Annotated in this window: 165 protein-coding genes, 3 tRNA genes and 2 riboswitches (1 of these 170 cut by a window edge); of the genes, 82 read left to right on the top strand and 86 right to left on the bottom strand. The window is 40.1% G+C overall.

The window, feature by feature from the left end:
• Positions 1–3,058, top strand: partial view of an autotransporter outer membrane beta-barrel domain-containing protein gene (locus DC083_RS07285; RefSeq protein WP_109189551.1) — the 3' portion only. The gene continues 1,802 nt to the left of window position 1, outside the view; only the last 3,058 of its 4,860 coding nucleotides appear in the window; the start codon falls outside the window, past its left edge; the stop codon is at positions 3,056–3,058.
• A 256-nt stretch (positions 3,059–3,314) separates the two neighbouring features.
• Here DC083_RS07285 and DC083_RS07280 read toward each other — a convergent pair whose 3' ends face one another.
• The 9 genes from DC083_RS07280 to DC083_RS07240 form a co-directional block, all read right to left on the bottom strand.
• Positions 3,315–4,838, bottom strand: a complete 1,524-nt coding sequence (locus tag DC083_RS07280) for a SulP family inorganic anion transporter (protein WP_109189550.1) — start codon at positions 4,836–4,838, stop codon at positions 3,315–3,317.
• 483 nt (positions 4,839–5,321) lie between these two features.
• Positions 5,322–5,696 (bottom strand): glutathione S-transferase N-terminal domain-containing protein, encoded by a 375-nt coding sequence (locus DC083_RS07275; RefSeq protein WP_109189549.1) that lies wholly within the window; start codon positions 5,694–5,696, stop codon positions 5,322–5,324.
• Between the two features lie 225 nt (positions 5,697–5,921).
• Positions 5,922–6,377, bottom strand: a complete 456-nt coding sequence (locus tag DC083_RS07270) for a YaiI/YqxD family protein (protein WP_109189548.1) — start codon at positions 6,375–6,377, stop codon at positions 5,922–5,924.
• 132 nt (positions 6,378–6,509) lie between these two features.
• Positions 6,510–6,944: a universal stress protein gene (locus DC083_RS07265; RefSeq protein WP_109189547.1), complete on the bottom strand. Its 435-nt coding sequence runs from the start codon at positions 6,942–6,944 to the stop codon at positions 6,510–6,512.
• A 289-nt stretch (positions 6,945–7,233) separates the two neighbouring features.
• A complete protein-coding gene (gene gap / locus DC083_RS07260) occupies positions 7,234–8,229 on the bottom strand; it encodes a type I glyceraldehyde-3-phosphate dehydrogenase (protein WP_109189546.1) in 996 nt (331 codons plus the stop codon).
• A gap of 121 nt (positions 8,230–8,350) precedes the next feature.
• The gene (locus tag DC083_RS07255; RefSeq protein WP_109189545.1) at positions 8,351–9,844 is read right to left on the bottom strand and encodes a leucyl aminopeptidase; all 1,494 of its coding nucleotides are present in this window, start codon (positions 9,842–9,844) and stop codon (positions 8,351–8,353) included.
• A gap of 382 nt (positions 9,845–10,226) precedes the next feature.
• On the bottom strand, positions 10,227–11,570 hold the full coding sequence (gene miaB / locus DC083_RS07250) for a tRNA (N6-isopentenyl adenosine(37)-C2)-methylthiotransferase MiaB (RefSeq protein ID WP_109189544.1): 1,344 nt from the start codon (positions 11,568–11,570) through the stop codon (positions 10,227–10,229).
• A gap of 147 nt (positions 11,571–11,717) precedes the next feature.
• A complete protein-coding gene (gene pgeF, locus DC083_RS07245; RefSeq protein WP_229822326.1) occupies positions 11,718–12,605 on the bottom strand; it encodes a peptidoglycan editing factor PgeF in 888 nt (295 codons plus the stop codon).
• On the bottom strand, positions 12,589–13,581 hold the full coding sequence (locus tag DC083_RS07240) for an RluA family pseudouridine synthase (RefSeq protein ID WP_109189543.1): 993 nt from the start codon (positions 13,579–13,581) through the stop codon (positions 12,589–12,591). The genes pgeF and DC083_RS07240 overlap by 17 nt, the downstream gene beginning before the upstream one ends.
• Before the next feature lie 56 nt (positions 13,582–13,637).
• On the opposite strand from DC083_RS07240, the gene DC083_RS07235 reads away from it, so the two are divergent.
• The 3 genes from DC083_RS07235 (at position 13,638) to DC083_RS07225 (ending at position 18,724) form a co-directional block, all read left to right on the top strand.
• Positions 13,638–14,471: an outer membrane protein assembly factor BamD gene (locus DC083_RS07235; protein WP_229822328.1), complete on the top strand. Its 834-nt coding sequence runs from the start codon at positions 13,638–13,640 to the stop codon at positions 14,469–14,471.
• Between the two features lie 260 nt (positions 14,472–14,731).
• Positions 14,732–16,012 (top strand): 3-deoxy-D-manno-octulosonic acid transferase, encoded by a 1,281-nt coding sequence (locus DC083_RS07230; protein WP_109189542.1) that lies wholly within the window; start codon positions 14,732–14,734, stop codon positions 16,010–16,012.
• A gap of 489 nt (positions 16,013–16,501) precedes the next feature.
• Entirely contained in the window at positions 16,502–18,724 is a 2,223-nt protein-coding gene (locus DC083_RS07225) for an NADP-dependent isocitrate dehydrogenase (protein WP_373296740.1), read from the top strand.
• Positions 18,725–18,880: 156 nt separating this feature from the next.
• Here DC083_RS07225 and DC083_RS07220 read toward each other — a convergent pair whose 3' ends face one another.
• From DC083_RS07220 to DC083_RS07210, 3 genes are all read right to left on the bottom strand, one after another.
• Positions 18,881–19,984: a DUF481 domain-containing protein gene (locus tag DC083_RS07220; protein ID WP_109189540.1), complete on the bottom strand. Its 1,104-nt coding sequence runs from the start codon at positions 19,982–19,984 to the stop codon at positions 18,881–18,883.
• A 215-nt stretch (positions 19,985–20,199) separates the two neighbouring features.
• The gene (locus DC083_RS07215; protein ID WP_229822334.1) at positions 20,200–21,039 is read right to left on the bottom strand and encodes a methyltransferase domain-containing protein; all 840 of its coding nucleotides are present in this window, start codon (positions 21,037–21,039) and stop codon (positions 20,200–20,202) included.
• Positions 21,040–21,070: 31 nt separating this feature from the next.
• On the bottom strand, positions 21,071–21,592 hold the full coding sequence (locus DC083_RS07210) for a LemA family protein (RefSeq protein WP_109189539.1): 522 nt from the start codon (positions 21,590–21,592) through the stop codon (positions 21,071–21,073).
• 421 nt (positions 21,593–22,013) lie between these two features.
• Here DC083_RS07210 and purE point away from each other — a divergent pair, with 421 nt between their 5' ends.
• The 8 genes from purE (at position 22,014) to purH (ending at position 33,066) form a co-directional block, all read left to right on the top strand.
• Positions 22,014–22,508 carry a 5-(carboxyamino)imidazole ribonucleotide mutase gene (purE, locus tag DC083_RS07205; protein WP_109189538.1) on the top strand — a complete coding sequence of 165 codons (495 nt, stop codon included), beginning with the start codon at positions 22,014–22,016 and terminating at the stop codon, positions 22,506–22,508.
• A gap of 5 nt (positions 22,509–22,513) precedes the next feature.
• Positions 22,514–23,626, top strand: coding sequence for a 5-(carboxyamino)imidazole ribonucleotide synthase (gene purK, locus DC083_RS07200; RefSeq protein WP_109189537.1), 1,113 nt, complete (start codon positions 22,514–22,516; stop codon positions 23,624–23,626).
• A gap of 108 nt (positions 23,627–23,734) precedes the next feature.
• Positions 23,735–27,493 carry a phosphoribosylformylglycinamidine synthase gene (locus DC083_RS07195; protein ID WP_109189536.1) on the top strand — a complete coding sequence of 1,253 codons (3,759 nt, stop codon included), beginning with the start codon at positions 23,735–23,737 and terminating at the stop codon, positions 27,491–27,493.
• 27 nt (positions 27,494–27,520) lie between these two features.
• A complete protein-coding gene (purC, locus tag DC083_RS07190; protein ID WP_109189535.1) occupies positions 27,521–28,228 on the top strand; it encodes a phosphoribosylaminoimidazolesuccinocarboxamide synthase in 708 nt (235 codons plus the stop codon).
• Complete coding sequence (gene purF, locus DC083_RS07185; RefSeq protein WP_109189534.1) at positions 28,228–29,628, top strand: amidophosphoribosyltransferase; 1,401 nt, start codon at positions 28,228–28,230, stop codon at positions 29,626–29,628. Before purC ends, purF begins: the two co-directional genes overlap by 1 nt.
• Positions 29,629–30,639 (top strand): phosphoribosylformylglycinamidine cyclo-ligase, encoded by a 1,011-nt coding sequence (purM, locus tag DC083_RS07180; protein ID WP_109189533.1) that lies wholly within the window; start codon positions 29,629–29,631, stop codon positions 30,637–30,639.
• Complete coding sequence (purN, locus tag DC083_RS07175; RefSeq protein WP_109189532.1) at positions 30,639–31,205, top strand: phosphoribosylglycinamide formyltransferase; 567 nt, start codon at positions 30,639–30,641, stop codon at positions 31,203–31,205. The genes purM and purN overlap by 1 nt, the downstream gene beginning before the upstream one ends.
• Before the next feature lie 319 nt (positions 31,206–31,524).
• Positions 31,525–33,066 (top strand): bifunctional phosphoribosylaminoimidazolecarboxamide formyltransferase/IMP cyclohydrolase, encoded by a 1,542-nt coding sequence (gene purH / locus DC083_RS07170; RefSeq protein WP_109189531.1) that lies wholly within the window; start codon positions 31,525–31,527, stop codon positions 33,064–33,066.
• A gap of 351 nt (positions 33,067–33,417) precedes the next feature.
• On the opposite strand, the gene DC083_RS07165 is transcribed toward purH, so the two are convergent.
• A complete protein-coding gene (locus DC083_RS07165; RefSeq protein WP_109189530.1) occupies positions 33,418–34,329 on the bottom strand; it encodes an alpha/beta fold hydrolase in 912 nt (303 codons plus the stop codon).
• A 117-nt stretch (positions 34,330–34,446) separates the two neighbouring features.
• Entirely contained in the window at positions 34,447–35,748 is a 1,302-nt protein-coding gene (gene bioA, locus DC083_RS07160) for an adenosylmethionine--8-amino-7-oxononanoate transaminase (RefSeq protein ID WP_109189529.1), read from the bottom strand.
• Between the two features lie 262 nt (positions 35,749–36,010).
• On the opposite strand from bioA, the gene DC083_RS07155 reads away from it, so the two are divergent.
• The 3 genes from DC083_RS07155 (at position 36,011) to bioD (ending at position 38,959) form a co-directional block, all read left to right on the top strand.
• A complete protein-coding gene (locus DC083_RS07155) occupies positions 36,011–37,228 on the top strand; it encodes an aminotransferase class I/II-fold pyridoxal phosphate-dependent enzyme (RefSeq protein WP_109189528.1) in 1,218 nt (405 codons plus the stop codon).
• Between the two features lie 18 nt (positions 37,229–37,246).
• On the top strand, positions 37,247–38,206 hold the full coding sequence (locus tag DC083_RS07150; protein WP_109189527.1) for a methyltransferase domain-containing protein: 960 nt from the start codon (positions 37,247–37,249) through the stop codon (positions 38,204–38,206).
• A gap of 63 nt (positions 38,207–38,269) precedes the next feature.
• Entirely contained in the window at positions 38,270–38,959 is a 690-nt protein-coding gene (gene bioD, locus DC083_RS07145; protein WP_109189526.1) for a dethiobiotin synthase, read from the top strand.
• A 29-nt stretch (positions 38,960–38,988) separates the two neighbouring features.
• On the opposite strand, the gene DC083_RS07140 is transcribed toward bioD, so the two are convergent.
• Positions 38,989–40,641 (bottom strand): hypothetical protein, encoded by a 1,653-nt coding sequence (locus DC083_RS07140; RefSeq protein WP_133243361.1) that lies wholly within the window; start codon positions 40,639–40,641, stop codon positions 38,989–38,991.
• A gap of 488 nt (positions 40,642–41,129) precedes the next feature.
• Here DC083_RS07140 and DC083_RS07135 point away from each other — a divergent pair, with 488 nt between their 5' ends.
• Positions 41,130–42,386, top strand: a complete 1,257-nt coding sequence (locus DC083_RS07135) for a PLP-dependent transferase (protein WP_109189524.1) — start codon at positions 41,130–41,132, stop codon at positions 42,384–42,386.
• A 324-nt stretch (positions 42,387–42,710) separates the two neighbouring features.
• Here DC083_RS07135 and DC083_RS07130 read toward each other — a convergent pair whose 3' ends face one another.
• Positions 42,711–43,349, bottom strand: coding sequence for a response regulator transcription factor (locus tag DC083_RS07130; RefSeq protein ID WP_109189523.1), 639 nt, complete (start codon positions 43,347–43,349; stop codon positions 42,711–42,713).
• Between the two features lie 371 nt (positions 43,350–43,720).
• Here DC083_RS07130 and DC083_RS07125 point away from each other — a divergent pair, with 371 nt between their 5' ends.
• The 10 genes from DC083_RS07125 (at position 43,721) to DC083_RS07080 (ending at position 54,077) form a co-directional block, all read left to right on the top strand.
• Positions 43,721–44,155, top strand: coding sequence for a TOBE domain-containing protein (locus DC083_RS07125; RefSeq protein ID WP_109189522.1), 435 nt, complete (start codon positions 43,721–43,723; stop codon positions 44,153–44,155).
• A 92-nt stretch (positions 44,156–44,247) separates the two neighbouring features.
• Entirely contained in the window at positions 44,248–44,706 is a 459-nt protein-coding gene (locus DC083_RS07120; protein WP_109189521.1) for an META domain-containing protein, read from the top strand.
• Between the two features lie 226 nt (positions 44,707–44,932).
• Entirely contained in the window at positions 44,933–45,547 is a 615-nt protein-coding gene (locus tag DC083_RS07115; RefSeq protein WP_109189520.1) for a class I SAM-dependent methyltransferase, read from the top strand.
• Positions 45,548–45,847: 300 nt separating this feature from the next.
• A complete protein-coding gene (locus DC083_RS07110; RefSeq protein ID WP_109189519.1) occupies positions 45,848–46,387 on the top strand; it encodes an HdeD family acid-resistance protein in 540 nt (179 codons plus the stop codon).
• A gap of 208 nt (positions 46,388–46,595) precedes the next feature.
• Positions 46,596–46,741: riboswitch (FMN riboswitch) on the top strand.
• Positions 46,742–47,037: 296 nt separating this feature from the next.
• The gene (gene ribD / locus DC083_RS07105) at positions 47,038–48,204 is read left to right on the top strand and encodes a bifunctional diaminohydroxyphosphoribosylaminopyrimidine deaminase/5-amino-6-(5-phosphoribosylamino)uracil reductase RibD (protein ID WP_239990947.1); all 1,167 of its coding nucleotides are present in this window, start codon (positions 47,038–47,040) and stop codon (positions 48,202–48,204) included.
• 2 nt (positions 48,205–48,206) lie between these two features.
• A complete protein-coding gene (locus tag DC083_RS07100) occupies positions 48,207–48,839 on the top strand; it encodes a riboflavin synthase (RefSeq protein ID WP_109189518.1) in 633 nt (210 codons plus the stop codon).
• A gap of 54 nt (positions 48,840–48,893) precedes the next feature.
• A complete protein-coding gene (gene ribB, locus DC083_RS07095; RefSeq protein ID WP_109189517.1) occupies positions 48,894–50,111 on the top strand; it encodes a 3,4-dihydroxy-2-butanone-4-phosphate synthase in 1,218 nt (405 codons plus the stop codon).
• 178 nt (positions 50,112–50,289) lie between these two features.
• Entirely contained in the window at positions 50,290–50,754 is a 465-nt protein-coding gene (gene ribH, locus DC083_RS07090; protein ID WP_109189516.1) for a 6,7-dimethyl-8-ribityllumazine synthase, read from the top strand.
• A 167-nt stretch (positions 50,755–50,921) separates the two neighbouring features.
• Complete coding sequence (gene acnA, locus DC083_RS07085) at positions 50,922–53,597, top strand: aconitate hydratase AcnA (protein ID WP_109189515.1); 2,676 nt, start codon at positions 50,922–50,924, stop codon at positions 53,595–53,597.
• Positions 53,598–53,858: 261 nt separating this feature from the next.
• Entirely contained in the window at positions 53,859–54,077 is a 219-nt protein-coding gene (locus DC083_RS07080) for a glycine zipper domain-containing protein (protein ID WP_109189514.1), read from the top strand.
• A 431-nt stretch (positions 54,078–54,508) separates the two neighbouring features.
• On the opposite strand, the gene nhaA is transcribed toward DC083_RS07080, so the two are convergent.
• Positions 54,509–55,660: a Na+/H+ antiporter NhaA gene (nhaA, locus tag DC083_RS07075; protein WP_109189513.1), complete on the bottom strand. Its 1,152-nt coding sequence runs from the start codon at positions 55,658–55,660 to the stop codon at positions 54,509–54,511.
• Between the two features lie 549 nt (positions 55,661–56,209).
• Here nhaA and DC083_RS07070 point away from each other — a divergent pair.
• Positions 56,210–57,565: a YjiH family protein gene (locus tag DC083_RS07070; protein WP_229822339.1), complete on the top strand. Its 1,356-nt coding sequence runs from the start codon at positions 56,210–56,212 to the stop codon at positions 57,563–57,565.
• Positions 57,566–57,697: 132 nt separating this feature from the next.
• Here the strand turns inward: DC083_RS07070 and DC083_RS07065 are convergent, their stop codons facing one another.
• Entirely contained in the window at positions 57,698–58,276 is a 579-nt protein-coding gene (locus DC083_RS07065; RefSeq protein ID WP_109189512.1) for a lipocalin family protein, read from the bottom strand.
• Between the two features lie 407 nt (positions 58,277–58,683).
• Here DC083_RS07065 and hydA point away from each other — a divergent pair, with 407 nt between their 5' ends.
• Together hydA and DC083_RS07055 are read left to right on the top strand one after the other, a co-directional pair.
• Positions 58,684–60,090 carry a dihydropyrimidinase gene (gene hydA / locus DC083_RS07060; protein ID WP_109189511.1) on the top strand — a complete coding sequence of 469 codons (1,407 nt, stop codon included), beginning with the start codon at positions 58,684–58,686 and terminating at the stop codon, positions 60,088–60,090.
• A 2-nt stretch (positions 60,091–60,092) separates the two neighbouring features.
• A complete protein-coding gene (locus DC083_RS07055) occupies positions 60,093–60,977 on the top strand; it encodes an Abi family protein (RefSeq protein ID WP_109189510.1) in 885 nt (294 codons plus the stop codon).
• A 133-nt stretch (positions 60,978–61,110) separates the two neighbouring features.
• Here the strand turns inward: DC083_RS07055 and narI are convergent, their stop codons facing one another.
• The 8 genes from narI to DC083_RS07015 all read right to left on the bottom strand — a co-directional run bounded on the left by narI (position 61,111) and on the right by DC083_RS07015 (position 73,871).
• Positions 61,111–61,803 carry a respiratory nitrate reductase subunit gamma gene (narI, locus tag DC083_RS07050; protein ID WP_109189509.1) on the bottom strand — a complete coding sequence of 231 codons (693 nt, stop codon included), beginning with the start codon at positions 61,801–61,803 and terminating at the stop codon, positions 61,111–61,113.
• 10 nt (positions 61,804–61,813) lie between these two features.
• Positions 61,814–62,491 carry a nitrate reductase molybdenum cofactor assembly chaperone gene (gene narJ, locus DC083_RS07045; protein ID WP_109189508.1) on the bottom strand — a complete coding sequence of 226 codons (678 nt, stop codon included), beginning with the start codon at positions 62,489–62,491 and terminating at the stop codon, positions 61,814–61,816.
• A gap of 9 nt (positions 62,492–62,500) precedes the next feature.
• Complete coding sequence (gene narH, locus DC083_RS07040; protein WP_026878029.1) at positions 62,501–64,051, bottom strand: nitrate reductase subunit beta; 1,551 nt, start codon at positions 64,049–64,051, stop codon at positions 62,501–62,503.
• 181 nt (positions 64,052–64,232) lie between these two features.
• The gene (locus DC083_RS07035; protein ID WP_109189507.1) at positions 64,233–67,946 is read right to left on the bottom strand and encodes a nitrate reductase subunit alpha; all 3,714 of its coding nucleotides are present in this window, start codon (positions 67,944–67,946) and stop codon (positions 64,233–64,235) included.
• A 306-nt stretch (positions 67,947–68,252) separates the two neighbouring features.
• Entirely contained in the window at positions 68,253–69,623 is a 1,371-nt protein-coding gene (locus tag DC083_RS07030) for an MFS transporter (protein WP_109189506.1), read from the bottom strand.
• Positions 69,624–69,798: 175 nt separating this feature from the next.
• Entirely contained in the window at positions 69,799–71,025 is a 1,227-nt protein-coding gene (locus DC083_RS07025) for an MFS transporter (protein WP_109189505.1), read from the bottom strand.
• A 155-nt stretch (positions 71,026–71,180) separates the two neighbouring features.
• Entirely contained in the window at positions 71,181–71,882 is a 702-nt protein-coding gene (locus DC083_RS07020; protein ID WP_109189504.1) for a response regulator, read from the bottom strand.
• 96 nt (positions 71,883–71,978) lie between these two features.
• A complete protein-coding gene (locus DC083_RS07015; RefSeq protein WP_109189503.1) occupies positions 71,979–73,871 on the bottom strand; it encodes a histidine kinase in 1,893 nt (630 codons plus the stop codon).
• Between the two features lie 349 nt (positions 73,872–74,220).
• Here DC083_RS07015 and DC083_RS07010 point away from each other — a divergent pair, with 349 nt between their 5' ends.
• From DC083_RS07010 to DC083_RS06995, 4 genes are all read left to right on the top strand, one after another.
• Positions 74,221–74,631 carry a hypothetical protein gene (locus DC083_RS07010; protein ID WP_109189502.1) on the top strand — a complete coding sequence of 137 codons (411 nt, stop codon included), beginning with the start codon at positions 74,221–74,223 and terminating at the stop codon, positions 74,629–74,631.
• A gap of 342 nt (positions 74,632–74,973) precedes the next feature.
• Complete coding sequence (gene hrpA / locus DC083_RS07005) at positions 74,974–79,074, top strand: ATP-dependent RNA helicase HrpA (RefSeq protein ID WP_109189501.1); 4,101 nt, start codon at positions 74,974–74,976, stop codon at positions 79,072–79,074.
• 299 nt (positions 79,075–79,373) lie between these two features.
• A complete protein-coding gene (locus DC083_RS07000) occupies positions 79,374–80,918 on the top strand; it encodes a DEAD/DEAH box helicase (protein ID WP_189364552.1) in 1,545 nt (514 codons plus the stop codon).
• Between the two features lie 578 nt (positions 80,919–81,496).
• Entirely contained in the window at positions 81,497–82,393 is an 897-nt protein-coding gene (locus tag DC083_RS06995; protein WP_189364554.1) for a LysR family transcriptional regulator, read from the top strand.
• Between the two features lie 303 nt (positions 82,394–82,696).
• Here the strand turns inward: DC083_RS06995 and sstT are convergent, their stop codons facing one another.
• The 14 genes from sstT to clpP all read right to left on the bottom strand — a co-directional run bounded on the left by sstT (position 82,697) and on the right by clpP (position 100,244).
• Entirely contained in the window at positions 82,697–83,926 is a 1,230-nt protein-coding gene (gene sstT, locus DC083_RS06990; RefSeq protein ID WP_109189498.1) for a serine/threonine transporter SstT, read from the bottom strand.
• A 71-nt stretch (positions 83,927–83,997) separates the two neighbouring features.
• Complete coding sequence (ruvX, locus tag DC083_RS06985; protein WP_109189497.1) at positions 83,998–84,504, bottom strand: Holliday junction resolvase RuvX; 507 nt, start codon at positions 84,502–84,504, stop codon at positions 83,998–84,000.
• A complete protein-coding gene (locus DC083_RS06980) occupies positions 84,501–85,052 on the bottom strand; it encodes a nitroreductase family protein (RefSeq protein ID WP_109189496.1) in 552 nt (183 codons plus the stop codon). The genes ruvX and DC083_RS06980 overlap by 4 nt, the downstream gene beginning before the upstream one ends.
• Complete coding sequence (gene pepN, locus DC083_RS06975; RefSeq protein WP_109189495.1) at positions 85,049–87,610, bottom strand: aminopeptidase N; 2,562 nt, start codon at positions 87,608–87,610, stop codon at positions 85,049–85,051. Before pepN ends, DC083_RS06980 begins: the two co-directional genes overlap by 4 nt.
• 503 nt (positions 87,611–88,113) lie before the next feature.
• The gene (locus DC083_RS06970; RefSeq protein WP_109189494.1) at positions 88,114–88,656 is read right to left on the bottom strand and encodes a hypothetical protein; all 543 of its coding nucleotides are present in this window, start codon (positions 88,654–88,656) and stop codon (positions 88,114–88,116) included.
• 190 nt (positions 88,657–88,846) lie between these two features.
• Complete coding sequence (gene murI / locus DC083_RS06965; protein ID WP_109189493.1) at positions 88,847–89,701, bottom strand: glutamate racemase; 855 nt, start codon at positions 89,699–89,701, stop codon at positions 88,847–88,849.
• 30 nt (positions 89,702–89,731) lie between these two features.
• Positions 89,732–90,235 (bottom strand): division/cell wall cluster transcriptional repressor MraZ, encoded by a 504-nt coding sequence (gene mraZ, locus DC083_RS06960; protein WP_109189492.1) that lies wholly within the window; start codon positions 90,233–90,235, stop codon positions 89,732–89,734.
• 208 nt (positions 90,236–90,443) lie between these two features.
• A complete protein-coding gene (locus DC083_RS06955) occupies positions 90,444–92,507 on the bottom strand; it encodes an FUSC family protein (protein WP_109189491.1) in 2,064 nt (687 codons plus the stop codon).
• 399 nt (positions 92,508–92,906) lie between these two features.
• Complete coding sequence (locus DC083_RS06950) at positions 92,907–94,223, bottom strand: NCS2 family permease (protein WP_109189490.1); 1,317 nt, start codon at positions 94,221–94,223, stop codon at positions 92,907–92,909.
• 71 nt (positions 94,224–94,294) lie between these two features.
• The gene (locus tag DC083_RS06945) at positions 94,295–95,296 is read right to left on the bottom strand and encodes a TerC family protein (RefSeq protein ID WP_109189489.1); all 1,002 of its coding nucleotides are present in this window, start codon (positions 95,294–95,296) and stop codon (positions 94,295–94,297) included.
• A 37-nt stretch (positions 95,297–95,333) separates the two neighbouring features.
• Positions 95,334–96,896, bottom strand: coding sequence for a glutamate--cysteine ligase (gene gshA / locus DC083_RS06940; RefSeq protein WP_109189488.1), 1,563 nt, complete (start codon positions 96,894–96,896; stop codon positions 95,334–95,336).
• 374 nt (positions 96,897–97,270) lie between these two features.
• Entirely contained in the window at positions 97,271–97,942 is a 672-nt protein-coding gene (gene rnt, locus DC083_RS06935; protein WP_109189487.1) for a ribonuclease T, read from the bottom strand.
• A 220-nt stretch (positions 97,943–98,162) separates the two neighbouring features.
• On the bottom strand, positions 98,163–99,404 hold the full coding sequence (gene clpX, locus DC083_RS06930; RefSeq protein ID WP_109189486.1) for an ATP-dependent Clp protease ATP-binding subunit ClpX: 1,242 nt from the start codon (positions 99,402–99,404) through the stop codon (positions 98,163–98,165).
• A gap of 219 nt (positions 99,405–99,623) precedes the next feature.
• Positions 99,624–100,244, bottom strand: coding sequence for an ATP-dependent Clp endopeptidase proteolytic subunit ClpP (gene clpP / locus DC083_RS06925; protein ID WP_109189485.1), 621 nt, complete (start codon positions 100,242–100,244; stop codon positions 99,624–99,626).
• Positions 100,245–100,645: 401 nt separating this feature from the next.
• On the opposite strand from clpP, the gene serC reads away from it, so the two are divergent.
• The 7 genes from serC to DC083_RS06885 all read left to right on the top strand — a co-directional run bounded on the left by serC (position 100,646) and on the right by DC083_RS06885 (position 111,505).
• Positions 100,646–101,746: a 3-phosphoserine/phosphohydroxythreonine transaminase gene (gene serC, locus DC083_RS06920; RefSeq protein ID WP_109189484.1), complete on the top strand. Its 1,101-nt coding sequence runs from the start codon at positions 100,646–100,648 to the stop codon at positions 101,744–101,746.
• 421 nt (positions 101,747–102,167) lie between these two features.
• On the top strand, positions 102,168–104,360 hold the full coding sequence (locus tag DC083_RS06915) for a carboxy terminal-processing peptidase (protein WP_157954902.1): 2,193 nt from the start codon (positions 102,168–102,170) through the stop codon (positions 104,358–104,360).
• 202 nt (positions 104,361–104,562) lie between these two features.
• Positions 104,563–105,675 carry a tRNA 2-thiouridine(34) synthase MnmA gene (gene mnmA, locus DC083_RS06910; protein ID WP_109189482.1) on the top strand — a complete coding sequence of 371 codons (1,113 nt, stop codon included), beginning with the start codon at positions 104,563–104,565 and terminating at the stop codon, positions 105,673–105,675.
• Between the two features lie 249 nt (positions 105,676–105,924).
• Positions 105,925–107,811, top strand: coding sequence for an ABC transporter ATP-binding protein (locus tag DC083_RS06905; protein WP_109189481.1), 1,887 nt, complete (start codon positions 105,925–105,927; stop codon positions 107,809–107,811).
• Between the two features lie 91 nt (positions 107,812–107,902).
• Positions 107,903–108,118: riboswitch (M-box (ykoK) riboswitch) on the top strand.
• A 352-nt stretch (positions 108,119–108,470) separates the two neighbouring features.
• Positions 108,471–109,403 carry a magnesium transporter CorA family protein gene (locus DC083_RS06895; RefSeq protein ID WP_109189479.1) on the top strand — a complete coding sequence of 311 codons (933 nt, stop codon included), beginning with the start codon at positions 108,471–108,473 and terminating at the stop codon, positions 109,401–109,403.
• Between the two features lie 185 nt (positions 109,404–109,588).
• A complete protein-coding gene (locus tag DC083_RS06890) occupies positions 109,589–110,545 on the top strand; it encodes a magnesium transporter CorA family protein (RefSeq protein WP_109189478.1) in 957 nt (318 codons plus the stop codon).
• A 12-nt stretch (positions 110,546–110,557) separates the two neighbouring features.
• Entirely contained in the window at positions 110,558–111,505 is a 948-nt protein-coding gene (locus DC083_RS06885) for a magnesium transporter CorA family protein (RefSeq protein WP_109189477.1), read from the top strand.
• Between the two features lie 341 nt (positions 111,506–111,846).
• Here DC083_RS06885 and DC083_RS06880 read toward each other — a convergent pair whose 3' ends face one another.
• From DC083_RS06880 to DC083_RS06855, 6 genes are all read right to left on the bottom strand, one after another.
• The gene (locus DC083_RS06880; RefSeq protein ID WP_109189476.1) at positions 111,847–112,164 is read right to left on the bottom strand and encodes a YkgJ family cysteine cluster protein; all 318 of its coding nucleotides are present in this window, start codon (positions 112,162–112,164) and stop codon (positions 111,847–111,849) included.
• Positions 112,165–112,335: 171 nt separating this feature from the next.
• Positions 112,336–112,701: a hypothetical protein gene (locus DC083_RS06875; protein ID WP_109189475.1), complete on the bottom strand. Its 366-nt coding sequence runs from the start codon at positions 112,699–112,701 to the stop codon at positions 112,336–112,338.
• Between the two features lie 233 nt (positions 112,702–112,934).
• A complete protein-coding gene (locus DC083_RS06870) occupies positions 112,935–113,285 on the bottom strand; it encodes a hypothetical protein (RefSeq protein ID WP_109189474.1) in 351 nt (116 codons plus the stop codon).
• Positions 113,286–113,355: 70 nt separating this feature from the next.
• Positions 113,356–115,254 (bottom strand): AAA family ATPase, encoded by a 1,899-nt coding sequence (locus DC083_RS06865; protein ID WP_109189473.1) that lies wholly within the window; start codon positions 115,252–115,254, stop codon positions 113,356–113,358.
• Between the two features lie 77 nt (positions 115,255–115,331).
• The gene (locus DC083_RS06860; RefSeq protein ID WP_051395998.1) at positions 115,332–115,574 is read right to left on the bottom strand and encodes a SlyX family protein; all 243 of its coding nucleotides are present in this window, start codon (positions 115,572–115,574) and stop codon (positions 115,332–115,334) included.
• Between the two features lie 86 nt (positions 115,575–115,660).
• Positions 115,661–115,736, bottom strand: a tRNA-Gly gene (locus DC083_RS06855).
• A 336-nt stretch (positions 115,737–116,072) separates the two neighbouring features.
• On the opposite strand from DC083_RS06855, the gene DC083_RS06850 reads away from it, so the two are divergent.
• Together DC083_RS06850 and DC083_RS06845 are read left to right on the top strand one after the other, a co-directional pair.
• Positions 116,073–117,737: a formate--tetrahydrofolate ligase gene (locus DC083_RS06850; RefSeq protein WP_109189472.1), complete on the top strand. Its 1,665-nt coding sequence runs from the start codon at positions 116,073–116,075 to the stop codon at positions 117,735–117,737.
• A 362-nt stretch (positions 117,738–118,099) separates the two neighbouring features.
• Positions 118,100–118,972 (top strand): class II glutamine amidotransferase, encoded by an 873-nt coding sequence (locus tag DC083_RS06845; RefSeq protein WP_109189471.1) that lies wholly within the window; start codon positions 118,100–118,102, stop codon positions 118,970–118,972.
• 94 nt (positions 118,973–119,066) lie between these two features.
• Here DC083_RS06845 and DC083_RS06840 read toward each other — a convergent pair.
• Positions 119,067–119,142, bottom strand: a tRNA-Gly gene (locus DC083_RS06840).
• Positions 119,143–119,454: 312 nt separating this feature from the next.
• Between DC083_RS06840 and gltP the strand changes: the two genes are divergently transcribed.
• The gene (gltP, locus tag DC083_RS06835; protein WP_109189696.1) at positions 119,455–120,765 is read left to right on the top strand and encodes a glutamate/aspartate:proton symporter GltP; all 1,311 of its coding nucleotides are present in this window, start codon (positions 119,455–119,457) and stop codon (positions 120,763–120,765) included.
• Between the two features lie 186 nt (positions 120,766–120,951).
• On the opposite strand, the gene DC083_RS06830 is transcribed toward gltP, so the two are convergent.
• A tRNA-Gly gene (locus DC083_RS06830) sits at positions 120,952–121,027 on the bottom strand.
• A 347-nt stretch (positions 121,028–121,374) separates the two neighbouring features.
• On the opposite strand from DC083_RS06830, the gene dsbD reads away from it, so the two are divergent.
• Positions 121,375–123,207: a protein-disulfide reductase DsbD gene (gene dsbD, locus DC083_RS06825; protein WP_157954901.1), complete on the top strand. Its 1,833-nt coding sequence runs from the start codon at positions 121,375–121,377 to the stop codon at positions 123,205–123,207.
• A gap of 285 nt (positions 123,208–123,492) precedes the next feature.
• Entirely contained in the window at positions 123,493–124,815 is a 1,323-nt protein-coding gene (locus tag DC083_RS06820; RefSeq protein WP_109189469.1) for an anaerobic C4-dicarboxylate transporter, read from the top strand.
• Between the two features lie 330 nt (positions 124,816–125,145).
• On the opposite strand, the gene murA is transcribed toward DC083_RS06820, so the two are convergent.
• Positions 125,146–126,423, bottom strand: coding sequence for a UDP-N-acetylglucosamine 1-carboxyvinyltransferase (gene murA, locus DC083_RS06815; protein WP_109189468.1), 1,278 nt, complete (start codon positions 126,421–126,423; stop codon positions 125,146–125,148).
• Entirely contained in the window at positions 126,423–126,662 is a 240-nt protein-coding gene (locus tag DC083_RS06810; RefSeq protein WP_026878073.1) for a BolA family protein, read from the bottom strand. The genes murA and DC083_RS06810 overlap by 1 nt, the downstream gene beginning before the upstream one ends.
• Before the next feature lie 605 nt (positions 126,663–127,267).
• On the opposite strand from DC083_RS06810, the gene DC083_RS06805 reads away from it, so the two are divergent.
• Positions 127,268–128,977: a hypothetical protein gene (locus DC083_RS06805; RefSeq protein ID WP_109189467.1), complete on the top strand. Its 1,710-nt coding sequence runs from the start codon at positions 127,268–127,270 to the stop codon at positions 128,975–128,977.
• 548 nt (positions 128,978–129,525) lie between these two features.
• Here the strand turns inward: DC083_RS06805 and DC083_RS06800 are convergent.
• The 6 genes from DC083_RS06800 to DC083_RS06775 form a co-directional block, all read right to left on the bottom strand.
• Positions 129,526–130,302, bottom strand: coding sequence for a succinate dehydrogenase iron-sulfur subunit (locus DC083_RS06800; protein WP_026878075.1), 777 nt, complete (start codon positions 130,300–130,302; stop codon positions 129,526–129,528).
• 79 nt (positions 130,303–130,381) lie between these two features.
• A complete protein-coding gene (gene sdhA, locus DC083_RS06795) occupies positions 130,382–132,184 on the bottom strand; it encodes a succinate dehydrogenase flavoprotein subunit (RefSeq protein WP_109189466.1) in 1,803 nt (600 codons plus the stop codon).
• A 162-nt stretch (positions 132,185–132,346) separates the two neighbouring features.
• On the bottom strand, positions 132,347–132,748 hold the full coding sequence (sdhD, locus tag DC083_RS06790) for a succinate dehydrogenase, hydrophobic membrane anchor protein (protein ID WP_026878077.1): 402 nt from the start codon (positions 132,746–132,748) through the stop codon (positions 132,347–132,349).
• A 13-nt stretch (positions 132,749–132,761) separates the two neighbouring features.
• Entirely contained in the window at positions 132,762–133,151 is a 390-nt protein-coding gene (gene sdhC / locus DC083_RS06785; RefSeq protein WP_109189465.1) for a succinate dehydrogenase, cytochrome b556 subunit, read from the bottom strand.
• A 147-nt stretch (positions 133,152–133,298) separates the two neighbouring features.
• The gene (locus DC083_RS06780; RefSeq protein ID WP_229822341.1) at positions 133,299–135,257 is read right to left on the bottom strand and encodes a MacB family efflux pump subunit; all 1,959 of its coding nucleotides are present in this window, start codon (positions 135,255–135,257) and stop codon (positions 133,299–133,301) included.
• 31 nt (positions 135,258–135,288) lie between these two features.
• Complete coding sequence (locus DC083_RS06775; RefSeq protein WP_109189464.1) at positions 135,289–136,494, bottom strand: efflux RND transporter periplasmic adaptor subunit; 1,206 nt, start codon at positions 136,492–136,494, stop codon at positions 135,289–135,291.
• Between the two features lie 774 nt (positions 136,495–137,268).
• On the opposite strand from DC083_RS06775, the gene DC083_RS06770 reads away from it, so the two are divergent.
• Positions 137,269–138,171, top strand: a complete 903-nt coding sequence (locus tag DC083_RS06770; RefSeq protein WP_109189463.1) for a hypothetical protein — start codon at positions 137,269–137,271, stop codon at positions 138,169–138,171.
• 152 nt (positions 138,172–138,323) lie between these two features.
• Here DC083_RS06770 and secA read toward each other — a convergent pair whose 3' ends face one another.
• Together secA and proB are read right to left on the bottom strand one after the other, a co-directional pair.
• Entirely contained in the window at positions 138,324–141,194 is a 2,871-nt protein-coding gene (gene secA / locus DC083_RS06765) for a preprotein translocase subunit SecA (protein WP_109189462.1), read from the bottom strand.
• Positions 141,195–141,471: 277 nt separating this feature from the next.
• Positions 141,472–142,593, bottom strand: a complete 1,122-nt coding sequence (proB, locus tag DC083_RS06760; RefSeq protein ID WP_109189461.1) for a glutamate 5-kinase — start codon at positions 142,591–142,593, stop codon at positions 141,472–141,474.
• A gap of 522 nt (positions 142,594–143,115) precedes the next feature.
• Here proB and leuC point away from each other — a divergent pair.
• Together leuC and leuD are read left to right on the top strand one after the other, a co-directional pair.
• On the top strand, positions 143,116–144,528 hold the full coding sequence (leuC, locus tag DC083_RS06755; RefSeq protein ID WP_109189460.1) for a 3-isopropylmalate dehydratase large subunit: 1,413 nt from the start codon (positions 143,116–143,118) through the stop codon (positions 144,526–144,528).
• 18 nt (positions 144,529–144,546) lie between these two features.
• Complete coding sequence (gene leuD / locus DC083_RS06750; RefSeq protein WP_109189459.1) at positions 144,547–145,203, top strand: 3-isopropylmalate dehydratase small subunit; 657 nt, start codon at positions 144,547–144,549, stop codon at positions 145,201–145,203.
• 87 nt (positions 145,204–145,290) lie between these two features.
• On the opposite strand, the gene DC083_RS06745 is transcribed toward leuD, so the two are convergent.
• Complete coding sequence (locus tag DC083_RS06745; protein ID WP_109189458.1) at positions 145,291–145,932, bottom strand: carbonic anhydrase family protein; 642 nt, start codon at positions 145,930–145,932, stop codon at positions 145,291–145,293.
• A gap of 672 nt (positions 145,933–146,604) precedes the next feature.
• Here DC083_RS06745 and alaS point away from each other — a divergent pair.
• The 4 genes from alaS to DC083_RS06725 all read left to right on the top strand — a co-directional run bounded on the left by alaS (position 146,605) and on the right by DC083_RS06725 (position 155,323).
• Entirely contained in the window at positions 146,605–149,211 is a 2,607-nt protein-coding gene (gene alaS, locus DC083_RS06740; RefSeq protein WP_109189457.1) for an alanine--tRNA ligase, read from the top strand.
• 702 nt (positions 149,212–149,913) lie between these two features.
• Positions 149,914–151,026 carry an HlyD family secretion protein gene (locus DC083_RS06735; RefSeq protein ID WP_109189456.1) on the top strand — a complete coding sequence of 371 codons (1,113 nt, stop codon included), beginning with the start codon at positions 149,914–149,916 and terminating at the stop codon, positions 151,024–151,026.
• Positions 151,027–151,437: 411 nt separating this feature from the next.
• A complete protein-coding gene (gene rbbA, locus DC083_RS06730; RefSeq protein WP_109189694.1) occupies positions 151,438–154,191 on the top strand; it encodes a ribosome-associated ATPase/putative transporter RbbA in 2,754 nt (917 codons plus the stop codon).
• 1 nt (position 154,192) lies between these two features.
• Complete coding sequence (locus DC083_RS06725) at positions 154,193–155,323, top strand: ABC transporter permease (RefSeq protein ID WP_109189455.1); 1,131 nt, start codon at positions 154,193–154,195, stop codon at positions 155,321–155,323.
• Between the two features lie 109 nt (positions 155,324–155,432).
• Here the strand turns inward: DC083_RS06725 and DC083_RS06720 are convergent, their stop codons facing one another.
• Together DC083_RS06720 and DC083_RS06715 are read right to left on the bottom strand one after the other, a co-directional pair.
• Positions 155,433–155,990 carry a class I SAM-dependent methyltransferase gene (locus tag DC083_RS06720; protein WP_109189454.1) on the bottom strand — a complete coding sequence of 186 codons (558 nt, stop codon included), beginning with the start codon at positions 155,988–155,990 and terminating at the stop codon, positions 155,433–155,435.
• Positions 155,991–156,131: 141 nt separating this feature from the next.
• A complete protein-coding gene (locus DC083_RS06715) occupies positions 156,132–156,614 on the bottom strand; it encodes a hypothetical protein (protein WP_109189453.1) in 483 nt (160 codons plus the stop codon).
• A gap of 421 nt (positions 156,615–157,035) precedes the next feature.
• Here DC083_RS06715 and fumC point away from each other — a divergent pair, with 421 nt between their 5' ends.
• A complete protein-coding gene (gene fumC / locus DC083_RS06710; RefSeq protein ID WP_109189452.1) occupies positions 157,036–158,439 on the top strand; it encodes a class II fumarate hydratase in 1,404 nt (467 codons plus the stop codon).
• A 132-nt stretch (positions 158,440–158,571) separates the two neighbouring features.
• Here the strand turns inward: fumC and DC083_RS06705 are convergent, their stop codons facing one another.
• Both DC083_RS06705 and DC083_RS06700 read right to left on the bottom strand, forming a co-directional pair.
• Positions 158,572–159,561 carry an ornithine cyclodeaminase family protein gene (locus DC083_RS06705; RefSeq protein ID WP_109189451.1) on the bottom strand — a complete coding sequence of 330 codons (990 nt, stop codon included), beginning with the start codon at positions 159,559–159,561 and terminating at the stop codon, positions 158,572–158,574.
• 51 nt (positions 159,562–159,612) lie between these two features.
• Positions 159,613–160,896, bottom strand: coding sequence for an MFS transporter (locus tag DC083_RS06700; protein ID WP_109189450.1), 1,284 nt, complete (start codon positions 160,894–160,896; stop codon positions 159,613–159,615).
• Positions 160,897–161,895: 999 nt separating this feature from the next.
• Here DC083_RS06700 and putA point away from each other — a divergent pair.
• The 3 genes from putA (at position 161,896) to DC083_RS06685 (ending at position 169,502) form a co-directional block, all read left to right on the top strand.
• Positions 161,896–165,075 (top strand): bifunctional proline dehydrogenase/L-glutamate gamma-semialdehyde dehydrogenase PutA, encoded by a 3,180-nt coding sequence (putA, locus tag DC083_RS06695; RefSeq protein ID WP_109189449.1) that lies wholly within the window; start codon positions 161,896–161,898, stop codon positions 165,073–165,075.
• A 302-nt stretch (positions 165,076–165,377) separates the two neighbouring features.
• Positions 165,378–166,976, top strand: coding sequence for a sodium/proline symporter PutP (gene putP / locus DC083_RS06690; protein WP_109189448.1), 1,599 nt, complete (start codon positions 165,378–165,380; stop codon positions 166,974–166,976).
• A gap of 429 nt (positions 166,977–167,405) precedes the next feature.
• Positions 167,406–169,502 (top strand): pentapeptide repeat-containing protein, encoded by a 2,097-nt coding sequence (locus DC083_RS06685; RefSeq protein ID WP_109189447.1) that lies wholly within the window; start codon positions 167,406–167,408, stop codon positions 169,500–169,502.
• 474 nt (positions 169,503–169,976) lie between these two features.
• Here DC083_RS06685 and DC083_RS06675 read toward each other — a convergent pair whose 3' ends face one another.
• Both DC083_RS06675 and DC083_RS06670 read right to left on the bottom strand, forming a co-directional pair.
• The gene (locus tag DC083_RS06675; protein ID WP_229822351.1) at positions 169,977–170,852 is read right to left on the bottom strand and encodes a TrmH family RNA methyltransferase; all 876 of its coding nucleotides are present in this window, start codon (positions 170,850–170,852) and stop codon (positions 169,977–169,979) included.
• A 102-nt stretch (positions 170,853–170,954) separates the two neighbouring features.
• The gene (locus tag DC083_RS06670) at positions 170,955–174,401 is read right to left on the bottom strand and encodes an AAA family ATPase (protein ID WP_109189445.1); all 3,447 of its coding nucleotides are present in this window, start codon (positions 174,399–174,401) and stop codon (positions 170,955–170,957) included.
• A gap of 442 nt (positions 174,402–174,843) precedes the next feature.
• Between DC083_RS06670 and DC083_RS06665 the strand changes: the two genes are divergently transcribed.
• On the top strand, positions 174,844–176,310 hold the full coding sequence (locus DC083_RS06665) for a cation:dicarboxylate symporter family transporter (RefSeq protein WP_109189444.1): 1,467 nt from the start codon (positions 174,844–174,846) through the stop codon (positions 176,308–176,310).
• Between the two features lie 887 nt (positions 176,311–177,197).
• Complete coding sequence (locus DC083_RS06660; protein ID WP_109189443.1) at positions 177,198–177,908, top strand: hypothetical protein; 711 nt, start codon at positions 177,198–177,200, stop codon at positions 177,906–177,908.
• A 99-nt stretch (positions 177,909–178,007) separates the two neighbouring features.
• On the opposite strand, the gene DC083_RS06655 is transcribed toward DC083_RS06660, so the two are convergent.
• Positions 178,008–178,562, bottom strand: coding sequence for a hypothetical protein (locus DC083_RS06655; protein ID WP_109189442.1), 555 nt, complete (start codon positions 178,560–178,562; stop codon positions 178,008–178,010).
• Between the two features lie 426 nt (positions 178,563–178,988).
• Between DC083_RS06655 and serS the strand changes: the two genes are divergently transcribed.
• The 6 genes from serS (at position 178,989) to rsgA (ending at position 184,938) form a co-directional block, all read left to right on the top strand.
• Positions 178,989–180,257: a serine--tRNA ligase gene (serS, locus tag DC083_RS06650; protein ID WP_109189441.1), complete on the top strand. Its 1,269-nt coding sequence runs from the start codon at positions 178,989–178,991 to the stop codon at positions 180,255–180,257.
• A gap of 222 nt (positions 180,258–180,479) precedes the next feature.
• On the top strand, positions 180,480–180,731 hold the full coding sequence (locus tag DC083_RS06645) for a YfhL family 4Fe-4S dicluster ferredoxin (protein ID WP_109189440.1): 252 nt from the start codon (positions 180,480–180,482) through the stop codon (positions 180,729–180,731).
• 240 nt (positions 180,732–180,971) lie between these two features.
• Positions 180,972–182,162, top strand: coding sequence for a L,D-transpeptidase family protein (locus tag DC083_RS06640; protein WP_109189439.1), 1,191 nt, complete (start codon positions 180,972–180,974; stop codon positions 182,160–182,162).
• Between the two features lie 124 nt (positions 182,163–182,286).
• A complete protein-coding gene (gene tyrS, locus DC083_RS06635) occupies positions 182,287–183,489 on the top strand; it encodes a tyrosine--tRNA ligase (protein ID WP_109189438.1) in 1,203 nt (400 codons plus the stop codon).
• Between the two features lie 132 nt (positions 183,490–183,621).
• Positions 183,622–183,945 (top strand): ferredoxin FdxA, encoded by a 324-nt coding sequence (gene fdxA, locus DC083_RS06630; protein WP_109189437.1) that lies wholly within the window; start codon positions 183,622–183,624, stop codon positions 183,943–183,945.
• Between the two features lie 3 nt (positions 183,946–183,948).
• Positions 183,949–184,938: a ribosome small subunit-dependent GTPase A gene (gene rsgA, locus DC083_RS06625; RefSeq protein WP_109189436.1), complete on the top strand. Its 990-nt coding sequence runs from the start codon at positions 183,949–183,951 to the stop codon at positions 184,936–184,938.
• Between the two features lie 10 nt (positions 184,939–184,948).
• Here the strand turns inward: rsgA and DC083_RS06620 are convergent, their stop codons facing one another.
• The 5 genes from DC083_RS06620 to DC083_RS06600 all read right to left on the bottom strand — a co-directional run bounded on the left by DC083_RS06620 (position 184,949) and on the right by DC083_RS06600 (position 189,995).
• Positions 184,949–186,340, bottom strand: coding sequence for an MFS transporter (locus tag DC083_RS06620; protein ID WP_109189435.1), 1,392 nt, complete (start codon positions 186,338–186,340; stop codon positions 184,949–184,951).
• Positions 186,341–186,461: 121 nt separating this feature from the next.
• Complete coding sequence (thiD, locus tag DC083_RS06615; RefSeq protein WP_109189434.1) at positions 186,462–187,253, bottom strand: bifunctional hydroxymethylpyrimidine kinase/phosphomethylpyrimidine kinase; 792 nt, start codon at positions 187,251–187,253, stop codon at positions 186,462–186,464.
• A gap of 42 nt (positions 187,254–187,295) precedes the next feature.
• On the bottom strand, positions 187,296–187,967 hold the full coding sequence (gene thiE, locus DC083_RS06610; protein WP_109189433.1) for a thiamine phosphate synthase: 672 nt from the start codon (positions 187,965–187,967) through the stop codon (positions 187,296–187,298).
• 219 nt (positions 187,968–188,186) lie between these two features.
• On the bottom strand, positions 188,187–189,014 hold the full coding sequence (gene thiM, locus DC083_RS06605; protein ID WP_109189432.1) for a hydroxyethylthiazole kinase: 828 nt from the start codon (positions 189,012–189,014) through the stop codon (positions 188,187–188,189).
• Between the two features lie 138 nt (positions 189,015–189,152).
• On the bottom strand, positions 189,153–189,995 hold the full coding sequence (locus DC083_RS06600) for a 23S rRNA (adenine(2030)-N(6))-methyltransferase RlmJ (RefSeq protein ID WP_109189431.1): 843 nt from the start codon (positions 189,993–189,995) through the stop codon (positions 189,153–189,155).
• Positions 189,996–190,324: 329 nt separating this feature from the next.
• On the opposite strand from DC083_RS06600, the gene DC083_RS06595 reads away from it, so the two are divergent.
• The gene (locus DC083_RS06595; RefSeq protein WP_189364557.1) at positions 190,325–191,230 is read left to right on the top strand and encodes a ribonuclease D; all 906 of its coding nucleotides are present in this window, start codon (positions 190,325–190,327) and stop codon (positions 191,228–191,230) included.
• Positions 191,231–191,534: 304 nt separating this feature from the next.
• Here DC083_RS06595 and DC083_RS06590 read toward each other — a convergent pair whose 3' ends face one another.
• The 6 genes from DC083_RS06590 to DC083_RS06565 form a co-directional block, all read right to left on the bottom strand.
• The gene (locus tag DC083_RS06590; protein ID WP_109189429.1) at positions 191,535–192,884 is read right to left on the bottom strand and encodes a dicarboxylate/amino acid:cation symporter; all 1,350 of its coding nucleotides are present in this window, start codon (positions 192,882–192,884) and stop codon (positions 191,535–191,537) included.
• Positions 192,885–193,497: 613 nt separating this feature from the next.
• Positions 193,498–194,016, bottom strand: coding sequence for a YgiW/YdeI family stress tolerance OB fold protein (locus DC083_RS06585; RefSeq protein ID WP_157954900.1), 519 nt, complete (start codon positions 194,014–194,016; stop codon positions 193,498–193,500).
• A gap of 153 nt (positions 194,017–194,169) precedes the next feature.
• Positions 194,170–195,609, bottom strand: a complete 1,440-nt coding sequence (locus DC083_RS06580; protein WP_109189427.1) for an N-6 DNA methylase — start codon at positions 195,607–195,609, stop codon at positions 194,170–194,172.
• Entirely contained in the window at positions 195,599–196,213 is a 615-nt protein-coding gene (locus DC083_RS06575; RefSeq protein WP_109189426.1) for a restriction endonuclease subunit S domain-containing protein, read from the bottom strand. Before DC083_RS06575 ends, DC083_RS06580 begins: the two co-directional genes overlap by 11 nt.
• Before the next feature lie 89 nt (positions 196,214–196,302).
• Complete coding sequence (locus DC083_RS06570; RefSeq protein WP_109189425.1) at positions 196,303–196,563, bottom strand: DUF4258 domain-containing protein; 261 nt, start codon at positions 196,561–196,563, stop codon at positions 196,303–196,305.
• 1,229 nt (positions 196,564–197,792) lie between these two features.
• A complete protein-coding gene (locus tag DC083_RS06565) occupies positions 197,793–200,165 on the bottom strand; it encodes a UvrD-helicase domain-containing protein (RefSeq protein ID WP_109189424.1) in 2,373 nt (790 codons plus the stop codon).
• A 213-nt stretch (positions 200,166–200,378) separates the two neighbouring features.
• On the opposite strand from DC083_RS06565, the gene DC083_RS06560 reads away from it, so the two are divergent.
• The 10 genes from DC083_RS06560 (at position 200,379) to DC083_RS06515 (ending at position 215,054) form a co-directional block, all read left to right on the top strand.
• A complete protein-coding gene (locus tag DC083_RS06560; protein WP_109189423.1) occupies positions 200,379–200,870 on the top strand; it encodes an acyl-CoA thioesterase in 492 nt (163 codons plus the stop codon).
• Positions 200,871–202,107: 1,237 nt separating this feature from the next.
• Positions 202,108–203,328 (top strand): quaternary amine ABC transporter ATP-binding protein, encoded by a 1,221-nt coding sequence (locus DC083_RS06555; RefSeq protein ID WP_109189422.1) that lies wholly within the window; start codon positions 202,108–202,110, stop codon positions 203,326–203,328.
• Between the two features lie 2 nt (positions 203,329–203,330).
• Positions 203,331–204,212: an ABC transporter permease gene (locus DC083_RS06550; RefSeq protein ID WP_109189421.1), complete on the top strand. Its 882-nt coding sequence runs from the start codon at positions 203,331–203,333 to the stop codon at positions 204,210–204,212.
• A 149-nt stretch (positions 204,213–204,361) separates the two neighbouring features.
• The gene (locus DC083_RS06545) at positions 204,362–205,207 is read left to right on the top strand and encodes a glycine betaine ABC transporter substrate-binding protein (RefSeq protein ID WP_109189420.1); all 846 of its coding nucleotides are present in this window, start codon (positions 204,362–204,364) and stop codon (positions 205,205–205,207) included.
• A gap of 607 nt (positions 205,208–205,814) precedes the next feature.
• Complete coding sequence (locus tag DC083_RS06540; protein WP_109189419.1) at positions 205,815–205,988, top strand: periplasmic nitrate reductase, NapE protein; 174 nt, start codon at positions 205,815–205,817, stop codon at positions 205,986–205,988.
• Positions 205,989–206,166: 178 nt separating this feature from the next.
• Positions 206,167–207,357 carry a pentaheme c-type cytochrome TorC gene (gene torC, locus DC083_RS06535; RefSeq protein ID WP_109189418.1) on the top strand — a complete coding sequence of 397 codons (1,191 nt, stop codon included), beginning with the start codon at positions 206,167–206,169 and terminating at the stop codon, positions 207,355–207,357.
• A gap of 46 nt (positions 207,358–207,403) precedes the next feature.
• A complete protein-coding gene (gene torA / locus DC083_RS06530) occupies positions 207,404–209,926 on the top strand; it encodes a trimethylamine-N-oxide reductase TorA (protein ID WP_109189417.1) in 2,523 nt (840 codons plus the stop codon).
• A gap of 342 nt (positions 209,927–210,268) precedes the next feature.
• Positions 210,269–210,952 carry a molecular chaperone TorD gene (gene torD / locus DC083_RS06525; protein ID WP_109189416.1) on the top strand — a complete coding sequence of 228 codons (684 nt, stop codon included), beginning with the start codon at positions 210,269–210,271 and terminating at the stop codon, positions 210,950–210,952.
• Positions 210,953–211,146: 194 nt separating this feature from the next.
• Positions 211,147–212,871: an amidohydrolase gene (locus DC083_RS06520; RefSeq protein ID WP_109189415.1), complete on the top strand. Its 1,725-nt coding sequence runs from the start codon at positions 211,147–211,149 to the stop codon at positions 212,869–212,871.
• A gap of 797 nt (positions 212,872–213,668) precedes the next feature.
• Positions 213,669–215,054: an APC family permease gene (locus DC083_RS06515; protein ID WP_109189414.1), complete on the top strand. Its 1,386-nt coding sequence runs from the start codon at positions 213,669–213,671 to the stop codon at positions 215,052–215,054.
• A gap of 70 nt (positions 215,055–215,124) precedes the next feature.
• Here the strand turns inward: DC083_RS06515 and DC083_RS06510 are convergent, their stop codons facing one another.
• The gene (locus tag DC083_RS06510; RefSeq protein WP_109189413.1) at positions 215,125–215,421 is read right to left on the bottom strand and encodes a hypothetical protein; all 297 of its coding nucleotides are present in this window, start codon (positions 215,419–215,421) and stop codon (positions 215,125–215,127) included.
• A gap of 75 nt (positions 215,422–215,496) precedes the next feature.
• On the bottom strand, positions 215,497–216,384 hold the full coding sequence (locus tag DC083_RS06505) for a LysR family transcriptional regulator (RefSeq protein ID WP_109189412.1): 888 nt from the start codon (positions 216,382–216,384) through the stop codon (positions 215,497–215,499).
• Between the two features lie 465 nt (positions 216,385–216,849).
• Here DC083_RS06505 and DC083_RS06500 point away from each other — a divergent pair, with 465 nt between their 5' ends.
• From DC083_RS06500 to DC083_RS06490, 3 genes are all read left to right on the top strand, one after another.
• Positions 216,850–217,884: a DMT family transporter gene (locus DC083_RS06500; RefSeq protein ID WP_109189411.1), complete on the top strand. Its 1,035-nt coding sequence runs from the start codon at positions 216,850–216,852 to the stop codon at positions 217,882–217,884.
• 162 nt (positions 217,885–218,046) lie between these two features.
• On the top strand, positions 218,047–218,826 hold the full coding sequence (locus DC083_RS06495; RefSeq protein WP_109189410.1) for an ankyrin repeat domain-containing protein: 780 nt from the start codon (positions 218,047–218,049) through the stop codon (positions 218,824–218,826).
• Positions 218,827–219,018: 192 nt separating this feature from the next.
• A complete protein-coding gene (locus tag DC083_RS06490; RefSeq protein ID WP_109189409.1) occupies positions 219,019–219,627 on the top strand; it encodes a class I SAM-dependent methyltransferase in 609 nt (202 codons plus the stop codon).
• 218 nt (positions 219,628–219,845) lie between these two features.
• On the opposite strand, the gene DC083_RS06485 is transcribed toward DC083_RS06490, so the two are convergent.
• Positions 219,846–220,202 carry an arsenate reductase gene (locus DC083_RS06485; protein ID WP_229822354.1) on the bottom strand — a complete coding sequence of 119 codons (357 nt, stop codon included), beginning with the start codon at positions 220,200–220,202 and terminating at the stop codon, positions 219,846–219,848.
• A gap of 585 nt (positions 220,203–220,787) precedes the next feature.
• Here DC083_RS06485 and DC083_RS06480 point away from each other — a divergent pair.
• From DC083_RS06480 to deoB, 3 genes are all read left to right on the top strand, one after another.
• The gene (locus DC083_RS06480) at positions 220,788–221,672 is read left to right on the top strand and encodes a sulfurtransferase (protein WP_109189407.1); all 885 of its coding nucleotides are present in this window, start codon (positions 220,788–220,790) and stop codon (positions 221,670–221,672) included.
• A gap of 503 nt (positions 221,673–222,175) precedes the next feature.
• Entirely contained in the window at positions 222,176–222,958 is a 783-nt protein-coding gene (gene deoC / locus DC083_RS06475) for a deoxyribose-phosphate aldolase (RefSeq protein WP_109189406.1), read from the top strand.
• A 32-nt stretch (positions 222,959–222,990) separates the two neighbouring features.
• A complete protein-coding gene (gene deoB / locus DC083_RS06470; protein WP_109189405.1) occupies positions 222,991–224,217 on the top strand; it encodes a phosphopentomutase in 1,227 nt (408 codons plus the stop codon).
• A 426-nt stretch (positions 224,218–224,643) separates the two neighbouring features.
• Here the strand turns inward: deoB and DC083_RS06465 are convergent, their stop codons facing one another.
• From DC083_RS06465 to hisIE, 6 genes are all read right to left on the bottom strand, one after another.
• Positions 224,644–225,618, bottom strand: a complete 975-nt coding sequence (locus tag DC083_RS06465; protein WP_109189404.1) for an EamA family transporter — start codon at positions 225,616–225,618, stop codon at positions 224,644–224,646.
• A gap of 428 nt (positions 225,619–226,046) precedes the next feature.
• Positions 226,047–227,291, bottom strand: a complete 1,245-nt coding sequence (locus DC083_RS06460) for a nucleoside permease (RefSeq protein WP_109189692.1) — start codon at positions 227,289–227,291, stop codon at positions 226,047–226,049.
• A gap of 30 nt (positions 227,292–227,321) precedes the next feature.
• Positions 227,322–228,140, bottom strand: coding sequence for a purine-nucleoside phosphorylase (locus DC083_RS06455; RefSeq protein WP_109189691.1), 819 nt, complete (start codon positions 228,138–228,140; stop codon positions 227,322–227,324).
• Positions 228,141–228,348: 208 nt separating this feature from the next.
• Positions 228,349–228,825, bottom strand: coding sequence for a hypothetical protein (locus DC083_RS06450; RefSeq protein WP_109189403.1), 477 nt, complete (start codon positions 228,823–228,825; stop codon positions 228,349–228,351).
• A gap of 58 nt (positions 228,826–228,883) precedes the next feature.
• On the bottom strand, positions 228,884–229,321 hold the full coding sequence (locus DC083_RS06445; RefSeq protein WP_109189402.1) for a hypothetical protein: 438 nt from the start codon (positions 229,319–229,321) through the stop codon (positions 228,884–228,886).
• A gap of 308 nt (positions 229,322–229,629) precedes the next feature.
• The gene (gene hisIE, locus DC083_RS06440; protein WP_109189690.1) at positions 229,630–230,241 is read right to left on the bottom strand and encodes a bifunctional phosphoribosyl-AMP cyclohydrolase/phosphoribosyl-ATP diphosphatase HisIE; all 612 of its coding nucleotides are present in this window, start codon (positions 230,239–230,241) and stop codon (positions 229,630–229,632) included.
• Between the last annotated feature and the right edge of the window lie 445 nt (positions 230,242–230,686).

Below are 230,686 nucleotides of genomic sequence, written 5' to 3'. Positions count from 1 at the left end.
AGACTTATCAGAAGAAAGTACACCGCTATTCTACGATATTGTTAAAGCAGGAAGCTTGACTGTTTTCGGCGATCTCACGCTTAAAGAAGAAGCGCTTTATGATGCAGTGGGCACTGTTGAAGTAGAGGGTGGGCTTTTTGTTGCGCCGATGGCAGAATTTGTGATTAATCGTAAAAATTCTGCAGGACTTGTTGAGGGAGAGATGGCGCTTTTAGGGCATTTAGATCTCTCTAAAGGTGGGAAGTTTACGGTTTATGATGGGGATGTCATTATCCAAAAGGGCAGTAATATTGCCGGTGAAATGAGTATTGATGCCGGTCAGAAATTGATCTTTAGAGGCGGTAATACGACTATTACTCAAGATCAATCTCACATTGCCGGTACGATTTTCCTACAAAATGCAGGTACAACTTTAGCGCTCAATGATAGGGATTTAGGTGTAGCTAATCTGAATGTTGGGCAAGGTACAAGCTTGCTAGCCTCTGGCAATAATCATCTGCAAGATCTGCATAACGCCGGTGATATCTTTATTGGTAGTGCAACCGATCTCAGTCAAAACCGCAATGGGATGTTAGTGGTTAATGGCGATTATACCGGTGAAAAAGGGAGTACACTGCATTTTGGTAATATCGCAGTGCGAGAGGAAGATCCTAATAATCCATTAGTAGCCGGTCATAAAGATCTGCTCTGGGTTAAAGGTCAGGCAAGTGGTGAGAGTTATGTCGCTATTAATGGCAAGATTAAAGATCTTGGTCAATTGACGAAAAAGGGTATTTTACTTGCGCATATTGAAGGGGAATCTGACCTCACTTTATCATTGGCACCTGGGCAACGTGTCACAGATGGTGGAACAGAATACCTACTTGTAGGTCGTGCTGAATTAAATGACCCTGATTTAGTGGAGGGGCAAAATAGCTGGTATCTCAGTAATGTGAAAGAAGTACCTGCGGAGTTACCAGAGAAGAAACCTGTCGAAGTAGTTCCGGTTGAACCGCCGGTAGAATCACCTATTGAAGTTCCAAGCGAAGTGCCAACTGAAGTACCTACGGAAACACCGGTAGAATCACCTGTTGAAGTTCCAAACGAAGCACCGACAGATGTGCCAACTGAAGTACCTACGGAAACACCGGTAGAATCACCTGTTGAAGTTCCAAACGAAGTACCGACAGAAGTGCCAACTGAAGTACCTACGGAAACGCCGGTAGAATTACCTGTTGAAGTTCCAAACGAAGTACCGACAGATGTGCCAACTGAAGTACCTACGGAAACACCGGTAGAGTTACCTGTTGAAATTCCAAATGAAGTACCGACAGAAGTGCCAACTGAAGTACCTACGGAAACGCCGGTAGAATCACCTGTTGAAGTTCCAAACGAAGCACCGACAGAAATTCCTGTAGAAACGCCGGTAGAGCAACCTACAGAAGATTTAGATCAAAATGATCAAACAGAGCAACCCATTGTTGAGATCCCTGGGGATCATCAGGATATTGAGCCTAATGAGCCAATTATAAAATCTGATGCGGACAATCCTATTGTAACCAATCCGGATGATCTGAGTGGAGACAGAACATCGGTGGAGGATAAGATCCCCGGGGATCAGTCAACAGATATTCCTGTGATTGAAGACGAAACACCAGTCAATGATGAAGTGGTTGTTGAGGACGAAACGCCTGCCAATGATGAAGTGATCGTTGAAGATGAAACTCCGGCAAATGATGAAGTGATCGTTGAAGATGAAACTCCGGCAAATGATGAAGTGATCGTTGAAGATGAAACACCAGTCAATGATGAAGTGATCGTTGAAGACGAAACGCCAGCCAATGATGAAGTGGTTGTTGAGGACGAAACTCCGGCAAATGATGAAGTGATCGTTGAAGACGAAACGCCAGTCAATGATGAAGTGATCATTGAAGACGAAACGCCAGTCAATGATGAAGTGATCGTTGAAGACGAAACGCCAGTCAATGATGAAGTGATTGTTGAAGACGAAACGCCAGCCAATGATGAAGTGGTTGTTGAGGACGAAACTCCGGTAGAAGACGAAGCTCAAGCGGAAGACGAAGTTCAAGCGGAAGACGGAGTTCAAGCGGAAGACGAAGCTCAAGAAGAAGAGGAACAACAGATCTCTGATAATAAGGATCTTGAATCTGCGAATTCTAAATCGATTATCTTAGCCCCCGAATCTGCGAGCTATTTGACAAATCTGATCTTGAGTAATGAGATGTTCTCGTTTAAATATCACGATCGTCAATATGTGGATGGATATGATGATATCTGGGTGAGCGCTAGAGCCACGTTTGGTTCTTATAAAACAGCGGAAGATCGCAGCCTGAAATCTGATTTCAAAAGCTTTACGCTTCATATCGGTAAAGATATTTGGCAACAAGATCAATTCATTGCCGGTGTAATGGCTGCCTATGGTTATAGTAACGGTAGTAGTAAAAATCATTATACGGGTAAAAAAGCAGATCATCGCTCTACAGGTTTTGCCTTAGGTGCTTATGGTCATTATCAATTTGATGGGCATAATCAACGTTATATCGATTTGTGGGCACAATATGTAACGACTCATAATCGTGTGACGGGGCAAGGCCAATCGACAGATAGTTATCGCGCACGGGGTTGGATTGCCTCTATTGAAGCGGGTTATGAGCTTAATCTGAGTGAGAAAGTGACGTTACAACCTCAAGCACAGGTGACTTGGTTTAATGTCAAAGATCGTAATCACACGATGATGGATGGCACTAAAGTATCGAGTGAAAGTGGCAATCTACAAACTCGTTTAGGTGCTCGTTTAACCTATCAAGGCATCCGTTTCCAACCATTTGCAGAAGTGAACTATATTCACAACAGCAAGCCTTATCGTATTAAGCTACAAGGAGAGTTAAATCAAACTCGCGTTGAAGCTGCTGGAAGCCACAATCTCTATCAAGTGGAATTAGGCGTACAGATGAAGCAAAATCGCCATTGGACAACCTCTGGATCGGTTTCGATGACAAAAGGAAAAGATAGCTATAAAAATGGTCGTGTAAAAATGGATTTCCGTTACGATTTCTAATTTTGATTAAAGTTGAAAATTATTAAGCTATTAGTGAGCAAAAAGGCGTTGTGATTATTCACAGCGCCTTTTGTTTATTGATTAATGGATCAATCGATTAGTTCATTATTGAGCAATAATTGAATATAGTAAATTTGGTTTAAGAAAACTGATTTTAAACAACTCTTGCAATATGCCGGATAGAATGGCTTCCTTACTTATTACAGCCGATTCGCCGGCATTTAAATAAGCTTATTTTGAACCGACATTACTATAATTATTCGATAGGAAGAGAAGAGGATGCTTTATCTTCTATCGAGGATGCAAAAATAGTGGTTTTGTGAATACTGTATTGTTGCATCATTTTCGCTGTTTGTGGATTGAGTCCGCTTACATCTACATCGATTCCCTCACGAATATATTTTAGAATAATTTTATCAATGGTGCTGACGGCTGTAAGATCCCAAATGGTAGCTTTGCTAAGATCTAAGGTAATGCGTTTGACTCGTTCTTTAAAATCGAACGCATTATTGAGTTTATGCGCCGAGCTAAAGAAGAGCTGACCATTAACATAGTAAGTTCGATGATTATTCTCAAGCGTAGAATGGGCTTCAATCTCAAGATATTGTTCTACTTTATAGGCAAAGAAAGCCATTGAAAGCAACACACCGGTAATAACACCAAAAGCGAGGTTATGGGTGTAAACCACAACGGCAACAGTAACGAGCATTACGATATTGGTATAAATAGGCATCTTATGGAAATGACGAATTGATCCCCAATCAAAGGTTCCTATGGAGACCATAATCATCACTGCTACAAGCGCAGCCATAGGAATAATCCGAATCAGATCCGACATAAAGACCACTAAAATGAGTAGGAAAATCCCTGCACAAAATGTAGAAAGTCGAGTACGTCCTCCTGATTTGACGTTAATAACTGATTGACCAATCATCGCACAGCCCGCCATTCCGCCTAAAAAACCGGTCACAATATTCGCTAACCCTTGGCCTTTACATTCCCGGTTTTTATCACTTGTAGTTTCTGTGAAATCATCCACAATGGCTGCGGTCATCATCGATTCCAAAAGACCTACGATCATAAGCGCAATGGAATAGGGGAAAATAATCGAGAGCGTTTCAAGGTTAAAAGGAATATTAGGGATTAAAAAGGTAGGAAGTGTATCAGGGAGTTCTCCCATATCGCCTACAGTCCGAATATCAATTCCGGTGATAAAGACAAATAGGGTTAAAATGGCAATACAGATGAGTGGCGAAGGGAGCATCTTGCCGATCACCGGAATATAAGGGAAAAGATAGATAATCGCAAGTCCGACAAGCACTAGGGGATAGACACTCCAAGGGACATTTGTGAGCTCAGGTAATTGCGCCATAAAGATCAAAATCGCTAACGCATTGACAAATCCTATCACAACAGAGTTAGGCACAAAGCGCATTAACGCACCGAGTTTGATATAGCCTGCAATCACTTGCAAAATCCCGGTGAGAATAGTGGCAGCAAGGAGGTATTCAAGCCCGTGATTTTTGACGAGAGAAACCATTAAGAGTGCCATAGCCCCGGTAGCAGCAGAGATCATTGCAGGTCTCCCGCCAGCAAAAGCAATCACAACTGCCATTGAGAAAGAAGCATAGAGCCCGATTTTAGGATCAACGCCGGCAATAATAGAGAAGGCAATAGCTTCAGGAATGAGCGCAAGGGCAACAATCAGCCCTGAAATAAGATCTTTGGGAACGTTAGAGAACCATTCTTGACGAATAGTGGAGATAAACTGTTTAGACATAACTTCACACTTTTTAAAATAACCAAAAAAGAGATACTTTTATCATATTTAAAGTATCAGCAGAGAAAATTTCACAAAATGGCTAATATTAATCAGGGTGGAGTCATTGTTTAGTTATTCTTGAATAGTTTATTGTATAGTAGTATTTTTAAATCCTAATATCCAAATACTGATATTGAAAGACTTAATAAATTTTTGATTACAATATCTTATTCTATATTGCGAGATCTATCAATAGATTGCTAAAAAGATCGTATAGCAATTCTAAATTGTTAATTTTAGTTAATCCTGGTGAGATTGACAGTTTCGTGTCATCACTCATAAAGTCCTATTGAATAAATCCTATGCAATAAATTCTATTGCAATAAACCCCATTCTATTAAAACAATGGGGTAGGATTACATCATAGCGCATATATATGCGCTTGAGATTGCTGTAATTTACGACAGTAGGCAATTGTGAATGTAGTAGTAAACTAACCTACTATGCTGTCTGTGCTTCGTGAACTAATTTTTCAAGATATTGATTGATAAGATCAGATTCATACATCCAATTGACAGAACCGTCGCTATGGGTGATTTTAAGGCAAGGGACTTGTTTCTTTCCTCCCTCTTTCTCTAATTCACTGCCATAGGGTTCTTCTTTTGCATCTCTTAGCTCAATATTGAGATTTAATCGCTTAATAGTACGGCGAACTTTAACGCAGAAAGGACACATATGATATTGATAGAGCGCTAAGTTTTTAGTTTTCTCATCAATAACGGCTTGCGCTTCCGGCGTACGTTTAGTCGGTGTTGGGGCAAATTTTTCATCAAAAAAGATAATAGCCTTGCCGAGAATATTACGGATAAGTTTCATACAGTAACCTTTAATTGCAAAATAAATAACCTTCAATTGATAAAATCAACTGATTGTCAATTTAATGAAATGAATATTTAATGGATATTAAACGAATTTTAAATAAAATTGTTCATAAAATATATTGAAGTAATGTCTACCATTGTACCCTAAATGGCAATAAAACGATATGTTCTAACTATTTCCCAGTAAGATCAATCCCTCAAAATATCAATCCTTCATAATTTAAGTACGATGATAATCCCGTAACCAAAGATCGAGGTTATTAGTAAAGAGCTGTCGATCTCGTTGTGTCAATGGTGATGGCCCTTTAGTCTGAATGCCACTGCCACGAAGGGCATCATTAAAATCCCGCATTGTTAATTTGGCGTCAATGGTGCCTTGGTCGTAGAAATATCCTCGAGGATTAAGGGCTTTACCAGCTTTATCGAGCACCTCTTTTGCAAGGGGAATATCGGCAGTAATAATTAGATCATCTTTATCTGTTAAATCCACAATACGTTGATCCGCAACATCAAATCCTGAGAGAACTTGAATCGATTGGATGAAAGGTGAGCGGGGTAGTTGAATACGCTGATTGGCAATAAAGGTCACTTTGATCTTTTCGCGAATCGCAACTCGACAGAGAATCTCTTTCAGAACATTGGGAATCGCATCGGCATCGACTAAAATTTTGGACATAAATAAGATATCTTAAAAGGATAAAAGCCTGCAAAATAACAGGCTTTATTAATATTGACAATGATTGTTGGGTTATTGAACAATCACTAATAACTGAATGATTTAATTCACGTGTAGCTTATAAGCTTTGAATTAACGAACAATCATAATATCACAATGAGAATGACGGACTGTGCTTTCTGATACTGAACCGACAAACATTCTTTCTACCATACCATAACCCGTTGCACCCATAACAATTAGATCAGCATTGACTTCAGGTGCGATCTTCTTAGCAATGACTGAGCGAGGTGATCCCTCTTTTTTAACGGTTGCAATATCAGTGAGGCCTGCTTCTTTAGCTCTATTTTCAGCATCGGTTAGGATTTTATTCGCGTTATCTTCCGCATATTGCTCAAGTGGCTCTCTATAAGCGATAGCTAGGGAATAAGAACGAACGTCGATGACGTGAGCGATAATCAACTTGCTACTATAAAATTTAGTTAACTCAATAGCTCGATCGAGTGCTTTTAGAGAAGCATCGGAACCATCAACAGGTACTAAAATTGTTTTATATTGAACACTCATCTATTTCTCCTTTGAAAATAGTATCGGGATTATATATTCATCTGTGCAATGGAATATTTCCACTTTTCACTCTACGCTATTATCTTTCAGATTTAACTTTTACATTTATTGATATTACTCTATATATTGATAACACAATCAACGGAATTAAACTAGGAGGAAAAATGCTAATCCTACTTAACATAAACCCCAATAAGTAGAAATTATTGGGGTTTATTTTTATTATTGGCTCTTTTGGTTATAGAATCAATAACTTATGATATGCTAAGTTGTATTTTAATTTCTCAATTTACTTAGAGATATGTGCAACTAAATCAAGTACTTTGTTAGAGTAACCGATTTCGTTATCATACCAAGCAACAACTTTAACGAATGTATCGGTTAATGCGATACCGGCTTTCGCATCAAAGACTGAAGTACATACTTCACCAAGGAAGTCTGTAGAAACAACTGCATCTTCAGTGTAACCTAATACACCTTTGAGCTCGCCTTCTGCCATCTCTTTCATTTTTGCACAGATTGCATCATAAGTTGCAGGTTTTGAAAGATTTACTGTTAAGTCAACAACAGATACGTTTGGTGTTGGTACACGGAATGACATACCTGTTAATTTGCCATTTAACTCAGGAATTACAACGCCTACTGCTTTTGCTGCACCTGTTGATGATGGAATGATGTTTTGTGACGCGCCGCGTCCACCACGCCAATCTTTCGCAGATGGACCATCTACTGTTTTTTGAGTTGCAGTAGTTGCGTGAACAGTGGTCATTAAACCTGATTCAATGCCCCAGTTATCATTTAACACTTTCGCAATAGGTGCTAAGCAGTTAGTTGTACATGATGCATTTGAAACGATGTCTTCACCTTTATAGGATTGCTCATTAACGCCGATTACAAACATAGGTGTTTTGTCTTTTGAAGGACCGGTCATGACAACTTTTTTAGCGCCTGCTTTGATGTGTTTACGTGCAGTTTCATCCGTTAAGAAGAGGCCTGTACCTTCAACTACAACATCCACATTGATCTCATCCCATTTAAGGTTTTCAGGATCACGTTCAGAAGTGACTCGAACTTTTTTACCGTTGACCACTAAGTGACCATCTTCTACTTTAACATCCCCTTTAAAACGGCCATGTGTTGAATCATACTTAAGCATATAAGCCATATAATCTACATCGATTAGGTCATTGATCCCTACAATTTCAATATCATTGCGTTCACAAGCTGCACGAAATACGAAACGACCGATACGACCAAAACCATTAATACCTACACGAATTGCCATATTAATATATCTCCTTTCTCAGAGTGGGTTCTTACAGAGGCTATAGTTGCTTGTAAGAGGTGAAATGTAAAAATGTCATAAGTTACAAAGTTGAACTACAAAATCACATTACGTAGTAACATTATGAATGAAAACTATTAATAAAATCAAGTAGAAGAGGAACAGGGCGAGCCGTTGATCCTTTCTCTTTACCAGATGTCCAAGCGGTACCTGCAACATCTAAATGAGCCCATGGATACTCTTCTACGAAACGTTCAAGGAAGCAGGCAGCAGTAATAGAACCTGCGCCACGACCGGCGCTAATATTACCCATATCGGCAAAATTAGAATCGAGCATGGGTTGGTAAATTTCCTTCCAAATAGGGAATTGCCAAACGTGATCGCGGGTTTTCTCACTGGATGCCTTGAGCTTAGCGGTCAAATCTTCGTTATTACTAAATAATCCTGAAACTTCATGACCTAGCGCAATAATAATAGCGCCTGTTAATGTCGCAATATCTACAATTGCTTTTGGCTTAAAGTGTGTTGCATAAGTCAGCGCATCACAGAGAATGAGACGACCTTCCGCATCCGTATTGAGTACTTCAATGGTTTGACCGGACATAGATGTAATGACATCACCAGGTTTTACTGCTTCGCCAGAAGGCATATTTTCAGTGGCAGGAATAAGGCCAATGACGTGTGTCTCAAGATTCAATTCAGCCAATGCTCTGAATGTTCCAAGTACAGAGGCCGCGCCGCCCATATCATATTTCATCTCATCCATAGCCGCACCCGGTTTGAGAGAAATCCCCCCTGTATCAAAGGTTACACCTTTGCCGACTAATGCAATCGGGGCTTCATCTTTAGCTTTGTCATGACGATATTCTAAGACGATGAAACGAGGTTTTTCTGCTGAACCTTGTGCAACCGCTAAAAATGCGCCCATTCCTAGCTTTTTAATTTCTGCTTTATTCAGAACGGTTGCTTTGACATTAGGGAATTTCTTCGCAAGCGCAAGTGCTGCATCCCCTAAATCAGTTGGCGTCATCATATTTGCTGGCATATTCGCTAAATCTTTGGTTAAAGCCATCCCATTGATTAATGCTTGCCCATAAGCAACGGCTTTAGTCACTTCACTATTGCCTTTTTCATCGACAATATGAATTTGTGTTAATTGCTGTGCTTTAACCGCTTCTTTGCGAGGGGCATTAAATTGATAAAGTACATCAGCGACTGCTTGAATCAATATTGGAATTGATTTCCCTTTATTTTTGCACTGCTCAAGGAGCGCAAACGAGAGTGATTTTGCAGGTGATGATTTGGCAACTCTAGTGGCACTCATAACCGCTTTTCGAAGATGATCAACCGAGAATTCTTCCTCTTTTCCTAAACCCACGATCAGCAGGCGTTTGCTACCAATCCCTTCAGCGATCACTAATGGTAATACATCACCCACTTTGCCAGTAATATCACCACTTTTTACTAAATCGGAGAGCAATCCCTTCAGTGCCTGATCAACTTTTTCACTGCTAACGGTTAATTTTCCCTCGAAAGCACCGATGACAAGACAATCACTTTGATGTTGGTGTAATTGCTCTTTTGCAAGATCAAAATGGATTTGATTGAGTTTCATTTTGTTTCCTTTAATTGCGTGATTTGTTTAGTGTATTATTACTTAATTGATTTAAATTAATTCATTCTGCAAAGCTTATTCATAAAGTGACCCCATTGCCATAGTGATCATTAAAATGAGTAATATAAGTCATAATCCTCTATAACAACTTAAGTCCATTTCATTGAAATTCAAGGAATGGGCGCTATTTAAAGTAGAGATTAGATCTAGATCCTGATTTATATCAGTTATCATTACCTTAATCACTCTATTAGCTACTATTGTTATTGGTAGACTTACAGAATTAATGACACTACTACTTTACTACAAAAACCTTTACTTTTGGGGAACTGATAGTAAAAAAGATCAACAAATGTCGATCTTTTTTAGCTATCTTTCCGTTTTACTGTTCTGTCACTAAACGACCTCTTAACGAGTTTGGTAGGGCTTCTGTAATAACGACATCACAGAAGTGACCGATGAGTGAGTGGGGCGCTTCAAAATTGACAACCCGATTATTTTCAGTTCGCCCTGCAAGCTCTTTCGGATTATGACGAGAGGGGCGATCTACTAAAATACGTTGCGTTGTTCCCACCATACTTTGTGAAATTGCATTTGCTTGCTCTGTTAATTTAGCTTGTAATCTTGCAAGGCGCTCTTTCTTCTCTTCCATAGGTACATTATCCGGCAAGTTTGCAGCAGGCGTTCCTGGGCGAGCAGAGTAGATAAAACTAAATGAAAAGTCGTAATGAATATCTTCGACGAGTTTCATTGTTGCTTCAAAATCCTCAGCACTTTCTCCAGGGAAGCCTACGATAATATCCGTTGAAATAGAGATATCCGGACGAATTTCCCGAAGTTTCTTGATCTTCGCTTTATACTCTAGGACGGTATGGTTCCGCTTCATCATCATCAGGATGTGATCAGAACCTGATTGTACCGGTAAATGAAGATGAGAGACGAGCTTTGGCACACGCGCATAAGCCTCGATTAAGCGATCTGAAAAAGCGATCGGGTGCGATGTTGTATAACGAATCCGTTCAATACCTTCGATTTCTGCGACATACTCAATGAGAAGAGCGAGATCCCCAATTTGACCATCTGGCATTTCTCCTTGGTAATCATTCACGTTTTGTCCAAGAAGCGTTACTTCCCGAACCCCTTGTTCCGCGAGTTCGGCAATTTCACCAATGACATCAATAAAAGGACGGGAAATCTCTTCACCCCGAGTATAAGGGACGATACAGAATGAACAATACTTATTACAACCTTCCATAATCGAGACAAATGCTGTAACGCCTTCAGCTCTCGGTTTTGGTAGGTGGTCAAATTTTTCAATTTCTGGGAAAGAGACATCCACCTGTGTGCCATTGCCTTGCCAAACATCGTGCAACATTTTAGGAAGACGATGAAGCGTTTGTGGGCCAAAAATAATATCGACGAAAGGCGCACGCTTTTTAATCGCTTCCCCTTCTTGTGAGGCAACACATCCACCGACAGCAATAACGATATGAGGATTTTCTTCTTTAAATTTCCGCCAACGGCCTAATTCTGAGAAGACTTTTTCTTGTGCTTTTTCCCGAATAGAGCAGGTGTTGAGGATAAAAACATCCGCATCTTCAAGGTTTTCAGTTCGCTCTAAGTTGCAAAATGCTTTGAGTGAATCTGCCATTTTCTTCGAGTCATACTCGTTCATTTGACAGCCTTGCGTCTGGATATAGAAGTTCTTATATTGTGCTGTTGCCATATTAATTATAGATATCTCACAGGTTAAAATTGACTAAAAAAATTGTAGCTATTCTACCGTATTTTGGGATCGCTTTCAGGTTACTTTCTGTATCTTTCTAATACACTGAATTATGGTCGTTAATCTCATGTTAACCTAACTATTAACTTAACTATTGATCCAGATATAACTCGCCATTCTGCCAGATTTAGCACCATCTCGGCGATAAGAGTAGAAATACTCCGGCATACTATAAGTACAGAGATCACCGCCATAGATTTGAGTGGTCGGAATCCCGAGGTTATAGAGACGTAATTTGGCGAGTTGATAGATATCTGCGTAATATTTCCCCTCATTGTCAGAGGGAATAAAGAGCGGATTCTTATCGCTTTCAATTGTCTTATCTTTGATCGTGTTGCCGAAAGCATCGATCGCGATATTCTCTAGTAGCGTATTACGATAGAGAAAGGCCTGTCGTACTTCATTACCGACTTCAAAGGCTTTTTGTGAAATAGCAGGGCCTAGCCAGACAAATAGATCTTCAGGCTTTTCGCCAAGCGCAGTGAGGCTGCGAATACTATTTTCAATAATATCCATCAAAAGCGAGCGCCAACCTGCGTGAATCGCAATGACACGATTTTCCGCTCTATTGGTAACTAAGATCGGTAAACAATCTGCCGTTAAAATCATTGCCGGTAGATTCGCTTGATCGGTATAGCAGGCATCAGCCCCAATGCCTGCCCATTTTTCATCAACCGGCACGCAGAGATTCGAATGAATCTGAGTCAGATGAAAGTTTGAGGCCGGAATAGTGAGTAGCTCTTGCAGTAATTGACGGTTTGCCATCACGCTCCGAGGATCATCGGCAGTACTTAGTCCCATATTCAATCCCTTAAAATCACCTTCGCTTACGCCTCCTTTACGGGTCGTTGTAAAAGCGGTAATACGCGATGAAATCGGCCAATTAGGTGTGATGATTTCGATCGAGTCGTTTGATTGATTCTCTAAGGGGTTGTTTAATGAATTTTTTGGCGTAATCTTAATGATTTTGCTCATATTGTTGGCTCTCCTCTCGAATAGCATCGATGAGTTGGGTCATATCATTGGGGTAGTCTTGTTCAAAATAGAGTTCTTCGCCTGTTCTTGGGTGATTAAATTGAATAGAGAATGCGTGAAGTGCTTGGCGTTTAAAGCCCCGAAGAACATTTTCAGCATGTTGACCAAATTTTTTGGGGAGTTTTAGGCGAGCGCCATAATCACTATCTCCAACGATGGGGTAATTAATATGTTGCATATGGACACGAATTTGATGAGTACGACCTGTCTCGATATTGGCTTCCACTAACGTATGGGCGCGAAAACGTTCTTTAACACGAATATGGGTAATTGCATCTTTACCATCTACATTCCCATCTTCATCGGGTTCTGGTACCCACATATGCTTTCGGCGATAAGGGTTGCGACCAATCGGGGCATCAATGGTGCGTCCTGAAATAAGCTCTCCAATGACTAAAGCATGATAAATCTTGGTCGGCGTACGCTCTTTAAATTGATTGATGAGATTCTCTTCAGCTTCCATTGTTTTCGCAATCAAAAGAAGTCCCGAGGTCTCTTTATCAAGTCTATGGACAATACCGGCGCGGGATAACTCTGCAAGTTTCGGCGCATGGTGAAGTAGGGCATTAGCTAATGTGCCTTGATGATTACCTGCGCCAGGATGTACAACCATACCGGCAGGTTTATTAATAACCATTAAGTCATCATCTTCATAAAGGATATCAAGCGCTATTTTTTCAGGAATTAATGTATCTTCTTCTGGTGAATGCTCTATGGTAATAGTAATGGTATCGCCAGCAGAAACAGGATCTTTCGGTTTTGGGACTTCACCATTTAATAATACTTGACCACTTTTTATCAGTTTTTGCACTTGGCTACGGGAAAGATTCTCCTGTAGGATAGGAAGTGTTGCATCAATGCGTTGATTATCTAGATGATCTGGAATGGAAATGGTAAAAGTTTCTGAATATTTCATAATTTGTCTGTATAATCTCGAAGAATAATTCAATTTGTTGGATCTATAGTAATAAAATGAAAGCGAAAAAACTAAAAATTTTTATGGTGCTAGCGGTTGCAGGAGTTCTCACAGCATGTGGTTCTTCATCTGCAAAGAAAGATGATAAGTACTATGGTATGACAGGACAACAACTACTCGAGGAAGGGAATAAAAACCTTGATGGTGCGAGCTATGAAATTGCGGTTCAACATTATGAAGCTATTGAAGCACGTTTTCCACATACGCGGTTAGCACAACAGGCTAAATTAAATAAGATTTATGCCAATTACCATGATCGACAATTTGATCAGGCACTTAAAGGGATTGATGAGTTTATTCGCCTCTATCCGAACCATGAGAATATAGATTATCTCTACTATATTCAAGGTCTAATTAATTTTGACCGCGCGCGTTCGATTTTAGATAAACTTTTGCCACCTGATCGCTCAAAAGTAGACCAAAAACAGATGCGTGATTCTTTAGCATCATTCTTAGTAATTGTGAATCGTTATCCTGATGGTGATTATGCTGAAGATGCAGCAAAACGAATCATTTATCTTCGTAACTTACTAGCAGAAGCTGAGATTCATAAGGCTAATTTCTATCTTGATCGTCACGCTTATGTTGGTGCGATTAATCGTGCGCAATATGTCCTCGATCATTATGATGCAACGACTTCTGTTTCTACTGCGCTCTATATTCAAGCAAAAGCATATCAAGCATTAGGTATGCCTGAGCTTGCGCAGAAGAGTATTGATGTTTTACGTTATAACTTTCCTTATGATGCGCGTTTAAAAGAGTTTGGTTATAAAAATACACCGGATGCAATCCCTACAGAAACTATAGAGGTTGTAGAGTATCCAGAATAAAAAGGGTAATTAAATTAGGTAGTAAGAAGAGAGCGATTTTAAAAGAATCGCTCTTTTTTATTGAAAATCAAGTTGTTGCCAATATGAATTGTCAAATTAGATAATATATGTTCGTTATTAACGCTATTCTTATGATGAATAACCATAATCGTTATGTAAATTGTATCGAGGATTTTCTGTAGCCTTATAACAAATTAAGCCTATTCACGTTATAATGTTATCCTTGCCTAAATCGGTATTAATGAAGAAAGAAGCAGATAATGATAATTTTAAGAATCTATCAAATCTTATGGTGGTTACTTCTCCCTGTTATTGTGGTATTACGCTTGTGGCGTGATTGGCGTTCGCCATTGGGTCTGCAAAACTTTCAGGATCGTTTTGGATTTCAACAGCTTCCAAAAGTCGATCTTATTATTCATGCTGTTTCGTTGGGGGAAGTTCGGGCGGTTACGCCTTTGGTAAAACGATTATTAGCTGAAAAGCCATCATTACGCATTCTATTTACAGCAACAACTTTAACAGGCAGTGATCAGATTCAGCGAACTTTTAAACAGGCATTAGCAGAGGCGCAATTATTCCATACTTATCTTCCTTTTGATTTTGGCCCATCAATTACCTCATTTTTAAAGAGAACATCTCCAAAAGCGATTCTCATTATGGAGACGGAAATTTGGCCTAATCTCTTTTACCAAGCCGAGAAACGTAATATAGAAGTGATTATGATTAGTGCATGCCTCTCTGATCGCTCTTTCTACCGGTATCAGAAAATTCGGCAAACAATTCGGAATCTGCTCAAGCCGGTGATTGTATTGACACAGACAGATGAAGACTCATTACGATTCGAATTACTAGGCGCGGGAAATGCGAAACGGATGGGAAATATCAAATATGATTTGGAAGTCGATCCTTCTGTCTTTGAACAACGAGATCAGTTGAAAGCCTTACAGTTACCTGACTCTCTCTACTGGATGGGAGCAAGTACGCATGAAGAGGAAGAGGAGATTATTGTTGAGGCCTTTATTGAAGCCCGTAAAAAATCACCGCATTTAAAGTTAATCATTGCACCTCGCCATCCTGAACGCTTTCCGGAAGTAAAGACGCTACTTGAAGAGTATGCGGATGCGCATAATTTTACACTTTCGATTAGAAGTCATGGGGCACTTGATGCTTTAAATCCTAGAGCGGATATTTGGCTTATTGACACCATGGGAGAGTTGCTACTTTTCTACGCTTTTGCAGATATGGCTTTAGTGGGGGGGAGTTTTGTTCCTATTGGGGGGCATAATATTTTAGAACCTGCTTATTTTGCAAAACCGATTATTGTTGGGCCTTATATGGATGAAAATCGAGAGACCCTAGAGCAGTTTCTAGAAAATAGAGCCATTATGCAGGTTAATAGCGAAACTTTAGAATCAACGATTATTGCTCTATCTCAAGATAAGGCGATGCGGGAAGCGTATGGAAATGCAGCGCATCAGACAATGATGCAGAATCAAGGGGCTATTGAGATTGTATTAGCGAAGATTGACTCTTTGTTCTAATAGATCCAAATTCAGATAGGTAGAGATTGTAGATCGAGAAATCGTGGATTTTAAAGTTTTTATTTATTTGATTTAACGAATTCATTTCAGAGTTTGCATAAATAGTGATTCAATCATAGGGGAATAGCGATGTTATTCCCCTAATTTGCTTCTAGTTGTAAAACTCTTATATACTGCTAGGCACAATTCGAATATTGAACGATGATGAAAAGTATGCATTAAGTTATGGCAAACTCATTAGAGATGATTTTGAGAAGTCATAAAGAAATAGAGAAAAAATATAAAAAGAACAATCAAAACTTATTGTCAAAATAGTGCGCTTGATAGAAGGGATAGAAGGTACATAAAGGTTGTAGAGGTATTGTTAAATGCCACCGTTCAATGATTCACATAGAAATGATTTATACAGAAAAGATTCACGCAGAATAAATAAACATTAATAAGAATTATTAAAATAATCAATTAACTACACTACTATAAGGAAAAGTTATTATGGCAAATTCGAAAATTTTTTATACCAAGACTGATGAAGCGCCAGCATTGGCGACTTATTCGTTTCTACCCATTGTTGAGGCTTTTACAAAACCGGCAATGATTGATATTGAAGTGAAGGATATTTCACTTACCGGTCGTATTTTAGCGCTTTTCTCAGATATTTTGCCAAAAGAGCAGCAAGTAGAAGATGCGCTCTCTGAACTTGGGCATTTAACTCAAGATTCTGCAACTAATATCATTAAGCTTCCTAATATTTCTGCTTCTATTCCACAGTTAAAAAGAGCTATTGCTGAGTTACAAGCACAAGGTTACGCGATTCCTGATTATCCTGAAGAGCCACAAACAGAAGCCGAAAAGGCGTTACAAAAGCGTTATGCCAAAGTGCTTGGATCAGCGGTAAACCCTGTGTTACGGGAAGGCAATTCTGATCGTCGTGCGCCGATGGCAGTCAAAGAGTTTGCGCGTCATAATCCTCACAAGATGGGTGAATGGAAGCGGGAATCAAAGACAACAGTCGCAACAATGCAAGAGGGGGATTTCTACGGCTCAGAGCAATCGGTCACATTACCGGAAGCAACAGAGTATCAAATTCTCTTTAAACCTGTTGCTGGTGATGCAGTTATTCTCAAAGATTATGCGCCACTACAAAAAGGTGAGATTATTGATACTTCTGTCATGAGCTTACAGAAACTCAAAACTTTCGTTGCCGATGCGATTGAAGAGGCAAAAGCGCGAGATATCCTTCTCTCAGCACATCTAAAAGCAACGATGATGAAAGTCTCTGATCCTATTATGTTCGGGGCTATTGTAGAGGTCTATTTCAAAGATTTATTCGCACAATATGGTGATCTTTTCAAATCTTTAGGGGTTGATACCCGAAATGGCTTAGGGGATATCTATGCCAAAATTAAAGGTCATCCTCAAGAAGCAGAAGTGATTGCGGCAATTGAGTCTGCAATTGCAAAAGGTCCCCGTTTGGCAATGGTAGATTCAGACAAGGGGATTACTAATCTTCATGTTCCCTCGGATGTGATTGTCGATGCATCAATGCCGGCAATGATTCGGGCAGGCGGTAAGATGTGGAACAAGGATAATCAAACAGAAGATACCGTTGCGATGATTCCTGATCGTTGTTATTCCGGTGTTTTTGCGGCGACCATTGAAGATTGTATAGAGAATGGAGCGCTTGATCCTCGTACGATGGGAAGTGTTCCTAATGTTGGTCTGATGGCGCAAAAAGCAGAAGAGTATGGTTCGCACGATAAGACGTTCCAAGCAGCAGATGCGGGTGTGATTGAGGTTGTCACAAAAGATGGTCAGGTATTAATGGCACAGCCCGTTGAAAAAGGGGATATTTTTAGAATGTGCCAAGCGAAAGATGCGCCGATTCAAGATTGGGTAAAATTAGCAGTCACTCGTGCTCGTCTCTCTGAAACCCCCGCTATTTTTTGGTTAGATCCAAATCGTGCTCATGATCGTGAAATGATCAAAAAGGTAGAGCAGTATCTTAAAGATCACGATACTAAAGGGCTAGACATTCAAATTATGTCGCCGATAGAAGCTGCTAAAGTTAGCCTTAAACGTATTCGTGAAGGTAAGGATACGATTTCAGTTACCGGGAATGTGCTGCGAGATTATCTGACAGATCTCTTCCCGATTTTAGAGTTAGGGACTTCCGCTAAGATGCTCTCGATTGTGCCCTTAATGCAGGGCGGTGGATTATTTGAAACAGGTGCCGGCGGTTCAGCACCTAAACATGTGGAGCAATTCTTAACGGAAGGTTATTTGCGTTGGGATTCGTTAGGGGAGTTTTTAGCATTGGCTGAATCTCTTAAACATCTCGGTCGCACACAGGATAATCCCAAAGCATTGTTACTTGGAGAGATGCTCGATTTAGCGAATACTAAATTCTTAGCAGAGGATCGCTCACCAGCTCGTAAATTAGGTTCGATTGATAATCGTGGCTCTCATTTCTATTTGGCGCTCTATTGGGCAGAAGCGTTGGCTAATCAAACGAAAGATCAGGAATTACAAACGATTTTTGCAAATCTATATCAAGATCTAAAAGCCTCTGAGGAGAAGATTAATGAGGAATTACTTACAGCGCAGGGTAAGGCTCAAGATTTAGGCGGATATTATCATCCTAATGCCGACAAAGCGGCTAAAGCAATGCGCCCAAGTACGCTCTTTAATACTATCTTACAATCTTTGAAATAATAATTGCATTAGTAAGATTAGTTGAAAAAATTGAAAAGAAGCTAAAATGGTAATATCCAATAAGGTTATAACAGTATGCAATATTATAACCTTATAATTCTTTCATCCTATAGTGCCTATGTTGAGCTTATTAAGCGGATCGACATAGGCATTTTTTTACCAGTCGACACCAATACCAAGGAAGATATTACTATTTTTGGAATCCCCTCTCTTCGCTTTAGTGCGGTCAAAGTGATAGCCAGTATTGATAGAGAGATGTTCTGTGAGTTTATATTGAATCGCAGTATCAAAATTGAGATCGAGTGTTACATGATTATTAAAGCTACGTCCGACAGAACCTTGGGTTGTAAATTTAATCGGAAGATTGGCGAAGAGGTTCTTCTGATAGTCCCACTTAAAAGTCATGAGTGGATGGCGATCTTTGTGATCATCTCGATACTCTAACTGTTGATAGTTTAGAAGTGTCATTAATGCTAGTTGTGAACGATCATCATTCCAAACCTGCCAGCCAGGACCGGTTCCAAGGAGCCAATTTCCCTTAATATCCTCTACCCAATCATGTTGGTAATGGCTCGTTGTCTGCCAGAAGAAGTAAGGGTTGAAGAAATAATCGAGTGAATAATCGAGATTGTAACGATAAGTGGAAGTTTTGCCATTATCCGTTTTCCGCTCAACGTCCCCTTTAATTTGGTGGCGCCAAATATTATGGGTGAGTTCATAACCCCCTTTCAGATGGAAATTGCGCGTTTTCGAACTACTATTTTTAAAATTAAGATCTAGTTTCACATTACCTGAATGCTCATAGGCAACGGGGTTGTGATTCACTAACGCTAACTCTGCGGCATTTTCATCAATCGTTAATTGTTCATCAAAGGCAAGGGCATATCGCTCTGCATGATTGATGGCAAAGATTGCATTAGAATTCCCATCTGTATCGTAGACAAGCTTCTCTGCACGCATCGGTGTTGTTTCCCCATTAGCACGATTTGGGTTTAAGATCATAGCGCGTTCACTATGGAAACTGCGAATAGCTTGTTGTGGAATGGTAATAGTGCCGGAATAATCGGTCGCAATATGAAGCTTATTTTGGGCAATTTTTTCAATGGTGCCGCTAATACGATCTCCATTTTTCAGATAAACTGTATCGGCCCAGGAGATGCTATGGATTGACGCATATAGTAGTGCAATAGCGATACTAAGAGATTTTCGATTACAGCTAGAAGCGGGAATTGGTTGAGGAGATTGATCTAATGTCGCCATAAAAAATCCATTTAAAATTTTGTTTTATTTTGTTAAAAATAGAAAGAATCATAAATAGGGCTAGCATAGAGGGAATTATTGTTGAAATCAATGATTATGACGGTTGATAAATGAAGAGGATTGTTATTACTTAATATCTACCTCCCATATCTACTTCAAAATATCTCTTTCGGTATTTTTCTAATCATTCTTAATTATTCTAAATTGTCTTTAATCTAGAATTGTAGTAACCAATGATGATAGCGCGCATGCGGCAGATAATCAGGATTTTCAGAGTAGAGCAGTTCCATTTTTAAGTGGTCTTCTTCAGAGATGCGTTTACGCGCTTCAGGCTGCATAAAGTCGTAATATGTACGGATTCCACTCTTTTTGAGAATCTGAATCTTGTGATCATTCAAATACTGTTCTAGTTCATGGTAATCAATCGGGGAGATCGGCGTTAATCCCCCTTGTTCACCAGCAAAATTTCCACGCGCAATATAACGAAAATTACCACGAATTAAATTATGGTAGATCAAACCCTCTCGATTGTAGAAGAGCAGTGAGAGAATACCCTCTGGTTTAATATGGGATTTGATGAGTTGAAAGAGCTGATAAGGATCTTCTAACCATTCAATCATCGCATGACAGGTGATGAGATCGTACTGGGGTAGAGCGAGTGTTGGAAGTTTTTCGACACTTGTATGAAGAAACGTTGCAGATAGTTGCGCCTCTAGAAAGCGAGATTCTGCAAGTTCTAACATCTCTTTGGACGGTTCTAGTAAAGTGAGTTGATGACCTTGGCTTGCAAGTTGCAAGGCAAATTGACCTTGTCCGGCACCGATATCAAGGATATTGAGCGATGATTGATGAAATCCGAGCGTTGTAAAGTCTCGCTCTAAAATAGCTAGACGTAATCGACCTTTGAATGTGTCATAGATATTACGGGTAAAACGGGGGCTCAATTGATTAAATCGTTTACCTTGAGATTCAGAAAGTGAAAGGTTCTCTTGGTGAATATCAGATGTCTTTACTGGTTCGATAGTATCTGCCATATTGGTAATGAGAGTGGTCATATCAGCCTATAAAATTCTATATAAATACCATTTAAATTCTCTGATACTTAGGATATTGCAAAATATCTGCCAACATGGAGACCGGAAATTGACTCGTCAATTCTCTATAATCATGCACTGCATCATTATAAAAAGAGGCTGATTCATCAATGTTGCGATTAGTAATATCGACTTTTACCCAAAGTTCAGCAAGATCTTCTCGGTTTTTAAGCTCTGCATGCGTTTGGCTTTCATGTTTTAGTGTATTGAGATGATTGCGGAGAAGTAAGACATGATGAATACGCTCAGATTGCGCACGCTTACTTTCGGCTTGTTCTTTGATTTCTCGCCATTCTTCGAAGAGTTTAGGATGATTACGAAGTACTTTTTGAGTGATCAAAATAACCGGTTCGCTACGTTCAATGAGCTGCGCTTGGAGGCGCTGAACGTCGACGAGCGCACTATCGCAGACTCGGCGATATTTCCGCAATTTACGGTAATGGTAAATAAAGAGATAGAGAATAAACGCCGAGAGCGCAACGGTAAGGATAATAGTAAATAGCGTCTTAGTCATAATTGATAGATTGCCAAAGGGTTAATATGACGATATTGATGAAGTATTTGTTAATATAGGTCGCTTGCCCTCTAATTGCAACGGAAAACATTAGGAGTAGCTACATAATCATCTTATTATCATTATATTCTATTGTTCAGGTGATTGAGCTTTATTTTAATGATATGGCTGGCATTATTTTAGGAAGACCTCTTTTATATATAGTCATAAAAGAGTGAATAAAAGATAAGAAACTAAGTTGTTAATATTTTTGTATTTCGTACAAAATTAATGAATCATTCTGATAATAATTGTGATAAAAAATAAGCGCTGTTTTGTATTGACTTGTATCAATTCTGTAGTTAGAATCAATAGCTCAAAAGATCGATGAGTATTCACTTATCGGCTCACAATCATCTAATATATGGATTGAATTTTCTCAATGAAAAAACAGAAAGTCGCCATCATCATGGGAAGCAAAAGCGATCTGCCAACAATGCAGAATGCTGCAGACATTCTCAACCAATTTTCCATTACCTACGATATTAAAGTCGTCTCTGCTCATCGCACGCCAGAGTATATGGTCTCTTTTGCATTAAACGCTAAGGATGCCGGATATGATCTGATTATTGCTGGAGCAGGGGGCGCTGCGCATCTTCCTGGTATGGTTGCTTCCTTAACACCTCTCCCTGTCATTGGCGTGCCGATTAAGAGTAGCACGATGAATGGATTAGATTCCCTCTATTCTATTGTGCAAATGCCTGGTGGTATTCCTGTAGCGACAATGGCGATAGGTGATGCAGGCGCTAAAAATGCTGGTCTCTTTGCAGCTCAAATATTAGCGCTGAGCAATGAGACATTATATGAAAAGCTCAAGACATTCCGTAAGTGCCAAACTGAGAATGTCCTAGCAGATAGTACTATAGAGGAGAAGTAGTCATCATGCACATTTTACCTGGCAAAACGATTGGAATTATTGGTGGTGGACAACTAGGTAAAATGTTAGCAGAAGCGGCAAACAGGATGGGCTACTATGTCATCACGCTAGATCCTGCATCAGATGCACCTGCCGTATCCGCCTCGCATGGTCACATTGTCTCTAGCTTTTCCAATGAAGAGGGCTATGAAACGCTGATCTCTCGCTCTGATGTAGTCACTTACGAATTTGAAAATATCGATGCCTCTCTTGTCAAAAGACTGAATAGTGAGTATCACAATATTCCTCAAGGTGAATTACCGCTCTATTTAGCACAAAATAGACGGCGCGAGAAAGCAGCACTTACAGAAGCCGGCTTGCCAGTTGCGCCTTATGTGATTTTAGAAGATCCAGAACAGACACTCAATAAAGCGGTTCAAAAGCTAGGATATCCTTTTGTCGTTAAAACTCAAGAAGGGGGATACGATGGTAAGGGACAAGTTGTCGTGCGTTCAGATGCGGATCTTGCAAAAGTTGCAACACTCTATGGTATTCCTTGTGTCGCCGAGCAGTTCATCCCTTATGATTGGGAGTGTTCGATTATAGGAACACGTTCAACGACAGGTGAGTATCGTCATTTTCCCATTGCCGAGAATTTGCATATTAATAATATTCTCTTTAAAACTACGGCTGGTAGTGAGAAAGTTACCCCAGAATTAGAGGCAAAGCTCAATCAGATGCTACAGACATTTATGGAAACCCATAATATTGTCGGGACGTTAGCAATGGAAGCTTTTGTTGTGAATGATGATGTTTATGTTAATGAATTAGCACCAAGACCCCATAACTCAGGACACTTTACTATAGAGGGTTGCCCAACAAGTCAGTTTGAACAACATATTCGAGCTATTTGTGGTTTGCCACTTGGTAATACAGAATTACTACAAAAGACGGTGATGTTTAATATTTTAGGGCAAGATCGGGAAAAATTATTGAGTTATATTCCCAAAATGTCACAAGATGCACATCTTCATCTATATGGGAAAAAAGAATTTAAAAATAACCGTAAAATGGGACATATCACCTTTACGGGATCAGACGGATTGCACTCTTTTGAAGAGATGATCTTAGCAGAGTAAAAGGAATTTTTGCAGAATAGACCATCATGATTGATTAGGTCTCTCTGTCGTTGCTATCTTGCTGCTTCTAAAGCGACTCTTTTATAATTACGATAAGTAAGGATTCTAATGAAAAGAAGGTTTTATATTGAAAGTACGCCACTCTATTCCTCTGAGGCAAAAGCCTTATTGAATGAGTTGAAAATAGCATTGACGGTTCCTACACTTACCTCTGTACGATTGATTCAAGTCTATGACTTCTTCTCATTGTCTGAAAAAGATCTTCCTCAAATTCAAAAAATTATTCAACAAACAGGCAGAGATCAGGAAATTCGTTCTGATATTATGCAAGCGGAATTGAATAAATATCCCCATTTTGCCATTGAGAGCTTGCCGGGGCAATATGATCAGCGCGCTTATAGCATCTCATTAGTCCTTAAGACAGCAGGAATCTGGGGGAAAACAGCGGCAACTACTGCACAGCTTTATCTCTTTAATGCAGAATTATCAGCTGAAGATCTCACTAAAATTGAGCAATATCTCTTTAATCCCATTAATAGTTACCTCAAAGATCTATCCTTAGCACCCAATGAAGAGGTTTTGAATTTACATCATCATCCTAAGCAAGTGGAGAAGGTGAAAGACTTTATTCATATGACTCCTTCAAAGCTCGTAGAGTTAAAGCTCTTAATGGGGCTTGCGATGGAATTTGAAGATCTTGCTTTCATTCAGAAATATTTTAAATCAGAAGAGAAACGTAATCCTACCGAAACAGAGCTGCTTGTTTTAGATACTTATTGGTCCGATCACTGCCGGCATACCACATTTGAGACAATGCTTAAAAGTATCGATTTCTCAGCAAGTCAATTTGAAGCGCAGCTACAAGCCGCATACGAATCTTATCTACAATTACGAGAAGCCACTGGAATTACAGATCGGCCTGAAACGTTGATGGATATGGCGACGATTATGGGACGCTATCAACGGCAAACAGGTGAATTAGCTGATATGGAGCTATCAGATGAGGTGAATGCTTGTTCTGTACGAATTCAAGTAGATGTAGATGGTGAATCGCAATCTTGGCTCTTGATGTTTAAGAATGAAACCCATAATCACCCAACGGAAATTGAACCTTATGGGGGTGCAAATACCTGCGTAGGCGGCGCTATTCGAGATCCATTGTCAGGACGTGCCTATGTCTATCAAGCGATGAGAGTTACAGGAGCGGGTAATATCTTAGAACCTGTAGAGGATACGCTTGCAACTAAAATTCCACAACGTCGAATTAGCCGCGTTGCAGCGCAAGGTAATAGTGACTATGCTAATCAAATTGGAGGCACTACAACATTTGCCCGAGAATATATTCATCCAGGATTTGTCGCTAAGCGCATGGAACTGGGAGCCGTTGTAGGCGCAGTGAAAGAAGATCATGTGGTGCGAGCGACGCCTATACCCGGGGATTTAGTGCTTTTAGTGGGGGCTAAGACCGGGAGAGATGGTGTGGGCGCTGCTACTGGGTCATCGCAAGTACAGACAGAAGAGACGCTTGAGGAGGCTGGCACAGATGTACAGAAAGGCTGTGCAACAGAAGAGCGCAAAATTCTTCGCTTATTTCGGCGGAAAGAAGCATCTACACTCATTAAAAAGTCCAATGATTTTGGAGCCGGTGGTGTCTCGGTTGCTATTGGTGAATTGGCCGATGGTGTTTGGGTGAATTTAGATCAAGTACCCACAAAATATACAGGTTTAAATGGAACAGATTTAGCGATTTCAGAATCACAAGAGCGAATGGCAGTTGTGGTAAGCGCAAAAGATGCAAAGCGATTTATAGAATTAGCGCAAGAAGAATCTGTAGAAGCAGTGATTGTTGCAGAAATTACTGAAGATCCTCGCTTGGTCATTAGTTGGAGAGGGGAGAAGGTTGTTGATATTGCCCGTTCTTTCTTAGATACCAATGGTATTCGTAAAACGGCCGCTGTTAAGGTTATCGATAGCAACTTGCCCTCACCATTATTACAAGTACCGAATACGGATGATTTAGAGTTAGCGTGGCGTACTTTGTTAGCTGATAAGAATATTGCTAGTCAAAAAGGACTGAATCAAAAATTTGATGCTACACTCGGGCGCTCAACGGTTTTACTCCCTTTTGGTGGAAAATGTCAGGCAACACCCGCCGAGGTTTCGCTTCAAAAGATTCAAATAGAGTCTGGAGAGACGAAAACAGCTACTATCTTAGCCCATGGTTATCATCCTTATTTGGGGGATTGGTCGCCTTTCCATGGAGCAGCTTATGCGGTTATTGAATCGCTTGCACGTATTGTCGCAACCGGAGGTAATCCGCAGAAAGCAAGGCTCTCTTTCCAAGAATATTTTGAGCGATTAGATGGGATTCCAGAAAAATTTGGTAAGCCTGTCGCCGCTTTGTTAGGGGCTTTGGCAGCACAAAAAGCATTTAATGTACCCAGTATTGGCGGAAAAGATAGCATGAGTGGGTCCTTTGATGAGATCAATGTACCTCCGACTTTAGTCTCTTTTGCCGTAACGACTATTCAAACAGATGCTGTTATCTCGTCAGAATTTAAAGAGAGTGGTGATTATATCTACGTATTGCCGGTTAAAGAAGAGGTTACGGGGCAAGTACCTTTTGAAGCTATAGCCCATAATTTTGCACAATTCCAAGCCATTCATGAGCGATATCAGATTAACGCTGCGATGTCAGTACGACAAGGCGGTATTGCTGAAGCTTTAGCTTATATGAGTTTTGGTAATCGGATTGGCGCTAATATTGAGAATATATCCACTCGTGATCTCTTTAGACCACAATATGGAGCCTTTGTATTTACAACTCGTCGAGCATTACCCTCATCAGAAGAGTATATTGCTATTGGTACAACTTTAAGTGAGTACCGCTTTGATTATGGGCAGATCACCATTTTAGGTTCAACCTTACAAGCAGCTGCGGAAGATCGCTATGAGAAGATCTATCCTATTTACGCTAAAAGTGAAGGATTGATTCCTAAAGTAAATAAAATGCCACTTAAAGGTATTATTAATCGCTTAGAAGCTGTAAAACCTACGGTTGTGATTCCTGTATTTGAAGGCACACATAGTGAATTTGATATGGCGCGTGCTTTTGAGAAAGCGGGAGCTGCAGTTTTGATGCAGCCTATCCGACTTTTAACGGAAGCAGATTATCTCGGTTCCGTACGGCAGTTAATAGATCATTTAGAGAATGCTGAAATCTTAGCGCTTGCATCAGGTTTTGCAAGCACTGAAGAGCCAGCAGGAACGGGTTCGACAATGGCACTTTTCTTACAACGGGCGGATATTCGTCAAGCCGTTGAATCCTTTATTGCCAAAGGTGGATTAATCTTAGGAATTAATGCCGGTTTTCATGCATTAGTAAAAACAGGATTATTACCGTACGGAGAGTATCGGGATCAAGAGAGTCAGCAAAGTGAGGAAAAACTCTATCTGACGACCAACCATTGCGGTGAATTTAAATCGCAAATGGTGACTACTGAGATTGTTAATAATGCAGCACCTTGGTTTAGCTCGCTAAATTGTGGTGATCAACATGTTCTGCCATTTGCTGCGCTTGAAGGGCGTGTTATGCTTTCTGAAGAACTTTTCCAGACATTACAAGCCAATGGACAGATCGCTGCACAATATGTAGATCACAAATCACGAGCAACATTAGATCAGACATTTAATCCTGCAGTATCGCAGTATGCCATTGAAGCGATCACAAGCCCTAATGGGCAAATTCTTGGAAAAATGGCGCATAGTGAGCGTTATGAAGAAGGATTGTTCCTCAATATTCCAGGACGGAAACATCAAACGATTTTTGAAAATGCGGTTTCGCATATTACTAGCAAGCACCTTTAATCTATCTTTAAATTGAGGAGTTACACAATGTCTACACTACTTTATGAAGGCAAAGCAAAACAGATCTATAGTACAGATAATCCGAATGAGGTTTTGATTCACTATAAAGATGATGCAACTGCTGGTAATGGCGCGAAAAAAGCCCAATTTGAAGATAAGGGTGTCTTGAATGCCGCGATTTCTACCATGATTTTTGATTATCTCATCGCCAATGGGATCAAAACACATCTCATTAAACAAGTAAATGAACGTGATGTGTTATGTGAAAAAATTGATATCGTATTACTTGAAGTGATTATGCGTAATGTGGCAACCGGCTCATTAACAAGCCGTTTAGGTATTAAAGAGGGAACAGAGCTTAATCCCCCGATTTTAGAATTTTGCTACAAAAAAGATGAATTGAATGACCCACTCATTAATGCCGACCATGCCTTAGCATTAGGGTTAGCGACAGAAGCTGAAATCGCAACAATCTCAAGCGAAGCACGTAAAATTAACACATTACTTAAACAATTATTTGATGAGATTGGCATTACGCTTGTGGATTTTAAAGTGGAGTTTGGACGTAATCCTCAAGGTGAGATCGTGCTTGCGGATGAGATTAGCCCTGATACTTGTCGTCTTTGGGATAAAGAGACACATAGTAAATTGGACAAAGATCGTTTCCGTCAAGATTTAGGCAATGTGATTGAAGCGTATCGGGAAATTCATCGTCGCTTAAAGGATCGTGTGTAATGGGTTTTAAACAGTTAAATGAAGAGTGTGGTGTCTTTGCAGTGTCCGGTAATATGGAAGCTGCAACCCTCACTTATTATGGTCTACATGCGCTACAGCATCGTGGCCAAGAGAGTGCCGGGATTGCCACTTTAACAGAGGATGGTCGTATTATCTGTGTAAAGGGGGAAGGCCTATTAACAGAAGTCTTTGCTGATCCCAAAAAATTACAGAGTTTAGAGGGAAGTGTAGCCATTGGCCATGTACGTTATCCGACAAATAGCTCTCGGGGTGTTGTGAATGCTCATCCTATTGTATTAAGCACCACAGATGAAACGATTGCGATCGCTTTTAATGGGGCTTTAACTAATTCAGATGAATTAAAGGTACGTTTAGAGCGAGAAGGCAGTGTATTTCACTCATCGGGTGAAACAGAGTTATTAGGGCATCTTCTACGCCGTTGTCAAGGAAGCTTCCTTGAGCGATTAAAGACGAGTTTATTGCAGATTGAAGGCGCTTATAGTTACACTGTCTTGCACAATAGCGGCCTCTATATTGCTAGAGATCCGCATGGAATTCGCCCGCTATCAATGGGGAAAATGCCTAATGGCGGTTATGTCTTTGCCTCAGAAACGTGTGCTTTTGATATTGTGGGTGCGGAGTTTGTACGCGATGTGGAACCCGGTGAGGTGATTACGATTCAGAATAATGAGGTGATCTCAAGCTTTTTAGAGACAAAGAGAACTCATGCGCTCTGTATGATGGAATATGTCTACTTCTCACGCCCTGATAGTGATTTAGAAGGGAAGAACGTTCATGCGGTTCGTAAAAGAAGCGGCGTTGAGCTCTTTAAAGAAGCCCATATTGATGCAGATATTGTCATCGGAGTTCCTGATTCAAGTATTTCGGCAGCAGTGGGGTATGCTGAAGCTTCAGGATTGCCAAATGAGATGGGATTGATTAAGAATCGTTATATTGGTCGTACCTTTATTCAACCGACACAAGAACTTCGGGAACGGGGTGTGCGAATGAAGATCTCGGCAATTAGTAGTATTGTGAAGAATAAGCGTGTGATTCTCATTGATGACTCGATTGTGCGAGGTACTACGAGTAAGCGTATTGCAGCATTGCTTCGTACCGCAGGGGCGAAAGAGATCCATATGCGCGTATCATCGCCTATCTTCAAATATCCTTGCTACTATGGTGTGGATGCCACAAATCCTCGAGAACTATTGGCACAACATTATCAAACGGTAGAAGAGATGCGACAATTTATCGATGTGGATTCCCTTGCATTTTTAAGTCCAGAAGGACTGATCCGCGCAACCGGTCATTCAGAGAGTCGTGGCGTGAATTGTGGTCTTTGCTTAGGCTGTTTTACCAACCATTATCCAACTAATATTCAGTTTAATGAGGCATAAATGAGTCAATTATATAAAGAAGCCGGCGTGAATTTAGAGGCTGGCTATGAATCAGTAGCACGTATCAAAAAGCATGTTGCGAGTACAATGCGTTTAGGTGCAATGGATATCTTTGGGGATTTTGGTGGGTCTTTTGATCTCTCTGAACTCAACTACCAAAAACCGGTGCTTGTTTCTGGCACTGATGGTGTTGGGACTAAACTCAAGTTAGCCTTTGATATGGATATCCACGATACGATAGGAATCGATGCCGTTGCAATGTGTGTGAATGATATCTTAACACAAGGGGCAGAGCCGCTCTTCTTCCTCGACTATATTGCTTGTGGTAAAAATGATCCTGCACAAATCGAAGCGATTGTAAAAGGGGTTGCTGAAGGTTCTAAATTATCGGGTGCCGCACTGTTAGGTGGGGAAACAGCAGAAATGCCGGGTTTCTATCAAGATGGTGAATATGATATTGCTGGATTTGCAGTGGGTGTTGTGGAAAAAGATGCGCGCGTGAATAAAGCTAATGTCAAAGTTGGAGATCAAATTATAGGGCTCCCCTCAAGTGGCGTTCATAGTAATGGCTTTTCACTAGTCCGCCATATTATCAAGGAGCAAAATTTAGATCTTCATACACAATATGAAGGGTTTGATAAACCGTTGGGTGAAGTGTTATTAACGCCTACAGAGATCTATGTCGCACCGGTGCTTAACTTACTTCAATCAGTGAAAGTAAATGCGATGGCGCATATTACCGGCGGTGGTTTCTACGAGAATGTGCCACGAATGTTGCCGGAGGGGATGGGTGCAAAATTTAAGGCATCTACTTGGACACCACCGGCAATCTTCCCATTCCTACAAGCGAAAGCAGGTATTTCTGATAAAGAGATGTTCACTGTTTTTAATATGGGTATTGGTTATATGATTGTCGTTAATCCTGATGATGTAGCTGCGACACTCGCACTATTACCAAATGCTTCACTCATTGGTGAAATTACTGAAACCGGCCAAATTGAGATTCAATAATGAAGAAAATTGCGATTTTTGCCTCTGGCACCGGTTCTAATTTTGATGCATTAGCACAAGCCATTGATGATGGTCGATTAAAGGCCGAAATTCAATTGCTAGTGTGCGATCAAAAGCATGCGAAAGTCATTGAGAAGGCAGAGAAGAGAGGAATTTCAACCTTCGTTTTTACGGCTAAAGAGTTTGCTTCTAAGGCAGATTATGAATCGATGATTGTATCAAAGCTCAAACACGCAAATGTTGAGTGGGTGATTCTTGCCGGATATATGCGGTTATTGGGTTCAACGCTTTTAGAGGCGTATCCAATGCATATTATTAATATTCATCCCTCATTATTGCCAGCTTATAAGGGGAAAGATGCGGTTGAGCAGGCGATTGAAGCGGGCGAACGCCAAGTGGGTGTCTCTATTCATTATGTAGATGAGGGAATGGATACAGGAGAGCTCATTGCACAAGAGGCGATTCAATTGACCGGTAGAGAGCAACTAGATGAAGTATTACAGATGGTTCATCATGTAGAACATCGGCTCTACCCGCAGACCTTGGCACTCTTATTTGCAGATTAATCCTGAAGAATTTATCGCAAATTAAGAGATTAAGAGATTAAGAGATTAAGAGATTGATTAAAAAGGTATCTCTCGAAATAGCTTCTAGAGACTAGGAGAATATAGAGAGATATCTATCATTTAAAAGGGTCTCAAATAGATCTGAGTTAGGTAAAACACTCTTTAAAAGAGTATTTCTTTGAGAGAGTGAAAATAGAGAGTAGCACTTTAGGATATAGTGAGATTGTCCTGATGAGGTATTCACTTCATCGGATCAGTATAACTATGTCGTTGTTATTGCGATTATTGAACATTGTTAATGAAAAGGACAGAGTAGATCATGACGAAACGACGCGCGCTTTTAAGTGTGAGTGATAAAGCAGGGATTACCGAATTTGCAGCCGAATTAGTAGCACTTGGCTTTGAACTTATCTCAACGGGGGGTACTAAAAAAGCCATTAGTGATGCAGGGATTGCCGTCAAGGATATTTCCGATATCACAGGCTTTCCTGAAATTATGGATGGCCGAGTAAAAACACTTCATCCAATGGTGCATGGCGGATTACTCTCTGTACGAGGGAATGATGTTCATACCAAAGCGATGACTGATAATGGTATTGAATATATCGATATGGTGGTTGTGAATCTCTATCCGTTCAAAGAGACCATTTCAAAACCTGGGGTGCGCTATGATGAAGCCATTGAAAATATCGATATTGGTGGTCCCTCAATGTTGCGTAGTGCAGCTAAAAATCATGAGTCGGTTACAGTGATTACCGATCCTAATGATTACGCTATTGTGCTTGCTGAGCTTAAAGCGAATGGTGATACTACTTTTGCAACACGTCAGCGTTTAGCCTTGAAAGTGTATCAAACCACTGCGGCTTATGATGCGCTCATTGCGCAATATTTTGCGAATGAAATTGGCGATCAATTTCCTGAGAAATTAACGCTCACTTATGAGAAACAACAAGGTTTGCGTTATGGTGAAAATCCTCATCAGGAAGCGGCCTTTTATAGAACCCCACTTGCGCAAAATAACTCGCTTGCACACGCAACACAAATCCATGGTAAAGAACTCTCATATAATAATATTCAAGATGCTAATGCAGCAATCAATATTATGTTGGAATTCCAAGAACCCGTTGTAGTAGCGGTCAAACATATGAATCCTTGCGGCGTGGGTTTAGGGGCAACTTTATTAGAAGCATGGAATCGCGCGTATGAAGCAGATCCCACTTCTATCTTTGGTGGCATCATTGCAACGAACCAGACGGTTGATGCGGCAACCGCTGAAAAGATGAGTGAGATTTTCCTAGAGATTATTATTGCACCTAGCTTCACAGAAGAAGCGAAAGCGATCCTCATGGCGAAGAAAAATATTCGTCTATTAGAAAATAATCCTCAAGAAGAGCGTATGGCAGAGAAGGTTACAACAACTGCAGTGAATGGTGGTTTATTAGTCCAAACTTTAGATCGCGCTGTGATTGATCCAGAGAGTTTCACTGTAGTAACTGATCGTCAGCCAACAGCTGAAGAGATGGAGGCTCTACTCTTTGCTTGGAAAATTGTGAAGCATGTGAAATCAAACGCGATTGTTGTGGCAAAAGAGGGACAAACGCTGGGTGTAGGTGCAGGGCAGATGAATCGCGTGGGCGCTGCACAGATTGCCCTTGATCAAGCAGGTGAAGCGGCTAAAGGTAATGTTTTAGCATCAGATGCATTTTTCCCAATGCCAGATACCTTAGAAAATGCGGCAAAAGCAGGGATTAAAGCAGTGATTCAACCAGGCGGTTCTATTAAAGACCAAGAATCAATAGATGTTGCTAATCAATATGGCATTGCAATGGTCTTCACCGGCGTACGCCATTTCAAACACTAAATCAATACTCAATTAGAGTAATCAAACATTTAATAGTCAGAAATGATTTTGGAGGAACCCTTAATTCATCATCACGTCATTGAGATGTTGCTTTATAGTGTGGTGCTTTAGTAACTCCTAATGACAACGAATGAATTAAGGTCAACAAAAACCGGAGAGGAATGGCTCTCCGGTTTTTTTATCGGTTCAAAATAAGCATTATCCAAATGCCAGTGGATCGATTGATCGAGACGAGAAAACAGTTCTATCCGGCATCTTGCAAATGTTATTTAGTACAGTTTTAGGTTTTTTTAAAATCCCACACTAGCGACTTATAATGATTTCTCTTAGACCAATTTATTATAAAAGTATTTATTCGAGAAGAGAGTGTTTAACAATCTCACTAAACCTCACCACATCTTCTTCCGGTAATAGATGATCGACATTGGGGATTTCGCCCCCGATTTGTTCGATGGCTTTAGCGGCTGTTTTGGAGCTTAGTTGAAAAATGGTTCGGGAGTTTTCGCCCCAGAGAATGGTGATCGGAACTTGTTGGTGAAGTGTTTTTAAGGATTCTGCACTTATCTCTGGTGGTTCATTCTGATTGAGTAATTTAGCAAGGGTATAATCATTTTCTTGCTTGATGATTTGTAAGGCTTCAGATTGATTCATAAGACCATAACTCGGTTCTTTAGTATCTGTTTCCGGTAGATTCTTGCAAGCGGCAATAAAATAATCAATAGCTAATGCGCTCTTTTTCCGGCGAGTCGCGCGAATGATCGGGCTCATCATTTTGGTGAGATCTTGAGTAAATTCAGTGTGTATCGCTTGATCCATTCCATAGCTTGGAATGATGAGTTCATAAAGAATTAATTGTTGAAAAAGGGTCGGAGCTTCCAATGCTGCTAGGAGTGCGACATGACAAGCATAAGACCAGGCTACGATAATAAACGGGCGATGAGGCGTATTTTCTTGCTCATTAAGAGCACGACAAAAGGCGCATAATGTCTCGGCACTCTCTTGAGTATCGAGGGGTTGATCTCGTTCTCCCCCTTTGCCAAATCCCCATTGTGTTAAGGCGATTATTTCATGTTCTGGGAAATATTGCGGATAATCTTGCCAAGTTCTCCGGTCGCCTAAGATCCCATGCAGAAAAAGAAGACGCGGACGTTCTCTATCTCTTGGTGATGACGTTGGTAGCGTATGATCATAGGTGAGCGTGACTTCTTCATCTCGATGCAAAATCGATAATTGCTGCGTTTTTGTTGTGCTTTGAGTGGACATAAGTTGAAATCTTTTTTAAATATTCTTAATCAAGGCTGAGTGAACGTTACCAAGATTGATTTGAATGTGGCTGCATTGATTAAATTTATGAGATTGACTTTAGGTCAGCTGTTGATTTTATTCGGGCTTAATAAAATCGGTAAAATCATCTCGACTGAGCAATTGTACTAAGGAATCAGTTAATTGTGCGAGGGCTTCATCACAGATTACAAAAGGTGGCATGATATAGACTAGTCGATTAAAGGGCCGAATCCATACACCTTTTTCTACAAAATATTGCTGAATTTTAGCCTGGTTTACAGGGTGATGTAGCTCAATCACACCAATTGCACCTAAGACTCGAACATCTCGAATATGAGGATTGTTTTTAAGCGGATAGAGTGCTGTTTTTAGCTTAGATTCGATATGGGAAACTTGGGTTTGCCAATCGTTATCGGTTAATAATGTTAGGCTGGCATTTGCCGCAGCGCAAGCAAGAGGATTACCCATAAAGGTTGGGCCATGCATAAAACATTTTGCATCCCCATTGCTAATGGTATCGGCGATATGGCGAGTTGTTAGTACTGCTGAGAGCGTTAAATAGCCGCCGGTGAGTGCTTTTCCAAGACAGAGGATATCGGGTACAATGCCGGCATGCTCACAAGCAAAAAATCGTCCTGTTCGGCCAAATCCTGTTGCGATCTCATCGGCAATAAGGGGAATTTCATATTGATCACAAAGCGCTCGTAGTAGCTTGAGATAATTAGGGTGATAAAAACGCATTCCGCCGGCACCTTGAACAATAGGCTCAATAATAACGGCAAAGAGCTCCTGATGATGCGCTTTAAAGAGAGATTTTAAGTGATCACCTGCGGATTCTTGCCATTGATCTTCAAAGCCTACGGTAAAAGGCTCGGCAAAAAGGTGATTGGGCAGATAATCTCCATAGAGTGAATGCATTGAGTTGCTAGGATCACAAACTGCCATCGCACCAAAAGTATCACCATGATAGGCATGAGAGAGGGAGAGCACACGATGGCGCTTTTCACCACGGGCATGCCAATATTGAAAAGCCATTTTTAAGGCCACTTCTACAGCGACTGAACCGGAATCTGCTAAAAAAACACACTCGAGTGCTTCCGGCGTTAAATCAACTAATTTTTTAACAAGATCAATCGCCGGCTGATGAGTAATACCGCCAAACATGACATGGGATACTTGGTGTAATTGCGCTTCTATGGCCGCATTAATGACGGGATGATTATAACCATGTAATACCGCCCACCAGGAAGACATTCCATCAACTAAGCTTCTTCCATCTTCCAGGAATAGAGATGTTCCTTCTGCAGAAACAACAGGATAGCAGGGAAGCGGTTCACTCATCGAAGTATAGGGGTGCCAAATATGGCGTTGGTCAAAGTTCAGGTCAATGGATTGCATGGTGATAAAACTCTTATTTATTATTGTTGAATGAAGGTTTCAGAATAGTTCAATAATAGCGATATAACCCTCTGTCCTAAGGGGAAAAATATCCATATTGCTATGATATTTCCTAGGATTACAGCACGATAATCTACTCGTTCAATGAGGGATTATGGTACTATAATTTTTGATAAGTGGCCTGTGAAAAGCGCCACTTTTTGTTTTTATCACCGGTTATAACAAGACAATTCATTGCAATATTAGAGGATAAAGTAAAATAATGAATGGGTGGAAAGCGCGTATTGATCAAGCATTACAACAAGCGCTATCGCAGAATCAGAAGCGTCAGCGTGTGGTTTGTGAAATAAAACCACAGAGTGAAATGATGGTGGCAGGTCGATCGTATCTTAACTTCTCTTCTAACGATTATCTCGGTTTAAGTCAGCATCCTGATTTGCTACAAATAGCGATGGAGGCGATGAGAGAACATGGTATTGGCAGTGGTGGTTCAGGGCATGTCACTGGCTATAGTGCACCTTTAGCATCATTAGAGCAAGATTTAGCTACCTGGTTGGGCTATGAACGCGCGATTGTCTATCCTTCAGGTTTTACTGCTAATCAAGCAATTATCAAGCTTCTTATTGCAAAAGGAGATCGTATTTTAGCAGATAAACTGTCCCATGCTTCTATCATGGAAGCTGCAATGTTATCACTGGGAGAGTTACGCCGTTTTAAACATAATGATCCTACCAGCTTACAGAAGTTATTGTCCCAATCTTTATTATCGGAAGATGCCGAACAAATAGTGATTACAGAGGGTGTCTTTAGTATGGATGGTGATATGGCACCGCTCGATGCGCTTGTAAATGTGATACAGGACCAAGCACTTTTTATGGTAGATGATGCCCATGGGATCGGTATTTTAGGTAATCAAGGTCGGGGGACTTGTGATCACTTTGGCATTCATCCAGATATATTAGTGGTTACATTTGGTAAAGCAGCGGGTTGTAGCGGTGCGGCGATTCTATTATCGGCGCAATTGGCGGAGTATTTTATTCAATCTTCACGACCTCTAATTTATAGTACAGCCATTCCCCCTATGCAAGCGGCTATTTTACGAGCTTCTTTTACATTGATTCGTGGTCAAATCGGTGATGCTTTACGACAAAAATTGAGAAAAAATATTCACTATTTTCAAAATAGAATGAAAGATTTACTCTCAGAAATCCCTGAATCTCATCGACTTAAATCCTCTTTACAATTACTGCCTTCAGATACGCCCATTCAACCGCTGATTATCGGTGAATCGGATGATGCTTTAAAAGTGGCGGATAGTTTGAAGCAGCAAGGGATTTGGCTTTCGGCGATTCGTCCACCCACAGTCCCGCCGAAGAGTGCTCGACTTCGAATTACGATTACCGCAACGCATACAGCAGCGATGATTGATCAATTAATAGCGGCCTTTCATCAGGTGTTATTCGATGCTGAGTATTTATAAAGGATTATAAATTAGCTTATGAAGATCAATGCGATAGAATCATTGGTGTCTGAAACTTTGATTTCGGAATCCTTCCCTTCAGAATCCCCCATTTCAAAATTATCTAACTTAGAGATGTTGAACAAAGAGAATGTTGCCGCCCAATTTGGGAAAAAAGCTTCTCAATATGGGCAATATGCGGTGATACAGCGTCGGATTGCAGATCAACTGATCACTCAATTTTGTTCCGTTTTAGCACAAATTAAACAGATGAATTCCTTGATGCAAGCGGAGAATAGTTCGTTGAGCAAGAATTTAAACGAGGTCTTCAATGATCCAATTCGATTATCCATTTTAGATGCCGGTGCCGGGACGGGATATATCGGGGAACGATTAGCGGAATATGGAACTACTTTCAGTACAGATTTGGATTTAACGGCGCTTGATATCTCTGCCGAGATGTTACAGGTTGCACAAGATCGAGATCTTTATCACAGTTATGTGCAGGCGGATATTGAATCGTTACCATTGGAAAATCGGCAATATGACTTTGTCATTAGCAGTTTAGCGGTACAGTGGTGTCGAGATTTGAAACGTGCATTGATAGAATTACAGCGTGTAGCAAAAGTCGCACCTTGGGGCGCACCTTCTATTTTTATTACCACGTTAGCAGCCGGAACCTTACAAGAGTTACGGGAAGCTTTCAAACAGATTGATAATGCTGAACACATTTTACCCTTTGTATCAGAAGCGATGATTCAAGGTGAGGTGAGCGCTTTGAAAGGGGAAGTCAGTGTTGTTGATGAGATTATTGAATTTCCAACATTGAAAGATTTGCTTGCCAGCATCCGTTATATCGGCGCAAATAGCCTACCCAATCAAGCGCGACCTTGGTTAGGGAAATCAGCTTATCAGCAATTAGAGGCTTATTTTCAGAGGCTAGGAGCTTATCGATTAACCTATCGCGTTGCCTATATTACCTTACCGGGTAAGGTATAAGATCAAACAGGGAACAAGATTCAGTTAAGAGATATAAGAATGATTAGAAATAAAGGAGAGGGAATGACACAAGTAAAAGGGAAAAGCTGGTTTATCACAGGGACGGATACTGAAATCGGTAAAACTTATGTTTCAAGAGCGTTATTACAAGCCTTGAATCAATCAGGATTGCCGGCAAATGGCTATAAACCCGTTGCTTCTGGTGCCGCAATAACGCCGATCGGTCTTAAAAATCCGGATGCTTATGCACATCTCACTGCTTCTTTTGATGATTTGAGTTACGAAATGGTGAATCCCTATTTTTTTGAAGAGGAGGAAGCACCTCATATTCTTGCTGAAAAATTAGGACAACCCATTGATTCAAATAAAATAACATCGGGGTTACATCAATTAGAATCACTGAATCGCATCACTCTTGTGGAGGGCGCAGGCGGTTGGTACACACCGTTAAGTTTTACCGAAAGCTATAGTGATTGGGTGATTGCAAATCAATTGCCGGTGATCGTCGTTGTGGGGCTTAAATTAGGTGTCATTAATCATGCGCGTTTGACTTTTGAAGCCATTGAACGAGCAGGTTTACAAGTGACTGGTTGGATTGCTAATCACTTGTCAGATTCAGAAAGCTTGAATCACTATATTGCCGGTATTCAAGCATTTACAAAGATCCCTATGATTGGTGAAGTTTTCTACCAAAGCGCTGAATCCGAACAGAAAGAGAGCCGGTTTGATTTGCGTTGTTTTGGATTAAGATAGATGAGTATATTCAATATTTATGGTAAAGCCTAGTTTGCTCTAGGTTTGACCAACTTCCCATACCGATCTGTAATTCCTTCTTTAAACTGATATTGCCCTTTGGGGCTCAGTGGTTGATGGATCTCTACTTCTTGATCAACGCTGTAACGGCCAATATTGGGAATCATCTCGACAGGAACCGCCGGCAATGGTGAGAGATCTAATTGCGAGAGGAGTTTGCCAAATAGTACTTTTTCAGCGGTATGACCTTGATATGGACTTGAGAAAATTTCGAGTGTAATGCCGGGCTGAATCTCTTTGAAATAACTCAATCCTGATGCAACATAGGGATCTGTGTTGTAGATAAAGATCGGATCTTGCCATAGCGTCTGTTTATTATGATCTGTAGCCTGATCGTGAGTATTATTTTGCAAATTGTGTAGAATTTCTTTGAGAGGGCTTGTGTGCAGTTTGATTTTAAGTTCTGGGAAATGGTAGTTAAAGCTATTGCGAATAAAGGTGTGATAGCCATTATCTACCGAGGGCGCATCACCGACCAAAATTGCCGAAGATTTGAGCCAATCGCTTAAGTTTTGTTGGTACTGTTTGAGTACATCATTTACAGGAAACATCTCTTTAAGGGTAATTTGATAACGTTCTTCAAGAGTGGCAAGGGGCAGAGTAATATCTTGTAGTGTAATCGCTTTTGAGGAGAGTTGAGCGGGATTTTGCACAATATTGTGGAGTGCTCGGAAGTGATCCGTTACAGCTTCTAGCGTCACACCTTCCGTTAAACCAATGATCATCTGTTGGCTTTCTGGAAAATAGCGGTAATTTACCGCATAAAATCCACCATGATCTTCGGCGATATAGCCTTGATCAGAAGAGAATGCCCGAGTATTATCGCTATCTAATTGTTTAAATGAGAGATTAGGATTTTCAGTCACAGGGACTACAAAAAGATAAGAGATAGTTTGAATACCATTTTTCTCTTGGCTCGGAGCTTCATCACTATAAAAAGAGAGCACTTCTACTTCAGGATCAGCAGGATCGATAGAGATACCACCCAATGTAAAGGGTGGAATAATCGAATGTGTCGGATAGCCATAACTTAGGCCATTACTCTGAATAGGCGTTAGTTTGAAAAAAAGCGTATCTGTAATACTATGAATAATGCCCCAATAAGACGTATCAATATAGTTCTTAATTTGTTGTGCCGTTTGACTTAATGCAATCGCAGAATCTGTGGCATTATGATCTGATGCGATAGTTTCTGTGGTAGATTGAAGTAACGTGTTGAGCAGAGGGCTATCTTGCGCTACTTTCTCTAATTGCAATGTGATTTGGCAACCTGAAATAGGGCAATAATCGTGATCTAAGCTTTTGAGTGTAAATTTTTTAGCGGATTGAGGTATTAATTCAAAAGTTGCTATAGTCGTGATAATGATATTATCCGGCGTAATAATGCCTTGGGAATAAGTATCAGGCGCAAAATATTCAATAGCATCAGCATTTACTTGGAAATAACTGTCGGTAAAATGTGCTTCAATCTCTGAGCGCAAGGCTTCATTTTTTTGACTGTCAAACATCGGCGAATTTTCCGCTTCTGTGAGCTGGACCGTAATCTTTTGCGGTATATAGATTCCTGATTCGAGCTTATCGCTGTTATCTTGGGAGCAAGCGGCAAGTAATGTCATACTCATTAAGAGAATCAATCGAGAAAAAGATGCGCGTAATATTGCACAGTACCTACCGAGATAGCGCGCTATGATTTGAGGAAAAAGTATTGTATGGCATCGAGTTACGGTTGCAACGTGATGGTAGGTACTTTGATTCATAAATTCCTCGAATACAGGGTTAGTACAATATAAGGTTAATACATATTGTGAATAATAATGCGTTTCTAGAAATTATCATACAATACTCGTGGTCAGTAACCTTAGACTTTTCGTAGAGATCTATATTTTTGCATTGATCTTAATAGGGATTTATTTTACTTTAGATAGATCAATTATTATAAATTTTTCACTATTTTAATAGTATCAATGAAATGGTGTAAACTAGTTGATTGTTTTACTTGATTGAATTGACCACTATTATGATATAACTCAAGGTATTATAAAGTACGATATCGATCCCGATAGTAAGCATCAAAATCATCATTCGCAATTATGACCACAGGATAGAAGCAATGGCACGCAAATTAGAGAATCACTCACTAGGCTTTACGAGTCAAATTTTGAGTACAGAGAAAAATCACCCCGATGTTCATGGGGCAATGAATACCCCTATTTATCGATCGGCGGCCTTTGAATTTCCTAATTCGGTAGCAATTGCGAAAGCATTCCAAAACCAAGAAGAAGTGGCTTCTCATACCTATTCACGTATTACTAATCCAACAGTTGAAGCGCTTGAAAATAAGATTAAAGCGATCTCACAAGGTGAGAATGTGATGCTCTTTAGTAGTGGAATGGCGGCGATTTCAAATACATTTATGGCAATCTGTTATGCCGGTTGTAATATCGTGACATCACCTCATTTATTCGGAAATACCTTTGCGCTGTTCCAATTTACACTTGCCTCTTTCGGTGTCGAAGTTCGGTTTGTGAATACGGATCATCTCGATGAGATCGAAGCAGCAATTGATGAGAATACCGTAGCTTTTTTCTGTGAAGTGATGACGAATCCTCATCTTGAGATTGCCGATTTAACGCAAATTAAGCCGATGCTTGCGCGTCATAATGTACCGCTTATCGTGGATACGACAGTGATTCCTTGGGGTGCATTTGAGGCATTTCGTTGGGGGGTTGATATTGAAGTGGTTTCTACAACGAAATATGTATCGGGTGGGGCAACCTCATTGGGCGGTGCGATTGTAGATTATGGTACATTTGATTGGTCACACAATAAGCGCTTAGCACAAGTGAGCAATACCGCTCAATTCTCGCCTTTTATGTTTAAGATTAAACGAGAAATTGCCCGTAACTTTGGTGCTTGTATGGACCCTGATAGTGCTTATGCACAAATTCTAGGATTAGAGACACTACAATTACGTTATGAACGTATGAGTGCAAGTGCTTATGAGTTAGCACAATTCTTAGAGTCATTACCGGAAGTGGTAAAAGCAACTTATCCAAAACTCGAGAGTTTCCCTTATAAAGCTTTAAGTGATCAATTCTTTAATGGCAATCCTGGTGCGATGTTAACATTCTCGCTCAAATCAAGAGAGGCTTGTTTTGCATTAATGGATCGCTTACAGCTGATTCGTCGGGCAACGAATCTTTTTGATAATCGTACGCTAATTATTCATCCTGAATCGACGATTTACGGTACTTTTACCGAAGAGATGAAACAAGTCATGGGAATTGATCCAACATTGATTCGTCTCTCTGTCGGGCTAGAAGAGGTTGCGGATCTGAAAGCAGATATTGCACAAGCCTTAAAGTAGACTTGCGGTACTAATGCAGGTATTTGAAATATCTAGATAAGTTATAAACCAAAGCCACTCATTGTTGAGTGGCTTTGGTGTTTTGATGACGCTGTAGTTATTTTCAATTATAGTAAATTGGGTTTAAGAGAAATAGTGTTTAAGTAGCTAGTGTGAGATTTTAAAAGAACATAAAACTTGATTCACAAACACTTGCAAGATGCCGGATAGAGCAGCTTCCTTACTTATTACAACCGATGTGCCGGCATTTAAATAAGCTTATTTTGAGTTGGTATTACTATATAATAAGCTATTGATTGAGTAGTGATAATTCTGCTAGGAATATTAAGCCGATAGTTGATGGCGAATTGCATAAACCGCTGCTTCAACCCGACTTGTTACATTGAATTTCTTAAGGATATTTTGTACGTGGACTTTAACCGTACTTTCGGAAATATCTAAAATTCGGGCAATCTCTTTGTTACTACTGCCTTTGACGAGCCAATTTAGAATCTCTTCTTCACGTGGCGTTAATAATTGCATAGGATTATTGTGTTTGCTTTGTAAAGCATTAGATTTGATAATCCGATCTATGCGTTGTAAGAATAGAGTCGTCTCAATTCGTTTTTTAATATTCTCCTTAATCGCTTGATGATTGAAGCTTGGCAATAGAGCATCATTCTCATTTTCGGTAAATAGTACAATTTTTAATTGAGGATGTTGCTTCAACCATTGGCGTATTGCGACTTTATTATGATCATTTTCAAATAGACGCGCTTCAATAAGTAGTAGATTAAGGAGGTGTGCAGAATCTTGTCTCTCTGCCCGCTGTGCTTGCAGTAAACTTTGAATGGAATCATAGCAAGCGACAATATTGCAAGGATTACGGGCTTCTTGCGAGAGTAAAAAAGCGATTTTTTGACGAAATAGACGATTTTGATCCACGATAATAACGTTAGGTCGAGATGTTTGTATGCCTTTCATAATTGATGGAAATCCTCTATCTTTATTTTATTGGTTGTAACATTTGTGCTCAGGGATAATGGTTTGTCTGAGTTAGCTGATTAATGTATAGAAACTTATCGAATAGACAACTGAATGTTGCTTTCATACTGCATTATAATTCAAGATTTGCATAGTGAATATTGGATAATATGATTAGATGGGGTGATTATAACGATTTGGCGAATAAAGGTACATTGTATGTATACATTGTAAAGAGCTATTGCAAATTAAAAATTTGTAAATATTTTATAAAATAATATTTTGTATTATACTAAATAACTATTTATTTTATTTCATCAATGTGATTCTGCTATGAAGGTCGTATTGATGACACTCTAAAGGAGTTTCAAATGCAAAAAGTATCAGCTCGTAATCAATTAGTCGGTAAAGTCAGTGCGATCTTCGAGGGAAGTGTTAACAACGAGGTAATCGTAACATTAGATAATGGTGATGAGTTAGTCACAGTCATCACAAAACAGAGTTGTAGTACCCTTGATATCGCTATTGGTACAAAAGTAATGGCCATTATTAAGGCTCCTTGGGTGGTATTAGCTTCACCTGATTGTCAGTGGCAGTTTTCGGCACGTAATCAATTTGAGGGCACGATCACTTCAGTAATGGAAGGAGCCGTGAATAGCACAATCCATTTTACAACCAGTAAAGGATTGACGCTCTGTGCAGTCGTTACCAATGAAAGTGTAGAAGGAATGGGGCTTGAGAAAGGGAAAGATATTCTCGGGTTGGTAAAAGCTTCTAGTATTATTTTGGCGACAGAAAAGCATTAATGCTTGTTAATTTTATTGCTATTTTAGGTAACATAATTATAGAATAAGGCGTTTTAATATCTAATTTATTGGAAATAAAAGGAACTTATTAGATGAAGAAAGTATTATTCACATTGTTATCGGTAGCGGTACTTGCCGCTTGTGCTAGCAAAGGAAGTCCTATGAGCCAATTAGACACGAAAATTCCTACTGTTCAAGAATTACAACATCATCAATATGAGCTTGTATCGGTCAATGGTAAGCCATTTGAAGCCGAGAAAGGCAGTGGTAAACCAACAATTGCATTTGGACAAGATATGTTTATTAGTGGTCAAATGTGTAACCGTTACTCAGGTAAAGTTGATTTAACTGAGCGCGGTATGTTACGGGCAAAAGCAGGTATTGCGATGACTCGTATGCTCTGTACCGATCCGGTATTAAATAGCTTAGATGCAGATATTAGTGAGTTATTAGGAAATGGTGCGGAAGTTGAAATCTCTAATAATGGGCAATATCTTCGTTTGACGAATCCGTCAACGGTATTAGAATTTAAATTAGCGGATAAAATGTAATTTCGTTAATCAATAATGTATCAGTGACATATCAAGAGCATATCATCAATTCATCGTTGATAATGCGATTGAATAATGTTGGATACTCGATGCTGAAGAAGGCTTACGATAAAGCTCTTTGAGTTTTTTTGTAAGTCTTTCTTTTTTGTCTTTCTGAAAATGTTCTTTTTCGATCTGTGTTATTATTTATCGCGTAATCATCGCAAGAATCAGAAGAGGAGAGAATATGAAGTCAGATTGGAATGCGCGTTTTGCACGGGCGGAATATCTGTATGGGAAAGAAGCGAATACCTTTGTTAAAGAAATTGTGCCTGTGATAAAGCCTGAAGGGCGCTTACTAGCGATCGCTGAAGGGGAAGGGCGTAATGCTTTCTTTGTGGCAGAAGATGCACTACAAGCAGGTCGTAAAATTGAGATTGATCTGTGGGATTATTCCGATGTTGCACTACAAAAAGTGGATGCGCGTAAGGGATTATTACCGATCTATACCAAAGAGGTGGATCTGACCAATGTCAGTTGGCCAACGAGTTTGTATGATTATGCGATGTGTGTTTATGGTCATTTTTCAAAAGAGATGCAACGACAAGTTTTTCAAGGAATTCGACAATCCTTAAAACCGGGGGGATATCTCTTTGGTGAAGTCTATTCAGAAGCGCAGTTGCCTTATCGAAGTGGTGGCCCTCGAAATATCGACTATCTTTATGATCCTGCGCTTTTTCTCGAGATTTTTAAAGAAGATCATGTTCAACATCTCTTTATGGGGGAAGTGGAACGGGCTGAGGGAGATCTGCATCAAGGTCGTTGCCATGTTATTCAATTTGCTATTAAAATTGTAAAGTAACGTAATCAGATAGATAAGTAATTATTTATTGATAACAGAATATTGATCCAAAAAATAGGCTCAGTCATTTAAGTCCCTTCAACTTTATGATAATGACCATAACAGAGTATATATGGCTAACAATATTCCTGCATCACTTACTAATTTATTGATATAATTCAATTAACAAGTTGATAGTTGAAAAGTTATTGTGACAAGTAATTAGTAGGTAAATGATAACTAAACTATTGTTGTTGATTATATTTTACAAATAAGTCGTAACTTAATGATGTTATTAACTATAAAGAGGTAATCAATATTATGGATCGTGCAATTAAAAATTGGTGGATATGGGTCTTAATCGGCGTACTGTATGTCGTATTAAGCGGTTTTCTATTTTTTAGACCATTCGTGAGTTTTGTTGTATTAGCGCAATTCATGGTGGCATTTTTCTTCGTTACCGGTTTCTTTGAAATATTCTATGCATTAACGAACCGCAATGTTCACGGTTGGGGATTTAATCTCGCAATGGGAATCTTACAAGTCTTTATCGGGGGCTATATCATTAAAAATGCCAATGAAGGCTTACCTGAAATGATGCTCATTTTCCTTATTATGTTCTGGTTAATTTTCTACGGAATTTCAGCGATCTCTTTCTCATTTAGCCTTAAAAAATTGGGCGTACCTTCATGGTGGTTAACGCTCATTATTGGTGTTTTAGGTTTAATCGTGGGTTTAGCTATTCCTTATTCACCTGTTGGTGGAATTATCTTCATCACAACGTTATTAGGGATTTCAGCACTGATTGCAGGTCTCTATAGTCTCTACTTTGGTTTTGCAATTCGCCGTTTTAGAGCTTAATCTGAGAAAAGGCTTAATAAAGATCGTAACAAGATCATAAGAATATAGGGGGATAGTGATATCCCCCTTTTTTTTTGTAGCCAGAAGGGGTATAGTAATAATCATTGTTTGAAATAGTTTTGTTCATAGTCGTGAATTGAGACCAAGATTATTTCTAAACTAAACGTTTTTAAGAAAGCTTTTCAGTTTCATTATTTTACAAATTAATATTTATCTTTGGGGCAGGGTGCATTATTGCTACATATCATATGTGTAGTGATCATTATTCCCGACCGGCGGTGATAGTCCGCGAGCGTAAGCTGACTTGGTGTAATTCCAAGACCGACAGTATAGTCTGGATGGTAAAAGATAAATCGGCAGTAGCTTTTTGATGGGTTATTGGCTGAGTCATCTGTTTATTCAGAATGAGACTCACCACTCAATTCATTGAAAACAAAAAGATTCAGTTGGGTTATTAATAGTAACCTTTATGTTTTGCTTGAAATTTAGCACTGAGCGAACTTAGGTGGTATATCGTATGTACATTGTTACTAACGGAGTGTAAGAATACGATATTCAAATTAGGCAAACATAATCCGGGGTCTTTGTAGCAGACGATTTATAACGAACATCAACCCTCATTGATAAAATGCGATGGGGGTTTTTCATTGTTGAAAGAAAAATTGTCTAAAGAACAAGATCAAGATTATCTGCAAATGGCTTTTGAGCTTGCTCAGCAAGGATATGGCGCCGTATCACCTAATCCGTATGTGGGTGCCATACTTGTAAAAGAGGGCGAGATCATTGGTCGAGGTTATCATCAGCGCGCGGGAGAAGCGCACGCAGAAGTGAATGCTGTTAAGGATGCGCAAGCACAAGGATATGATGTTTCTGGTGCAACGCTTTATGTGACCCTTGAGCCTTGTTGTTTTACCGGAAAAACGCCCGCCTGTACTGATCTTATTCTACGAAATGGTATTACACGTGTCGTGACGGCAATGGAAGATCCGAATCCCAAAGTCGCCGGTCAAGGTCATCAGATTTTACGAAATGCCGGGATTGAGGTCGAAACTAATCTTGCAGTGGAACAGGGGCAAGCACTTCTGGAAATTTTTATCTGTAATCAATTACAGAAACGGACGTTTGTCACATTGAAAGCGGCGCTCAGTTTAGATGGTAAATTGGCAACACAGACCGGGGATTCACAATGGATTACCGGCAGTGAGGCCCGTAAAAAAGCGCACTATTATCGAGGATTACACGATGCCATTTTAATAGGTAAAGGGACTTTGCTCGCGGATAATCCCTCATTGACTGTACGTTATGGCTTTGAGACAAAAGCGCCGATACGCATTCTGTTATTGAATAATTTTGCAGGGATCACTTCCGAGATGATCCGAACCTATGCATTTTTTGATACAGGACTTGCGCCTAGCTGGATCTTCTTTGATCAACATTATCCGCCAGAAAGCGAATTACAAACCTTATTGCGTGCTCAGGGCATTAAGCTTATTTCATTAACAGATACCCAACCACAAACATTGCTTGCCGCGCTCTATGCTCAAGGTGTGATGAGCCTCTTTATTGAAGGTGGCGCGCAAATTTACGATGCTTTTATTTCAGCTAATCTAGTGGATGAGTATCTACTATTTTATGGGCCTCGCTTAATTGGGAATCCGAATGCGCTTGAGTTATGGCGAAATAGTCCCGTTACAGTATTAGAGAAAGCACCAAGATTAGAGATTACGGAAACCTGCCATTGTGGTGAGTCCGTTTTAATGATTGCAAAAAATCAAGGCCCAAATAATTGTACCAATATAGTTACAAAGGAGTCATAAAGATGTTTACCGGAATTATTGAAGAACGGGGCGAAATTACCCAAATCAATCATCAGCAACATCGTTCTTATTTGACTTTCAGAGCAAGTAAAGTACTAGAAGATGTCAAGCTCGGTGATAGTATTGCGGTAAATGGTGTTTGCCTCACTGTGACACAATTTGATAATCACTCATTTCAAGCGGATTTAATGCCGGAGACCATTAAACGTACAGGATTTCATCGTTATCAACGGGGAACAAAAGTTAATCTTGAGCGCGCACTTCGGGTAGGTGATCGTTTAGGTGGACATATGGTGAGCGGTCATATTGATGGTGAGGCAAAATTGAGTCGGATTGATGATTTAGGGGATATTCATGAACTCACTTTTGTACTACAAAATGCTCATGAAGGATTACTGATTCCAAAGGGCTCTATTGCTATTGATGGAATTAGCTTAACGTTGATTAGTGTTGCTGAGCGAGAATTTAAAGTGGGCATTATCCCTCATACCTTTGCTGAAACCAATCTGGCAGAGTTAAAGATTGGGGGCTATGTCAATATCGAGTTTGATCTTGTCGGAAAATATATTAAAGCGCAGCATCAAGCGGAGCGTAGTCAGCTCAATTATCAGACTCTATCCCATTGGGGCTATTAGCCTATAAAAAACAGATTCAAAATCACTTAACATATTTATTACAAGGAACAGATGATGGATAAGCAAATCCCAGAATATGGTTCAATTGAGAAAGTCCGCCGAGCGCTCGCTTTTATGCAACAAGGTGGCATGATTATTGTCACTGATGATGCTTCTCGGGAGAATGAAGGGGATCTCATTATGCCGGCAGAATTAGCGACACCTCAAGATATCAATTTTATGATTCATAAAGCGGGTGGTTTAGTCTGTGCACCAATCTCGAAAGCGTATGCCGATCGGTTAGGATTAGCCCCTATGATTGTGGATAATAAAGATCCGTTTAAAACAGCCTTTACGGTGTCTGTAGATTTAGCGACAACACATACCGGCATTTCTGCTTTTGAACGTGCAGAAACCTTAAATGCTTTAGCCGATGAGTCGAAAAAACCAGAAGATTTTAATCGTCCGGGACACATTTTCCCGCTAATCGCTAAAGATGGCGGTGTATTAGTACGTCGAGGTCATACAGAAGCGGCGATCGATTTAGTGACATTAGCAGGGTTTAAGCCTGCCGCTGTGATTTGTGAAATTCTGAAAGAGAATGGAGAGATGGCGCGTGAGAGTGATCTAATTCCTTATGCTAAAACGCATCAATTACCCCTTATTACCATTCAAGATTTGGTCAACTATCGGCAGATGCAAGAGCAGATGGAGGCTTTGTTGCCACTTAGCCAATCCACATTACCTACAGAATTTGGAGATTTCCTGATTTACGCCTTTCCTAATAAAAATGGGGGAGAGCCGCATATTGCTCTCTTGAATAAAGGAAGAGATAGTAAAGCGTCTGCAACAGTTCGTATTCACTCAGAATGTTTAACCGGCGATGTCTTCTCTTCTGTGAAATGTGATTGTCACGCGCAATTGCAGTATGGGCTACAAGAAACCGCTAAAGCTAAGAATGGTATTTTGCTCTATCTACGTCAAGAAGGGCGTGGCATTGGTATTGTTGAGAAGTTAAAAGCTTATCAGTTGCAGGATGAAGGCTATAATACGATTGAAGCAAATAAGATGCTCGGTCATGGTGCTGATGAACGCACCTATGATGAAGCGGCGCAAATTTTGAAATTTTTTGATGTCAATAAAGTGGAGCTGTTAACCAACAATCCTGATAAGATTGCGGCGATGCGCGTTGCCGGGATTGAAGTGATTGAACAAGGAACGCCACGCTTTGAGACTGAGGCTAATCGTGATTATCTCAATATTAAGCGAGATCAAATGGGGCACCAGCTATAGAGACTATAAGGATTGATAGGTTAGTACAATTTATGGAACGAACATCTTAGCAAGATCATTTTATAAATTTAAAGCTAGATATAAGAATCCAAGAATCCAAGATTAAAATTAAAAGCATATTTCATTAGCATATTTTATAAGTATATTATTTAATTTATTGATAAGTAAGGAGTAGAAAATGAGAGTATTAGAAGGTCAATTATCAGTTAAAGGTAAAAAAATCGCATTAGTAGCAGGTCGTTTTAATAGTTTGATTACAAAGCAATTAATCGAAGGCGCTAAAGATGGATTGCTACGTAGTGGAATCAAAGAAGAAGATATTACACTTGCTTGGGTACCGGGTGCTTATGAAATTCCTTTAGTTGCTAAAAAGTTTGCAGAAAAAGCGGATATTGATGCGGTGATCTGCTTAGGTGCAGTGATTCGTGGTGCAACTGCACACTTTGATTTTGTGGCAGGAGAAGCTGCAAAAGGCATTAGCAAAATTGGGCTTGAAACAGGTAAGCCTGTGATGTTTGGTGTTTTAACGGTAGATAGTATTGAGCAAGCACTAGAGCGTGCGGGAACGAAAGCTGGTAATAATGGCTTTTCTGCTGCACTAGGCGTGGTTGAAATGTTAAGTTTACTTGATGAGATAAAGTAACCTCTTAAAATAGCTGAAAATTTTTTTACAATTTCATTTTGTGATTGTTTCTTGCTATTATGGGCGAGATATATTGGTTGTGGCGAATAATAATAAGAAAAAGCCATGAATAATACCTATAAAAAAATTTACAAGCAGACTATTTTTTTAAACTTTGGAGGTTAATTATGAGTAAAGTAAACTCATTAAATACGCTCTCTACCTTGAATGTAGGTGGTAAAGAGTATCATTACCACTCAATCAAAAAGGCAGAAGAGAAACTCGGCGATCTTTCTAGATTACCTAAATCAATGAAAGTACTTCTCGAGAACTTATTGCGTTTTGAAGATAATGTGACCGTTAATGCTGATGATATTGCTGCGATTGGTGAGTGGGCTAAAAACCGTTCGTCTAAACGTGAAATTCAATATCGTCCGGCGCGTGTGTTGATGCAAGACTTTACCGGCGTTCCTGCGGTTGTAGACTTAGCAGCAATGCGTGATGCAATGGTGAAAGCGGGTGGCGATGCGAAACATATCAACCCATTAGCACCTGTTGATCTTGTTATTGACCATTCAGTGATGATTGATAAATTTGGGACAGACTCAGCATTTGATGAGAATGTGAAATTAGAGATGTCTCGTAATGGTGAGCGTTATGAATTCCTTAAATGGGGTCAAAATGCCTTTGATAACTTCCGCGTAGTGCCACCAGGAACAGGGATCTGTCATCAGGTAAATCTTGAGTATCTTTCACAAGTTGCATGGGTGAATGAGAAAGATGGTAAAACTTGGATTATGCCGGATACTTGTGTGGGTACAGACTCACATACACCCATGGTGAATGGTCTTTCTGTATTAGCTTGGGGTGTAGGCGGTATCGAAGCGGAAGCAGCGATTTTAGGTCAACCCATTTCAATGGTTATTCCCGAAGTTGTTGGTTTCAAACTGACAGGTAAGCTCAAAGAAGGTGTGACTGCAACAGACTTAGTATTGACGATTGTAGAGATGCTTCGTAAGAAAGGCGTTGTAGGTAAATTCGTAGAATATTACGGTGATGGTCTACAAGAGTTACCATTAGCAGATAGAGCGACTATTTCTAATATGGCACCAGAATATGGGGCAACTGTTGGTTTCTTCCCTGTAGATGAGATCACATTGAACTATATGCGTTTAACGGGTCGTGATGCAGAAGTAATTGCACGCACAGAAGCGTATGCAAAAGAGCAAGGTTTCTGGGGAAATGCTGGTGATGAACCTGTATTTACAGATACATTAGAGCTCGATTTAAGTACGGTTGAACCAAGTATGGCAGGTCCAAAACGTCCTCAAGATCGTGTGACACTTCCTAACTTAAAAGGTGCATTTGAGAAATTTGTTGCAGATAATAACGAAGATCTCTCTAAAGCCGCAGATATCTATGTTAATGGTGAAGAAGTAACCTTAAATCAAGGGGATGTCGTATTTGCGGCAATCACTTCTTGTACGAATACTTCAAATCCAAGCGTGATGATGGCCGCAGGTTTAGTCGCAGAGAAAGCGGCGAAATTAGGGCTTACTCGTAAACCATGGGTAAAAACTTCATTAGCACCTGGATCAAAAGTTGTGAGTGAATACCTAGATAAAGCAGGGTTAACGAAATATCTTGACGAAGTAGGCTTTAACTTAACAGGTTATGGTTGTACTGCATGTATCGGTAACTCAGGTCCGTTAATCACAGAAGTGGGTGAAGCAATCGATAATAACGACTTTACAATGGCTGCTGTTATCTCGGGTAACCGTAACTTCGAAGGTCGAATTCATCCTCAAATCAAAACAAACTGGATTGCATCTCCACCATTAGTAGTAGCATTTGCAATCGCCGGTACAACTCGTATCGATATTGCGAAAGATCCTATCGCAAAAGATAGAGATGGTAACGATGTTTTCTTGAAAGATATCTGGCCAAGCAACCACGAAATTGCAGAAGCGGTTGCTAAAGTCGATGGTACGATGTTCCGTAAAGGTTATGATGGCGTATTTGAGGGCGATGCGCATTGGCAAGCACTAGATGTTACGAAGAGCGAAACATTTAAATGGAATAGTGATTCTACCTATGTGCAACATCCGCCATATTTCGAGAAGATCGATCAGCCAATTGAATCTGTAAAATCTATCGAGAATGCGAATGTTTTAGCATACTTTGGTGATTCAATCACAACTGACCATATTTCGCCAGCGGGTGTGATTATGGCAGGCGCACCTGCAGGTCTTTACTTGCAAGCAAAAGGTGTTGAACCAAAAGACTTCAACTCATACGGTTCTCGTCGTGGTAATCATGAAGTGATGATTCGAGGTACCTTTGCGAATATCCGTATCCGTAACAAAATGTTACAAGATGTGGAAGGTGGTTATACGAAACATATTCCTTCAGGTGAAACATTACCTATTTATGATGCAGCAATGCGTTATAAAGAAGAGAATACCCCGTTAATCGTATTAGCGGGTAAAGAGTATGGTAGTGGTTCAAGTCGTGACTGGGCAGCTAAAGGACCTAATCTTTTAGGCGTAAAAGCTGTAATTGCAGAGAGCTATGAGCGTATTCATCGTTCGAACTTAATTGGTATGGGCATTTTAGCGCTTCAATACAAAAATGGTGAAAATGCGGAAAGTTTAGGTTTAACAGGTGAAGAATCATTCTCGATTAAACTTGATGATAATATTAAGCCTGGACAAGATATTGAAGTTGTTGCGAAGAAAGCAGATGGAAGTGAAGTGAAATTCACTGTGCTTTGCCGGATCGATACATTGAACGAAGTAGATTACTACAAATCAGGTGGTATTTTACATTATGTATTACGTCAAATGATTGCAGAGCATAAGTAATCATTAAGCAATTGATATTGCTTATGTTTATTGCAAGTAATAAATGTAATATTTTATTAAATAGTAATTAACTAGTAATCAAATGGTAATTAAATAGTAGGCAATATTAATTATTGATAATAATAAAAAAGAGGTGCATCAAAAGCATCTCTTTTTTTGTGCAAAATTTTTGGATAGTGATATATTGTTAAGTAGATATTTATGTTATGTAAACTTATAGATTTATGTAACAGATATTAATAAAGTCAGAAGGAGTCAAAAATGAAATCAATGTTAAAAGGTTTAATGGTTGTTTCTGTAATTACAATGTTAGCGGGTTGTTCTACTTGGGATGGTATGAGTAAGAGCGAAAAGGGGATGGTTGTCGGTACAGGTGTAGGTGCTGTTGCAGGTGAAGCGGTTACGGATACCATTTTAGGCACTGCGGGCGGTGCTGCTGTTGGAGCATTTGTGGGTAGTGAAATTGGTAAAAATCTGTAATCTTAGGAATCTATCGCTTGCTCTTATTGGTAGATAATTCTAACCAATATAGGTATGTATATTATTGGAATATTTATAGAGAAACTTATAGAGACGTTTATAAAAATATATATAGTAATGTTGGTTCAAAATAAGCTTATTGAAATGCCGGCGCATCGGCTGTAATAAGTAAGGAAGCTATTCTATCCGGCATCTTGCAAGTGTTGTTTAAAATTCTTTTTCTTAAACCAAATTTACTATATGTAGAGAAGAGATATTAATCAGATAATTATAAATCGTTTGATATTCAACGATTTCAAAATTAATCTGTATTTACTACATAAAAAAGCCTGTGATCTATTCACAGGCTTTCGTTTTGTTTGAGATGATTTAAGTTTAATTCAATATCGAGCGCATTATTGTGATTTCTATATTGAAGTATTGATCATCCATTATTGAGCATTTTTATGACCATTCATATAAAGAACGATATAGCCTAAAACACCTGAAAGAATGGAACCAATAAAGACACCGATTTTACTTAAATCTTGTAGCTCTGGGCTCACAAAAGCAAGCATGCTGATGAAAAGACTCATGGTGAAACCGATACCACAAAGTAGGGCCACGCCATAGACTTGAATCCAAGTAGCGCCAGTAGGGCGTTTAAAAACACCTAGCTTCTCACCTAAGTAAACCATACCGAATACGCCAATCTGTTTGCCAAAGAAAAGGCCTAAAGCAACACCTAATACAATGGGGTGTGTGAGCATAGAGAGTTCGAGTCCAGCAAAAGAGACACCGGCATTAGCAAGTCCAAAGAGCGGAATAATTAAGAAGCTGACCCAATCACTTAAACCATGTTCCCAAGCGAGTAGAGGTGTTTCCCCTTTCTTATTTGCTTTTACACCATTAAGGGGAATAGTCATTGCTAATACCACACCTGCGAGCGTTGCATGGATTCCTGATTTTAGGACAAAGAACCAGAGAATAATGCCGGGAATGATATAGAAGATTGCACGAGTCTCTTTACGACGATTAAGAACAATCAATAGAATTAGCACCACTAATGCGCCGAGTAGATAGATCAGATTCAGATTATTACTATAAAAGAGCGCGATAATTAGAATAGCAGCTAAATCATCGATAATCGCAAGCGCCGTTAAGAAGATTTTAAGGGAAACAGGTACCCGGCTACCAAGTAGAGCAACGATTCCAAGCGCAAAGGCGATATCTGTTGCCGTAGGAATTGCCCAACCGCCAATCGCTTCGCTATCTCCTTTATTTAACAGGAAATAGATAACTGCGGGTACTGCAAGACCTGCAAAGGCCGCTAGTCCTGGCAAAATACGTTGAGCATTAGTTGCTAGTTCTCCGCTAATAAATTCCCGTTTTAACTCTAGTCCTACATAGAGAAAGAAGATGGCCATTAAAGCATCATTGATCCAATGTAAGACTGATAGCCCACCGATATAACTTCCCAATGTCGAGAAATAGAGATCGGAAAGGGGGCTATTGGCAATAATTAAACCGAGAACGGCTGAGAGCATCAAAATAATGCCCCCGGCAGTAGGAAGGGTAAAAAAGTATTTAATCTTCTGGTACATCTAGGCTCCTAATAATATGAGTCAGGTGTGAAAAATAAGGTATATCAATGTTAAATATGGTTTTTGTTTAACTTAATAGATAAGTCATCAATCACCACTGTTTATAAAAAAAGCAACGGTGCATTCAATATCTGAATTTCACATCCAAAAAAGTGCACTGTTGCTTGCTCTGCTTTTAGTATAAACATAACTGGCGTAAGGTTATAGCTTTAAAGTATCTTAATGGCTAAAAAATAGTCATTAACTGGATAAAAATTGAATTATTTCAATAGATTATAGCTATTTATTAAAAGGATTCACTCTCGATTTTTAGGAGAAATTTGTTCTACTGTCACATTATAAAGGCACATTGTATTGACAAATGAGGGAGCTTGTATATACATTGAGATGAAGTCATGTTGTCAATAATAATCTATAAATCTAAAAATATTCGTTGTAATAAAAATAATAAACCTATAACAGAAGACCTATATATCGCAAAAGATTTATAGCAAAAGATAAAAATACCGGCGATATGACTGAGTACAACATAACCACAGGAGGAATGTAATGAAAGAGATGACATTACAAGGGGATGTGCAGGTCAAATCTTTGAGCCCTAAAGTTGCACAATCAGATACTTGGATTTTAATTAAATTATTTTTATATAGTTTGATTGGTATTGTCTTTTTCTTTGTCTCCATTGATATTGGGGGAAAAGAGACGATTCTACTCGATCATATTGCCGGATTTGTGACGCAACAACTAAGGCCGATAGCCATTACCTCGATTCTATTAATTATGGCATTTGGGGCATTTTATCCCTATATTACTGGTACTTTTCGTAACTCACTGAGTGCACAGATCTTCTCTGTCTTTAAAGTTATTGGCCTGATTCTTGCAATACTCTATCTTACAGAAATGGCACCTGCTTGGGCGATGAAACCCGATATGTTACCTTTTCTATTTGAAAAACTCGCACTATCGGTAGGGTTACTCATTCCGGTTGGGGCAATTGCGCTGACATTTCTAATCGGCTTTGGGTTATTAGAATTTATCTCGGTATTTATGGAGAAATTAATGCGACCACTCTTTAGAACACCGGGATCTTCTGCCATTGATGCGGTTGCGTCATTTGTGGGAAGCTATTCTATTGGGTTATTGATTACCGATCGGGTATTTCGCCAAGGTCAATATTCTCATCGCGAAGCGGTTGTGATTGCAACAGGTTTCTCTACGGTATCTGCGACCTTTATGATTATTGTGGCGAAGACACTTGGATTAATGGGCTCTTGGAACTTCTTTTTCTGGAGTACTTTTATTATTACTTTTGTTGTAACGACGATTACAGTCTACTTACCGCCGATTTCACTATTAGATAATACTGCGAAGAGCCCATTACCAGAAACACCTAAAAATGAGAAATGGCGACATGCAACAAGATTAGGGGTGAGTCAATATCGTAGTAGCCCTAATGTCTTTAAGATGATGTGGCTCAACTTTCGTGATGGTTTAAGAATGTCATCGATTGTTGCCCCCTCTATTTTGGCTATTGGATTTACAGGTTTGATCCTTTCGAAATATACCCCACTTTTTGATTGGATTGGTGTGGTATTAAAACCTTTTCTTTGGATGACGGGCTTTGATGAGGCGACTACTCATAGCGGGGCCATTGCCTCAGGCTTAGCCGAGATGTTCTTGCCGGCAATTCTATTAACGGATGCAGAACTACCGATTCGTTATATTGCGGCAGTGACTTCGATTAGTAGTATTCTCTTCTTTTCAGGATCTATCCCATGTATTTTAGCGACGAAAATTCCACTGAAGATTTGGCAAATTGTCTTAATTTGGTTTATTCGTACAGTGTTAACGATTCTTTTGGCGAGTATTGCTTTCCGTTTAGGAATTGCAATGGGGTGGATATAGTGTCACTGTAAGCACCTTTTTAAGATCCTGAAAACTTGATCTCATATTGAAAAGAGTCCTTTAAGATCCTGATCGACCTTAAAGGGCTTCATATATTGATTTATTCAATTAGGTAATGTAGTAGACCGTAGATTATTGTGAGGATTGAGCCTCTGTCGATGCTTGTGCTTCATTTTTCACAAAGATCACTTGATCAATATTGTCGTAACCGGCATTTTGCGCAGTTTGTAGATAATCTTGAATGACCGCTTCTGGTAAGTTTGGCGTACGAGCTAGAAGCCAGAGATATTCACCACTTGGTTCGCCCACTAAAGAGATCTGATAATCATCATCTACACGAATCACCCAATAGTCACCATCGGTAAAGGGAAGCCAACGAAGCCAAGCTGGGAGAAAATTGACCGAAAGTTGACTGCCACTTCTATTTTGAAAGGTCGCTAGACCCTCCGCTTCATGTTCGACACCATCGGCTAACTCACAACGATTGAGCACCTGAATTTGATTATCTATCAAAGTATATTCTGCAGAGATATTGCGTTGGCATTTGTCTTCAAAAGGATTAGGAAGCCGAGCAATCTCATACCAAGTGCCGAGATACCGCTGTTTATCAAACGGCTCTACCGGTGTGATAGAGAGAGAAGCAGCTGTAGCTGAGGTTAAAATAGCGCTTAGGGTTAAAAAGGCCAAATATTTAAGACGGTTTTTGTTCATTGTAATGTCCTTAAATCCTTAAATGGATATTTATTCATTCATAAATAAAATAGGTATTAGATACAGCTATTAAGTCGGTTAATGATAGATAGAGAGGATACATTGATACTCTTAATTGATATAAAAATAAATGTATTTAATAATATAAAATTGAATATTAACAATTTGTTTATTTTTATAATTTAAAATAATGCGATATATAATGTTTTTGGTGCTATATACAATATGGATAGTTTTTTAAAATCCGTGGTAAGTATCCATTATGAATATGAATTATTAAGCCAAGCTTAAGATCCAAATCCACTAAGATTTGAAACGCACAAGACCTAAAGTGTAGTCATCATAAATCATTGTAGAAGTAAGATTAAGTAAAAAGTTCATAAAGAAGAATAAGGAGTAATACAGATATGGCAACGCTTTTAATTAAAAATGGCACGATTGTAGATATTGATCATGAATATCAGGGGAATATTTTGATTGAGGGGGAGAAAATTGTTGCGATTACACAGGCAGAATTACCCGCAGATCAAGTGATCGATGCAAAGGGAAAGTATATTCTTCCAGGGGGCATTGATGAGCATACGCACTTAGGTTCTTTTGGGGGATTAGGATTTGAAACAACGCATGCGGCACTTGTTGGCGGGACAACGACAGTGATTGATTTTGCACCGATGCACGAAGGAGAAACATTTAGTGAAGCGATTGAAGCCCATGATCAAACAGCTGCCGGGATTGCGAGCTGTGATTATGCCTTTCATTCAATGGTCATGGGCGGCGGACATCAAGGATTATTTGATGATGTGAAAAATTTGCCAAGGCACGGGGTTTCAACGATTAAGCTCTTAATGGGATACAAGGGCAGTGAATATTACTCCAATGATGAAACGATTATGCACTGTATGCGAGAAGCTCGGAAGTATGGCATTACCACAATGCTTCATTGTGAAAATTCCGATATGATCTCCTATCTTACTGAGATTTTAGAGAAAGAGCACCCTGAGCAGACAATTGATCATTACTATTCTCGCCTTCCGATTACTGAAGTGGAAGCCACGCACCGAGGTATCGATATGGCAATTTTAACGCGCGCTCCGCTCTTTATTGTGCACGTGACACTTAAAGATTCGATGTTAGCGATACGAGATGCTTATAACCGCGGATATCCTATCTATGGAGAGACCTGTACCCATTATCTTTTACTTGATAAATCCTATTTAGGTTTACCTAATTTCGAGGGGGCAAAATATGTCTGTGCACCGCCTATTCGAGATAAAGTCAATCAAGAACCTCTTTGGGATGCGCTTCGTAAAGGGTGGTTAACTGCAGCGAGCTCTGATCACTGTGCATTAGTAGGGGGATTTGAGAAGAAAAAGGCAGGCTATGGCGATTTTGCCAAAATTCCCAATGGTGTGCCGGGGATGCAAGAACGGATGATGATGCTTTGGACTTATGGGGTTGAAGCAGGGCGCATTAGTCGACAAAAGTTTGTTGAGATTACCGCAACGAATCCTGCAAAATTGATCAATCTACCGCATAAAGGGCGTATTGCCGTTGGCTGTGATGCAGATATTGTGATTTGGGATAGTCAATATGAGGGGGTGATCTCTAATAAAGAGAGTTACCAAGGGATTGATTACTCTGCTTTTGAGGGCTTTAAAGTCAAAGGTCGACCTGATCAAGTATTTTTACGAGGTACTTTAATGGCAGAAAAAGGACAATTTGTCGGAGACAAAGGGCAAGGCAGACGACAATATGCTAAGCCTTATGGACGCTGTTTCGATTACTTGAAGCATTCGCCTGAGGTATTGGGGTAAAAATGAAATTACTAAAGCAATGGAAAAGTTTTGATGAGCAACTCTCTTTATTAGAAGAGAGAGGGCTTATCATTAGTAATAAAAAAAGAGCTAGGACATATTTAGAGCGTGTGGGCTACTACCGACTAAGTGGATATTGGTATCTATTTAAACAGCTTCATAATAAACAGCCTATTAATCGATTTTTACCAGATAGTCATTTTGATGATGTGATTTCATTATATATTTTTGATAAAAGATTGAGGCTATTAGCATTAGATGCTTTAGAACGAATTGAGATAGCCATTAGGGTTGATATTTCTTATCTGTTAGGTAAAAAAGAACCTTTAGCTCATTTGTCGGTCAAAAATTTCTCAAAAGAGCGTTATAATCAATCTGTTAGGGATTCTAAAGATTCATTTATACAGCATCACATTGAATATTATGGAGGGAATATCCCTATTTGGGTTGCTTGTGAAATTTTTAGCTTTGGTACCTTATCTAAATTATTTAAACATATGGACATCAGAGATAAAGATAAAATTGCTCGAAAATATCGGTTATCTTCAGGAAGTCAATTAGAAACCCATTTACACGCTTTTAATGTGATACGAAATATTTCTGCACATCACGGAAGATTATGGAACAGACATATAATTGGGAGAGCTAAGATAAGAGGTATGAAAGACCCAATGTTTCATAAGCTTTCTAATAACCAAGTATTTTTTTATTTTTGTTTAATGCAAAGAATGCTAAAGGTTATCTGTCCAAATTCTTCTTGGGGATATCGGTTTTGGGAATTATTAAAGACATTTCCAACATCAAAGAATGGGGTAATTGATATACAGCTACTCGGATTAAAACCCGATTTGGAATTAGAAAATTGGTTCTTATGGAAAAATAAATAGATAAAAATAGCCCCCAATTCTGTAGTTCCTAGATTAACTATTTATAAAAATAGTAACTAGGCAGAAGTTGGGGGGATTGTTGTAATCAATTATATAAAATTATATCTATAGGATCAAGCTTCATAGTGAGTTATTACTCATAACGACGACTTCTCACTAATTGAGGTCTTCTACCTAAATATGCAACGGTACCGATACCGCTCCAGATATGGACTAAACGTGTAAAGGGGAAGATCACAAAGAGTGTAATGCCCATAAAGATATGTGCTTTGAAGATCGGGCTTACGCCGGCAAGTAGATCAACAGCACCACCGCGGAAGGTGACAATATATTGCGCCCAATGCATCAGTTTGAGCATCTCTTCGCCATCGGTATGATGTGAGGAGACAATAATAGTGCTAAGGCCTAATAGTAGCGTTATTAAAATCCAGATTAAGACTAGTTTATCCCGCCACGTTGATGTTGCCATAAGACGCGCCGAGCTAAAACGACGATAAATGAGAATCAGAAGACCAATGAGTGCTATTGTTCCCATAATACCACCGGCAGTCATTGCTAGAATTTGCTTACTGCTATGGCTTACGCCCAGAAAATCCCACACTTGAACCGGTGTTAAAAGTCCTACAAAATGCCCTAAAAAGAGACCAATAATCCCTAAGTGAAAGAGAATATTTCCAAGACGGAGATATTGAGGCTGCAATAGCTGGCTAGAATCAGATTTCCAACTATATTGCTCTCTATCAAATCGTACAAGGCTACCAAAGAGGAAGATCGAGAGTGCGATGTAGGGGTAGATCCCAAAGAGAAATGTATCAAGATAATTCATAATGCCTCCCTTATTGGCATTTGTGACAAGCGGAAAGTGACGCGGATCCACATCCTTGCGCGTGGTTCCCTAGATTAAAAGAGTGCGATAGAAGAGGTTCTATTCCCTCGGCATTGGGACCAAATTGTTCCATTGCCTCCTCCATATTGCGGATAGGTGCGACTTTTAAAGGTTCTGCTTTAACCGGTGAATATCGGTCAATCACCTCAAAAATCGCTGCATAGGGCGAGTTGTTTTTGGCCAAGTTTTCTCCAATATAATGAATCACGTGAATCGCATCCCCTAAGAGCGGTAGTGCTTCCTCTTTTGGAATAGACGCTAAGAACTCTAAGAAAAGGGGTAAATAATCTGGCAATTCATTAGCTGTAGGCTCAAAACCTTTTGTACGATAGGTTTCTAATAGATCCACCATCGCTTGGCCACGCAACCGATCTTCACCGTGTAGATGTTCAAAAAGATGTAGTGAATGGGTCGGTGTGCGATCAAAGGTTGCTACATATTCCGTTTGTAATGTGATCTCATCATCTTGCAGACGCTCAAAGAGGGGTTGTAAGGTTTGATATGATTGTAGATCCGTTTCTGTACTATAGCTCTCTATTTCAGGTAGCTCTGTTAGCCAAGTTTGCGTTGGATATTGCAGTAAGATAGATAGCACTTTAAAAATAGATAGATTCGTAGATGTTGACATAATCTTCTCCTATAGCTGTTTAATTTTCGCACGATTGCGAAGATCATTAAGGTTAATAGGAACGGCTTTACTATTACCAAAGAGACTCTCTTTACTGACACCACCTGAGCAACCATTTCCGAATGAGAAGCCACAGCTGCCTTTTTCTGCAAAGGTATCTTCCACGAGCTCTTTATGTGTCGTTGGAATGACGAAGCGATCTTCATAGTTAGCAATGGCCATAATTTGATACATCTCTTCGATCTGTTTGGCACTTAAATGCGCATTTAATAGTGTTTCATCTGCGCGTTCTTGCGAATAGAGTGTCTTATTACGCATATATTTACGCATTGTAATCATTGTCGAGAGTGCTTTAAGAATAGGGTTGGTATCGCCGGCAGTTAAGAGATTCGCTAAATATTGCAAGGGAATACGGAGTTCATTTACATCAGGAATTAAGCCATTTTCACCAATCACACCCGATTCTATAGCTGATTGAATAGGGGAAAGCGGTGGAATATACCAAACCATCGGTAATGTACGATATTCAGGATGTAATGGGAATGCCACTTTCCACTCAACAGCCATTTTATAAACCGGAGATGTTTTTGCGGCATCAATCCACTCTTGTGGAATCCCTTGTTTAAGCGCTTCCGCTGCAACAGCAGGATCATTGGGATCTAAGAAGAGATCTAATTGTGATTCATAGAGATCTTCGGGATTCTCGGTACTTGCTGCATCACTAATCTTATCAGCATCATAGAGTAATACGCCAAGATAGCGAATACGACCGACACAGGTTTCTGAACAGATTGTAGGTTGACCTGACTCGATACGAGGGAAACAGAAGATACACTTCTCCGATTTACCTGTTTTCCAGTTGTAGTAGATTTTTTTGTATGGACAACCGGAAACACACATTCTCCAACCACGACATTTGTCCTGGTCAATAAGAACGATCCCATCTTCTTCACGCTTATAGATTGATCCTGCAGGACAGCTTGCCACACAAGCAGGATTCAAACAGTGTTCGCAAAGACGGGGAAGATACATCATAAAGGTATTTTCAAAGGCACCATAAATATCTTTCTGAATTCCTTCAAATAACTGATCTTTGGCGCGTTTTTTAAATTCGCCACCTAAGTCATCTTCCCAGTTTGGCCCCCACTCAATCTTCTCCATTTTCTCGCCGGTAATCGCAGAGATCGGACGCGCAGTAGGAGGTGTACTCATTCTTGGCGCTTTTTGTAGATGCTCATAATCGTAAGTGAAAGGTTCATAGTAATCATCAATGCTAAGCATATTAGGGTTAGCAAAGATATTGCCGAGAACTTTAAATTTCGTACCTTGCTTAAGTTGTAATTTCCCTTTCTTATTACGAACCCAGCCCCCTTTATGAATCTCCTGATCTTCCCAATTTTTAGGGTAACCAATGCCAGGTTTGGTTTCGACGTTATTGAACCAAGCATATTCAACACCATCTCGGCTGGTCCAGACATTTTTACAAGTAACTGAACAGGTATGGCAACCGATACATTTATCAAGGTTTAGAACCATTCCAATTTGTGCTCTAATTTTCATAATTTATTCCTTATTGCGAAATCTGTGGGATGTCGATAGTTGTTTGATGAAGTAGGGGTGAGCTATTGACCAACAGGCCTGTTTAATGGATTGTTGATTGTCACTGACCGGCTACTTCATCGCACTAGATTGATGACCATTGATACTTCTTGACTATTGCGCTCATTAGCGAGCGGGGTCATCAAGCCTTATCATCAAGTAATAGACTTTCAGTGGATTGCACTTCTTCATCTAACCATTCGACTTTCGACATTTTTCTTACGACCACTAATTCATCTCGATTGGTACCTACTGTTCCGTAGTAGTTAAAGCCCCAAGAGAGTTGCGCATATCCACCAATCATATGAGTTGGCTTCATTACAATTTTGGTTACAGAGTTATGAATACCACCCCGTTTTCCAGAGATCTCCGCGCCGGGAACATTGATGATTTTTTCTTGCGCGTGGTACATCAAGATCATTCCCTCAGGAATCCGTTGGCTAACGATTGTGCGTGCAGCGAGCGTTCCATTGACATTGAAGACTTCGACCCAGTCGTTATCGGCAATACCGATCTTCGCTGCATCGACTTCTGATAACCAGACGTGAGGACCACCTCGAGAGAGGGTCAGCATTCGGATATTGTCAGAATAAGTTGAGTGAATCCCCCATTTTTGATGTGGTGTGAGGAAGTTCAATACTAATTCAGGTTGGCCATTGCCATATTGACCTAGCATCTTATCTGTCGTTTTCATATCAATGGCAGGGCGATAGTTGGCAAATCCCTCGCCAAAGACACGCATCCATTGATGATCTTGATAGAATTGCTGACGGCCTGTAATGGTGCGCCAAGGAATGAGTTCGTGCACATTGGTATAGCCCGCGTTATAGCTCACTTCCTCGCTCTCAACGCCTGACCAGGTAGGAGAAGAGATAATTTTTCGAGGTTGCGCTTGAACATCTCTAAACCGAATAGCATCGTGTTCCCGCGGTTTCGCTAAATGAGTATGATCAATGCCGGTATTTTGAGAGAGTGCTTCCCAAGCTTTGACGGCTACGTGACCATTGGTTTCAGGGGCGAGCGTTAAAATCATCTCCGCCGCATCAATCGCTGTTTCTAATCGAGGTTGTTGATCACTTACACCCTCATCGCGGGTTTTATTGAGTTTACGAAGTAGCTCAACTTCAGCGTTGGTTTGCCAATTAATACCTTTACCGCCATTGCCCAATTTTTCAAGTAGGGGGCCAATAGAAGTATATTTGTCATAAATCGCGCCATAATCACGTTCTACAACGGTTATTTGTGGCATTGTTTTTCCGGGAATAGGATCACATTCTCCAAGTTTCCAATCTTTTGCATCAAAAGGTTGACCCAATTCTTGGGGGGTATCGTGCATTAGTGGCGTTAAAACTAAATCTTTTTGAACGCCTAAATGCTCTTTTCCCAATTCAGAGAATTTTTTCGCTAACCCTTTATAAATTTCCCAATCACTCTTACTCTCCCATAGCGGTTGTACAGCTTCACTCAATGGATGAATAAAGGGATGCATATCAGAGGTATTTAAGTCATCTTTCTCATACCAAGTTGCCGTAGGCAGAACAATATCCGCATAGAGACAAGTTGTAGACATTCTAAAGTCTAAGACCGTTAAAAGATCTAATTTCCCCTCTACTGCTGGGCGGACTTTAATATTCTCTGGTTTAATGCAATCAGATTCATCGCTCATCACTGCATTTTGAGTACCAAGTAGATATTTTAAGAAGTATTCGTGACCTTTACTCGAAGAGCCAAGAATATTAGAGCGCCATACAAACAGATTGCGTGGGAAGTTTTTCGGATTATCGGGATCGTTACACGCCATATCGATATTGCCAGATTTTAAACCGGATACGGTAAAATCAATGGGATCAACGCCGGCATCTATCGCTTTTTGAGTAATTTTAAGCGGATTTTCAGATAATTGTGGTGCTGACGGCAACCAACCAAGGCGTTCAGCTTTTGCATTGTAATCGATCGTTGAGATTTTCCCCATATCGCCAGTGTGTGAAGGTGCAACGATCTCATCCATAGAGAGTTTTTCGTGACGCCATTGACTAGTATGGGCATAGAAGAACGAGGTTCCATTCATTTGTCGAGAAGGGCGATTCCAGTCAAGGGCAAAGGCTAAAGGTGCCCAACCTGTTTGTGGACGTAACTTTTCTTGACCAACATAATGTGCCCAGCCACCGCCACTTTGACCGATACAACCACACATCATTAACATATTGATAATGCCACGATAAGCCATATCCATATGATACCAATGGTTTAGACCTGCACCGACAATCACCATACTTTTACCGTGCGTTTCATCGGCATTTTGCGCAAATTCGCGGGCAACTTGAATGACGAGTTCAGGTTTTACACCGGTATGTTTTTCTTGCCAAGCCGGCGTATTAGGGCAATCTTCCTCATAACTTTTGGCAACACCCTCGCCACCAAATCCACGATCAATACCGTAGTTGGCACAGAGCAGATCAAAAACAGTAGCAACATAGAGTGTTTCCCCCTCATCAGTGGTCAATTTTTTCACTGGTACATTTTTGACCAGCGTGGATTTAGCATCCTTGCCACCGAAGTAATCGAAGGTTACTCCCACAATCTCATCGGCATTCTCTTTTAAAGTGAGTTGCGCTTTAATTTCCGTATTATCGCGCGTCTCTTGCAGTAGATTCCAACGGCCTTTTTCGCCCCATCTAAAACCGATAGAACCTTTAGGTGCGCGGATCTCTCCGGATAATTCATCTAATACTAATGTTTTCCATTCAGGATTATTCTCTTCTTCGAGTTGGCGATTAATGTGACTTGCTCTCAAGTAATAGCTTGGAAGTAGCGCGCCATTTTCCTCTTTGAGTGTCACTAATACCGGCATATCAGTTAAGCGACGGCAATAATCAGTGAAATATTCTGAAGGATTCTCTAAATGGAATTCTTTTAAGATCACGTGCCCCATTGCCATTGCGAGTGCCGCATCGGTTCCTTGTTTAGGCGCTAGCCAGATATCCCCGAATTTAACCATTTCACCATAGTCAGAAGAGACGGCCACGGTTTTGGTGCCTTTATAACGTACTTCTGTATAGAAGTGGGCATCCGGCGTACGGGTCATCGGAACATTTGAGCCCCATACCATTAGATAAGTGGAATTATACCAATCGGCAGATTCCGCCACATCGGTCTGTTCTCCCCAGATTTGAGGGCTTGAAGGGGGAAGGTCACAATACCAATCGTAGAATGAGAGCGGTACACCTCCTAAGAGACTTAGGTAACGAGTACCGGCGGCATAGCTAATCATTGACATTGCAGGAATGGGGGAGAAGCCAAAGATACGATCAGGTCCATACTCCTTAATCGTGTGAGCATTGGCAGCTGCAATGATCTCATAAACTTCATCCCACGAGGCACGAACGAATCCCCCTAAGCCACGAACTGCTTTATACTGCTTGCTTAAATTAGGATCACTTGTAATATTACGCCACGCTTCTACCGCATTATTATGGGCGCGTTCTTTTCTCCACAGACGCATTAACTCTGCACGCACCATTGGGTATTTGACCCGTTGTGCTGAATAGACATACCAACTATAAGATGCCCCCCGAGGACAGCCACGAGGTTCGTGATTCGGAAGATCTGGGCGTGTGCGAGGGTAATCGGTCTGTTGCATCTCCCAAGTGATTAGACCACTTTTGACGAAGATTCTCCAACTACAAGAACCGGTACAGTTAACGCCGTGTGTGGAACGAACGATTTTATCGTGTTGCCAGCGTTGACGATATCCATCTTCCCAACGACGATCTTCGGCCACAACAGCACCGTGATCGTGAGAAAAGGTCTCTTTGGTTTGTCTGAAAAAATTTAAACGATCAAGAAAGTGACTCATAACAACTCCAAGGGCTAGGTTAAAGAAAGCCTGTTTAGCTGACTTTATAGTACCGTTTTGCCCTTAAAATCCTATTGTTATGAAGTAGCAACTTATTGCAGAAGAAGGATTACCCTTATCTAATACTTTTGGCTAGTATGGCTAATTCTTTTTACAGTTTGGGCTAAGCAATAAAAAAGAGGATCATTCTCTTTCTTATCTTATTGCTATTGAGGGATAGCATTAAAACTCGATAGAGTAATGATCCTTAAGAGGGACTTGAAGAGTAATTCTAAAAATTATAAAGATTCTAAAAACTGAGGTCGATTAACAACTGACAGGTGAGCCTTTGCGCATATAGAAGTAGTAATTGACTACAATGCAGCTAAGATAAAAGATGATAAAACCTATAAGTGCCGCTTCAACGCTACCGGTGATCTCAATAGAGCTCCCGAAGCTTTTGGGAATTAAAAATCCACCGTAAGCCCCAATTGCGCCCATAAAACCGACCACAGTTGCGGATTCTTTGGTCGCTTGAATGTTGGCTTGATCGCCGTTCTCTTTCAGTACTTTTTGATGAAAGAGCGCAAATACACGAGGTGCTTGGGCAAATGTAGATCCGTTACCAATACCGCTAAAGAAGAAGATCAACATAAAGCTCCAGAAGAAAAGGGTAAAACTACCTGTACTACTCCCATTCGGTAAGGCTAAGATAATGCCGATACTACCAACAATCATTAAAAGGAAGCTTACTCCGGTAATCAGTGCCGGTGAGATTTTATCTGACAACCAACCCCCTATGACACGGGTAATAGCGCCTACGAGAGGACCTAAGAATGCATATTTCATAGGGTCAATTGTAGGGAATGATTGTGTTGTAAGAAGCGGAAAAGCAGCAGAGAACCCAATAAAAGAGCCAAATACACCAATATAGAGCCAGCAGAGGAGCCAGTTATGGGTGCGTTTGAAGATAATGGATTGCTCTTTAAATGAGGAATTAATATTCCCAATATCATTCATTCCAAAGTAAGCTAATAGCGTTGAGAGTAGAATGAACGGTACCCAAATAAATCCGGCATTTTGTAACCATAAATAGCTAGTTCCATTCTCTGATTGAATGACTTGCGGTTCCCCAGTAATGACAGCAAACATTCCAGTTGTAATCACTAGTGGGACAACAAATTGTACTACTGAGACCCCTAAGTTACCAAGACCGGCATTTAATCCCATTGCACCCCCTTTCTCTGATTTAGGAAAGAAGAAGCTGATATTAGACATCGAAGAGCTAAAGTTTGCCCCTCCAAAGCCACAAAGTAGAGCGAGGATAAACATCCAGCTATAAGGGGTTGTTGGATCTTGTACCGCAAACCCTAGCCCAATGGCAGGGATAAGTAAGCTTGCAGTTGAGATGACGGTCCAACGTCTTCCCCCAAAAATAGGGACGACAAAGGAGTAGAAGATACGAAGCGTTGCCCCTGAAAGTGCCGGCAGTGAGGCGAGCCAGAAGAGCTCATTAGCACTATAGGTAAAACCTACGCTAGGTAATTTGATCACTGTAACACTCCAGACTTGCCAGATTGCAAAGGCGAGTAAGAGGGCAGGAATAGAGATCCAGAGATTTCGCTTGGCAATTTTCCGTCCCTCTTTTTCCCAAAATTGGGGATTCTCGGGTTGCCAATTGGTTAATAATTTACTCATTGTATAGCTCCTATGAGAAGTGAAAGGATACAAAGGTTTTATGATCTTTTTACGATCTTATGATTTTATAAAATGGCTTTATCATATTGAGTGCATAAAGCTGAGATATTTTGAGGTGTGTGAGATTATTGTTTATTGTTTAATGGGCCTAATTGACTTAGCTGACCTAATTTGATCAGTGGGTTGAACGATGTTGCTTGAAACTAAAATGCATCCAGATTAGGCTGATCGATACAGCACCATACATCAACATAAAAGAACTTGAACGAATGCCGGTAATATCAACTAAGGCACCAAAGAGGATAGGGAGTAAAAATCCACCTAAACCGCCTGCTAAACCGACAATGCCGGAAACCGTGCCGATCTCATCAGGGAAATCATCGGCGATAAATTTAAAGACAGAGGCTTTACCAATCGCTAGCGCAATACCGACAATGAAGATTAAAAGCGTAAAGAAAAAGGCATTAAGACCAATGTTAAGAGAAAATGGACCATTAACCGTCTCAATGATCATTGCAGTTTGTGGGTAAGACATTATGAAAAAAGCGACCCAACAGACCCACATTACCGCCCAAGTCACTTTATAAGCTCCATATTTATCAGATAACCAACCGCCAAAAGCCCGTAGTACGCCGCCGGGTAATGAGAAGCAAGCCGCTAATAACGCCGCACTAGCAAGCGAAAATCCATACTCATCGACATAGTAGCTTACCATCCAGAGAGATAGCCCTACATAACCGCCAAAGACGACGGAGTAATATTGGCTATATTTCAAGACATCTTTATTCTTCATTAAACGTAATTGATCTTGAAGAGAGACGGTGCCTTTTTGTGTTGCTTTCGGTGTGGGATAACTAAAGATCCAAAAGAGAATGACTGTAATCAGTAGAATAACGGCATAGCTATTAGGCACAAAAGTCCAGCCGAAGAGACCAATTAAAGTGGGCGCAATAAGTTTATTCAGTGCGGCACCGGCATTGCCGGCACCAAAAATTCCCATCGCTAAACCTTGTCGCTCTTTCGGAAACCAGCGTGCCACATAAGGCGTTCCTACTGAGAATGAGCCACCAATTAACCCCAACCATAAGCTGATCAGTAGAAAGTGGTAATATTGGGTAGCATAGGGCATTAACAGAAGTGGCGGAATACAGATTAGCATTAAAACAGCAAATACCGCACGAGCACTATAACGATCAGTCATCATTCCCAATGGAATACGACAGAGCGAACCCGATAAGACCGGCATTGCAGTCAATAGCCCAAATTGAGTGGCGTTAAGACCTAAACTCTCTTTAATCGGTAATCCTAATACCGAAAAGATCATCCAAATCATAAAGCAGACAGTAAAAGCACCGGTGCTACTGGCTAAAACAATATAAGATTGTGTTTTATGTGTGACCATAATAGAAACCCTTTGAAGAGGTGAACAAACAAATTATTCATAGGCTCTAGCATAAGATTTCTGTATAAAAAAACTATTCACATAAATGGGAATAGTTCTTGCGCAAAAGAGTAAGTGGAAAATAGTTCTAAAGTAGTAGTCTTACTCATCAAATGTTACTCATCAAATTCCAATTGATTTTCAACAGCAAAGAGCGCAGCTTGTACGCGGCTTTGAAGATTGAGCTTTCTTAAAACATTTTGTACGTGGACTTTGACAGTGCTTTCGGTAACATCCATTTTACGCGCAATCTCTTTATTGCTGATTCCTTTTGTGAGCCATTTAAGCACTTCAAGTTCTCTTGACGTGAGTGATTGAATAGCTGATTCTTCGGCTTTTTGCTGTTCGCTACCGCGTAGTTGAGCAATCAATTTATTGGTCATTTCAGGAGAGAGCACATTATCCCCCTCAACTGCTTTCTCAATGGCATTTAGAAGAAAATCACTATCGATACTTTTAAGCAGATAGCCTTTAGCGCCATATTTCATTGCCATCGCAAGATCATTACTATCATCGGAAACGGTCAACATAATAATCGCTAGTTGCGGGTGATCATTGAGCATTAGAGAGAGTGCTTCAACACCATTCATCGAGGGCATATCCACATCTAACAAAACCACATCTGGCATTAGCGTATCTACTAACTTAACCCCCTCTAATCCATCAGTTGCTTCGCCAATCACTTGATAGCGTGGATCAGATTCAATGATAAAACGTAACCCTTTACGAAAAAGGGGATGATCATCCACAAGGATGATTTTAATTTTATCGTGAGCCTCTCTATCTTGACTCTCTCTATTTTGCGTAATGGAATGCATATCCAGCCTTTTAATTGCTTATCGTGTGAAAAGTATTTGATTCAGTGATTAATGGAGTCATTATCTATTCAATATACGTCTATTCAACATAGGGTATCAAATAGATCGTTGAATTGTCACATCAACCACCGTTCCTTGTGGAATGTTCTGCTTAAATTGTAATTCGCCCCCCACTTTTTGAATGCGTTCACGCATAATTTTTGTGCCAAGATGACCTTGTTTCTCAAACTCATTCAATTGCGCAAGATCAAATCCTACGCCATTATCTGCTATGATCATCTGAAAAATCTTCTCATCTTGGGTGATAGTGACAGATACTTCTGATGCTTGCGCGTGTTTACGAATATTGGAGAGCGCTTCTTGTAAAATGAAGATCGCTTGTAATTGTGCCTCAGGAGAGAGATCAATCATCGATGTAATATGGCTTTTAACCGTCAGATGATATTGGTGCTCAAAGCGTTCAATAACTGAGTGAATAGTATTAGCAAAGGAGCCTTGCGCAATGCGAACCCTAAAATTAGAGAGTAATTCCCGAATATCTAAATAGCACTCTTCAATACCCTCTTTAATAAAGGAGAGGGTCTGTTGCTGTAAGGGATGATTCTCCTCAGTTAAAGCCCGCTCTAAGAGGGGAAGTTGCATTTTGATAAAGGCTAATGATTGGGCAATACTATCGTGCAAGCCTTGTGCTAAATGATTACGTTCTTCTAAAATAGCGAGTTGTTTATCTAAGGCGGTCAGTCGTATTTTTACCAATGCCATTGCAAATTGAGCTGTCACTGTTTCGATCAGTTGCGCAAGTTCTTCTGTTAATGCATCTTCTGTCTCAAAGTAGAGCGTAATAACCCCGAGTTTTTCATCCATATGATGAATAGGAATGGTGACTAGGTAATCTGAGATATAATCTTGACAAAGTAAACGGGCACTATTGTCACGATCGCCTCGTTTATGAATGACGAAATTTCCCTCATAGAGACCTTTACCACAATAGCAGTGATTGAGAATGTTGCAATGATTCGCGTCTTTGATAATATCCGGGAGATTCTCTTCCGCTAAGATCTCTAATTGGTGCCTATTTTTATTGAGTAGACGAATAGATCCCGATTGCGCGTTGCCATATTCTACAATTTTCTGTAAGAATTGCGTCATTAGGGCTTCCTGATCTGTTGCATTTTGAATTAATGTTGTTGTTTCATAGAGAAATAGTAACTCTTCGTTACGTTGACTCAGCGCTTGCGTTTTATCGGCAACTTTATCTTCAAGATGATCGTAAAGTTCTTTGAGTCTTGCGCTCATAATATTAAATCCATCTGCCACAGTTGCAAACTCATTATTGAGCTCTACAGAGACTTGAGTCCCTAAGCGCCCTTGCGTCAAATGATCGATCCCACGATAGAGTTGATTCAGTGGCAGAATCACTAATCTGCGCAGTAATCGGGAAGAAGCAACGGCAGAGAGAAGTGCCATTATAATCAAGAGCATCTGCAAAATCCGTAATCGTTCAATACTCTCGGTATTATCCTGTTCAATAATAGCTACAACACCACTAATTTGATTCGCCAGCTGTTCCGCGGTTTGTCGATATTCAATGGTCGAGATCGGGAAACCTGCGCGTTGTTTTTGGATAAATTGATCGAGTGCGATTTCAATACGGCTGATCTCTAGGTTTAATTTATTGTGTCTTTGGTGATCAAAAAAGTTTTGTTCAGGAATATCCCTCAGTTGTTCCGCGACTTTCTTAAAGTTACTCACTTCGTGCAGAATATCTGCTTCGGGCTCTTGATTGCTGGCAAGCATCATAATATGAAAGACCCGTTTACGCAGACTACCAGAATCATTGATCGCAACCCCCATCTCTTCTAAACGCCAAGAGATATTCAGCGATAATCCAACAATCAAAATTGCCCCAATGAGCCAAATACTAATTAGCGTCATTAAGACGGTCGAGAGTTTGTGTGGCTTTTGGCGAATCTTATCAAAATAGGTCATATTCGATCTTATTTATAGAGGGATATAGAGAGGGTTGTAGAGTGAGAGTTAAATTCAACAAGTTAGGGATTATACTCTAGCGTAACAATTTTATGGATAAATAGCACTTATTCTAAAGCCTAAGTGAAGGCTAATTCTTTAGAGGATAGGCAAGTGCGCGTCTTTATGATTAAATGCCAATGATTCAATGTCTAAGGTTAAGTCTAAGATCAATAGACAATGGTTTAATGATCTAGTTGACACGATTGAGATCTATTTAAAATGACTACAAACGTGGGTTTAGTGTGGGGTGCTCACTAGATCAGCTGTATATACCCTCAACAATAATATTAATTTAACAGGAGATTCTATGAAACGAGATCCCCGCTTGATCCCTTTTTCCAAAGAACACCATCAAACTTTAAAGCTCGGAAATTACCTACGACGATTAACAGAGATTGAGGCTGATCCTGCGATAACGTTAAAACAGATTCAGGCACTATTAGAATCGGCAAATAGAGCAGTGAATGAAGATAGAGCTTCCTTATTGAATCACTTTGCTGAAGAAGAGCGATTACTTCAACCCATTTTAGATCAATGGTCAGATCAACATTTCAATCATCAATTCCAAGCAGAGCATCAGCAATTACGACAAATCTTGTTACGGAATGAGTGGACGCTCAATGAGTTAATTGATTTAGGAACATTACTGATTGCGCATACTCGTTTTGAGGAGCGATCCCTTTTCCCGGCGATAGAGAATTATTGGGCTCTATCATAATATATGCCGGCACACCAGTTATAAGCAATCAAGGAGGTTATTCTATCAGGCGTCTAGCAAGGATTGTTTAATATAGTGTTATGTTCTTCTAGTCATCATACTTTATTTTTACAAAAACGACTACAAACGTGGGTTAAAGCCTCTTACTTTAATAATCCCAATATCTTCCTTAATCTGAAAGAACCACATTATCAATATCAAAAGATATACGCTCTCATAAAAGACGTTTATTTTTAGACCCTGTGAAATTTTATCTCTTATGCGAATACTGATAGAATGAGAGGTTTGTAACAGATTACCTAACCTTGAGAATAGCGTTTTTGCGTATTAATAAGAGATAGAATGGATATTAGAAAAGAGATTGCCCAATTAGAAGCTTTACTACCTTTTGCCCAAACGCAAGATAGTTATTCATTGCGCCGAGCATTGCGGGATTTAAAGCGTCAAGATCAAATTGAAGGGCAGGATATTACGGCATTAAAAACGCGTATTGTTGCATCTGTGAGTAAAACTGATCAGATCAAAGCTTCTTTTCCGGCGCTTAATTATCAAAAAGAGTTGCCGATCTATCAAGCACGAACGCAGATTATCGAGGCGCTTCAATCACATCAAGTAGTGATTGTTTGCGGGGAAACAGGTTCAGGTAAAACAACTCAATTGGCGAAATTCTGCTTAGAAATGGGACTCGGCGCACGAGGGCTTATTGGCCATACTCAGCCTCGCCGTCTAGCCGCGCACTCGGTAGCAGAGAGAATTGCCGATGAGTTGCAACGTCCTTTGGGGGATTTTGTTGGTTATAAAATGCGGTTTAATGATAAGACCGATGATAAAACCGTTTTAAAGTTAATGACCGACGGGATTTTACTCACAGAGTTGACGCACGATCGTTTTCTAAATCAGTATGAAGTGATCATTATCGATGAAGCGCACGAGCGAAGCCTTAATATCGATTTTCTCTTAGGTATTTTGAAAAATATTTTACCGCGCCGTCCTGACCTTAAGCTCATTATCACTTCGGCAACCATCGATCCTGAACGATTCTCTCACTATTTTGGTGGGGCTGAAAAAGCGCCCATTATCGAAGTCTCAGGGCGAACATTCCCGGTGGAGATTCGCTATCGTGATCTTCATCTGGGCGAAGAAGATGAGAATGATCCCATTGAGATAGAAGAGGGGATTGTCCAAGCGGTTCAAGAATTACAAGCTGAAAAACCCGGCGATATTTTAGTCTTTCTACCAGGAGAGCGGGAGATTTTAGAAACCGCAGATCTGCTACGTAAAGCCTTTCACGATTATGATGTTTTACCACTCTTTTCCCGTTTAAGTCAGGCAGAGCAACAGAAGATTTTCTCGCCTAGTGGACGAAAACGCATTGTTTTAGCCACTAATGTGGCTGAAACTTCGATTACTGTGCCTCGTATTCGTTATGTCATTGATAGTGGCGTTGCGAGGGTCAGCCGGTATAATCCGCGTACTCGATTGCAGAGTTTATTAGTGGAACCCATTTCACAAGCCTCTGCTAATCAGCGTTCAGGTCGTTGCGGTCGTGTTGCCGAGGGAATTGCGATTCGACTCTATAGCGAAGAAGATTTTGCGAATAGACCAGAGTTTTTAGATCCTGAAATTTTACGGACACATCTAGCCTCGGTAATTTTGCAAATGGGACATCTGCGTCTAGGGAATCCAGAAGTGTTCCCCTTTATTGAGATGCCTGATTCCCGGCAAATTAAAGAAGGGTTTCAGACGCTTAAAGAGTTGAAAGCGGTTCGAGACAATGGCTCGCTTACACCGCTTGGAAAGACACTCGCTAAAATTCCGATTGATCCTAAATTTGGTGCGATGCTGATCCAAGGGGGAAATGAGGGTGTAGGGCACGAATTATTAGTATTAGTTGCCGGTCTTTCGATTCAAGATCCTAGGGAACGTCCACTTGAGTTTCAGCAACAATCCGATGAGAAACATCGTCTCTTTAAAGCGCCCCATTCTGACTATATTTCTCTACTGAATTTATGGGCTTGGTATCAGACAAAGGCACAAAAAGAGAGTCAAAATCAGATGCGCAAAGTGTCTCGAACCCATTTTCTCAATTTTATGCGGATGCGGGAATGGTTTGATCTCTATCAACAGCTCAAGAGCGTGATGAAGAAGATTTCATTTCATCTCAATCCATTTCCAGACAATGACCCCAATAATCAACCAAGTGGTGTAAAAGAGGGCGAGTATTGTTTTCCGAAATTTAATGAAGAGAAGATTCATCAAGCCATATTGGTTGGGATCTTAGATCAAATTGGAGAGCTTGGGGAAGATAAACTATATAGTGGTGCAAATGGTCGGAAATATCGTATTTTCCCGGGATCTGCACTCTTTAAAAAACCGCCAAAGTGGTTGATGTCCCTTGAAATTGTCGAGACAAGTCAAATTTATGCTCGTGTTAATGCATTGATTCAGCCAGAATGGATTGAGCGATTAGGCGCACATCTACTTAAAAAAGAGTATACCGAGCCCCATTGGAGCAAACAACAAGGGCAAGCAGCGGCACACGAAACGGTTCGCCTCTTTAATCTTGCGATTATCAAAAATCGAGTGGTCTCATTCGGTAAAATTAAACCGGAGATTTCTCGAGAGCTTCTTATTCGCGAAGGATTAGTGGAGGGCGAAATCAATACCCGAGCGCACTTTTATCGAATGAATCAAAAAACGATTGAAAAAGTCGCTGAAATGGAGGAGAAGACACGTCGCCGGGATATTCTCATTGAAGAGTGGAAGCTCTTTGAGTGGTATAATAATCGGATTCCTCAAGATATCTACTCTGTGGCTTCTCTCGAAAAATGGTGTAAAAATCGGAAGAATAATGATTCCTTAATCTTTACGGAAGCCGATATTTTAGAAAATGATGAGAGCCTCAATCTAGAAGATTTCCCGGCAGTGATTCATTTTGGTCAATTGAAATTAAATGCGATCTATCTCTTTGATCCTGCTTCTGAACACGATGGAATGACGCTACTTGTGCCTTTAGCGGCGCTTAATCTACTCAATAAAACAAGATTAGATTGGCTTGTGCCGGGATTATTAAAAGAGAAAGTGACAGAAATTATCCGCACGTTGCCCCGATCACTTCGTAAACACTTTGTACCATTGCCGGATGTTGTAGAGGCGATGTTACAGACATTTGAATTTGGAGAAGGGAATCTCTATTTCCAAATTGCCGAATATCTGACTCGCCGTTCGGGCATTCAGATTGAACCCCATTTCTTTGATGAAACGGCGCTTGATCGTCATCTTCGAATGAATATTCGAGTAATTGATACTGGTGGGAAAACCATTGCCGAAGGGCGTGATCTTTCGCTCTTAACTGAAAAATTACGAGGAAAAGCGGAAAATGCTTTTAAAAAATTGGCAGATGCTTGGGAGAAAGGGGAAGAAAAAGGCAAACGGAAGAGAGGGAAAAACAGTCGTCAAGATGAGATTGATCACACTCAACATTCTGACCGAGTAATTGATCTGCAAGATCGAGCAGGAAAAGGCTCTAAACATCACTCAACTCAATCAGTAGAGTCAGCATTCACGTTAGAGCATTGGCAATTACCTAGCGAAGAACGTTTCGTGAGAAATGGTATTGAATTGACGGGATATCCCGCACTTCGAGTGATTGATGGGCAACCGATTCGATTAGAGAAACAGCTTTTTGATCGCCCATTTGTCGCAGAGACAATGCATTTGGAAGCCTTAACACAATTGGTACTCAAAGCGCTTCACGAACAGGTGAAATATCTACGAAAGCAGTGGCCACAATTTGGAAAGTTGGTCTTGATGTTCCGACAAGTAGGGAATGAAACATTGCTACAAGAGGATTTAATGCGAGCGATTATCCGAGATTCTCTCTCATCGCAAGCATTGCCGAGAGATGCAGCACACTTTGAAACGATTGTAGCTACAATGCGTAAAGAGATTGTGGCGGATGCCACTCAATTGAGTGCACTCATTGTCACTATTTTTGAAAAAGTGAAAGCGGTACGAGATCAACTCAATCAACTACACCCAATGAATCGAGCGCTCATTGAAAAAGAGGTACAAAAGGCGCTTGATCGCCTTATCTATGCCAATTTTATTAGTGAAACCCCGAAAGTATGGCGTAATGAAATTCCTCGTTTCTTAGAGGCTTTAGTGTTACGTATTGAGCGCTTTCCACAAAATATGGCAAGGGATCAAATGCAATCGAAGATCATTCAGCGGCATTTAGCGCAATATGAAGCGGCAAAAGCCTTTTTTGCGAAGCGAGAAGAGCTCCCTGCAATATTAGAAGAGTACCGTTGGATGATTGAAGAACAAGCAGTTTCTTTCTTTGCGCAGCCTATGAAGACGATTATCACCGTCTCTGAAAAACGACTGGATAAGACGTGGGAAGAGATTGATCTGATGATGAAAAATAGTAGTTATCAGTGATATGAGTTATTAAGCGTATAATATAAATATATAGAATGTGAATATGTAGGGATGTGATATTGTGGATTATGTTTGGTAAATAAGTAGTCGAATAGTAAAAAATGGTTGCCTTTTATCAAAAAGAGCGTATGATATCGCATTCCCATCGCCCTGTTGGTTCATAATTTGAGATTATGACATAAGTGTACTTGACACTTATTTGAGATTCGGTCGATGTATTTTTTGGCTGAATGTTCAAGCGCATTCCCTTACATTAATTAAAAGGAAATTCCACGCTATATCGTGGGATCTATATGTTTATGTCTCAATTTTCTGATTTAAATTTAAACCCAATTTTATTAGCTGCTGTTGAAAAAATGGGTTATGACACCCCAACAGAAGTGCAAAACCAAGTTATTCCAGTAGCTATGGGCTGCCAGGATGTAATGGTTTCAAGTCAAACAGGCAGTGGTAAAACGGCTGCATTCTTATTACCGATTCTTCATCAAATTATGGCTGAAAAAGCACTTGAGAGTGCAAATGGCAATAATAAGGGTAATGAAGAGGGTAGAAAAGGTCGCCGTGGTGGCCGTAATCAACGTTATCAAATGCCTGAACCACAAGCGATTATTATGTGCCCAACCCGTGAGTTAGCACAACAAGTTGCGCAAGAAGCGATTCATCTTAAAGGTTCTCATCGTGATTTTCGTGTAGCAACGGTTGTCGGCGGTATGCCATATGGCCGTCAAATTCGTGAATTACAAAATGTCACACTATTAGTTGCAACACCAGGACGCTTAATTGATCTCTACAAACAAAAAGAGATCAGCTTTGATAAAGTGCATTACTTTATTGCCGATGAAGCGGATCGTATGCTCGATATGGGATTCTCTGAAGATCTTGAAATTCTTCATAGAAGTTGTGTGAATAACTTGCAAACATTAATGTTCTCAGCAACTTTCCCCCCAAAAGTGATGAAGTTAGCAGAAGGCATGATGCGTCATCCACTTCGTATCGAAATTTCGCCTAAAGATACCATTAATAAGAATATCACTCAGATTTTACATTGGGCTGATGGTCGTGAACATCAGAAGAAAATGTTGTTCCATTGGCTTGAGAATGCCGATATCGATCAAACTGTGGTATTTGTGCCAACACAAATCGATACAGAAGAGATTGCTGAAGAGCTTCGTGATTTAGGTCTATCGGTTGATTATCTTCACGGTGGGATGCAACAACGTGTTCGTAATCGTTGTTTAGATAATCTTCGTAAAGGTAAAACTAAAATCTTAGTAGCAACAGATGTCGCTGCTCGTGGAATTGATGTTGAAACAATTACCCACGTATTTAACTTTGGTGTTCCTCGTCAAGCAGAAGATTATGTGCATCGTATTGGTCGTACAGGTCGCGCGGGTCGTGAAGGTATTGCAGTGACATTTGTTCACTTCAAAGATAAGCGTTTATTAGATGCCGTTGAAGATTTCATTCAATTAGAGATCAAACCAAGCATTATCGATGGTCTTGAGCCTAAGAAAGAACCTGTTCGTAGTGCCCCTAAAGGTCGTGGACGTGGTGGTAATGGTCGAGGTCGTGGCAATGGCGGCGGCGCAAGACAAGGCGCTCGTCGTTCTGAAGGTCGTCGCGAAGGCGGTTCTTCTGATCGTCGTAGCCGTAATGCTGAAGGCTATGCGGCTCGTACAGGTGGTCGCTCACAATCTTCAGAGGGTCGTCGTGAAAACCGTAATGAACGCAGAGAAGGGGGAGCCTCACAAGGTAATGCTCGCCCATCAAGAAATCGTAGTGAGCGGAGTGCTGCGCCTAGTAATGTAGGTGAGAAACGCCCATCACGTAGATCATACCGTTAATATTCGATTTACGAAATAGTGAATATTGTTAATAAACAGTTAAATAAACTGTTATAAAAATCAGAGTTTTAGGTTAAAATAGAGATCTCAACTGACCATAGTGTAGTTGAGATTTTTTGTTTTAAGGTATTTTTTAATGAGGGAAATGGTCATAATTCGACGATAGGCCAGCGGTTTTACAATCAATTTTGTACCGGCATATTCGATCGTGATTTGAAGTTTCGCTGAGATTATAATTTTTTATAATGTTATTATATTTTATATAAACGAATTTAGTAGCATTTTGTTTTATTATATAAAATCTATATATAAGTTATATGCAAACTATATAAAATTATGTAACACTAATATAGTGTTTAGTATTTAGAGTTAGTAACAATCATATTAATGAATAATATAATTGTTAATTTTAAATTTTTATTGGAAGTTTATTTATAAGCTTAATAACTGTTTTTTATCTATTTACCAAAGCGATTATTTCTTTAAACTAAAAATATTTTATATATCCTCTTAATTCTATTAAATGTTGTTATAATAGGGTAAGACAAAAATTTATGATATTTAAGGAGAATAATAATATGACTCTACGATTAATGAAAATTTTTCGCTCAGTAGCTGAACATAAAAGTTTTAGTCGTGCCTCTGAAGAATTAGAGATTACAAGACCCGCTGTGAGTCAAGCTATTACACAGCTAGAAGAGCAACTACAAGTAAAGCTCTTTAATCGGACAACCCGAAAAGTGACTTTGACGACAGAAGGGGAGCTCTATTATCATCACGTTGTAGATATTTTAGAACGAATGGAGCTAATGGAAGAGCAGTTAAAAATGCCATTTAAAGGTCCTGCAGGTCGAATTCGAATTGAAGCCTCTTCCGCTATTGCCAAATATTTCCTATTGCCTCATATTCTCTCATTCCAACAACATTATCCAAGTATTGAAGTTTTATTAGGAACCAATGAATCTAATATCAATTTTGAAGAGTCAGCCATTGATTTTGCCATTCAATTAGGATCTATCAATGACCAAAGTATTATTGTTCAGCCTTTAGCGGAGATTAATTTTGTCTGTTGTGCTGCACCAAGCTACCTAGAATCTTATGGACGACCACAAAGTTTAGCTGATTTAGATTTTCATAAAGCAGTTAATTATTTCTCAAGTTCTACCGGAAGAACATTCCCTTGGCCTTTCCTTGATCAAGGAGAATTGAAGCAAGTCCATATGAAACATGATATTGCAGTAAATGATGTTGATACTTGTTTGGCCTATACTGTTGCAGGTAAAGGGATTGCGGTATTAGCTCGTTACTTAGCAGAACCTTATATGCAAGATGGACGTTTGACACAGATCCTTGATCAATATCCTATTGCACAGCAGCCTCTCAATTTGCTCTATCTTCCCAATAAGTTAGAAAATCAAAAGTTAAAACTTTTTTATGATTGGTTGATTAAATCAGCGACAGAGCAAGATTTATAAAATCCCCGATGATAGTAATGTCAGTTCAAAATAAGTTTATTCAAATGCCGGCACATCAGTTGTAAAAAGTCAGGAAGCCGTTCTATCCGGCATCTTGCAAGTATTGTTTAATACGGTATTATCTTCTTTTGAACCCCCACAATAACTGTTTAAAAACCATTTTTCCTACACTAAATTACTATATTTACAACAAAATGCCCGGTACTATAAACCGGGCATTTTAAATTAGGCAGATAACATAGGTAATCTAATGAATAATGAGTCATATACCTATATGTATGTTTCTGTCTGTATATCTCTAGATTAATCCTTTAAATTGGGTTCTTCACCAGTAGCAGCAAAATCAGCCGCGGCGGTAAAGAGCACATCTGTTGAAGAGTTCAGTGCAGTTTCGGTAGAATCTTGGATCACACCAACGACATAACCGATGACCACAAGTTGCATTGCGATACTGTTATCAATTTGGAACAATGCACAAGCAAGCGGAATTAATAGCAGTGACCCACCAGCAACGCCTGAAGCACCGCAAGCACCCACTGTAGCAAAGATACTTAAGAGTAGGGCCGATAAAAAGTCCACTTCGATGCCTAAAGTATGCACCGCTGCAAGGGTAAAGATTGTAATAGTCACTGCCGCACCGGCCATATTGATCGTTGCGCCGAGGGGGATAGAGACAGAGTAAGTCTCTTCTCGAACACCAAGTTTACGACTAAGTTCAATATTGACAGGAATATTGGCTGCCGAGCTGCGAGTAAAGAATGCAGTCATGCCACTCTCTTTGATGCATCTAAACACTAATGGGTAAGGATTTTTGCGCATTAAGAGGTAGACTAATAATGGATTCACTACAAACGCCACTAATCCCATTGCCAATAGAAGCACTAATACTAATTGAATATAAGATTTAATCCCCTCAAATCCAGTTTCGGCGATTGTTACAGCCACAAGACCAAATACGCCTAAAGGTGCAATGAGGATCACTTTTTTAATGACACTCGTTACTAATTGCGCTAAATCTTGGAAAAGGTTGCGAGTTGATTGATTCGTTGAACGAAGAGCAAAGCCAAAGAGCATTCCCCAAGAGATAAGACCAATATAGTTTGCACTGACCAGCGCATTCACAGGATTATCGACCATATTCATAAAGAGGGTCCGAAGCACTTCGGTAATATCGGCAGGTCCTCGAGCTTCCATAGAAGTCACTTCAAGAGGCACCACAATAGGGAAGAGGAAACTCACTGTTACTGCTACCAGCGCTGCTAAGAAAGTGCCCAATACATAGAGAAGCACAACTTTTTGCATAGCACCGCCACTCTCTTGTTTTTGATAGTTAGAGATTGCCGCAATAATAAGCACAAAGATTAAAAGGGGTGCAATGGCTTTTAATGCACCAATAAAAAATTCTCCGACAATGCCAATTGATTGCACAACATGAAGCGGAAAGAAAAAGCCAACAATTACGCCGAGAATAAGACCGACGATAATTTGTTGGACGAGGCTAAAACGATTAATAAAATGAAATACTGGCTTCATAGATAAAGCAATCCTATATTGATATGTAAAGATATTTTTAAACGTCAGAGCTTAAGAATAGCAATTTTATATCAACTGTAAATAGTTTTATTTAGCCAACGCTCAATAATGATTGCTGCTGCAATGGCATCTAATTGGCCTTTCTCTCTTTTCTTTGAGGGTTTCACATATTGTAAGCTTTCAAGAGAACTATTCGATTCATCAACGACAAACACTGGTAAACCAAAGCGGCCATGCAATCTCTGAATAAATTTGCGAATGATTTTAAGGTGTTCGGTTTCTGTCCCATCTTGCGTATAAGGTATTCCGACGACAAAGATGTCAGGCTGCCAATCTGTGATTAATTGTTCAATCATTACCCATTGAGGTTGATTATTTTTCACGGGTAAAATTTCGACAGGCTGAGCCGTATTTGTTGTTGTATTACCTACAGCAATTCCAAGATTTTTAGTACCATAATCAAAACCGAGTATCCTCTCAATTGTTTGATTGGGTTTTAAATTACCAATATAGGGCTCCTGGGATTTGGAATCAGATTCTATCTTTAGATGATGTTCTAATTTATGTAAATCACTCATGGAAGATCAGTCACAAATTGGGAATATTCTGGTTTGGGGAATGGATGAGGAGCTTTTTCAGGATATCCGTACCAGAACATGCCCTCAATGACTTCTTTCTTAGGATCAATATTACCAATACGGTAGACTTCCTCTTCAAAGAGAAGAGAACCCGTAGACCATTTTGTGCCAATGCCATGGGATGTTAGGTATTGCATCATAATATAGAGCGAAATACTCAATGTGGCATAATCTTCATGCGCTGTTTTTGCGTCATCACTCAATTTACGAGTCACTAAAATCCAACCTGGAATGGTCTGCCATTTAGCGAGTTTCTTTTGAGCACTTTCAGGGTCACGATTAGAAAAGGCCTTCTTTGCATAGTGCAAAAATGCTTGTTTTGTCTCTTCGCCAAACCAATAGAAATGGCAGGGATGAGTATGGTGATGATTAGGTGCATAGATCGCAAGTGAAAGGGCTTCTTGCACAATCGCTTGAGGTACCGGCGTTGATTCAAAATGATGAATCGTACGGCGATCTTTAATAATATCAGTCAATGAAATGGTCATTGTACTATCCTTTTTAACTGATCAAATAGGTTATTGGAGATATTCGGTGCTTTGAGCATTGTATGAATAATCTCGATGACTTCACTCTGTAATGGTTCCTGTAATCTAGCAACTTTTGTAAAGGGTGTCACGAGTTTTGCAGCCGTAATAGAGTTAATCCGATCGATTTCTAAAATTTCATTCGCAATCCATTGATAGAGAGGTGCGCCTACTTTCGCTAAAGCATAGCGATTTTTACCAACTGCTCCTACAATTGCTCTTACACGATTAGGATTATTGCGGGTAAAAGCAGGGTGCTCTACGATTTTATCAAGCATCTCAAGGGTTAAATTAGGATCACTCTCTTGTACGCTAAACCAACGATCGATCAGCGTTGAATAATGTTGATAACGCTCATAAAAATCATCTAACATTGCTTGTTTTTCAGGAATATTCTGCCATACAGCACACTTCAGGGCTGAGCCAATATCAGTCATATTGCTAGATTGATAATATTGTTCTGGTAGAAGATATTGATACTCTTCTAAAGAGGTAATAAATTTCAGGGCAATATTTTTGATTGCTCGTGATTCTGCATCATCTTTTTGGAAATCTTGGTAAAGTTTTAACCAACGATCTTGGAATCGAGTTGCCACATAACGCACGATTGTTTGGCGAATATTGCGCAAATAGAAGATATCTTCGACTTCCATCAATCCTAAATAGTATCCTTCATCTGGGATTGTGAGCATTTGAGCACAAAATGCGGGATCTTCATAAGCATAATCAAAAAGAGGCTCAACGGCATTGCCGATAATTTCCGACATCTGATCTAGCGTCATATCCCGGGCAAAGATGACTTTCAAGATGAGATTTTGTAAGGCTTCCCATTTGGAAAAATAATCTGTTTCGTATGCAATGAGCGTTTGTAATTCTCTAAATGAGTAATCATAATCGAGCATTACTGGCGCGGAGAAACCTCGTAAAAGCGAGATAATAGGTTCTGCATCAATATTGTGAAAGACTAAGCATTGTTGATGCGTTGTGAGTGTAAATGTCTCTTCAAGTAGCAATTCACCTGTTTGTGAAAAGAGGGCATAACTCACCGGAATGGGCATCGGTTGTTTTGATTCTTTTGTTACAGGGTCAAATAGGTATTGTTTCAGTGAGAGACGTAATTCTCGTTTATCAGGATGATATTCTGTTGATGCCTTGACGATCGGCGTCCCCCGTTGACTATACCACAGCATAAAGTGATCAAAAAGACGGGGATTTTCCGCTTTCATCGCTTGATAAAAATCATCAACAGTGACGGCTTGTCCATCAAATTCTTTAATATAGCGTGCAAAGCCTCGATCAAATCCCGCTTTTCCTAGAATTGTCTGATAAAGACGGATAATTTCCGCCCCCTTTTCATAGGTTGTCGTCGTATAGATATTTTCAATAGACCCTAAAGTATCTGGGCGAACGGCGTGGGAGAGCGGTCCTTGGTCATCCGGGAATTGATGTGTGCGAAGATAGTTAACATCTTGTACTCTACGAACGCCTGGATGCTCTTCAGCGCCAATAAATTCTTGTTCCCGGAATACTGTAAGGCTCTCTTTTAAGGAGAGATTAAACCAATCCCGTAAAGTGATGCGATTGCCGGTCCAATTATGAAAATATTCATGACCTACCACTGCTTCAACAAAGGTAAAATCGCCATCATTCGCGGTTTCAGGAGAAGCTAAAATGCAGCTAGTATTAAAGAGATTTAATCCCTTATTTTCCATTGCACCGCCATTAAAGTCATCTACTGCTACAATATTGTAGAAATCAAGATCACAGATAAGACCAAATCGTTCTTCATCCCATTGCATCGCTTTTTTAAGAGATTTCATCGCGAAATCACAACGATCAATATCCTTCTGGTCAGCGTAGACGCGAAGTCGTACCGGCGATCCATTTGGGCGGATATGTTGATCTTCGATATAGGCTAAATTACCGGCTACAATGGCAAATAGATACGTTGGTTTCGGGAAAGGATCTTCCCAAATAGCATAATGACGGTTGTTCTCTAAAAGTCCCTCTTCAATTAAGTTGCCATTAGAGAGCAGAACAGGATAGGCTTGATCGGCTCGAAGCGTCACGCGATACCGAGTCATCACATCGGGGCGATCTGGGAAGTAGGTGATATTGCGAAAGCCTTGCGGTTCACAATCACTACAGAACATTCCATTCGAGATATAAATCCCACTTAATTCTGTGTTAGTGCTCGGATTAATGGTATTCACAATCTCAACCGTATGTTGACCTTGAGTAAAAATAATTAATAGATCATTCTCATCAAAGATAAACTCAGATGAATCGAGCTGTTTTCCATCAATAGTAATGGTGGCTAATAATAGTTCTGTAGAGCCGTGTAAGCGAACCTCATACTCATCTACACTTTGATCTATCGCATCGATTACAAATTGTGTAGTCACTTTGGTAGAAATGGGATCTAAATCAATCTCAAGCGCGAGCTGTTCAATAGTGAAATTGGGGGCAGTATAATCTAAACGATAAATTTGACGATCATTAGTATAAGTAAAAGGCATAGGTTTCCTTGAGCTTCCCTAAATTATAAGTTCTGACAATTATAGCGATATCCAAAAAATAATCTCATTAATTATTTAAAATACTTTTATTATTTTATTATCTTAACTATTTAAGAATGATTAGCAAGTCGATCACAATGATAAGATAGTTATGATGCAAAAGTTTTATAAGAACTTTATAAGCGCTTTATTAGAAGATGTTTATATAGTAAATTTGGTTTAAGAAAACATAAAACCGTACTAAACAACACTTGCAAGATGCCGGATAGAATAGTTTCCTCGCTTCGATCAGTTGATGCGCCGGCATTTAAATATTGCTTATATTGAACCGATCTTACTATAGATATATGAAATAGCATATATGAAATAGCGAAAAAGAGCATTCAAAACGCTCTTTTCATCTTCGACCTTTCGATCTTCTATCTCTTTCTATAATATTCAAATATTGAATGACTGTGTGAAGCTATTATTTTCCGATCTACGTTTGAATCAATAATAAAACATTATTGATGAGCAAATTGCACACTATTAATGGCTTTTTCTGCTGCTTTAGGATCGCGACTAGTGCCCAAACAGACAGAGGTAATCGCATCTTCAAGAGAGATTAGACAATACTCATAGTAAGGTCTGCCATCAAGCGTCGTTGTTTCGGCAGCATAAGCGACTTCACTCGCGTCATTTTTGACCGGCAATGCCTTAAAGCTTTTAATTTCGGGAATATTTTCCATCTGTTCATTCATCACATCTTCATACTCATCTTTAGTGACGACAATTCCTTCAGGAAGTTGTAGTCTGACAGAGTAGAGTAGATCATCGGCAATATTGCCTTTTCTGGCTTGTAGTAAAATAAGATTATTAGGATCCGTACCTGGCAATCTCTCGGCAATTACGAAATCTTTCATACCGGTCACATCTTGGTAATCTGTATTTAACTCAATCGTAAAATAACCCTCTGTAGGAGAAACAGTTTTCACTGATTCACCACAAGAAGCCAAAATGAACATTGCACTCAATGCTGTAATGGTAATGGGCAATATTTTTTTCATACTATAATATTCCTGATTTCTACAATGTGTAGTGTAATAATACAATTAACAGACCGATCCTGATTTATAGCAAAATCATTCTATAACAAGCCATTTTCTGCTAGGTATTGAATTAGATATTGAATTAGATATCAAACTTAATATTGAGTAAATAACGAATGATTGATATTACCACAAATCACTATTTTCGTTAACAATCTATTCTTTGCAAGCGCAACTGATGATAATGGGGAGATACTAAAGTGCTCACTTGCTGTTTGAAATTGTCCATATTCCCGGTCGTCATTAAAGTCAGATGCACTTGTGGCTCAATTCCCTCTGTTTGATTATTTGAATCTAATGATGCTAATTTACCAATTTCAGAGAGACGTTGATCACATTGTGCCACGATAGAACGAGCGGGATTAATGAGAGATACCCGTTCCGGAATATGACGAATAATGGCTTCTGTCAAAAATGGGAAATGAGTACAACCTAAAATGAGTTGATCTACTGGATAATCCCATACCACTTCTAAACTTTTTGCGAGAATTTTATCAACAACCGATGAATCTAAATATTCCCCAGACTCTACTAGATCAACCCATTTTGTTCCGGTAATAGGATGTAATGTGCAATGGCTAGCATAGCGGTTTACTAAGTTAGATAAACGTTGACTTTTCAATGTTGATTCCGTAGCAGCTACGGCGATATGCATCGTCTTCGTCATCTCTGCTGCAGGTTTTATCGCTGGCTCAACGCCGATGATAGGTAATTCTGGATAGCGAGTTCTTAGAAGATCCACACTGACCGCTGTCGCTGTATTGCAGGCAATGACAAGAACATCGATTTTGAGGGTAAGAAGATATTGCGTTAAAGCTAACATTCGTTGGTAGATATAGCGGTCAGATTTCAGCCCATAAGGGAGATGCCCCGAATCTGCAATGTAATAATAATGACTATTCCCCGGTAATGAGCGATGTAGAAAACTATTTAAGATCGAAAAACCGCCAACACCAGAATCAATAAGACCAATTTTAAGATTACAGGGAAGATTTTGTTGCATTATTCTGTTCGCTCTCTTTCATCATCAACGCTAACGACGCACCATTGGCACAACGATTGCGGGATCCACTGGCGCACTCTCTTTTTCAGGTTCACTATACATAACCTCTTCAGCAAGTGCAGAGAAATCTTCAGGATCAATAGAGAGCGACTCTTCATAGATCGCTAAATCCCACATCTCAAAGAGGGTACCATTTCCAAGAATAATCATTTCCCCACTAATCTCGGCATAATTCATAAGACGTTTAGGTAAGAGAATACGGCCTTGACCATCGAGTGATACTTCCGTCGCTCCTCCACGAACAAAGCGGGCAAAATCACGCTCTTTTTTGATAAAAGGATTGAGTTTATTGAGTTCAGCTTCCACATCTCGCCAAGCATCAATAGGATAGAAATTAAGACAGTGATCTAAAGCGCGACTAATAACAAATTGATCGATACCATCGAGCTGTTTTCTCAGGGCAGCAGGCAACGCAATACGATTTTTCGTATCGACCTTGACCTCATACTCCCCAAGAAATTGATAATTTGCCATTGTTTTATCTGCTTAGTCCATTTAATTAATATCCATACGTAAGTGCTGTCATCCATTGCTACATCAATATGTTATCCGCTCCATTTTTATACTAATCTATTCTAAAAATAGAGCAGGATAGATAAAATACGCATCAATAGTCATAATTACTGACTATAATACGATAAGTTATGATTCAATAGCGAATATTTTCTGCCATCTTATTGATTTATTTCGGTTCAACCAACCAAATGAGCGGCTTAAATTCTCGCATAGTAAATTTCGGGATATCCGGTAAACGCTTGTATAACTCTGGGTCCATCCGTCTTTTAAGAAGTTGAAAAATCTCTTTAAATTCTTTCAATTGTGTCGTATCCGTTCGCTCTAATAATCCAGTCAGATAGGAGAGTTGGGAGAGAATAGATTGCATCTCAATTAGTTCATCATTAATCGCTGTAATATCGTGTTCCCGCTTTTTCGCAGGCTCATCTTTCATTCGCTCAAGTGAGTTCGAAAGCGCAACAATAGAGGCTTGCGCTGTTCGCAAGGCTAGCTTGAGATCTGCATCATCTTCATTGATTTTAAGAATCTTCCATTTCTCAATTTCAATCATCACATTGTATAGACTCTCTCTAGCGGTAGAGAGTAATTTAGGGAGATTGATCTTTTCCCAACTCGGTAAAATGTGGCTAAAACCTAAGGCAATCGCCGCCCCAATAAGCGTATCAATAATCCGCTCAATAGATAAACTCACGCCTTGCATCATTGTCAGATCTTTACTGATATTGAGAAGGATCAAGACATAAACGGTGGTAAAAGTGACACTTAATGGATTATGAATCCGAATTAAACCATTGTTGAGAATGACTGAGATAAAGAGAATGCTTAAGAGCGTCATCGTGGAGAGCTCAATAGAGATTAAAATCCCGCCAATAAGACAGCCAATAATCGTCCCAATAATTCGATTTCGACTACGTTCTTTTGTGAGACTAAATCCGGGGCGCATTAAGCTTAACAGGGTAAAGGCAATCCAGAAGCCGTGTGATAAGAAGTTTGTCAGACTCACTAAGAGTAGGGCAAAGAACATTGCGAGCGATGAACGAATGGCAAATCGAAGCACCGGCGAGCGAAGCGTTAGATTTTGAATAATATAGTCATTAGACCAATATGAGTGAGACAGAAACTTCTTCAATTTATGCCGAGGAATAACGGTATCAAATTCCTCATCATCCACAAGGAATGTGCGAATACGCTCAAGATTTCGAGAGAGCGACCAGACTTTACGGAAATGGTTCGCTACGATTTGATAAGCATCGAGATCATCACCGGTTAACTCTTTCCGGCGAAGTAACTCTAATTCATACTCTAAGGCTCTCAGTTCTGCTTTAAAACCAAGACGCTTGAGCATATCGCCGGCACGAAGAGAGTACATTCCCATCTCTTCAAGGTTACGGCCTGCTTTTGCAAAGCTATCCCGGAAGAAGATCTGAAGATCACTATTGGGATATTTTTCTCGAATCACCACAAAATCTTGCAATGGAATGGTGGCAATTTCCCGTGTTTCGATCAGTAGCAGTAATTCATTGACCATCTGATTGAGCCGATGATCTTTCTCGTAATCTAAGCGAAATAGAACATCTCGCATTACTTGTAATTCTTCTAACAACTCAGTTTGTGAATTAATAAAGTTTTTAAATTCTTTCTCAATATCCACATTTTGCCGATAGCACTTTGAGAGTGCTTGCAGATAGCGAGAGAGCTGAAAATAGATGCCGGACAAGTGCTGGCGAATAATATAGACTTCAAACACTTTACTAATAATCATACTAAAAGCAAAGTAGAAGAGCGCCCCGAAACAGAAATAGGCGATATAGACAACCGGTGGTGCTGCGTGATTAGAAGCCGCTAAGAGCGCCGTAAAACTCACAATAAATCCTAGCGCAATAAATTTTACCCGAAATGCATAGATAAAAGCGACAATAAAAGAGACGCCGGCAAGGGAGGTAATTTTAAGGAGATGTAATCCCTCGGGTTGGAAGATAAAGGCAAGGGTAATGACAACAATTGCAATAAAGGTGACAAGCATCTCATTACGTTTATGCTTCAAAGTTCCCATCTGATCGGCAATCGACATCGTCAAGCTACCATAGCCGGCGATCATCAAGATCGGTAAGGGAATATCGAAGAAATAGAGAAAAATCACAGGAATAAAAATGCCTAGCGCCATTTTGACACCCATAGCAAAATCGCTGCTAAAGAAGAAACGATGAGTCGCTGTGATGAAGTGCTGCATAACGAAATTAATCCCTAGTTGAATAATAGTTTTATAAATCTGTACTTTTATAGGTTCTGCAATAGCTGTGCTATTAGATCGCTTTGACTATTTTGCCATTTTTGTAACTTTATAAATATGTTACGTCCATATTATCAATATGAACTCTGTAGTTTAGCGCATATTGTTAATAATATAAAAAGTATTCCTGACAATCTGTGATCTATCGGTTAAGAAAAGTCTGTAGACATAAAGAAGGTGTTATAAAAATGATGTGCAATGAAGCTCCAAAATTTTATAACACCAAGATTTTTCGATGATAGAGACGTTTTATATTACCTATTAGAATTACAAACTAAAGATTAAAAACGTCAATCTATCATCCATTGTATCTGCTCTTTTAATGATTCAAGTATTCAATTAAAAGAAAGCAAATTTTAACAAAAAGAGGAGAGCAATAATATAGGTCGCAGGGTGAATATCACGATATTTTCCGGTTCCTAATTTTAATGCCACAAAGCTAATGAAACCAAAAGCAAAGCCCTCGGCGATTGAATAGGTAAAAGGAATCCCTAATACTAAAAGTGCCGCAGGAATAGAGTCTGTTGGCGAATCCCAATCAACTTCTGTTAATTCACGAAGCATTAAGCCTGCAATATAGACAAGCGCCGGTGCTGTCGCATAAGCAGGAATAGAAGCGGCTAGTGGTGAGAAGAAGATTGCAAGTACGAAACAGAGCGCAATAGTGATCGCTGTTAAACCTGTGCGGCCCCCTGCTTGAACGCCGGAAGTACTCTCAACGTACGCTGTTACTGAACTTGTTCCTAAAAGACTTCCGGATAAAATTGCCGTACTATCGGCAAAAAGTGCACGATTAAAGCGTTTTTCAGAATCAGGAACATTTTCATTGAGTAGACCACTACGCTTAGCAACACTCATTAATACACCGGTTGCATCGAAGAGCTCAACAAGTACAAGAGCAATTAAGATCTGAACGAAGCTGCCACTCAATACTTTTGCAAAGCTCAGTTCAAAGAATGTGGGCGCCAATGACGGTGGCGTTGAGATAACGCCGACAAATTGGTTGTGACCGGTGAGAGCACTTAAAACAGAGACAATTAAAATACTGATTAAGATCGCGCCTTTCACTTTAAAGTTATCGAGAACAACGATGAGGAAGAATCCTAAGATTGCATAAAGTGCGCCAGGTGTTGAGAGATCACCGAGGCTGACAATAGTTGCAGAATTCGCTTTGATAATACCAACTTCAGGATTTGATAGGCCAATAAAAGCAAGGAAAAGTCCAATACCTGCACCGATAGAAGCTCGTAATGAGCGAGGAATTCCTTTAATGATCCAAGAACGAAGACCTGTTGCGGTTAGAATAAAGAAGATCACCCCGGAGACAAATACCGCGCCAAGTGCTTCTTGCCAAGTATAACCAAATCCGCCTGTTGCGATCGGTGCGGTAATCGTGAAAGCAAAGAATGCGTTTAAGCCCATTCCAGGTGCAAGACCGACAGGATAGTTTGCAACTAATGCCATGACAACGGTACCAATCGCTGCAGCTAAACAGGTTGCCATAAAGATCGCATCCATATCCATACCACTTGCGCTGAGGATTTTAGGATTGACGAAAATGATATATGACATCGTTAAAAAGGTGGTAAGCCCAGCAAATATTTCTGTACGGAAAGTGGTTCCGTGAGCCTTGAGTTTAAAGAGTTTCTCTAACATGGTCTGTCCTTTGACAAGAATAATAAAAAAAGCCTCGTGGTATTCGAGACTTATTAATAAATTAAGGTGTATTACTGGCTTTTACCTTTAGGGGGAATGAGCAGTGATAGTACAATTGAGCCGATCAGTGTCACTAAAATAACACTTAAAGAGAGTGCAATAGGCAGGTGATAATCGAAATAGAGCACCAACATCTTAATACCGATAAAGATGAGAATAATCGCTAAACCATATTGTAATAGGTGGAAGCGCTCAGCCATATCTGCTAATAAGAAGTACATTGCACGCAATCCTAAAATTGCAAAAACATTCGATGTCATCACAATAAAGGGATCAGTGGTGACAGAAAAGACCGCCGGCACTGAATCTACCGCAAAAATAACATCTGAAATCGTAATCATCACGAGTACGAGGAAGAGTGGCGTTGCATAACGAACACCTTGTTCCACTACGAAAAAGTGCTCATGATGATATTGATCGGTTGTTCTAAAGAGACGTTTTGTAACCTTAATAATTTTATTCTGACTTAAATCGGCTTCTTCATCGTGTCCAAAACACATTTTAATCCCGGTAAAGAGTAGAAATGCACCAAATAGATAGAGAATCCATTCAAATTTAGAGATTAGGTAGCTACCGATTAATACCATCACTATGCGGAGGAAAACGGCGCCTAATACACCATAGACAAGAACCCGCCGCTGATAGATATTTGGAACTTTAAAGTAACCAAAGATTAATAGGAAGATAAAGATATTATCGATCGAGAGCGATTTCTCAACCACATAACCTGTTAAGAACTCAAGGGCTTTACTGAGTGCAAAATCACTCTGTGATCCGACTGCTTCAGGTATCGCATCTGCCGGTAAAATATTGGCTAAATACCACCAAAGCCCCAAATCAAAGAGAAGCGCTACCGTAATCCAGATAATCGTCCAGATCAGGGCTTCCTTGATACTAACTTTATGATCGCCACTTGTTTTAAGGGCAAACATATCTATCAAAATCATGATCGTAACAACTACTCCAAATATTGTGTAGAGTAGAGGAGAACCAATAGAGACATGATGTGTCACAGCGCGCTATTCCTTGAGCTATTAAAAAGGTAAAGTATCAAAATTTAAAGTAATTCGCTAGATGTTCAGCAAAAGATATTTGAGGCTCCGCTTCTAATTGGGCAAGTTTCTCTAAAGATTCTTGAGCGATCTGCTGATATTTTTCCGTTGTCTTTGGATCTAATGAAGATTCATTCGATTGATATAATGCTTGTGCTTGATTTAAAAAGAAATCCTGATAACGTTCACCGCTCTCTTGCAATCTATTTAAAACGATTTGTGAGGGGAGTAATGTCGGATTGTGCAATTTAGCGCGCATACTTTCAAGTGCTTTTTGATACTCCGAGCCAAGTAGTATTGCAATGGGAGAGAGCCAATCTAAAGTGGCCTCTAAAGCAGTTTGAAGGGACATACTTTCATATTCGATGACGATTACATCGGTTAACGACAATCCTTGTTTCGCCACTTGTTTAAGATTTTTCTGATTATGTTCATACTCTTTTTGTGAGAGTTCCGGTGCATCTGTCAACAGTGCAGCGGTTAAAAAGAGCTGAATAAAGCGCATTGATTCAAGATCAATCCCCTCGGCGATTAATGGATTAATATCAATAGAGCGAAGTTCAATATACTCAATACCCCGATTTTTGAGCGCTGTCAGGAAGTTTTCCCCTTTTTTAACAATCTGTTTAGGGCGGATACTCGCATAATATTCATTCTCAATTTGAAGAATATGATTATTGATCTGATTATATTCGCCATTCTCAATGACCGGGATTTGCGAGAAAATATTACAAGGGGTTGTGATAGCGTAGTGAATATTTTCGACAAAAGTATCAATACTATTAAAAGAGACATCGAAATGGCACTTATTATTACCATAACCGATATCAGAAAGACGTAATGATTCCCCTTTAGATAGATAACTATCGGTTTCATTAAGCGATTCAAAAGTATTCTCTTTATCGGCTAAAAAGCTCTTATCCATTACCGGAGAAGCGCCTAGGAAGAATGGAATAATGTAACCATAACGGGAGACATTACGACAAGCGTGCAGATAACGCGCTGTTTTAAAGTCTTGAAGCGAGCCATTAAATTGTGCCGCCTCTTTCCACGCTTCAAATACTGTATCTTTAAACGAGAAATTATAGTGAATGCCGGAGATCACCTGCATCATCTTGCCGTAGCGTAGACTCAATCCTTTGCGATAGAGCGATTTCATCTTTGCATCGTTAGAACTTCCGTAATGCGCAATGGTAATCTCATCTTCTGAGTCAATAATGGGTGGCATTGAATTGGGCCAAAAGAGCTCGTTATCAAGTTGCGATAGGGTAAAACGTTGAATCTCACAAAGTTCAGCTAAGGCAGCTTCAGGTTTTGAACTAGGATTGGTCACAAACTCTAAGAGAGGTTCAGCAAAGTCAGTGGTAATATGACTATTGGTCAGCGCTGAGCCTAGTGCTTTAGGGTGAGATTTTTCACTAATGCGTCCATTTTTTGCATCTACACGTAAAGTTTCCCGTTCAAGTCCAATATTGACCTCTTGTAATAAGGTCTTATCTTCCTGAAGAAGATCTAATTGTTCGCTTAAACGAGTTTGTAAACGTTGATGTAGAGAGCTCATAATATATCCTTTAATGGTGATCTATCATATTCAATAATAACGGTGATTAATAATCGTTATCAATAGCACTTATAATTATAGCAATATCGGTTCAAAGTAACCTTATTCAAATGCCGGCGCATCAGCTGATCGGGGCAAGGAAGCTATTCTATCCGGCATCTTGCAAGTGTTGGTGAGTTCAGGTTTTATCTTCTTTTAAAACCTCACAATAGCTGTTGAAAAACCATTTTTCTTAAACCAAATTGACTACAGTAACAACTTAGTAATGAATTCATAATCGTGACTTATTGAGAATTCCCAATAAGCTTATAATGTTCAATATCCAATATCTTATCCTAGAGTGAAATATAGGATATCAATCATATTGATGCAGATTAACGCTCATCTAGATTATCATTCTGAGGTTGAAAAAGAGCTAAATTAAAGCCGACTTTTTCTTGCCATATATTCACAATATTACAGAAGAGTTCTGCTGTTTTCTCGGTATCATAAAGTGCTGAATGAGCTTGACTATGATCCCAATCAATACCGGCTGCGGCGATCGCTCTTGCTAATACCGTTTGCCCATAAGCCAATCCTGCCAGACTCACCGTATCGATTACTGAAAATGGGTGAAAAGGGGAGTTTTTAATGCCGGTACGTTCAATCGCCGCATTGAGAAATGCTAGATCAAAATGTGCATTATGCCCAACTAAAATCGCTCTTGTGCAACCTTTCTCTTTCAGTGTTTCCCGCACTAATTGAAAGATCTTTTTTAACCCCTCTTTTTCAGAAACTGCAAAACGAAAAGGATTATCGAGTTTAATGCCATTGATCTTCATCGATTCAGGATTCAGCAGTAATCCTTTCTCAGGCTCAATATGGGCAACAGCTGATTTTACCGGTGTTAGAATACCTTGATCATTCATATCAACGATCACTGCGGCAATTTCAAGAAGCGCATCTGTTCTCGGATTGACACCGCCAGTTTCTACATCGACAACAACAGGAAGGAAACCACGAAAACGCATAGAGATAGGGGGAGGGGATTGTAAATGATCAGCCATAATTATGAGAGATTTATCTCGCCTTTTTGAGTGATAGTATTGAATAAGTAATCTGCGAAACAGCTATATAGAGTATTCAATGAAGGGGTATCTATCTGCTGTCTTGAAAAGGGGATTGGATATTCATCGAATCTGATGTTCATCGAGTTGAATATTCATCTAACCCCCTTTTTTATAAGAAGAAAGAACGACCGCTTGGGTCGATCGATATCGTTACAATTTAGTGATAAACCAATTCAGGTGCAACTTTTTCTGTTACACAGTTTTCGTGAACAATCACTTCTTTGACGTTATCTAAAGAGGGAAGATCGAACATCGTATCTAATAGGAGATGTTCAATAATACTCCGCAATCCTCTCGCACCGGTTTTACGTTTAAGTGCTTGTTGGGCAATGGCTTTGAGCGCCTCATCTGTAAATTTCAGTTCAACACCCTCCATTTCAAAAAGATAGGAGAATTGTTTCACGATCGCATTTTTCGGCTCGGTAAGGATATTGACTAGTGCTGCTTCATCGAGTTCTGCTAAGGTTGTAATAACCGGCAAGCGCCCAATAAATTCAGGAATTAAGCCATATTTTGTTAAGTCTTCCGCTTCTACTTCTGCAAATAGGGTTGAGAGGTCTTTCTTCTCATCGTCCCCTTTGACTTCAGCACCAAAACCGATACCGCCTTTCGATTGACGTTGTTGCACAATTTTCTCTAAGCCAGAGAATGCACCGCCACAAATAAAGAGAATATTGCGGGTATTGACATCTATCAATTCGGCATTAGGATGTTTTCGTCCTCCTGTTGGGGAGATTGAAGCGGTTGTTCCTTCGATGATTTTAAGAAGTGCTTGCTGTACACCCTCACCAGAAACATCACGAGTAATCGATGGATTTTCACTACGACGAGAAATCTTATCAATTTCATCCACATAGATAATCCCTGATTCTGCCGCTTCAACATCAAAATCGCAGTTTTGAAGTAGACGAAGCACGATATTTTCTACATCTTCACCTACGTAACCTGCTTCTGTTAAAGTGGTGGCATCGGCAATAGCAAAAGGCACATTTAGGCTACGCGCTAATGTTTCGGCAAGTAGTGTTTTACCAGAACCCGTAGGACCGATCAGTAGAATATTACTCTTACTCAATTCGATCTCTTTATTATCATTTAAACGCTCATTTTCTAGGCGTTTATAGTGATTGTAAACAGCAACACTCAGGGTACGCTTTGCTTGTGATTGACCAATAACATATTGATCGAGATCTTCATAGATCTCTTTAGGTGTAGGCAGTGTTGCGGCTTCTGCTGCAATCTCTTCTTTCAGATCTTTAGTAACGAGATCATTACACAGCTCGATACAATCTTTACAGATATATACGCCGTCACCCGAAATAAGGCGTTCAACCTCTTCTTGATCCTTACCGCAGAAAGAGCATTTTACGCCACTATTTGTCTTATCAGTTGTATTACTCATATTGCTCCCGAAACTTGCGTTGATTGATACTATTATCATTGATTGCGAATAGGTAATGCGGAAAAAACATTACATAACTGAGGCAATATCAATCAGCACATTTCTTGTAATTTTTTAACTTGTGGATTTGAATATTTCAAATATTCTTTTGTTCGTGTTTATTGCACATTATTTTAGATTAGATGCAATTATTAGCATTTAGCATTTAGCATTTAGCATTTAGCGCTTAGTGACAACCTTGTCGATTAAGCCATACTTCGCCGCTTCCTCAGCACCCATAAAGTTATCACGATCGGTATCTTTTTCGATCTGCTTCAATGTTTTACCTGTGTGGTGTGCGAGCAGTGTATTTAATTGTTTCTTAATTTTGAGCATCTCTTTGGTATGGATCTCAATATCTGAGGCTTGGCCTTGATAGCCACCTAAAGGTTGATGGATCATTACACGCGCATTGGGTAGGGCAAAACGTTTACCTTCCGCACCTGCTGCTAATAAAAATGCCCCCATACTACACGCTTGACCTAAGCACATTGTTGAAACATCGGGTTTGATAAATTGCATTGTGTCGTAGATTGACATCCCGGCAGTCACTGACCCACCTGGAGAATTAATATAGAGGTGTATATCTTTATTAGGATCTTCCGCTTCTAAAAAGAGTAGCTGGGCAACAATCAAATTCGCCATATGATCTTCTACTTGTCCTACCATAAAGATAATACGTTCTTTGAGTAAGCGAGAGTAAATATCGTATGAACGCTCACCACGACCGGTCTGCTCAACAACCATTGGTACTAGACGTGATTCGGCATTAAACATCTCAGTATTAAAAATAGAAGACATAATTGATGATTCCTTTGATATACCAGTAATGATTCATTTCAAACGCATCATTTTAGCAGAAATAACCATTTTCAGAATGAATTAATTCAACAAATAGAGAAGTCGAGTTATTTTGAGCAGTTTAAATACAATTAAAAAGCAATTCAAATGCCATTCGAATTGCATTTCGGAATAACCATTCGGAATACTATTCTAAATACGCATTCTGAATATGACTGTAACAATGATTCAATTTTGCTTGGAATTGAAGTCAGGTAGATGAAGACGGGTTTACCCTAGCTCTCAACAATATTTTGAGAGATAAAATGAGGAAATAATGAAATCTATCAGTCATCGTAGTAAGATAGTCAGACTTGTCATTTTTAGTTATTTCAATCTATTTTTGAGTAAAGGATAAAGTTGTGAGAGAGACTTTCAATTTTTGTGCAGGACCGGCGACAATGCCTTATAACGTGTTAAAAAGAGCACAAGAGGAGTTGCTAGATTGGCATAAAGAGGGGGCTTCGGTAATGGAGGTTTCCCACCGGGGTAAAGCATTTGTAGCACTTGCAAAAGAGTGTGAATCTGATCTTCGAGAGCTACTCGATATTCCTGCGAATTATAAAGTTCTCTTCTTACAAGGTGGCGGCCTTGCGCAATTTGGTTTAGTACCATTGAATCTCTTAGGTACACAAATTGGCGATGGTAAAACGACGGTAGATTACTTAGAAACAGGAATTTGGTCTAAAAAAGCGATGCTTGAGGGTGCTCGCTATGCCGGCGTAAATACATTATATAGCGGCAAAGCAGATGGTTATGTGGATGTACCACACCAAAATGAGATCAATGTGAATCCTGATAGCGCCTACTTACACCTCTGTTCTAATGAGACAATTAACGGCGTTGAATTTCATTACGATATTAAAAATTGCCCGATTCCTGTCGTTGCAGATATGAGCTCTAATATTTTGTCAAAACGCATTGATGTTAATCAATACGGAGTGATCTACGCTGGCGCTCAGAAAAACATTGGTCCTGCAGGACTGACTTTAGTCATTGTTCGAGAAGATCTATTAGGTAAAGCCTCGCCTTATGTACCTGATGCGCTCAATTATACGTTGCAAGCTGAAAATGATTCTATGCTCAATACTCCCCCAACTTTTGCAATCTATCTGATGAGTTTAGTGCTCAAAGAGTTAAAAGAGAAAGGTGGACTTGAAGAGATGGAAAAACTCAACCATAAAAAATCATTTATGCTCTATGACACTATTGATAATAGCCGTCTCTATCGCAATCCAGTACACGTTGATGCTCGCTCAAATATGACAATTCCTTTTACCTTAGCTGATCCAACACTTGATGCGCTCTTCTTAAAAGAGGCAGAGCAACATCACTTGATCAATCTCAAAGGTCATCGAAGTGTCGGCGGTATGCGTGCGAGTATCTACAATGCAATGCCAATTGAAGGTGTGATTGCATTGACCAATTTTATGAAAGACTTTGAAGCTCGGCATTATGGTTAATGATTTCCATAAGATAGGTAAAAGATTACAACAGCCTGTCTCGGTAACCTATCCCAATAACCTATTCCGATAAAATATAATGACTTGATATTTCTGTTTGAATCACCATTATGGTCTGATGACTAAAAGGTGATTCAACTGACTCTGTCGATTTAATATAGAATCAAAAATGAACAGATTTAATCAAATCTTAAGAATTCGTAATTAAGATGTAATAAAAGTAGGTTACATTAGTAGTAATACAATAAGAGTACTGCAATAACAGCACTGCGACAGTAGTACTACTGTTATAATCTGTCTAGTCTGTCTAATCAGATAGTTAGTCGCTTAAAATGATTATGAATTGTGTAAAAGATCAATCAATAATGGGTTCAGTTTTTTTATTTTAACTAATCAAACGCCCCCAATGAATGGACAAAAAATGATGTTTAATCAGAAAAAATTAATAAAAAAAGAGTTTTGGAAAGCGGCTTCGGCACTCTTCCTAGCGTCTTCTCTGCTTATTGGCAATCATCTTGTTGCGAGTGAGATCAAAAAAGAACCTCTTAAAACAGTCATCTCAGCACCGACTTATAATGAACAACTGATTAATGCCGCGCATTCTGCAATTCTAGCGCAATATCATTATGATCGTTTACCTATTGATGATCAACTCTCTGAGCGCATTTATACGCTCTATCTTAAAGCGTTAGATCCTCAAAAAACTTTCTTCCTACAATCAGATATTGATAATTTTGAACGCTACAAATATCAATTTGATGACTTTGTACGTCAATCGCGCTTAGAAGTGCCATATCAGATGTATGATCTTCTAATTCAGAGAATGGATGAGCAGTATGATCTAGTCGAAGAGCTCTTAAAAGAAGATTACGACTTTAATGTTGATCGTTCTATCGTGATTCAGCGTAAAGATGCAGATTTTCCTAAAACGAAAAAAGAGATGCGTGCACTTTGGAAAGATCGTCTGCAGAATGAGTTGATTAATCTGATGGTCACAGATGAGAAATTGACGCTTGATGAAGCGAAAGCGAAGTTACAAAAACGGTACAATACACGCCAAAAACGCATTCACGATATGGAAGAGGGTGAATTATTTAGCCTCGTAATGAATGTTGTATCGCTCAGTTTTGACCCGCATTCAGGTTACTATTCAGCGAAACAGATGGAGCAATTTAATATCAGTATGAGCCTTTCACTGCAAGGGATCGGTACGGTATTACGTCAAAATGATGATTCTGTTTCCATTGTTGAAATTGTCCCGGGCGGGCCTGCAGATTTAACCGGTCAGGTACAGATCGGTGATGAGATTATCGGTGTTGCACAGGGCGAAGATGGTGAATTTGTCGATATCGTTGGGATGCGTCTTGATAAAGTAGTGGAGATGGTTCGAGGTGAAAAAGGAACCGTCGTTCGCTTACAAATGATCGGTAATAAAGGTAAGGGCGGAGAGAAGATCGTTAAGATCGTTCGTGATACAGTTAAACTTGAAGAGCAGGAAGCGAAATCAAAAGTTTATACAATGCCCTCAGATGTAGAAGAAGCGGAATATAAATTAGGCGTAATTACCTTGCCGGCATTCTATAGCGATTTTGAAGGAAATAAACAAGGCGTTCAAGACTTCAAGAGTACGACCCGCGATGTGAAGAAACTACTTTTAGAGTTAGTTAATAAAGAACACATTGATGGCTTAGTAATTGATCTTCGAGGTAATGGCGGTGGCTCATTAACGGAAGTCATTGATCTATCGGCGCTCTTTGTCGGCAGCGATAAATCTATCGTACAAACACGCGGATTTGATGGTAATACAGATGCCCAATCAAGCCCGAATGAAGATCTGATCTATACCGGTCCTATGGTCGTTTTAATTGATCGTCTTAGCGCTTCTGCTAGTGAGATCTTTGCAGGTAGTATGCAAGATCAAGGACGCGCAATCATTGCCGGATCTACGAGCTTTGGGAAAGGGACTGTACAAACGATGATTGACTTAAGTCGAATCTTGGCAAAATCTACGAAGCCGGGTCAATCGAAAGTGACTATTGCAAAATTCTACCGAGCTAATGGAGAATCAACGCAAGAGAAAGGGGTTGAGCCTGATGTACATCTACCTACCACTTACGATCCTACCGAGATTGGTGAGTCTAAAGAGATGTATGTTATGTCTTGGGATACGATCGATGCAGCCCCCGATTATGATCCGTCCGTTGTTATTACAGATGATATAGCAACAAAGTTACAGCAAAAAAGCGAGCAACGTTTTAAAGAAGATGAGAAACATCAAATTTACAAACGCCAATCAGACAAAACACTTGAGCTTTGGAAAGTCAATGAGTTAAGCCTTAATCTTGATACTCGTAAAGAGAAACTTAAAACTGAAGAGGCGGAAAATCTTGAATTGCAAAATAGAATGCGTGTACTTTACGGATATGAGCCATTAACATTAGAACAATTCCGTAATGAAGATGGTACCTACACAAAACTCTTAAAAGATACGCAAACTGATCTTCTACTTGAAGAGGGGTTACTGATTCTTCGGGATTACATTGATCTCATTGATGTTGAAAAAACATTAGATATGACCGATGAAAGTGACGCTGAAGAGATTGTAATGCCGTAACATTGAACGGACTACTGATGGTCTATATCGAAGCCACTTGCTCTCAAGTGGCTTTTTTATTGCCCCGAAGATTAGCGATATTCAGATAGTGACTACTCAGCGCATAAAGTTCAGTAAGATTCACTTTTAGAAAGTGGTATAATAGCGTATTCAAAATTATCTTAAAAAAGTAAGAATTTCATAATTAAGGGTCAGAGATTGAATGGAAGATATCAGAGGGAAACGCGTAGTTGTCGGAATGAGTGGTGGCGTTGATTCATCTGTTGCTGCTTATTTATTAAAAGAGCGTGGAGCCGATGTTCACGGCGTTTTTATGAAGAATTGGGAAGAGGAGTTTGACCAAGGATATTGTACCGCCGAAGATGATCTGCGAGATGCAGAGTCTGTCTGTGAAACGTTAGGAATTCCGCTTCATAAGGTTAATTTTGCCAAAAACTACAAGGAGCGTGTCTTTGATTATTTCCTCGAAACCTTAAAAGATGGCTTAACACCAAATCCTGATGTGCTCTGTAATAAAGAGATTAAATTCAAAGCCTTTTTACAATATGCCGAAGAGCTTGGTGCTGATTATTTAGCAACGGGTCATTATGCTCGGGTAGAGCGTAAAGAGGGGAAAGCTTACTTACTCAAAGGGATTGACAATAATAAAGATCAGAGCTATTTCCTCTATCTACTCAATCAGCAACAGCTGATTAATACCTTATTTCCCATTGGTGATTATGAAAAGACGGAAGTACGTCAAATCGCTCTAGACAATAAACTTATTACCTTTGATAAGAAAGATTCCACAGGGATCTGTTTTATTGGTGAGCGGGATTTCACTGATTTTATTATGCAATATCTACCTACTGCGCCCGGCGATATGGTATTACCCAATGGTGAAGTGGTTGCAGAGCATAAAGGCTTAGCATTTTATACCATTGGCCAACGTCAAGGATTAGGAATTGGAGGACGTAAAGATTCTAATGGTGAGCCTTGGTTTGTAGCAGATAAAGATCTTGCGAATAATCGTTTAATCGTGGTGCAGGGCGATCAGAAAGAGCTGTATGGAAAAGGGTTGATTGCTAGAGATCTACATCAAATTAATCCTATTGATTGGCAGGCTGTGAACCCTCGTTTGACCGCTAAAATCCGTTATCGACAGCAAGATGTTAAGTGTCAAGTCACTCTATTAGAGAGCATTCCTGGTCAAGTTGATCGAATTCAAGTGGATTTTGATGAGCCCCAACGGGCCATTACACCGGGGCAATCAATCGTATTCTACGATGGCGAGATCTGTCTAGGTGGCGCATTTATTGAACGTAAACTTGATTAAGGCAAGATTGATAGGTCAGAACAGATGATCGGTCTAAACGATTTAGATCAGATTAAAGTTAGATTAAAGAGAGCGTACTTTAGGGAGTAATTGATAATAACTCTCAATTAAGGTACGCTATCACTTTAATAAGGCTTTGAAAATAATTTTGAAAATGACTTTAAAAATGAGATGTTAGTCTTCGTTAGTCTCCAATCTCTAATTTTCAATATAAGCCCCTCAGATTTACTTGTAAGCTAATGGATCGCTATGAAATTACTCGCGCTTTTTGAATCGTTTATTAATCCTTTTAAAAAACATCCTGATGAAGCGCCCCCTAAAACCTTATTCGCTTTCTATTGGCACTATGTCAAGCAAGTAAAGTGGGTCTTTGCCGGATTATTATTCGTTGGTTTTTTTGTATCAATCTTAGAGATTGCACTCTTTAGCTATATTGGGCAAGTTGTAGATATGGTGGAATCGGTGGATTCTGCCTCGGCGCTTTGGGAGACATATAGCGGCAAATTCATTTGGATGCTAATTGTAATTATGCTTCTCAGGCCGATTGCTTCTCTGATTCATAACCTCTTTTTGAATCAAGCGCTCACAACCAACTTTACCTCAATGATTCGCTGGCAACAGCATCGTTATGTATTAAAACAGAGTGTTGGCTTTTTCCATAATAGCTTATCCGGCGGTATTGCTAATCGTATTATGAATACGGGGCAGGCAATTCGAAATTCTGTCATTATGACTACAGATTCGATGTGGCGAGTGATTATCTATGCGGTCACGACGGTGGTGCTCTTTTTTGAGGTCAATATTTGGCTTACGGTACCGATTTTACTCTGGATTGTGGCATATATTCTATTGATGATCTACTTCTTGCCTAGAACCCGGTATCGCTCTCACCGTTCAGCGAAAACTCGCTCAAAACTAATGGGACATATTGTGGATAGTTATAGCAATATCGTCACACTCAAACTCTTTTCCCATAGTGATAAAAATGAGGAAGATGCTCGGAAAATGATGCGTGAGCAGACGGATGCGGCACTCTATTCTACGAAATTATCAACGGGAATGGATTTCTCGCTCACGATGATTAATACCCTCTTAATTGTAGCAACCGTAGTTCTATCACTCTATCTTTGGGGGGCTTCCTTAATTTCAGCCGGTGCCATTGCATTTACCATAAGTTTGGTGGTGAGAATCAATACAATGTCCACTTGGGTGATGCGGGTCGTGAGCCACATCTTTGAAGATATTGGGAGTGTTCAAGATGGAATCAAAGTGATTGCACAATCAAGAGAAGTGATGGATCAACCGAATGCCGGCACTATTGATACGGTAGAGGGGGAGATTGAATTTAAGTCGGTGAATTTCAGTTATCATCCTGCGAAACCCATTTATACAGATTTCAATCTTCATATTCGCGCCGGCGAAAAAATCGGTCTAGTTGGCCCCTCGGGTGCGGGAAAGACCACTTTAACGCAGATTTTGCTTCGTTTATATGATATTCAGCAAGGGGAAATTTTGATTGATGGTATGAATATTCATACCCTGACGCAAGATAGTTTACGGGCGCAAATCGGTGTGGTCACTCAAGAGCCAACACTTTTTCATCGCTCAATCCGCGATAATCTACTTTATGGAAATGTTGATGCGACAGATGAGATGCTCTTCGAAGCCTTAAAGCAGACAAAAGCCGATCAATTTGTGAGAGAATTGGTAGACCAATATGGTAACCGAGGATTAGATGCTTTAGTAGGGGAAAGCGGGGTGAAACTCTCCGGCGGACAACGTCAACGCATTGCCATTGCCCGAGTTTTACTCAAAAATGCACCAATCTTAATTTTAGATGAGGCAACCTCAGCCCTCGATTCAGAATCAGAAGCGGTGATCCAAGAGAATCTTGAGCTTTTAATGGCCGGAAAAACGGTGATAGCGATCGCACATCGTCTCTCTACTATCGCCAAAATGGATCGATTAATTGTGATGGATCAGGGGAAAATTGTCGAAATGGGAACACACGAAGCATTGATTAGTGCTGATGGTCTGTATGCACAATTCTGGCGACAACAAGCTTCTAATCCGATGAATAATAAAGATAAAAAATCTGATAAAAAGATTTTAAATCAGACTGTTAAATTAGATTAATTAACCTTGATTTTCTGATGCGTTATTTATAAAAATAAAATAATTATTTGACTTTTAAAATCCTTTAGGTGTATTATCCATCCACAAATTGCAGGTACCTCGTTAGGTGAGGCTCCTGTACGGAGATAGGCTACTGCCCAGAAACGTCCAAAGACGCCAACGGGTTTAACAGAGATCATCGGCTTAAGGTGATCTATAACGTAGCTAGCGACTAGAGAAATCATTGAATATATTATCCATTATGGAATGTTCATGTAACTATTTCCTTATGCCGTACAGTGCTAAAGCTCAATGAAAGAGGAAATCAGTAATTTCACTGATAATCATGAATATTTTGGTAAATAGCCAAGATATGCTTGTGGTAGATTCAAAATGATTATCCATTCAAATGGTATTAATAGAAACTGTAGAAGCAGATTTTGAGCGTAATAGATTAGAATGGGGAATGATTTTAGAAAGTGAGTAGGGCGCATAGCGAGTAAGCTATGAGTCTGCTTCTAGTGTCAAGTCTATATGCTACCGTACAATTATCCAGTGTAATATTGATTTGTTATGCTCTCTAGTGAATTGATTGAATTTCAAGAGCGCACCTTTTTCATAAGAAAGGTGCGCTTTTTGTTTATTTCAATTTTTCAATTCACTTTGCCAAGGAGAGCAATATGAGCATCGTACAAGATAAAATCATTCTCTCAAAAGAAGCTGCTATCAAGGCAGAACCTCAAACATCGGCTACAGAATGGATTAATCTTATTTCTCCCTCTATGGCTGAATTGAGTCGTGTTTTTAAAAAATACCATTTGCCAGAAGATACGTTACAACGAGCACGCGGCCATTTAAATCAATTAGACGATGATACTATTTTATTAAAAATTGATATCCCTCGGAAAAATTTGCCTCGTTCTAAAGTGCCATATCAGATCGCTCATCTAACACTCTTAATTAAAGAAGATACGGTCATTACGATTGCAGACCAAGATTCATTTCTCTTTACCTACTTAGAGCACGAGCATTTAGTCACTTGGGCAGAGAAAGATCCAACAGATTTTGTCTATCGAATCTTAGATATGACAACAACGATGTTTATCAATTTAACAGAGGCTTTGATACAGGAAATTAGCGTATTAGAGACTAATCTCAAACGAGAATTTAATAATAAATCGGTCTACAAACTAATTGATAACAATAAAAGTCTACTCTATTTTGCAAAAGCATTGAATAGAAATATTAAGCTTCTCAAGTGTTTAGCTCAGAAGAGTCTATTAAAAGCGGACTATGAACAGGATTTAGCGCTTCAAGATTTGATTACTAAAACAGAACAAGCTGAGAGTGTTGCAACGATTCATCAAGCAAACTTACGGAATTTAATGGATGCTTATTCGGCATTGATTGAGAATAATCTTAGTCTCTCAGTGCAATATCTAACCATTTTAGTGACAGTTGCAACGGTGCCGATGGCCATTGGTGGCATTTATGGAATGAATATTCCATTGCCTTGGCAAGAATCACCTTATGCATTAACAGGATTAGCGATAGTCGCCGGTATTATTATCGTGGGTGCTTTAGCATTCTTCAGATCGAAGAAGATGATTTAAAAGGATTCAGCGTAATCAGCGTCATACTGATAGAACGCTATCTATAAAAGATTTCATACAATTTCATAATGAATTTTGTCTATGTTGCAGTGATACAGCACTGCAAAGAAGTTTTTTGCGCATCATAAAAAGCAATAAACAACCTATGAGAGACAAAGTTCAGTACAGTTAGAAAGGATTGCCTTATGTTAAAAGTTTATAAAAGCCTTGCTTTAGGGGAGCTTCAAGAGGAAGCACGTTTCAAAAGCAATACATTAATTGTGTTAACTGATCCAGATTCAGAGAAAATCAAACAAGTGGCTTCACAGTTTAAGTTACCAGAGAAATTCTTCACTGATTCCCTTGATCCTCAGGAACATCCCCGTTTAGAGCGGGATAGTAATGGTTTATTAATTGTTCTCAATATTCCTGTGACAGATCCTAATGCAGGTAAAGAGAATGAAGCGCCTTATATTACGCTTCCATTTGGCATTATTCATTCGGAAAATAACCTTTTTTTAGTCACTAAAAAATCGCATCAACCGCTCATTGATCAATTTTTGAATGGCCAATTTGGGCTCTTTGAAACCCATATGAAAACCCGAATGACAATTTTGCTCTTTAAAGCAGTGGCTAAATCTTACGATGATCACTTAGGTTTTGTGAAAGATGAGACGCGAGTATTACAACAAAAATTGCGTCAATCTTACCAAAATCGCGAGCTCTTTAGCTTAATCAATCAGAATAAAAGTTTACTACAATTTTCCGTATCCCTATCGGCACTCACGATCTTATATCGCCAAGTGATTAATGGTTATGCAGTTAAAATTTATCCTGAAGAGAAGGGCTTGTTATCAGATATTTTAGTCGATATCGAACAATCTGCAGAAGTTGCAGAGATGAGCCGAGAAAGCTTGAGTAACTTGATGGATGCTTATGCGGCGATTGTTCATAATAATCTTAATACGGTTCTCAAAACATTAACAGCCTTAGCGATCATTCTGATTATTCCCTCGATGATTGGTTCTATTTTCTCCATGAATGTGGCACTGCCAAGCGAAGAAGATCCAATATCTACCGTTGTTGTGGCTAGTATTATGGTGTTAGTAAGCGTTGTTTTACTCTTTTTCTTCTACTGTAAAAAATATATTCGTTTTGATTAATGGGAGCTTATCATGATCACAATTTACAAAAACTTAGTTAAAAATACCTATGAGCATGAAACGCAAATCACCGATAACAACTGGATTCGTGTGATAAACCCAGACCAGATGGATCTCAACACGCTTCATCGTACGCTCAATATCCCTATGGACTTTATGAAAGAAGCCATTGATATTAATACTCGCCCAACCATTATGAGTGAAGGTGATATGATGCTTTTTATTATTCATCTACCTTATGTAAACCCAGAATTTAAGGCTAATTCTGAAGGGATTCGTTACCAAACAATTCCTCTAGGTATCGCATTAGTCGGCACTCATATTGTGACAATCTGCAGTGTTGATATGACTCATTTTTTCGAATCTTTTATGAAATGCTGTGATGGTTTAGGTCGAGAAAAACAGGTACAAAATCTCCTGGATCTTTTTCATATCACCTCAGAGCGCTATCTTAAATTGATGCATACCATTGAATATGAGATTGCCGAAGCTGAAGATGAATTATCCCGTTCATATCGGAACTCTGAGCTTTATACATTACTTTATATCAATGATGGTTTGCTAGATATGACAATCTCTTTGAAGCAGATGTTACATCTTATGCGTAAAATCAATAAAGAGCGTCTTTTAGATCTTTTTCCAAATGCAGAAGAGCGCTTTGAAGATACCATTATTGAATTAGAACAAGCTTATTCTGTAGCGGAAATCAATCAATTGAATGCCAATAACGTGATGGATGCTTACGGTAATATTATCCAAAATAATGTGAGCCATGTCGTTAAGCTATTAACAGCACTCACCATCGTATTGTCAATTCCAACAGTGATCGCCACAATCTATGGTATGAATGTACCATTACCATTTCAGGAGAATGAACACGCATTTGCGATTCTAATCGTTATCATGGTTATTCTTACAGGTGTCGTTGCCGGAATTTTCTATAAGAAAAAATATTTCTAAAACTCTGTTCACAGCCTTTCATAATTAAAATTTTAAGTTTCTCTCATAACAACTATATCTATAATAAAATCTTTGACCCTTGGTAATACAAGGGTCTTTTTTATAGTTACATTTTGTAGATCTAAATGTGTACAGGGCATCAACAAGCTATCTCTCTCTTAGTAAATCTAAGATATATAAAATGTCTAATTCTATATATTATGTTAAATAATATATCCGTTTTATATATGCTCGAATCTGCCAGCGTATAGATATATGGAATTATTCAAGCATGCTCATTGTTAACATTAAGAACTGAACTCTAAGAAGATTCTAAGAAGATATTACCTTTGATGAAAGCTTCACTTGAAATCATTATCACTATTTGTAGTCGTAATTAAAACTCGATATTCTTCATCTACTTTTGCTTCTTCCTGCATCGCATTACAAATCTGTGCATTCATTTTATAAAACTCAATACGACTATATTGTGCGGAATAAACTTTTTTATACATTTCATCCACTCGGCATTCAAGTGGTCGAGTTGCATAGATCTTGCAATTATTCTCTGTTGGTGAGAAATATTTACAAACTCCATTGCCAAGATCATAATCTCGGAGCGCCTCAACACCGCCAATACGTTGACAACAAAGACCACAACCTGTACATGGGAACATCATTAAAAGCCCTCTTGAGTGAAATATTAGAGATAATTCGCATATAAAAAAAGCCAGTAATACAGTAACAAATAGTTGTTATTATAATTACTGACTTTAAAAAGTATAACATTTTGACTATCGCATTTTTGTACCCATAAGTTGCAATTGCTATACAAATAAGCAATAAATATTTTAATTCATACTGTTAGCCATTTCGATCTTCTTCTTTTTACTAGTAGCCCCGATTGTGGCAAGAATACCGCCAATAAGTGCTAAAATCATACAGATAGCAACAAAAGTTCCCCCTAAAATAGCGCCAAGTATTGAACAAATAATCAGAAAAATACCAGGGATCTTAGAATCAACACCTATACTTACAGCGCCTAATATAATCGTTAAAAATGAAAATACTAATCCACCAAACCCCAAACCGATAACTGTATTAGCACCTTCCGCTTCAAAGGCACCACCAACACCACCAACCATCAATGTGAAAATTGCAGCTATAACAGCAAAAATACCAGCAATAAGGGCAATAATGCCACCTGATTTACGCATATAATAAACTCCTAAAAATATTGATATATGAATCGATCTCTACCAAAATACCCAGATAGTTAGAGATCATTAGGAGACATTAACATAACGATTTGACAGGTTATGTCATAATTACCTAAATATATATATTTTTATAAAAAATATATAATATTAAGAAAGGTCAAATATAAAAAAAGGGAAGCATCTATTGCCTCCCTTTAAATCGCATCTTTAACCTGATAATAGCCGCAAACCTACTCCCGAATCACCGGCAATTCCGCGATATTTCTCGCCGATTGGATGAGCATCCATTTGCCCTGTGCTCTTCTCTCTCGTAGGCTTCGTTCTGAAATTAAGAAGTTATAGAGCACTTCTAATTCTCGTGTGCGTACATCATTATGTACCTTGCCGGCGGAATCGACTATGGGTGTTCGGTAGATCTCTTGATCTTTGGCAAGCGCTAGGCGCATCTGTAATTGCGCAATGGAATCTTCATCTAAAGCCCATGTAAACTCTAGAAAGTGGATCTTCTCCCGCAAATATTCCTGCTTCCATGCTCGCCATTCCCGCTCTCTGAGAAGCTTCATCTCGACAAAACTTTTCATCTGTTTCCTCGCTAAGATAATTAATCTCTATATTTTAAGGAGAGCAACTTCTATTGTACAGAAAGGAATTTTAAGTTTGAGAATCTATTAATTGTGAAAAATAGCGCTCTTTAATCTGATTTTGTAATTCACAATTATCTTTTATCTGTTTCAGTGCTCTTCTTGCATATTCACTATCTAGACATTGATCACCTAAGCCTTTTAGCACTTCCTTTTTTAAATTACATAATGTTAACAACACGTCATAATCTCGATTATCAATGGCTTCTTGTAGTTTTCCTTCAATTGGTTCAGCTATCTCCGAAATATTTCCTAACTTTGTAGTTAATTGCGTGATTTCTGTCTCGATTTTTTCAAGAGAACTATAATTTTGTATCTTGTAATGCTCTAATCGGTTATCAATCTCTTTTTTTACTGCAGAGGTGATAATTTTATCTTTCTTAAATTCTATTTTTGTAAAAAACTTGTTTTTAAAATTTTCTATTTTTTCTCTAGTTTCGTTTTCTTCAAAGTTATTCGATATCACTAGATTCATCACAATATCTGTCAAAAAGAGCATCTCTATTTCATTAAAAGGTAAAACATATATTTTATCTTCATTAAATTTCGTTTCCCAACAATCATCCATCAGATCTCTATCAACAATTCCTATTGCTCTATTATGATGTATTAAAGATAAGTCATTAAAGGATTTGGTGTAATTGATCACTGAAATATGTCCACCAACGGGAGTTAGTGTATATTCAACCCCAAATAGAGCTGAATAAATTTGATAATCATAGCTTTCATATTGCCCTTCACAAAAAAGAATAGGTTTTTTGCTTCCCATTAATTCTGCCACTAATGTTTGAGGCATATTTTCTATATTGGGAAGTTTTTCTATCTCCCAATTATTAGGAGGTGTATATTCCTTAATCCAATAAAAATGCGTATTATCACGTTCCCGAGAAGCAATAAAATCTATTGAGTGAGTTATGAATACAAATCGACAGTCTTGACGCTTAGCGATAAGCTCATTCCACAAACTTTTATAAATAGTGGGATTAAGGTAGGTTTCGGGTTCATCGATAACAATAATACTTCCCTCTTTTGCGATCAATATATTTGCAATATAAAAAACAATCGCCCGCTCTCCGTCACTCATTAAATTAAAATTATATTCTTCCCCATCCGCAATATTTTGGGCTATGAAAACTTGTTCGACACCTTCAGGTCTTAATTTAATATTAGGAATGAGTTGGTTAAATAGACCGCATAAATAACCCGCATCACTCTCTTCATAGTTTATTTCTTGATTCGTTATTAAATTCTCACTTGCTTGCCTAATATGCTCATTAATAATAGATGTAATAATATTTTTAAAATAATGAGGATATTGATAGAAATCAGGCTGTTGTTTAAAATCTTGCTCTGCTTGTAAACTGATAATATCTTCATAAGAAGCTGTTCTTTTATGATTGGGAGAGTCTTCAGTTAAAAACAGATACTTTTGTGCAGGAATTACAAACAGATTATCTAAATTGGAATTCTTTAAAAAACTAGCTAGAGATGATTTCCCACTACCATTAGCTCCAAGTAATACAGCATTTTTATCAGAATCTTGAATAAACTGAAGTAGATCTAATCTTTTAAACTCTCGATTAAAATCGCCAAATACAAATCGAAACAATGGAATATTATATTTTGAATGATGTGCTACAACTAGAGTTTGTTCCTTGCTTTCCCCATTTTCATCAACGATAGTTTCTTTCTTTAACTCATAATTATTGACTGTCGTAATAATCTCTTCTTTTAACGTACTTCGTAATGATGCATATTGCGGAGAATAATCACTTTTTTCACTTTTTTTATTTAAAAAATGATCCTTAATATTCTGAATAAGCTCGCTGGTCGCAACATATTCAGGATTTGAAATATCTTGACTACAACCTTGTAAAAATCGTTGTAATTTTTCTATTGTATCTTGCATAAATATATACCATTATTTATTAAATACTAATTTAATATATTTTTTATTTTAAACATTTTCAGCCATTAAGGTAATTATCAATAATGCGGCGGGACTTCCTCTTCGATGCTCCAAGGTTTTTCGTCATTGCTAGGAAGCTCCTTCATTTTATTAATGAGTTGTTGTGAGATGCGCACTAATCGGTCGATAGTCTCTTGTTGGGCGATAACGGTTTCGTTTAACACTTCGACAGTATATTCATGAAAGGCTTCTCGGCTCTCAAGCTCGGTGACTCGATCGGTGAGTTGTTTGAGGCTTGCGATTAATTCATCATGATTCATAGCGTTCTCCTATTCTCTATTAATCTATTAAGAGGGAAAATCAAGATAATAAAAAAGCCGAACTTTGAAAGTCCGGCTTTAAAATTTGGAGCGGGAAACGAGACTCGAACTCGCGACCCCGACCTTGGCAAGGTCGTGCTCTACCAACTGAGCTATTCCCGCTTAAGTAAGGAGTGTTATTATATAAAACTTTCTCAAAGTGTCAATTATTTCTATCGATTTCTATTGCCTATTTTATTAGCAGTAGTACATGACTCCCTAAAGGGAGATCTTCTCGATCGATTTATTCTCAGAATAAATATTTGAATTACCACTAAAATTCATTACTTTTTGATATTTTAGATTTATTTTTACAGTCAACTCGCTATGATGGTAGAGATGAATAGTGGAATAAGAATATTATTGAGAATATGATCTGTTCACTTCTCTATTCAGCTGTTTCTTTATCTTAGCGGTTCTATCCGCCTCATAATCAAACTAGTAGAGTAACCCCACGTTATGACATTGCAAGCTATCGACACCATCGCACAGAAAATCAATATCTCCCCCAAATTCCTCACTCACTATGGCCAATATGCAGCCAAAGTGAGCCTGAAATGTTTAGAATCCTCGGATAAATCACAACAAGGCGACCTCATTCTTGTCACCAGTACAACCCCTACACCGCAAGGCGAAGGTAAAACAGTGACGACCATTGGACTGAGCGAAGCGCTGAACTACAATGGACATCTTGCGATTGCCTGTATTCGTCAACCGAGCCTCGGCCCGATCTTTGGACAGAAAGGGGGCGCTGCCGGTGGTGGTCAGGCGGAAGTGGTGCCGATGGAACAGCTTAATCTCCATCTTACCGGCGATATTCATGCTTTAAGTGCTGCGCATAACCTTGCTGCTGCCGCGCTTGATGCAAGGCTCTATCATGAAACACGTTTAGGAGATCTCTATACCGAAAAGAGTGGGTTACCACGCTTAAATATTGACCCTGAGCGCATTGTCTGGACTCGAGTAGTCGATCATAACGATCGCGCGCTTCGTGAAATTACAGTTGGTAAAATGGGGAAACAGACTGCTTATATTCATGAAAACAACTTTGAAATTACAGCAGCTTCCGAATTGATGGCGATTTTAGCATTAAGCCACGATCTTCACGATCTACGTCAGAGAATCGGCAAAGTAGTATTGGCGTATGATACCAATGGGAAAGAGATTACCGCTGAAGATTTAGAAGTTGCCGGCGCAATGACAGCGATTTTACAAAAAGCGATTGAACCGACCTTAATGCAAACGGTGGAAAATACGCCGGTATTGATCCATGCCGGACCTTTTGCCAATATTGCCCATGGTAATTCTTCTATTATCGCCGACCGAATTGCCCTCACCCATGCCAATTATGTCGTGACTGAAGCGGGCTTTGCCTCTGATATGGGAATGGAGAAATTCTTCAATATCAAAGCGAGAACAAGTGGCATTTTACCAAAATGCATTGTGGTTGTAAGTACGGTAAAAAGCATTAAAGCCAATGCGCTTACCGACAAAGATGCGCCGGAAGCAGATCAATTAACCTCAGGTTTAGCCAATTTAGGTTGGCATATTCAAAATGCAAAACGCTATCAATTACCGGTAGTCGTCGCGATTAATCAATTCCCCGATGATAGCGAAGCAGAAATGGCTGTGATTCGTGAATATGCACTCGCTCAAGGGGCTGATGATTGCGAAGTAAGCCGCGCGTTTGCTGAAGGCGGAAAAGGTGCGAGTTTACTTGCTGAAAAGGTAGTTAAAGCTTGTGAAAAACAAGCGAAAGCGCAACTGCTCTATGATGATGCATTATCGCTCAAAGAGAAGATTGAAAAAGTTGCAACTACTTATGGAGCAATTGAGATTACCTATTCTCCCGAAGCGGAAGCAACGCTGATAAAATTGACCAAAGATGGTTATCACCGCTTCCCGATCTGCATCGCTAAAACACCGCAATCTATTAGCCATGATCCTAAAGTTAAGAATGTACCAGCTCCTTTTACGCTACCTGTTGAAGGAGTACAACTAGTCAAAGGTGCGGGATTTATTAAAGTATTACTCGGCGATATTATGACAATGCCGGGATTAGGTCTGCGCCCTGCTTATCGTGAGATTGATATTGATGCAGAGGGAAATATCGTGGGGTTATAAGTCTGCCTATTACCCATAATGGTCACCCAAATTATAAGCATTGCATCTAAATAAGAGCGAAATGAAAGCTAAATGCCGATTGTGTTAACTGACAATTGAATTTAGCTTTTATTTCATCTTCTATTTTTTATAGATAAAGGCAAGATACTGATTCATATTGATTAATATCAATTGTTATCAAATATCCCCTCTCAATCACTCGATAAAAATAAACAAAACATATACAAATAATATGCTATAAGTTACATTGTTAAAAGTAACACTTAAGTTGCCTGTTTTATACGATTGGTAAGAACAGATCGGAATATATCGAAATAGATCGTGAGATTGATAATAACCATTGATGCACTATAGGGGGAAGTATGTGCCAATTGCTCGGAATGAATTGTAATACGCCAACGGATATTACTTTCTCATTTGAAGGATTTCGCCGGCGTGGCGGTGTAACCGATCATCATATTGATGGCTTTGGTATTGCTTTTTTTGAAGGGAAAGGCGTGCGGATCTATCAAGATGATACGCCTTGCGCCTCCTCTCCCGTTGCCGAGATGATTCAAGCTTACGGGATTAAATCGAAAAATGTGATTGCCCATATTCGTAAAGCCTCAAGTGGCCAAATTAGCTTAGCCAATACTCATCCTTTTATGCGAGAATTATGGGGAGAATATTGGCTCTTTGCGCACAATGGTCATCTTACTCAATTAGATCAGTTGTTAACTAAACCGGCTTCAACGTATCACTATTATCATCCGGTGGGTAATACCGATTCAGAGCAGGTATTTTGCTATATTCTCGAGCAGCTTCGACAACAATTCCCTGAAAAACCAAGTAAAGAGTGTTTATTTGCAACAATTCAGAAATTAACTGCGCACATTAGTAACTATGGCATCTTTAATTACATCTTAAGTAATGGTGAATGGATGATTGCTCATGCAACAACCCTACTTCATTATATTATCCGACAAGCCCCTTTTGGTGAGGCGCGTTTAATTGATGATGATGTGACCATTGACTTTGCCGCAGTGACAACGCCGAAAGATCGTGTTGCAGTGATTGCGACACTGCCGTTAACTGCGAATGAGTGTTGGCAACAATTAGCTAGAAATGAGATGTTGATGTTTGAAGATGGCGCAATTGTTGCCCGTGATTGTCCTGATGAGACCGACGTAATGAGCATTAAAGATGCTTTAGCAATGGCCGCTGCCGTTGGCGCTGCTCCGGAGAGTGTTGTGTAAAATGACATAATAGTCAATATGTTATAACACGCTTCATTTGCATAAATCGAATATAAAAAGGGCCGACCACTTCCTGTGATCAGCCCTTAAAACTTGGAGCGGGAAACGAGACTCGAACTCGCGACCCCGACCTTGGCAAGGTCGTGCTCTACCAACTGAGCTATTCCCGCTTAATTCAGATGAGCTATTATAAAGATATTTGAGTATCTGTCAACATCTATTCCCTCTCAGTAGAATAATTATCAAGCAATAAATTATAATATCTTGATAAGATTGCAGTTTAAACTTATCATCTCGAGCTTAGGCATAAAAAATAGACAGTTTTTATGCAGATTTACAACTCAATCGCTATAATTTTCTCTTTTTCAATTATTGATGTGAATCGTGGATTCTAACAGAATTGATCTGTTGGAAGCATTGTCCATTGTTTGAAAAATGATCCTACATTTAAAAGGAGGTTTATTGTGTCACATAGCGAAGAAATGCCAACAAAGCGTCGCAAGTGGAGATTCCCTAATTTAGGGATACAAATCCTGATTGCTTTAGCATTAGGTATTATTGCCGGAGCGATTCTTCATGATCATGAATCTAAGGAATGGGTAATTGCCAATATCTTTAATCCGGCAGGGCAGATTTTAATTATCATGATCAAAATGATCGTGGTGCCGATTGTGGTATCCACCTTAACAGTAGGTATCGCAGGCGGGGAAAGTAGCAAAGAACTCGGTAAAATGGGTTTAAAAACCATTATCTACTTTGAAATTATTACCACTATCGCTATTTTAGTCGGAATTTTAGCAGCCAATATCTTCCAACCCGGTGTTGGTGTTGATTTAAGTGGCTTAGCACATACTGACATCAGTAGCTACAATGCCACTATAGATGAAATTACCCACAGTAGCAGTAGCCCATTTGTAACTACCCTACTCTCTATTTTCCCAAGCAATATCTTTGCTGCAATGGCAGATAACCATAGTATGCTGGCGATCATCTTCTTCTCTGTTCTTTTCGGATTAGGATTAGGATCACTACCAACAGAGCAAAAAACACCCGTTATTCAAGTTTTAAAAGGGATTTCAGGTGCGATGTTTAAAGTGACCAATATGATTATGCGCTATGCACCTATCGGTGTTTTTGCTTTAATCGCCACCACTGTTGCCAACTTCGGTTTTGAGTCGCTCTACCCACTTCTTAAATTAGTATTACTTGTCTACGGCACGATTATCTTCTTTGCAATTGTCGTACTCGGATTTGTGGCTTATATTTGTGGTATCAATATCTTCACGTTACTACGTATCTTGAAAGATGAGTTGATTCTTGCCTATACGACTGCAAGCTCTGAAACGGTGCTTCCTAGAATCATGGAGAAGATGGAGCTTTATGGTGCACCGGCTAAAGTCACCGGTTTTGTAATTCCTATTGGTTACTCATTTAACTTAGATGGTTCAACACTCTATCAAAGTATCGCAGCGATTTTCCTTGCCCAAATTACCGGCGTTGATCTCTCGATTATGGATCAGATTATCTTAGTGGTCACCTTAATGCTGACTTCAAAAGGGATTGCCGGCGTGCCAGGTGTTTCCATTGTGGTTCTGCTTGCAACCATTGGTACGGTAGGCATTCCCCTTGAAAGTGTGGCTTATATTATCGGAATTGACCGTATTTTAGATATGGCCAGAACAGCCTTGAATGTGGTCGGTAATGCACTTGCAGCACTTGTCATTGCAAAATGGGAAGGTTCTTTCGATCAGATGAAAGCGCAAAGCTACTTCGATAACTATAAAAATATCTAATGATCTCTCACAAGCTTTGAAAAATTCTCAAAAGCTTTAAATTCATCATTAAGAAAGTTGATAAAGCGTCAATACATTAAATGGTATTGGCGCTTTTAGTTTTATAGTCAATGGGGTTTAAGCCAATATTACCCAACGAAATACTTAATAAAAAAGCCGACCACTTTTGTGATCGGCTTTCAAATTTGGAGCGGGAAACGAGACTCGAACTCGCGACCCCGACCTTGGCAAGGTCGTGCTCTACCAACTGAGCTATTCCCGCTTAGGAATGGATGTATTATAGATTTTTTCTGAAATCTGTCAATTGATTGTAAGCACAAAAAATAGACACTGAATATTTCTCAGACAATTCTAATATAGAATCTCTTTAAAACCCGCTTATTATCAGCTTATCTCGTCATAAAACCGTTTCCAAAATAAATCTAACACTCTTATTTTATAGGTTATTGACAAATTTCTGAGATCTTTTTCGCTATACTATCGGTTTAATGATATTCTGCAAAATTATATAATAATCAATCACTGGATCAATAATAAGATAAATTCAATGCTCACATCTCTTTGAATCTTCGGATTAAATTATGTGAACAGATGGGAATGGAATTTACTATGCAAACAAATAGCATCATCTCTCGTTGGCTTACTTTCCTACTTTTAGGAATCGTATTACTACTACCTACTGCACAGGTTGAAGCGCAATCGCTTTTTAATCGTTCACAAGGTATCAATGTTGGAACAAGTAGTGTATCACCCCCTAAAATTGGTTTAGATACCAATAGCTTACTTCGCCCAACAGAAGCCTTTTCACCAGCTATTCATCGTAAAGGGGATCAAGAATTTGTATTACTCTGGGATATTCATCCTGATTATTATCTCTATAAAGATAAAATCTCTATTGAACTTAAAAACAGTAATGGAGAACTCATTCCGGTAACGCTTCCCGCCGGTAAGCCGCATGAAGATGAGTTTTTTGGCAAACAAGAGATCTATGATAACTCTATTATTATTCCCTTAACACTCGCCAATAATGCAGGTATGAATACCGCTTATTTTGAGCTTGAGGCGCAAGGTTGTGCGAAAAGTGGCTACTGCTTTGCACCACAACAATATTCATTGGAAGTCACAATGGATCCTACACAAGATCCAACACTCGATCTCGTGGCTACAACCTCTGAAAATATCGATTCATTGCCACCGGAATTAGAGGCTGAACATGATCGCCTATCGCAATATCTAAAAGATAATCAATATCTTGCACTACCGCTCTTCTTCCTATTGGGGTTGCTTCTTACCTTTACGCCTTGCGTACTGCCAATGTTACCGATCCTCTCTGGAATCTTAACGAGAAGCGGGAACCTATCGCCGAAGAAAGGTTTTACCATTTCGCTTGTCTATGTATTAGCGATGGCCTTTGTCTATACACTCTTAGGATTATTAGCTGCTTATTTCGGCAAAGGATTAGCGGCTTATCTACAAAATAGTTATGTACTCATTGGATTTGGACTCATCTTCGTCTTTCTCTCCTTTTCAATGTTTGGGCTCTACCAAATTCAGATGCCCGCTTCTATTCAATCGGCATTAAGTCGTGTGAGTAATCAGCAATCTTCCAAAAACAGCTATATCGGTACGGCCATTATGGGAATGCTCTCGGCACTGATTGTCGGCCCTTGCGTGACTGCTCCGCTCATTGGCATTATTGGACTTGTGGTTGAATCACAAAATTATCTACTCGGCGGCTCGGCACTCTTTGCAATGAGTATGGGAATGGGGGTTCCACTTCTAATTCTTGGAGCTTCTTCTGGTCATCTCTTACCCAAAGCGGGAGCTTGGATGGATAGAGTCAAAGTGCTCTTTGGCTTTATGCTCTTAGGATTAGCGGCTTACTTTATTGGTAGAACATTGCCGCACTATTGGGAGCAGATGCTCTACGCCATTCTTTCACTCACCACTTTTATCTGGTTGATGGTAACGGTCATTGAGAGCCAACTCAAAGGTCGCCTCTTCTTTGGTCTATTAGCAGTCGCCACCCTCACATTCGGTATTATGTCGATTCAAGAATCTAATCGCACCATTGAAACGGCACAATTTACTCAAATTAAAGGAATTAGTGGCCTGAACCAAGCACTAGCAGAAAATGATCATCGGATTACGATGTTAGAATTTAACGCCGATTGGTGTGTTGCTTGTAAAGAGATGGAGAAATATGTCTTTAGTGATCCCGAAGTGAAAGCAAAAATGGCAGAGTTACAGCTATTGGCAGCAGATGTCACTAAAAATGATGCTCAAGATCAAAAATTAGAGATGCATTTTGATATCTTCGGGCCGCCAGCTATGCTCTTTTTTGATAGGAATGGGAAAGAGATTCCACAGTTACGCGTTATGGGAAGTGTTCCTAAAGAAGATTTTTTACGGCATCTTGATTATATTTTAGAACACTATTGATCTCGATTAGGGTAATGATCCTTATTTAGCGCTATCCTAAGGGCTAAAGGTCATAGCTATTGAGTGTAAAAATTGTTCTATTATGTGAGAGATCTATATATAATTGTAGCGTTGTGCATCTCTTATAAAGACATTAGGTATGCGTCTTAACAGGTTTGCATACCTTTTTTATTGGATATTTTAATTGCTTATTCATTGTGTATTGCTGAGCCTATCATCTGTTATTAATTTGGGGTTCTATTCTGTTATTTATAATCTATTCACCATAATCAAGGAGTTGATAATATGATTGCCGTAGAATTTATTATTGTTCTGCTGGCCATTTTTCTAGGCGCACGCTTAGGGGGGCTTGGAATTGGGTTTGCCGGCGGACTCGGTGTCTTAGTACTCGCCGCTATTGGTGTTAAACCTGGTACGATTCCTTTTGATGTGATCTCGATTATTATGGCAGTTATTGCCGCAATCTCAGCAATGCAAATTGCCGGCGGACTTGATTATCTTGTCGATCAAACCGAAAAACTACTTCGTAAAAACCCCAAATATATTACAATCTTAGCCCCGATTGTGACCTATTTCCTTACGCTTTTTGCCGGTACGGGTAATATCTCATTAGCAACATTGCCGGTAATTGCTGAAGTGGCTAAAGAGCAAGGTATTAAGCCTTGTCGCCCACTCTCAACGGCGGTCGTTGCTGCACAAATCGGAATCACGGCATCGCCTATCTCAGCAGCGGTCGTCTATATGGCTTCAGTAATGGAAGATGCTTCAATGGTCGGTGCGGGTCATACGGTAAGCTATTTGACTCTCTTAGCGATTCTATTGCCGGCCACTTTCCTTGCGATTGTTATTATGTCTTTGATTATTGCATGGCTTTTTAATTCAAAGCTCTCAGATGATCCTGTCTATCAAGCGAGATTAGCGGAAGGATTAATTGAATTACGAGGCAGTCAAGTTAAAACAATTAAGCCTGGCGCTAAATTATCTGTGCTTCTATTTTTATTGGGAGTTGTCAGTGTGGTTATTTACGCCATTATCAATAGTCAAAGTTTAGGCATTGTTGAAACGCCGCTGATGAATACCACCAGTGCCATTTTAATCATCATGCTCAGTGTGGCGACCTTTATCACCTTATTCTGCCGAGTACAGACAGATGCTATTTTAAACTCAAGCACTTTTAAAGCAGGGATGAGTGCTTGTATCTGTATCTTAGGGGTTGCTTGGCTTGGAGATACTTTTGTACAACATAATCTTGAATGGATTAAAGCTACTGCTGGCGATCTAATTCATGAACATTCTTGGATGCTTGCCGTAATTTTCTTCTTCTGCTCCGCACTACTCTATTCGCAAGCAGCCACCGCAAAAGCATTAATGCCAATGGCACTTGCTCTTCATGTAACACCTTTAACAGCCATTGCCTCTTTCTCGGCTGTCAGCGGACTCTTTATCCTTCCGACCTATCCGACATTAGTAGCGGCAGTACAGATGGATGATACCGGCACAACTCGCATTGGACGCTTTGTTTTTAATCATCCTTTCTTTATTCCGGGAACGATTGCCGTTATCTTGGCGGTGCTCTTTGGTTTTCTCTTTGGAGGAATGATTCTCTAATATTGCATATCTATTATTATAGTAATATCGACTCAAAATAAGCTTATCCAAATGCCGGCGCATCGGCTGATCGAGGCAAGGAAGCCATTCTATCCGGCATCTTGCAAGTATTATTGAGTACGGTTTGATGTGCTTTTAAAACCTCACAATAGCTGTTAAAAACCATTTTTCTTAAACCAAATTGACTATAAATACGATATCAATAAAAATCCCACTGTTTTTAAACAGCGGGATTTTTGAATAATCATTACTAGTTATATGCTTGTTAAATAATCACTTTCGTTGAGCATTTCATTGAACAATCAATAACCCATTTTTATCTGCTAACAATTAAGAGGCTAATGTAATGCGCTCAATCTTCGCACCAAGATTCGTCAATTTTGCTTCGATAGAATCATAACCACGATCAAGATGATGTAATGCCCCAATTGTCGTAGTGTCTTCAGCTACTAAACCTGCCAAAATCAGAGCTGCTGATGCACGAAGATCCGTTGCCGTAACAGTCGCACCAGATAGCTTCTCTACCCCTTCAATCAATGCTAAACGATTATCAATCTTGATATTAGCCCCCATACGCACTAATTCATTGGCATGCATGAAGCGATTTTCAAAGATTGTTTCAATAATCGATGAAGTGCCTTCAGATACGGCTGCCATTGCCATAAATTGTGCTTGCATATCGGTTGCAAAGAGTGGATATGGTGCTGTTTTAATGCGAAGTGCTTTCAAGCGAGAGATGAGAGGATAAATTCGAATACTAGAATCTGTTGTCTCAACACCGCAACCCGCTTGACGCAGTGCAAAAGTCACAGCTTCCACATGCTCAGGAATACAAGATTCAATGGTAATATCCCCAAACGTCATTGCGCCGGCAACCATATAAGTGCCAATTTCAATTCGATCGGGCATGACCGTATATTCACCACCGGATAACTTCTCAACACCGGTAATGGTCAAACGATCTGTACCAATACCTTCAATTTTCGCTCCGAGTCGTACTAACATATTTGCAAGATCGCTCACTTCAGGCTCTTTCGCACAGTTTTCTAAGACTGTAACACCATTGGCTAATACAGCTGCCATTAAGACATTCTCAACACCGGTGACAGTCACAACATCAAAAGCATGATGATTCGCTTTTAATCGCCCGCCATTGACCGAAGCATGAACATAACCATTCTCTATCTTAATCTTCGCACCTAGCGCTTCCATGCCCAATAGATGCTGATCTACCGGTCGACTGCCGATTGCACAACCGCCCGGCAATGAAACTTCTGCTTCCCCAAATTTCGCTAAGATCGGGCCTAAAACAAGAATAGAGGCTCGCATTTGGCTAACAAGATCATGATTAGCGCGGGTTTTATTGATACCACGAGGATCAACGATTAATTGATTATTGCTAAAGCTAACTTTTGCGCCAAGATCTTCTAAAATCTTGCTCAGTACAAATACATCTTGCAGAGCCGGCACATTATTTAATGTAACAGGTTCGCTCGCTAAAATTGTTGCTGCTAAAATCGGGAGAACTGCATTTTTAGCGCCACTTGCCTCTACTGATCCTCGAAGAGGACCATTATTATTCACTAATAATCGTTCTAGATCTTTCATTATTGATTCCATTGTGATGGTTTGTAAGTTTTAAGTGCTAACGCATGAATCTCTTCCGTTTGCAGACGATCTCCTAAAGCTGCATAGATTAATTTATGTTGCTTTAACATCGAAAGATTCTCAAATTCAGGACTGACAATGATCGCTTCAAAATGAACACCGTCATCCCCTTTTACTTCAATATAATCACATTGGACGCTTGCTTCGATGAGCGCTTTCAATTTATCTTTAGTCATCATTCTTCAGTTCCTTCCTGTTAAAACAATATCAATCATAGTGATATCATGACCTGCTCTTATTCTTATATCTACTGATAGTGATATCAATAGAAAATAGAGGCGGCAACATAATCAAATTCCATATCGTAATTACGATAAATTGTACTATCCTAGCATATTTTTACTGAACTTGATCATTTGTCACCCTATTATTCATCTCTATTATCTATCTATATTTCAGAATCAGATCATAGAAGATTTACTCCGTTATTTTACGATATATCATCTCTGATTAAAGGATCTATATCTAGAAACATCACTAAAATATGAAAAATTTCGTAATTTTTTGTAACGGGCTCATTGTAATGATGTTCTAATTCTTTCGTATTGCAATACCATTTTTCTTAAATTATATAAGGCCAATAGCCGATAACAACTTATATTTAAGAGAAACCAGGGCATGCAAATTTATTCAGAAAAGTCATCTAATCGCTATTAAAATATGCCCTTTTTTATAATGAATTGATTGATTATCTAACGGTTAGAATGAATTTATAATTTCGATTTGTTACCATAATGGTTCGTAAATGCGAACAATTCAATGCAAACAAAACGAATGTGAGATTATGATCAAAACAAAATATTTTTCAAAACCGTTACTCGCGCTCCTGATACTACTCTCCTTTGGAATGAGTTCATTTGGGTTTGCTAATAATAAACCCGAAACTGTGACGAAAGTGGAGTGCTGTGAGATTTTAGAATCCACTGAACAGAGTATTCTTGATTTACAAAATAATATCAACGATCTTCGGGCACAATTACCGGAAGCTGAAAGCGAGGAAGCTAAAGCAGCTTTAGAGGGAAGAATTGCCCAATTGCAATCTCGTTTAGATCAATCCCGTAATGACTTTGTAAAGTATGCCCTCGGCGGCGTGGATGTCAACTTCTTAACTAAAAATGATGATGAAGCAGATCTTAACTATGATTGGCAAGCTGAATTATTGCAAATCGTGCAGCCGGTCTTCTCTGAAATTCAAAAGTTAACACAAGCCACTCGTGAGCGGGAAGATCTCAATCGTGAATTGACCTTAACAAATGAGAAGATCACTAAACTAAAACAAGGCCTTGCTTATCTAAAGGCAATTCCTAAAGAAAATTTAGATGAAAAGCTCGTCACTAGATTAGCCGCAATTGATGATAATTGGACCAACTTCCTTGATAATCTCAAACGAGATCAAGCACATTATCAAACAGTCCTTGAGAGCTTAACAACCGACAAAACATTTCTCCAATCGCTGAAAGATGGCGTTATTGACTTTGTAAAAGGTCGAGGTTTAGTACTTTTTGTCTCTATCTTGACATTTGCAGTTACACTGTATGTCTTAACGAAAATTATGGATTTCTTTGTTCATCGCCGCAACAAAAATCTTCATGGGCAGCAGAAAGTAAATATGCGGGGTAGATTATTACTGTTACTCTATCGTGCTCTATCAGGAATCCTTGCCCTATTCGCTTCATTAGTTGTTTTACATGCTATGGGCGATATGGTGCTCTTTGGCTTAGCGATCTTAATCCTCATTGCGCTGATTTTTGCCTTTCGGAATTATGTTCCTAAATACTTCTCTGAAATTCGTCAATTCTTGAATCTAGGATCTGCTCGTCAAGGGGAACGTGTTATTTATCGAGGTATTCCTTGGATTATTGAACGCATTACACTCTACTCGGCAACACTTTATAATCCGGCGCTCGATAATGGTCGCATTCGTCTTATGCTACCAGAGTTAAAAACCCTAACTTCTCGTCCATTTGAGACAGATGAAATCTGGTTCCCATCGAAAGTGGGTGAATCTTTCCTTCTCCCCAATGGCACCTATGTAGAAGTTAAACGTCAAACACCGGAATCGCTCTATTTAGATTCATTCAATAGTATGATTATTTATCCAACAGCGGACTTTATCGCTAATGCACCGGTAAATCTCTCTCGTGGATACTATACAGTGGTAGACTTTGGTCTCTCTTATGACCACTTTGCAACTCCAGTTGATGAAGTATTTACCAAACTTCGCGAATATGTTACAGAGTTCCTCTCTAAAACAGATATTCATGATCAATATAGTTCACTAAGCGTTGAATTCCGTAAAATTAATGAGGGCTTATCGCTTGTTTATACGATTATTGTGGCAATGAAAGGTTCCTCTGCCCCCTATTACTATCAGTCAGGTCGTAAAATTCAAGAAGCTTGTTTACGCTGTGCGCAGAAAGAGGGTTGGAATATGCCATTTACCGCAATTGAGATGCGCGATCATCAAAATCGTGCGATTAATAGCGGACAATAAAATAATCATAAGTCATAGTGAATCTAATTTAGCTATTTGATTTACTCAAAAATTAGAAAGAGTTAGCGCAACGGCTAGCTCTTTTTTTATGTAAGTATCTTTCCTACTCGTTACTTCATTCAATAATGATCACTAGAAACGGGGACTTGGTTCTAATCAGGATGACTTACCTCTAATAATATAGTTCTTTCAGATTAGGATATTCTTGGTTGTTAAATTTTTTATAGCAAACCCACGTTTGTAGTCATTTCAATGGCAATTTCTCAACTTATCGTAAATTTAGTTTAAGAAAAATGGCTTTTAAACAGCTATTATTGGTTTTAACAGAACATAAACTGTAGTAAACAACACTTGCAAGATACCGGATAGAACAGCTCTCTTATTTCTTACAACCAATGCACCGGCATTTGAATAAGTTTATTTTGAACCGATATTGCATACAACATTCACTCAAATCCCATCAATCTGTAAACCATAAAAAAGAGCGTTGTGAACTACACAACGCTCTTCTCTAATGCTAAATTATTATCTATTTTAGATACTTAATATTAGTGTCTTGCAACCATTAACTTCTTGATTTCTGCAATTGCTTTTGCAGGATTCAAGCCTTTTGGACAGGTATTAGTACAGTTCATGATTGTGTGACAACGATAGAGTTTAAATGGATCTTCTAATTCATCTAAACGCTCACCCGTATGTTCATCACGACTATCAGAGATAAAACGATAAGCCTGTAGTAATACCGCAGGACCTAAATATTTATCTGAGTTCCACCAATAGCTTGGGCAAGAGGTTGAGCATGAAGCACATAAAATACACTCATAGTAACCATCTAGCTTCCGGCGCTCTTCGATAGATTGCAAACGCTCACGTGGCGGCGTTGCTGTATCAGTTTGTAACCAAGGCTTAATTGATGCATATTGTGCATAGAAGTGCGTTAAATCTGGCACTAGATCTTTTACAACATGCATATGTGGCAATGGATTGATCTTGATCTCACCTTCAGGCACAGAGCTAATCGCTTTAGTACATGCCAATGTATTTGTTCCATCAATATTCATCGCACATGAACCACAAACCCCTTCACGACATGAGCGGCGAAGTGTTAACGTTGGATCAATGGTATTTTTGATGAGAAGTAACGCATCAAGAATCATAGGACCACAAGCATCAAGATCTACTTCATAACGATCATAACGTGGATTTTCTCCAGTATCTGGATTCCAACGATAGATTTTAAAGACTCTTTTATTTTTCGCTTCTTCGTTTTTAAAGAATTTACCTTCTTTAACAACCGAATTTGCGGGTAATTTAAATTCAGCCATAATACTTTTCCTTTTATTTAACCTGTCTTATTCATTGTGTCGCAACATTAATTGCTGATTGAGATTCAGCATTACGACATTAATAAGTACGCTCTTTTGGCTCAATATATTGAACTTCATCTGTTAAGGTGTAAGCATGAACAGGACGATAATCAATAGTGACATCTCCTTTATCATCCACCCATGCCAATGTATGTTTCATCCAATTCACATCATCACGATTTGGATAATCTTCACGAGCATGTGCACCACGAGATTCTGTACGATTAACCGCAGATTTTACAGTCATCAAAGCACAGGTTAAAAGGTTTGATAATTCTAAAGTCTCAACGAGATCTGAGTTCCAGATTAAACTACGATCATGCACTTTTATGTCATTAAATTGTTGATAGGCTTCTTCTACACGTTTTGCCCCATCTTCGAGAGTCTCTTGCATACGGAATACAGATACATCTTCCTGCATTGCTCGTTGCATCTTATCACGAAGTGCTGCTGTTGAAATTGAACCATCAGCATAACGGATCTTGTCAAAACGATCTAAAATATCGATGATTTTTTGGTTATCAAGCGGCTTATGTGGACCATTTGGTGTTAAGATCTCAGCTGCACGATTTGCGGCAGCACGACCAAAGACAACAAGGTCAAGTAGTGAGTTAGAACCTAAACGGTTCGCACCATGTACAGAGACACAAGCAGCTTCACCGATCGCCATCAACCCTGGGACAATTGTATCTGGATTACCATCTTTCAATGTGACAACTTCCGCATGGTAATTCGTTGGAATACCACCCATATTATAGTGAACTGTAGGAATTACAGGGATTGGCTCTTTACGAACATCAACGTCAGCAAAGATACGAGCACTTTCTGCAATACTTGGAAGACGCTCTTCGATCACTTCAGGCCCTAAGTGCTCAAGGTGAAGATAGATATGATCTTTCTTAGGTCCCACACCACGGCCTTCACGGATTTCAATGAGCATTGAACGTGAAACAACATCGCGAGAAGCAAGGTCTTTAGCATTCGGTGCATAACGCTCCATGAAGCGCTCACCATTTGAGTTGGTTAAATAGCCACCCTCACCACGAACACCTTCAGTGATTAAGCAGCCAGCGCCATAGATACCTGTAGGATGGAACTGAACGAATTCCATATCTTGAAGCGGTAAACCTGCACGAGCCACCATACCGTTACCATCACCAGTACAAGTATGCGCAGAGGTTGCTGAGAAGTAAGCACGACCGTAACCACCTGTTGCGAGCACAACCATTTGTGAACGGAATACATGCATTGTACCTTCCGCTAAATCCCAAGCTACAACACCACGACATTCACCTTCATCCATTAAAAGATCGATTGCGAAATATTCGATATAGAATTCTGCATTGTGTTTAAGAGATTGTTGATAGAGCGTATGAAGCATTGCATGCCCTGTTCTATCCGCCGCTGCACAAGTTCTTTGCGCTTGGCCTTCACCGAAGTTTGTAGTCATACCACCGAAAGGACGTTGGTAAATTTTACCCTCTTCTGTACGAGAGAATGGTAAACCATAATGCTCTAGCTCTAAAATCGCAGGAATTGCTTCACGACACATGTACTCAATTGCATCTTGGTCACCTAACCAGTCAGAACCTTTTACTGTGTCATACATATGCCAGCGCCAATCATCTTCACCCATATTACCAAGGGCTGCAGATACACCGCCTTGCGCCGCTACAGTATGAGAACGAGTCGGGAATACTTTAGTCACACAGGCTGTTTTAAGGCCTTTTTCTGCCATACCAAGTGTTGCACGAAGACCCGCACCACCGGCACCTACAACAACAACGTCATAGACGTGTTCTTGAATTTTATAATCTTTATACTCTTTTAAGTTACTCATCGATTAAAACCTCGAGATTTTTATTCTATTAAAATGAAACTATTGTATCTCTGAATATTGCTAGGTGTAATTTATCGAATTACAAACCTTACTAAGAAGCATCATCCTGTTACTTCTTAGACTATATCAATTAGGATATTAGGGAATATTAAGAGATAGTATTTAGTGGATCATCATTGTGCTGACAACTAATCCTACACGAATAATTGCCCATACAATTGCAAGGCCAATAATCGATAAAATCACACGCATTGCGTTGATCAAGATAGTACGTTGGCATGCTTTATGTACATAATCTTCAATGACAACTTGCAGACCTAAAATCGCATGATAGATCGCTGTTACAATCAAGGTGACGAGTAATACTGTATTAAATGGGGTACCCACCCAAACCATTACTTCAAGATACTCTTTCCCATAGAGGCTTGCGAATGAAAAAGCAAACCATAAAAAAAGAACCGCCAAAACAGCAGCTGTAACACGTTGTGCTAACCAGTGACTAGAACCTGCATGAGCAGAGCCGAGACCTTTTACGCGGCCTAGAGGAGTTTGATAACGTTTCATATTTCAATAGCTCCTATGCAACTAAACCAACAAGAATAAGAAGAACTGCTAATACAGGTGCGGCAATTTTTACAATCTTTGCACTTTTTTTCGCAGATTCAATGTCAACCCCTTTTCCCGCATCCCAGAATAGATGACGGATACCATTACAGAAATGGTAACAGGCTGCAAATGTACCTGCCATCACGAGTAATGCCATTAAAGGATTAGTAATCACCGCTGTCATTGTTGCAAAAGCTTTAGGCCCAGCTGCAAGAGCGATAAACCAAGCACCGAGTACTAGTAAAACTAATACGAGCGCTGCACCGGATGCACGATGTAAAAAACTCATCACCGAAGTGACTTGTAATTTATAGTCGCTACCGAGCATAAAAGGCGACAAAGGCCGCTTATTTTGACTCATAGATAAACTCCAATAATAAAAAATAGATATTACAAATTAAACCTAAGTTAGATCAGTTTGCCAATTTATGATAGCTTTTTCAATCAGAACGTAATAAATAGTCTAGATATTTTGCATATTATTATATAAATTATTGAATTATTAAATCTACGAACGTTCAAGTGCCTCAATCGGTGCAAGTTCAGCTGCTTTTTTTGCGGGAAAATAACCAAAAATAATGCCTATTAAAAATGCAGCTAAAAAAGAGAAAATAATCGAGGGGATAGAAAAACTTAATGGAATAACACTTCCGGCCTGTTGTATCAAGAAACCTACTGCAAGTGCTAACGATAAGCCTATAATCCCCCCTAAAAGACAAACTAGTACCGATTCAATTAAAAATTGCTGAGAAATATCACTTTTACGAGCTCCTACCGCCATTCTCATCCCGATCTCTTTGGTACGCTCAGCAACAGATACCAACATAATATTCATTACTCCAATACCGCCCACTAATAGTGAAATTAAAGCAATTGAAGTAATCAGTACTCGCATAATAAGTGTGGTAGATTCTACCATCTCTTTAATAGCATCGGCGTTGTAGATAAAGAAGTCCTTTTTACCATGCAGATCCATCAATACATCTGTAATACTCTTATCCGCTAGGCTCATATCAACACCATCATCTACTCGTACAGTGATATTACGAAGCGACGTTCCACCGGTCATTCTATGCATTGCACTTGAATAAGGAATCCAGATCGTCATATTTTCACTACTAAACATGCCTTGGGATTTCGAGGTGGCTACACCAATGATTTGAACCGGTAAAGCCCCTAAAATAATCACTTTCCCTAGGGGATCTTCACCATTGGGAAAGAAAGTCTTAACCGTATTGTTATCGATGACAGCTTCAAGCGCTAAATTTTTTTCACTCTCCTCATCAAAGGCAATTCCCTCGGTGATGTCATAGCCTTGAACATCAAAAAATTGTGTACCAACGCCTTGAACTTGTGTATTAATAGCTGAAATATTGCCATATCTTGCCTCCACAGAGCTCGATACTAGCGGCGTTACACTATGAACAAAGGGAAGTTGCTTTAAAGCTTCCACATCTCTTGGTTGTAGAGAATCAATACTTTGAGAGCGCCGATCACCAAATCCTGTACCAGGGTAAACGGTCAGCGTATTGGTCCCCATCTGCCGAATATCTGCAATAATTTGGTCAGTAGATCCTCTCCCTAAAGCGATCACTAGCACTACCGCGGCAATACCGATAATAATACCGAGCATCGTTAAAAAGGTTCGTAACCGCTGCATCATCATCGATACAATAGCCATCTTAAAGGCATTCGATAACCGAAGCCAAATGTGTGTTAAACCTGATGCTCGCTTCCAAGAAAGAGGCTCTATATCTGCAATTTTATCCTTCTGTTCAGATTGAAGCTGGTCAGAGATAATCTCCCCATCTTTAATTTCAATAATTCGTTTTGCATGCGCCGCTACTTCAGGATCATGCGTAACCATTATAATGGTATGACCGGCTTCATTAAGCTCTTTCAAAATCTCAAGCACTGCTTTTCCACTCTCACTATCAAGTGCACCGGTAGGTTCATCTGCAAGAATAATCTCACCACCGTTCATTAGGGCTCGTGCAATACTGACCCGCTGCTGCTGCCCACCGGATAATTGCGTAGGATAGTAACGAACACGTTCCTCTAATCCTAATCGACTTAAAAGCGAAACTGCCCGTTCATGACGAAGCTGTCCCGGCATTCCTGAATAGATTGCCGGCATCTCCACATTACCCTCAGCGGTTAAGCTATTGAGAAGATGATAACGTTGAAATATAAACCCAAAATGCTCACGACGTAGCTCTGCTAATTCATCTTCATCGTAGTGAGTAATCTCTTTGCCATTAAATCGATAGCTACCATCGGAAAGATAATCAAGCCCACCGATAATATTCATCAGCGTTGATTTACCTGAGCCCGAAGAGCCCATAATAGCGATAAACTCCCCTTTCTCTACCGAAAGGTTAATCCCTTTTAAAACTTCAACTTCAGTATCTCCAGAACGAAAACGCCGGCGCAGATCTGTGAGCTCAATCATAGGAATGTTGTTCATTATATAGCCTCTATTCTTTATCACAGATGATCTATCGTCTTCGACCCATTGGTCCACCACTGACCGCAGGAACCGTTCCCGTTGATTCTGCGGTAATGACCGCTTCCCCTTCTTTTAATCCTTCAATCACTTCTACGGCAATATTATTAGAGATTCCGGTTTTAATCGCTCGAGGTGCAATTTTCCCATGTGCTTGATCTTCTAATACCCAAATCCAACGCATTCCTTCCGGCGCTTTTCCCGTTATGACACCTTGAGTAGGTTTAAAACGAAGTGCAGACACAGGGATTTTCAAGACATTCTCTGCATCATCTAATACAATATAGACCTGCGTCGACATTCCAATATAAAATTTATGATCAGGGTTTTCTACATCAAAAAGACCGTTGTAATAGACCGCTTCTGTAAAGTTTGTTACCGCATTACCTGTTGTCGTTTGAAACGTCTCCGTTGCTGGCTCAATTTGCCGTAATACCGCTTCATAGCGCTGATCAGGCTCCCCTAAAATCGTAAAGTAAGCCTTCATACCAGGATAGAGCTTTGTCACATCCGCTTCAGATATTTGCGCTTTGATCGTCATCACTGAAAGATCCGCTACTTTGACAATTGTCGGTGCCGTTTGTGTTGAGTTTACTGTCTGCCCCTCTTTTACCACCGTTGCAACGACAACGCCATCCATCGGTGATGTAATTTTGGTATACCCCAGATCAATTTCAGCGGTATCCAGTGCAATTTGTGCTTGGGCTATTTGTGCCACAAGAGCTTCTACTTCCGCCTCATAGACCTTTAAATTTGCTTCTGCTAAATCATATTCAGATTGCGTAGTAGCGCCATTCTTAATGAGGTTCTTCTGACGCTCAAGATTAATACGGGCATTAATCAGTTGTGCTTCTTTAGCAACTTTTGAGGCGATCATATTTTTCAACCGGGCTTCACTATCTCGAAGCGCATTTTGCTGTGGTAAGTCGTCGATTTCAACAAGCAGCTCCCCTTTTTTTACAGATTCTCCTAGCGTGACATGCATTTTTTGAATTTGCCCTGAAACCTGTGCTCCCACATCTACTTGCTGTGATGCTTCCATCTTACCGTAAGCTAAAATGCTCACCTCAAGATCTCCACGCTCAACAGGCGCAGTGAGATAATTAATCCGCTCTTCTGGCTTCAAATAGATATACCCTACAGTAGCTACAAGAGCAATGACGACCAAGCTTACAATCCATTTACGATATTTTTTCATAGTAAAAATCTATTTTAGTCTCTATTTATTGAGTTTTATATTTTGTTCTTATTTTTAATCAACTATCAGCCATTCAGGCTAGTAGGTATTTCAATGAGAGCTTTTGCAGAGTTACAAAGTGATCATCAGCGCTCGTGAATCATTATCTATTTGAATCAATACCTCGTGAGTCAGTATTACATTCTCTTAATTTATATGATGTGAAACTTAAGATGAGCTTAACATCTTGAATAATTTGACAATAACAACACAACATTATATGTATAAATATAGTGTATAAATCTTCATTAAAGCAAGAGAAATTCCATCTCAGTTTGTCATCTCTAATTCCCACATCACTCACACCACCTTATGACAACCAATAGTATAACGAAACTACCTCTATACATAAATAGCATACTGATACATTTAATATTTATTCTCATTTAGTTGGCGTTATTGGCAGGTTATTGCCAATATATGTAAACTACCTACTTACAGAATCCCATAGATTAAAGAATGAAAGGGATTTGCCGTTTGGCCATATAAAGACGTACAATGCTAAATTCAACATTTTTTAGTACCATTCAACGAGTATTTCTCGAGTCACAACAGTATTTAATCTAGATCTAATGATTTGAGCGACATATTAATCACGCGATGACAACGGTCTGATTTTGCTACGGTTGCCTATAAAGCGATAAACAGTGATCAGTTGAATGGCTGACTCCTAATCATTATAGTAACGCTCCCATTTAATGTCGCAAAGACTCTGCGATTGAAGTAAGGATATATATGGAAAACAGACTTCGAACAATCGACCTCGCTGTCGTTATCGAACATCAGCCCAAACCTGATGAAAAGGCACATTATCTTAATAAAGAACAAGCTACCGAATTACTGCATACTATCGGGCAAAATATTGCACAATATTTCCCGCAAATTAGAGAGTATGGGCTGATTGGTATAGGCTCTATCTACCATCTTCATCAAATTATTCGCCCTAATTTCCCAATCTATACCCAGCTCTTTGAAATATCTAAAATTCGATTTCGGGCTAATAACTTTAAACCATTAGTGATTGGTATTGGCACAAGCTCTGATCAATTTGAGATTCCGATTTTCAATAAAGAACTCAACCAATTTGCCGATCCGCTAGAAGTCCTCCCTTTCACTGTTGTAATGCCTGATAATGCCGAGGCAGAGGACTTTATTACACAGTTAGAGAATGAGCTCATTACTAAAGCTCATCTTAATCAAGAGGCTGTGGATCAATTTGAAGCAGCATTCAATCAGAATATTAATAATATCTCCATAGTGACCCTGGCTGATCTCAATGGCCTATTTGCATCACAACTGATTCAAATTGGTTTAGAAGAGTTATGGCAAGTCATTCAAGCGGTCATTTTCGATCAAACTGAAACGCTTCGCACATTAGGCAGTGGGCACACACTCTATTGGAAACTCGATGAAGTTGCGCTTTATGTAGCACACCCTTCCATCTATGATGTTGCGATGAAAGATTATCTACAAGATTACCAAACCTATGCACTAACGACACAACGCTTAGAGCATCTCTTTAAAATGCATCAAATCCCGTATGCCAAAATTGAAGTCATGGATCCAAAATTCTTTGAAGGAAACATTGATATAGAGCGAGCTCGAGGACAATTAAATCAGCATATTAAAGCGTTATAAGTTTCAACCAAATCAAATAAAACCGCTAATAATCTGATGACTATTAGCGGTTTCTTTTATCTCTTCTTTGTCTATCTGCTACTCTTCGATTCAATCATTTTCATCGAACAGGCTACAGATTATAAGATCTAATGACTCTAAACTTGAGCCTATTAACGAATCTTACCATGACAGTTTTTATACTTAGCACCTGAACCACAAGGACAAGGATCATTGCGACCAATATGGAAAAGATCATGCTCTTTTTCATTTAATTCAATCGCACCATGACATTGTGAATAAGGCTTGCCTGAACCACAAGGACATGGTTCATTATCCCCTTTTTTCGCATCTAGTGCGCCAGATTGGATATCATCTAAAATCGCTTTTTCAGTATCGGCAATCCCTTCTTCTTGAATAGTACCAATTTCATCGACTAAACGATCAATATCTGCTGCATTGGTAATTGAGCCTTGAATTACTTTACTTTCAGCTTCTGCAGGTGCTTGCAATGTCTCTTGCACTTCTTCAGGTTTCTCTACCCGAATCACGATATTACTTAAGAAGCGAATTGTTTTGTAGTGAATTTGATGGAGCATCTCTTCAAAGAGAATAAAGGATTCACGCTTATATTCTTGCTCAGGACGACGTTGTCCATAGGCGCGAAGTTGAATTCCTTGACGGAGATAATCCATCGCCGCAAGATGCTCTTTCCATTGTGAATCTTGTACTTCCAATAGAACAGATTTTTCAAAACGACGGAATTGCGTTGGATCAACATCCGCATTCGCCTGTTTTTTCTTCTCTTCATAAATACGTTCACTTTCCGCAATAATCGTATTATAGATCTCTTCTTCCGTTAAATTAGGGTTATCGGCAAGCATCTTAGTGAAATCAATTTCAATACGGAATTCTTTATTAAGGATATCAGTAAGACCTTCCAGATCCCACTGCTCTGCATAACTTTGTGCAGGTACATATTTCTCTACAATCTCCGCAAATACTTGCTCGCGCATCATCTTAACGGCATTACTAATATCTTCTGCTTTCAAGATATCATCCCGTTGTTGATAGATAATCTTACGTTGATCGTTAGCAATATCATCATATTGAAGAAGATTTTTACGGATATCAAAGTTATGACCTTCTACTTTACGCTGGGCATTTTCAATAGAACGGGTAATCATACGATGTTCAAGTGCTTCGCCATTACCCATCCCTAAACTTGCCATTAAGCTACGCATTTTAGGATTCATAAAGATACGCATTAGATGATCATCAAGTGATAGATAGAAACGTGAGGAGCCAACATCTCCTTGACGACCTGCACGACCACGAAGCTGGTTATCGATACGACGAGATTCATGGCGCTCTGTCCCGATAATATGTAAACCGCCAAGCTCGAGCACCTCTTTCTGACGCTCTTTCGCTTTTTCACGAAGTGCTTTCAACTCTTCTTCTGTCGCATTCGGATTTTCAGCAAGATAGAGTTCCTCTTCTAACTTCACATTACCACCAAGCACGATATCCGTACCACGACCTGCCATATTAGTGGCAATTGTCACCGCACCTGGAATACCTGCACGCCCGACAATATATGCTTCTCGTTCATGTTGTTTAGCATTTAAAACTTCGTGTGGAATATTTTCAGCTTTCAAAAGATCAGAGATTAATTCTGAAACTTCAACAGAAGCGGTTCCCACCAACACAGGTTGCTTACGGGTATAACAATCTTGAATATCTTTGATGATCGCTTCATATTTCTCTTTTTGAGTGAGATAGATGAGATCCCCATAATCTTTACGCTGAATGGGGCGATTTGTCGGAATAACCACTACTTCTAAACCGTAGATTTCTAAGAATTCTGGTGCTTCTGTATCCGCTGTACCGGTCATACCCGCTAATTTTTCATAGATACGGAAGTAGTTTTGGAATGTAATAGATGCAAGTGTTTGGTTCTCAGGTTTAACTTCAACCCCTTCTTTCACTTCAATCGCTTGATGTAGCCCATCTGACCAACGACGACCGGCAAGCGTACGGCCGGTATGCTCATCCACGATAACAATCTCGCCTTTTTCGACGATATAATCGACATCCTTGTGGAAAATATAGTGTGCACGTAAGCAGTTATCAACGTGATGATAGAGTTTTAAGTTTTGACTATCATAGAGGCTCTCGCCCTCTTTCAATAACTCCGCTTCCACTAGAAGTGATTCGAGGTGTTGATGTCCCTCTTCTGTAAGGTTAACCTGTTTATCTTTCTCATTGATCTCAAAATCGACAGGTCCATCTTCTGTAGGCTTTTTAAGATGCGGAATAAGTTTATTAACAGCGTGATAGAGCTCAGCACCGCCCTCAACAGGTCCTGAAATGATGAGTGGTGTTCTTGCTTCATCGATTAAGATTGAATCCACCTCATCGATCACTGCAAAATAGAGCGGGCGTTGTACCTTTTGGCTCATATCAAAGACCATATTATCTCGTAGATAATCAAAGCCTAATTCATTATTCGTGGCATATGAGATATCTGCTTGATAAGCCGCTTTTTTCTCTTCTAATGATTGATTCGAAACAATCACACCGACGGTTAAATCTAAGAAGTTGTATACTTGCCCCATCCACTCAGCATCACGGCGAGCAAGATAGTCATTCACCGTCACAACATGAACGCCTTTGCCGGCGATCGCATTCAGATAAACCGCAAGCGTTGCGACCAATGTTTTACCTTCACCGGTACGCATCTCGGCGATACGCCCTTTATGTAGCATATAACCACCGATCAACTGTACATCATAGTGACGCATTCCTAATACACGGAATGATGCTTCACGCATGACTGCAAAAGCTTCAGGAAGTAGATCATCTAAGGTCTCACCTTTGGCTAGGCGCTCTTTAAAGAGATTAGTCTGTCCCTTAAGCTCCTCGTCCGACATGGCACGCATTTTTTCTTCTAGTGCATTCACTTGCATCACATAACGCTTCGCTTCTTTAATCATGCGGTCGTTGCGTGTACCAAAGATTTTTCGGATTAATTTATTAATCATTTGAGACCTTTACCAATTCAATGTTGTTGTTATTCTATTTGTGACTATTATTTCAATTATAAATCTAGATTCTTCCTACCTTTTCCTACTTGTTAACCCATCTCTACTCTATCTGTGACTTATTAATGAACCTACATCCGTTTATTATTGATGAGAGATATATAAGAGATATTATTGGCATAGAAAAAATAGTAACTTGCTAGACTATAAATTTAGCCCCTTATAATACCTGATTTTACAGTTAAATTTAATTGCTAATTATCAATATGGGGTGAAATTATTGTGTTTCAACCCAATTGTTTCGATGAATTAACTCATCTGTGATGATATAGCCGAGCTTATCAACAATTTCAGAGGAAGGCGTTCGTAAGATATTCTCAATTTCTAATGAATGATAATTACTCAGTCCCCGACCAATTTCCCGCCCCTCTTGGTCAATACAGACAACAATATCGCCCCGGTCAAAATTACCATCTACAGCAATCACTCCGATAGGTAACAGGCTCTTACCATCTTCTAGCATCGCTTTCACCGCACCATCATCAATAACCAAATGTCCTTTAATCTGTTTCTGAGCCAGCATCCAACGCTTTTTCGCAGCAATCACAGAGCCGTCGGCTTTCAACTTTGTACCTACTTTGGCTGCATTTGCAATATCTAATAAGGCATTCGGACGATCACCTTTCACAATATAGGTATTCGTACCCGATGTTGCCGCAATATGAGAGGCGGTAATCTTAGTGTACATACCCCCTGTTCCAAATTTTCCACCTTCACTCGTTACCATGCCTAATAACCGCTCATCATGGGCATCGGCTTCATGAATCATCTTGGCATCAGGATTTTTGCGTGGATCTGCTTCATAAACGCCCTCTTGATCCGTCAAAATAATATAGTTATCCGCTTCAATGAGATTCGCAACAAGCGCCCCTAAGGTATCATTATCGCCAAACTTAATCTCTGAAAAAGAGATCGTATCGTTCTCGTTAATAACGGGTACAGCATCATATTGTAATAGCGTATTAATTGTATTTTTAATATTGAGATAACGCTGACGATCTGCTGCATCTTCATGGGTCAATAGAATTTGCCCTACATTAAGATTAAATGGCATAAATCCTCGACTCCAAGCTCGAATAAGGGAAGATTGCCCAACAGAAGCCGCCGCTTGTAATTCGCTTAAAAACTGCGGACGCTCATGCCACTTCAAAAGCTTCATTCCTTCCGCTACCGCCCCTGATGAAACAAGCACCACTTGAATCCCTTTTTCATGTAGTTTAGCCACTTGTTCACACCAATGATGAATTCTTGCTTCATCAACGCCACGACCATCATTAGTGATCATAGCGCTTCCAATTTTCACAACCCACACTTGTTTCTCTACGCCCTTCATGCGCATTCTCCCCAATTATTCTATTAACCAAATTAGCCGTAATTTATGAATTGATTGTACCGTAAGTTCTTTATTTCTTTTTTGAGTTTTCTAGCTTTGCAGCCATCCGGTTGTTTTTATTAAAAAATAAGTGCTATTCTAACTATTACGTCTGATAACTTATTAACCGATTCTTTCTGTTCCATTTTACAAAAAATCAAAAACAAGGTATTAGAATATAAGAGCCCTAGAATAAATTATAGCGAGATCGATGAATTTTTCTTCGTTATAACCCCATAATAAAAACAACTAGGCTGATGAGCAGCGATCAACTTTATAACATAGATCAGGACAAAATCTTATGATCATGTGAACATCGGTAATCTTTATCACATTAAAGATCTACCCAAGCCTTCCCTATCCGATATAGGCTTACCAACAAGTTGCTTATTATTTTCTTATTACTGATATTCTTATTCCTAATGAGAAAATAGATCAAGAGTAGTCAACGCATAAATACATTCATAAAAGAAGATAGTGGATATAAAAATGACAGCAAAAACACTTTACGAAAAGATTTGGGATGATCATGTCGTTCGCACTGAAGCAGATGGTACAGCCCTTCTCTATATCGATCGACATATTATTCATGAAGTTACAAGCGCTCAGGCTTTCGAAGGCCTCGAGAAAGCAGGACGTTCGCTCTGGCGTAAAAATGCAATTGTCGCAATGGCAGATCACAATACGCCGACAACAAGTGATATCGCGAATATCACAGATCCTATTGCTAAACTGCAAGTCGATACGCTGCATCAAAATGCCACAAAACATGCCCTCAATTACTTCCCTATCGGTGATCAACGCCGAGGCATTGTGCACGTTGCAGGTCCTGAGCAAGGAGCGACACTTCCGGGGATGACAATTGTTTGCGGCGATTCACATACGGCAACACATGGTGCTTTCGGTGCGATTGCTTTTGGAATTGGTACTAGTGAAGTTGAACATGTTATGGCAACAAGCTGCCTAGTGCAAAAACCGTCTAAAACGATGAAGATCGAAGTCATGGGTCAATTACAACCCAATGTAACTGCTAAAGATCTGATTCTTGCCATTATCGGCCATATTGGTACTGCTGGCGGTACCGGCTATGCCATTGAGTTTGCCGGCGATGCTGTCGCTAATCTTTCAATGGAAGGTCGAATGACCATGTGTAATATGGCGATAGAAGCTGGTGCTCGCGTCGGATTAGTGGCCGTTGATAATACCACGATAGAGTATGTTAAAAATCGTCCATTTGCTCCTAAAGGCGAAGATTGGGATAAAGCGGTGAGCTATTGGCAAACATTGCATTCTGATCCAGATGCCCATTTTGATAAAGTGATCACGCTTGATGCAGCAATGATTGCGCCACAGGTAAGTTATGGTACCAGTCCTGAGATGGTGATTGGTATCGATCAAGTTGTCCCCGATCCTGAAAAAGCGGCTAATGCTGTACAGCGAGAAAGCATCGCTAAAGCACTTAAATATATGGGATTGAAAGCGGGTGAATCCCCAGAAGAGATGATGATTGATAAGGTCTTTATCGGCTCTTGCACCAACTCTCGATTAGAAGATATTCGCGATGCGGCGCGATTCGTGAAAGGGAAAAAAATTGCTTCTAATATCAAATTAGCAATGGTTGTTCCCGGCTCAGGAATTGTCAAAGCAGCAGCAGAAGCAGAAGGATTAGATCAAATCTTTATTGATGCCGGCTTTGAATGGCGTGAACCAGGTTGTTCAATGTGTCTTGCGATGAATCCTGATCGACTTGAGCCTTATGAACGTTGCGCTTCCACTTCTAATCGGAACTTTGAAGGTCGTCAAGGCGCTGCAGGCCGTACCCACTTAGTGAGCCCTGCGATGGCGGCGGCGGCTGCAATTGCCGGTCATTTTGTGGATATTCGTACTATTAATGAAGCTTAATCAAGAAGGAGATTTATCATGCAACCATTTGTAACTCATACAGGTATCGTTGTACCTCTTGATCGAGCCAATATTGATACCGATGCCATTATTCCTAAACAATTTTTAACAAGTATCTATAAAACAGGCTTTGGCCCTAATCTCTTTGATGAGTGGCGCTATTTAGATCGCGGTGCTCCAGGAATGGATAATAGCAAGCGCCCTCTCAATATGGAATTTTCACTCAATCAACCCCAATATAAAGAAGCGACTATTCTGCTTGCTCGAGAAAACTTTGGCTGTGGCTCTTCCCGGGAACATGCTGTTTGGGCATTAACCGATTATGGTTTTCGGGCAGTGATTAGCTCAAGTTATTCCGATATTTTTTATAATAACTGCTTCAAAAATGGCTTTCTCCCTATTCGTTTAACACCGGAACAGATCGAAACTTTATTCCAATTGACTGCACAATATGATGATCTTGAGATTGCAATTGATCTACCTAATCAAAGTGTGACCGCAGTACGCAAGGGTGAAACATTAACAGATGCCTTTATCTTTGAAATTGATGAGTTCCGTAAACATTGCCTTATTCAAGGATTCGATGATATTAGCTTAACCTTAGAACACGCGGATGAAATCCGTGCTTATGAAGCCAAGCGAGCAGAAAGAGCACCTTGGATCTTTAAGGATTAAAGTAGAATCAATTCAACACTCTATTGAATTTGAATAATCGATACAATCAATACAGTAATGCCGGCAAGAATCATCTGCTGGCATTTTCTATTTCTCCACAAATAGCTCTTGAATAAAATCGACTTCTCCGGTTTCAACTTTGTAGAAAGCCCCGACAATTCCGATATCTCCCGCTTCATACATCTCTTTGAGCACAGCACTCTTCTCTAATATATGAGAAATGGTATGTTCAACATTATGAAAAGCCACTTGATCGACAGCTTCTTTCGAACGAATATCAAGATGTTGATGATGTTTCTGTACATACTCAATAGACGGTTTCACTTTGGCTAAAAGATTCGTTAAATGTCCAAGCTCCGTACCATGACAAGCGCCGGTAATCGCACCACAATGGCTATGCCCTAATACCACGATTAATTTTGAACCTGCGAGCTTACAAGCAAATTCCATTGAACCGATAATATCTTCATTCAACACATTACCGGCAATTCGAGCACTAAAGATATCCCCTAAACCTTGATCGAAGATCAATTCTGCAGATGTACGACTATCGATACAACTTAAAATAATCGCAAATGGAAATTGCCCTGCTTTTGTCTCATTCACTTGTTCAAGTAGATTACTATGCGCTTTGAGGTTAGCGACAAAACGTTGGTTTCCCTCTTTAAGAAAAGAGAGCGCTAATTTCGGGGTTAAGGATTTCTGATCTTCTATATTATGGAGTCTCATAATCGTTCTTATCTTCTTCTATCTCATTAATTTTATTAGATATGTTCATTAATCGCTTTTAGTAAAGATAAAAGCTAATACTATATCTTGCTGAAAACATTTCCATATTGCCTATAAATATTGATCTATATCAAACAATTCTTTAAGCAGTGTACCTTGATAGTGTGAGAAAAGGAAAGAAGATCACATAAAAGAACAAGGATAGAGATGTTAAGTTCTAGATTTTTCAACAACTATTTCAAGAATCATTTCAAGAACTATTTTTAATCGCGTTTTTATTCATATTTTAGTATTCATACTTTTAATTAAGTCATTGATGAACGAATGTAGATATCGCTATTTTAGTGAAATTATCGAAAGAATTGCTGTTTTAAATTTCAAATTTATGCGGTAAACAATTAAAATTGGTAGAATTGAATCGATTACTAAAAGATCATCAATCCAATTCTGTTTTGATGGCTCTCTAATTGATCTAATAATGTGAGATATCATAAAACACCTTAGATACTTCGACATTATCGACAGTAGAGATACAGTAAAGACATTTTAATAATAAGAGAGTGTTTCAAAACCTTGCCAATGTGAAAATGAGTAACGTTCTATCTATGAGAGTTCCTCTTTGCAATGACAATGATTTGCACTATTCTCCTAATCATAAAGTATAAAAATTCCATGAAGACTAACGAAATACGCCGTAAATTTATCGACTTCTTTGTCAGTAAAGGACATCGAGAAGTTGCTTCTAGTTCTCTACTCCCAGCGAATGACCCTACGCTACTTTTTACTAATGCCGGTATGAATCAATTTAAAGATTGTTTCCTCGGTTTAGAGAAACGGGATTATAAGACCGCAACCACCGCACAAAAATGTGTTCGTGCTGGCGGTAAGCATAATGATCTTGAAAATGTGGGTTTTACCGCACGTCATCATACTTTTTTTGAGATGCTCGGAAACTTCAGCTTTGGAGATTACTTCAAAGAGAAAGCGATCACTTATGCGTGGGAATTGTTAACAACGGTTTACAATCTTCCTGCAGAAAAGCTCCTCGTAACGGTTTATCATACCGATGATGAAGCTTTTGATATTTGGAATAAAGTGATTGGCGTTCCGGCAGAGAAGATTATCCGCATTGGTGATAAAGCCGATGGGGGTTCTGATAACTTCTGGCAAATGGGCGATACAGGGCCTTGTGGACCTTGCTCTGAAATTTTCTACGATCATGGCGATCATATCTGGGGTGGCCCTCCAGGATCAGCAGAAGAAGATGGCGATCGCTTTATTGAGATCTGGAACCTTGTCTTTATGCAGTTTAACCGCGATGAAGAAGGTACTTTGCATCCATTGCCAAATCCCTCAATCGATACCGGAATGGGATTAGAGCGTATTTCGGCGATTCTCCAAAAAGTACATAGTAACTATGAGATCGATCTCTTTGTGAACTTAATTCAAGCCTCTGCCGATGCAGTGGGTATCAAAGATTTAAATAATAATTCACTAAAGGTTTTGAGCGATCATATTCGTTCCGTCTCTTTCTTAATTGCCGATGGCATTTTGCCTTCTAATGAAGGTCGTGGCTATGTGCTTCGCCGGATTATTCGCCGCGCGATTCGTCATGGTTATAAGTTAGGCCAAAAAGATCTCTTCTTCTACAAAATTGTACCGGCACTTGTGAAAGAGATGGGAGAAGCCTATCCACAATTAGTCGAGAAACAAGATTTCATTATCGAAACTATTAAAGAAGAAGAGAAACGCTTCTCTACTACCCTTGAAAATGGTCTTAAATTATTAGAAGCAGATATTGCGAACCTCAAATCTAAAGAAATTCAAGGCGAAACCATTTTCAAACTCTATGATACTTACGGTTTCCCTGTCGATTTGACCAATGATATTGCACGAGAACAAGATTTAACGCTCGATATGGCAGGTTTTGAGCGCTGTATGGAAGAGCAGAGAGAGCGTGCTCGTGCGGCAAGTAACTTTGGGGCAGAAAAACTCCTTAAAATTGATCATCTCGCTCAAACAGCATTTAAAGGCTATGAACAAGCAGATAGCGAGGCTGAAATTCATGCTATCTTAGTGAATGGTGAAGAAGTAGATCAGATCCACAACGGTGATGAAGCGATGATTGTCTTAACTGAAACCCCATTTTATGGGGAATCAGGGGGGCAAGTGGGCGATACCGGAACCATTAAAGGGGATGGCTTCACATTCTTAGTGAAAGACACGAAAAAACAGCAAGATATCTTCCTCCATATCGGCGTTGTTACCGAAGGCTCGATCTCTAAATCTGCCAAAGTAACGGCAGAAATTGATAATAGTCGTCGTAATTTGATTCGTAAGAATCACTCGGCAACGCATTTATTGCATAAAGCATTACAAACATTGCTCGGTAGCCATATTGAACAGAAAGGTTCTCTGGTGACGGATGAGCGTCTACGTTTTGACTTCTCTCACAATAAGCCTGTGAGCTTTGCTGAACTGCAAAATATTGAGCGAATGGTGAATGAAGCAATTCGTCAAAATGATCCTATTCTGATTGAAGAGATGGCCATTGATGATGCGAAAGCGAAAGGTGCAATGGCACTTTTTGGTGAAAAATATGGGGATCAAGTTCGTGTGGTTGAAATGGGTGGATCGATTGAGCTTTGTGGCGGGACTCATGTTGCTGCAACCGGTGATATCGGGCTCTTCAAAATTACCCAAGAAACTGGAATCGCAGCAGGTGTTCGTCGTATTGAAGCAGTGACTGGCGGACAAGCAGTGGAAATTATGCTTGAAGAGAGCGCAACACTTCATCATTTAGGCGCGACACTTAAAACAGATAGTGCCCATATTACAAGCCGCGTTGAACAAGCGCTTGATGAGAGTAAATCACTTCGCAAAGAGCTTGCACAATTACAATCAAAACTCGTATTTGCAAATCGTGGGGCAATTTTAGGTAAAGCAGAAGTGATTCATGATGTCAAAGTGATCCTTGCGAAAGTCGATGGCGCTGATAGTCGTTCACTGCGTGAGCTTTGCGATAATCTCCAAGCAGAAACACAAGGAATTACCCTGCTTATGAGTGAAGTGGATGGACGCGTTGCCATTGTTGCCGGCGTTGATAAAGCTTTAACCAGCACGATCAAAGCGGGAGAATTGCTCAATATTGCAGCGACTATTGTTGGCGGTAAAGGTGGTGGTCGCCCAGATTCAGCAACAGGCGCTGGTAGCAATCCACAAGAGATTCCGCAAGCCTTTAAAGCTGCTGATGAATGGATCAAAGCAAAATTAGGATAACGACTTTATAAGCATTTAATTTTCTATTGATCATCTAAAAAAGTAGAAAAAAGTAGAAAGCAGTAGTAATAAAGCCAGAAATATTCTGATCTATTTATTAGATAGCCTAAGGAAGACTCATATTGTTATATGGGTCTTTTTTATATGTCCAATTTTCACATTTTTAAATATTTGTGAATAAATTCCCGCTTTATTTGTAATCTATTATTTACAAATTGCTATTTGGATAGTGACACAAAATGATAATTATTCTTACAAGAACGACTTATTTCCTGATTTATCAAATATCGTTATATTCTGTTATCACAATATAGCTAAACTGCCCTACTTTTCTAAAACTATTCATCTACTTTCAGATCAAATATGGTGGATCCAATTCTGTTTATTTTTTTATAAAATTCAAATTTCTACACAAAAAATCATAATATTGATTTCAAGAATGACTATTCATCAATTAATAATCAATCAGTTTTATTATTCCTATCTAGTAAATAAGCTATTTTTTTCGTGAGTTTTTGTCATAAGTTACTGTCATTCTTAATTATTTACGTTAGAATGTGGGGATAAGAAGAAAGTACTACTTCACTATGACAGTAACAAACCCACGTTTGTAGTCATTAAAATTGTCTCATTCATGTTTCAAATATTGATTTTACCTATATCGCAAACAGCGATCTATCAACACAATTGGAAGGGGCTAATATGCAAAAAAGCAACCGCACTAAATATATCATTATCGGCATTGTCATTATTGTTCTGATTATTATTGCCAATTTTATTCTGAATCGAGATCCGGTCGAAGGATTTATTAAAGCCAATGGACGTATTGAAGTCACACCACTTGATATCGCGACTAAGCTTCCAGGTCGTGTTGACCAAATTCTTGTAGATGAAGGTGATTATGTTGAAGAGGGTCAATTATTAGCAATCATGCAACTCGATTCCTTAGAAGCCCAACTTGCAGAAGCAAAAGCCTATTATGAACAAGCACAACATCAGGCTAATTCTGCTAAAGCGGTCGTTGCGGCTCGTGAAAGTGATAAAGTTGCGGCAGAAGCAGCTGTTTCTGCAGCGGAAAGTAAGCTCTATGCCGCTGAGCGTAAACTCAAAAGAATTCAGACACTTGTGAAAAAAGGTGCAACCACAGAACAGGAGTTTGATGATCAAGAAGCACTGACTCGTGTCTCTCGCTCTGATGTTGCCACAGCTGAATCTCAAGTTGCTGCCGCACAAGCTGCGATCGATGCTGCTAAAGCACAATATGTTGCTGCACAATCCCAAGTCTCTGCAGCAGAAGCAACGATTAATCGTGTAAAAGCGGATATCAAAGATAGTGCGTTAACAGCACCTGTTACTGGTCGTATTCAATATCGTATTTCTGAACCTTCAGAAGTATTAGGCGCGGGCGGTAAAGTGCTCAATCTTCTTGATCTCTCGAAAGTCTACATGACCTTCTTCGTACCCACAGAATATACAGGAATGTTAGTTGAGGGTGAAAAAGATGGGACTGAAGTTCGCATCGTGTTAGATGTTGCACCTGATATGCCGATTCCTGCACGTGTCACCTTTGTATCTCCTGAAGCGCAATTTACGCCTAAAACAGTGGAGACTCAAAATGAGCGTCAAAAATTGATGTATCGCGTGAAAGCCAAAATTCCACATGAATTACTCGATCGCTATCAAAAATATATTAAAACTGGGGTAACCGGTGAAGCTTACATTAAAGCTGATCCTGATAAAAAGTGGCCAGCATTCTTAGATGGCCCACTGATTGAAGAAGCAGCCGAGCTGACTGCTCCTACTTCAAATCAGTAGTAGATCATCAATGTGCCTATAATGCTATGTTTGTAGTCATACTCTATAACAATCAGCAATAATTAGTAATGATAGTCGGGGATTTTTATCAGCGGTTTTATACGGATGTTAATCACAATCCTATTACCAATAGAAGTCCCCTACTGTTACCCCAATAAATTTCAGTACTCTGCCCTTATCTGATCTCACCATTATTCAATATATTTGATATGGCATAATTTTTAGAATATAGAACTAAATATAGAACTAGAATTAACTACTCATCAATATTTGAGAAATGAATCATTTTAGAAATAGGTTCTGTCTGTTTATGAGGGATTTTTGAGCTGATGAGAAATTGTGGGGATTCAAAATAGGCGCAATTTACCCTACGTTTGTAGTCATTTTAAAAAAGGATATTCAACGATGCAGATGAATAAATCCGTTGTTTCGGTGAAAGATGTCTCTTTTAATTATGGGGAAAATCTAGCATTAGATAACCTCTCTATTGAAATTCCTAGCGGAATTATAACCGGCATGATCGGTCCTGATGGTGTCGGTAAATCAACGCTTCTCTCTCTGATCTCTGGCGCACGAGCCATTCAAACAGGTGAAGTGATTGTTCTAGATGGTGATATGCGAGAGAAATCAGTACGAGATCGAATCTGTCCACGTATCGCCTATATGCCCCAAGGTCTCGGGAAAAATCTCTACCCTACGCTATCGGTAGAAGAAAACCTACAATTTTTCGGTCGTCTCTTTGGTCATGATGATCAAGAACGCCGGCGCAGAATTGATGATCTCACTAAAAGTACCGGTCTCTATAAATTCTTAGATCGCCCTGCTGGAAAACTCTCCGGCGGGATGAAACAAAAACTAGGCCTCTGCTGTGCACTGATTCATGATCCTGATCTACTGATCCTCGATGAACCGACAACTGGCGTTGACCCATTAGCTCGCTCTCAATTCTGGGATCTCATTAATCGTATTCGCAAAGAGCGCCCTTCAATGAGCGTGATGGTCGCTACAGCCTATATGGATGAAGCCGAGCGTTTCGATTGGTTAGTGGCGATGGATGATGGCAAGATCTTAGCCACCGGTACTCCTAAAGAATTACTAGAACGAACGAATACAGATAATTTGGAAGCCGCCTTTATCGATCTTCTTCCTGATGAGAAAAAAGAGGGTTATGAGCCCATTGTAGTGCCTCCGCTTGAGTTAACAGAAGATACACCTACTGCAATCAAAGCTGACGGATTAACCAAAAAATTTGGGGATTTCACCGCCGTTAATCATGTGAGTTTTGAGATTAAAAAAGGAGAAATTTTCGGTTTCTTGGGGTCAAATGGTTGTGGTAAATCCACTACAATGAAGATGCTGACAGGCCTTCTTCCTGTGAGCGAGGGACAAGCTTGGCTCTTTGGGCAAGAGATTGATTCTGAAGATATCAATACGCGCAAACGTGTTGGCTATATGTCGCAAGCCTTCTCACTCTATAGTGAATTAACCGTAATACAGAACTTGGTGCTCCATGCTAAGCTCTTCCATGTGCCTGCAGATCAAATCGATGATCGTGTTGCAGAGATGGTCGAACGCTTTGACCTTCAAGCGGTATTAGAGAAACTCCCAGATGATATTCCGCTTGGAATGCGCCAAAGACTTTCGCTTGCCGTTGCGATGGTGCATAAACCTGAATTGCTGATTCTTGATGAGCCGACATCGGGGGTTGACCCAGTTGCGCGGGATAATTTCTGGCGCTTACTCATCGAACTTTCGCGTAAAGATGGGGTAACAATCTTTATCTCAACCCACTTTATGAATGAAGCACTGCGCTGCGATCGTATGTCAATGATGCATGCCGGCGAAGTGCTCGATAGTGATACACCTGAAAATCTCATCGTTAAACAAGGTACAGACACATTAGAAGAAGCCTTTATTAAGTATCTATTAGATGCCGGTGCTGGTGATGATATTCCTTCCGATGAAGAAGCGAAAGAGACGCGCATTACAGGAGAAATTGATCCTGAAAAAGCCGATCAGGAAGCCGAAGCAAAACCAAAACGTTTTAGTATTCAACGATTACTAAGCTACACTTGGCGAGAAGCGTTAGAATTACGCCGAGATCCGGTTCGTGCCACATTAGCCCTATTAGGTTCTTTGATCCTGATGGCCACGATCGGCTACGGTATTACCATGGACGTAGAAGATCTGCCCTATGCAATCTTAGACCGAGATCAGACTGCACTAAGCACAAGCTATGTCAATAATATTGCAGGCTCCCGTTACTTCGTTGAACAAGACCCTATTTACGATTATGACCAACTTGATGAACGAATGCGAAGCGCAGAGATCGCATTAGCTATTGAAATTCCGCCTAACTTTGCACGAGATGTTGCCCGTGGGGCGCCGGTTGAAATTGGTGTTTGGATTGATGGTGCGATGCCACAACGCGCCGAGACTATCCGAGGTTATGTCCAAGGAATGCATTTAGATTGGCTCAAGAAAGAAGCGAAATATAATTATGGATTAGACCTTCCCGAAAGCTTTAATGTAGAGGTTCGTTATCGGTATAATCCTGATGTTAAAAGTTTAATAGCGATTGTCCCTGCGGTGATTCCGATTATGTTACTGTTAATCCCGGCAATGTTAGCAGCGCTCTCAGTCGTTCGAGAGAAAGAGCTTGGTTCTATTCTTAATCTCTATGTGACACCGGTGAGTAAATTTGAATTCTTATTAGGAAAGCAAATCCCGTATATTATCGTTTCAATGTTCAATTTTATTCTGATGATCTTCTTAGCATTGATGCTCTTTGGCGTACCGGTTAAAGGTAGCCTATTAACGCTGACACTTGCTGCATTCTTCTTCTCTGTATTCTCTACAGGATTTGGACTTTTTGCCTCAAGTTTTACGAAGAGTCAAATTGGTGCAATGTTCTTCACCATTATCGGAACCTTAATTCCCGCAATTCAATTCGCCGGTATGCTTAATCCTGTGAGTTCATTAGAGGGAATGGGACGTATTATTGGGGAAATCTATCCCGCATCACATATGTTGACTATATCTCGTGGTATCTTCAATAAAGCACTCTACTTCCAAGATCTTCATAGTGAACTTTTTATTCTGATGATTGGTGGGCCGCTGATTATTCTCTTCAGTGTTCTTTTACTCAAAAAACAGGATTCCTAAGATGAATAAAACGTATATTCAAAATATCTATAATCTTGGCATTAAAGAACTATGGAGCTTAATCCGGGATCCTTTTCTCTTAGTGCTAATCGCCTTTACTTTTACGGTATCTGTTTATACAGCGGCAACAGCGGTGCCTGATGGTTTACAAAATGCGAGTATTGCTGTCGTGGATGAAGATCGTTCAACACTTTCAGAACGAATTCAAGGAGCTTTCTACCCGCCTCAATTTACGTTACCTGATAATATTACACTTGATGAGATGGATATCGGTATGGACAAGGGACAATATACTTTCGTACTCAATATCCCCCCTTCATTCCAACAAGATCTCTTAGGAGATCGCACACCGACGATGCAACTCAATATTGATGCAACCCGTATGACCCAAGGCTTTACCGGTAATATGATTATCAATCAGATCATTAATGGTGAAGTAAATGAATACTTAGCAAGAGAGCGCCAAAAAACAATTTTTCCAGTAAATTTGACTGAAAGAATGCGGTTTAATCCAAACCTCACTGCTGCTTGGTTTGGAGCGCTTAATGAAGTCATAAATCTGATCACAATGCTCTCGATTATTCTCACAGGCGCGGCAGTGATTCGTGAGCGAGAACGAGGGACAATTGAACATCTATTAGTTATGCCGCTCACACCTTTTGAAATTATGCTCTCAAAAGTTTGGTCTATGGGGCTTGTGGTTCTGATTGCCGCTTCACTCTCCCTTATTTTTGTCGTGCAAGGCTGGCTCAATGTTCCTATTGAGGGATCTGTCGGGCTCTTTATCCTAGGTGCAGCATTAAACCTTTTTGCAACGACATCAATGGGGATCTATTTAGCAACGATTGCCCGTAATATGCCACAGTTTGGAATGTTGCTACTCTTAGTACTCGTCCCGCTTCAGATGTTATCAGGAGGAATGACCGCAAGAGAAAGTATGCCGGAGCTTATTCAAAATATTATGCTGATAGCGCCGACAACGCACTTTATTGAACTTGGTAAAGCGATTCTCTTTAGAGGTGCGGGCATTTCGATTGTTTGGCCACAGATGCTCTATCTACTCATTATTGGTAGCGCCTTCTTCTATTTTGCACATCGTCGATTTAGAGCAACCATTGGACAAATGGCATAATAAATGGCATCAGTGATTCCTATACTGATTCCTATCTAAAATAAGAAAGGGCAAGTGTTATATACTTGCCCTTTTCTGTTTATTATTCACTTATTTCTCTCATTTTTGCCTATTTCTCTGTTTTAACTCTACAACGATAGACATAAGCAGGAGGGAAATTTTTAAGTACATACTCGCGCTCCCAATTGAAGTAACGAGAGAGGACTTTCTCCATTTTCTGGGTATATTGGAAAAGAATAAAACTTCCACCCGTCTCTTCTAACACGCGCATCACAGATCGTAAAATACGAAGCGAAAGACGAAGCGGTAACGAGAGAAAAGGCAGACAGGAGAAGATCACATTAAAAGGTTGATTGAGATTTTCCGCTGAAACCTTACAAATTTGTAAACGAGTATCTTTCAAATCATCTAGATGTGAAAAAAAATGGGGGTTAATCTCATAAGCAAAAAGCTTTGAATCAATCGGCATTGCTTTGAGAATATGTTTGGTCAATACTCCATCACCGGCACCGAGCTCAGCAATTTTTAGATCTTTTTGATGCCAATTCACTTGATTGACCATTGTTTTGCAGAGAGCAGGAGATGAAGGAATAAGGGTTCCTACACTACGAGGAGAACTAATAAAACTATTAAGATATGTTAAATGTTTTTTGTAATCTAGTGCCATTGCACATTTCCTTTCACAATTCGTGTGCAAATTATAGCAAATTTCTACAATATTCTCTTAGTAATTCAGAAATTTAGATTTCATACTATTCTTACACTCTAAGTCTATGCTGATAAGGCTATGCTTTATCTCCTTACTTACTTATTTCTTACTTACCAATATCCTCATATTCTCTAGATGATCATGACTATCTAGTTCACCATTAAAATACTTAGATATCATTTCAATTATTTGTGCTAATAGATGATTCAAAGTCATAATTCCTTCATCTTCCTGATTTTTAGTTATACCATTTTCCTTTTTCTCTTCTTCCAACATTAAAATATCTTGATAGTGTAGTTGGTAACACTCTTCTAAAACCACTAACCGACCTATTAATAACCCTTCGCAATACGCTCTCAATTCATTATTATCAGGATCTTCATTATCCTCAACTAAATCATTTTGTACAATCATCTCAAATAGGCGCAAAGCCCCCTGCAACCATGGGTAACAAGTCGCTATAAAACAATATTTCCCTGATTTCATATCGTTTTGATATGCATTGCCCCATTGATCTTGCCATTGATTGAGCCTTAATTCTAAAAATAGTAGGCGGTTTTGAACCACTTCAAATAACATCATTAATAACCCTCTCTTTTATTATTTTCATGACTGTTCATGACTGAACATCATGACCGAATACACAATGGCTTTAAAAGGCTTCGAAACCTGACTATTAATGATTATTTTCTATACAAAAATGTAGGAGATCACAAAAATGAGAACCTAGAAAAATAATATAAAGGTGTATTTTCAGTAAATTAGCTCAAAATACTCACAGCATGCTGAAATAGACGCACTTATATCCCTTGATTATGGTAGAAAAAACCTTATGTAGTTAAAACGTAGTTTCTATTCTAAATTTGTGGCATGATAGTTTCATCGTACAAATTCAAGACTCAAATCAATTTCAGACTAAAACTAAAACTAAAATTAATAACCTCATTAAGTAATTAATACATCATTTGATATTCAATAATTATTCATAAAAGGAGTTCATTCCATGACAGAAGCATTTCGTATTGAAAAAGACACTATGGGCGAGATGAAAGTCCCGAGCAATCAACTATGGGGCGCACAAACCCAACGGTCATTGCAAAACTTCCGTATCTCTAATGAGAAAATGCCAAAAGCTTTAATCGAAGCTCTTGCGATCGTTAAGCGTTCAGCAGCTAAAGTTAATATGGATCTAGGTAATCTTGATCCTAAGAAAGCTGAAGCGATTATTGCAGCTGCAGATGAAGTATTAGCCGGCAAACATGATACTGAGTTCCCACTCTCTCTTTGGCAGACAGGTTCTGGTACTCAGACCAATATGAATATGAATGAAGTATTGGCTAATCGCGCGAGTGAGATCTTAGGGGGGGTTCGTGGTGAAGAACGTTTAGTGCATCCTAACGATGATGTTAATAAAGCGCAAAGCTCTAATGATACTTTCCCAACAGCGATGCATATCGCCGCAGTATTAGAAATTAAACGCCTTCTGATCCCTATGTTAACGCGCCTACAAACAACGTTAGGCGAGAAAGCGATTGCCTTTAGAGAGATCGTTAAAATCGGTCGTACTCATCTACAAGATGCAACACCGCTTACACTTGGACAAGAGATCTCAGGTTGGGAATCAATGCTTGCTCATAGCTTAAAGCATATCGATCGTTCACTCTTCCATCTCTATGAATTAGCGCTCGGCGGTACTGCGGTAGGTACAGGTCTCAATACTCATCCTGAATATGCCGTACGCGTTGCTAAAGAGATTGCCGATTATACCAAAGAGCCTTTCGTGACCGCACCAAACAAATTTGAAGCGTTAGCCACTACTGACGCGATCGTTCAAGCACATGGCGCACTGAAAGGTTTAGCCGCTTCTTTGAACAAAATCGCCAATGATGTTCGTTGGTTATCTTCTGGCCCTCGCTCAGGAATTGGTGAAATAACAATCCCTGAGAATGAGCCAGGAAGCTCTATCATGCCAGGAAAAGTTAATCCTACTCAATCAGAAGCATTAACAATGGCTTGCGCACAAGTATTTGGTAATGATGTCGCTATTAATATTGGGGGTGCTTCAGGTAACTTCGAGCTCAATGTCTTCCGCCCAATGATTATCAATAACTTCCTACAATCTGTCCGTATTTTAGGCGGCGGTATGGAGAGCTTTAACGATCATTGTGCTGTGGGCATTGAACCTAATCAAGCGCGTATCACTGAGCTGGTGAATAATTCACTCATGCTTGTCACTGCTTTAAATACTCATATCGGCTACGATAAAGCCGCAAAAATCGCCAAAAATGCCCATGCAAAAGGTATTACGCTCAAAGAATCAGCACTTGAGTTAGGTTTCTTGACCGCAGAAGAATTTGACCAATGGGTTGTTCCATCTGAAATGGTTGGATCTTTAAATCTCAAATAGATTCTTGATAAGCGAGTAATTCCATTAGAATCGCTATCAAAATCATAAAAATTAATCATAAAAATCGCTAGTGAATGTAACTTTACTAGCGATTTTTTTAGGATTCCTCTTTTTACGATTAGATTGTATTACTTAAATATCCACTTCAATCCCACATCCTTGAGAGAGTGCTTTGCGATAGACCCCTTCCGCAACGGCTAAATCAAAATAAGCAGCGCCTACCGATTTAAAGAATGTAATAGCATCATCATCCTGTCTACCTGCAATCTTCCCTACTACTAAATCTTGTAACTCACCTGCAATCTCGGAAAATTGCCAATGATGTTCAGTAGCTGCATGGATAAATTCGCCCGCTTCTTCTGTAGCCCCATGAAAATCGTCCACAACAATTGAGCTGCTTCTAGTAATAAAATGATAATCCACCTCTCGCATATCGGGCAGATAAGAACCTACACCATTTACATGCGTTCCAGGCTGAATATCCTCCCCTGAAAATACCGGCATTTTAGAACGAGTTGCACAATTGATAATATCAGCCTCTTTAACCGCTTCTGCTCTGTTCTCGGCAATCACAATCTCTATCTTAGAAGAGATAGGGTATTCTCGAAGTGCAGTTGCAAATCGGAGCGCATTCTCCGTTGTAGGATTAACAAGATTAATTTTACAAATATCTCTAACAGCTAGAACCCCTAATACCTGCTCAAATGCCATTTTTCCTGTTCCAATCACTGTTAAAACTGCGCTCTCTTTACGAGCTAAATAATCAGTCGCTAGACCACTCAGCGCCCCCGTTCGTAAGCGCGTTAAATAAGAAGCATTCAAGAGGGCAACATGATCCCCATTAGTAGCATCCGATAAGAGAATAACCCCTTGTGTAGTATTTTTATTCTGTAAAGGATTCTTAGGAAAAATGGTCACCGCTTTCATACTCATCAATTGATTCTCTAAATCAGCACAAGGCATATAGAGTACAGAGGCTTCCTCTTTTGGGAATTCAATGACAGTCCGAAAAGGGTTATCCACTTTCTCCGCCGCCTTAGCCCGTAATATATCTGCTACATCCACTAAAGCTTCCGGCATTTTGTAAATTGAAGCGATCTCTTGTTCATTTAATATAATCATTTCTCTCTCCTTTACCTCTAATCTAATATTGTATGAATTTTACTAGTTAATCTATTCGCTAAAAGTATTGCGTTTATTCTTTGCAAATGAGATAGCGACCAAAGAAATTACACCGGTTGCCATAATATAGAGTGCAATTGGGATATAGGACTCATAATAGCTTAAGAAAGTAACCGCAATTAAAGGCGCAGTCCCACCGGCTAATGCCGCGCCAATTTGATACCCTAATGTAACGCCGGTATAGCGAATCTCTGGTGCAAAGATCTCCGAGAAAAATGTTCCTAATACTGCTGTGATCGGAGCCCAGATAATCCCTAGGCCAAGAATTGTCGCAATCACTAAGAGCCATACAGATCCCTGATTTACCATCCAGAAATACGGGAACATATAAAGAATCATAATCACAGTACCAATAATATAGAGCTTTTTACGACCTACTTTATCGGATAACGCGCCCATCATTGGGATTAAGAGCGAAGTAATCACGCTCGCAATCATAACTGCATTAAGTGTCACTGTTTTACTAAAACCTAAATTCAACGTGGCATAAGAGACAATAAAAGTACTAAAGATATAGAATGGTGCAGTCTCAACAAACTTAGCCCCTACTGCTATAAGTACTTCTCGCCAATGATAACGTAGTGTATCAATAATCGGCAATTTAGGGACTTTCCCCTCTTTTTGTACCTCTTTAAAGGCCGGTGTTTCATCAATGCCATTACGAATCCATAAGCCCAACACGACTAATAATGCGCTCAGAATAAAAGGAATTCGCCAACCCCAATTTAAGAATTGATCGTCTGGTAAAAGTGTCATTAAGGAGAGCACTAAAGTTCCAAGTACCATACCGATAGGAATACCTACTTGTGGCACACTTCCGAAAAAACCGCGTTTCTCTTTAGGCGCATATTCAACCGCTAATAACAGCGCACCACCCCATTCTCCCCCGATACCAATCCCTTGTAACAAACGGAAAAAGATCAATAAAATCGGGGCCCAAATACCAATGGTATGATAAGAAGGAAGTAGCCCTATCGCCATTGTGGAGATCCCCATTAGGCTTAATGTTAAAACTAACGTCTTCTTTCGACCAATTCTATCGCCAATATGACTAAATAACACACCACCAAAAGGGCGAATAAAAAAGGTCAAAGCAAATGATGCATAAGAGAGTAAAAGCCCAATAGCAGGATCTTCACTCACAAAAAATATTTGATTAAATACTAATGCTGCAACCGTTCCATATAAGAAAAAGTCAAACCATTCAATGACACTCCCTGTTAAACTTGCAATCAAAATTTTACGCATAGTCTTTCTATCTTGCGTATTCTCCATAAACCCTCTCCTCTGGTTATCCTATCTGTAATTAGTTTTATAATTTATATTTATGATTATTTTTACAAACTCTTGGTGCTAATCATTGCTATCCATCAGATGCGTTCCTACATCGACAGAGGTTAGCAAGTTTTTTCATACCCATACTCACTCATACTCAAACCTCTGATTCCTTTAATAACAAAGGCTAAAAGTGGTATATTCCAGACAATAAAGTGCCTTATCGCGATATATCATCGCAATAATCTATTGGATATCAAAAAGATACGCCTCCTCTTTGGTGTAAGATCGTGCTACTTCCTATTTAGTATTTAATATGCGGAAGCCTCCTTAAGCACTTAGAGATAGACAATACTTATTTCGCACTTTTTAAAAACGTTTCTATTTCAAACAATCTATTTCAGACAATGTTTTAAGAAAATGTGCTAATCAAGTATTACAATCATCTCTCTTCTCTTATAAGCTATATCCGGCAGAAGAATCAACCTTAAAAAATAATATTTCTCATCTTGTAGGCTTACTAAGTGAGAAAATTCTATCTCATATTGTTGTTTTATCGATCTCTTTCGCTGCTATCTCTCTATTTCTAATATGGTTTATTGAATATTAGATATTTTATGATGCTTGTCATTGTTCTACCGAAGTGATATATCTCTCTAAGGTCATTTTGATTTTCTCGATAACGATTAAAATTACAAAAATTGCAACAATACAAATTACGACAATATCGTCATCGTTGGATAAAAATTGAATAGAGACTAAATCAAAATCCTAACAATAATTAATAACAATAATTAAAAGTTGTAACCATAACCACCGATTTATCCAAGCGATTGATCTTTACCTAAATATTGTAAATATTGAAAACCATCAAAACTCAATCCCCATAGACAAGGCTCTGTGCGGTTTCTTTCTGTTTCCAATTTTTTAGATATCGATAATCGCTCAATAGGCTTCTAGCTTGTTAAATAATAAGTAATAGTTATAGAGGAGTAACGCATGCTTGACCCCATTTTAAAAACACAACAACTACCGAATGTTTCATCTTCTACATTTTTTCCAGTCATCGGACAAACCTATTTAGAAGATGAAGCTGTTGTGTTACAGCGTTTACAATCATCACTTTCTTTAAGTGCTGATGAGACACAGAAGATTTATGATCGCACCTTTAAAACCATTGAAACCATTCGTAATCAGCCGGATATTGAGAGCTCTCTCGATGCCTTATTGCGTGAATATAATCTCTCTACGCAAGAGGGACTAGTGCTGATGTGTTTAGCTGAAGCCTATCTCCGTATTCCTGATAAAGCCTCAGCGGATGCTTTTATCAAAGATAAAATCGCCGGAATTAATTGGGAGAAGCATCGCGGTAAAAGTGATAAATCCTTAGTAAACTTTGCCACTTGGGGCTTAATTCTGACGGGTAATATTATCGATACCGATGAGAGTAGCGGTATTTTAAAAAAGATGACGAATAAGTTTAGCGAACCCTTTATTCGTAAAGCTGTTTATCAGGCAATGAAAGTCATGGGCAAACAGTTCGTACTTGGTGAAACCATTGAATCAGCCCTTAAAAATGGCCGTAAACTGCGGGAATCAGGCTATACCTATACTTTTGATATGCTGGGTGAAGCGGCGTTAACGGAAGCCGATGCAGCACGTTACTTTGAAGATTATCGTGCAGCACTTCTTGCAGTGGCTGGAGAAAAAGCACTCCCGAATAGCCCTAAGCCTTCTCTCTCCATTAAACTCTCTGCCCTGCATTCTCGCTACAATGTGGCCAATCAAGATCTCGTGATGACAGAGCTCTATGAGCGCGTAAAATCATTAGCCCTCTTAGGCGTTGAGAAAGAGGTACAGATCAGTATTGATGCAGAAGAAGCAGATCGTTTAGAGCTCTCGCTACAACTCTTTGCTAAGTTATTAGAAGTGGACGAAATTCGCAATTGGGGCGGATTAGGATTAGTGATTCAAGGTTATGCAAAACACGCGCTCCCTACGCTAATTTGGATTACTCTATTAGCTAAAGAGATGAATGCAACAATTCCTGTTCGACTAGTAAAGGGCGCTTATTGGGATACGGAGATCAAAGATTCTCAAGTGCGTGGACTCAATAACTTCCCTGTCTTTACGCGCAAAGAGAATACCGATATCTCCTATTTAGCCTGTGCGCAATATCTTCTATCGCCACTTGCTCAAGGTGCGATCAAGCCACAATTTGCTACGCACAATGCCCAAACGGTCAATGCAATTTTAACGCTCTCTGAACATTTTCAAAATAAAGATTTCGAATTCCAACGGCTTCATGGAATGGGGGAAGCCCTCTATAATGAGATCATTGCACAATCAGGGCAAGTAGTTAGAATCTATGCCCCTGTCGGTAAACATCATGATCTCCTTCCTTATCTTGTCAGACGACTCTTAGAGAACGGTGCTAACTCCTCATTTGTAAATCAACTTGTCGACCCAGAAGTCCCTATTGAACTCCTTGCTACCAATCCGATTACACAAGTAGCACAATATGAGAGCATTAAAAACCCAGCAGTGATCTATTCCGATAATCTCTATGGTCAAAGAAAAAACTCTCGAGGACTCAATAGTAATATCTCCTCTACGTGGGAACCTTTTGCCAAAGATTATGACCATTGGCTGGAAAAGAGTTGGAGCGCTGCCCCCATTATTAATGGTGTTACTCTCAAAAATGAGACCGGCAAAAGTGATACAACCACTCATTCCTCAACCATCTCTCAACTCTCTCCTACAGATCTTAAACGTGTTGTCGGTGAAGTACGATTTGCCAATGAAACGGAAGTGAAAAATGCCATTGAGCAGCTCGATCAAGCCTGGTTCGAGTGGAACCAACTAGGCTTTGATAAGCGCGCCACCATTTTAGAGAAAATGGCAGATCTCTTAGAGGAGAATCGTGCAGAATTGATTGCCCTTTGTAGTTTAGAAGCTGGAAAAACGATCCAAGACGGGATTGATGAAGTTCGGGAAGCCGCCGATTTTTGCCGATACTATGCAATGGAAGCTCGCAAATATGCCGATGAAATCATCTTTAAAAGTGCAACCGGTGAACGCAATAGCTTCCTCTACAGTGGTAAGGGTGTGATCGCCTGTATCAGTCCTTGGAACTTCCCACTCGCGATCTTTTTAGGACAAATTAGCGCAGCGCTTGTGACCGGTAATACCGTATTAGCAAAGCCGGCGGAGACAACTTCATTGATTGCTTATCGTGCTATTGAACTGCTCTTTGAAGCAGGATTACCGAAAAATGTAATCGCACTAATCCCCGGTGAAGGTAAAGTATTAGGTGACCTCATTACCCACGATCCACGAGTTGTGGGAGTCTGCTTTACAGGTTCTACAGCAACGGCAAAACGAATTAATCTCAATCTTGCAGAAAGAGAAGGCGCGATTCCTATGCTCATTGCCGAAACGGGTGGGCAAAATGTGATGTTTGTGGACTCAACGGCGCTCCCTGAACAAGTGGTCAAAGATACGCTACAATCGGCTTTTGTCAGTGCTGGTCAACGTTGCTCGGCGCTTCGTGTACTCTATCTACAAGAAGAGATTGCAGATCGTATTATTGAGCTACTCAAAGGTGCTCTGGCCGATTACGTCGTAGGTCTACCATTTGATCGTAAAACAGATGTAAGCTGTGTTATTGATCGTGCGGCGCAAAAACGACTCATGAATCATATTGAAACATTAAAATCAGCAGGGAAATTGATTACTCAAGCCCCCCTTAATTCTGAATTAACCGGCTATTTTGTACCTCCTACCGTATTTGAAATAGAAGCAATTAGTGATCTTACTCAAGAACATTTTGGCCCTATTCTTCACATTATCCGCTATAATCGTGCGGATTTGCCACAGATCATCACAGAAGTGAATCGAAGTGGCTATGGTTTAACGATGGGAATCCATACCCGTAACGATACTTTAGTGGAAGAGATTATTACTTATGCAAGGGTAGGCAACTTTTATGTCAATCGTAATCAGGTAGGTGCAGTTGTCGGCGTACAACCTTTTGGAGGCTTAGGCTTATCAGGTACAGGTCCGAAAGCCGGTGGTCCGAACTATCTACACCGTTTTATGAATGAACACTCAATCTCTGTCAATACAGCTGCGATTGGGGGAGATGCCACATTAATGAGTCAATCGAGTCAACGATAATTATTGATCGCAAATTGCTTGATTCATCAATTGATAATAAAGCATCACGCAATCAGTAAAATCCCTCTAAGGGCACAAGAGAGCTCTATTAATCTTTGCACTTAGAGGGTTCAATCATCTTTTACTCAAGCATCACTACTACAAAACTGTTACTCAATGATCAATGAGATTCTGAATACGAACTCTAAATATAGACCATGAACACAGGCGTTGGAATGTTCTGTAATCTACGAATTTCGATGATCTATCGTCAAAAAACAGTCATAAGAATGGAATAACCATCTCACAAAAAAGGAGCCTTTATGGGGTTTTTACAACCGATACACATTACATTTTTTATCTATATTCTCGCGATGCTCGGCATCGGTTTCTACGCTTACCATTCCACTAAAAACCTCTCAGACTATATTCTCGGAGGCCGAAGTCTAGGCAGTGTTGTCACTGCCCTTTCAGCCGGCGCATCAGATATGAGCGGTTGGTTACTCATGGGATTACCGGGTGCCATCTTTATCGCCGGTATTTCAGAATCGTGGATTGCGATCGGCTTACTCTTAGGGGCTTATCTTAACTGGTTATTTGTAGCCGGTAGATTACGTCTCTTTACAGAAAAGGCGAATGATGCTCTAACACTCCCCGATTATTTCCATGGCCGATTTGAAGATAAGCAGAAGCTTCTGAAAATCTTCTCTGCGCTCATTATCCTCTTCTTCTTCATCATCTACTGTGCTTCAGGTGTGGTAGCAAGTGCCCGTCTCTTTGAATCGACTTTTAATATGGATTACGATATCGCAATCTGGGTCGGCGCCTTTGCAACGATTGCCTATGTCTTTATTGGTGGATTCTTAGCGGTAAGTTGGACTGATACTGTACAAGCGACTTTGATGATTTTTGCACTGCTTTTAGTCCCTACAATCGTGATTCTTAAAATGGGCGATTATGGTTCACTAGATGTGATGAGCACTATTGAAGTAATTCGTAATGCCAGCCCTGATCACTTAAACTTCACTCATGGTTTAACCTGGATTGCCATTGTCTCTCTACTTGCTTGGGGATTAGGTTATTGTGGTCAGCCACACATTCTTGTACGTTTTATGGCCGCTGATTCCATCAAAACGATCCCAAGTGCGCGCCGTATCTCTATTACTTGGATGGCACTTTGCCTTTTAGGTGCGGTATTAGTGGGCTTCTTCGGATATGGCTATTTCCTTGAACATCCTGAGCAAGGCATCAATGTAATTGGTGGTATCACTAGCACCGGAGAAGTCATCAAAGGCAATCCTGAATCTGTCTTTATGGAGCTTGCAAAAGTGCTTCTCAATCCGTGGATTGCAGGCATTGTACTATCTGGTGTTTTAGCGGCTGTTATGAGTACATTGAGCTGCCAATTACTCGTATCATCGAGCGCATTAACTGAAGATCTCTACAAAGGTTTCTTCCGTCCTAAAGCTTCTGATAAAGAGCTTGTATGGATTGGTCGTTTAATGGTTTTCATCGTAGCAATTATCTCTATTTGGATTGCGTATGATCCAGATAGCAAAGTCTTAAGCCTTGTTTCATACGCTTGGGCGGGCTTTGGTGCAGCATTTGGGCCTGTGGTTGTCTTCTCAATCTTCTGGAAGCGCACCTCTCGCAATGGCGCACTATTAGGGATGATTACCGGTGCGCTCACCGTCATTATCTTCCCGAAAATTAAAGTCTGGTTAGCGGCCTCCCAAGGTGTAGATGTTTCAGTGATTGCAGAGCAATATCCGCTCTTAACTCTCTATGAAATCTTACCAGGCTTCTTATTAGCCTCTATTGTGCTTGTGATTGTGAGCCTTTTCAGTAAAGCATCCTCTTCAATGGAGAAAAACTTTGCTGAAACTCATTCTGAGTATAAAACATTGATGAAAGCTAAATAGTAGCGAAATATTGTCATACAGTATCCATAGTGCGCTTTTGTTATTATTCGCAAAAGCGCACTTTTTATTTCTATAGTAATATCGATGCAAAATGAGCTTATTTAAATGCCGGCACATCAGCCGTAATAAGCGAGGATGCTGTTCTATCCGGCATCTTGCAAGTGTTGTTTAATGCGGCTTGATGTTCTTTTTCAATCTCATAATAGCTACCATAATAGTTGTTTAAAAACATTTTTCTTAAATCAAATTTACTATATGTTCCGCTATTGCTATTTTCTAAGTCATGACCATTGATTTTATGAAAATAATACCTATTCTTTAAGATCACCTTTCTGAGAGGTCATCTCTCATTTCATCAATATCATTCCAACAATACTTTTCCTTTAATATCCTTTAATATTTATTATTATCATCTTTCACAGGAGCGCTATGTCCCGCATTCCCTTAATGAGCCAAATGAAAACCAAATTACAAAATCTAGGTATGAAAATGCTTAGAAACCGTTCATCACGCCGAAAAAGCGGGCAATTACTTGCGCTGATTCCGGTCATACTTTGGTTGACTATTCACTCGCCCATTATTGGACAAGTCTCTCTTCTCAGTCTCTTCCTCACGATTCCTGTAGCCTTTATTTTGCTCAGTATGCTCTTTAATGCCTTTTTAATGTCGCTGAAACGTACATTAATACAGGTACAAAAAGATGAAGCGTCTCCCATTATTAAAAAGCTCGTAACACGTCCAAGCCTCTTCATATTAGTGATTATTACGAGCCCAATGGTATTGATCTTATCGTTACTCTTTATTGACTTGATCTCCTTTATCGCCCAAGTGCCGCCGGCAAAACTCTATGCGGGGGAGTACACTTTTCTAACCTCGCTCTACTTTGGTACTTTCGCAGTATTAGGATTTAGTGTCTCTGCCTATGTCGCTTCTGTCCGTCATCGCTCTCTACGTCAATCAGAAAAGCACCTTGAATATACGCAGCAAAAAGATCGTGAAAGCGAAGTTGACCGCCGGATGTTAGAGGGAATTAAATTATTAGGTGATAAAAATGAATCGGTACGTTTAGGCGGAATCTATATCCTCTGGGAGATTGTCAAAGATGCGGCAAAAGCGCTGCCTTATCTCAATCCCCGTAACCATTATGTCTATTACTATCGTTACAAAGATTACCCGATTATCCCTTATCGCACCGATAAACCGCTGCCTGCTTCAGAGCTCAAAGGGCAACGTCGCTTAAAAGAACATTATCTACGCCGAAATCCCGCTGATCAATCGCAGATTAAAGCCTATCTCAAAGCTTTTTCCCTCTATGAACAGGTACTCAGCATTCTCTGTGGTCATATTCGTACGCTCACCAATAGCGAAGAGTATCTCTTAACCTATTACCCATCTATTGCGAAATTGCGCTTCCCTCGAGCCTATGCCGAGCGCTACGATGATGATTCTCGGATTATTCGTAAAAAAGAGGAAGAGCCCGGTAATGAGATTGCGATTCTCTTTCGTCTCTTGAGTAAAAAAGAGTATTCTCACGATAAACCCCTTGTACGCGCCTTGAACTTTAAGATGAATTTAGCAAGTTCTATTCTCAAAGGGATTTATAGTGATCACGCAGATCTCTCTTATGCCAACCTGCGCAATGTCAATTTTACCCACGCGCGCTTAAACTATGTCACTTTTGATTATAGTAGCTGTATTCACGCGAATTTTAATTCTGCCATTCTCAATATCTCTAGCTTCACAATGGCGGATTGTAACTCAGCATCCTTTATCAATGCCCAAATTACCAATACCACCTTTAAGTATGCTAACTGTATTCGGGCAAACTTTACCCATATTTTCCATAAGGCTTACTTTTACGGTACAACAATGCTTCATACTCGCTTTAGCTATGATGATTTTATTAAAGGTCGTATTGAATTTCTCGGCATTAATGGGCTTCCCGGCTTTGCTAATTGCACGAGCCTTGAGCGAGAAGCAGTGATTGAGCTCATTAAAGAGGATCGAAAAACTCAAGAGATTCAGAAACGCATCTATCTCAATCCTAATAATACCGAGAGCTTGCAATCCATTCCGGAGCTTTATGAGCAATATCAGACTCAACTTCTACAACCTGCGTGGCGGATTCCAATAGCAGAAGCCAAGCAAGCCCACGAAACCTTAATGCGAAGTGGATCAAACCAACAACCCGGTGAAACCTATAGCGGTCATCGTAGCTTAGAGCAGATCAAAACGCGGGATAATCTCGCGGTCTTCTATCGGATGTTTAAAGAAAAAAATCGGAACTATCAAGCCTTTTACGAATCCTTAAATCCCAAAGAGAAATGTTTAGCCGTACGAATGTTCTCTGACTTTGATCAATCGAAAAAGCGAGATGATCAAATGCAAAAGAGTCAACAAGTTGTAAAAACCGCCTGCGGCGAAGAAACACTAGAAATGGTGCAAAGCTCCTATCGCAACTGTATCAGCAATAATGTTACCAACAGCACTAAACCCGCAAATAATGAAAACAACAAAGAATCATAAAGCACAACGAAGAAGAGCTGTCCCATCGCCGGAACGAATGATCTCGTTCTTACCACTATCGTGTGCCGGCAAATGAGGCCACTTCACGATTTGAATCAATAAGATAAAAATGGTCGATTTCTTAATATCAAGGATCAGTTACTACCAAGATTAGAGAATCACTCAACTGCGGGCGCGGGATCGTTATGGATATGCAAACATTCCCTCCCGCCGGGAATCAGCTTCCATTTGGAATAACTAAGAAGAGCTATCCCATCGCCGGGCGAATGATCCCGTTATGACCACTATCGTGCACCGGCAAATGAGGCCACTTTACGATTTGAATCAAGAAGATAAAAATGGTCGATTTCTCAATATCAAGGATCAGTTAACTATCGGGATTAGAGAATCACTCAACTGCGGGCGCGGGATCGTTATGGATTTGCAAACATTCCCTCCCGCCGGGAATCAGCTTTGCTTTAGAACCTCAATCGACTATCTTACAAATTGATAAGTCAAAATTGCGGCGGCAATGGCGACATTGAGAGATTCCGCTTCACCAAGCATTGGGATTTTAACGCGCTCTGTGGCCATCGATTGTAACTTGGGATCAACGCCATTCCCCTCATTCCCCATCACTATCGCGACTTTTTGGGGTTGAGTGAGCTCCGAGTAAAAACTCGCTTCTTCTAATGTGGTCACCCAAGAACAATATCCAATTTGATGCAGTTTCGGTAATAATTCAGAGAGAGATGCCGTTAAAATCGGTAATTGAAAAAGCGCACCTTGCGTTGCTCGAATCGTCTTATCATTGTAGAGATCCGCAGTTCCTTCCCCAAGAATTACGCCGGCAAAACCTGCTGCTTCAGCCGTACGAATCATCGTCCCTACATTGCCGGGATCTTGTACTTGATCAAGCAGTAAGAGATGCGGCAATGCCCGCGTTTTAGCAGATGATGCTGAAGATGAGAGCTGATGTAGAAAATCCGCCATCAATAACGGTGCCTTTGCAATTACCGCCATAATCCCTTGAGGTGTGATCGTTTGCGAAAGCGATTGCAAAATACTTGGCGTTACTTCTAAAAGCTCCAGAGTGGATTCCGGCTCACCTACTTCTGCACTGACCTCGATTGTGGCGATCATCATCTCTAAGACTGCTCGGTTCTCCGCTGAGAGATCTGTAGCATAGATAATGGTTGTAATCATCGCACGATGCTTAATCGCCTCTTCCACAAGATGAAAACCTTCAATCAGGAATAACCCACTTTGATCCCGATAACGTTTCTGTCCTAATTTTTTCAGGTGCTTCATTCGGTCATTCGTTGCCGAGGAAATCTCTCGCTTAATGATCTTTTGTCCCATCTTTTTCATCTCTTCTCTTTTAATCTGATCTATCAGATATGATCTATCACGATTCAATACCGTCTCAGTAAAGTTTCCCAATCAAAATGCAAAACCCAAAATTCCTCAGCGTTACTCATCCACCATCTCCATCGCATCTTTAAGGCTTACCGATACTAGACGAGAAACCCCCGGTTCAGCCATCGTCACACCGATCAGAGAATCTGAGATCGTCATTGTCGCTTTATTATGGGTAATAAAGATAAATTGCACCTTCTCACTCATCTCATCAATCAGCTCCCCTAGCCTGCGAACATTCGCCTCATCAAGGGGCGCATCCACTTCATCGAGCATACAGAAAGGCGCAGGATTTAAGTTAAAAATCGCAAAGACTAATGCCATTGCCGTCAGTGCTTTTTCACCGCCTGAAAGTAGGTGAATCGTCCCCGGCTTTTTCCCCGGCGGATGCGCGATAATATTTACGCCACTTGTCAGTGCATCCTCTTCCGTTAAGGCAAGATACGCTTTACCGCCACCAAACAGACGAGGGAATAGCCTTGAGAAATCATCATTGACCGCATTAAAGGTCTCCATAAAGCGATTACGGGTTTCATCGTCAATCTCTTTAATTGCTTTCTCTAACATTGCTAATGCCGCTTCAAGATCCTCATTTTGCGTATCAAGATAGGATTTACGCTCTCGCAACTCTTCACATTCGGTAATCGCCACTAGATTGACAGCCCCAATTTTTTGAATCGCATTTTGTGTTCGTTCTAGCGCCGCTTTCAATTCAGCCGTTGCAAGCTCTCCATATTGTGCTGAGGCTTCTTCCATCTCTTCTGCACTCATCTCAAGCTGTAACTGCTGCCACTGCTCCATAATGATACTAAGCTTAGTATTGAGTTCTGCTTCTCGAATGGAGAATTGATTCAGCGCCCCTTTTTGCGCGCTTAACCGCTCCTCCTCAATGACTTTCTTCGCTTCTAACGCACGAATTGCTTCTTTTGCTGCTTCAAAATTGTGATGTAGATCCGTTAAAGTGGCCTCAAATTGCAATAGATGATCTTCGGCAATCATCAAAGATTCCTCAATCTCGGCCACTTGCGCACTATAATCATTCTGTGATTGTTGCGATTCTAATCGTGCTCTTAGATGATTTAACTCACTCTCTGCGCGATTTTTCCGCTCCTGGTGCAACGTGATCTGTAGTTGCAATTGCTCACCTTGTCGCTTCTGCTCTAAATGATGCGATTTGCGTTGATCAAAGGCCTTACGACGCGCCTCATAGTGCCGTTTCTGCTCGTCATATTTTGTTGAAAGCGCTTGCCAACGCTGCTCTAATTCTACATAAGCCTTTTCACCAGCTTCAATTTCTGTCTCTAAAGCACTTAACGATTCTTGATTTAGTGCCTGTTCTTTGGTCAATACCGCTAAACGGCTCTCAATACGATGCCGCTCTTTTGCTTGATGATCTTTCGCCTGCAATACAAGGCTGAGCTTTTTCTCAAGATCAAAAATATCTCGAGAGAGTTTCTGTAACTGTTTCTGTTTTTCGGTGAGATCCTGCTGCAAAGCCTCTCGGCGTTCCTCTTTCTCATAGAGCGCTTCATCAGATATCTCCAGTCGAGCATCCACTTCTTGAATCTCAACTTTCGCTTTCTCTAAGGAGCGTTGACGAGCCAAAATCCCAAAATTCGCCTCTTCCGTACTATAAATTGCCCAATCCGGCCCAAAGAGTAAGCCGGATTTAGTGGCAATCATTTCGTGCAATGCTAACCGCTCACGCAAGGCGATAAAATGCGGATCTTTCTCCAATGAGAGCAGATCAAGCGTCGTATCATCAAATGCATAGATATGGGAAAGTAGCGAACCAAGCGCTAAATCGCTCTCTACATAATAGCCTAAGTGCTGCTCGCTATATTGATAAGGTGTTTCCCCAGCAATATAACTTTCGCCTCGTTGCCGGCGTGTACTGAGTAATAATTGATGACGAAGCGCTGTATCTACCGCACCATTCCAACCATCTGAGACTTTCAGATGTTCAAAAAGAGGCGATTGCGCTTCTTTATCATCAGAGAGATTCATCTTCTCTAACATACTCACTTCACCGGCAAGCTGATTACGACTCGCTAAAAGCGTACGTTGCTCCTTTTCTAGATGAGTAATCCCTTGGCTTAGAGTATTGATCTCCGTCTGTATCGCTTCAATACCTGCCTCTAATTGCGCTTGATTCTCCTGTTGAATAATCAGCGTCTCTTCCATAATGAATGCTTCATCAGAAGCGGGATCTTCTGCCGGCAACTCACTCTTGGCTAAAGTATTACGCTCCTCATCCATCGCTTTAGCGCGCTCTAATTGATACTGCTTTGTATGGCGATTGAGTTCTAATTTCTGCTTAATCTCACTAATTTGATCCCGAATCGCAATATATTCTGCCTGTAGCGCTTCGACCGATTGTTCTAACTCTGACAGCGCTTCCTCTTCTCCCCAAAGTTGCTCGCTTTCACTCTCGGCAATAAATTGCGCTTCTTCTAACTTCTGCTGTAGATCTGCTAAAATTTCACGACTATTGGCCACTTCCGTTTCAAGTCGAACACCATTTTCTTGCCATTCTGCTTGCGATTCTAGTTCCTGCGCCTCTAACGCGCGAATCCGCACAATTTCGTGCTTCAGATGATCGACTTTCTGCTTATAAGGATAGAGTTCGCTATTTTTCTGTGCAACCTCCTTTTCAAGGGCTTCAAACTGTTGCTTTTGACTTGATAACTCTGTTGTCACCTGATTAAATTGCGCAACCGTGAGTTGAAAAGTCTCATATTCAGAAGCTGAACTCTCTAAGAGATGTGCTATTGCGGTTTCAATATCATTTTTTTGTGAAGAGACCTCTACATATCCTAATGCACGTTCTTCCTGTTTTAGGGCTTGATACTTCATCGCTGTAGCCGCTTGTCGCTCTAATTTGGCTAACTGCTTACCGAGCTCACCTCGAATATCGGTCAAGCGCTCAAGGTTATCTCGAGTATGCTCAATGCGTAATTCTGTCTCGTGCCGGCGCTCTTTATATTTAGAGATATTCGCCGCTTCTTCAAAAAAGCTACGCAGATCATCCGCTTTCGATTCTACGATACGCGAGATCATTCCTTGCTCAATAATGGCATAAGAGCGAGGACCAAGGCCGGTTCCTAAGAAGATATCGGTAATATCTCTGCGGCGACAACGAGTCCCATTTAAGAAATATTGACTCTTCCCCTCCCGATCTAAAGTCCGGCGAACACTGATCTCCCGATATTCCGCCCATTTCCCGCCAAGACGACCGTCTTCATTTTCAAAAATCAATTCAATAGAGGCAAGCCCTGCCGGTTTACGGCGCTCTGAACCATTAAAAATCACATCGCTCATCGACTCACCACGAAGTTGTTTCGCCGATGATTCCCCCATTACCCAACGCACTGCATCGATAATATTCGATTTACCACAACCATTTGGCCCCACAATACCATTGAGTTTCCCAGTCAATACAAAAGTCGTGGGATCTACAAAAGATTTAAAGCCAGATAGTTTTACTTTACTTAATCGCATATTCTCTGCCGCTTGCTGTCAATGGGAAAATGGAAGAAATCTCACTCAAAATGAGTCGAAAACAAACGCTATAAAATACCATAATTTACGTTTTGCTTCCTGCTAATCATTTGCCTTAGCGCAATGAATTATCATTTTGTCACATCTATTTACCCTATATTGATTACGGCACAACTATCCATTCTCCCCTATGATTGTTAATTATTCATCGTTGCTTATTACTTATGAAGTATGGATTATGGAATTATGGAATTATGGATTACTGATTGATAGCCACAAAAACGTAATACACATAATGTGCTGCAAATACTCGTCTAATCCTTGAAAAAATAGTTGCAATTTTGTCACTTTAGCGGATAATTCAAAAATACATACTTAACCTGCAAACCAGGTATGAATTAAAATTGAGAATTAGATTGATAACCCCATAAGGATGAACATTATGCCAACGACTATTCCGGAGCCCGTCAATGACTCGCTATTTAGCGGGCCATTTTTCCAACAGTTTCTTGCAATTACCCAATATCAAACGATTATTGCGATTATGGTATTATTGATCTCTTTTTATCTGATTTATCAGATGCAAAAGCGTAAGATCAGCTTCTTTATGCGAATGTTAGTTGGCTTGATTTTTGGGGCCGTTATCGGACTTGGCGCACAATTCTTAGCGGGATTCCCCGATCAAACGACCACTGCACTCAAAGAGAGTAGTATTTGGTACGGGCTTTTTGGGAAGACCTTTATTGCTTTCATTCGGATGATTGTAATTCCACTTGTCTTCGTCTCTATTGTTAAAGTGGTCTTAGACTTTGGGGCTGATAAATCACTCCCGAAAATTACCCGTCGTGGAATCTTTTGGCTACTCTTTACCACAGGGATTGCGGCAATATTAGGAATGGTCATTGCCGCTGTAATGGGGCTAGGTAAAGGCGATGAAATTATTGTCACCGCCGCAAAACAGCGTGAAGTCTCGAATTTAGTGGATACCTTTGTCAATCTTGTTCCGAGCAATATTATCTCGGCAATGAACAGCAACAACATTATCGGTCTTGTGATCTTCTCCGCGCTCTTAGGAATTGCCGCAAACCGTATGGCACCGAAAGCCCCCCAAGTGATCGGTGTCTTTAAACAGCTCATCGATGCGCTTCATAAAATTGTAATGAGTATGACGATGACCATTATTAAATATATGCCTTATGCCGTCATTGCGCTCCTTGCCGGCACCATTATGAATCATGGTTTACCGGCGGTTCAAAAAGTATTGGGCTTTGTCGTTGCGATCTATGTTGCCTCATTTATTATGGTGGTCATTCATCTGATGATTATCGGGGCTCACGGGCTCTCGCCAATGATGTTCCTCAAGAAATCTCGGGATACTTTGGTAATGGCATTTTCAAGTCGCTCATCGGTGGGAACATTGCCGATGACTATCTCTACATTGACAGAGCGCTTAGGGGTTTCCGGCGGCACCGCCAATCTGGTTCCCTCATTAGGCACCACAATGGGGATGAATGGTTGCGCAGGTTTCTTCCCGGCGCTCCTTGTGATGATGGTGGCCAATATGGTGGGTATTGAGATGAATCTACAATTCTACATTATGCTTCTCATTGTTATTGTCATCGGTTCTATCGGTATCGCCGGCGTTCCTGGAACTGCAACGATTGCGGCCACTGTTGCGCTCTCAGGAATGGGAATGGGCGAATACTTCCCCCTCATCGGTATGGTATTAGCCATTGATCCACTTATTGATATGGCACGCACAATGACTAATATTTCAGGGGCAATGACTTCCGCCGTTGCGACCGATAAAGAGCTTGGACTTCTCAATGAAGATCGTTATAAAGATCCTGAAGCAGTATTAAGCGCCGATGGAAACGATAATGCGGATGGCAATGCAAATAGTATTTAATAACCATTAACAGCCCCCATTAATAGTAACCTATTAATAGTCAACAATCGTTAAACAACACATTCCCTTTCGTCGTGAATCCCTTATTCTATTATTGCAAATAGAAACTGATTCACGGCGGGAGGGAATGTTTGCATATCCAGAACAATCCCGCGCCCGCAAGTGAGTAATCTTCTTAATTACTCCAAACCAAAACTGATTCCCAGCGGGAGGGAATGTTTGCATATCCAGAACAATCCCGCGCCCGCAAATGAGTAATCGTTAATTTCTTGGTACTAAAAATGCCACAACTGCCGGCGCACGATTAGGATAAAAACGGGATACTTCTCCCCGGCGATGTGACTGATCTTCTTAGTTACTCCAAACAAAAACTGATTCCCGGCGGGAGGGAATGTTTGCATATCCAGAACAATCCCGCGCCCGCAAATGAGTAATCGTTAATTTCTYGGTACTAAAAATGCCACAACTGCCGGCGCACGATTAGGATAAAAACGGGATACTTCTCCCCGGCGATGTGACTGATCTTCTTAGTTACTCCAAACAAAAACTGATTCCCGGCGGGAGGGAATGTTTGCATATCCAGAACAATCCCGCGCCCGCAAATGAGTAATCGTTAATTTCTCGGTACTAAAAATGCCACAACTGCCGGCGCACGATTAGGATAAAAACGGGGTCGTTCTCTCCGGCTTAGATATTGAACATATGCCACATTTCCAGCATATCAGCTCAAGCAGTGAAATTGCTTAATTTGCCGGCGCACGATTGTGAGAAGAACGAGCTATTTCTCCCCGGCTATGCGATAAATCCTGCTATAATCATTTGTCATTATTAATGATAAAAATAATTAGATATTGACCACATAATCATCAGTAGAGGATTCTCATACAATGCGCAATTCGCCTAAGAAGCAACGTCGTGAATTTAGTTGGATGTTTGCCGTTACTATTGCTTTTATTATGATGACGTGGCTCATTGCGATCTATCTTACACTGCAGAGCCCTGATAATGAGAGTATCTTCTTCGATGCTATCGTGGCACTCTTTACCGGTGTGGCATTTACCGGTGTAATCTACTCCCTACATCTACAGCGGGAAGATCTACAACTCAATCGCGAAGAGCTTAAAATTAATCGAGAGGAGATGGTTCGCACACGTACAGAGCTTGAGCGGCAACTCTTTATGCAACATTTCCAATTTATGTTAGAGATTTTCGCCGAAAAGATTACTGCACTGTCCCAAAATTATGGTACAGAAGAATATTTGCAAGATTTGAAGCTCAGCGCTCACGCAAAACCGATCTATCTGACGGAACAAGAGTTTATTGCCAAATTCACCCCCGAAAGATTAAATGTCATTAAGACTTTTCACGATCTTATTCTCTACTACGATACCCATTATCCCTTTACAGATAAGCAAGAATCCTCGGCACTCTATTTACTTCAGCTCGAGATCTCAGCACAGCTGGCATCTCTACTTAGAGTCATTCATCATCTTGATCTTGAGCACGAGCACTTTGATTATCTTCAACCACTTCTGAAAACTGCAATGCAAAATGCAATTACACTCGCCCAAAAATACCGATTGATTGAAACAGCCTAATAACTTGTAATACAACTATGAGTAACGATAATGATTGATATTTCGATCATTTTAAAGATTTTCAATGCTTTTTAAGCATCCTCAAATCATCTTCTGCAATCAATCACGGTAATTCCGCACTAAATCCCGAGAAAAATAACAGACCGGCAATACATCGTAATAATCACTTTCGCAAATCAAAGCACGACGCTCATTAATCGGTTGATAACCTTTACTGACCATACAGAGCTCAACGGTGGCGCGCGCGTGGATAATTTGAATCGGGTCTTTACCGCCGACATTACTACTGATGCCCTCTTCTACTGATTTAGCGCCCGTCAAGCAGCCTAAAAAGGCTTTCTCAAGTTCTCCCTCTACAGCCGTTTTTCCGTCCGCTCTCTGCCATAATGCCGGGTTATACCAGATTTGATCTAAAAAGATCTCTTCTCGGGTCGCTTCATCCCAACCTTGCTCTTGTGCTATCACTGCACGATATTGATCCATCGCTTGATACTGTGATTGTTCGATATGACTACAAGCACTCAAAAAGAGTATTGCACCGACTATTAATGCAAATGATTTTCCCACTTTTAAAAAGGATTTTTTTCTTGGAATAGGTGACATATCCTCTTGAATATTACGATCGTGAGAAACAGCGCTATCTTGATACTTCATAGTGATTACCAGTTCATTGGGGAGAAAAAGGGGACGAGCAGAAATTATCTTCTGCGGGATTGATTAAACTAGAATAACGTTATAGTGCATTATCATCAAGATAGCCGCCCGTACAAATACCAAAAAGAGAGTAAAAGGGAGTGACCAAAGTGACTTTCAGGACGCTCTTTCAAATTCTCGGATATAGATGAACCGATATGGACGAACAGATATTGATGAATCGATATTTATGAAGCTGTATCAAAAATGTCGACTATTTATTAGACGATGGTAGGATAATACAATATCTTAGTTTCAACCCCTTGCTAGACACCGATTCAAGCAACTTTTTCAACTTCTCTACTCATTAGGATTTACTTTGGAAGAAAGATGCTTTTTCGTATATAATGCAAGGTCAATTTTCAGACTTCACGAAGGACATTAACTGTGATTGATCCACGCTTATTAAGACAGAATTTAGATGATGTTGTTGCCGCGCTCGCAAAACGTGGCTATCAATTTGATGTTGCGCGTTTTAACGAACTAGAAGAACAACGTCGCCACCTCCAAACTTCGCTACAAGAACTACAAAACGAGCGAAATACTACTTCTAAACAGATTGGTATTGCGAAATCGAAAGGTGAAGATGTCTCTGAAATTATGGCGTCAGTGGCTCAACTCGGCGACAAGCTTGCGGACGTAGAACAGACTCTTAGTAAAGTCGCAACAGAACTTGATTCAATGTTACTTGATATGCCGAACATCCCTCACAATGATGTTCCTTTAGGCAAAAATGAAGATGATAACGTTGAAGTCAAACGTTGGGGAACGCCTAAAGAATTTGATTTTGAACCGAAAGACCACGTCTCTCTCGGCGAAAAACTCGGCATGGATTTTGAAGCAGCAGCTAAAATTAGCGGCTCTCGTTTTGTAATTCTTAAATCGAGTATGGCGCGCTTACACCGGGCGCTTGCGCAATTTATGTTAGATACTCATACGCAAGAACATGGCTATATGGAAGTCAATGTCCCTGTGATTGTGAATCAAAAGAGCCTCTATGGGACAGCGCAGCTTCCGAAGTTTTCTGAAGATCTCTTTAAATTAGAAGATGAGCGTAATTTCTATCTCATTCCAACAGCAGAAGTTTCACTTACGAATCTTGCCCAAGATGAGATTTTAGAAGAAGCAACTCTGCCACTACAAGTGACCGCACAAAGTAATTGCTTCCGCTCTGAAGCTGGAAGTTACGGCCGCGATACTCGTGGTATGATTCGCCAACATCAATTTGAAAAAGTAGAGCTTGTTCATTTCACTAAACCTGAAGATTCTTATAATGCTCTTGAGCGCTTAGTAGGACACGCTGAAACGATCCTTGAGAAACTCGAACTCCCTTACCGCCGCGTTGTACTATGCACCGGCGATATGGGCTTCTCGGCAGCGAAGACTTACGATCTAGAAGTTTGGTTACCGGGACAACAAAAGTATCGTGAAATTTCTTCTTGCTCTAACTGTGAAGATTTCCAAGCGCGTCGCCTTAAAGCCCGTTTCAGAAATAGTGAAACAGGTAAACCTGAATTGATTCACACATTGAATGGATCAGGATTAGCAGTAGGTCGAACACTGGTTGCAGTCTTAGAGAACTATCAAGAAGCCGATGGCCGCGTTAGAATCCCTGAAGTATTAAAACCTTATATGGGTGGCGCTGAATATCTCTAAATCATAAACCTGAGATATTGAAGAGGTGATACATTAGAAGAATCACACTTCAAAGAAGATAATTTGATAGTATCAAAGAGATTAAAAAGTATTTTAAACACTAAATTCAAAAATAGAGATAAGAGGATCAAGTCGCATTGATTCTCTTCTATTTTCAAAGCATGTAAATTGATAGCAATGAATAACTTATAATTTCTTGCTATTTATGATAGGAGAATAAAAATGGCATTAATGATTACTGATGAGTGCATCAACTGCGATGTATGTGAACCTGAGTGCCCTAATGAGGCGATCTCAATGGGTCCTGAAATCTATATGATCGACCCTAATAAATGCACAGAATGTGTCGGTCACTTTGATACACCACAATGCGTTGAAGTTTGCCCTGTGGAGTGTATTCCTAAAAATCCTGATCGTGTAGAGACTCAAGAAGAGTTAATGGAAAAATTCCATCATCTACAAGAGCAAAGTTAAATATGACGATGAAAGTGATAGTCTGTTAGTGATTGCAATTAGTCGATAATTGATAATTACCTGAAAAATATCGCATATTCATTTTAATAGCGATAATATAAACAGCCTTTATTGAATGAATCTATAGTGAAATCGATCTTCTGATATTTTAATATTTCGATGACATAAGATTCACCCCTGATAAGATGCTATCAACCATTAACATTCTATTGACCTTTGTCGATTATTAGAGATCGTGCTATGAAGATAAAACAAATTTTGCTTTCAGCAAGCTTACTCATTTCAGCAGTTTATGCGCAAAAAAATATTGAGTATAAAATGCCCGCACCCGGCGATGATGTCATTGGTGAGATTCGGTATGTTACCCCTAACAAACATGAATCCCTTGCGGATTTGACCATTCGTTTTGAGATGGGCTATGAGGAACTTAAGTGGGCTAACCCTGGAATCAATCCTTGGCTTCTTAATGAACAGCGCCCTATCCTGTTGCCGCTGCAATTTATTCTCCCTGAAGGAAAACGTTCCGGCATTGTCTCTAATATTCCTGAAATGCGGACTTACTACTTTCTAAAAGATTCAGATACCGTTTATGTCTATCCTGTCGGTGTCGGTCGTATGGATTGGAAAACTCCATTAGGCTCTTGGTCGATTACACGTAAACAAGAAAATCCTGCATGGTATCCACCTGCAAGTATTCGTCGTGAACATGAAGAGATGGGACGTGGTACCCTGCCTGGTGTAGTGCCTGCAGGTCCTGATAATCCACTTGGAACACGTGTATTACGTCTTTCACTTCCCAGCTATCTTCTTCATGGTACGAATGAACAGACTGGTATTGGCATGCGTGTAACCCATGGTTGTATGCGCTTTTACCCCCAACATATCGAGCAACTTTACGATATCGTCCCCACGAATACCGTTGTCACCTTCCTTAATGAACCTATAAAGTTTGGTTTCTTAGGTAATGACCTTCTAATCGAAGTTCATCCTCCACTTGATGAAGATAATCTTTCTGTTGCAGATTTGAAAGCTAAAGCGCTATCACAACTTGAGCAATATCTTGAAGAACATCCCAATACATCAGTTAATTATGATCTAGTGAACCTTGCTGTAGAACAACAAAGTGGTGTGCCAATTATTGTTGGTCAAAAAAGTAGTCCATTCAATAGTCAACGGATGCAATCTACCAATAGCTATCAAAACAGCAACAATCACGCACCGATTGAGCTCTATTCTACCCCACAGCCTTATGACATTCCGGCAACTACAACGAATAGCGTACCCTCATCAAGTCAGTCGACTCAAAATTCAGATATTCAGGTCATCACAAAAGAGGTTCGATTAACACCTGATCCTTTTGAAGTCACTGTTCCGATCAGTGTCCCTGATGATCAGGTCACATTTCCCGAGCCATCTTATCCTAGACGATAAGTTATTCTAGAAGATAAGCGGATATCAATACAAATTCTACCTTCCCTTCAATCGACACTCTTGTACGGAAGGTAATCTATTTTCAGAGTGTAATCTATTTAAAAAAGTTAGGACAATAAAAGATATGGCAACCATTGAAGAGAGTCTAGAGATTATCAAACGTGGTACCGATGAGATTATCTCAATCGAAGATTTAACAGCAAAGTTAAAAGAAAATCGTCAACTACAAATTAAAGTAGGCTTTGACCCTACTGCGCCGGATCTCCATCTTGGACATACTGTTGTAATCAATAAAATGCGTCACTTCCAAGACCTTGGTCATCAAGTAAACTTCTTAATCGGTGATTTTACCGGTATGATCGGTGACCCTTCAGGTAAAGATGCAACCCGTAAGCCCCTCACTCGTGAGCAAGTACTTGCAAACGCGAAAACTTATGAAGAGCAGATCTTTAAAGTACTTGATCCTGCACTTACAAAAGTTGTATTTAACTCCCATTGGCTCAATGAGTTAGGGACAAGTGGCATGATTCAATTGGCATCAAAACATACCGTTGCAAGAATGCTTGAGCGGGATGATTTTGAGAAACGTTATAAATCACAGCAACCGATTGCGATCCATGAATTTATCTATCCTCTACTTCAAGGTTATGACTCAGTTCATCTTAAAACAGATGTAGAACTAGGCGGTACAGATCAGAAGTTTAATCTCTTAATGGGACGGGATCTACAGCGAGCTTACGGTATTACTAAACCACAATGCGCAATTACTATGCCACTACTTGTGGGCTTAGATGGTGTCAATAAGATGTCAAAATCACTCGGTAACTATATCGGTGTTGATGATACGCCGGATGATATGTTTGGTAAGTTGATGTCGATCTCTGATGATTTAATGTGGCGTTATTTTGAATTACTGAGCTTCCGTTCTAATGCGGATATCGCACAATTACAAAAAGAAGCGAAAGAGGGTCGCAATCCTCGTGACATTAAATTTGAGCTCTGTGCAGAGCTGATTACTCGTTATCACAATGAAGCGGCTGCAGAAGAAGCACAACGTAACTTTATCGAGCGCTTCCAAAAAGGCAATCTTCCTGAGAATATCGAAGAGAAAATTGTTCAATCAGAAAATGGAGAAATCGGGATTGCTCAAGCGATGAAAGAAGCTGGTTTAGTAGGTTCTAACTCTGAAGGCTTCCGCATGATCAATGAAGGCGCTGTTCGCATTAACCAAGAGCGTGTTGAAGATCGATCAGTAACATTAAAAACAGGTGATGAGGTGATTATTCAAGTGGGTAAACGCCGTATTGCCAAGGTTATTGTAAAATAAAGCGTTTATTATAAAGCATCGCCACAATAACTGCTCAAATGTGTAAATAGAGAGAGTATATGCAACGGCTCTGCTATTTACACATTTCTGATCTTTCTATCTCTCACAAATAGCTATTTCAAGGATTCGATTATGACTTTTGTAGTAACTGATAACTGCATTTTATGTAAATATACAGACTGTGTTGAAGTTTGTCCGGTAGATTGCTTCCACGAAGGTCCTAATTTCTTAGTGATTGATCCCGATGAGTGTATCGACTGCACACTCTGTGAGCCTGAATGCCCTGCCGGTGCAATTCTTTCAGATGCGGACTTAAGTGACGAGCAGATGATTTTTCTTGATATCAATGCCGAACTTTCTCGCAAATGGCCAGTGATTACCGAGCAGAAAGCACCATTGCCTGAAGCGGAAAAGTGGGATGGTGTGTCTAATAAACTTCCTCATTTAGAGCGATAATATATGGCCCGTAGACTCACGAACCAACAAAAAAGATTACTCGAAACTAGACGAGAACAACTTCTCTCTGCCGATGAGCTTGATCAGGCATTTTCCGGACGCGTCATCGCTCAGCATGGTCAACATGTGACGCTTGAAGATGAAGCGCTGAATCTTTATAAAGCCTCTGTCCGTCAAAGTTTAGGAACTATTGTTTGTGGTGACTTTGTCTACTATATGCTTGAACAGAATGAACCTGTCGTGATTGCAAGGCTACCTCGAGAAAACCACTTTTCTCGCCTTGCATTTGGCGGCGCTGAGAAAATTTTAGCCGCCAACATTGATCAACTCTTCATTGTCATTGCTCCACAGCCTGAGCCAAGTCCCTCATTGATTGATCGATATATTATTGCGGCTCACTATTTTGATATTGATGTCGCTTTTATTCTCAATAAATGCGATACCATCGATAATGCAGAGAGCTTGAAGTTCTTAGAAGATTATCAAAAAATTGGGATTCCTATTTATCAAACCTCAATCTATCAACCTGAAACGATCGTCGAACTACAAACTGTTCTGAATGAGCGGACTTCGATCTTTGTCGGTCAATCAGGTGTCGGGAAATCATCTCTAACAAATCAATTGATTCCATCACTTGCGCTACAAACACAAAAGATCAATGCTTCAACAGGTCTTGGAAATCATACCACCTCAAGCACTACACTCTATCATCTTCCTATGGACGAGAGTTATCTAATTGACTCTCCTGGTGTACGCAGCTTTAATATTGAGCATCTACCACTCAGTGCTATTGATCAAGGTTTCCCTGAACTGACAGCTCTTCCTCCTTGCAAATTCAGTAATTGTCATCATCAAAATGATCCTGGCTGTGCGTATCGGGAAGCAGTTGGCACAGGCAAAATATCTGAAAGGCGACTAGAGAGCTACCTACAAATTCGTCAAAGCGTCGAAGCGAGCCAAGCCCGGCAAGTGAAAGGGGGACGGAAGCGGTAAATCACCGTTACTATCGATACCACCACGCTTTTATAAGAAGTGCAGTAACAGCAACAAGCGCCGGGATTGCCAAAAAATAGAAAATTCCGATAATTGTCAATCCTTTTGCGACTAATAGCGCCACTAAGAAAGACCCAACTATTCCGCCAAAACGCCCTAACCCCAACATCATAGAAACACCTGTGGTTCGCCCTGCCGTAGGATAGAATTGTGCTGCTAATGCCGGAAGTGAAGATTGCGCACTATTCATCACAATACCGGCAAAGAGTGTCACGATAATCAGTAATACAATCGGTAGATCAATCATCAACCCCATCAGCGCTACTGAAATGGCGGTTAAGAAATAGAGGCCGGCGATGAGCTTAGTCCCATTGAATCGATCCATCAAGTAACCATTCATAATTGCACCTAACCCGCCTAGTGCAAAGAGACCAGTCACTGTTGATGCCGTTCCACCTGCAACACCGCTCTCTTGAAAGAGTGTCGGCATCCAATTCATCACACCATAAAAAATCACAAGCCCCATAAAATAGGCGATCCATAACATCAATGATCCTAAGAGATAAGGCGGTGTTAATACCAGCAATAAGCCTTTACGCGCAGAATGCTGAGATTCTAATTCTAATCCCGACTTTACTTCTGATTCTGATTCTGATTTTTGATCATTCTGATGATCATTTACAGATGTATCAGTCTTCATTTCCGATAAGATCAAGTGATTAACCTTTAAAACTTCAGGATTGATACGCGCCAAGATCGCTCTTACCTTAGGACTATCTCCCTCTTTTTGATAAAGAAAACGAATCGATTCCGGTAGACTAAAGAACATCACAAATGTTAATAGTAGCGGAATTAATCCCCCTAGAATCAGCATCGAATGCCAACCTAATTGGGGAATTAAGAAACTAGCAATAAAGCCCCCACTAGCAGCACCTAAAGGAAAGCCACAAAACATCGTATTGACAATAAAAGCGCGGCGTTCTTTTGGACAATATTCTGACAACAGAGTCACCGCATTCGGCATTGCTGCCCCTAAACCAATCCCAGTAATAAAACGTAAAATCTCTAATGTTCGAAGATCATTTGCCCAGCCAGAGCTCAATGTCCCGACAGAGAAAAGTAGAACGGAGAGTAACAATACCCATTTTCGACCAATCTTATCCGCTACCGGCCCAAAGGCAATCGCCCCAAAAGCCAACCCAAAGAGTGCAGCACTAAGTACCGGTGCAAGATCAGCTTTTGCAATCCCCCATTCCCCCATTAAACTCGGCGCAATATAACCAATCACTGCCGTATCGTAACCGTCAAAGAATGCAATCGCAAAAGTAAAAAGAAAAATCCGCCACTGAAATCGTGAAAAACCAGCACGATCTAAAAGATCTTGGATATTCATTGTCTGCATTAATATCAATTCCTAACTCTATTTCTATTGAAATGGCTCAAATGGCGACTATATAGCTAAAATAGCGATGATAGATTTTTTTATAGATAACACTTTTAGAGAACGCTTTTAAATAACTCTTTTACCACCAACGATAAAAATGGTGTGTAGGCCCAATACCTTGACCTACTTGTAAGCTATCAGCTTTAGCAATAGCCCCATCAATATACTCTTTTGCCAACCGAACCCCATTCACTAAGCCATGACTAGGATAGAGTGCCGCTATCGCCGCAGACAATGTGCAGCCTGTTCCATGGGTATTTTTAGTGGCAATACGAGGACTAACTAAGCGCTCTGTTCCTGATTGGGTCACCAGAAGATCAGGGCTAATCTCGGCCTCTAAATGTCCACCCTTAATCAACACAGCTTTAGGCCCTAAAGCTAATAAGGCTTCCCCTTGTGCCTGCATCTGTGCTTCTGTAGTAGCTTCATCAGTGTCGAGTAATGCTGCGGCTTCGGGAATATTAGGGGTAATAATATCCGCTAATGGTAACAGATGCGTGCGAATAGCGCTCACTGCATCATTGGCTAATAAGGGGTGTCCGCCTTTTGCGATCATCACCGTATCTAATACCACAAATGGAATGGGATAACGGGTTAAGAGGCCTGCCACGCACTCAATAATATCACTATTCACCAAAGCGCCCATCTTGACTGCATCTGCAATAATATCGTCATAGAGCACACAATATTGTTTCTCGATAAATTCGGTAGGAACCGGTAAAACGCCATCTACCCCTTGCGTTGACTGTGCAGTTAAGGCTGATAAAATTGCCATTCCATAAGTGCCTAAAGCGGAAAATGCTTTTAAATCTGCTTGAATCCCCGCCCCTCCGCTTGGATCTGAACCGGCAATGGTTAAAATCTTATTCATTCTACCTTCTCCTACCTATCAAGTTTCTTCCGTTGTCTTCTACTATTCTTGTTCTGCTGTCACGATTGTCGAGAGTAAAGTTGTTGCATCAGCGACATCCTCTTGCCCACAAATAGCCGAAACCACTGCAATACCATCAACACCGGTACTCATCACCGATTCTGCATTAGAAGCATTAATACCACCAATAGCCACCTTCTTACAAGCGTGCGCTTTGACAATCGCTTTCAAACCATCAAGCCCTAATGCTGGACGGGCATCTTTCTTCGTTGTCGTGGCAAAAACGGGGCCAACGCCCACATAATCCACCACAGTAAAATTCACTGCTTTTAATTCTTCAACCGATCCGACAGAGAGGCCAATAATTTTCTCCTCCCCTAATAATTTACGGACAACGGTCGCCGGTAGATCTTTCTGCCCAATGTGAACACCATCGGCATCCACCGCTAAAGCGACGTCGACATGATCATTAATGACAAAAGGAATATTATGGGCTTTTAAGATCGGCTTGAGTACCACCGCCGCTTTATACCATAAGCCTTTATCAATCTCAGCTTCTGAACGTAATTGAACAAATGTCACACCATTTGCGACAGCCTCTTTGACGGTCTCTACCATCTTATCGAGGCCTCCACACATTTGAGGATCTAATACTAAATAGAGCGATAGATCAAATATCGCCCGGCGATCTAACCATTGATGAAATCCTGCCATAATGAAACTCCTTTGAGATATTGATTTATTATTTATTATGAATTTTTGAGGACTGCTTATAAATGCCCTTATTTTTAACGGCATACTTGTGTTAAAACAGAGTTACCGTAAAAGGTCAACTTATTTGAGGTTATTTCAGATTTAAAAATAGTTTATTCTGATTATCTTCAATAGAATCAAATCTCTCCACAATCACCAACAGATCCTATCTCTTCAGATTTATAGTACTTCTGTTTTCTCCTCTTCCGCTTGTGCTAATGCAAAAAGCGAATCAGCATTAATGAAAGAGAGTTCATCCAAATAACTAACAGCAAAAGACCCCATTCCCTCGCTTTTTTCTGCAGCACGCATTCCCGCTAACGAGACCACATAACAAGCCGTTGCCGCAGCTTCCACCACATCTTGTGAGGCACCAATTAATCCTGCCACTAAGGCCGATAGTGAACAGCCGGTTCCTGTGACTTTCGTTAATTGTTTTGTACCAATACTCACTTCATAACTCTTCTGACCATCGGTAATAATATCGTGACGGCCTGTCATCGCTACGACAGTATTGAATTCTCTAGCCACCTGCTCGGCATAGATTACGGCCTCCCTAAAATCTTCTTGAGAATCTACCCCTTTCGATTGTGCTACTTCTCCGGCAAGGGTTTTGATCTCAGCAACGTTACCGCGAATAACGGTCGGCTTATATTGCAATAATTGCGCAACAATCTCCGTGCGATAATAGAGCGCCGGTCCAATAGCCACAGGATCGAGCACCCAAGGAGTACCGGTTTCATACGCCACTTTTGCAGACGCTAACATCGCTTCGGCTGTGGGCGCTGTAATTGTTCCAACATTAATCAATAATGCACTTGCAATCGTAGTAAAATCCCCACACTCCTCAATACTAGGCACCATCGCCGGACTACCGCCGGTAGCTAGTAATACGTTCGCTGTAAAATTTTGTACCACGTGATTGGTCATACAATGCACAAGTGGCGATTTTTCCTGATACATTAACCAATAAGGAACGGCATTCATCGCTGAAAATGGGATTAACATTCAAACTCCTTTGATTCTTTCATTCGGCTTTCATTCGGCTTTTATTTCAACCTTCCGTTCAATCTGTCGTTCGGTCTTTCATCCAAGCCTTAAAATTTTACTTCCAATCTGTGCTAACGCTTCACCAAAGAGATCACTCTACTCCGGGGTAATCCATTCGATCAATGTATGTCCTTGATGATCGGGGACGAGCGTTTGATAGAGCCAAGGCATAATAGCTTGCATCTGCGCTTCTAACTTCCAAGGCGGATTGATCACAATCATTCCGGAAGCAGTCATTCCCCGCTCTTCACTATCGGGTTGTACTCCTAATTCAATCTGTAGAATTTTACGAATCCCCGTTTCTCGCAGCGCTTCTACCATCTTATTGATCTGCGTACGAGAGACAACAGGATACCAAATCGCATAAACCCCTGTTGCAAAGCGTTTATAACCGTCAACAATACCCGATACCACCGCTTCATAATCCGTTTTTAATTCATATGGGGGGTCGATTAATACAAATCCTCGGCGACTTACCGGCGGTAATTTGGATTTTAGTTGTTGAAATCCATCTTCTTTCAAGACTTCTGCTCGGCGATCTCGGGCAAATTCCTCGACTAATCGCGGATAATCACTCGGATGAAGTTCTGTCATAATCAATTGATCTTGGGATCTCAATAATTCTTTTGCTAATAGTGGAGAACCGGGATAATAGCGCAATTCACCATCGGGATTAAGTTTCTCAACGATCTCTAAATAAGGCGCTAAAATTTCCGGGCGTTCTGAAGCGGCCCATATTCTCGCAATACCTTCAAGATATTCCCCGGTCTTCTCCGATTCAGCACTCGTTAATTGATACCGTCCCGCACCGGAATGAGTATCTAAATAGAGAAACGCTTTCTCTTTCTCTGTTAATGATTCAATAATCAAACTCTGAACGGTATGTTTGAGAACATCCGCATGATTGCCGGCGTGAAAGCTGTGACGATAACTTAACATGTAATATCAATTTCCTGATCAGTGGCGAAAACCACATAACAATGATTATTTATAATAACTTTGCAAATAGATCTTAAAATAGATCCTAACTAAGCACACTTTAAGCAGTGCCGCTCAAAATATTGGGTCATTATAACGAAATTACAGCGGGATTGTTTGCCAGATTCTCAATGATTCATTCTGAAAATACTCAACCTATTTAGATCTTATCAACCATTTTTAGATCAAGCTCTCGCTTTTGCCTAATTTCTCTTCGATTTCCCCGTTATGATTAGAGAAAAAACGTATAATGAAACATTGTTAAAATGACGCGGGATAGTAGAAGATTTATGAAAGATCATTATATAGATACACAAGAAGCGCTCGATCAGTGGTGTAATATCCAACTAGAAGAGATTACGCTCTTAGCGCTCGACACAGAATTTCTACGTGTGAAAACCTACTTCCCTAAGCTCTGCTTGATTCAACTTGCCACCGATCAGGAAGCGGTTTGTATTGATCCTTTAGCTATCAAGGATTTTACGGCGCTCAATGCGCTCTTAACTGCGCCTCACATTACTAAAATTATCCACTCTGCAAGCCAAGATCTCGAAGCGATTGTCCACGCGCTCGGCATCTTAGTAACGCCCGTCTTTGATACTCAAACAGCGGCACAAATTACCCTTAATAAAAAGGTCGGCATCAGCTATCACGATCTTGTTCTACACTATTGCGATGTAAATCTTACTCGAGATCAAACACGAACACAGTGGGATCTGCGTCCGCTTTCGAGCGAACAGCTTAAATATGCCTATGATGATGTACATTATCTTATTCCTACTTACCATAAATTAGTGGCAGAAATTGCGGCTAATGGCCAGCAGGATACGCTGAAAAACCACTTTATTCCGCTGACCGAACGCGCTCGCTATGAACCGAATCCAGAAATGGCTTGGAAAAAGGTCAAAGGCTCACAGCGATTACGGGGTTCTAAAAAGCAGCTTCTCAAATCGCTTGCTAAAATGCGGGAATTAGTGGCGATTCAGCAAGATATTCCAAAACGTTGGGTTATCAAAGATGACATTCTTATTCACTTAGCCGAGAGCTATTCTCAGAAAAATCACAAACTCTACACAGACTATGCCGTCACCTCGTATCCTGAAGTAACACAGAATCAAGTAATTCGGACCATTGAAAACTTTTGGAAACAACAGCCCGCTTTACTCGATGATGATGAGGGTGATGAGGAAGAATAGAAGAGAAAGAATAGAATCTTGATTCACCGAGAGATCTCTACGAAAGTCATCTCCTCTACAACCAAAAACCGTATTAGTGCCGATTGAATCGATCCTAATACGGTTTTCTTTTATAGTAAATTTGGTTTAAGAAAGTATAAAACCTGACTTACCAACACTTGCAAGATGCCGGATAGAACGGCTTCCGTACTTATTACAGCTGATGCGCCGGCATTTCAATCAGCTTCTTTTGAACCGATCTTACTATATCTTCTTTAGTCTGAATTTTAATCGTTGTCGATATATCTATCCTGACACGATCCGACTAAAGTACAGTTTTTAATGCTTCATCTTCACTAATTTTACCATCTAAAGCTCTTTGTAACTGCTCTTCATCTAATGCGTTATCCCAACGGGCAACCACGATTGTGGCACAAGCGTTACCGGCAAGGTTCGTCAAGGCACGACACTCAGACATAAAGCGGTCGATTCCTAAAATAAGCGCCATCCCTTCGATCGGCACTGACGGTACGACTGAGAGCGTTGCTGCTAAGGTAATAAAGCCGGCACCTGTTACACCCGCGGCCCCTTTTGAACTCAACATTGCCACAAGAAGCAGCAGTAACTGCTCTCCAAAGCTCAAGTGAATACCACACGCTTGCGCAATAAAGAGCGCCGCCATCGTCATATAGATATTGGTCCCATCAAGGTTAAACGAGTAACCTGTTGGAATCACAAGTCCCACCACAGATTTATCACAACCTGCTTTCTCCATCTTCTGCATCAAAGTAGGAAGCGCCGCTTCTGAAGAACTTGTACCTAATACTAATAGTAATTCTTCTTTGATATAACGCATTAATTTCAAAATTGAGAATTTGTTATAACGCGCCACTAAGCCGAGGACTATCACAACAAACAGAATTGATGTGACATAGAAAGTAATGACTAAAAGTGCCAAATTCGATACTGACTCAATCCCGTAACGACCAATGGTAAATGCCATCGCCCCGAATGCCCCAATCGGTGCAAATTTCATCAACATCGATACGATTTTGAAAATAGGCTCTGCTAATTGATTCAGGAATGTGACAATTGGTTCACCTTTTTCACCAATACTTGCCAGCGCAATCCCGAATAGCACAGCAACAAAGAGCACTTGCAGGATATTACCGCCTACTAATGGGCTCACCAATGTTGTCGGCAGGATGTTCATAAAGAAAGCCACCATCGAACTATCTTGCGCTTTCTCTACATAACCGGCGACAGCATCGGCATTATTTGAGAGCGAGGCAGGATCGATATTCATCCCCGCACCAGGTTGCACCACATTCGCGATGAGCATCCCGACAAAGAGCGCAATTGTTGAGAACGTGAGGAAGTAGATCATCGCTTTCCCGGTCACGCGCCCCACGGTTTTCATATTATTCATACCGCCGATACCGGTCGATACAGTAATAAAGATCACAGGCGCAATAATCATCTTCACGAGCTTAATAAAAGCATCGCCGAGTGGTTGCATCTTTTGACCAATATCCGGCGCAAAATGCCCTAACAAAATCCCCACAACAATGGCAAAAATCACCTGTACATAGAGAATTTGATAGATTTTCGTTTTCTTCACTTTCGGCATATCCGGCGGTAGATTATTAGGTGTTTCTATCGATGTAGAACTCATAAACTTAAACTCCTCAAAGGCAATCGAGTTCTCCCTCCCAAGACTCCATTGAGGGGAGATTCTTTAATAATAATTATTGGATTACTTCGACTTCGAAAAAGCGGTCATTATCTAACAAAAAATTGAAATATCCACCAAAATATTCCGAATTGTAGAGATAAAATGCACTCACTCTGAAGCGATTATTTTTTATCTTGCCGTTTTTTATGTAAAGAAATTTAAAGGTTACGGAGAATTACAACAATACTACAAAAATTGAATAATTGAATTGAATCACGATCACAATGCGCTATAACCAAAAAACTATTGAAATAATAGAATATTATCTCTTTCTCTGCTCTCATCTAACAACTTTTTCGATCATCAATCATTATCGTAGGATTCAATATTTTGCCCAAAAAAAATGCGCCCAATGCGCACTTTTTCCACAACTATTTTTCGAGTAAAAAGGGGTAGTTTATCTCTGTTAACTTACGATTATTTCTCAACAATGATCGCTCAAAATTAATAACTTTTAGTTATACCTTTAGTGAAAAAAGAATAGAGTTAAATTTGAATACTACAAAAAAACGACACCTATTCTTCTCTTCTTAAGCTATCAAATCCGATCTTATCATTCTAATTTAAGTAAAAAATCCACATCGAGTGTGGCAGGTTGAAAGCCTGAACGCTCAATCTCTCCTTGTACTAAAATCGTATCTTCTGGCGTGACTTCAATCCCATACCACTCATCCCCTTCGATCTCTAAAACCATCTCTCCCGAACTATCTTTGAAGCGATAACGATCTTTACCTATCTGCTCAACAATTTGACCCTGTAAAGTCACCCGCATCTCATCATCAAGATAGAGCGCATCTTCCACCAATGTCGCGCCATTATTTTGTCGAATATCGAAGTTAATCGCGATCTCCTCTTCCGGATTACTATCTGTAGGAAGATCGTGCCCTTCCATTGCCCATACAGGCTCTGAAATCGCATTTAGCGCTAAACTGAAGATTACGCCAGCAATCACTGTAAAAAAGGTTTTAACTCCCATTTTTACCCGCTGGTTCGTCTGTTGATTCATCATAGCGGTTTTATCTATACAACTAGATTCACCCTCAGTGATTTGCCAATCCATCTGCCGTTCCATTTGCATTCCCTCCTGACAACTTCGATACTTATTTGATATTGCCATTAAAGCAATTGAATCTTAAGATGTGCTTAACAAAGAGAAATTATCAAATAGTTGATTTACTAGATCATCAAGATAATTTCCCATATCCTCATCTAAAATCTTAGAAATCTACTCAATCTCCTCTACGAGCGCCTGAAACTCCGCCTGCAATTTTTGACACTGATCGCTCAATTGCAAGAGTTTCCGCTTCTCCTCGGCAATGCTCGTAAGCTCCAGTCGCTCTATTTTTGAGAAGTAGTGTGTGGCACTGAGATCATAATTCTTTTTCCGAATCTCACTTAATGGGATATCGAGCGCGAAATTGCTATTCGTATCGGATGCTTGCACCTCGGATAAATCCGAGGCTTGAAGTCGCGTTGTGATCTGCTTAATATCCGCTTCTGAGAAGATTCGATAGCGTTTTTTCGAGCTTATAAACCCAAGAGATCGGCCATCAATTAAACGGATCGTATTGACCTTTTTAGCGCGATTAAGAATGAGAATATTACTCTCAATGCCGGTATAACTCATCATACTCCCCGGCAGATAGATCAGCGCTTCAACCCAATTGCGTTCCAATAGCTCTTTACGAAGTGCCAAATCATAACCCGCTCGATAGCTCCAGCCCGGTGCAATATGCAAAATCACCCGCCCGCTTTCGTGAGTTTGATAGAGCGCTTCTTGAATCCAAAGGCTATCACTCGCCCGCGAAGAGATCGGATCATCTATTAAGAGATAAGGGACTTTTGCTAATGCCGTTAATAGTTTTGAATCAATCTGAATCCCTAAAGGCGGTTGAGAAATCACCATATCTATGCCAAGCGGTTCTACGATCGTTTCCCTTACCGGCGCTGACTCCTCCGGTACTTCTTGTTCTGCTTCTTGTTGTGAGGCGTTCTCTACCGATTGATCGGTGGCTTGATTTACACTATCTGCACCCATCAAAGTATCACCCACCAGGAAGCATCCTTTACGGGCCAACATCTCAAAGAGTAACTGCGTTAACGCCACATTGATCGGCACAATATCCCGCGCGATAAAACTTGGGGGATTGAGCAGATAGAGCAAGCGCCCAAAGCCACAAACGCCATCATAGACCTTTTGATGAGGATAGAGGCGCGCGATACTACGCATCAAATAGGGAATAGAGCTACTATCTAAATCACCAGAATGCCGGCGATTCTCAATCGTTACGCCAGTATAGATCCCCTCCGCCACAAAGTGCGCGAAGTTCAAACGATTAGCATCACATTGCTGATAGATCTGCCGATAGCTTTCGATCAAACCGCTACAAGGAATTTGCCGGTAATACTCTGCTTTTAATGGTAATCGCCGTTCTTTACAGAGCGTTTGACACGCTTCAAAGAGGTAGCTTTGTAACCGCTTCTCCCCCGATTCAAGCGCATCAATAGCTTGATCGGGATCTTGCCAGAAGAGATAAGCTGAACTCATAATAATCTCTGTCGCATCTTCGATCGGCACAGTACCCCGAAATTCTGAGATTAGCCCGAAGAGGATCGCCTCTGATTTAAGCGCATCCGATTGCACAGTTTCCATCTTACGACTCATCGATCTCCTCCCCCATCATATTATTCACAACCGATTGAAAAGTGGCATTTTGCTGACGATAGAGTGCCGACATTGCCTCAAGCACTTCAATATTTTTATAGAACAGGCGCTGTAACTGTTTCTGCTCCTCAAGGCTTGGAAGCGTCAACTCTAAAGAACGCAATTTCCCCACCGGCACATTACGAATCGCCGTCCCCACCGCAAGCCCTTCTAACTTCGCTTGTCCCACAGGGCTATTGAGGAACGACACCACCACTTCCGGTAAGATCTTCATATTATTCGCCTTAATCACAGTAAAATTAGGGGACGGAATCAGATTCAATTCCGCATCGTGCGCCTGTACAATCGTCGCCCGAAAGCTCGCACCGCGCGACATAAAGATCACATCACCTGCCTCTAAACGCTTCGCCTCAAAAATCGCCGGCTCCACATAGACCTTACGCAAATTGGCATTCTCTCCATCTTTAATCAATGAAAGATACCCAAGCTCGAGCAAATTCGACCCACTTAACAAAATCGCCTCCTGCGTCAAAGGCGCTACCTGAATCTCCTCATACTTAATCACCCCTGCGGATGACACCTCTGCAACCTCTTTTAGTTTCATTGCTACCTCAAAATCGTTATTTGATAATGATTGAATTGAATCATCATAACACCATTGATATGAGATTATGAATAATCGATGAGTAGGAATTAATACCGATCTTTACTATCATAATCGTATGTTGTGACAAGCGTATTATCTTCCGCAACTACCACAATCCCCCCTTTATCCCGCAACTTACGAGCGGTGCGAAGCTGTTTCTCAAGCAATTCAATCATCGTCTCAACCCGTTTGCGATTGAGCACCCAGCGATCGTTCTCGATTTCACCATATTCTAATGTGAGCTCAACCATCTCTTTAGTAATGCCCCGTTGATTCATTCTCTGATCAATATGTCGTGATAATTGCATCCTCTCTTCCTCCCTTACCATTTAAAATTTTTTCTTCTATTCAAAAATAGTTATCAGATAACTATTAAATACTTTCGATAAAAAGGATATTAAACCATTCACAAGTAAATTGCAAATAGTTATTCAATAACTATTTTACTTTTTCTTTGAAATGATATTTGAGAAAAAGAGAGGATAGAAGATCGCCACTCACATCGACAAAAGATGAATGAACAATCTATTTTTATTCAACACCCGATTCTATGTAGTAGCCAAAAGGCACATTTTTATAGCTCAAAAGGATTGAAGAGAAGCTTATGATGATTATTTATGTAGTAAATATGTAGAATCTTGTTCTATATCAAGATGAAGAGAGAGAAGCCTGTTAGACTAAGTTCATTCCCTAGCAACAAGCTTTTAAACATTATAGTAATTCCATTCCCTCTGTAATTTTATAAAAGCTTGTAGTTTTCACTGATTTCAGCACTCGTTGAAATCAGTTTTTTTATGGAAGAAAGAAAAGTTTGGAATTTCTAATATAAGTTATCCCATCGCCGGGGTGAATGATCCTGTTCTTATTGCAATCGTGCGCCGGCAATTGTGGCGTTTCTCAATGCCAAAAGCCCTTATTCTTTCCCTTTTAGCGACTTAATTTTTTAATTAAATCAGCGATTACAACTCATAAAAATAAAGCCCAGCGAAGATATCACCGGGCTTTTAATATAAATGTTAGCTGATGCCTAACAGGATAATACTTAGCACTTACTGCTTGACCTTATCCAGGTGCCGCTCAGTTCCCTCATATTTATAGACCAAGAGAAATATAATGGTCTTTATGCGTCATAAGCTTAACATACAAATACAATCACTCATAAGATAATTTATCTCATCGCCGGGGTGAATGATCCCGTTCTTATCGCAATCGTGCGCCGGCAGTTGTGGTAATTTCATTGCTGAGAAAGTAAGGATTAGCGATCTTGAGAATCAATTGGTACTTGATCGAAAGGCTTTAAGCCTCTCAACTGCGGGCGCGGGATCTGTCTGGTCTTAGAGACATTCCCTCCCGCTGGGAATCAGCTTTGATTAGAATGACAAATTTTAGACAACTTTCCCATATAAGAAAAATAAACACTATCTTTGATGATATAAGAAAAGCAATCTCATCGCCGGGGAGAATGATTCCGCTCTTATTGCAATCGTGCGCCGGCAGTTGTGGCATCTAAAATGCCGGCGAAGTATACTAAGAACAATTAAATCACTGTCAGACGCGCATAGCCTAAAACGAGTACCTTTCGGCCGGCCTCGGCGAATTGGACGATCACTCTTGTACTTGCGCCCACGCCTTCGAAGCCCATAATGACGCCTTCTCCAAATTTCGGATGCGTAACCGATTGCCCTACTTGATAATCCCCCATCTCTGAATCTACGGTAGTGCCGGAACCTGAATTCAATGAATTGGATTGCATTCCAAATGGCTTCATTGAAACCGCAGGGCCAATCACATTCAGCAGATTTTCCGGGATATCCCGTAAGAAACGAGAAGTGGACATCTTCATCGTTTTACCATAAAGCATCCGCTGTTCAACACCTAAGAGATAGAGATGCTTCTCTGCACGAGTAATGCCTACATAGGCTAGTCGGCGCTCTTCCTCTAAACGAGTACTATCCATAATCGCCGGATCGCTTGGGAATAATCCATCTTCCATTCCCACTAAAAAGACAATCGGGAACTCTAATCCTTTCGAGGCGTGAAGCGTCATTAATTGCACACTATCCTCATCGGCGCTCGCTTGAGTATCACTCGAATCAAGTGCTGTTTGCCCCATAAAAGCTTCTAACATCTCTTTTGTAGAACGGCTATTTACTTCAGCCTCATCATCGACTACGGTCATCGTAATCGTTTTTTCCTCTGCATTTTCCGTTAATAGATCTAAAGTACCTAGTTCTAACGCTTCGGCAACCGCTTCATTCTCTTCAATATCTAAAGGTGCAAGACCTGCACTCTCCATCAATTCGGCATCAAATTGTCGCTCTAAACGCTCTTCAAAGGCTAATGCTTGCTGATCTTCCGTCATATAGTAGCTTGCGGCAGATACCAACTCATTTAAGTTATCAATGCGATCCTCACCTCGATTGAGTGGCTCTTTTTTGTAATGCGCTTTCAGATTACTGCGCTCAATCACATAATTGAAGAATTGATCTAAAGCCATCACCTCCACTTGCCGCATCAAATCTGTAATCTGCTCATAATAAGCCAGCAGAACATTATGAACGCGCGTGGTCAGCGTTTGACTCTCTAATAGATATTGCAACGAATCCCAAAGCGATAAGCGATGCGTTGTGGCATATTCCCGCAATTGCTCCATTGTCGCCGGCCCAATACCTTTCGGCGGTGTTGTCATACTTCGCTCGAGTGATACATCATCGTGAGGATTATTCACCATACGAAGATAAGCCATCACATCTTTAATCTCAGCCCGATCAAAGAAGCGTAAACCACCGTAGACGCGATAAGGAATCTGTGCTCTTAGCAAGAACTCTTCAAATAAACGAGATTGCGCATTTGACCGATAGAGAATCGCCATATCCGATTTGCGATACCCCTCTTTAATGCGCTCTTTGATCGTTTCAATGACATAGCGTGCTTCATCGTGCCCATCTAAACCGCGATAAACTGTAATCAGTTCGGCAGACTCATTCTCTGTCCAGAGCGCTTTATCAAGGCGTTGGGTATTTTTGGCAATCACTGCATTAGCCGCCGAAAGAATCGCTTTAGTGGAACGATAATTCTGCTCTAAACGTACCGTTGTGACATCAGGGAAATCGCGATCAAAATGAAGAATATTCTCGATTTTTGCCCCACGCCAACCATAAATAGATTGATCATCATCCCCCACCACAAAGAGATTACGATATTGCCCTGATAAGAGCTGAAGCCAGGCATATTGCACGCTATTAGTATCCTGAAACTCATCCACAAGGATAAATTTAAAGCGAGATTGATAATGCTTCAAGAGCGGCGCATTACTCCGCAATAACTCCACAGTCCGAAGTAGAATCTCCGCAAAATCCACCAATCCCGATTGATTACAGATATTTTGATACTCTTGATAAAGCATAATAAGGTTTTGCGTCATATAATCGCCATAAGCTTCTAAATGCTCAGCTCGGCGACCTTCCTCTTTATTGCCATTAATAAAGGAAGCGAGTAATTTCGGGGGATAGAGCTTCTCATCCATCTCTTTCGCCCGCACAATCCGCCGGCAGAGACGAAGCTGATCATCACTATCCATAATTTGAAAATTCTCAATGAGCCCCGCTTCCCGGTAATGAGCCCGTAACATTCGATGACAGAGCGAATGGAAAGTCCCAATCCACATTCCTCGAATCGAGAGTTTTAACGTACTCTCAAGACGAGAGCGCATCTCAAAAGCGGCCTTATTGGTAAAGGTCACCGCTAGAATGCCGTGTGGTTCCGCTTGCCCTGTTTCAATAAGCCAAGTAATCCGCGAGATCAATACTCGTGTTTTACCAGAACCTGCGCCGGCTAATACTCGAACAGGACCTAACGGTGCTGTCACCGCTTCATATTGATTTTCATTTAATTGCTCTAAATAACTCATTACGCGCCAAAAATTTTCACCATTAGGGATTGATTGTTTACTACAAAATTACTACTAATTTTCACTATCTTATAAACTATTTTTACTGCTAATTCATAAAGTAAATGGCTTTGATAAAAAAAGTAACCTGTTATGCGGTACCATTCTCTATGAAGCCACTATATAATAAGTGTCCGATTATACCTTTTATTGTTGTCAGATGAGATAGAAAAAATGATTGATACCAAAAAACCCACTCGTGAATTAAGTATGACTGTGCTGATGACCCCTGATATGGTCAACTTTTCAGGAAATATCCACGGGGGGAATATCCTCAAATTACTCGATCAAGTGGCTTATGCTTGTGCTAGTCAATATGCAGGAACTTATGTTGTAACGCTCTCAGTGGATAAAGTGGTTTTTAAACAACCGATTTATGTACAAGAACTCGTGACCTTCCACGCAAATGTAAACTATGTCGGCCGCACCTCTATGGAAATCGGCGTACGCGTAGAAGCGAAAAACATCAAAACCCGTGAAGTCCGTCATACTAATAGCTGTTACTTCACAATGGTTGCAATCAATGACAACGGTAAACCCACGCCGGTGCCAAAACTCGAAATTCGTAACCGCACCGATCAACGTCGTTTCGATAATGCAGTGCTTCGCCTCAACTCTCGTCTAGCTTTCGATAAAGCGCAGATCAAAGATGAAGATGAGGATTAATTCCTCCATTCACTGCACCAACTATTTTAAATAGAATCGAATCAGAGAGTAACCTCAGGTTACTCTCTTTTTTATTTCTGTATTCATCATTGCTAATAAAAATATGGCATAAGAAGACCTACCTCACCGCCGGAGCGAATGATCCCGCTCTTCTCACGATCCTGCGCCGGCAAGTTCAACATTTCTCATTGTCGAGAGATTTCAAATCACTCAACTGCGGGCGCGTGATTTTTCTAGCTTCTCGATCTCTCTATCCCGCACTGAATCAGCTCTTATTTATTCATAAGAAGACCTACCTCACCGCCGGGGAAATGATCCCGCTCTTCTCACGATCCTGCGCCGGCAGATTGAGCATTTCTCATTACCGAGAGATTTCAAATCACTCAACTGCGGGCGCGTGATTTTTCTGGTTTCTCGATCTTTCTATCCCGCACTGAATTAGCTCTTATTTATTCATAAGAAGACCTACCGCACCGCCGGAGGAATGATCCTGCTCTTCTCGCAATCCCGTGCCAGCAGATTGGGCATTTCTCATTGCCGAGAGATTTCAAATTACTCAACTGCGGGCGCGTGATTTTTCTAGCTTCTCGATCTTTCTATCCCGCACTGAATCAGCTCTTATTTATTCATAAGAAGATCTACCGCATCGCCGGAGAAATGATCCTGCTCTTCTCACGATCCTGCGCCGGCTGTTTTGGCGGCTTTTAATGTCGACACCCTTAAATTTTTCTCTAAAAATTCCCCTTAAAATTTCAACTTTCTTCAAGGATCAAGTACCCAATATCAGAAATTTTGCATAAATTTTATTCAAGTTTTAGCGTTAAAAAGCAACAATATTTCACTTTAAATAACCAATTTTGATCTTTGCGTTATCATAGAAATAATAATCGATCTCAAAGAAAATCCATTTTCCAAAAATGCTTGTCAAGTGACAATATTGTGACAATTCAAGCAATTGCAATCGATTTCGCTTTCCGTATAATCAAAAAGGTCTAGGCCAAATCCTGTTTCAAGATTCTTCGAAGTACGATTTTTCACACTTGCCTAGACCGCCAAATGGTAGTGATCAATTTGAAAAGATTTAGGTTTTTAAGTTAATGATTCGTTCATTTTTCCCTAACTTTTCCCCTCACTTAAAACCCTTGAGGTTATCTGCCTGAAAAAAATTTATTACGTAACAACTCTCTTATAGAGGTCGAGATTCACTCGTCCTAAAGAAAAGGAAAACTAATAATTTATGGCTGTAGTTAGTGTTAAAAATCTGTCCTTGATTTACGGGGCCAATAAAAAACAAGCGGCTGCAATGCTCAATCAAGGCGCTTCGAAAGAAGAGATCCTTGCCAAAACAAAAGCAGTGATTGCTGTGAATAAAGCAAACTTTGAGATCAAGCAAGGGGAAATCTTTGTTGTCATTGGTCTCTCTGGTAGCGGAAAGTCCTCCCTACTTCGCTGTTTAAATATGTTAAATGTCCCAACCGAGGGCTCAGTCAATATCCTCGGCACAGACATTACTAAAATCTCTAAAAAAGAGCTGATTGAAGTACGCCGAGATAAGATCGGAATGGTCTTTCAACATTTTGCGCTCTTACCCCATAAAACCATTATCGATAATGTGGCTTTTGGTCTTGAGATCAAAAAGATACCCGTTGAGGCTCGCCGACAAAAAGCGGCTGAAGTTTTAGAGATGGTCGGTTTAAAAGGTTATGAAGATTCCTATCCCCATCAATTGAGTGGCGGTATGCAACAGCGTGTTGGGATTGCAAGAGCATTAGCCAATGATTCTGAAATTCTATTAATGGATGAATCATTCAGTGCGCTCGATCCGATTATCCGCTCACAGATGCAAGATGAACTCATTGAGATTCAAGAGAAGCTCAAAAAGACGATCGTTTTTATTACCCACGATCTTGATGAAGCACTTAAACTTGGCGATACCATTGCTATTATGAAAGATGGTGTGATTGTACAGCAAGATAGTGCCGAGAATATTCTCTTAAATCCTGCAAATGATTATGTTCGCTCATTTATCAATGATGTGGATTCTACCAAAGTGATTACCGCATCGAGCTTGATGAAACCATTTACCGAACGACTTCATATCGAAAAAGATGGTCCCGCACGCGCTGTTCGCCGGATGGAACGTCATAATCACGATTTCTTACCTGTCGTTGCGCGTAACAATGTCTTCTTAGGTTATCTGCGCCTAAATATGGCGCGTCGCTTAGTTCGAGAAAAAATTGAACTGATCGATCCGAGTCATCTGATTGAGATCCCAACGATTAATCAAGATACACCTGTGCTTGAATCATTACCTTTCTTTGCCGGTCATACTTATCCATTAGCGGTTGTAGATGGGCAAAATCGCCCCTTAGGATATCTACGTTATACCAGAGTCGTTGAGATGATGGCAGTGGATGAAAATAATGATCTTCAAGCAACAACAGAAGCGGAGGCTTAATAATGGGGACAAATTTAGAAATTGGAAAATATGTCGAACAATTTGTCGATTGGCTCTCAACAGTCGGTCGCCCATTCTTCGAACAAGTTACACTGATCATTGGAAACTCTGTTAAATCCTTACAAATAGCGCTCGGTGCAATCCCACCTTTTGTAATGATTGCAATTATTACGCTACTTGCATTTTTCGCTATGACCGGCATTCGCGGTTTTAAAGAGAATGTGAAGCATTATAAGAAGAGCTTCGGGCTTCCCATCTTTGTCATTATTGGACTACTCTTAATTTATGCAATGGGATTCTGGGGACAATTAATCGATACATTAGTATTAGTCTTGGTCTCTACCATTATCATTCTTATTATCGGTATTCCGCTTGGAATTATCTGTGCGAAAAGTCCAAAAACAGATGCGGTTGTGCGCCCTATTCTTGACTTTATGCAGACAATGCCGGCATTCGTCTACTTAATTCCGGCGATTCTCTTCTTCTCGGTTGGGGATGTTCCCGGCGTATTAGCTACCGTGATCTTCTCACTGCCACCAGCGGTTCGTATGACAACCCTCGGGATTCAGAAAGTGCCAGAAGATATTATCGAAGCCTCTTTAGCCTTTGGTTGTACTAATTCACAGATGCTCTACAAAGTGCAGATTCCATTAGCAATGCCCACGATTCTTGCCGGTGTGAATCAAACCATTATGTTAGCGCTCTCAATGGTAGTGATCTGTTCAATGGTCGGTGCCGGCGGTTTAGGGGAAAGTGTCTATGCCAGTATCCAACAAGCAGATATGGCTCTTGGCTTTGAAGCGGGTCTTTCAATCGTGATCTTAGCGATTATCCTGGACCGTATTACCCAAGCGATTGGTAACACCGATAAAGCTTCACAGTAATATCCCTATTTATCACTATTCTTCACTTCATCTTTGAGATGAATCCCTATTCACTATCCCGCCGGTCTTTTAGATCCATACACTTTACTGAATAAGAAAGATCGGCGATTTCAAATAAGCAATGCTTAGAGGAACCTATAGGATTTAATATGAATAAATTATTTAAAACAATTGCAATTACTGCATTTTCAATCTTCACGCTCGCAGCGTGCTCACCGGATACCAGCGAAAAACCTGTCAAAATCCTCTATCCCAGCTGGGCTGAGGGCGTAGCAATGACCAATCTTGCAGAGTATGTCTTAACCGATAAGGGCATTGCGGTAGAAACAACCCTGATCGAACCAGGTCCGCTCTATGCGACATTAGCGAAAGGCGATGCGGATCTCTATCTTGATGCTTGGCTTCCTAATACTCACGCGGATTACTGGAAACGCTTTGGCGATAAATTAGAGACAATTGGCGTGGTCTTCGATGATGCAAGCTCAGGTTTAGCCGTTCCCACTTATGTCGATATCAATTCTATTGAGGAACTTAATGAAAATCGTGCAATGTTTGATGGCAAAATCTATGGTATCGGCGCCGGCGCAGGTCTTCACGGCAATACCATTAAAGCGATTGAGCAATATCCGCTTGATTATACTCAGATCACCTCATCAGAAAGCTCAATGATGGCAGAACTTCGCCGAGCAGTTGCAGCAAATGAGCCGATTATCATCACAGCTTGGAAACCTCATTATATGTGGGATATCTATGATCTTAAACTATTAGAAGACCCTAAAAACCTCTTCCCTAAAGAAGAGATCCGTATTCTTTCACGTCAAAACTTTAAAGCCGATCGTCCTGAGGTTGCAGCCTTTTTCGAGAAGTTCCAACTCAATTCAGATCAGCTCCACGAATTAATGCGCTTAGTGGGCGAAGATGACCGCAACCCGCAAGCAGGCGCGAAAAAATTCTATGAGCTCCACAAAGCTGAAATCGACGCTTGGTTTCAATAGAACATATTTTATATAACGGTTAATATCCATAGGCAGTAAGTGTATAAAATACCGTTAAACAAAACGCAAAGGTTGTAATGACCTTTGCGTTTTTTTGTTGAATCTAAAGAATATCAAAACTACTTCTTGAATTTATAACTCTTTTATTTCTATCAAGTTATGTTCTCCCAAGAGGAATTAAATATCTGACCTTGTAGCTAGGAATACTACACTTTTATCAAAATAGGATCGTCTTGCCGATGAACCTATAGTCATCATAATTCTTATTATTCCCCTAAGATTCCCTGAATTTTTTACAATTAGTAATTAATGGATTTACTATTAATAATAAAAAATGACTCATATTTAATAAAAACCCCTGAAAAACAGCTATTTTCCACTTTATTTTCAACCAGCACAAACCCTAACCTACTGTTTACAATAGACAATATAAGATTTAAATATATTTATATATCAATATTCAATAAAAATTGGCTTATATCAATTTTTATAATTAAATAGTATTATCTATAAGTACTGTTTTTGGTTATGATTATTCTAGTCATTTAGGCTTATAAATAATGGCTTTCAAATAAAAATTATAATCATCTTTTTGTAGGGACATACAATGAAAAAAAGTTATACAGAAGATAGTAAAAAGATCCCCCCCAAGCTTGAAGAGTGGCGTAGCTTTCTACTATTAGCAGTCATCATACTGCCCATTCTTGCTGTGTGCGCAATTGGAGCTTATGGCTTCTTTATCTGGTTTATGCAACTTCTCTTCTGGGGCCCTCCTGTTTAATAACCACTGTGATTAGATCTTGATAGCGGTATCACTACACTATTAATCCAATAATATTAACTTAATAGTTAATTATTTTTATAGATTGTGATTATTCATTTCATCGCCTATCAAATTTGCATAGTCACTTTTTATTAGATCTTTTTAGTTACATCACTGTTTTTAAAGGAGTCGTTAAATGGAAACATTTAAACGCATCAAACAAGCGCTCTATAATCTATTCCTCCGCCCGAGTATGCGAATTGGATTAGGCGTGTTGGTTACTGGGGGCTTTATTGCCGGTATCCTCTTTTGGAATGCTTTTGATACGGGGCTTAAATATACTAACTCCGAAGCATTCTGTATCAGCTGTCACACGATGGGCGATAATGTCTACCCAGAATTACAAGAGACTGTTCACTTCAAAAATAGAACAGGTGTGAGAGCTTACTGTGCAGATTGTCACGTTCCGCACAACTTTACCGATAAAATTGCGCGTAAAATGCAAGCAAGCCGTGAAGTTTGGTCACATATTACCGGCGATATCGGTACACGAGAAAAATTCCTCGATAAACGCTTAGTATTAGCGCAAAGAGAGTGGGATCGTATGAATGCAAACGGTTCTAAAGAGTGTCGCTCTTGTCATGATTACCAACATATGGATTTTGACAAAATGAATATCATGGCACAAATGGAGATGAAGAGCGCAGCTGAACGGAATATTAGCTGTATCGAATGTCATAAAGGTATTGCCCATCAATTACCGAAAGTTGAACGTCTTCGTGATCCTGGTTTAGATGACATTATGGCCACTGCCCATAAGACCAAAACAAGTGCAAATCATGAGTACTATAACGTTTTACCGCAACCGCTCTATCTCGATGAGAAACTTCAAAACCCTATTGGTTCAATCGAAACAGCAACGGCTGTTAAAGTCCTTGATAAAAAAGGGGATGCTGAGTTAGTTGAATTTGAATTATGGCGTAAAAATAAAGGTTATGGTCGCGTTTGGTATGAAGATTTCGGTCTAAATATCATGAGTGTCATCCTTGATAAAGAGATGGCGCAAAACAATGAATATGTTGAAGTATTAGAAACAAGAGAAGATCCGCTGACTGGTCTTGAATGGCAAAAAGTCAAAGGTTCTGCTTGGGTCAAAAATGGTGGCTTAATCGAAGATGCAACACCGCTTTGGACATTTGCAGATACTAGCTACAACGCAAGCTGTAGTGTTTGTCACCAACAACCATTAGTAGATCAATTCGATACTAATACATGGCCTGGTATTTTCAATGGAATGGTCGGCTTTACCAACTTAGATAAAGATAGTGCTTCACTAATCTTGAAATATCTACAACTTCATTCAACAAGAAGTAATCAAGCTGAGTAACCGATTTGCAAGATCCTATAGATCTATCCATTTTAAGGAGTCAAAAATGAAACATCATTCACGTCGTGGCTTTCTAAAAGCACTCTCTGCGATCTCTGCAGGAACTTTAGTAGCCCCTATCGCTTTAGCGAATGGCAATAACGTTGTTACAGCTCAAAATGCTGAGAATGTTGAACGTGCTATTCTCGATAATTGGAAATTCTCCGGCTCGCACTGGGGCGCATTTCGAGCTAAAGTAGTCGGTAATAAAGTGACGGAAGTCGTACCTTTTGAGTTCGACAAATTTCCATCTGATCTAATCTACAATATCCCCGGCATTATCTATAACTCATCTCGGGTACGTTATCCGATGGTCCGTTTAGATTGGTTCAAAAATGGTCATTATAGTGACCGCCGTCAACGGGGCGATAACCGTTTCGTCCGCGTAAGCTGGGACCAAGCCTTAGATTTAATGTATAACGAAATGGAACGTATCCAACAAACTTATGGACCAAGCGGTTTGATGCGTGGTCACGTGGGTTGGCGCTCTGTCGGTCAAGTACATAGCTGTGGTAACCATATGCATCGTGGCATCAAAATGCATGGGAATAGTGTAGGTACAATGCAGGATTACTCTACAGGTGCCGGTCAAACCATTATGCCTTATGTAATGGGAACCACTGAAGTGTATATCCAAGGAACTTCTTGGGAATATATCGTTGATAATACCGAGCTTCTCGTAATGTGGGCAATGGATCCGATCAAAAACTTGCAGATTGGTTGGAATACTGAGACTCATGAATCCTTTATCTACCTTGAGCAGATCAAAGATAAGATTGCGAAAGGTGAGATGAAAGTAATCTCAATTGATCCCGTTGTCACTAAAACACAAAAATACCTCAAATCAGAGCATCAGTATCTCAATCCATTAACGGATGTGGCATTCCAATTAGCGATTGCGCATACTTTATGGAAAGAAGATCTTTACGATAAAGACTTTATTGATACTTATACAGTCGGTTTTGAACTCTTCCTCCCTTACCTCAAAGGGGAGACAGAAGATATGGTTGAGAAAACCCCTGAGTGGGCAGAACCGATTTGTGGTGTACCGGCTGATCGTATTCGTGAGCTTGCCCGCTTAATGGCCTCAAAACGCACACAAATTATGGTGGGCTGGGGTATTCAGCGTAATCAACATGGGGAACAGCCTTTCTGGATGGCCGCGATTATCGCTTCTATGCTAGGTCAAATTGGTCTTCCTGGTGGCGGCATTAGCTACTCACACAACTATAGTGGTGCAGGTGTAACGGCAACAGGCGCTTCTATGCCGGCATCATTCCCACTTAATCTCGATTTTGGTCGTAAACCGAAATATGAGAGTGAAGATTATAAGGGAGCTGTTTCAGTAATCCCATTAACGCGAGCGATTGATGCAATTGATGGCCGAGAAATTGATTTTAATGGTCAACGTATTAAATTGCCGGCGTATAAAATGGCAGTATTCTCAGGCTCAAACCATTGGGCCCGTCATCAAGATAAGAATCGTATGAAACGTAAATATCTTGAGCTAGAAACCATTGTATCCATCGATTATAACTGGACAGCCACCTGCCGATTTGCAGATATCGTTTTACCTGCATGTACTACTTATGAGCGTAATGACCTTGATATGTATGGTACTTACTGTAATCGCGGTATTATTGCAATGCATAAACTTGTAGATCCCCTCTATCAATCTCGTTCTGATTTTGATATTTGGTATGACTTTGCGAAGCGCTTAGGTCGTGAAGAGGAGTACTGCCAAGGGATGAATGAGATGCAATGGATTGAGAAACTCTACAATGATTGCTATGCCGAGAATCTTCAAAAAGGCTTCTATATGCCATCCTTTGAAGAGTTCTGGGAAAAAGGCTATGTACTCTTCCCTGATGGTAAACCATTTGTTCAACACGCCGCCTTTAGAGAAGATCCTGAGGTTAATGCTCTGGGTACTCCATCTGGTTTTATCGAGATTTATAGCCGTAAGATCGCCTCATTTGGTTATGATGATTGTAAAGGTCATCCGATCTGGATGGAAAAATCTGAGCGTTCACATGGCGGCCCTAAATCTGATAAGTTCCCATTCTGGTTACAATCAATTCACCCCGATAAACGTCTACACTCACAAATGTGTGAAGTCGATAGTGCTCGTGATCGCTATACCGTTCAAGATCGCGAACCGATCTACATCAACCCCATTGATGCAATGCGTAAAGGGATTGAAGAAGGAGATCTTGTTCGGGTCTTTAACGATCGTGGTCAATTATTGGCCGGCGCGCGTTTATCCAATGATTACCCGCAAGGAATCGTACGTATCCACGAAGGGGGTTGGTATGGTCCTGTCGATGAGCGTATTGGTTCACTCGATACCTACGGTGATGCGAATGTTTTAACGCAAGATATTGGTAGCTCGAAACTTGCGCAAGCAGTAAGCGCGAATACCTGTGTGGTAGACTTTGAGAAATTTGAAGGTATTCCGCCAAGAGTTACCGCTTTTGGTGGTCCTACAATGGTAGATCCTGATGGCAATATCGTCAAAGAATTATCATAATTTCTAGATGTCATAATAACTTTAAAAGACAATGCTACCTGGCATTGTCTTTCTAGTTATTAGGGATCCCACTATCCTTGATGATCAATGCCCCTATAGGAACACCTCAAAAATACTCACTATAGTAATATCGGTTCAAAAGAAGCGCATTTAAATGCCGGCGCATCGGCTGTAAGAGACAAGAATGCTGTTCTATCCGGCATCTTGCAAATGTTGGTAAGTCAGGTTTTATCTTCTTTTAAAACCCCACAATAGCTGTTTAAAAGCTATTTTTCTTAAACCAAATTTACTATATAAAATGCACAATCAGCCCTCAACTCATTCATCTCAAAAAGGATTGACATGACAGATATAAACACGCTTTGGCCAACCTTAACCGCAAGACGCGCAGAGATTTATCAATGGTTTGCTTCCCTCTTTGCATTAGAACTCACTGAAGCACAAATCGAAGCTTATCAAAATGAAGCCATTACCCCGCTCTTAACCTTTTTCAATGACAGTGGTTTTGAGACCGAAACCATCGCACTACAAGCGGCGATTCAAAATTGGGAAAACCTTGGTACTGAACAGAAAGAGATTCAATTAGAATTAGCAGCGGATTTTGCAGCTCTCTTTCTTTTAGATGCCAAACGTGCGGCGCTTCCCTATGCTTCTCACTATTTAGAAAAAGATGGAAACCTCTTTGGTCATATTGAAACGGCAATGCAAAAATTGCTAGCTGATAATCAATTGACAGTCAATCAACAATTCAATGAGCCTGCCGATCATCTTGCGGTCATTCTCACCGTACTTGCCAAGTGGAATAGTAAATCGCAATCACAAGATCCGGCAATGATACCAACAGTCGCCACAACTCAAATTCAATTTATCGATGATGCGCTCTTAAGCTGGTTGCCGCAATTTGTGGCAAAAGGGGAAAATGTCCCCGTAAAAAGCAGATTCTATCCTGCCATAATGGCTCTATTACTTGCCTATGTTAAAGAAGATCGACAATTACTCACAATCTATCTGAATGAAGAAGCATAGCTTATCTAACACTAAAAGGGTATGATAGCTCATACCTAAGTGCATATCTTGCAGATCTGTTATATGCAATTGAATGTATCTAGGACGCTCCCATTGGAGCGTTTTTACTTTGTCTATGATTATCAGCATTTTAGCAATCAACTTATAATCAGCAAATAATTACTCTGTTTCATTACTTTAAAGGAGTCTTGACGATGCAATCTACTGCAGCACGAATTTATTACAATGGTCCAATCTTTACGGCAGATCTAAAACAGCCACTTGCAGAGGCAATAGCCATTATAGAGGGTAAAATCGCCGCAGTAGGAGCACTTGAAGCAGTCAAATCAGTGGTATCACAAACATTAGAATCCCAAAATGTAGAGATGATCGACCTTGCTGGTAAAATGCTGATGCCCGGTATTATTGATGCCCATCTTCATCCGTTTTGGGGGGGATTACAATTATCAGGATGTAACCTTGATTATGCGAGTCTTACCGTTGCTGATACGCTGAAATTTGTCCAAGATTATCTCGATCAAGATCCTAAAAAAGGGGAAAATGATTGGTTACAAGTACGCGCATTTTTACGCCAAGCGGTTCTCCCCCTTGGCACTGATATTACACGCCGAGATTTAGATACGCTTGACACCAAACGCCCGGTGATTCTCTTTGCCAATGATTGCCATACCTTAGTGGCCAATAGCCGCGCGCTTGAGCTCTTTAATATTGATGAGAATACGCCAACACCAGTAGATGGTACAATCCGCCGTTATCCTGATGGCTCACTGAATGGCATTATGGAAGATGCACCGGCAATGCGCGCTTTTGATAGTATTCCTGTATTAGATCCAGAGAGTGCTGTCATTGTCGCCGAAGAAGTACAGCAGTTACTCAATAGTCAAGGTGTGACTACAGTAATGGATGCCCGCGCGCTTCCCTTACAATTTGATGCTTTTACCACATTAAAAGATGAGAAAAAGCTCACTATTCGCCTCTTTGGTGCAAGAGAAATCACCCCCGATAAAGCACCAACTATCAATGATATTCCGCAAGCAGTGGCAGAGATGAAACGCTTTGCTGCACGTTATACCGATCCACAATGGCAAGTAGAACCTGGCATCTTTATACATCACGCCAAGTTCTTCGTTGACGGCGTAATGCAATCACCGATCAATACCGCCTCCGTTCTTGCCCCTTATCGCAAAAATGTAGGCACGAAAGACGCGCCGAATTGGCAACCATCTGATAACAAAGGTTATCTCTACTACCCTAATGAGATTCTGACCGGTCTTATTACCGAAGTGAGCCGAGAAGGCTTCCATCCTCATATGCATACGGTTGCCGATGGTGCGATTGAAGTCACACTCGATGCGATTGAATCAATGCGTAATAGATTACCCGGCAAAGATATTCGCCCTGCATTAGCCCATAATGAGCTCACAGCACCCCATCAATATGATCGCTTTAAAACCTTAGAAGCCATCCCTTGCCTCTCATATCAATGGGCAGGTTATACGCAGGAATTTGCCGATGAGATGCGGGATATTCTCGGGGAGGAACGATTTGAACATTTAGAAACGGCCGGTAAATTTATCGATGCCGGCGTGAGAGTTGCCTTTGGTAGTGACTGGCCTATCGATCCGTTAGATGAGTGGCACGACTTCAAAGTGGCCGTCACTCGTAAAGGTGCAGCACCGAATAATCCTCGCTTAGATACCGATCGTGATCTTACCATTACCGAAGTATTACGCACTGCAACGATTGAAGCGGCCTATATGTTAGGGGCAGAACAATATGTGGGTTCTCTAGAAGCAGGAAAACTCGCAGATTACATCATTCTTGATCGTAATCCACTCGACAATCCGCCAGAAGATATTGAGAATGTCAAAATTCTCAAAACCGTCATTGGCGGAAAAACGGTCTATCAAGCATCATAGAACTGACAATTAGATCAATTGCAATAGAATAGAACAAAAACCACTAACGATATTCAAAATAGGTAGACGAATAGATCATCTCATTTTGTGATTGTTAGTGGTTCTTTTTGATAACCCTTTCACCTATTTTTGAATCCCTCTTTTATCGTAAGATCCATTCAAAATCAGCTTAGGGAAATGCTGGACATTGGTTATAAGAAGCAAATGAACTGTTCTACTCGGCATCTTGCAAGCGTTGTTTAGTACGGTTTTATAGTAAGATCGGTTCAAAATAAGCTTATAAAAATGCCGGCGCATCTGCTAATAGAGGCAAGGAAGTCGTTCTATCCGGCATCTTGCAAGTGTTGTTTAGTACGGTTTTATAGTAAGATCGGTTCAAAATAAGCTTATAAAAATGCCGGCGCATCTGCTAATAGAGGCAAGGAAGTCGTTCTATCCGGCATCTTACAAGTGTTGTTTAGTACGGTTTTATGTTTTTTAAAATTTAATACTCACTGCTTAAAACAATTTTTCTTAAACCAAATTGCCCATACAAAATTGACCATAATTATTCTTTTAACGATCTTCTTAGCAAAAGCAGATCGATAAGCAGCTAAAATGGGATTTTCCGGTTATCTGTTCATAAAAAATTATCTATTCACTCAATTGCATAAAAAAATTAAATCTTATTTTGGCATAAATAGGTCGCCCTAGAATGAGAGTTGCTCTACTATTGAGGCGACTTTTTCACCCCTCAAAATATTGAGGTTTTAATTAATAGAGGTCTCTTGAGAGACTTCTGGAAGGAGATGATAGCGATGTCCCAGCCGGCAATGAACCGAGTCTTAACAACCCCCATTTTAATCCTCTTTGGCCTAGCCTATATGGTTCCATTAGGAATATTTACCACTTACGGGCAAGTCACTTACCTCAGTAGTGGCCACCTACCGATCGCCTATATCGTGACGTTAGTGATGATCTTCTTTACCGCACTCAGTTATTGTCGTATGTCGACGCTTCTCCCCCTCTCTGGCTCAGCCTACTCTTACAGTCAACGCACCTTTGGTTCTTTCATCGGTTTTTCTGTGGGTTGGGTACAAGTGCTTGATTATCTCTTTCTTCCCATTGTGAATTATGTCGTGCTCGGTCTCTACCTCCACGAAGCATTCCCGGCAATTCCCGCTTGGGGCTTTATTCTTGGATGCTTAATTTCGGTCACGATTTTAAACTATATCGGCGTTAAACTCGTCACGCCAGTGAATCTCTTTCTGATTACATTACAGGTGCTCTTTATCGGTCTCTTTATTGTTCTGAGCTTACGGAGTGCTGACCTTTCACCGACTAATCTATTGGCCCCATTAACGCCTCAAGGCGATGAATTAGGAGGATTACTCTCGGGGGCCGCAGTGCTCTGCTTAGCATTCTTAGGGTTTGATGCCATTGCAACTATGGCAGAGGAGACTAAAAATGCCTCAAAAACCTTGCCCCGGGCGATTATGTTGACCGTGGTGATTGCCGGTGCGATCTTCTTAGTGATCTCTTATACCGCAAACCTTTCCTATCCAGAATGGCAAGACTTTGCTCTTGAGAGTAAACAAGAGACTGCGAGCCTTGATATTATGAATCGTGTTGGCGAGATGAGCCATTTCGGCGGTAAACTGCTATCAGATCTCTTCTTAGCCACTTATCTCACCGGTGTGTATGCCTCTGCGATGACCTCTCAAACGAGTGTTTCTCGTATTCTCTTTGCAATGGGTCGGGAAGGTGTTTTACCGAGAAAGGTGTTTTATCATCTTCATCCTAAATTCCATACACCGCATTTAGCGCTGATCTGCGTTGCCACCTTTTCACTTATTTCCCTCATTATTCCGCTCAATTTAGTGGTTTCAATGATTAGTTTCGGCGCTTTAGTAGCCTTTACCTCTGTGAATGCGTGCGTCATTAAAAGCCATCTCTTTACTCAAAATAGAGAGAATCTCCATCTCAAAGGCATCTTCTCCTACGGAATTTTGCCCGCTTGTGGAATGGCGCTTACCATTTGGCTCTGGATCAATCTCGATAGTCACGCAATGACCATTGGTCTTCTTTGGCTTGGCTTAGGCATTGTCTATCTCACCATTTTAACGAGATTCTTCAAAAAACCGATTCCTGAAATTGGCCACGATGAGATTGATGCGATTATTGAAAAACGATTAGAACAGTAATATCAGCAAGCAGAGACAAATAGCTAAGAAACGGTGTCAATGGCGCTCGTTTCTTAGCTATTTTTTAATATTATTTCTTAATAATTTCAATTACCTGATCTATTACCGTCGGTGATTGCGGATCTCTATTCCCTCCCGAGTTAGAGGAATTCATTGATTGCCCGCTCTCGGCATCAATACGCACTCTATTTTGATAGACTTTATAGTAATCATAAGCCCAAATAGCGCCAACAATAAAAATGAGGATAAAGACTAATCGAATAAATGTTCGGACAAAGAAGGAGACAATGCGACTTGCAAAACCAAAGACAAAACGCACTGAGCTCAATGCCACTAACAAGATACAACCAATAACGACGAGTTCCATAAAATAATATTGATTCCCCTACTCACTGAATAACTTAAATATTTCAATCATTCCCCAATGACAACAATTTAATCATTAAAAGCGGTAAAAAGGGGAAATTGCATCGTCTTTGGTCTCTTTAATCACTTCAACAAATGCCCTTAATACCGGGCTAATCTCTTCATCTTTTCGGTAGATAAAAGTCGTAGTGATTTCGCTATAAGCTGAAGGAAGCTCGTGGCAGTAGATTAATCCTCGTTTCTCATAATGGGCAACTGCCGAGTAAGGAACAAAAGCGATGCCTAAACCTGAAATCACACTTCCAAGCGTTGTCTCTAAGGTGCCTAATTCCATATTCTTAGTCGCTTCTAATCCACTTGCTTTAAGCCATTCGTGGAATTTGGCTCGATAGCCACAACCATCGCTAAAACTCAATAGCGGTCTTTCAAGTAGCTCGGAGAGATCCTCTACTTTCTCATCGGCAATAAGGACTAATTTCTCTTCAAATACATCTAATTCTTGTAGTTCAGGATGACTTGTTAAACGGCTTTTGGTAACAAATGCGCCATCAAGTTGATAATTGAGCACCTTATCCCGTAGCTCTGTTGTCACACCTGTGGCTAATCGTAGATCAACTCCGGCATAACTCTTATTAAATTTAGAGAGTATCAGCGGTAATTTGATCACCGTTTCTACCGAGGCAATCTCTAACTTCCCAACCGGCATTCCCCCTGATTTAGCCACTTGCATCATCTTATCGGAGAGTTCAATAATCTTATACGCAATATCTACTAATACTTTGCCCTCGGGCGTGAGTTGCATTCCTTGTTTACTACGAAAAAAGAGCGTGACATTAAGATCTTCCTCAAGCTTTTGAATCCTTGAGCTGATATTAGATTGCACATAGTTGAGCTCTTTCGCCACGTGACTAATCGATCCTAATTCGGCAACCTTGGTGAATATTCTTAAATCCCGATCGTTCATAATGACGCTCTACCTCTTCTGGCTGATGATTATTGGCAAAAAATATCTCTCTGATCAGGCAATTATATCCATCACTAAAAATGATATCAACTAATATAATTAATCGTTTTACAAGATATGAAAGAAGCATTAAAGTAGCAAATCTAGTGCGTTTATTTTGCACTCTGAAAAGGATGAAATCAACGATTTATTGCGGGCTGAAAAGCGATCAATACCACCCCAATAATGAATGAAATTATTCTATAACAACAAGTAGTTAGTAATATATTACTCATTAACAATAATAATTTAGAACATAAATAATTTAAAACATAGAATCTTGAAGTCTCAATCATTTAACAACTATTAAAATAGAACTATTTTTCTGATCTCTGTCGAACAACTATTGAGAGGTTATCAAAATAGTAGCTAAATAGTGCAGTGTGATTGTATGGAAGATTTTAATGATAAGGGGGAATTTTTCAAATGGCAGGTCGTCCGAACGTTTTATATGGCGCATTATTACTCATCATCGCAAGTGCATCTTGGGGCGCAATGTTCCCCGTTGCCGGTGAGATTTTTAAGGTTGTTAATCCTTACTATTTTACTCTATTGCGTTATGTGCCGGTCGCCATTATTCTTGCCATTATCCTCTACCTGAAAGAAGGCCCTAGTGCGTTTCGCGCTGAAGGGCATCTACCAATGATCTGGTTCTTCGGAACAATGGGTTTTACTGTCTATAATCTATTAATGTTTATCGGTCAGGAACAACTCGGCGATCCTGGGGTATTAATTGCCTCTATTATGGAAGCCTCTGTGCCGATTCTCTCAGCTATTGTTATGTGGGTCTATTATCGTTCACGCCCGAATAACTTTACACTTTGCACAATTCTAATCGCCTTTGTCGGCGTAGCGCTTGTCGTCACTAACGGCGACTTTAGTACAATTTTCTCAGGCGGTCGTCTGATTCCATTTCTCTTTCTCTTAATCGCGGCACTCGGCTGGGCGCTTTATACTATCGGGGGCTCTCGTCTACCACAATGGTCCGTACTTCGTTATTCCACATTGAGTTTGATCTACGGGATGCTTACCACATTCATCATCGTTATGGTCGGCACCGCAATGGGCAAAATTTCTGTCCCAACACTTCCTGAGATCTTTTCGGTCAAATATCATTTTCTCTTTATGATCCTCTTCCCTGGCCTTTTCGCGCTTTTAGGTTGGAACAAAGGTGTGCAGAGCTTAGGTCCCCTCAATGCGGTGCTCTTTATCAATATTGCCCCGATTACAACGGTGATTATTCGTCTTATTCAAGGGCACGGCGTTGAGCCTTTAGAGCTTACCGGCGTCATCATTGTGTGCAGTATGATTATTGCCAACAATATCAATAGTCGCTATCAATATCGCCGGCAACTTCGTGATAGTATTCACGAATCAATGCCGAATTATAAAGATGAATCTGAAGAGGATGAAACGCCTGCTGAAACCATCGATGAGATTACACCGATTGATCGTGTGTAAACTTGCAGACAATGCGGACTTCTAGCAACTAAATATCCCTTTACAAGCTTTTTCACTCACTGTAAATTTCTAGGAATTTCCTATGTTATGTTTAAAGAAATGAGGTTTTCCTCAACACGATATTTCATTCCATCTTTATATAACAAGGAGTGTATTTCCTTTATGGCAAAAAAACTATTTAAACTTCCAACACAAAAAGTAACTTATCGAAAAACATTAATAGCCTCACTCATCCTATTAGGCGCTTCATTCGCTCAAGGAGCGCAGCTCAATCCTAGTAACCCTGAAGATTATCAGCAATTTCGCTTAGATTATTCTGAAATGGTAGAGATTGCTAATCCTGATCGTTTAGCTTGGCGGGTATTCTATGATAAACCCTCTGAAGGCCCTGATGCTGCTTGGTTTGATGCGGTGAAACAAGGCGATCTTGCTACGGTGAAAGCAATGGTGGAAAATGGCCAAGATATTGAAGTGAAAGATGAAGCAAGCCTCGGACAAACAGCGCTAGGTTGGGCGGCATTTATCGGTTATGAGGATATGGTCGATTATCTACTCTCTCAAAATGCTGACCTTTGGGCAACGGATCGAGGCGATGTCAGTCACGTACTGAAATCAGCAGCACTTGGGAAAAATGTTAACGTTTTTGCAAAGCTTTATGAGCTATTGAAAGATAAAGTCGATATTAATGACCAAGTACACGATATGCAGGGTGAAACGATGCTCATTGTCGCCGCGAGTAATGATCGTTATGAAATAGTCGATTATCTCTTAAAACTCGGTGCTGAACCTAATCGAGTGACAACAGAAACGGATGTGAATAGTCCTGCATTTGATCAAGATGCGCTTACTTTTGCTTGTGAACGAGGCAATAACCAAGTGGTACAGTTACTGATTGAAAATGGAGCAGTTAATCATCGTACCGGAAAGCCGGCGTGTGAGTAAGCCTGTAATGGGTTTTAATTCTATTAGATCAAACCATCACTGAGCTGAATAGAAAGAACTAATCATTAGAGGGATGACAATCTGTCGTCCCTTTTATCTTTAGATTTTCCCAATCTGTACTAGGCTATACGAATAAAGGGAATTAACGTAGAATATGGCAACCTACTGCATTAATCATTAAATAAGGTACTTATGCCCCATCCATCAGCTGATCTTATCCCTATTCTCTATAAACGCTATGCGAAAGCGTGGCAAAAGCTTCGCCTTGAGAGTGAATTTGTAGAGCAGACTTGGCTAGATCGTTTTCTTAAACTGATTCCTGCAAATGGCACGATTCTCGATTTAGGCTGTGGCACCGGGCAACCGATTGCTGAATATTGTATTGCGCAAGGATTCTCGATCTATGGTATTGATCAGGTCAAACCTTTTATCAAACGCGCACAGAAGCAATTCCCCGATCAGACTTGGCAACTCGCTGATATCTGTGAGGTTGAACTATCCACACAATTTGACGCGATTATTGCGTGGGATAGTCTCTTTCATCTACCTCAAGCAAAGCAGTTAGCGCTATTTAGCAAACTCTCACAATGGGCAAAACCCAATGCCCCCCTACTCTTCACGAGTGGCCACGAAAATGGCGAGGCCATCGGCGATTTCAATGGTCATCCGCTCTATCACGCGAGCTTATCAGAGAATGAATATCGGCAAACCTTGATTCAGCAACAATTTGGTCTATTGCAATATCAACTACAAGATCCTAACTGCGGTTACCGTTCAGTATGGTTAGCTAAGCGCCGGTAAGTATTTCTCGCTATTCTCTTATAGTCATATCGGTTCGACATAAGCTTATTAAAATGCCGGCGCATCGGTTGATCTAGGCAAGGAAGCTGTTCTATCCGGCATCTTGCAAGTGTTGGTGAGTCAGGTTTATGTTCTTTTAAATTCTTTTAAAACCACGCGCAATAACTGTTTAAAAACCAGTTTTCTTAAACCAAATTTACTATATCGCTATGCTCAATTTATGATAATGATGATACAAACTGCTGTGTGAACGCTTCTTCAGAAAACCCGACATAAGCTTTAGAACCCTCTACAATTAAGGGGCGCTTAATTAAGGTAGGATGTGCCTGTAACACTGCTATTGCCGTTGCCGGATTAAGCACCGCTTCTTTATCACTATCGCTTAATGCGCGCCAACTAGTACTCCGTTTATTCACAAGATCATCAAGATCAATCAGCTTCAAAATCCCCTGAAGCGTTTCCGTACTTAAGCCCGGATTACGATAATCGACAAACTCATAGGCAATATGATGCTCATCTAACCAAGTAAAGGCCTTTTTCATCGTATTACAATTTTTAATTCCGTAAACAATCATTATGTAATCTCTTCTATTTGTGGTTTATATTGGTTTGTCTTTATATGGGTTTCTAATGGCTTATTCTAGCATAATGCCGACTCACTCAAGATAAGCCTTTCGAATTTCATTCATTTAAAATAGGCAACATTGTTATCTTTATCTAACTTATTGTTAATACTTGAATTACTTTTAGTAATCAATAGCGATATTCTCCATTATTTTGATTAAAAAATAACATAAAGAGCTGATATAGCTATTGTGAGAAATCGCTAAATCCTCTATTCTATTACAAGAATTAATAAGAAAAAGTTATAAAAGATGATTTCTTAATAAGAATAGATCACACAATATCTCACACAAGTTATTGCGCAACATAGTAAGATAACAGGCCTATTGATCGTTATAACGCACAGTTATTTTACAGGCGATGAACACTCTCGCTATGATCTATTTTTATACCCTGCTTTTTTAGCAGATCACGCGCCCGACGAATACCTATATTCAGGACTTAACGGTCATCGCTGTTAAGGTTTTGAGGGTGCGTATAGCTCAAGAAAGGCAGTATTTTAACGACTTGCTTACATACATCATAAGGAGTTTACAATGCAAGTGTCACCCCTCATTCAAGTTGAGGAACTATCGAGTCATCTTTCAGATGCAAATTGGAAAGTGATCGATGTAAGATATGATTTAGCTGATCCTCAATATGGACAAAATAGTTACCAAACAGCCCGGATTCCCGGCGCGCTTTGGCTTGATTTAGAAGAGGATCTCTGCGCAGAGCGCACTGGCTACAATGGCCGTCATCCATTAGCCTCTCAAGATGTTCTCATCGAAAAATTACAAAATCTCGGGATTAATAACGATGATCATATCGTTTTCTACGATGATCAAAATAGTATGCTCGCCTGCCACGCGTGGTGGATTTTACGCTATTTAGGCCACGAGTCTGTGCAAGTGCTTGACGGTGGTTATAAAGCGTGGGTAGATGCAGGCTTAGCGCTTGAAACAGATAATCCTCAAGCGATCAATGAACAAGGCGATATCGAGCTCAAAGAGAGCGATTTCGAAGTGGTTTTCTTAGCAGAAATCCTTGATCACATTCTAGGCAATCGTCAGGAAGGTTTACAACTCGTCGACGCAAGAAGCGAAGCACGATTTGAAGGGAAAGAGGAACCCCTTGACCCTATTGCCGGCCATATCCCCACAGCAATCAATTATCCCTTTGCCCAAAACCTTACAGAAAAAGGGACTTTCAAAGATCCTGCAACACTCAAGTCAGAGTGGCTTGCTTTCTTAGACGGTATTGAGCCTACAACGGTGGTACATCAATGTGGTTCAGGCGTATCCGCTTGCCACAATCTCTTTGCACTCTATTATGCAGGGTTAGGCATTTCACGCCTCTATCACGGTTCTTGGAGCGAATGGTGTTCAGATCATAATCGTCCGATTGTAACAGGTCCTGAGGGCAATGAAGTCCCTTACTAAGCAATCTTAAAGAGTAGTAAATGTCTAAAATGGTTGATCGATCATTCAATAGTAGACATATAGTAAGGTCGGTTCAAAATAAGCTTATTAAAATGCCGGCGCATCGGTTGTAAAAAGAGAGGTAGCCATTCTATCCGGCATCTTGCAAGTGTTATTGAGTAAGGTGTTATATTCTTTTAAAATCTCATACGCGCTGCTTAAAAAGCATTTTGTAAACCAAATTTACTCTACAAGAGTAGATATAAAATAATAGATATAAAATAATCCCGCGGATTGAGTATAGATGATTAATCTTTCATCTTATTTGAGTGCGGGATTTTTATTACTTCGCAAAAACACTGTTTTTTGACCATAACCGATGACTTTAGGCCATTATTTCGGTAGCATTACCATTAAGTAAAAATATTATTAAATAGTTCAAGAAGCATAGACATTCTTTAGGTTATTTTACGATCTTCTAGAAATTATGCCCTATTCTTGAGCTTTAGCATTTGGAGATGAATATGACTAATGTAACGGATGATGCTCGTTTAGCGCTCTCATTAATGGATTTAACCACACTTAATCAAGATGATACCGATGAGAAAATCATCGCACTCTGCCAACAAGCACAAAGCCCTGCCGGCAATACCGCAGCGATCTGTATCTATCCTCGCTTTATTCCGCTTGCACGTAAAACCTTACGAGCGCAAGGAACCCCGGAAATTCGCATTGCTACGGTCACCAACTTCCCTCACGGTAATGATGATCTTGAAATTGCGCTTGCTGAAACCAATGCTGCGCTCGCTTATGGCGCAGATGAAGTGGATGTCGTCTTCCCTTATAGAGCGCTTATGGCCGGCAATGAAACCATTGGATTTGAAATGGTGAAAGCCTGTAAGGAGGCTTGCGCACAAAAAGGGGCACTATTAAAAGTGATTATCGAAACAGGCGAATTGAAAGAACCTGCGTTAATTCGTAAAGCCTCTGAAATTGCGATCAAAGCCGGTGCTGATTTTATCAAAACCTCAACCGGAAAAGTCCCGGTTAATGCAACACTCGAGAGTGCAAAATTAATGCTTGAAGTGATTCGTGATCTGAATGTGGGGGATCGTGTTGGTTTTAAACCAGCAGGCGGTGTTCGTACTGCGGAAGAGGCTTCTGAATACCTCACTCTAGCGCGCTCAATTATGGGGGATCAATGGCTTGATGCCCGTCATTTCCGCTTTGGTGCTTCTAGTCTGCTTGGCAATTTATTAGCCACATTAAATGGCGAAAGCGTAACTGCAGATAGCTCTGTTTATTAATTGCTTCAGCCGATTTTATAGGAGTTTTAATAATGAAACGAATTTATATTATGGTGCTGGATTCCCTTGGGATTGGTGCCGCTCACGATGCGCATAAATTTGGTGATGAGGGCGCGAATACTTTAGGTCATATTGCCAAAGCATTTGCCGAAGGGAAAGCGGATAATGAGACGCGCAAAGGCCCTCTAAATATCCCTAACTTATGTAGCCTAGGATTAGGCAAAGCAACCGAAGAATCGTGTGGTGAATTTCCGGCGGGATTAGATAAGAATACACCGATTATTGGTGCTTATGCTTATGCCAGCGAGCTCTCATCCGGTAAAGATACCCCGTCAGGTCATTGGGAAATTGCCGGCGTGCCGGTTCTCTTTGATTGGGGCTATTTTAGCGATCTTGAGAATACCTTTCCGCAAGCACTATTAGATAAATTAGTAGAACGTGCGAATCTTCCCGGTTATCTTGGCAATTGCCACGCTTCAGGAACTGCGATTCTAGAAGAACTCGGCGAAGAGCATATGAAAACAGGCAAACCGATTTTCTATACTTCTGCCGATTCTGTTTTCCAAATCGCTTGCCACGAAGAGACTTTTGGTTTAGATCGCCTCTATGAATTGTGTGAAATCGCTCGAGATGAGCTTAATAAAGGGGATTACAACATTGGTCGAGTCATTGCCCGCCCATTTATCGGAACAGATGCGAGTAACTTTACCCGCACCGGCAATCGCCACGACCTTGCAGTGGAACCGCCAGCGCCCACCGTATTACAAAAGCTCGTAGAAGAGAAACAAGGTGAAGTGGTGTCGATCGGTAAAATTGCCGATATTTATGCCCACGTAGGCATCACTCAAAAAGTGAAAGCGACCGGCATTAATGAATTATTTGATGCCACCATTGCCGAGATGAAAAAGGCCGGTGATCAGACGATTGTCTTTACTAATTTTGTCGATTTTGATTCTGCGTACGGTCATCGCCGAGATGTGATCGGTTACGGTGAGGCTCTCGAGCTCTTTGATCGCCGTCTACCTGAATTAATGGAACTCGTCACAGGTGATGATATCCTTATTATTACAGCGGATCACGGTTGTGATCCAACGTGGGAGGGCACTGATCATACTCGGGAACATATCCCGGTATTGCTCTATGGACCAACAGTGAAACCAGGCTCTTTAGGCCATCGCAAAACCTTTGCCGATATCGGTCAAACTATTGCCCAATACTTCTCACTGACCCCCGGTGAGTATGGCGAGCCAATGCTATAATCAGTCATTAATTGATCATTCGATTGTGTTACAAGACTTCTATGGAAGCTTTCTATAAAGGCTTTCTATAGGGGTTTCTATAAAGAGTTCATAATAAACCCGATAGACATTCATCTATCGGGTTTCTGCTATTTTATTTTTCAAATTTTGTCTTCAATATTTTGTTTCAATTTTTGTTTTGATTTGTTTTGACTTTTGTTTTGATACGTTGCTGATCGTAATCTGATCGCTCTTTATATCGTAATATCGGTTTAAAAGAAGCTTATCAATATGCCGGCGCATCGGGTGTAAGAAATAAGAAAGCTGTTCTATCCGGCATCTTGCAAGTGTTGGTGAGTCAGGTTTTATGTTCTTTTAAAACCTCACAATAGCTGTTTACAAAGCATTTTTCTTAAACCAAATTTACTATACATCAATCAAAACTGACTAGATCGCCTTTTTCCGCCATCTTAAATTTGCTAACACAATGGCAAAGAGAATCACCAGAACGCCCATCCATTGCAGGAAGCTAATCTCTTCTTTGAGATAGAAATACGAGGAGAGCATTGCTACCGGTAATTCCACAGCGGATAAAATCGCACTAATAGAGATCCCCACTTTCGGAATGCCCACTGCAAAGAGAAAAGGCGGAATCACTGTCCCCAATAGCGCAAGAATCAAGCCATAGCGATAGAGTGGCTCTTGTAGAACATTAAAGTACTTCGTAAAACTAGGGTTCTGTAGATCAAAATATTGAATGAAACTCGGCAAGAAAATCAATGCCGTAACAATAAAGGCACCGGTAATCATCAATGCACTTTTTTCTAAAGTAGGAAGTGATAACCCTACCCGATTACTCGTAATAATAAAGAAGCAGTATGAGAGCGCTGCCGCTAGCCCATAGAGATAGCCTTTAAGATTAAAAGAGATCGATTCATTCAATACACCCGCTGCCACAATACTACCGGCAATAATGAGAATCACCGCCACAACTTGAATCAAGCTCGGGCGATGTTTAAAGAAAATAAAGTCAATCAATACACTGATCCAGAGATATTGCATTAATAAAATAATCGCAATGGAGGCCGGAATTAATTGCACGCTCTGATAGTAGAGAATCCCCACCAATCCCGGGAAGATCCCTGAAGCAATGACTGTTAGATAATGATCACGTTTTGAACGCTCTGCCTTATTATGTGCCCCTTTATCATTGTGATACACGTTATGATGAACAGTGCTCATAATAACTTTGGTAATGAGATAGAGAATCCATAAAATCGCCATCCCCAAAAAACTCTGTACCGATGTAATCTGCCCTAAGGTATAACCGGCATCATAAGCTGTCTTTACAATGGAAGAGAGAATCCCAAAGCTCGCTGCGCCAATAAAGACGAGTAAGCCCCCTATAAACTTGTCTTTCATTTTTGATAAAATCCTTTTTAATTATTCATTAATGGTCATTTTAGAACTTTCATTGAAAATGATAAGCCGTTAATGATATCGAATAATTAAAAATAATGATAAATATATTCCCTAAAAGAGAGCGATATAATAACCAACTTTGATCTATATCGATCTATGCAGTGACTTCGCTCTTCAGTCATATATAGTAAATTTGGTTTAAGAAAAATGGTTTTTAAACCGCTACTGCGGGATTTTAAAAGAACATAAAACCGCACTAAACAACACTTGCAAGATGCCGGATAGAACAGCTTCCTTGTTTTTCACAGTCGATGCGCCGGCATTTGAATCAATTTATTTTGAACCGATCTGACTATAAAATAACCGCCATCCTCTGCAAGATGACGGTTAATCGCACGACAGATTGTTAAGCCTACATTGCAACGACTCTACGCAGTCACATCTGCACTTCTATCTTGCTTATAATTAAAGGTGAAATAGAATACAACCGCAAGAATCAGCGCATAGCCGGCGAAGACGAGCCAGATTGAGTGCCAATCCCGTAGCCCATCGATAGTGTAATAATCGACTACATAGCCACTCAGTTTTGAGCCTAAATATGAGCCAACCCCATTAACCATCATCATAAAGAGCCCTTGCGCACTTGCTCGAATATCGGCATTCACCTCTTTTTCAATAAAGATTGAACCTGAGATATTGAAGAAATCAAAAGCACAACCATAGACAATCATCGAAAGAAGTAGGAACCAGAAGCCAATCGGAGACGGATCACCATAAGCAAAGAGTCCAAAGCGTAATACCCAAGCGAACATACTGATCAGCATTACATTTTTAATCCCAAAGCGTTTCAGTGCAAAAGGAATCGCTAAGATAAAGACCACTTCAGCAATCTGAGAAATTGAGAGTAAGATCGACGGATATTGCACCACAAAGCTATCGGCAAATTCAGGATAGTGGGCAAAGTCCCGTAAGAATGGATTACCGAAGATATTGGTAATTTGTAGCACTGCCCCTAATAGCATCGCAAAAAGGAAAAAGACCGCCATAATTGGTTTTTTAAAGAGCACAAATGCATCTAAGCCCAATATTGCACTTAAAGAGCGATTCGTTTTCTGCTTTGCCTTAGGAATGTAGGGTAAGGTCAATGAATAAACAACTAAGATTACGGAAGCAATGCCGGCAATCGTTAATTGCCAATGACTCACTTCAAAGCCTGAAAGGCTGATCATCCACATTGCCACAATAAAACCAATTGTCCCAAAGATCCGAAGTTTTGGGAATGTCACCGCCGCATCGAGATTATGCTGTGAAAGACAGTAATAACTGATCGCATTAGAGAGCGACAACGTTGGCATATAAGCAAATAAGCTGATAAACATCATCCAATAGAGTGGATTAAAATCGGTCACAATGGATGCATAAAAGAGCGCGCCGGCACTGACTAAATGACAAAGCATATAGACATATTTTGATGAGAGATATTTATCAGCAATAATCCCAACAATGACCGGCATAATGAGGGAAGCCAATCCTTTTGAACTGAAGATATCCCCCACTTGTGCGCCATTCATATCGAGCGTATTGATAAGATAGCTTCCCAAAGTAGTCAGCCAACATCCCCAGATAAAATATTGCAAAAAGAGCATCACCCGCAGGCGATTTTGAATACTCATTAAATTCATTTTCTCTATTCCTTTAGATGATTAGAATTGGGCAATGGATTCTGTAACTAATTTTAAGAATGTACCTTTAACTCGCTCAGCCGTTTCGATCACCTCTTCGTGACCTAACGGTTGATCTAAAATGCCACACGCCATATTGGTTAAACAAGAGATTCCGATCGTCTCAATGCCTGAATGGCGGGCAATAATCGCCTCCGGCACCGTTGACATCCCCACAGCATCCGCCCCTAATGTGCGAATCATCCGCACTTCTGCCGGCGTTTCATAAGTCGGACCTGACCACCAAGCGTAAACGCCATTTTGTAATGTAATACCCATCTTCTCGGCAACGCCGGCCACAATGCCCCGCAGTTTTTTACTATACACTTCGCTAACATCTAAAAAGCGGACACCTAGTTCAGCATTATTTGGCCCCATTAATGGATTATTACCGGTTAAATTAATATGATCGGTAATGAGCATTAAATCACCAGGCTTAAAGTTAGTATTTACAGCCCCACAAGCATTGGTAATAATCAATTTTTCAATGCCGAGCATCTTCATCACGCGCACAGGAAATGTCACTTGATCTAAGGAATACCCCTCATAATAGTGAAACCGTCCTTTCATCGCGACCACTACTTTACCGGCAATCTCACCAATCACTAATTCATTTGCGTGCCCTACCGCTTCTGATCTTGCAAAATGCGGAATCTCGTTATAAGAGATACGTATTGCGTTCTCTAATGTATCAGCAAAAGGGCCTAAACCTGAGCCTAAAATAATGCCGATTGTGGGTTTTTGATCACATTTGCTTTGAATAAATGTGACAGCTTCTTGAATCTCTGCGGTAATATGCATCATTTGCCCTCTATGAATCAATAGGTAACCACCTATTTTTACAAATAAAATTTGTGCAACATTCAATGAAAATACGCCGAGTTGCAACAACTTGGAATTGTTAGCGATTATAGGTGAGATCAAATTTGATGTAAATTGTAATAAACAGCCAGAATATAGAGGTAGGACAATATTGTAGAAAATAGAGTACCCACTCTAATCAATTACTTTAACGATGATCTTTTCTCGCTAAACGGCTTGCTAACCGAGGAATTTGATCTAAATCGACCGCATAATGTTTTGGATTTTGAGGATCAATCCATACAGGAATAGAATCCCCTTTGGGAATATAAGAACTTGGGTCAAATGGAACAGCGCCACTTTTAAAGCGATATACGAGATTGGCCACCGGATCATACCATTGGCTCAAGATAATATAAGGGCGATAATTATTGATCGAATATTCCGCCATTCTCACCTTTAAAAATCGCGCTTTAATAAGCGTTCCTCTCGCTTTTACCCGTTTTTTAATTAGATATTGACGTAGAGGAATCCCGATCATTAAAGCCGGTATCGCGAGTATACCTAAGCCTATTAAAGTCAGATAGAACTCTTGATCTCGAATGCCAAAAATCGTGAGTGGCAATCCAAAAATTGCGAATATCACTGCAAAGAAAATTAAGGTAAACCACGCTTGTTTCGGCATTATTCAGTTCCTATTTAACGACTAGCACGCAATAGCGGTATTTCAATCCTTATTAGCGCTATGCCAACTTGGGTAAAAATGAGAGATCAACAAGATAGAGTTTATAATTGCGCCGGCTAATTTTCACCGGAATTGTTCTTTTAAGCAGAAATTCCGTAGGATCATATTCCACATAATCGCTTTTAAAATAGTATTTCACCTCTGTTTCAGGATCTAGCCAAACAGTATGCACATAAAAGTAACGGCCATCTTGATCTTCCACTTTCAGTAGTTGACTTTCAATTAACGCATAATCTCTCAGTACAATGGACTTTTTACGGCGCTGTAATAGCTGATAGACAATTAGAGAAAGCAGAATAAGAGCAAATATCGAGCCCAATCCAAAGGCTACCCAAAAGCCTCCGATCTCCCCTTTTTGTCCTAATATAAAGGCTGACCCCCACAATATGAAGAGAATTGCCAATAAAATAAGATAACCTATTGCCTGTTTTATCATCTCTAGTCTCAAATTTTTAATCTTCAATCACGATTATTCAATAGGGCTTATCATAAAGGATTATTTGCAAATAAATACAAATAAAGTAGATCTAGTTAAAAAAAGAGTTTGGAGCAGTGAATATGGAATTTTTAAAAAAATGTACGGCATTTCAGTAATGCTGAGTTTGAACCACGCTTACGATCATTGCCTGACAGATTGTCGCTTTCAACGGCCAAAAGTGTTAAATGCTAGTCACACAAAAAAGCACTCGTAATGAGTGCTTTTGATCTGAAATAATGAATCAATAGTAAGAGAATAGACATAAATTACTGCTGATGACGTGCTTGTAAAACCTGTAACACATCGGCCCAGCTTATGGATTGATCTCGAAGTAGTACCGTTGTGTGATAGAGTAGATCCGCCATCTCATTGGTCAGCTCTTCCCGATCATTCACCGTCCCGGCAAGCGCCACTTCAACCCCCTCTTCCCCAACTTTTTGCGCAATGCGCTTAGTACCAGAAGCATAAAGTGATGCGGTATAAGAGCTTTCCGGATCATCTTGTTTACGCTCTTCAATCAACTGCTCTAAACGAGCAAAAAAGGGCCAAAGGGCTTGTTGCGAAACCGCTTCAAAACAGCTGACCGTTCCTAAATGGCAAGTTTCACCCACAGGATTGACCAACAGTAATAAAGTATCCTGATCACAATCCATCGCATAATCCACCAACATTAAGAAATTCCCCGAGCTCTCCCCTTTTGTCCAAAGACAAGATTTGGTTCTAGAGAAAAAAGTCACTTTGCCACTTTTGAATGTTTGCGCCAAGGCTTCTTCATTCATATAGCCGAGCATCAATACTTCAGCGCTCTGATAATCCTGAATAATCACCGGCAATAAGTGATCCACTTTATCCCAGTCGATCTTCATTGCTTCAATCATTGTGGTAGGATCAGCTACAGGTTGATATCCATTATTACTTTTCAATTGCACGCCCATTTTATGCTTCCTCTTTATCTCTCATCATTATTTCGTTATATCGTTATTAAATTCTTCTTACAGCTCATCCACAGCGGGATAGAATGGTTGCTAATCCAGACAGATCACGCGCCCGCAGTTGGAAACTTCATCTCCTCGGCATTAAAATGCCCACTTGCCGGCGCGGGATTGTTATCAAAGCACGATCATTCTCCCCGGCAATGTGATCAATTGTCTAATTACTACCATCAAAATTTCACTCATAGCAGGATATAACGATTGCCAATCCAGACAGATCACGCACCCGCAGTTGGAAGTCTTTCATCTCCTCGGCATTGAGATGCCCTCTTGCCGGCGCGGGATTGTTATCAAAGCACGATCATTCTCCCCGGCGATGCGATCAATGGTC

This window comes from Ignatzschineria ureiclastica, assembly GCF_003121845.1.
In the GTDB taxonomy this organism is placed as follows: domain Bacteria; phylum Pseudomonadota; class Gammaproteobacteria; order Cardiobacteriales; family Wohlfahrtiimonadaceae; genus Ignatzschineria; species Ignatzschineria ureiclastica.
This window is presented reverse-complemented; position numbering and strand designations above follow the sequence as displayed.

Coding starts and splice junctions, on each gene's coding strand:
- DC083_RS07280 (WP_109189550.1), bottom strand. CDS start 4,838: ATGTCTAAACAGTTTATCTCCACTATTCGTCAAGAATGGTTCTCTAAC.
- DC083_RS07275 (WP_109189549.1), bottom strand. CDS start 5,696: ATGAAACTTATCCGTAATATTCTCGGCAAGGCTATTATCTTTTTTGAT.
- DC083_RS07270 (WP_109189548.1), bottom strand. CDS start 6,377: ATGTCCAAAATTTTAGTCGATGCCGATGCGATTCCCAATGTTCTGAAA.
- DC083_RS07265 (WP_109189547.1), bottom strand. CDS start 6,944: ATGAGTGTTCAATATAAAACAATTTTAGTACCTGTTGATGGTTCCGAT.
- gap (WP_109189546.1), bottom strand. CDS start 8,229: ATGGCAATTCGTGTAGGTATTAATGGTTTTGGTCGTATCGGTCGTTTC.
- DC083_RS07255 (WP_109189545.1), bottom strand. CDS start 9,844: ATGAAACTCAATCAAATCCATTTTGATCTTGCAAAAGAGCAATTACAC.
- miaB (WP_109189544.1), bottom strand. CDS start 11,570: ATGGCAACAGCACAATATAAGAACTTCTATATCCAGACGCAAGGCTGT.
- pgeF (WP_229822326.1), bottom strand. CDS start 12,605: ATGAGCAAAATCATTAAGATTACGCCAAAAAATTCATTAAACAACCCC.
- DC083_RS07240 (WP_109189543.1), bottom strand. CDS start 13,581: ATGAAATATTCAGAAACTTTTACCATTTCCATTCCAGATCATCTAGAT.
- DC083_RS07235 (WP_229822328.1), top strand. CDS start 13,638: ATGAAAGCGAAAAAACTAAAAATTTTTATGGTGCTAGCGGTTGCAGGA.
- DC083_RS07230 (WP_109189542.1), top strand. CDS start 14,732: ATGATAATTTTAAGAATCTATCAAATCTTATGGTGGTTACTTCTCCCT.
- DC083_RS07220 (WP_109189540.1), bottom strand. CDS start 19,984: ATGGCGACATTAGATCAATCTCCTCAACCAATTCCCGCTTCTAGCTGT.
- DC083_RS07215 (WP_229822334.1), bottom strand. CDS start 21,039: ATGACCACTCTCATTACCAATATGGCAGATACTATCGAACCAGTAAAG.
- DC083_RS07210 (WP_109189539.1), bottom strand. CDS start 21,592: ATGACTAAGACGCTATTTACTATTATCCTTACCGTTGCGCTCTCGGCG.
- purE (WP_109189538.1), top strand. CDS start 22,014: ATGAAAAAACAGAAAGTCGCCATCATCATGGGAAGCAAAAGCGATCTG.
- purK (WP_109189537.1), top strand. CDS start 22,514: ATGCACATTTTACCTGGCAAAACGATTGGAATTATTGGTGGTGGACAA.
- DC083_RS07195 (WP_109189536.1), top strand. CDS start 23,735: ATGAAAAGAAGGTTTTATATTGAAAGTACGCCACTCTATTCCTCTGAG.
- purC (WP_109189535.1), top strand. CDS start 27,521: ATGTCTACACTACTTTATGAAGGCAAAGCAAAACAGATCTATAGTACA.
- purF (WP_109189534.1), top strand. CDS start 28,228: ATGGGTTTTAAACAGTTAAATGAAGAGTGTGGTGTCTTTGCAGTGTCC.
- purM (WP_109189533.1), top strand. CDS start 29,629: ATGAGTCAATTATATAAAGAAGCCGGCGTGAATTTAGAGGCTGGCTAT.
- purN (WP_109189532.1), top strand. CDS start 30,639: ATGAAGAAAATTGCGATTTTTGCCTCTGGCACCGGTTCTAATTTTGAT.
- purH (WP_109189531.1), top strand. CDS start 31,525: ATGACGAAACGACGCGCGCTTTTAAGTGTGAGTGATAAAGCAGGGATT.
- DC083_RS07165 (WP_109189530.1), bottom strand. CDS start 34,329: ATGTCCACTCAAAGCACAACAAAAACGCAGCAATTATCGATTTTGCAT.
- bioA (WP_109189529.1), bottom strand. CDS start 35,748: ATGCAATCCATTGACCTGAACTTTGACCAACGCCATATTTGGCACCCC.
- DC083_RS07155 (WP_109189528.1), top strand. CDS start 36,011: ATGAATGGGTGGAAAGCGCGTATTGATCAAGCATTACAACAAGCGCTA.
- DC083_RS07150 (WP_109189527.1), top strand. CDS start 37,247: ATGAAGATCAATGCGATAGAATCATTGGTGTCTGAAACTTTGATTTCG.
- bioD (WP_109189526.1), top strand. CDS start 38,270: ATGACACAAGTAAAAGGGAAAAGCTGGTTTATCACAGGGACGGATACT.
- DC083_RS07140 (WP_133243361.1), bottom strand. CDS start 40,641: ATGAGTATGACATTACTTGCCGCTTGCTCCCAAGATAACAGCGATAAG.
- DC083_RS07135 (WP_109189524.1), top strand. CDS start 41,130: ATGGCACGCAAATTAGAGAATCACTCACTAGGCTTTACGAGTCAAATT.
- DC083_RS07130 (WP_109189523.1), bottom strand. CDS start 43,349: ATGAAAGGCATACAAACATCTCGACCTAACGTTATTATCGTGGATCAA.
- DC083_RS07125 (WP_109189522.1), top strand. CDS start 43,721: ATGCAAAAAGTATCAGCTCGTAATCAATTAGTCGGTAAAGTCAGTGCG.
- DC083_RS07120 (WP_109189521.1), top strand. CDS start 44,248: ATGAAGAAAGTATTATTCACATTGTTATCGGTAGCGGTACTTGCCGCT.
- DC083_RS07115 (WP_109189520.1), top strand. CDS start 44,933: ATGAAGTCAGATTGGAATGCGCGTTTTGCACGGGCGGAATATCTGTAT.
- DC083_RS07110 (WP_109189519.1), top strand. CDS start 45,848: ATGGATCGTGCAATTAAAAATTGGTGGATATGGGTCTTAATCGGCGTA.
- DC083_RS07100 (WP_109189518.1), top strand. CDS start 48,207: ATGTTTACCGGAATTATTGAAGAACGGGGCGAAATTACCCAAATCAAT.
- ribB (WP_109189517.1), top strand. CDS start 48,894: ATGGATAAGCAAATCCCAGAATATGGTTCAATTGAGAAAGTCCGCCGA.
- ribH (WP_109189516.1), top strand. CDS start 50,290: ATGAGAGTATTAGAAGGTCAATTATCAGTTAAAGGTAAAAAAATCGCA.
- acnA (WP_109189515.1), top strand. CDS start 50,922: ATGAGTAAAGTAAACTCATTAAATACGCTCTCTACCTTGAATGTAGGT.
- DC083_RS07080 (WP_109189514.1), top strand. CDS start 53,859: ATGAAATCAATGTTAAAAGGTTTAATGGTTGTTTCTGTAATTACAATG.
- nhaA (WP_109189513.1), bottom strand. CDS start 55,660: ATGTACCAGAAGATTAAATACTTTTTTACCCTTCCTACTGCCGGGGGC.
- DC083_RS07070 (WP_229822339.1), top strand. CDS start 56,210: ATGAAAGAGATGACATTACAAGGGGATGTGCAGGTCAAATCTTTGAGC.
- DC083_RS07065 (WP_109189512.1), bottom strand. CDS start 58,276: ATGAACAAAAACCGTCTTAAATATTTGGCCTTTTTAACCCTAAGCGCT.
- hydA (WP_109189511.1), top strand. CDS start 58,684: ATGGCAACGCTTTTAATTAAAAATGGCACGATTGTAGATATTGATCAT.
- DC083_RS07055 (WP_109189510.1), top strand. CDS start 60,093: ATGAAATTACTAAAGCAATGGAAAAGTTTTGATGAGCAACTCTCTTTA.
- narI (WP_109189509.1), bottom strand. CDS start 61,803: ATGAATTATCTTGATACATTTCTCTTTGGGATCTACCCCTACATCGCA.
- narJ (WP_109189508.1), bottom strand. CDS start 62,491: ATGTCAACATCTACGAATCTATCTATTTTTAAAGTGCTATCTATCTTA.
- narH (WP_026878029.1), bottom strand. CDS start 64,051: ATGAAAATTAGAGCACAAATTGGAATGGTTCTAAACCTTGATAAATGT.
- DC083_RS07035 (WP_109189507.1), bottom strand. CDS start 67,946: ATGAGTCACTTTCTTGATCGTTTAAATTTTTTCAGACAAACCAAAGAG.
- DC083_RS07030 (WP_109189506.1), bottom strand. CDS start 69,623: ATGAGTAAATTATTAACCAATTGGCAACCCGAGAATCCCCAATTTTGG.
- DC083_RS07025 (WP_109189505.1), bottom strand. CDS start 71,025: ATGGTCACACATAAAACACAATCTTATATTGTTTTAGCCAGTAGCACC.
- DC083_RS07020 (WP_109189504.1), bottom strand. CDS start 71,882: ATGCATTCCATTACGCAAAATAGAGAGAGTCAAGATAGAGAGGCTCAC.
- DC083_RS07015 (WP_109189503.1), bottom strand. CDS start 73,871: ATGACCTATTTTGATAAGATTCGCCAAAAGCCACACAAACTCTCGACC.
- DC083_RS07010 (WP_109189502.1), top strand. CDS start 74,221: ATGAAACGAGATCCCCGCTTGATCCCTTTTTCCAAAGAACACCATCAA.
- hrpA (WP_109189501.1), top strand. CDS start 74,974: ATGGATATTAGAAAAGAGATTGCCCAATTAGAAGCTTTACTACCTTTT.
- DC083_RS07000 (WP_189364552.1), top strand. CDS start 79,374: ATGTCTCAATTTTCTGATTTAAATTTAAACCCAATTTTATTAGCTGCT.
- DC083_RS06995 (WP_189364554.1), top strand. CDS start 81,497: ATGACTCTACGATTAATGAAAATTTTTCGCTCAGTAGCTGAACATAAA.
- sstT (WP_109189498.1), bottom strand. CDS start 83,926: ATGAAGCCAGTATTTCATTTTATTAATCGTTTTAGCCTCGTCCAACAA.
- ruvX (WP_109189497.1), bottom strand. CDS start 84,504: ATGAGTGATTTACATAAATTAGAACATCATCTAAAGATAGAATCTGAT.
- DC083_RS06980 (WP_109189496.1), bottom strand. CDS start 85,052: ATGACCATTTCATTGACTGATATTATTAAAGATCGCCGTACGATTCAT.
- pepN (WP_109189495.1), bottom strand. CDS start 87,610: ATGCCTTTTACTTATACTAATGATCGTCAAATTTATCGTTTAGATTAT.
- DC083_RS06970 (WP_109189494.1), bottom strand. CDS start 88,656: ATGAAAAAAATATTGCCCATTACCATTACAGCATTGAGTGCAATGTTC.
- murI (WP_109189493.1), bottom strand. CDS start 89,701: ATGCAACAAAATCTTCCCTGTAATCTTAAAATTGGTCTTATTGATTCT.
- mraZ (WP_109189492.1), bottom strand. CDS start 90,235: ATGGCAAATTATCAATTTCTTGGGGAGTATGAGGTCAAGGTCGATACG.
- DC083_RS06955 (WP_109189491.1), bottom strand. CDS start 92,507: ATGCAGCACTTCATCACAGCGACTCATCGTTTCTTCTTTAGCAGCGAT.
- DC083_RS06950 (WP_109189490.1), bottom strand. CDS start 94,223: ATGTTAGAGAAACTCTTTAAACTCAAGGCTCACGGAACCACTTTCCGT.
- gshA (WP_109189488.1), bottom strand. CDS start 96,896: ATGAGCTCTCTACATCAACGTTTACAAACTCGTTTAAGCGAACAATTA.
- rnt (WP_109189487.1), bottom strand. CDS start 97,942: ATGGCTGATCATTTACAATCCCCTCCCCCTATCTCTATGCGTTTTCGT.
- clpX (WP_109189486.1), bottom strand. CDS start 99,404: ATGAGTAATACAACTGATAAGACAAATAGTGGCGTAAAATGCTCTTTC.
- clpP (WP_109189485.1), bottom strand. CDS start 100,244: ATGTCTTCTATTTTTAATACTGAGATGTTTAATGCCGAATCACGTCTA.
- DC083_RS06915 (WP_157954902.1), top strand. CDS start 102,168: ATGATGTTTAATCAGAAAAAATTAATAAAAAAAGAGTTTTGGAAAGCG.
- mnmA (WP_109189482.1), top strand. CDS start 104,563: ATGGAAGATATCAGAGGGAAACGCGTAGTTGTCGGAATGAGTGGTGGC.
- DC083_RS06905 (WP_109189481.1), top strand. CDS start 105,925: ATGAAATTACTCGCGCTTTTTGAATCGTTTATTAATCCTTTTAAAAAA.
- DC083_RS06895 (WP_109189479.1), top strand. CDS start 108,471: ATGAGCATCGTACAAGATAAAATCATTCTCTCAAAAGAAGCTGCTATC.
- DC083_RS06890 (WP_109189478.1), top strand. CDS start 109,589: ATGTTAAAAGTTTATAAAAGCCTTGCTTTAGGGGAGCTTCAAGAGGAA.
- DC083_RS06885 (WP_109189477.1), top strand. CDS start 110,558: ATGATCACAATTTACAAAAACTTAGTTAAAAATACCTATGAGCATGAA.
- DC083_RS06880 (WP_109189476.1), bottom strand. CDS start 112,164: ATGATGTTCCCATGTACAGGTTGTGGTCTTTGTTGTCAACGTATTGGC.
- DC083_RS06875 (WP_109189475.1), bottom strand. CDS start 112,701: ATGCGTAAATCAGGTGGCATTATTGCCCTTATTGCTGGTATTTTTGCT.
- DC083_RS06870 (WP_109189474.1), bottom strand. CDS start 113,285: ATGAAAAGTTTTGTCGAGATGAAGCTTCTCAGAGAGCGGGAATGGCGA.
- DC083_RS06865 (WP_109189473.1), bottom strand. CDS start 115,254: ATGCAAGATACAATAGAAAAATTACAACGATTTTTACAAGGTTGTAGT.
- DC083_RS06860 (WP_051395998.1), bottom strand. CDS start 115,574: ATGAATCATGATGAATTAATCGCAAGCCTCAAACAACTCACCGATCGA.
- DC083_RS06850 (WP_109189472.1), top strand. CDS start 116,073: ATGACATTGCAAGCTATCGACACCATCGCACAGAAAATCAATATCTCC.
- DC083_RS06845 (WP_109189471.1), top strand. CDS start 118,100: ATGTGCCAATTGCTCGGAATGAATTGTAATACGCCAACGGATATTACT.
- gltP (WP_109189696.1), top strand. CDS start 119,455: ATGCCAACAAAGCGTCGCAAGTGGAGATTCCCTAATTTAGGGATACAA.
- dsbD (WP_157954901.1), top strand. CDS start 121,375: ATGCAAACAAATAGCATCATCTCTCGTTGGCTTACTTTCCTACTTTTA.
- DC083_RS06820 (WP_109189469.1), top strand. CDS start 123,493: ATGATTGCCGTAGAATTTATTATTGTTCTGCTGGCCATTTTTCTAGGC.
- murA (WP_109189468.1), bottom strand. CDS start 126,423: ATGAAAGATCTAGAACGATTATTAGTGAATAATAATGGTCCTCTTCGA.
- DC083_RS06810 (WP_026878073.1), bottom strand. CDS start 126,662: ATGATGACTAAAGATAAATTGAAAGCGCTCATCGAAGCAAGCGTCCAA.
- DC083_RS06805 (WP_109189467.1), top strand. CDS start 127,268: ATGATCAAAACAAAATATTTTTCAAAACCGTTACTCGCGCTCCTGATA.
- DC083_RS06800 (WP_026878075.1), bottom strand. CDS start 130,302: ATGGCTGAATTTAAATTACCCGCAAATTCGGTTGTTAAAGAAGGTAAA.
- sdhA (WP_109189466.1), bottom strand. CDS start 132,184: ATGAGTAACTTAAAAGAGTATAAAGATTATAAAATTCAAGAACACGTC.
- sdhD (WP_026878077.1), bottom strand. CDS start 132,748: ATGAAACGTTATCAAACTCCTCTAGGCCGCGTAAAAGGTCTCGGCTCT.
- sdhC (WP_109189465.1), bottom strand. CDS start 133,151: ATGAGTCAAAATAAGCGGCCTTTGTCGCCTTTTATGCTCGGTAGCGAC.
- DC083_RS06780 (WP_229822341.1), bottom strand. CDS start 135,257: ATGAACAACATTCCTATGATTGAGCTCACAGATCTGCGCCGGCGTTTT.
- DC083_RS06775 (WP_109189464.1), bottom strand. CDS start 136,494: ATGAAAAAATATCGTAAATGGATTGTAAGCTTGGTCGTCATTGCTCTT.
- DC083_RS06770 (WP_109189463.1), top strand. CDS start 137,269: ATGGAAAACAGACTTCGAACAATCGACCTCGCTGTCGTTATCGAACAT.
- secA (WP_109189462.1), bottom strand. CDS start 141,194: ATGATTAATAAATTAATCCGAAAAATCTTTGGTACACGCAACGACCGC.
- proB (WP_109189461.1), bottom strand. CDS start 142,593: ATGCGCATGAAGGGCGTAGAGAAACAAGTGTGGGTTGTGAAAATTGGA.
- leuC (WP_109189460.1), top strand. CDS start 143,116: ATGACAGCAAAAACACTTTACGAAAAGATTTGGGATGATCATGTCGTT.
- leuD (WP_109189459.1), top strand. CDS start 144,547: ATGCAACCATTTGTAACTCATACAGGTATCGTTGTACCTCTTGATCGA.
- DC083_RS06745 (WP_109189458.1), bottom strand. CDS start 145,932: ATGAGACTCCATAATATAGAAGATCAGAAATCCTTAACCCCGAAATTA.
- alaS (WP_109189457.1), top strand. CDS start 146,605: ATGAAGACTAACGAAATACGCCGTAAATTTATCGACTTCTTTGTCAGT.
- DC083_RS06735 (WP_109189456.1), top strand. CDS start 149,914: ATGCAAAAAAGCAACCGCACTAAATATATCATTATCGGCATTGTCATT.
- rbbA (WP_109189694.1), top strand. CDS start 151,438: ATGAATAAATCCGTTGTTTCGGTGAAAGATGTCTCTTTTAATTATGGG.
- DC083_RS06725 (WP_109189455.1), top strand. CDS start 154,193: ATGAATAAAACGTATATTCAAAATATCTATAATCTTGGCATTAAAGAA.
- DC083_RS06720 (WP_109189454.1), bottom strand. CDS start 155,990: ATGGCACTAGATTACAAAAAACATTTAACATATCTTAATAGTTTTATT.
- DC083_RS06715 (WP_109189453.1), bottom strand. CDS start 156,614: ATGATGTTATTTGAAGTGGTTCAAAACCGCCTACTATTTTTAGAATTA.
- fumC (WP_109189452.1), top strand. CDS start 157,036: ATGACAGAAGCATTTCGTATTGAAAAAGACACTATGGGCGAGATGAAA.
- DC083_RS06705 (WP_109189451.1), bottom strand. CDS start 159,561: ATGATTATATTAAATGAACAAGAGATCGCTTCAATTTACAAAATGCCG.
- DC083_RS06700 (WP_109189450.1), bottom strand. CDS start 160,896: ATGGAGAATACGCAAGATAGAAAGACTATGCGTAAAATTTTGATTGCA.
- putA (WP_109189449.1), top strand. CDS start 161,896: ATGCTTGACCCCATTTTAAAAACACAACAACTACCGAATGTTTCATCT.
- putP (WP_109189448.1), top strand. CDS start 165,378: ATGGGGTTTTTACAACCGATACACATTACATTTTTTATCTATATTCTC.
- DC083_RS06685 (WP_109189447.1), top strand. CDS start 167,406: ATGTCCCGCATTCCCTTAATGAGCCAAATGAAAACCAAATTACAAAAT.
- DC083_RS06675 (WP_229822351.1), bottom strand. CDS start 170,852: ATGAAAAAGATGGGACAAAAGATCATTAAGCGAGAGATTTCCTCGGCA.
- DC083_RS06670 (WP_109189445.1), bottom strand. CDS start 174,401: ATGCGATTAAGTAAAGTAAAACTATCTGGCTTTAAATCTTTTGTAGAT.
- DC083_RS06665 (WP_109189444.1), top strand. CDS start 174,844: ATGCCAACGACTATTCCGGAGCCCGTCAATGACTCGCTATTTAGCGGG.
- DC083_RS06660 (WP_109189443.1), top strand. CDS start 177,198: ATGCGCAATTCGCCTAAGAAGCAACGTCGTGAATTTAGTTGGATGTTT.
- DC083_RS06655 (WP_109189442.1), bottom strand. CDS start 178,562: ATGAAGTATCAAGATAGCGCTGTTTCTCACGATCGTAATATTCAAGAG.
- DC083_RS06645 (WP_109189440.1), top strand. CDS start 180,480: ATGGCATTAATGATTACTGATGAGTGCATCAACTGCGATGTATGTGAA.
- DC083_RS06640 (WP_109189439.1), top strand. CDS start 180,972: ATGAAGATAAAACAAATTTTGCTTTCAGCAAGCTTACTCATTTCAGCA.
- tyrS (WP_109189438.1), top strand. CDS start 182,287: ATGGCAACCATTGAAGAGAGTCTAGAGATTATCAAACGTGGTACCGAT.
- fdxA (WP_109189437.1), top strand. CDS start 183,622: ATGACTTTTGTAGTAACTGATAACTGCATTTTATGTAAATATACAGAC.
- rsgA (WP_109189436.1), top strand. CDS start 183,949: ATGGCCCGTAGACTCACGAACCAACAAAAAAGATTACTCGAAACTAGA.
- DC083_RS06620 (WP_109189435.1), bottom strand. CDS start 186,340: ATGCAGACAATGAATATCCAAGATCTTTTAGATCGTGCTGGTTTTTCA.
- thiD (WP_109189434.1), bottom strand. CDS start 187,253: ATGAATAAGATTTTAACCATTGCCGGTTCAGATCCAAGCGGAGGGGCG.
- thiE (WP_109189433.1), bottom strand. CDS start 187,967: ATGGCAGGATTTCATCAATGGTTAGATCGCCGGGCGATATTTGATCTA.
- thiM (WP_109189432.1), bottom strand. CDS start 189,014: ATGTTAATCCCATTTTCAGCGATGAATGCCGTTCCTTATTGGTTAATG.
- DC083_RS06600 (WP_109189431.1), bottom strand. CDS start 189,995: ATGTTAAGTTATCGTCACAGCTTTCACGCCGGCAATCATGCGGATGTT.
- DC083_RS06595 (WP_189364557.1), top strand. CDS start 190,325: ATGAAAGATCATTATATAGATACACAAGAAGCGCTCGATCAGTGGTGT.
- DC083_RS06590 (WP_109189429.1), bottom strand. CDS start 192,884: ATGAGTTCTACATCGATAGAAACACCTAATAATCTACCGCCGGATATG.
- DC083_RS06585 (WP_157954900.1), bottom strand. CDS start 194,016: ATGGAACGGCAGATGGATTGGCAAATCACTGAGGGTGAATCTAGTTGT.
- DC083_RS06580 (WP_109189427.1), bottom strand. CDS start 195,609: ATGAGTCGTAAGATGGAAACTGTGCAATCGGATGCGCTTAAATCAGAG.
- DC083_RS06575 (WP_109189426.1), bottom strand. CDS start 196,213: ATGAAACTAAAAGAGGTTGCAGAGGTGTCATCCGCAGGGGTGATTAAG.
- DC083_RS06570 (WP_109189425.1), bottom strand. CDS start 196,563: ATGCAATTATCACGACATATTGATCAGAGAATGAATCAACGGGGCATT.
- DC083_RS06565 (WP_109189424.1), bottom strand. CDS start 200,165: ATGAGTTATTTAGAGCAATTAAATGAAAATCAATATGAAGCGGTGACA.
- DC083_RS06560 (WP_109189423.1), top strand. CDS start 200,379: ATGATTGATACCAAAAAACCCACTCGTGAATTAAGTATGACTGTGCTG.
- DC083_RS06555 (WP_109189422.1), top strand. CDS start 202,108: ATGGCTGTAGTTAGTGTTAAAAATCTGTCCTTGATTTACGGGGCCAAT.
- DC083_RS06550 (WP_109189421.1), top strand. CDS start 203,331: ATGGGGACAAATTTAGAAATTGGAAAATATGTCGAACAATTTGTCGAT.
- DC083_RS06545 (WP_109189420.1), top strand. CDS start 204,362: ATGAATAAATTATTTAAAACAATTGCAATTACTGCATTTTCAATCTTC.
- DC083_RS06540 (WP_109189419.1), top strand. CDS start 205,815: ATGAAAAAAAGTTATACAGAAGATAGTAAAAAGATCCCCCCCAAGCTT.
- torC (WP_109189418.1), top strand. CDS start 206,167: ATGGAAACATTTAAACGCATCAAACAAGCGCTCTATAATCTATTCCTC.
- torA (WP_109189417.1), top strand. CDS start 207,404: ATGAAACATCATTCACGTCGTGGCTTTCTAAAAGCACTCTCTGCGATC.
- torD (WP_109189416.1), top strand. CDS start 210,269: ATGACAGATATAAACACGCTTTGGCCAACCTTAACCGCAAGACGCGCA.
- DC083_RS06520 (WP_109189415.1), top strand. CDS start 211,147: ATGCAATCTACTGCAGCACGAATTTATTACAATGGTCCAATCTTTACG.
- DC083_RS06515 (WP_109189414.1), top strand. CDS start 213,669: ATGTCCCAGCCGGCAATGAACCGAGTCTTAACAACCCCCATTTTAATC.
- DC083_RS06510 (WP_109189413.1), bottom strand. CDS start 215,421: ATGGAACTCGTCGTTATTGGTTGTATCTTGTTAGTGGCATTGAGCTCA.
- DC083_RS06505 (WP_109189412.1), bottom strand. CDS start 216,384: ATGAACGATCGGGATTTAAGAATATTCACCAAGGTTGCCGAATTAGGA.
- DC083_RS06500 (WP_109189411.1), top strand. CDS start 216,850: ATGGCAGGTCGTCCGAACGTTTTATATGGCGCATTATTACTCATCATC.
- DC083_RS06495 (WP_109189410.1), top strand. CDS start 218,047: ATGGCAAAAAAACTATTTAAACTTCCAACACAAAAAGTAACTTATCGA.
- DC083_RS06490 (WP_109189409.1), top strand. CDS start 219,019: ATGCCCCATCCATCAGCTGATCTTATCCCTATTCTCTATAAACGCTAT.
- DC083_RS06485 (WP_229822354.1), bottom strand. CDS start 220,202: ATGATTGTTTACGGAATTAAAAATTGTAATACGATGAAAAAGGCCTTT.
- DC083_RS06480 (WP_109189407.1), top strand. CDS start 220,788: ATGCAAGTGTCACCCCTCATTCAAGTTGAGGAACTATCGAGTCATCTT.
- deoC (WP_109189406.1), top strand. CDS start 222,176: ATGACTAATGTAACGGATGATGCTCGTTTAGCGCTCTCATTAATGGAT.
- deoB (WP_109189405.1), top strand. CDS start 222,991: ATGAAACGAATTTATATTATGGTGCTGGATTCCCTTGGGATTGGTGCC.
- DC083_RS06465 (WP_109189404.1), bottom strand. CDS start 225,618: ATGAAAGACAAGTTTATAGGGGGCTTACTCGTCTTTATTGGCGCAGCG.
- DC083_RS06460 (WP_109189692.1), bottom strand. CDS start 227,291: ATGAGTATTCAAAATCGCCTGCGGGTGATGCTCTTTTTGCAATATTTT.
- DC083_RS06455 (WP_109189691.1), bottom strand. CDS start 228,140: ATGCATATTACCGCAGAGATTCAAGAAGCTGTCACATTTATTCAAAGC.
- DC083_RS06450 (WP_109189403.1), bottom strand. CDS start 228,825: ATGCCGAAACAAGCGTGGTTTACCTTAATTTTCTTTGCAGTGATATTC.
- DC083_RS06445 (WP_109189402.1), bottom strand. CDS start 229,321: ATGATAAAACAGGCAATAGGTTATCTTATTTTATTGGCAATTCTCTTC.
- hisIE (WP_109189690.1), bottom strand. CDS start 230,241: ATGATTGAAGCAATGAAGATCGACTGGGATAAAGTGGATCACTTATTG.